We start from the raw sequence: 227,097 nt of genomic DNA on the forward strand, positions 1-227,097 counted from the left end.
CCGATCGCACCGGCGCCCACGATGACGATCGAGCCCGGCAGCTCGCGCGAGAGGATCTGCTCCTCGTACGTCACGACGTTCTCGCTGAGGGTGACCCCGGGGAGCAGGCGGACGGTCGAGCCCGTCGCGATGATCACGTTGTCGAAGGTGACCTCCTCGACCTGGCCGTCGCTCTTGGCGACCGAGATGGCCTTGGGGCCGGTGAAGGTGCCGCGGCCGTCGTACTCCGTGACCTTGTTCTTCTTCATCAGGTAGTGGATGCCCTTGACGCGGCCGTCGGCGACGTCGCGGCTGCGGTCCCAGGCGACCCCGAAGTCCAGCGAGAACTCACCCGAGATGCCGAAGAACTCGGCCTTGTGCTTCAGGGTGTGGGCGATCTCGGCGTTCTTCAGCAGTGCCTTGGAGGGGATGCAGCCGACGTTGAGGCAGACGCCTCCCCAGTACTTCTCTTCGATGATGGCGGTGGACAGTCCGAGCTGCGCGGAGCGGACCGCTGCGACATAGCCACCGGGGCCGGCACCGAGGACGACGACGTTGTAATGAGGCATGTCTCCAGCCTAGTCCTCGTGGGAGGGACGTCTCCGCGTGAGGAGGACGGTCACGACCGCTCCCACGACCACGATCGCGCCGACGCCGATCCACACCGGGAGGAGCTCTCCACCCGCGCCGCCGGGGCTCGCGGGACCGCCGGGCGCGGGGGACTCCGACGTCGGGGACGAGGCCTCGCCGACAGCGAAGGAGAACTCGCCCGAGATCGGGTGGCCGTCGCTGGAGACCACCCGCCAGGCCACCTCGATCGTTCCCGACGCGGCTCCGTCGAGCGGCTGGGTCGCCCGGACGCCGTCGAGGACCGGCTCTCCGGCAGTGAGGTCGGTGCCCGCGGCGTCGGTGACGACGATCTCCGTGGCCCCGTCGCCGTCGAGGAGGACGCCGCTGAAGGTCAGGGTGATCGCCTCGGGGGCCTCGTCCAGCACCGCGCCCTCGGCGGGGTCGGTACCGAGCAGCTCGTCGTGGGCGAGGGCCGGAGAGGCACTCCCGGCGAGCAGGAGACCGGCGAGCACTCCGAGCGCGGCGATCAGACGTGTGGAGATCCGTGGTGACGACACCCGATCGAGCCTACCGATCCCTGTTGTGCGACGGGCCGTCGGCCTACCATGGCGATCAGACGGAACCCGCGACGGAACTGCCATCGGGCGGCAGGGCGGCGGACCGCCGCAGCCGGAGAGCGGGTATCGGAGTGGACGCGATGATGAGGGACGCCATGTCCCACGACATGATGTCGATGGAGGGCCTGCCGGAGTCGGCGATGGCCGCCATGCAGTCCGCGGCGCAGGCCTGCATGGACGCGTGCGCCGCGTGCGAGCAGGCGTGCACGGTCTGCTCCGTGCAGACGATGGACGGGCATCCCATGGACTGTGCGCCCGCATGCATGAACTGCGCCGACATGTGCAACACGATGATGCGCTCCCTGATGCGGATGCAGGGGATGACGCCGGCATCGATGATGTCGATGCTCGACGCCTGCATCGCCATGTGTCAGACCTGCATGGACATGTGCATGATGCACGCCGACATGAGTCCGGTGTGCAAGATGTGCGCCGACGCGTGCCGCGCCTGCATGGATGCCTGCATGGCGCTGAAGTCGGCGATGTCGATGGCGTGAGTCACGCCGCTCGTGCGGGCCTGCCGTCTCAGGGCAGGTCGAGCACGTTGTAGAGGCGGCCGCCGACGCTCAGCGCGTGATACCGCGGGTGGTAGGCGACGGGTTCCCCGGGCGAGGCCGCCTCAGCGGCGCCCGCGCCGCTCCACAGGTCGACGACCTCGCCGTCTTCCAGTGCGTGCAGCGTGACGGCCCCGGAGGGATCCACGGCGGCGACGATGGCGTCGACCCATTCCGCCGGCGTCGCCGAGACCAGTCGCGCCTGGATCAGGTGGACGGCGTGCCCCGGCGCGAAAGAGGAGCACGCGCCGCCGCGGGCGCACATGCACGGCGCGTCCTGACGCACCGGGGCGGGCGTGAGGCGGTTGTGCGAGGCGGACACGATGACTCCTTGTCGTAGAGCGCGGATTCCGACAGGCTAGGCGGACACCCGCCGCTCCGTCTCCGCCGAGGAAACGGGGCGAAACAATCCGCCCGAGTCGTGCCCGCGACGCGGCGGTCCACCCTGGGATCGACTCTTCCGCAGAGGTCGCGATCCGTTAGGGTGAAGAGGAGGAGGACATCGTGGACGAGAACCGTCGCCCCGACGAGATCAGGCGTGGAGCCGAGCCGCCTCAGCGCGCCTCGTCGGACACGACGCAGACTTTCGGACACGACTCCGATCTGTCCTTCATCCCGTTCGGCAGTGATCTGAGCGAGGTCGAGCTCGAAGCCATCTCTGCGCTGCCGTCGCGCTCGGCGATGCTGCTGGTGCGCTCGGGGCCCACCGCCGGCGCACGGTACCTGCTCGACAACGACGTGACGACGATCGGGCGCCATCCCGAGGCCGACATCTTCTTCGACGATGTCACCGTCTCGCGCCGTCACGCGGAGATCACCCGCGCGGGCACGGCATTCGAGCTCGTCGATCAGCGCTCGCTCAACGGCACCTATGTCAACGGCGAGCGGGTCGATCGTGCCGCCCTCACCAACGGCGCGGAGCTTCGCATCGGCAAGTTCCGCCTCAACTTCTTCGCCTCGCCGGCCGATCGCGAGTCGGCCGGGTGAGTCCGGCGGCAGCTCCCCGTGGACGCGCGACGTCCACGGGTCACCTCAGCATCGGTCAGGTCCTCGCGCGACTGACCCCCGAGTTCCCCCTTCTCAGCGCCAGCAAGCTCCGCTACCTCGAGGTGCAGGGGATCGTCACGCCGGTGCGCACGGAGTCCGGCTACCGCAAGTTCTCGCCCACGGACGTCGAGCGGCTCCGCACGACGCTCACCATGCAGCGCGACTACGGCATCCCGCTGGCACGCATCCGCGAGCATCTCGACGACCCGTCGCACGACCTGGGCGCCATGCCCGCGTCGATCGTGCACACCGCCCGCCGTCACCGCCGCGACGAGATGCTCTCGGCGTCGGGCGCGTCGGCGAGCCTGCTCAACGACGCGATCAGCGCGGGTCTCCTCCCGGCGGGCGAGACGTTCGACGACCGCGCGCTGACGATGCTCCGGGCGCTCGTCGCCCTCGACGCGCACGGCATCCAGCCCCGTCACCTCCGCACGCTGCGGCAGGCGGCCGAGCGCGACGTCGCCCTCGTCGAGAACGCGCTGGCGCCCCTGCTGCGCAAGTCGGATGCCGCCGCTCGCGGCCGTGCGCACGAGCTGGCTCCCGAGCTCGTGCGGCGTCTCGATGAGCTCCGTGCCGGCATCGTGCTGACGGCGCTCGAGCGGCTGACGCCCTGACGGGCAGCGCGACACGCCGAGACGACACGGCCCGATGTCGTTGCCGGGTGGGCATCCCTCATCTAGCGTGGAGAAGACAACCCGACCGTAGGAGGCGAAATGACCGCGCATGACGCGATCGGCGAGCCGCAGTTCATGACAGATCTGCTGTTCACCGACGGCCTCCCGCAGATGGACGACGAGGTCGGGTACCGCGGTGCGGTCGCCGCGCGCGCGGCGGGCATCACCTACCGCCAGCTGGACTACTGGGCACGTACCGAGCTCGTCGAGCCGACGGTGCGCGGAGCCTCCGGCTCGGGTTCGCAGCGTCTCTACGGCTTCCGCGACATCCTCGTGCTCAAGCTCGTGAAGCGCCTCCTCGACACCGGCATCTCGCTGCAGCAGATCCGCACCGCCGTCGATCAGCTGCGCGCGGCGGGTATCCGCGATCTCGCCGGGACCACGCTCATGAGCGACGGTGCGTCGGTCTATCTGTGCACGTCCAACGACGAGGTGATCGACCTCGTCAGCCGCGGTCAGGGCGTCTTCGGCATCGCCGTGGGCAAGGTCCTCCACGAGGTGGAGTCGACGCTGCTCGACTTCGACCCGCAGGCGCCGGATCCCGTCGACGAGCTCGCTGCTCGCCGCGCCGTCCGCTCCGCCTGAGCCGCCTCACGCTCCGCGCTGCAGACGCGGACCCATGCACGGTGGTGCGCGTCCGCGGACGCGCGTACGGCGATGCCGTCGATCAGGCGCGTGCTTCGCCGGCCGTCATGATGCGGCCCGTCCGCATGACACGGTCCAGCAGCGCGTCGAAGTCGCCGGCCAGCTCCTGGGCGGAGTCGCCCGGCCAGATGTGGAGCGGCTTCGCAGCGCCCTGCGCCTGCTGCAGCGAGGTGCGCTCCGGAAGCTGAGGAGTGAGCACGAGCGGCCCGAACATGTCGCGCAACTCCTTGATGCGGAACTGGTGCTCGATCGACTGCGGCCGCACGCGGTTCACGACGATGCCGAGCGGCTGCAGACGGGGGGAGAGGCCGCGACGGATCTCCTCGATCGCGCGGAGCGCGCGGTCGGCCGCGGCCACGGAGAACAGGCCGGGCTCGGTCACCACGATGACGCGGTCGCTGGCGGCCCATGCGGTGCGCGTGAGCGCATTCAGCGAGGGCGCGCAGTCCACGAGCACGAGGTCGTAGTCGGCCTCGATCGTCGCCAGCGCCTCTTCGAGCTTCCACACGTCGCGCACGCTCGGGTGCGGTCCGTCGAAGTTGATGGCCGACGGGCTGCCGATCATCACATCGATGGTCCCCGGGTGCACCTTGGCCCAGCCACTGGAGGTGATGGCCTGACGGACCACCTTCTCCTTCGGGTTCGCGAGGACGTCGGCGATGTTGAGCCGGCCCGCGACCTGGATGTCCATTCCCGTCGACACGTCGGACTGCGGGTCGAGGTCGACGACGAGAGTCCGGACGCCGCGGGCGAACGCCGCTGAGGCGAGTCCGAGGGTCACGGTGGTCTTGCCGACCCCTCCCTTGAGGGAGCTGACGGAGAGTACGTGCACGAGGCACTACGTTACCTTCCCCTAGGCTGTGAGCACACTCAGGCGCTCCGGCGCCTGCTGGCATCGGGCGTCCGATGGTGTGAACGCCCCGGTCATCCCACGTGAGGTGAGCATGTTCCGAAAGATCCTGGTCGCGAACCGCGGAGAGATCGCCATCCGCGCTTTCCGTGCCGCCTTCGAGCTCGGGGCGAGGACCGTCGCCGTGTTCCCCTACGAGGACCGCTACTCGCTGCACCGGCTGAAGGCCGACGAGGCGTACGAGATCGGCCAGAAGGGTCACCCGGTGCGTGCGTACCTGGACGTCTCGGAGATCATCCGGGTCGCGAAGGAGAGCGGGGCCGACGCCATCTACCCGGGCTACGGCTTCCTCTCGGAGAACCCGGAACTCGCCGCCGAGGCTGCCGCCGCCGGGATCACCTTCATCGGCCCGCCCTCGCGGGTGCTGGAGATGGCCGGCAACAAGGTCACGGCCAAGGAGCACGCGATCGCCGCCGGCGTGCCCGTGCTGCGCTCGACACCGGCATCCGACGACGTCGATGTCCTGGTCGCACAGGCCGCCGACATCGGCTTCCCCATCTTCGTCAAGGCGGTCGCGGGCGGCGGAGGCCGGGGGATGCGGCGCGTGGAGACGCCCGAGCAGCTCGCCCCCGCCCTCGCGGAGGCCATGCGCGAGGCCGACAGTGCGTTCGGGGATGCACGGGTGTTCCTCGAGCAGGCCGTCCAGCGGCCCCGGCACATCGAGGTGCAGATCCTCGCCGACGGCGCCGGCAACACCGTGCACCTGTTCGAGCGCGACTGCTCGGTGCAGCGGCGCCACCAGAAGGTTGTGGAGATCGCTCCCGCGCCCAACCTGTCCGACGAGATCCGCCACGCCCTCCACGGCCACGCGGTGGCGTTCGCCGAGTCGATCGGCTACCAGAACGCGGGGACCGTGGAGTTCCTGCTCGAGACCGCCGGCCCGCGCACCGGGGAGTTCGTCTTCATCGAGATGAACCCGCGGATCCAGGTCGAGCACACCGTCACCGAGGAGGTCACCGACGTCGACCTCGTGCAGTCGCAGATGCGGATCGCCGCGGGGGAGACCCTGGACGACCTCGGACTGCGGCAGGAGCAGATCCGGCTGCGCGGTGCGGCGCTGCAGTGCCGCATCACCACCGAGGACCCCACGCAGGGCTTCCGCCCCGACACCGGGAAGATCACGACGTACCGCTCGCCCGGCGGCGCGGGCATCCGGCTCGACGGCGGCACCACCGCGGCGGGCTCGCAGGTGAGTCCGCACTTCGACTCGATGCTCGCGAAGCTCACCTGCCGGGGCCGCGACTTCCAGGCCGCCGTCGTGCGCTCGCGGCGCGCGCTCGCGGAGTTCCGCATCCGCGGCGTCTCGACCAACATCCCCTTCCTGCAGCAGGTCCTCGACGACCCCGCCTTCGTCGCCGGCGACCTGAGCACCGCGTTCATCGACGAGCGGCCCCAGCTGCTCCGGGGTCGCGAGTCCAAGGACCGCGGGTCGAAGATCATGGCGTGGCTGGCGGATGTGACGGTCAACAAGCCCCACGGCGAGAACCCCATCGCGATCGCGCCGGCCACCAAGCTCCCGGCCCTCGCCCTGACGGGCGAGCCGCCGGCCGGGTCCCGCCAGCGCCTGCAGGAGCTCGGACCCGCCGGATTCGCCGCCGCCCTCCGCGCGCAGACGGCGCTGGCGGTCACCGAGACGACGTTCCGCGACGCGCACCAGTCGCTCCTGGCGACGCGCGTGCGCACCCGCGACCTCGCCACTGTCGCGCCCTACGTCGCGCGGCTCACCCCGCAGCTGCTCTCGGTGGAGGCCTGGGGCGGCGCGACGTACGACGTGGCCCTCCGCTTCCTCGGCGAGGACCCCTGGGAGCGCCTGGACGCGCTCCGCTCAGCCCTCCCGAACGTCGCGATCCAGATGCTCCTGCGCGGTCGCAACACCGTCGGCTACACCCCGTACCCCACGGCGGTGACCGACGCGTTCGTGCACGAGGCGGCGGCGTCGGGGGTCGACATCTTCCGCATCTTCGACGCTCTCAACGACGTGTCGCAGATGCGTCCCGCCATCGACGCGGTGCTCGCGACGGGCACCTCCGTGGCCGAGGTGGCCTTGTGCTACACCGGCGACCTCCTCGATCCCGGCGAGGACCTGTACACGCTCGACTACTACCTGCGACTGGCGGAGCAGATCGTCGAGGCCGGCGCCCATGTCCTCGCGATCAAGGACATGGCGGGTCTGCTGCGCCCCGAGGCCGCGTCGCGCCTCGTCGCGGCCCTGCGCGAGCGCTTCGACCTCCCGGTCCACGTCCACACCCACGACACCGCGGGCGGGCAGCTCGCGACCCTGCTCGCCGCCAGCGCCGCGGGGGCCGACGCCGTCGACGCCGCCGCCGCTCCGATGGCGGGCACGACGAGCCAGCCCTCGCTGTCGGCCCTGGTCGCCGCGCTGGCCCACACCGAGCGCGACACGGGCCTCAGCCTTCCGGCCGTCGCCGACCTCGAGCCCTACTGGGAGGCGATGCGCCACCTGTACCGTCCGTTCGAGTCCGGACTGCCCGGACCCACCGGTCGCGTCTACACGCACGAGATCCCCGGCGGCCAGCTCTCCAACCTGCGTCAGCAGGCGATCGCGCTGGGCCTCGCCGACGACTTCGAGCTCATCGAGGACATGTACGCGGCGGCCAACGACATCCTCGGTCGCGTGCCGAAGGTGACGCCGTCGTCGAAGGTCGTGGGCGACCTCGCGCTGCACCTGGCAGCGGTGAAGGCAGACCCCGCCGATTTCGCCGCCAACCCCGAGAAGTACGACGTGCCGGACTCCGTCGTCGGATTCATGGCGGGCGAGCTCGGCGATCTCCCCGGCGGCTGGCCCGAGCCCTTCCGCACCAAGGTCCTCCGGGGGCGCGAGGTGAAGATCGCGGTCACCGAGATCTCCGCGGCCGACGAGGCGGCCCTCGCGGGGGATTCGGCGACGCGTCGCACCACGCTGAACGAGCTGCTCTTCCCCGCGCCCACCCGCGTCTACCGCGAGGTCCGCTCGACCTACGGCGACCTCAGCGCACTGGAGACGGCGGACTACCTGTACGGGCTCGCTCCGGGGACGGAGCACGTCGTCGAGATCGAGCGCGGCGTGCAGCTCTACGTCGGGCTGGAGGCCATCGGCGAGGCCGACGACAAGGGCATGCGCACGGTGATGACGACGCTCAACGGCCAGCTCCGCCCCGTCTTCGTGCGGGACCGCAGCATCACGGTGGAGGCGCGCCAGGCCGAGAAGGCCGACACCTCCCGTCCGGGACAGGTCGCGGCGCCGTTCTCGGGCGTCGTCACCCTGAAAGCGGCGGTGGGGGACACGGTCACGGCCGGGCAGCCGGTGGCATCGATCGAGGCCATGAAGATGGAGGCGGCCATCACCGCACCCGTCGACGGCACCGTCGAGCGGGTGGTCATCCCCGCCACGGCGCAGGTGGAGGCGGGCGATCTTTTGCTCGTGATCAGGCCCTCCGAGTAGCCTTGCACTCTGGACCGTGGCGCGCACCCGCACGTCCCGGCCCGGACACCACCTGGAGTGAACAGCAGTGACGCCTGAGCGCAACGACAAGACGCCCGACGAACTCGAGAACGGGGTGCTGACCGCGGGCAGCATCGACACCGCCGGCATCGGCCTGGTCGGAGGTTCGACCGCGCAGGTCGACGTCGACCTCCCCACGCTCGCCGACGGCGATGACGACCTGCTGGGCGACGACGACCTCCTCGGTGCCGACGACCTCCTCGTCGACGCCCCGGCGGGAGACCAGAACACGATCGACGCCGAGCTGGTGGTCGACGAGTCCGTGGCGACGGGGCCGCAGCCGGCGACCCGGCGCGAGGCGCACCACCTCGACGAGCACGACGCCAAGCACGCGGTCGAGCGCGTGCATCCCCGCACCGCCGATGTCCCGCTGCAGTCGCGGCGGCTCGGCGAGTTCGAGGCCGGGCGCGAGAGCTCCGACCTGCTCACCGCCGATCGGCTGCTCGACCCCGCGCACGTGGTGCGGCCCGAGCCCGAGGGCGGCTGGCAGCACTTCGTGTATGCCGTGTCCGGCCGCCGTATCAACCTCGGCGACGGGAAGCGCGCGCGTGCGCGCAAGGATCTCGATCGTCGCATCGCCGCACCGCTCGGCGGAGGAGCGAAGTTCGTGCCCGTGCTCTCGCGCAAGGGAGGCGTGGGCAAGACCACGGTGTCGACCCTGCTCGGCATGGCGCTGGCCGACGCCCGCGACGACCGCATCATCGCCATCGACGCGAACCCGGACCGCGGCACGCTCGCCGACCGCATCGGCAGGACCAGCGGCAAGACCGTCCGCGACCTCGTCCGGGTGCGCAGCGACGTCGTCGGGTTCAACGACCTCTCGTCCATCGTCGCCCGCGACGAGACCCGCCTGGACGTGCTGGCGTCGGACGCCGACCCGCGTGTGTCCGAGGCCCTGAACGACCGCGACTACCACGACGTCGCCTCGGTCGCGGCGCACTACTACTCGATCGTGCTCACCGACACGGGCACCGGGATCGTGCACTCCGTCATGGAGGCGACCCTCGAACTGGCCGACGTCCTGGTGATCGTTGCGGGCCTGAGCGTGGACGAGGCCCGCCTCGCCTCCGAGACGCTCACGTGGCTCGAGACCAACGGCTTCGAGGACCAGGTGCGAAACGCCGTCGTCGTGCTCAACACCGCGCGCCCGGGAGCTCCTCTGGTGCGCGCGTCGGAGCTCGAGGCGCACTTCCGCACGCGCGTGCGGACCGTCGTCCGCATGCCGTACGACCCGCACCTGGCCGCCGGCAGCGCGGTGTCCTTCCGCGAGCTGCAGCCCGCCACCCGCCAGGCCGCGCGCGAGCTGGCGGCGACCGTCGTGGAGGGTCTCCGGATCCTCGCCACCGTCTGATGGCCGTCCGTCCGATCCGCCTCTTCGGCGACCCCGTCCTCCGCGCCCCCGCCGCGCCGGTCGGCGACATCGACGAGGGTGTGCGCGCCCTCGTGCAGGACCTGCTCGACACGGTCGCGCTTCCCGGTCGCGCGGGCGTGGCCGCACCCCAGATCGGTGTCGGGGTGCGCGCCTTCAGCTACAACATCGACGGCGACATCGGCTACGTCCTCAACCCGCGGATCGTCGAGCTGTCGGGCGAGCCGGTGCCCACGGGCGAGGGATGCCTCTCGGTTCCGGGACTGTGGCACGACGCGGTCCGCTATCCGCACGCGAAGGTCGTGGGCGTCGACCTCGAAGGGCGCGAGCTCGTCCTGGAGGGGGACGGGCTGTTCGCGCAGGCGCTGCAGCACGAGACCGACCACCTCGACGGCATGCTCTACCTGGAGCGGCTGGATCCCGCGACCCGGCGCATCGCCATGCGGGAAGTGCGCGAGTCCGACTGGTTCTGACCAGCCGGACCCGCGCCCTCGGTCAGCCCAGGGAGACGTTCGTCGTCGTCACCGGCACCGCGTAGAGGTCATCGATCTGCGCGGCGAAGTCCGTGAGGATCACGTTGCGCTTGATGCTCATCTTCGGCGTGAGGTGGCCGCTGGCCTCCGTCCACTCCGAGTCGAGGATCTCGAACTTGCGGATGGACTCCGCCCGCGAGACGCCCTTGTTGGCGATGTCGATCGCCCGCTGGACCTCCGCGCGCACCTTGGCGTTCTTCGCGGCCTCCTTCAGCGGCATGTCGCCCGGCAGGTCGTTGTTCGCCAGCCACGTGGGAAGCATCTCGGGGTCCAGTGTGACCAGTGCGGAGATGAACGGCTTCTGATCGCCCACCACCACGACCTGGCCGACGATCGGGTTGGCCCGGATCGGGTCCTCCAGCGCGGCCGGCGCGACGTTCTTGCCGCCGGCCGTCACGATGATCTCCTTCTTGCGGCCGGTGATCGTGAGGAAGCCCTCCTCGTCGAACGAGCCGATGTCGCCCGTCTTGAACCAGCCGTCGTCGAAGGTCGCCGCGGTCGCCTCGGGGTTGCGCCAGTACTCCTTGAAGACGTTGATGCCGCGGACCTCGATCTCGCCGTCGTCGGCGAGACGCACACCGACGCCGGGGAGGACGGGACCCACGGTGCCGATCTTCGACTTCGTCGCGAGGTTGACCGTCGCCGGTGCCGTGGTCTCGGTGAGGCCGTAGCCCTCGAGGATCGTCACGCCGAGGCTGTGGAAGAAGTGGCCGAGGCGGGCGCCGAGCGGCGCGGAGCCCGAGACGGCGTACGTGACCCGGCCGCCCATCGCCGCGCGCAGCTTGCTGTAGACCAGTCGGTCGAACAGGGCGAACTTGATCCTCGTGCCGAGGGGGACCTTCTTGCCCTCCTGCAGCAGGCGGGAGTGCTCGATCGCGGTGTGGGCGGCGGCGCGGAAGATCTTGCCCTTGCCGCCGGCCTCCGCCTTCTGCTCGGCCGAGTTGTACACCTTCTCGAACACGCGCGGGACGGCGAGGAGGAAGGTCGGCTGGAACGAGCCCAGCGCCGGCAGCAGCTGCTTGGTGTCGGGCTGGTGCCCGGTCTTGACCCCGGCGTGGATGTCGAGGATCGAGATGAAGCGGGCGAAGACGTGCGCCGTGGTGATGAACAGCAGCGTCGAGGCGCCGGGCGTGGTCACGACCTCCGAGAGCGCCTTGGCCGAGTTGCGGGACAGCTCCACGAAGTTGCTGTGGGTCAGCACGCATCCCTTGGGCCGGCCGGTCGATCCCGAGGTGTAGATGAGGGTCGCGATGTCGGCGCCCACGGCGAGGTTGCGACGGCGCTCGATCTCCTCATCGGCGACCTCCGCGCCCCGGGAGCGCAGATCGTCGAGGTCCCCGGACGCCATCGTCCAGACCTCGCGGACCAGGGGGACCTCGCCGCGGATCTCGGCGATGCGGGAGGCGTGCTCCTCGGACTCCGCGATCACGGCGATCGCCCCCGAGTCCGAGAGGATCCAGCTGATCTGGGAGGCGGAGCTGGTCTCGTAGATCGGCACCATCACGGCCCCGGCGAAGAAGAGGGCGAAGTCCACCAGCGTCCACTCGTAGGTGGTGCGCGCGATGAATCCCACCTTGTCCCCGGGCTGGATGCCGGCGGCCGCGAAGCCCTTCGCCAGCGCGATCACCTCGCGCTGGAACTCGGCAGCGGTGATATCGCGCCAGCTCGCCCCGTCGGGGCCGTCGGGCACGGCGAAGAGCGCGAGCGACGGAGTCGCCTTCACGCGTTCGACGAGCAGATCGCTCACATTGGCCTGCGGATCGGCGGGGACCACGGCAGGGACTTCGAATTGGACGGCGCTCATGGGCGGCAACTCCTTCGGTACCGGTACAGCGTCGGAAGTGACGGGTATGGGACTGAGTCTAGCCGGTGGCAATACCCGGTCCACCGGCCCGCGTCGCCGCAGAGCATCGCACTAGACTTCTGCGGATGCCGTGCGCAGATCGCCGGCGTGGAGGGAGCATCGTGCACAGCGTCGGCATCGATATCGGCGGGACGAAGATCGCCGGGGGAGTCGTCGCCGAGGACGGCGCCATCGTGGAGCAGCTGCGCGTCAGCACTCCCGAGAACCCGGACGAGCTCGCCGACGCCGTCGCCGACATGGTGCGGGAGCTGGCATCGCGGCACGACGTGCGCACCGTGGGCGTCGCCGCGGCCGGCTTCATCGACGCCACCCGCTCGGTGATCATCCACGCGCCCAACATCGACTGGCGCAACGAGCCGCTGCGCGCCGAGCTGGAGTCCCGCATCGGACGCTCGGTGACCCTGGAGAACGACGCGAACGCCGCCGGCTGGGGCGAGTACCGCTTCGGCGCCGGACGCGGCTGCGCGAACCTCGTCATGCTGACCCTCGGGACCGGCGTGGGAGGCGCGGTCGTCATCGACGGCCGGCTGCTGGTCGGCGGCAACGGCATCGCCGGCGAGCTCGGCCACATCCGGTTCATCCGCGGCGGTCGGCCCTGCGGCTGCGGTCAGAACGGCTGCCTCGAGCAGTACGCCTCCGGCCGCGCGCTGCAGCGAGAGATCGCCGACATCGCCGACGCGGGCGGCATCGGCGCGGCCCTCGCCGCCGCCCAGGACGAGCGCGGCATCGTGCACGGCGCCGACATGGCGCGACTGGTCGCGGCCGACGATCCCGGAGCGCTCGAGGCCGTCCGCCGGGTGGCCACGGCGCTGGGGGAGGCGTGCGGGGAGTTCCAAGCAGTTCTCGACCCCGAGCTGTTCGTCATCGGCGGCGGCGTCGCCGACCTCGGCGAGCGACTTCTGGAGCCGGTCCGCCTCGCCTACGAGACGTCGCTGCCGGGGTACGGCGAGCGCCCCGTGGCCGGCTTCGCCATCGCCACCCTGGGCAACGACGCCGGTCTCATCGGGGTCGCCGATCTCGCCAGGATCCGGGGCTGAGCGATGTTCTACTGGTTCATGAAGTACGTCGTGATCGGACCGATCGTCAAGGCGATCTTCCGGCCGTGGATCGTGGGCCGCAGCAACGTGCCGGCGTCGGGTGCCGCCATCCTCGCCAGCAACCACCTGTCGGTGAGCGACTCGATCTTCCTGCCGCTCATGATCGACCGCCCGATGTCGTTCCTTGCGAAGAGCGACTACTTCACCGGCAAAGGTCTCAAGGGGTGGGCCACCCGGATGTTCATGAAGGCGACCGGTCAGATCCCGATCGACCGCACCGGCGGCAAGGCCTCCGAGGACTCGCTGAACACCGGCCTGCAGGTCCTCGGACGGGGCGACCTCCTGGGCATCTACCCGGAGGGCACGCGCAGCCCCGACGGCAAGCTGTACCGGGGCCGCACCGGTCTGGCGCGCATGGCGCTCGAGGCCCGTGTCCCCGTCATCCCCGTGGTCATGGTCGACACGGGCGAGATCATGCCGATCGGCCGTTCCATCCCGCGGATCGGACGCGTCGGCATGGTCATCGGGGAGCCGCTGGACTTCAGCCGGTTCCAGGGCATGGAAGGTGACCGCTACATCCTGCGCTCCGTCACGGACGAGATCATGGTGGCCCTGCAGCGGCTCGGCGAGCAGCAGTACGACGACGTCTACGCATCGACGGTGAAGGACCGCGCGCCGCGCACCGCGTGACCGGGCGCCCCGTCACACCGATCCGGCCTCCTCGCCGTCGCCACTAGACTGAGCGGATGCCCGTACCGCTCGACGCCCTCGACACCTGGCGCTCGCTCCCGATCAAGCAGCAGCCCCTCTGGACCGATCTCGACGCCGTCGCGGCGGTCTCCGACGAGATCGCGACGCTGCCGCCGCTCGTCTTCGCCGGAGAGGTCGACAACCTCCGCGACCGCCTGGCGCGCGCCGCCGGCGGCCGTGCGTTCCTCCTCCAGGGCGGGGACTGCGCGGAGACGTTCGCGGGGGCGACGGCGGAGCAGATCCGGAACCGCATCAAGACGGTGCTGCAGATGGCTGTCGTCCTCACCTACGGCGCCTCCATGCCCGTGGTCAAGATGGGACGCATGGCGGGGCAGTTCGCCAAGCCGCGCTCGAGCGACACCGAGACCCGCGGCGACGTGACCCTGCCGGCGTACCGGGGCGACATCGTCAACGGCTACGACTTCACGGAGGCCTCTCGCGCCGCCGACCCCGGGCGGCTGCTGAAGGGGTACCACACGGCCGCCTCGACGCTGAACCTGATCCGCGCCTTCACCCAGGGTGGCTTCGCGGATCTCCGCGAGGTCCACAGCTGGAACCAGGGCTTCGCGAAGAATCCCGCCAACGCGCGGTACGAGCGACTGGCCGGCGAGATCGACCGCGCCATCAAGTTCATGGAGGCAGCCGGAGCGAACTTCGACGAGCTCCGCGGCGTCGAGTTCTACACGGGTCACGAGGGCCTGCTCATGGACTACGAGCGTCCCATGACGCGCATCGACTCGCGCACCGGAACGCCCTACAACACCTCGGCCCACTTCCTGTGGATCGGCGAGCGCACCCGCGACCTCGACGGCGCCCACGTGGACTACTTCTCCAAGATCCGCAACCCGATCGGCGTCAAACTCGGCCCGACGACGTCGACCGACACGGCCCTGGCGCTGATCGACAAGCTCGATCCGAACCGCGAGCCGGGTCGTCTCACCTTCATCACGCGTATGGGGGCGGGGAAGATCCGCGACGCCCTGCCGCCGCTGCTGGAGGCCGTGAAGGACGCCGGCGCGACCCCGCTGTGGGTGACCGACCCGATGCACGGCAACGGGATCACGACGCCCACCGGGTACAAGACGCGGCGCTTCGACGACGTCGTCGACGAGGTGCGGGGCTTCTTCGAGGCGCACCGCGCGGTGGGCACCTTCCCCGGCGGCATCCACGTCGAGCTGACCGGCGACGACGTCACCGAGTGCCTGGGCGGGTCCGAGATGATCGACGAGGCCACTCTGGCGACGCGTTACGAGAGCCTCTGCGACCCGCGACTCAATCACATGCAGTCGCTGGAGCTCGCCTTCCTCGTGGCCGAGGAGCTCGAGAAGCGCTGACGGCTGCGGCGGGGATGGCGCGATCGCGGTCGCGCCGCCCCCACCCCTCTCGCCGCCTGGGCGTCAGCCGGTCACCGTGAGCTGGAGGGTCACGACCGTCCCGCTCACGCGGTACTCGCCGCCTGCGGGGTCCTGGCTCGTCACCTCGGTGAAGCCGTCCGGCCACGCGTTCCACAGACCGGAGTAGCTCGGCTCGAAGCCGGCGTCGCGCAGCATCTGGGCGGCGGTGTCTCGCGTCTGTCCTACGACGCTCGGGATCTCGAACAGCTGCGGGCCCTTGGACACCACGAGCGTGATCGTCTCGCCGGGCCGCCACGATCCGCCGTCCTTGCGCGGGAGCATCCGGATCACGCGGCCCTCGTCGACCTCGGAGCTGAACTCCTCCGTCGTCGAGGTCTTCAGGCCGACCTCCGAGAGAGTGGCCTGGGCGTCCTCGAGACGGTCCCCGGCCACGTCCGGCACCTGTCCCAGCGAGTAGCGGATCTCCGCGGTCGAGCCCTGGAGGACATCGCAGCCGTCGGCGCACGCGACGGGCTCGTCGCGGCCCTGCTCGGTGACGTAGACGCGGACGACGTGGTCCTCGGCGAACGACGTGAAGTACGGCACGGAGTCGGTCACCTCGATCTCGGCGTCCGCGAGGAGGGCTGAGACCTCGTCCACGGTCCGGTCCTGCAGCTTCGGAAGGGTGACGGTCGCCGGCCCGAGAGAGAGGATCACCTCGACCTCGGCATCCTTCTCCAGGCGGCTGCCTGTCCCCGGCTCGGTGCGTATGGTGAGGCCCTCATCGACCTCGAGCGTGTGCTCGCCGCCCCTGACGGCCACCAGGCCCAGCTCGCTGAGGGCGTCCTCGGCTTCGTCGAACGTGGAACCGGCGAGGCCGGGCACGGCGACGAGGGAGCCCGGTCCCGACCCGAACCACCATCCGGCTGTGCCCGCGCCGCCTGCGAGAAGCAGCACGAGGATCAGCAGCCACATGCCCTTCGCGCTGTTGCGGCGCGTGCGCCGACGCAGCTTCGTGGCGTTGTCGACCTCGGCGGAGACGACCGGCGCGGTGAACGTGCCGGGCAGCACCTTGGTGAGCTCGCCCGAGTCCGCGGCGCCGTCGCCGACCACCACGCCGATCGGGGAGGGGCGGACGACCTGCGGATGCACGCCGAGATCCTTCTCGATCTCGCGCAGGCGATCGAGCATCGCGCGCGCGTCGACGGGGCGTTCGTCGGGCTGTCGCTCGGTCGCCCACAGCACCAGCTCGTCGAGGGGCTCCGGCACGCCCGGGTTCTTCGCGCTCGGGCGGGGCACCGAGTCGGTCGCATGCTGGTAGGCGATCTGCATGGGCTGCTCGCCCTTGTAGGGCTGCTCGCCGGTCAGCATCTCGAAGAGCATGATGCCGAGCGCGTAGATGTCGCTGCGGGCGTCCGCGGTGCCGCGGGTGACGAGCTCCGGGGCGAGGTAGGCGATCGTTCCGAGGAGCATCTGGCCCGTCGCGGTGTTCGCACTCGTCGCGCGGGCGAGCCCGAAGTCGCCGATCTTGATGCGCCCGTCCTCGGCCAGGAGGACGTTCTCCGGCTTCACGTCGCGGTGCACGATGCCCGCGCGGTGGGCGGCGGCGAGGCCCGACAGGACGGCGTCCATGATCGTGATCGTCTGCGGGATGCTGAGGCGCCGCTGCTCGCGCAGGAGCTCGCGCAGGGTGATGCCGGGGAGGTACTCCATGACCAGGTAGGCCATGTCGCCGTCCTGACCCTGGTCGAAGACGTTGACGACGTGCGGGTCGGCGAGCCGTGCGGCAGCCCGCGCCTCCTGGATGAAGCGGCTCTGGAACACGGTGTCGTCGGACAGATGGCCGTGCATCACCTTGAGGGCGACGCGTCGCTCCAGACGCAGGTCGGTGGCGACGTAGACGGTGGCCATGCCCCCGCGCGCGATGCGGGCGCGTACGCGGTATCGGCCGTCGACGAGACGGCCGATCAGCGGATCCGCCTGCTGACTCGTGCTCACGCGATGAGTCTACGGAGCCAGCACCGCGACCCCGGGCAGCGGCTCACCCCCGGCGACCAGACCGTTATCAGCCGTACGCCTCGAGCCACTCGTACGCCTGGTCCTCCCACGTCGCGTAGCGATGCGGGTAGGCGGACACCTGCACCGCCTGCGCGGCGGCGCCGAACTCCATGTCGCGCCACCCGTCGATGTCGAGGAGCCCGCGTGTGGCGGTCCCGTTGGGGTCGCCGGGGCCGCCGAAGAAGGCGGCCGTCGCCCGCCGCGGATCGCGCACCTCGTCGGCTGAGCCCCATCCCATGCTGGGCCGCTGCTGGAACAGCCCGAGCGAATCGTGGGTGCCGTAGTCGACGTTGCGGATCCAGGACTCGACCATGGCCGTCGCGAGCGCGATGGCGATGCCCTTCTCGGGGACGCCGAGCTCCCGCCCGACCGCGATGATCGTCTTCACGCCCCGGACCTGCTCGTCGTCGAGGACGACCCGCTTGGCCGCGGACCCGGACGAGGATGCCGACTTCCGCGCGGCCGACGCCGCGGCCGGTGCGGCCGCCCGCCCGGGGATCTCGAGCTTCTGACCGGGGTAGATGATCGACGAGGTCGTGAGATCGTTCGCGCGCAGGAGCCGCGCCAGGCTGACCCCCTCGCTGCGGGCGATCGCCCAGAGGGTGTCGCCCTTCGTCACGGTGTGCGTGCCTGCGCCGCGCGCGTCTGAGGCTCCATGGGACGTGTCCCGTGACACCGCCTTCGCGCGGTGCATCGTCGTCGCGCTCTCCGACGGCGAGAGCCTGAGGACGTCGCCGGGGTGGATGATCGACTTCCAGCCGAGGCCGTTCCACGCCAGGACGTCGGCGGTGCGCAGGCCGTGCCGCGCAGCGATCGCGCTGACGGTGTCGCCGCGGACGACGGTGTGGCTCTTCGGGCGTGCGGACGCCTGTGCGAGGGCGGTCGCCGCTGAGGCGAGCGCCTCCACCGTGCCGGCGGCCGCAGGGAGTCCGCGCATCTGAGCCCTCTCGGCGGGCGCGCTGGGCCCGGCGTGCGCGGGGCTGCCCGTCAGGGACAGGGCGATCGTCCCGATGACGGCGACCGGTGCCGTCGTCGTCGTGAATGGTGTCGTGCGTCTCAAGAGCTTCCCCCTCGTTTCGACCTCGCCACGCTGTCACGGATGTATACAGGTGTCAACCAGAGTGACCAAAGTGAAAGATGTGACTTCCTCGGACCGATCGCGGCGTCGACGAGGCGATCCGGGTGCGATAGTGGAGGGGTGACCGGTGAATCCACCCCCTCCTATCCCACGGAATGGCTGTCGCTGCCTGAGCTCGTCGAGCTGACCGGCGAGCCGCTCGGGCGCATCCGCCGCTTCCTCGATGAGAAGCAGCTCGTGGGCTCGCGCCGGGACGGCGCGCTGCGGGTGCCGTCCGTCTTCCTCGTCGATGCGGCGCCGCTCGGCAACCTCCGCGGGACCATCATCGTTCTGCAGGACGCCGGCTTCTCGGACGACGAGGTCATCGACTGGCTCCTGGCGCACCACGAGTCGATCGGGATGCCTCCCATCGAGGCGCTGCGCGCCGGGCGCAAGAGCGAAGTCCGCCGCGTCGCGCAGGCAGAGGCCTGAGCAGATCCGTCGCAGCCGTCAGGCTGCGCGGGCGACGGCGGCGCGCGCCAGATCCCGCAGGGCGCCGACGGCGGCGTTGTCCAGTGCTGCGCCGCTGAGTGCCCGGTCGGCCTCGCCGGCGTAGCGCGCGATCAGCTGCTCCACGCGCTCGAGGGCCCCGGAGTCGACGATGGTGCGCTGCAGCGACGCGATCTGCTGATCGTCCAGAGCCGGGTCTCCGAGCAGCTCGTCGATGATGCGGCGGGCGCCCGCGGTGACGGTCTCTCGCGCGTAGGCGATGAGGAGGGTCCGCTTGCCCTCGCGCAGGTCGTCGCCCGACGGCTTCCCGGTCACCGCGCTGTCGCCGAAGACGCCCAGAACGTCGTCGCGCAGTTGGAACGCGAGCCCCAGCGGCAGCCCGAATCGCGCGAGCGCGTCGCGCTGGGCCTCCGAGGCGCCGGCCAGTGCCGCTCCGATGGTCAACGGCTGCTGCACGCTGTAGCGCGCGGACTTGAACGTTGCCACCCGCAGCGCGCGGCCCGCGTGCTCGTCGTCGGGGACGGTCGCCGCCGCAGCCTCCTCGGCGATGTCGAGGTACTGGCCGACCGTCACGTCCCGCCGCATCCGCGCGTACTCGGCGCGCGCGGAGGCGGCATGAGGGGCTGCACGCAGGCCCTCCTCGAACAGATCGTCGCTCCACGCCACCAGAAGGTCGCCCAGCAGGATGGCGGCGGAACGGCCGAACACCGCCGAGGGGCCGTTCCAGCCCGCGGCGCCGTGCGCGGCCTCGAGGGCGCGGTGCGCCGCCGGCCGGCCGCGCCGTGTGTCCGAGTTGTCGATGAGGTCGTCGTGGACGAGGGCCGCCGCGTGGAAGATCTCCAGCGCGCCCGCCGCGGCCACGACATCGTCGCCGGGGAGGGCCGGACGGCCGCTCCCGGCATCGGCGACCGCCTGCCATCCCGTCAGGCAGAAGCGGGCGCGCAGACGCTTGCCGCCGTCGATCGTGTCGGCCGCCGAGCGGGCGAAGGACACGGCATCGGGGCCGAGCTCGTCGGCCTCGGCGAGGCGGTCCTCGGCGAACCTCTCCATCCGCTGGGAAACTGCCACGATCGCATCTGCGGAGAGTGTCACAGGCCTAGCCTAGTTCTGACGCTCCCGCGTACAATCGGAGCACTCGAGACCTCAAGAGGGGGATGCATGCCACTGTCAGAGCAGGAGCAGCGTCTGCTGGACGAGATGGAGCGCCATCTCATGCGCAACGACGCGGATGTCGTGAGCGCGCCCCGCGAGGGGCAGTCCCTCAGCTACCGCAACATCGTCTACGGGAGCGTGCTCGTCCTCCTCGGCCTCGCCGGTCTGGTGATCGGCGTGTCGACCTCGCTGGTCATCGTCGGGGTCATCGCGTTCCTCCTCATGGTTGGCGGCGTCGTTCTCGCGGTCACGCCGACGCGGGGCGGCATCGCACGCCCGCGCACCGAGGGCTCGCGCAAGACGGCCCCGGCCGGAGGCGCGTCGCGACCGGCCGGCTCCGGTTCCTTCATGGATCGCATGAACGACCGCTGGGACCGCCGGCAGGACCGCGACTGACCGCCTGACGCGCCGCACACGCGGCTCATCCACTCAAAGCACCGACCTTCGGGTCGGTGCTTTTTTGCGTTGTGGGGGAGCCTGCGCCCATCAGGGGCGAGTTTGCCTAGTTAAGTGGAGGAAAGTGGAGTAAAGTGGCGACAACTTCAGGCGGCCGGGCAGAGAAGGGGGTGAGGCTCGATGTTGTTGGGTACCTACACCCCGAAGCTCGACGACAAGGGCCGCGTCATCCTCCCGGCCAAGTTCCGCACCGATCTGGGCGACGGCGTCGTCGTCACGCGGGGTCAGGAGCGCTGCCTCTACGTCTTCAGCACCAAGGAGTTCGAGCGCATCTACGAGCGCATCCGCGAAGCTCCGCTGACCAACAAGCAGGCGCGCGACTTCCAGCGCATGTTCCTGTCGGGAGCGAGCGACGAGAAGCCGGACAGCCAGAGCCGCATCACCGTGCCGCCGCACCTGCGCGCCTACGCGAACCTCGGTCGCGAGCTCGTCGTGACGGGTGTCGGAGCCCACGCCGAGATCTGGGACGCGGAGGCCTGGAACGAGTACTCCCAGAACAACGAAGACACCTACTCGGACATGGAGCAGGAGGTGATCCCCGGCCTCTTCTGAGCCGTGATCCTGACTCCCAGCCGCACGCCCTGACACACTTCCCCGGTGCCAGGTCGGGGCGGATGGGGATCAGGATCCCGGGTCGCCTGCCGCACATCATGAACCTCCGCGACATCCACACCCCGGTGCTCCTCGACCGCTGCGTCGAGCTGCTCGCCCCCGCCCTCCAGCGCGAGGGCGCGGTGCTCGTCGACGCCACCGAGGGCATGGGCGGCCACTCCGAGGCGCTGCTGGAGCGCTTCCCGCAGGTGCACCTCATCGGCCTCGACCGCGACACCGACGCCCTGCGGATCGCCGGTCAGCGGCTGGCGCGGTTCGGAGAGCGCGTCACCCTCGTGCACACCGTCTACGACGGCATCGCCGACGCGGTCGCCTCGACGGGGCGCAGCGCGGTCGACGGCATCCTGTTCGACCTCGGCGTCTCGTCGCTGCAGCTCGACGAGGCCGACCGCGGGTTCGCCTATTCGCAGGACGCTCCTCTCGACATGCGCATGGACCAGACCGCCGGGACGACCGCCGCCGACATCCTCGCGACGTACGGTGAGGGCGATCTGCGGCGCATCTTCGAGCGCTACGGCGAGGAGAAGCTCGCCGGCCGCTACGCGCGGGCGATCCTCGCCGCCCGCAGCCGGGAGCCGATCACGCGGTCGGCGCAGCTCGTCGACATCCTGGTCTCCGCAACGCCGGCGGCGGTCCAGCGGGAACGGTCCGGTCACCCGGCCAAGCGCGTGTTCCAGGCGCTGCGCATCGAGGTCAACCGCGAGCTCGCCGTCCTCGAGACGGCGATCCCGGCGGCGATGGATCTCCTGCGGGTCGGGGGGCGCATCGTCGTCATGTCGTACCAGTCGCTGGAGGACCGCCTCGTCAAGCGCGCGTTCGCCGACGCGACGACGTCGACGGCGCCCGCGGGTCTGCCCTTCGAGCCGCCCGAGCACGCCCCGCGGTTCTCGCTGCTCGTGCGTGGTGCGGAGATGGCCTCCGAGGAGGAGCGCGCCCGCAATCCTCGTGCCACTCCGGTGCGTCTGCGCGCCGCCGAACGGGTGAGGGAGGCCTCATGAGCGTCAACGCCTGGGACAGCGAACCGCTCCTCGCGGCTTTTCCGCTGGCAGATCCGTCGCGGCGGGAGGACGCCGACCGCCGGCTCCACGCCGTCACGGCACCGGCGGCCGCGCGCCGGCCGAGGCTGCTCTACGGCGTGATCGCCGTCGCCGGCGCGGTGGCGATCGCCGGGGCCCAGATGGGACTGTCGATCCTCATGACACAGGGCTCGTACGAGCTCAAGGAGCTCACGACGCAGCAGCGCACCGTCGACTGGCAGAAGCAGATCCTAGAGGACGACGTCGCCGGGCTCAGCTCGCCCCAGTACCTGGCCGCCAACGCGGCCGCGCTCGGGATGGTCACCGGCCAGGCGCCCAGCTACCTGCGCCTGAGCGACGGCGGGATCATCGGCGCCGGCAAGGCGGCGTCGGGGACCTCGAGCATCGAAGCGCTGAAGAAGGCCGCCGTCCCCAACGCGCTGGCCGGCGGCGTGCCGCTGGCGACCGATCCGGACTCCAGCCTCGGCTCCGGTGCGACCTCGGATCCCGAGCTCGTCATCGACCCCGCCGTCCCTCCCGCCGTCGCCGACGGCCTCCCGACCCCGAACACCCACTGAGCCATGACCACACGAGCAACTCGCAGTCCGCGCCGCCGCACCGTCATCGCGCTGCTGGTCGTGCTGTCGGTGATCGCGGCCTTCGTCGTGCGCCTCGTCGACATCCAGGTGGTCAACGCCAGCGATCACATCGAGCAGTCGCAGAAGCTCGCCAGCGGCACCAAGATCACCCTTCGCGGCACCCGCGGCGACATCGTCGACACCGACGGCAGCGTGCTGGCGACCAGCACCCTCGTCTACGACGTGTCGATCGACCCGCAGCTGGCCGCACAAGGCATCAAGAAGCGCGACGCCGACGGGACCGTCGTGAAGGGGGCCGACGGCAAGCCCGAGATGATCGCGTGGCCGGAGCTGGCGGCGCGGATCGCGGCGGTCACGGGACAGAAGACGGAGGACGTCACGGCGATCGTCGTCGACAAGCTCGCCACCGATCCGCACTCCCAGTGGGCGCAGGTCAAGCGCTACGTGTCGACCGAGACCTATCGCGAGCTGGCCGCCCTCGATCTGCCGTTCCTCACCTTCACGGCGGTGCCCTCGCGCACCTACCCCGACGGTGCGGTCGCGGGCAACGTGATCGGCTTCCTGAACTCGGACGGGGACGCCCTCGAGGGCGTCGAGAAGCTCCAGAACTCCTGTCTGGCGGCGCAGAACGGCACGCTGACCTATCAGCGCGGCCGCGACGGCGTGAAGATCCCGGGCACCGAGGTGGAGAAGGCGGCCGTCGACGGCGGCACGCTGCAGCTCACGCTCGACAGCGACCTGCAGTGGTACATGCAGCAGCTCATCTCCGAGGAGTCGGCGCGGTACAAGGCCGAGTGGGGCGGCATCATCGTCATGGAGGTGGCCACGGGGAAGATCCGCGCGTTCGCCGAGACCTCCTCCGTCGACCCCAACGATCCGGCCGCCTCGAAGGCCGAGGACCGGGGCTCCCGCCTCGCGCGGTTCTCCTACGAGCCCGGCTCGACGTACAAGCCGGTGACGGCGGCGACCGTCATCGAGAAGGCCGGCCTCACCCACCTGTCGTCGGTGGTCGTCCCGTCCAAGATGACGTTCGACAACGGGGCGGTCATCAACGACTCCGAGTCGCACGCCACCGAGACGATGACGCTCACCGGCGGCCTCGTACGATCCTCGAACGTCGCGATGTCGCAGTTCGGCGCCCTCGTCGACCCGCAGACGCGCTACGAATACCTGACCAAGTTCGGGGTGGGGGAGAAGACGGCGCTGAACTGGTCGGCAGAGCCCGACACCGGCTTCCGCCTCCTCCCGGAGGACTGGGACAACCAGACCTACTACACGACGACCTTCGGGCAGGCCTTCACCGTCACCGCCACCCAGGTGGCCAGTGTGTACCAGACGATCGCCAACGGCGGCGTGCGGATGCCGGCGCAGCTGGTCGAGTCCTGCACCCACGCCGACGGGACCGTGGTCACCCCCGACCTACCCGAACCGGTTCGGGTCATCGAGGAGTCGACGGCCGACGAGGTCGGGCTCATGCTCGAGAACGTCTTCGCACAGGGCACGCTCGCCGACGACATCAAGATCGACGGATACCGGATGGCGGGCAAGACGGGCACCGCGCAGATCTACAACGGCAAGGGCGGGTACAAGAAGAACCTGTATTTCACCTCGCTCGTGGGTTACGCGCCCGCCGAGGATCCGCAGTACGTTGTATTGACGGTCTTCGACGAGCCCAAGAAGGAGCGGATGTCGTCGGCCAACCGCTCGGTCTTCAAGAAGGCGATGACCCAGGTGCTCAAGCACTACCGCATCATGCCCTCCGAGTCGGACACCCCCCTGCTCCCGTTGACCGACTGACGCGAGCACGCACGAGGAGATCCACCCCATGATCCGGATGACGCTCGCCGAGGTGGCCCAGGCGGTCTCGGGAACCCTTCAGCTCCACGGCTCCGACACGCCCGACACGGTCGTCTCCGGGGTCGTCGACACCGATTCGCGCGCGATGACGGCGGGCGGCGTGTTCGTGGCCAAGCCCGGCGAGGTCACCGACGGGCACCGCTTCGTCGGAGCGGCCGTGGCGGCGGGCGCCACCGCCGCGATCGTCGAGCATCCGGTCGACGACGCGGTGTCGCAGATCGTCGTGCCGGACGCCGTCCGTGCGCTGGCCGACCTCGCGCGCGACGTCGTCGCGCGCGTGCGGGCCGGCGGCGCGCTCGAGATCGTCGGGATCACCGGCTCCAACGGCAAGACGACGACCAAGAATCTCCTCGCCCGGATCCTGCAGGACGAAGGCGAGACCGTGGCACCCCGCGACTCGTTCAACAACGAGGTCGGCGCTCCGGTGACCATGCTGCGCGTCACCGAGGACACCCGCTACCTCGTGAGCGAGTTCGGCGCCTCGCGCATCGGCCGCATCGCCGAGCTCGCGGGCCTCGTGCACCCCGATGTGGGCGCCGTGCTCATGGTCGGGCTCGCGCACGCCGGCGGCTTCGGCGGCGTCGAGGAGACGCAGCGGGCGAAGACCGAGCTCGTCGAAGCCGTCCGCCCGGGCGGAGTGGCCGTGCTCAACGCGGACGATCCGCGGGTGGCGGCCATGGCCGCCGTCGCCGAGGCTCGCGGCGTCTCGGTGCGCTGGTTCGGACGCTCGAGCGCCGCGCAGGTGCGCGCCGAGGACGTCGAGGTCACCGCGTCCGGCACCACGTGCACGATCGTGGTCGGCGAGGAGCGGCTGCCGCTGCGCCTGCGCGTGCTGGGGGAGCACCACGTCATGAACGCCCTGGCCGCGCTCACCGTCGCCGAGACGCTCGGCGTTCCCGTCGCGACCTCGATCGCCCGGCTGGAGACGGTCGACATCGCCGAGAGGTGGCGCATGCAGCCCCTCGGGTCGGACCGGGTCCGCATCATCAACGACGCGTACAACGCGAGCCCCGATTCGATGGCGGCCGCCCTGCGCACGATCGCGCAGATCGCCGAGCCCGGCCAGCGCAAGGTGGCGGTGCTCGGCGCCATGAGCGAGCTCGGAGAGTACGCGGGCGAGGAGCACGACCGCGTCGGCCTGCTCGCGGTGCGTCTGCGCTTCGAGCGGATCGTGGTCGTCGGCTCCGCCGCGCGACGCCTGTACCTCGCCGCGATCGGCGAGGGATCGTGGGACGGCGAGGCGGTGTTCTTCGAGACGCAGGACGAGGCGTACGACTACCTCGTCGGCGAACTGCGCGACGGCGACCGCGTGCTCGTGAAGTCGTCGAACTCGGCGGGACTCCGTCATCTCGGCGATCGTCTGGGAGAATCGTTCTCGTGAGATCCCTGCTGGCGGCTGCGACGATCTCGCTCGCATTCACGCTCTTCCTGACACCGCTGTTCATCCGGCTCTTCGAGAAGCTGGGCTGGGGTCAGGTGATCCGCACGCCCGAGGACCAGCACAACCCGAATCACCACACCAAGCGCGGCACGCCGACGATGGGCGGCATCGTCTTCATCGTCGGCTCGCTCGTCGGCTACTTCGTCGGGAGCTATGCGGGCGGCACCCCTCCGACGACCTCCGGCCTCCTCGTCATCTGGATGATGGTGGGGCTCGGCGCCGTCGGCTTCATCGACGACTACATGAAGGTGCGTCAGCAGCGCAGCCTCGGGCTCTCGGGGTGGCGCAAGGTGGTCGGCCAGATCATCGTCGCGGTGCCCTTCGCCGTGCTGGCCCTGAACTTCCCCAACGCATACGGGGAGACGCCGGGTTCGCCGTACGTGTCGTTCTTCCGCGACATCCCGGCGCTGTCGTTCATGGCGCTGGGCGCCGTCATCGGCTGGATCCTCTACCTGGCGTGGATCACCTTCATGTCGGTCGCGTGGTCCAACGCGACGAACCTGACGGACGGGCTGGACGGCCTGGCGACCGGCGCAGGGATCTTCACCGTGTCGGCGTACAGCCTGGTGACGTTCTGGCAGTTCCAGCAGCGCTGCCACACCGCCGCGCTCGTCGACGCCTACGCGAACGCGTGCTACCCGACGCGCGACCCGATGGGGCTGACGATCATCGCCGCGTCCTTCGTCGGCGCGCTGGTCGGATTCCTGTGGTGGAATGCGCCGAAGGCGAAGGTCTTCATGGGCGACGTCGGCTCCATGTCCATCGGCGGCGTCGTCGTCGCCATGGCGGTGCTGTCGCGCACCGAGATCCTCGCCGTCATCATCGCGGGCGTCTTCATCATCGGGCCGGGGTCGGTGATCCTGCAGCGCTACTACTTCAAGGCGACCGGCGGCAAGCGGCTGTTCCTCATGAGCCCGTTCCACCACCACCTCGAGATGAGGGGGTGGCCCGAGATCACCATCGTCGTGCGCATGTGGATCATCGCGGGGATGCTCGCCGTCACGGGCGTCGGACTGTTCTATGTCGCCTGGCTGGCCGCGCTATGACGACCGGCCCGCACAGCGGCGGCTCCGCCCGCCTCGACGCGCTCACCAGCTGGCACGCCGACTGGAAGGGCCTGCGCGTGGCCGTGCTGGGGCTGTCCGTGACAGGCTTCTCGGTCGCCGACACGCTGGCCGAGCTCGGCGCGGACGTGCTGGTGCTGACCGAGTCCGCCGACGAGGAGTACGCCCGGCTGCTGCCCGTCATCGGCGCGCGGCTGTGGACGGGCGCGCTCACCTCCGTGCCCGGGGAGCTCGTCGCCTTCGATCCGGAGGTGGTCATCGCCTCCCCGGGATTCCCGCCGCATCACCCCGTCGTCGCCTGGGCCTTGGAGGGCCCTGCGGCTCTGTGGGGCGACGTGGAGCTGGCGTGGCGCGTGCGCGACAAGGTCCTCCGCGCCGACGGCAGCGCCGCCGACTGGGTGCTCATCACGGGTACGAACGGCAAGACCACGACGACCCAGCTGACGGCCTCGATGCTGCAGGCGGGCGGCCTGCGGGCCGCGCCCTGCGGCAACATCGGCGTGCCCGTCCTGGACGCCGTCCGCGATCCCGGCGGGTTCGACGTCCTCGTCGTGGAGCTGTCGAGTCACCAGCTCTGGTATCTCGCCCAGCAGGTCGGACCGGACCCGCTCTCGCCGCACGCGAGCGTGTGCCTGAACCTCGCCGACGATCACCTCGAGTGGCACGGCTCCTTCGCGGCCTACCGCGACGCGAAGTCGCAGGTGTACGAGAACACGAGGATCGCCTGCGTCTACAACAAGGCGGACATCGCCACCCGCGAGATGGTGGAGCAGGCGGAGGTCGTCGAGGGGTGCCGCGCGGTGGGCTTCGATCTCGGCGTGCCCGGGCCGAGCGACCTCGGCATCGTCGAGGGGATCCTGGTGGACCGGGCCTTCCACGACGACCGGCACCACAGCGCGCTCGAGCTGACGACGCTCGCCGACCTCGCCGCACGCGGTCTGGCGGCGCCCCATGTCGTGGCGAACATCCTCGCCGCCGCGGCGCTCGCCCGATCGCTCGGCGTGGCGCCGGAGGACATCCACGACGCCCTTCAGGGCTTCCGGCTCGACCCTCACCGGATCGAGGTCGTCGCGGTCGCGGAGGGCGTCACCTGGGTCGACGACTCCAAGGCGACCAACCCCCACGCCGCCGCCTCGTCGCTCGCGGCCTACCCGGGCGCCGTGTGGGTGGTCGGGGGTCTTCTCAAGGGCGTGGACATCGGCGAACTGGTCGCCGCGCGCGGCGCGGCGGCGAAGGCGGCGGTGGTCATCGGCGTCGAGCGGTCCGAGATCGTCGCAGCGTTCGCACGACACGCGCCGACGGTTCCGATCTTCGAGGTCGACCACGCTCAGACTGAAGACGTCATGGCAACGGCCGTCGAACTGGCGGCGAACGTCGCCGGTGACGGAGACACCGTCCTGTTGGCTCCGGCAGCGGCATCCTTCGATCAGTTCGCGTCCTACGCCGATCGCGGCCGTCGCTTCGCCGCCGCGGTGCGGGACAGGATCGAGAGGGGGAACGGTGACAGCGAGCACCGATCGACCCCGCTCGGCGACGACTGAGAACGCTCCGACCCACGGCGGCGGCTTCTCCGCCCGCGTTTCGCTCGGCCGCGTGTTCGCGCCCGTGCCGAGCGAGTTCCTCCTCATCGCATCGACCGCCCTCATCCTGACGCTCTTCGGGCTGGTGATGGTGCTCTCGGCCACCATGGCGGCCTCCGTGGCGCGCGGTGACAGTCCGTTCGAGGTCGTGCTCAAGCAGTCGCTGTTCGCGGTCCTCGGCGTGCCGCTGATGTTCGTCCTCAGCCGCTTCTCCGTCACGTTCTGGAAGCGCATGGCGTGGCCGGCGCTCATCGCCGCGATCGCCCTCCAGATGCTCGTCTTCGTTCCCGGCATCGGCGTCTACAACGACGGCAACACGAACTGGATCTCGATCGCGGGGACCCAGATGCAGCCGTCCGAGTTCCTCAAGCTCACCCTGGCCCTCTGGCTCGGCTACGTGCTGTACCGCAAGCAGACGCTGCTCGGACTGTGGCGGCACGTCTTCATCCCCGTCGTGCCGGTCGGGGCGCTGGTGATCGGGCTCGTGGCCGTCGGCAGCGGCGACCTCGGCACGGGACTCGTGCTCATGGCGATCCTCCTGGGGTGCCTGTTCTTCTCCGGCGTCAAGCTCCGGATCTTCGTGCTGCCGCTGTTGGGGGTGCTCGCCGCGGCACTGGTGTTCGCGGTCACGAGTCCCGACCGCATGCGCCGCATCATGAGCTTCCTCAACGTCGACTCCTCCGACTGCTACCTCGCCGCCACCGGCGACTGCTACCAGGCGCTCCACGGGGTCTGGGGTCTCGCCGGCGGCGGGATCTTCGGCCTCGGCCTCGGCAACTCCCGCGAGAAGTACGACTGGCTGCCCGCCGCCGAGCACGACTACATCTTCGCCATCGTCGGCGAGGAACTGGGCCTCATCGGATGCATCGTCGTCCTCGGGCTCTTCACCCTGTTCGCGGTCGGCGCGTTCCACGTGATCCGCAAGACGCACGACCCGTTCATCCGCATCGCCGCCGGCGGGATCACCGTCTGGATCGTCGGTCAGGCGCTCGTGAACATCGGCGTGGTTCTCCGGGTGTTCCCTGTGCTGGGCGTGCCGCTGCCGTTCATGTCGCAGGGCGGCACCTCGCTGCTGTCCGTGCTCATGGCGTGCGGCGTGCTGCTGTCGTTCGCGCGGACGCTGCCGGCGTCCGACGCGCTGCGCGGCCCCGTCGTCGCCACCCGGCCCGACCGCGCCCGCGTCCGGTCGACCCCGGTCGGCCGGTAATCTCGATCCGGTGACGATCGACCCGGTACCCCAGCGCGCGACGACGACCTATCTCCTCGCCGGCGGCGGCACGGCCGGTCACGTCAACCCGCTGCTGGCGGTCGCCGACGGGCTGCGCGCCCGCGACCCCGAGGCGCAGATCCTGGTGCTGGGCACCCGCGAGGGGTTGGAGACGCGGCTGGTCCCCGAGCGCGGCTACGAGCTCCTCTTCGTCGACAAGGTGCCCTTCCCGCGACGCCCGAACGCTGCGGCGGCGCGGTTCCCGGCGCGATTCGCGCGCGCGGTCGCCCAGGTGCGCGCTCATCTGCGCGACCGGCAGGTCGACGTCGTCGTCGGATTCGGCGGCTACGCGTCGGCACCGGCCTATGTCGCTGCCTCGCGCGAGCGCGTCCCGTACGTGGTGCACGAGGCCAACGCGAAGCCGGGCCTCGCCAACATCCTGGGAGCGCGGGGCGCGCGGGGCGCGGGAATCGTGTTCGAGGGAACGCCCCTGCGCGGCGCGCGCGTGGTGGGCATGCCCCTGCGGCGCGAGATCGTGACCCTCGACGCTGCATCTCGCCGCCCCGGGGCGGCCGCCTCCTTCGGTCTCGACCCCGATCGCCCGGTGCTGCTCGTCTTCGGCGGCTCCCTCGGGGCACGCCGGCTCAACGAGGCCCTCGCCGGTGGCTGGGAGGCCGTGACCGACGCGGGGTGGCAGATCCTCCACGCTGCGGGGGAGCGCAACGAGCTGGTCGACCCGCAGCACCCCGACTACCGGATCGTGCCCTACCTGGATCGCATGGACGACGCGTTCGCCGTGGCGGACGCGATCGTGTCGCGCGCGGGTGCGGCGACGGTGAGCGAGATCAGCGCGCTCGGCATCCCCGCCGTCTACGTGCCCTACGCGGTCGGCAACGGCGAGCAGGCGCTGAACGCGGCGTCCGCGGTGCGCGCCGGCGCGGCGCGACTCATCCCCGACGCCGAGTTCACCGCGGACCGGCTGCGCACGGAGGTCGTGCCTCTGCTGCAGGACGGCTCGGCTCTTGCACAGATGAGAGAGCGGGCGTCCGGTGTCGGCACGCGTCGCGGCACCGAGAACGTCATCGAGATGATCGACGCGGCCACCGGCCGCTGACCGGGCCCGTCCGCCAGCGTGCCGCGGCGCGTGGTCGGAGCACGGCGACCTAGACTTGACGGGCCATGATTCGACCCGATCTCAGCCTGCCCATCCCCGCGGACATCACCGCGGCGCACTTCATCGGCATCGGCGGATCGGGCATGTCCGGCCTCGCCGGCATGTTCCTCGATCGAGGCATCCGGGTCTCGGGCTCCGACCGGGCCGACAGCGGGGCGCTGCGCGCGCTGGCCGCCCGCGGCGCGGACGTGCACGTCGGACACGATGCCGCACACCTGCCCGACGACGTGGACGCGGTGATCCACACGGGTGCGATCTGGCCCGAGAACCCCGAGTACGTGCGAGCGAAGGAGCGCGGGCTCGCCGTCATCCACCGCTCGCAGGCGCTGTACTGGCTCATCGGCGGACGCCGCCTGGTCTCTGTGGCCGGCGCGCACGGGAAGACCACCTCCACCGGCATGGTGGTCACGGCGCTCCGCCAGCTCGGCACCGCGCCGACATTCGTCAACGGAGGAGTCATCGCCGACCTGGGGACCTCCAGCGGCACCGGCTCGGACGAGCTGTTCGTCATCGAGGCCGACGAGTCGGACGGCACGTTCCTGCTGTACGACACGTCGGTCGCGCTCATCACCAACGTCGACCCCGACCACCTCGACCACTGGCAGACGCGCGACGCGTTCTACGACGGCTTCGTGAGGTTCGCCGACGAAGCCCGCGAGGCGGTGGTGATCTCCTCCGACGACGAGGGAGCGCGCCGCGTCGCGGCCGCCCTGTCGCATCCGAACGTGCTGAGCTTCGGCGAGTCCGAGGACGCCGATGTCCGCGTCGTCGGCATCACCACGGACGGTCCGGTCGCCTTCACCCTCGTCCACGGCGCCGAGAGCGTCACCGCGCAGCTCGCCATCCCGGGCGTGCACAACGCGATCAATGCCGCCGGAGCGGTCGCCGTCCTGCTGACCCTCGGGTACGCGCTGGAGCCCGCGGTCCGCGCCGTCGAGAGCTTCGGCGGCACGGCGCGACGGTTCGAGCTGCACGGCGGCGAGCGGGGCGTGAGCGTCTACGACGACTACGCGCACCATCCCACCGAGGTCGCCGCCGCCCTTGACGCCGCCCGCACCGTCGTCGGCAGCGGCCGGCTCATCGCCCTCCACCAGCCGCACACCTACTCGCGGACGCGCGAGATGTTCCGGGAGTTCGCCGAGGTGCTCGAGACGCGCGCGGACCACACCGTCGTCCTCGACGTGTACGGCGCGCGGGAGGACCCGGTGCCCGGTGTCACCGGCGCCCTGGTGTCGGGAGCCTTCGAGGACCCGAGCCGCGTGCACTTCGTCGCCGACTGGCAGGAGGCCGCCGACTACACGGCGTCCGTCGCACGCGACGGCGACTTCATCATCACGCTGGGGTGCGGCAACGTGAACCTCATCATCCCGCAGGTCCTGGACGCGCTGAAGGCGCCGCCGGCGGCGGAGCGGGGCTGACGCGTGCGCCGGCCGTCGCCGCTTCCGCCTCCTCCGTCGCGGGACGAGCGCGAGCCGGAGGAGCCGATCGAGGTCTTCCTCCCCGTCGTGGCGCCGCGCGGGAGCGACGACGTCGACGGGGTGACCGCCCCGGTCGTCCCGTTTGCGCAGCCGGCGTCCGCCGAGCCCGCCCGTCGTGGAGCGGGGGAGCACGCCGAGCCGGACACCGCCGGCGGGGGACCGGATGAGGAGCCGATGCTCCGGGCGCGCGACGTCTGGGCGGCCGCCCGGGCCCGTCGCCGGGCACTGCGCGCCGAGGTGCGCCGCTTCACCGCCCGGCAGCGCCGCCGTCGGATCGTCTGGGCCGGATCGGCCGCCGCCCTCGTCCTCCTCGTGCTGGGCTCGGTGGGCGCTGCCTACAGCCCGCTGTTCGCCGTGGAGCGGGTCCGCGTGGTCGGCACCTCGCAGCTGCCCGCGGCGGCCGTGGAGGACGCCCTGTCGGCTCAGCTCGGCCGCCCGCTGCCGCTGGTGGACTCCAGTGAGGTGAAGGCGGTGCTCGTCGCGTTCCCGCTGGTCGAGTCGTACACGCTCGAGGCGAGGCCGCCCCACGACCTCGTGGTCCGCATCGTCGAGCGGACGCCCATCGGCACCATCTCGTCCGCGGCGGGATACACCCTCGTCGATGCGGCCGGTGTCGCGCTGTCGACGACGCCGGAGCGGCCCAAGGGCTACCCGGAGATCACGGTCCCCGGCGGCATCACCTCGCGGGCGTTCGCGGCGCTCGGGATGGTGTTCCGCAGCCTCCCGGACGACATCCGCGAGCAGGTGACGGCGATGTCGGCCACCTCGCCCCATGACGTCACGCTGACGCTCGGCAAGACCGGCACCGACGTCGTCTGGGGCGATGCGTCGGAGTCGGCGCGCAAGGCGGTGGTGCTGGAGTCGATCATGACCTCGCGGCCGCCCGCCGAGGTCTCGGAGTACGACGTGTCGTCCCCGGGCGCTGTCGTGGTCCGCTGAGCGAGCGCGTCCCCGCGCCACGCTCCGCACGACTTCTCACGCCTGATTCGCGACACGCCCGCCGCCTCGCGGCAACGGGCGCGGCCGCCGCATACCTTCGAGATCGGGAATTGCATACTCGGCAATTCTTTAAACCTCTGGTTGAGGTTGAAGGTTTAGACAGCACGTCGAGAGACGCGGTTCGGGACGATAACGGAGGCCGGCATGAGCCAGAACCAGAACTACCTCGCGGTGATCAAGGTCGTCGGTGTGGGCGGTGGCGGCGTGAACGCCGTCAACCGCATGATCGAGCTCGGACTGCGCGGCGTGGAGTTCATCGCCGTGAACACCGACGCGCAGGCCCTGCTCATGAGCGACGCCGACGTCAAACTCGACGTCGGGCGGGAGCTGACGCGCGGTCTCGGCGCCGGCGCGGACCCCGAGGTCGGACGCCGCGCAGCCGAGGACCACGCGGAGGAGATCGAAGAGGCCCTCGCCGGGGCCGACATGGTCTTCGTGACCGCGGGTGAGGGCGGCGGCACCGGCACCGGCGGCGCGCCGGTCGTGGCCCGCATCGCCAAGTCCATCGGCGCCCTCACCATCGGTGTCGTCACCAAGCCCTTCTCGTTCGAGGGCCGCCGTCGGCAGAGCCAGGCCGAGGACGGCGTGGCGAAGCTGAAGGAAGAGGTCGACACCCTCATCGTCGTGCCCAACGACCGGCTCCTCGAGATCAGCGACCGCGGCATCTCGATGATCGAGGCGTTCGCCACCGCCGACCAGGTGCTGCTCGCCGGTGTGCAGGGCATCACCGACCTGATCACCACGCCGGGTCTCATCAACCTCGACTTCGCCGACGTCAAGTCGGTGATGCAGGGTGCCGGTTCCGCGCTCATGGGCATCGGGTCGGCGCGCGGCGCGGACCGTGCCATCAAGGCCGCCGAGCTGGCCGTCGAGTCCCCGCTGCTGGAGGCCTCGATCGAAGGCGCCCACGGCGTCCTGCTGTCGATCCAGGGCGGGTCGAACCTCGGCATCTTCGAGATCAACGACGCGGCGCAGCTCGTCAAGGAGGCCGCGCACCCCGAGGCGAACATCATCTTCGGAACGGTCATCGACGACACGCTGGGCGACGAGGTCCGCGTGACCGTCATCGCGGCCGGATTCGACGGCGGCGAGCCCCAGACGCGGATCGAGCCGATCGCCGCGCAGCTGAGCGCTCCGCTGGTGCCCTCGGTCCCGGCCGACGAGGCGGCGCGCGACCATGCGGAGGCGCCCGAGAAGCAGGCCGTCTCGGTGTCTGTGGTCTCGACCTCCAACGAGTCGGTCTTCGGCGACGACGACCTCGACGTCCCCGACTTCCTGAAGTAGGTGGATCTGGCCGAACGGCTCGCCGACGTCGACGCCCGCATCGCGCAGGCGGCGAGGTCGGCGGGCCGTGACCCTTCCGAGCTCACCCGGATCGTGGTCACGAAGTTCCATCCGGCCGCGCTGGTCGCACGGCTGCGCGCGCTCGGCGTGCGCGATGTCGGTGAGAACCGGCAGCAGGAGCTCACGGCCAAGCGCGCGAACCCGACCGTCCCCGGCGACCTCACCTGGCATTTCATCGGCCAGGCGCAGACCAACAAGGCGCGCGCGATCCGGGCCGCCGCGTCCGTCGTGCATTCGCTGGACCGCGAGCGGCTCGCGGACGCGCTCCACACCGCGGACCCGCAGGCGGCCACCCCGCTCGACGTGCTCCTGCAGGTCAATCTCACGGACGATCCTCAGCGCGGCGGCGTGCGGCCGGCGGAGGTCCAGGCGCTTGCCGACCACGTCGTGGAGCACTGCCCGTCGCTGCGGGTGCGCGGGGTGATGGCCGTGGCGCCACTGGCGGCCGCGCCGGCCGAAGCCTTCACGAGACTCGCCGCCTCGGCGGACGCGGTCCGCACGGTGGTGCCGGACGCCACCTGGATCTCGGCCGGGATGTCGGGCGACTTCGCCGAAGCGATCGCCGCGGGCGCGACACACCTGCGGATCGGGACGGCAATCACGGGTCCGCGCGCGGTGCCCGGTTAACCTCGAACAAGACGAGCAAACGGAGGAATGCGATGTCGAATCCGCTCAAGAAGACCATGGTGTACCTGGGCCTGGCCGACGAAGAGGAAGTCTTCGAGGAGCAGCCCGCCGCGGCAGCGCCGCGCCGTGCCGACAAGCCGGTCGAGAAGACCGCTCCGGTCACGCCGCTGCACCGCCCGGCCGTCGTGCGCCAGCCCGCTGCGGGCACGGTGAGCGAGATCCTCACGGTGCACCCCAAGCAGTACCGCGACGCGCAGGGCATCGCCGAGGCGTTCCGCGACGGCGTTCCGGTGATCATCAACCTGTCCCAGATGAGCGATGCGGACGCGCGGCGTCTCGTCGACTTCGCGAGCGGGCTCTCGCTCGGCCTCTTCGGCCGCATCGAGCGCGTGACCAGCAAGGTATTCCTGCTCTCGCCCGAGAACATCGCGGTCTCCGGCGACGGTGCCGTGGCTCAGGCAGACCCTGAGGCCGCACCCTTCGCGCAGTAGTCGTGGAGGTCGTCCGACTTCTCGCCGGCATCGTCAACACGGTGCTGGTGCTCTACATCCTCGTGCTGCTCGCGCGCGTCATCCTCGAGTACATCCCGCTGTTCAACCGTGAGTGGCGACCGCGCGGGGCGATGCTGATCGTGGCCGAAGTGGTCTTCACCCTGACCGATCCTCCGCTGAAGTTCTTCCGCAGATTCATTCCTCCGCTGCGGCTGGGACCGGTCGCGATCGATCTCGCGTTCCCGCTCACCATGCTCTGCTGCTTCGTGCTCCTGTCGATCACCGGCGTCATCCTGCGCTCCTGACCCCCGGCCGCCCCGCGCGGGCGGCACCGTTTCTCGCGCCCTCGTGGAGGGCGCACTATGCTGTTCGGATACGGCTCGCCGACCGCGGGTCACCCCGTAACGGTCCCGTCGTGAAGCTCTGAAAGAGGACAACACCATGGCTCTCACTCCCGAAGACGTCGTCACCAAGCAGTTCCAGCACGTCCGGTTCAAGGAGGGTTTCGACCCGGATGAGGTCGATGACTTCCTCGACGAGATCGTCGTCGAGTGGCGCAAGACGATCGCCGAGAACGAAGAGCTCAAGGCCAAGCTGGCCGCCTACGAGTCCGGCTCCGCACCGGTGGAGAGCGCGCCGGCGCCGGCCGCCGAGGAGCCCGTCGTCGAGGCGGCTCCTGCCCCCGAGCCGGCCGCCGAGGCCGCTCCCGCCGCCGACGCCGCTCCTGCCGCCGCATCGGCCGGGATCATCGAGCTCGCGCAGCGACTGCACGACGAGCACGTCGCCGAGGGTCAGGCTCAGAAGGACAAGCTCATCTCCGAGGCTCAGGCGCAGGCCGCGTCGATCCTCGCCGAGGCCGAGGCGAAGGGCCGCGACGAGCTCGCCCGGCTCGAGAGCGAGCGCGCCATCCTCGAGACGCGCATCAGCGAGCTGCGCACGTTCGAGCGCGACTACCGCTCGCAGCTGCGCGGCTTCATCGAGGAGAAGCTCCGCGACCTCGACGTCACGGGCACCTCGTCCGGCGCGTCGTCGGTCTCGTCGGCCGGACACTAGGCCGCGCCTTTGACCGATCTGCATTCGCGACCCGTCGTGGCTCGTTCCACGGCGGGTCGCGCTGTGGCGGCCGGTGCCCTCATCGCGATCCTCGCGAGTGTGGTGCTGGCCGCCGATCAGTTCACCAAGAACCTCGCGCTGGCAGAGCTGCCAGAGCGGACGCCGGTGCGCGTCTGGGGCGATTTCCTGCAGTTCTATCTGACCTTCAACCCGGGTGCGGCCTTCTCGCTCGGCGAGGAGGTCACGTGGATCTTCACCATCGTGCTCGCGGGTGCGGCGGTGGCGGTGGTCGTCCTGGGCGTCACCCGCGTCCGATCCCTGCGCTGGGCCGCGGTGCTCGGGCTGCTGCTCGGCGGGGTGCTCGGCAACCTGACCGACCGGCTCACCCGCGATCCCGGCTTCCCGGTGGGGCACGTGGTCGACTTCATCCACACACCGTGGATGATGCCCGCCATCTACAACGTGGCCGACATCTTCATCGTCACGATGATGATCGCCCTCGCCCTGCTGGTCCTGTTCGGCCTGCGCCTGGACGGCACCCGCGAGTCGCGCAGGGGCGACCGCCCGGCCGAGCCGACCGCGGACGGCGGTCCCGACGGCCGCTCCGAGGCCTGACGTGGACTCGCGCACGCTGCCCGTTCCGGACGGGCTCGACGGCGTCCGGGTCGACGCGGCGCTGGCGAAGATGCTGGGCTTCTCCCGCACCTTCGCGGCGGAGGTCGCCGACGCCGGTGGTGTCCGCATGGACGGGCGTGCGCTCGGCAAGTCCGACAGGCTGCGCGCCGGCGGCTGGCTCGACGTCGAGTGGCAGGAGCGACGCGAGGCCGAGATCGTGCCGATCGCCGTGCCCGACCTCGGCATCGTCTACGACGACGACGATCTGGTCGTCGTCGACAAGCCGTTCGGGGTGGCCGCGCATCCCTCCGTCGGCTGGGAGGGCCCGACCGTGCTCGGCGCCCTCGTCGCGGCGGGGTTCCGCGTGGCCACGTCCGGTGCCGCCGAGCGGCAGGGCATCGTCCACCGCCTCGACGTCGGCACGAGCGGGCTCATGGTGGTCGCCAAGAGCGAGCGCGCGTACACGGCGCTCAAGCGCGCCTTCAAGGAGCGCGAGGTCGACAAGGTCTACCACGCCGTCGTCCAGGGTCACCCCGACCCGCTGGCCGGCACGATCGACGCGCCTATCGGGCGCCACCCGTCCCATTCGTGGAAGTTCGCGGTCACGCCCGACGGCAAGGACTCGGTCACCCACTACGAGACGCTGGAGGCGTTCCCCGGGGCCTCGCTCCTGGAGATCCACCTCGAGACGGGGCGCACTCATCAGATCCGCGTCCACATGGCCGCCCACCGCCACCCCTGCGTCGGCGATCCGCTGTACGGCGGCGACCCCACCGTCGCCGCTCGGCTGGGGCTCTCGCGGCAGTGGCTGCATGCCCATCGGCTCTCGTTCGACCATCCGGTGACCGGCGAGCGCCTCACGACCACCTCGCCGTATCCCGCCGACCTCGCCCATGCCCTGGACGTGCTCCGAGGCGACTGATCGACTGCGCCGCCCGAAGATGTCGGTGCGATGTCGGTGCGATGCGGCACCATGTCGGCATGGGCATCGAGGTGCGACCGGCCGAACGGTACGACGACATCGCGACGATGGTCGGGCCGAAGAACCCGACGTCGAACGTGTGCTGGTGTCTGAGCTACCGCATCCCCGGCGCGGAGAACAGATCTCTGGCGGGGCCCGCTCGCGGTGACCGCGTGCGTCGGCTGCTCGACGAGGGGCCTCCGGGCGTGCTCGCCTACGACGGCGACGAGGTGGTCGGCTGGGCGGCCGTGCACCGCAGAGCCGACACGACCTTCGCGACCAACCGCAGGATCCCGCACCTCGACGATCTCGACGTGTGGAGCGTCTGGTGCATCCGCGTCCGCCCGGGCCACCGCGGCCGGGGCATCTCGCATGCTCTGCTGCAGGGAGCGGTGGCGTTCGCCGCGCGCGAGGGAGCGCCCGCCGTCGAGGGCTACCCGGTGGACAACGAGGGGCGCAAGGTGGATCTCACGATGGCCTACGTGGGCACCCGTCGCCTGTTCGAGCGCGCCGGCTTCGCGCTGGCGGGCCGCACCGATTCGGTGCTCAACGGGTTCCCCCGCGTCATCATGCGGAAGGAGCTGACGTGAGCGTCCTGCCGGACCTGCTCCGACGCCGGCATGCGGCGGCCGACGGCCTGTACCGCGACCTCGTCGTGCTGCTCGACGAGCAGCAGCTCCGCGCACGGCTGCCGGGCGTGCGATCCAGTCCCGTGCGCACGCACTTCTGGTGCGTCGTGGGCGCGAGGGAGAGCTACGTGCGCGCGGCCCGCGCGGGCGGCTGGCAGGGGTTCGCGAGCTCGCTCGCCGACGACCACGACCCCGCGGCGGTGCGCGCCGCGCTCGAGAGGACGGGGACCCTCGTCGCCGAGTGGCTCGGCGGGCTCGCCGACGACGACGAGTCCGGCATCGAGTGGGCGCTCCACCTGCTCGAGCACGAGACGCAGCACCACGGTCAGCTCATCCGCTACCTCTACGGCGTCCCGCTTCCGATCCCGCGCTCCTGGGTCGAGCAGTACGCGCTCGACGAGGCCTGAGGTCAGCGTCCGCCGGCGAAGACCGCCGGATCGTCCTCTGCGAGCGCGAGGGCGATCTTGCGCACGTGGAACTGCTCGACATCGACCAGCTCGCCCAAGCCGTACCAGCCGACCTCGGTGAGCTCGCCGTCGGCGGGGTGCGGGTCGCCGGACACCCAGTCGCAGCGGAAGACCAGGTCGAGGTAGTCCACCTGATCGCCGTTCGCGTAGGTCGTTCGCGGCAGCTGCTGGACGAGGGCGAGCCGGGTCGCCCGCACCACGATGCCCGCCTCCTCCCGGACCTCGCGCACGGCGGCGTCGGCCGGCTCCTCGCCGGGGTCGACGATCCCCGACACGCACTGCCAGGCGCCGTTGTCGGCCCGCTTGCCGAGGAGCACCTTCTCGTCGCGGAAGACGACGGCCGTGACGCCGACGAGCGGGAGCGGCGCATGCCCGATCCGCTCGCGGAGGGATAGGACGAATTCGGGAGTGCTCATGCCTCCAGGGTAGGCGGGCACCCGGTGCCGAACCTTCATCCTCGACATGAGGGTGAGGCGACCTCGCGCCGATGCCGCGGTCCGGCGCCGCCGATGTCGGCGGCCTTCGTAGACTCGATCCGTGGCATCCGACTCCTTCGTTCATCTGCACGTGCACAGCGAATACTCGATGCTCGACGGCGCCGCGCGGATCGGGCCGATGGTGCAGGAGGCGGTGCGTCTGGGCATGCCCGCCATCGCCGTCACCGACCACGGGAACACCTTCGCCGCGTTCGAGTTCTATCGCGCCGCGAAGGACGCCGGGATCAAGCCGATCATCGGCATCGAGGCCTATGTCACTCCCGGCACCCATCGCAGCGACAAGTCGCGGGTGCGCTGGGGGAGTCCCGACCAGAACGACGACGACGTGTCCGGTTCGGGCGCGTACACGCACATGACGCTGCTGTCCGAGACCACCGAGGGCATGCACAACCTCTTCCGGCTGAGCTCGAAGGCGTCGATCGAGGGGTACTACTTCAAGCCGCGCATGGACCGCGAGCTTCTCCAGACCTACTCCAAGGGGCTGATCGCGACGACCGGATGCCCCTCCGGCGAGGTGCAGACGCGTCTGCGACTGGGGCAGTACGACGCCGCGCGGGCGGCCGCCGCGGAGTTCCAGGACATCTTCGGCAAGGACAACTACTTCGCCGAGATCATGGACCACGGCCTCTCCATCGAGCGCCGTGTGATGGGCGACCTGCTCAAGATCGCGAAGGACCTCTCGATCCCGCTGGTCGGCACCAACGACCTCCACTACACGCACCAGCACGATGCCACGAGTCATGCGGCCCTGCTGTGCGTGCAGTCGGGGTCGACCCTCGACGACCCCAAGCGCTTCAAGTTCGACGGCGACGGCTACTACGTCAAGTCGCCCGCCGAGATGAGACAGGTCTTCCGCGACCACCCCGAGGCGTGCGACTCGACGCTGCTCATCGCCGAACGCTGCGAAGTGGAGTTCAACACGTCGGCGAACTACATGCCGCGCTACCCGGTGCCGGAGGGCGAGACCGAGGAGAGCTGGTTCGTCAAGGAGGTCGAGAAGGGTCTCGAGTACCGCTATCCGGGAGGGATCCCCGACGACGTCCGGCGGCAGGCCGAATACGAGACCGGCGTCATCGTCCAGATGGGGTTCCCGGGCTACTTCCTCGTCGTCGCCGACTTCATCAACTGGGCCAAGGACCACGGCATCCGCGTGGGGCCGGGGCGCGGCTCCGGTGCCGGCTCGATGGCGGCGTACGCGATGCGCATCACCGACCTCGACCCGCTGCAGCACGGCCTCATCTTCGAGCGCTTCCTCAACCCGGACCGCGTCTCCATGCCCGACTTCGACGTCGACTTCGACGACCGTCGCCGCGGCGAGGTCATCCAGTACGTGACGGAGAAGTACGGCGACGAGCGCGTGGCCCAGATCGTCACGTACGGCACCATCAAGGCGAAGCAGGCGCTGAAGGACGCCGGCCGCGTGCTGGGCTTCCCGTTCAGCATGGGGGAGAAGCTCACCAAGGCGATGCCTCCCGCCGTGATGGGCAAGGACATGCCGCTCGGCGGCATGTTCGACGCGCAGCACCCCCGCTACAAGGAGGCCGGCGAGTTCCGCGCCGTCATCGAGACCGACCCCGAGGCCAAGACGGTCTTCGACACGGCGGTCGGGCTCGAGAACCTCAAGCGCCAGTGGGGTGTCCACGCCGCGGGCGTGATCATGTCCAGCGAGCCGCTGATCGACATCATCCCGATCATGAAGCGCGAGCAGGACGGCCAGATCGTCACGCAGTTCGACTATCCGTCATGCGAGGCGCTCGGGCTCATCAAGATGGACTTCCTGGGGCTTCGCAACCTGACGATCATCGACGACGCCCTCGACAACATCCGGGCGAACCGCGGCGAGGAGCTCGTGCTCGAGGACCTCACCCTCGATGACAAGGCCTCGTACGAGCTGCTCTCACGCGGTGACACCCTCGGCGTCTTCCAGCTCGACGGCGGACCGATGCGTTCGCTGCTGCGCCTCATGAAGCCCGACAACTTCGAGGACATCTCCGCGGTGATCGCGCTCTACCGCCCGGGCCCGATGGGCGCGAACTCGCACACCAACTACGCGCTGCGCAAGAACGGGCTGCAGGAGATCACACCGATCCACGCCGAGTTCGAGGAGTCCCTCGCCGACATCCTCGACACCAGCTATGGCCTGATCATCTACCAGGAGCAGGTGATGGCGATCGCCCAGCGCGTCGCCGGCTTCAGCCTCGGCCAGGCCGACATCCTGCGTCGTGCGATGGGCAAGAAGAAGAAGTCCGAGCTCGACAAGCAGTTCGAGGGCTTCCAGGCCGGCATGCACGCCAACGGATACTCCGATGGTGCGGTGCAGAAGCTGTGGGAGATCCTGCTGCCGTTCTCCGACTACGCCTTCAACAAAGCGCACTCCGCCGCGTACGGACTCGTCTCGTACTGGACCGCCTACCTCAAGGCCCACTACCCGGCCGAGTACATGGCCGCGCTGCTCACCAGCGTCGGCGACTCGAAGGACAAGATGGCGGTGTACCTCAACGAGTGCCGCCGTATGGGCATCCGCGTGCTCCCGCCCGACGTCGGCGAGTCGATCCGCTACTTCGCGGCCGTCGGCGAGGACATCCGCTTCGGACTCGGCGCGGTGCGCAACGTCGGCGCGAACGTGGTCGACGGCATCGTGGCAGCGCGCACCGAGCCGTACACGAGCTTCCACGACTTCCTCGCCAAGGTGCCGGCCCACGTCGCGAACAAGCGCACGGTGGAGTCGCTCATCAAGGCGGGGGCCTTCGACTCGCTCGGCTCGACGCGGCGTGCGCTCATGGAGATCCACGAGGACGCGACCGAGCAGGCGGTCCTCGACAAGCGCCGCGAGGCCAACGGCGAGGTCGGGTTCGACTTCGACAGCCTGTGGGGCGACGACGAGCCCCAGCAGGTCCAGAAGGTGCCGGAGCGGCCCGAGTGGACCAAGAAGGACAAGCTGGCCTTCGAGCGCGAGATGCTCGGGCTCTACGTCTCGGACCACCCGCTCGCGGGGCTCGAGATGCCGCTGGCGAAGCACGCCTCCACGTCGATCCACGATCTCCTCGCCTCAGAGGATGTGCAGGACGGCGACCAGGTCACGGTGGCCGGCCTCGTCACGAGCGTGCAGCACCGCGTCGCCAAGCAGAGTGGCAATCCCTACGGGATGATCACCGTCGAGGACTTCGACGGCGAGGTCACCGTCATGTTCATGGGGAAGACGTACACCGAGTTCCAGTCGATGCTCCAGCCCGACGCGATCCTCGTGGTGCGGGGTCGGGTCTCCCGCCGCGACGACGGACTGAACCTGCACGGACAGTCCGCGTTCACCCCCGATCTCGGCGCGGTCGACGCGTCCGGACCGCTCGTGCTCGTGATGCCCGAGCATCGTGCGACCGAGTCGACGGTCTCGCAGCTGGCAGAGGTGCTCGGGCGCCACCCCGGCGCGACCGAGGTGACCCTTAAGCTCCACAAGGGCGGCTCCGCCAAGGTCTTCGAGGTGCCGCACCCGGTGGCGATCACCGTCGACCTCTACGGCGAGCTGAAGGGGCTGCTCGGACCGCAGTGCCTCGGGTGACCCCGGTGCGGGGTGGGTAGGATCGGAGGATCGATCTGCGAAGCCGAAAGGACCATGTCGTGAGCGACGAGAACTTCCCCCCTGCGTCAGCACGTTCAGCAGGCTCAGCAACCGACCCCGCGGCCGCCGACGTCGACGCTCCCGCCTCCGAGGTCTCCGGCGAGGAATCGCCGACCGGTGAGGAGCGCGCCGCGCAGTACGGAGTCGGGCCCTTCACGATCCGCGAGGTGTCCCTTCTCGGGGTGTGGCTGATCGCCTTCCTGGTGTCGTTCTTCTCCGTCTGGGTGGAGGCGCCGGTGTCGTCCGTCCTGCTGCCCTCGGGGTCGGTCTGGAGCACGGGCATCGACTGGGTCCTGACGATCGGAGTCCCGACCGTCGCCGTCTTCCTGATCGTCCTGCGCCGGTTCTCGCCCGACGGCATCCGCCGTGTCGGCTCGCTGGCCGTCGATCAGTTCGCCTCGGTGGCCTTCTCCGTGTCGGCTGTCGTGTGGCTGGGCGTGCTGTGGACCAACATCTCCCGAGGCATCCAGACGGGCCTGTGGCTGAACAGCTGGGTCGTCTGGGTCGAGTTCTTCCTGATGGTCGCGGGTGTGTTCCTCACCGTGCTGGCGCCGTTCATCCAGCCGTTCGACGAGGACTTCGCCGGCCGTCCGCAGACCGCCGCGCACCGCAACGCGCGTCCGGTGCGCCCGGTCGTGGCCCGTCCCGCCGCGCCCCGCGCGGCTGCCGACCGCTCCGCCGAGACGTTCGCCCCGGTGCCCGCCGCCGAGGCCGCACCCGTGGCAGCGGAGTCGGAGCCCGTCCGCGACGAGCCCGGACTGGACGAGACCGCCGCGTTCCCCTTCGCCGCCGAGGAGGACCCCACCGAGCAGGCGCCGGTGACGGCCACCCAGGCGTTCTGGGCCCTGTCGCCGGTGGAGCGCGACGTCGTCGATGAGAACGGTCTGCCGCTGTTCACCGTCGGGCCGACGGCCTGGGCGCTCGTGATCGAGGACCGAGGCGACCGCTTCGTGGTGCGCCACGAGGACGGACGGGTCGGGTACCTCACCGACATCTCGGGAGTCACGCGCGGCTGAGCGGACCGGCGTGAAGCCGGTGCCGGCGGCGAGGCTGCCGGGGACCGGCGGCTCCGGGCGGCGCCCACGCGCCGGTACGCTGGAGGCATGCTGCGAACGATCGACCTGCGGGGTCGCGCTCTCACGCCGACAGAGCTCCTGGCTGCCGTCCCTCGGGCCGGTGCGGCTCGAGACGAGGCGCTGGCGACGGCGGCACGGATCGTCGCCGACGTCGCCGCTCGGGGCGAGGACGCCCTCCGCGAGCAGGCCTCGCGCTTCGACGGGGTGGACGGCCACGCCATCCGGGTGCCGCAGCATCACCTCGACGAGGCGCTCGCCTCGCTCGATCCCGATGTCCGCGCCGCACTCGACGAGGCCATCAGCCGCGTGCGGCGCGCCTCGGCCGCGCAGGTGCCCGCAGCGGTCGTGACCGAGCTCGGTCCGGGCGCGCGGGTGGAGCAGCGCTGGCGCCCCGTCCAGCGCGTCGGTGTCTACGTGCCCGGCGGCAAGGCCGTGTACCCCTCCAGCGTCGTGATGAACGTCGTCCCGGCGCAGGTCGCCGGCGTGGCAGAGGTCGCCCTGGCCTCGCCGCCGCAGCAGGACCACGGCGGCCGGATCCACCCGGTCATCCTCGCCGCCGCCCGGCTCCTGAACGTGAACGAGGTGTACGCGATGGGGGGAGCGGGCGCGATCGGCGCCTACGCCCACGGCATCCCGTCCCTGGACCTCGCGCCCGTCGACGTCATCTCCGGCCCGGGCAACAACTTCGTGGCCCTGGCCAAGCGCGTCGTCGCCGGGATGGTCGGCACCGACTCGGAAGCCGGCGCGACCGAGATCCTCATCGTCGCGGACGACACCGCCGATGCGGGGCTCGTGGCAGCCGACCTCATCAGCCAGGCGGAGCACGACGAGCAGGCCGCGGCAGTGCTGGTCACGCCGTCGGCAGAGCTGGCCGATGCCGTGGCCGCGGAGGTGGATCGCCGCAGCGCCATCACACGTCACCGTGCTCGCGTTGCCCAGGCGCTCACCGGCCCGCAGTCGGCGATCGTGCTCGTCGACGATGTCGAGGCGGCGACGCGGTTCAGCAACGCCTACGCTCCCGAGCATCTCGAGCTGCATCTGGCCGAGCCGCGCGTCGACGACTTCGTCAACGCCGGTGCCGTCTTCGTCGGAGACCACTCGCCGGTCAGTCTCGGCGACTACCTGGCCGGCAGCAACCACGTGCTTCCGACCGGTGGCCAGGCGCGGTACGCGTCGGGACTCTCCGCGTCGACGTTCCTCCGTCCGCAGCAGGTCATCGCCTACGACCGCGGCGCGCTGGAGGCCGTCCGCGAGGGGATCGTCGCGCTGGCCGAAGCCGAGGCGCTTCCTGCTCACGGCGAGGCGGTCACGGCGCGCTTCGCAGACCCGTCCCCGGCGTAGGCTGGAGGGACCATGCACTGCCCGTTCTGCCGCCACGCCGACTCCCGCGTCATCGACTCCCGTACGAGCGACGACGGACTCAGCATCCGCCGGCGCCGGCAGTGCCCGGAATGCGGCGGCCGGTTCTCGACGATCGAGACCGCGAGCCTCAACGTCATCAAGCGATCGGGTGTGATCGAGCCGTTCAGCCGGGAGAAGGTGATGTCCGGTGTGCGCAAGGCCTGTCAGGGCCGGCCCGTCACCGACTCCGACCTGGCGGTGCTGGCACAGGCGGTCGAGGAGGCCGTGCGGCAGACGGGATCGTCGCAGATCGACACCAACGAGATCGGCCTGGCGATCCTGGGGCCGCTGCGCAATCTGGACGAGGTGGCCTACCTGAGGTTCGCGAGCGTCTACCAGGCCTTCGACTCGCTCGAGGACTTCGAGGCGTCCATCTCGCAGCTGCGCGCCGACCACGCCGCCGCGCCGGCGCAGGACTGACCCCGCTTACTTCCGGTCCGCGCCGGACAGCGCGCGCGGGTCGGGCGCCCTAGGCTGAGTGGCGATGTATCCGTTCATCTTCCGCACCTTCTTCGCGCGCATGGACCCCGAGGTCGCCCACCACCTCGTCATGCCGGTCATCCGGCTCTTCGGCGTGCCTCCCGTGTCGTGGGTCGTGCGCGCGCTCACGCGTGCCGATCCGCGCCTGCGCACCGAGGCGCTCGGCCTCGTCTTCGACTCGCCGTTCGGGGTGGCGGCGGGATTCGACAAGAACGCCGTCGCGGTGAGCGGTCTCCACGCGCTCGGATTCGGTCACGTCGAGGTCGGCACCGTCACCGCGATCGCCCAGGAGGGAAACCCTCGGCCCCGCCTTTTCCGGCTGATCCCGGACCGTGCGCTGGTGAACCGGATGGGCTTCAACAACGCGGGTGCCGCCGCCGCCGCCGAGCGGCTGACGCGGCTGCGTCGCCGCGCGAGCCGGCCGGTGATCGGTGCCAACATCGGCAAGAGCCGGGTCGTCGACGTCGAGGACGCCACCGCGGACTACGTGACGAGCACGCGCCTGGTCGCACCGGTCGCCGATTACCTCGTCGTGAACGTCTCGTCGCCCAACACCCCGGGGCTGCGGGGGCTGCAGGCGGTCGAGACCCTGCGCCCGCTGCTGGTCGCCGTGCGGGAGGCCGCGGGGGCGACGCCGCTGCTGGTCAAGATCGCCCCCGACCTCCCCGACGACGAGGTGGGCGCCATCGCACGGCTGGCCGTCGACGCGGGTCTGGCCGGCCTGGTGGCGACGAACACGACGATCTCGCGCGACGGACTGGCGACCGATGCCGCGAAGGTCGCTGCCGCGGGTGCCGGCGGGCTCTCCGGACCGCCTCTGCGCGTTCGCGCGCTGGAGGTCCTGCGGATCGTCCGCGCTGCGGTTCCGCCCGAGTTCTGCGTGATCGCGGCCGGCGGCGTCGAGACGGCGGCCGACGTCCGCGAGCGGCTGGAGGCCGGCGCCGATCTGGTGCAGGGCTACACCGGGTTCATCTACCGCGGACCCCTCTGGGCGCGGCAGATCAACCGCGGACTCGTCGCCGGCTGACGGCGTCTCCCCGTCGGCGGGTCAGGCCGGGTGCTGACCGCGCTTGACCTGAGGCTTCGGCAGTCGCATGAACCGCATCTGGATCGTGCGCATCGCCGAGTACCAGCCGAGGCCCTTCTCGCGCCGGTCTCCCCACTTGGCGGCGGCGGCGCGCTTGACGCGGATGCTCGTGATGATCATGTCGCCCACGACGAACATGATGAACACCCAGAGGGCGACGAAGCCGTAGTAGACCACAGCCGCGTTGGGCCACAGGCTCAGCAGGATGACGACCACCATCAGCGGCATCATCAGCTCGCCGATGTGCCAGCCGGCATCGACGAAGTCGCGGGCGAAGCGGCGCTGGGGACCCTTGTCGCGAGCCGGGAGATACTTCTCCTCGCCGTTGGCCATGCCGATGCGGGCCTTGTCGCGCTGGGCCGCCAGGTCGGACTTCGCCCGTGCGCGCGCCTCCTTCGTGTCGGCCACCAGGGGACGCTTCCGTGCGGCCTCCTGCTCGGCGCGCGTGGGCGTCGGCCTGTTCTTGCCGGCGCCGACGGGGGCGTCCGGCTCGGTGTCGGGAGCGGGGGCGGCGGGAGTCTTGGCCACGGGAGGAACCTCGGATCAGCGGAGAAGGTGCCCCATAAGATTACCCGCATGACCTCCGAACTGTCCCGGCGTGACGCCGTGCGTGCCGCCGCGTCCGATGCCGTCCCCGCCGCCCTCGCCGACCTCGGCGCACTCGTGCGCATCCCCTCGGTCGCCTTTCCCGGATTCGACCGTGGCGAGGTGGAGCGCAGCGCGGCGGCGGTCAAGGGGCTGCTGGACGGACTCGGGATCTTCGACCGGGTCGAGGTGAAGACGGCGGTGGTCCCGGAGACGGGCCAGGAGGGGATGCCGGCGGTCCTCGCGACGCGCGCCGCCCGCAACGGACGCCCGACGATCCTCCTCTACGCGCATCACGACGTGCAGCCCGTGGGCGACGAGTCGCTCTGGGAGTCGCCGCCGTTCGAGCCCACCGTCCGCGACGGCCGGGTGTACGGACGCGGGGCCGCGGACGACAAGGCCGGCGTCATGGCGCACGTGGGGGCGCTCCGTGCGCTCATCGCCGCGCTCGGCACGGACTTCGACCTCGGCGTGAATCTGTTCATCGAGGGGGAGGAGGAGGCCGGGTCGGCCTCGTTCGCCCAGTTCCTCAGCGACAACGCCGATGCGCTCCGCGCCGACGTCATCGTGGTGGCCGACTCCGGCAACTGGGACGCGGTCACCCCGGCGCTGACGGTCTCGCTCCGCGGCAACACCCGCTTCACGCTCGGGGTGAAGACGCTCGAGCACGCCTCCCACTCCGGCATGTTCGGGGGAGCGGTGCCCGACGCCATGCTCGCCACCGTGAAGCTCCTCTCGACCCTGTGGGACGAAGACGGCGCGGTGGCCGTCCCCGGACTCCTCGAGCGCGCGGCGGAGACCCCGGACTACTCCGAGGAGACGCTCCGCAGCGAGGCGGGCCTTCCCGAGGGCGTGAGCCCGGTCGGTCGGGGCACCATCCTCAGTCGGATCTGGAACAAGCCGTCCATCACGGTGACGGGGATCGACTTCCCGTCCGTCAAGAACGCCTCCAACACGCTCACGCCGGAGCTGTCCGTCGTCATCAGCGCTCGCGTGGCGCCCGGACAGCGGGCGGCCGACGCCTTCGCCGCCATCGAGGCGCACCTGCGGGCGCACGCCCCTTTCGGCGCCCAGCTGTCGTTCCGCGACGTGGACTCGGGCGATGCGTTCCTGGTCGACACCGACGGCTGGGCCGTGGAGCGGGCGAAGGCCGCACTGGCCGAGGGGTACGGCGTGGACGCCGTGGACATCGGCGTGGGGGGATCGATCCCGTTCATCGCCGACCTGGTCCGCGAGTTCCCGGGGGCGCAGATCCTCGTCACCGGAGTGGAGGACCCGCACGCGCGCGCTCACAGCCCGAACGAGTCGCTGCATCTCGACACCTTCCGCCACGCCCTCGTCTCGGAGGCCCTGCTGCTGGAGAGCCTCGACGCCACCGCGCTCTGAACCGCCCGACGCGGCGGCGACTCGGGGCCTCTCCCGCCCAGAGGGCGTAGAATCGTGGCATCCGCCGTCCCGGCCCCTGAAGGGCACTGACGGCCCGAGATCCTGGGAGAGTCATGACCGACATCGCCACGTCGCCCGCCGCCGTCACGCCCGCTCACGGAGTGGCGCTGACCGATGCCGCCGCCGCAAAGGTGAAGAGTCTCCTGAGCCAGGAGAACCGCGACGACCTGCGCCTGCGCGTGGCCGTGCAGCCCGGCGGATGCTCGGGTCTGATCTACCAGCTGTACTTCGACGAGCGCTTCCTCGACGGCGACAAGGCCGTGGAGTTCGACGGCGTCGAGGTCATCGTCGACGACATGTCCGTGCCGTACCTCGACGGCGCGAAGATCGACTTCAAGGACACCATCTCGGAGCAGGGGTTCACCATCGACAACCCCAACGCGGCCGGCAGCTGCGCCTGCGGCGACAGCTTCCACTGAGGCGCGCTTCCCGCGGGGCTCGGGCCCCCTCCGAGAGTCGGGACATCCTGGACGGATGGCCTGAATCGGGTAGGAGGTTGCCCTAGACTTGCTGGTGTTCGACCTTCATGACCCCGAAAGGTGCACCGTGCGCGTCAAACGTCGCCTCCGCTGGGCCGTCATCCCGCTCGGGATCGCCACCGCGATCACCCTTGCGGCTTGCACGCCGACTGAGCTGAACGGCTACCTTCCGGGCTTCACCGAAGACGGCACGCAGGCCACCAACCGCACCGAGATGGTCTCCGGCCTCTGGGTCAACTCGTGGATCGTTCTCCTCGTGGTCGGCGTGGTCACCTGGGCGCTGATGGGCTTCGCCGCCGTCGCGTACCGCCGCCGCAAGGGCCAGAGCGGCCTGCCGGTGCAGATGCGCTATAACATGCCGATCGAGATCTTCTACACGATCGTGCCGCTCATCCTGGTCATCGGATTCTTCGCGTTCACCGCCCGCGACCAGGCGATCCTCGAGACCCAGTACGAGGACCCGGACGTCTGCGTCACGGCCATCGGCAAGCAGTGGGCCTGGGACTTCCAGTACACCGAGAGCGACTGCGAGCAGGCCGACGCCGCGGTGTGGTCGATGGGCGTCCAGGCTCAGACCGACGCGCAGGGCAACATCACCAGCGAGCTTCCGACGCTCTACCTCCCGGTCGACCAGGAGGTGAAGATCAAGCTCGTCTCGCGCGACGTGATCCACTCGTTCTGGATCATCGACTTCCTGTACAAGAAGGACATGTACATCGGCAAGGACAATTACTGGTCCTTCACCCCCACGCGCGTGGGCGAGTACGACGGCAAGTGCGCCGAGCTCTGCGGCCAGTACCACTCGATGATGCTGTTCAAGGTCAAGGTGGTCGAGCAGGCCGAGTACGACGCCTACCTCGCGTCGCTGCGCGATGCCGGTCAGACCGGTGACATCAACGACGCCTACGACCGCCTGCAGAACCTGCCGGGCACGGGCGCCCCGACCGACTCCGAGGGAGACCACTGATGGCGACGACGCTTCCGCTCCAGGGCGAGACGCACAGCCGTCCCTCCACCCTTCCGCCTCGCCAGGCCGCGCTGCTGAGCGCTTCGCGCGTCGAGCAGAAGGGCAACGTGATCGTCAAGTGGATCACGTCGACCGACCACAAGACCATCGGGTACATGTACCTGATCGCCTCTGTGCTGTTCTTCCTCCTCGGCGGCGTGATGGCCCTCATCATCCGCGCCGAGCTCTTCGAGCCGGGCATGCAGGTGATCCCGACCAAGGATCAGTACAACCAGCTGTTCACGATGCACGGCACGATCATGCTGCTGATGTTCGCGACGCCGCTGTTCGCGGGCTTCGCCAACGCCATCCTGCCGCTGCAGCTGGGCGCTCCCGACGTCGCCTTCCCGCGCCTGAACGCGTTCGCCCTGTGGCTGTTCATCTTCGGCTCGCTCATCGCGATCGCCGGCTTCCTCACGCCCCAGGGAGCGGCCGCCTTCGGCTGGTTCGCCTATCAGCCGCTGGCCAACGCCAGCTTCTCGCCCGGTGCGGGAGGAAACCTCTGGATGCTCGGCCTGGGCATGAGCGGCTTCGGCACCATCCTCGGCGCGGTCAACTTCATCACGACGATCATCACGATGCGCGCGCCCGGCATGACCATGTGGCGTCTGCCGATCTTCTCGTGGAACACGCTCGTCACGAGCATCCTCGTGCTGATGGCCTTCCCGGTCCTGGCGGCGGCGATCCTCGCAGCCGCGGCGGACCGCGTGCTCGGCGCCCACATCTACGACCCGGCCAACGGCGGCGTGCTCCTCTGGCAGCACCTGTTCTGGTTCTTCGGGCACCCCGAGGTGTACATCATCGCGCTGCCGTTCTTCGGCATCGTCTCCGAGATCTTCCCGGTGTTCAGCCGCAAGCCGATCTTCGGCTACAAGACCCTCGTCTACGCGACGATCGCGATCGCCGCCCTGTCGGTCTCGGTGTGGGCGCACCACATGTACGTCACCGGTGCCGTGCTGCTGCCGTTCTTCGCTCTGATGACGATGCTGATCGCGGTGCCGACGGGCGTGAAGATCTTCAACTGGATCGGCACGCTCTGGCGAGGCTCCGTGACCTTCGAGACGCCGATGGTGTTCTCGCTCGGCTTCCTGGTGTCCTTCGTCTTCGGTGGCCTCACCGGCGTGATCCTCGCATCGCCCCCGCTGACGTTCCACACCTCGGACTCCTACTTCGTCGTGGCGCACTTCCACTACGTCGTCTTCGGCACCGTGGTGTTCGCGATGTTCGCCGGCTTCTACTTCTGGTGGCCGAAGTGGACGGGGCGCATGCTCAACGAGCGCCTCGGCATGGTGCACTTCTGGATGCTGTTCATCGGCTTCCACATGACGTTCCTCATTCAGCACTGGCTGGGCGTCGACGGCATGGTCCGCCGCTACGCCGACTACTCGGCTGCCGACGGCTGGACGCTGGGCAACCAGGTCTCCACCGTCGGTGCGATGATCCTCGGCGCCTCGATGATCCCGTTCTTCCTGAACGTCTGGCTGACCTCGCGCACCGCGCCGAAGGTCACGGTCAACGACCCGTGGGGCTACGGGGCGTCGCTCGAGTGGGCGACCAGCTGCCCGCCGCCGCGGCACAACTTCACCTCGATCCCGAGGATCCGCAGCGAGCGCCCGGCGTTCGATCTGAACCACCCCGAGGCCGGAATCCCGGTCGGCGTGGGGCCGGCGAAGGATGCTCCCGATGCGCCCGTCGTCGACCTCGCCGAGGGAGAGGTGAAGTAAGTGAAGACCAACGTCAACCTCTGGTGGATCCTCGCCGGCTTCTTCCTCCTGTGCACGGTCATGTACACGTGGTGGAACATCATCGAGCACTCCAGCCTGCCGTGGTACAACGCCATCGAGTGGGTGGGCACGACCGCCCTCCTGTTCACGGTGTTCATGGCCGCGATGATCGCCTTCTACGTGCACCGCGTGCACCGCGCCCAGCGTGGTGAGCTGCCGGAGGACATCCTGACGGCCGACATCGACGACGGTGACCCCGAGCTCGGCGAGTTCAGCCCCTGGTCCTGGTGGCCGCTGGTGCTGGCCTTCTCCGCGGCTCTGGCGATCGTCGGTCTCGCGGTGGGCACCTTCCTGCTGCCCATCGGTGTCGCGGTGTTCCTCGTCGCCATCGTCGGCTGGGTCTACGAGTACTACCGCGGTTACTTCGCGCGCTGACCGGATGACGTTCCGGCTTCGCGCCGCCGTCTTCTCGGACGTCGGCCCGCATCGCGATGCCAACCAGGATGCAGCGTTCGCCGCGTCCTGGGGGGCGGCGGTCGCTGACGGTGTCGGGGGAGGCCCGGCGGGAGACCTCGCGTCGGCGGCGCTCGTGCATCGTCTCGTCGCGGGCGGCAGCGACGTCGGCGACGCCGACGAGCTCGAGGTCCGCATCCGAGGAGCGAACTGGGACCTGGGCGCCCACGTACGGCGCGATCCGACACTGGCCGGGATGGCGACGACCTTCACATGCCTGTGGCTCGACCGCCACGGCGGTCTGCTGCTCGCGCACACCGGCGACTCCCGGGCCTACCTTCTGCGCGACGGGCACCTCATCCGCCAGACGCGCGACGACTCCTACGTCCAGGTGCTCGTCGACCAGGGCATCGTCAGCGCCGCGGACGCCATGAGCCATCCTCGCCGCAACATCATCACGGCTTCGCTCCGCGGTGACGACACCGATCACGTGCGCGTCGTGGACAGGCTCCCCGTGGAGGGCGACCGCTGGCTGCTGTGCAGCGACGGCGTGAGCGACTATCTGCCCGACGATGTGATCGCCGACCTCGTCGGGATTGACGTCGAGGTCGATGCCGCGGCGCAGCTCATCGTCTCGGCGGCCCTGGAGGCGGGGTCGCGCGACAACGTCACCGCCGTGGTGTGCGACGTGGAGCGCGGCGCTCCGGGCGTGGAGGAGCCGTCTTGGGCCGGTGCCGCGGCCGACCGGTTCGCCGGCGACCTCAGCGGCCTCGCCGGCTGATCAGGGCCGCCACCGCGTCGACGGGGTCAGGGGCGCACGTACATCACGAGCGGGTCGAACGTGCGCGGGACGGGACCCGCGGCGTTCTCCGTCGGCAGTCCCTCCCGCACCCAGTACTCGTAGCCGCCGATCATCTCCCGCACTCGGTAGCCGATGCGCGCGAACTCGAGGGCGCCCTTGGCGCCGGCGTTGCATCCCGGGCTCCAGCAGTACACGACCACGGGAAGGGAGGGGTCGAGCTCCTGCGGCGCGCCCGCGGCGATGTCGCGATACGGCATGTGCACGGCCCCGGCCACGTGACCCTGGTTCCACGCCTCGGTGCTCCGGACATCGACGAGGGTGAATCGGTCGCCCGCCCGCTGGGCGGCGTAGACATCCGAGGGGTCGGTCTCGTGCTCGAGCTTGGCGCTGAAGTAGGCGATGGCATCCGTCATGACTCGACGCTACGGGAACGCAGAGGCGGCGAGGGTGACCTCGACGGTCACGCCTCGCCGCTTTTCTGCCGCGTAGGACTCAGTCGTCCTTCGGCTTCTTGGGCTTCTTCTTGTCGCCGTCGTCGTCGGGGATGATCACGTTGGAGGGCCGGTTGGCCGTCTCCCCGTTGTGCCCGTCGTCGATCGGGTGCAGCGGCGCGTCGGGCACGCCGGCGCGCTCGTGGGCACCCTGGAGCTCTGCGGTCTCCTCGGCGGCGATGTGCTCAAGCGTGTGGTGCTGGTGGGCGCGCGCGTCGTCGATGTCGGCCTGCGTGAGCGGCACCAGACGGTCCTCGAAGAACCACCGCGAGATGGCGGAGCGGAGGTTCTGGTGCCACGCGATCCGGCCTCGGTCGTCCGGGCGGACGACGAGGGGCGCGTTCGTCTCGAAGTCGACGAGCTTGACGAGCTCGTACTGGTCCACCGGCTGGTGCACCTCGATGTACTCGCCACCCGGAAGGCGGACGATGCGACCCGACTCGTAGCCGTGCAGAGCGATCTCCCGATCCTTCTTCTGCAGGGCCAGCGCGATCCGCTTGCTGATGAAGTAGCCGAAGATCGGTCCCAGGATCAGCAGCGCCTGCAGCGTGTGGATCACGCCTTCCATCGTGAGATGGAAGTGCGTCGCGATGATGTCCGACGAGGCGGCTGCCCACAGCACGGCGTAGAAGATCACGCCGGCGACGCCGATGGCGGTCCGGGTCGGTGCGTGACGCGGACGCTGTGCGATGTGGTGCTCGCGCTTGTCGCCCGTGATCCACGCCTCGATGAAGGGGTAGAGCATCACCAGCACGATGAAGACACCCAGGCCGGCGAGCGGTATGAGGATGTTGAACGACCACGTGCGGTCGAACAGCACGAACTCCAGATGCGGCGGGACCAGGCGCAGCGCGCCGTCGGCGAAGCCGATGTACCAGTCGGGCTGCGTGCCGGCCGACACGGGGGAGGGGTCGTACGGCCCGTAGTTCCAGATCGGGTTGATCGTGAACAGCGAGGCGATCAGCACGATCACGCCGAAGGTGATGAAGAAGAACCCGCCCATCTTGGACATGTAGACGGGCATCATCGGGTAGCCCACGACGTTGCTGTTCGTACGGCCGGGGCCGGCGAACTGCGTGTGCTTGTTGACGATCATCAGCATGAGGTGCACGGCGAGCAGGGCGACGAGGATCGCCGGCAGCAGCAGGATGTGCAGCACGTAGAGACGACCGACGATGTCGGTTCCCGGGAACTCGCCGCCGAACAGGAGGAACGAGGTCCACGTGCCGATCAGCGGGATGCCCTTGATCATGCCGTCGATGATCCGCAGGCCGTTGCCCGACAGCAGGTCGTCGGGGAGCGAGTAGCCGGTGAAGCCCTCGCCCATCGCGAGAATGAAGAGCACGAAGCCGATCACCCAGTTGAGCTCACGCGGCTTGCGGAAGGCGCCGGTGAAGAACACGCGCAGCATGTGCACGCCGATGCCGGCCACGAAGACCAGGGCGGCCCAGTGATGGATCTGGCGGACGAGGAGACCGCCGCGGATGTCGAACGAGATCCTCAGCGTCGAGTCGAGCGCCGCCGACATCTCCACGCCGACCATGGGGAGGTACGCGCCCTCGTAGTGCGTCTCGACCATGGAGGCCTGGAAGAAGAACGTCAGGAACGTCCCCGACAGCAGGACGACGACGAAGCTCCACAGCGCGATCTCGCCGAGCATGAACGACCAGTGGTCGGGGAAGATCTTGCGTCCGAGCTCCTTGACGAAGCCGGAGATGCTCGTGCGCTCATCGATGTAGTTCGCGGCACCGGCGATGAAGCGGCCGCCCAGGGGCTTCTCGGGCTGCGTCTTCTCGGAGTCCGTCTGGTGGACAGTCGCGGTGCTCAATGGCGCTCCCAGAAGCTCGGGCCGACGGGTTCGTGGAAATCGTCCTGCGCGATGAGGTAGCCCTCGTCGTCGACGGTGATCGGCAGCTGCGGCAGCGGCCGGGCGGCCGGGCCGAAGATGACCGCGGCCGACCGCGACACGTCGAACTGCGACTGGTGGCACGGGCACAGGAGGTGGTGGGTCTGCTGCTCGTACAGCGCGACAGGGCAGCCGACGTGCGTGCAGACCTTCGAGTACGCGACGATGCCGTCGTAGGCCCACTCGAGGTTGTTGTGCTCGGCGGGGAGCTGCTCGGGCAGCAGGCGCATGAGCAGCACGATCGCCTTGGCCTTCTCCTCGAGGTAGCCCTCGTGGTGGCTCAGCTCGGCCAGCGGCTGCGGGATCACGTGCACGGCCGAGCCGAGCGTCAGGTCGGCAGCGCGGATCGGCTCGCCACTGGGGTCGTGCGCGAGGCGCATGCCCTTCTTCCACATGGTGTGGCTCAGCAGCGCGACCGGGTCGCCGGCGATGGGGTGCTCTTCGGAGCTCTCCGGGGCGAGGCCGCGGAACAGCACGATCCCCGGCGCGACGGAGGCCACGAGCGCGGCGATCAGCGAGTTGCGGATGACGGTCCGACGTCCGAAGCCGGACTCCTCGTTCGCCTCGCGGAACGCCTGCACCGCAGCGTCACGCGTCGTGTCGCGTCCGCGGGTCGCGTGACGCGGCTCGATGAACTCCTTGTCGGACATGATCGCCTTGGACCAGTGGATGGCCCCGACGCCGATGGCGAAGAGCGCGAGCGCGATGCCCAGCCCGATGAACAGGTTGTTGTGGCGGATGTCGATGATCCGACCGCTCTCGATCGGGAAGAGCATGTAGGCGGCGATCGCCCAGATGCTGCCCGCGAGGGAGAGGTAGAAGAGCGTGTACACCGTGCGGACCGCGCGCTTCATGGCGGCGGGGTCCTTGTCGGTCGTGCGTGCCCGGTGCGGCGGCAGGCCGGGGTTCTGCACGGGGTCGGGAACCGCGACCGCGAGCCCGGGGGAAGGCTTCCATGAAGCCCTCTCGTGCTCGAGCGCGTCTTCCTCGTGTGCCATGGTGCTCCTCGTACGTTCCGTCAGTGAGGTTTTCGATCAGTTCGACTTGGCCGTGATCCACACGGTCAGCGCGATGAGTGCGCCGATGCCGAAGATCCAGATGAACAGGCCCTCCGAGACCGGTCCGAGCGAGCCGAGGGAGAACCCGCCGGCCGACTCGTTCTGCTGCATCCACATCAGCGCCGAGATGATGTCGCGCTTCTCGTCGGTGGTGAGGGTCATGTCGTTGAAGACGGGCATGTTCTGCGGGCCGGTGACCATCGCCGCGTAGATGTGGAGCGGGCTGGTGCTCGTCAGGGCCGGCGCGTACTTGCCCTCGGTGAGCGCGCCGCCGGCGGCCGCCACGTTGTGGCACATCGCGCAGTTGATGCGGAAGAGCTCGGCTCCGTTGGCGACGTCGCCGCCGCCGTCGAGCGTCTCGTCGGACGGGTACGTCGGGCCGGGGGAGGTGGACTGCACCCAGGCGGCGACGGCACGGATCTGGTCCTCGGTGAACTGCACCGGCTTCTGCGGCGCCTGCGGGCCCTGCATCTGCAGCGGCATGCGGCCGGTCGACATCTGGAACTCGACGGCGAGCTCTCCGACGCCGTAGAGCGAGGGACCGTCGGCGGTGCCCTCCATGTTGAGGCCGTGGCAGGTCGCGCAGTTGGCCTGGAACAGCTTCTTGCCGTCTTCGACCGTGAGCGTGGACGTCGCCGCGGAGGTGGGTTCGGTCGCGGCCATCGCGGCGGAGGCGCCGGCGTAGATGCCGCCGCTGACGAGCAGTCCGATGCCGATGAGGGCGGCGGCGGCCCACTTGCTGCGGCGTCCGGTCTGGCGGCGCGGTGTCTTCGATGCCATGGAGGTTCTCGGTCCGCTCTCTTACTTGACGAAGTAGATGACGATGAACAGGACGATCCAGACGACGTCCACGAAGTGCCAGTAGTAGGACACGACGATCGAGGAGGTCATCTCCTTGCGTCCGAAGTTCTTCACCGCGTAGGCCCGGCCGATCACGAGGAGGAAGGCGATGAGCCCGCCCGTCACGTGCAGGGCGTGGAAGCCGGTGGTGATGTAGAACGCGGAGGCGTAGGAGTCGGCGCTGATCGGAAGGCCTTCGGCGACGAGGGTGGCGTACTCCCACACCTGGCCGGAGACAAAGACGGCTCCCATGATGAACGTGAGGAAGAACCACTCCACCATGCCCCACTGGCGGAACTGCCAGATCGAGCCCCGGCGGTACGGCTGGAAGCGCTCGGCGGCGAACACGCCGGCCTGGGCCGTGAAGGACGAGAGCACCAGGATCAGGGTGTTGACGGCGGCGAAGGGGATGTTCAGCAGCTCGGTGCGATCGGCCCACAGCTCCGGCGAGGCGTTGCGGAGGGTGAAGTAGATCGCGAACAGACCGGCGAAGAACATGACCTCGCTGCCCAGCCACACGATGGTGCCGACAGCGACCGGATCCGGCCGCTTGACGGAACGCAAGGCTTGGGAATAGGTCGCTGGAGTGGTTGTCACGGTCTCATTATGGCTGATTCGGCGGGTGGTTTCCGCATCACTGAAGGTGCGCCCGGCATTTCTCGCGCTCCTCCTTCCACTTTCGGAGGGGGTGAGAGCCGGATAGGCGCGCGCCGTGAAGGCGCCGGGAGAGTGCCGATAGGATCGGTGCTCATGGCGGAGCTCTACTCGTGGCCCGAGATCCTCACCAGCGTGCTGGCTCGACAGGACCTGAGCGTGTCGGAATCGACGTGGGCGATGCGCCGGGTGATGCGCGGCGAGGCGACGCCGTCGCAGCTCGCCGGCTTCCTGATCGGGCTGCGGGCCAAGGGCGAGACGGTCGATGAGATCGTCGGCTTCCGCGACGCCATCCTCGAAGCGGCGCTCCCGCTTCCGGTGCCCGCCGACGTGCTCGACATCGTCGGCACGGGCGGCGACCGCTTCGGCACCGTCAACGTGTCGACGATGTCGGCGATCGTGGCCGCGGCCAGCGGTATCCCCGTCGTCAAGCACGGGAACAAGGCCGCGAGCTCCGCGTCCGGGTCCTCCGATGTGCTCGCCGCGCTCGGCATCGACCTCTCGCTGAGCCCTGAACGCGTCGCCGAGGTGCTCGCCGAGGTCGGGATCACGTTCGCCTTCGCCTCCGCGTTCCACCCGGGCTTCCGTCATGCGGGTCCGACGCGGGCCGAGCTCGGCGTGCCCACCGTCTTCAACTTCCTCGGGCCGCTGTGCAACCCCGCCCGAGCCGAGGCCAACGCGGTCGGGGTCGCGCAGCTGGACCGCGTCCCGCTCATCACCGGGGTCTTCCAGACCCGTGGCGCGACCGCCCTGGTCTTCCGCGGCGACGACGGCCTGGATGAGCTCACCACCACCGGCCACAGCCGGGTCTGGGAGATCTCGCGCGGCGACATCCATGAGCACGACCTCGACCCGCGTGACATCGGCATCCCGCTGGCGGACATCTCCGATCTGCTGGGGGGCGACGCCGCGCACAATGCGGAGGTCGTGCGCCGCGTGCTCGCGGGGGATCCCGGACCCGTCCGCGACATCGTGCTTCTCAACGCCGCAGCCGGGATCGTGTCCTACGAGCTGTTCCGGGACGCCGCCCAGGTGCAGCTGCCCATCGTGGAGCGCCTGTCGGCGGCCAAGGACCGCGCCGCCGCGGCGATCGACTCGGGCTCCGCGGCAGCCACCCTCGACCGCTGGGTCGCTGCGACGGCGCGCTGAATCCCCACTTCCGGCAGGGGTTTTCCCCGGCGTGGGTGCCTGGCGGGGGCTCTGAGCCGGACGCTACGGTGATCACACCATCCGACATGCCCAGAGAGGAACGCCCCCATGTCTGAAGAAGCTGTCGTCACCGCCGACGCGGTCGAGCCGCCGCAGAAGAAGGTGGGCCTCGTCAAGGCCATCGGCGTCATCGGGATCCTCGGCGGCATCGCTCTGATCGTCGTCGGCGTCGTTGTGTGGGTGATGGTGTCGAGCCAGCTGCGCGCCGAGAACATCATCGTCCCCGACGACGCCATGGCCTTCCAGGGCCAGACGGTCGCGGGCCCGTTCACCGCCTTCGTGCAGGCGGACATCATCCAGCACCACGCGCTCGGCATCTCGGGCGGCAAGACCTACGCCGAGCTCGACCAGGACGACCCGGTGCGCGCCGTCATGATGAACGCCTCCTTCCTGCGCGCCTCGCTGTTCACCTCGGTCGTGTCGTTCGGGGTCGCAGCGTTCGCGATCGGGATCGGCATCCTGTCCATCCTGTTCGGCTGGGCGATCAGACGCCTCGCCTCCGTTCCGGTCGTCGTACGCCGCTCGGCTGTCGCCGGCTGATCCGACCGCGCGGGCTCGGGTAGGGTCGCGAGTCCGCCTCACGTTTCGGACGAAGGGACCCCGTGGAGCCCATCGACGCGCTCAACGAGATCGCCACGCTGCTCGAGCGGGAGCGCGCGTCGCGCTACCGCTCGAAGGCGTTCCGGGCCGCGGCTGCGGCGATCGACGGGCTCTCCCGCGAGCAGCTCGCCGATGCGGCCGCGCTTCGACGCCGCAAGGGCATCGGGGATTCGTCCTTCGCGGTCATCCAGGAGGCGCTCGCGGGTGAGGTGCCGCGATACCTGGCCGAGCTGCGGGGGAGCGAGCCAGCGCCGGTTCCGGCTCTCCGCGCACGACTGCGCGGAGACCTCCACAGCCATTCGGAGTGGTCGGACGGCCTGACCTCCATCGATCTGATGGTCGATGCGGCCCGCGCGCTCGGGCACGAGTATCTGGCCCTGACCGATCACTCGCCGCGGCTGAAGGTGGCCAGGGGGCTGTCGGCCGAGCGGCTGCGCGCACAGCTGGAGCTGATCCCGGCGTTCTCCGGTGAGGGCTTCACCCTGCTGAGCGGCATCGAGGTCGACATCCTCGACGACGGTTCGCTCGATCAGGAGACCGAGCTGCTCGCACAGCTCGACGTGGTGGTGGCCTCTGCGCACTCCAAGCTCCGCATGGATGCCGGTCCGATGACGCGGCGTCTCGTGGCGGCGGTGTCGCAGCCGCATGTCGACGTTCTGGGGCATGTCACCGGCAGGCTCGTGAGCGGCAGTCGCGGCCTGCGGCCGCAGTCCGCTTTCGACGCGCGTGCGGTGTTCGAGGCCTGCGCGGCGAACGGGGTGGCGGTGGAGATCAACTCGCGGCCCGAGCGGGAGGATCCGCCCGATGAGCTGATCACGCTCGCCCTCGACGCGGGCTGCCTCTTCTCCATCGATTCAGACGCCCACGCTCCCGGTCAGCTCGGGCTGCTCGACGAGGGCGCGGCGCGCGCGGAGCGCGCCGGCGTCCCCGCTGAGCGGATCGTCACCACGTGGCCGCTCGCCCTGCTGCGGGAGTGGACGTCCCGCGCACGTTGACAGGCGTCGGCGCGTGGTCGGCGGTGCACGGCGCCGGTGAAGCGATCAGGCGCGAGCGGTCAGGGCCGTCGCGGCGCGCTCGGCGGAGCTGCCGAGGTTCCACCGCTCGCTGAGCTCGGCGACGGCGCCGGGATCGGGAGCGACGATACGGCTGTCGGGGATTTCCAGCGGCAGGTTCCGCACGACCTCGACGACGGTCGGCGCGACGGCCAGGTAGTCCGCTGCGGCGAGCACCTTGGCCCGCACGCCGGCGCTCATGCCGTCGCCGCGCTCGGCGGCCGCGATGATGCCGGCGAGATCGCCGTGGGCGGCGAGCAGGGTGGCGGCGGTCTTCTCGCCCACGCCCGCGACGCCGGGCAGCCCGTCGGAGGCGTCGCCGCGCATGACGGCGAAATCGGCGTACTGGGTCGGCAGGATCCCGTACTTCGTGACGACCGCCGTGTCGGTGAGGACTTCGAGGTTGCTCATCCCGCGGCCGGTGTAGATCACACGGACGTTGCGCTCGTCGTCGATGAGCTGGAAGAGATCGCGGTCGCCGGTGACCACATCGACTGCCACGGGGGAGCCGGTGGCGAGCGTTCCGATGACGTCGTCGGCTTCGTGATCCGCGGCGCCGACGATGGGGATCCCGAGCGCGCCGAGCTCTTCGCGAATGATGGGGATCTGCGCCTCGAGGGGGTCGGGGACGACTTCGACGTCGGGGCCGGTCTCGACGAGCTCGGCGACGCGATGGGTCTTGTAGCTGGGGATGAGGTCGACGCGCCATTGCGGGCGCCAGTCGTCGTCCCAGCAGGCGATGAGGTGCGTCGGCTCGTAGGTGGCGACGAGTTTGGCGATCATGTCGAGGAGACCGCGTGCCGCGTTGACCGGGCGGCCGTCGGGGGCCTTCACGGTGTCCGGTACGCCGTAGAAAGCCCGGAAGTACAGTGAGGCAGTGTCGAGCAGCATCAGTCGGTCGGTCACGCTGTCATCCTGGCACGGACGGTCTGGCGAGCGAGGCGTCACCCGTGCGCAATCATCATGAAGACGAGCTCGGAGAAGCCGTAGGCATGGCCCCAGGCGACGAGCGCGGCGTCGATCACCGTGACGATCGCGTTGGCCCACATCGCCCGCCGCGATCGTCGCGCGGCTGCGAGAGCCGACAGGGCGACGTCGCCCACGAGCTTGACGGCGAGGAAAGCGTGCACGGGGATCAGGAGGAAGCTGATCAGAATCCCGATGGGTCCGGCGTAGGCGAGCGCCCACAGCAGCAAAGCCGTCGCGCTCAGCGAAGCCGACATGATCGTGAGCGCGGAGATCGCGCCCTGGCGAGTCTGGCGCGGCGCCGGTTCGGCGGTCAGCACCCGATGCCGTTCGGGTCTTCGTGACAGGTGCGCTCCACGAGTGCGGTCCGCGCCTCGAGGATCTCCACGGTGGTGGCCCCGGCGGGGACGGCGAGGAGGCCGTCGACGGGGATCCAGCCGGTGCCGAAGTCGACGTCCGCGGCGAAGTGCACGACGCTGGTGATGACGTACTCGCCGCGTTCCCGGTAGGTGTGGCTCGTGTCGGTCGCAGTGAACTGCGCGAGACCCAGCTGCCGCCACGTGAAGCCCCCGGTCGGGGATTCCCGCGTCGCTCCGTCGCCGTAGTCGAACGTGAACGACATCGGACGGAAGCGGACCGTCACGGGCATGTCGAACAGTTCTCCGGTGCGCGTGTGCGTGCGGGCGACCGTGACGACGTTGAGGGGGAGTCCGGCGACGCCCACACCGTCGGGCTCGGGGACCGGGGCCGCCAGCCGTGGCGCGAAGGACGCGACGTCGGTGAGCGTGGCCTCCTGGCGCATCACCACCTCGTAGGTGCTGCACCGGTTCAGCGCGTTCGTGCATTCCCGTCGACGAGGTTGGTCATCGGTCTCGCGAGCTGGGGACGACTCGCCAGTATCGCGCGCGCCTCCCTTTCGTGCGTCCAACTCGACCGTTCCGTCGCCCAAGATCGCGTCCGCGCACTGGCCAGCGACTCGCCGCGCGGCGCCACACGTCGAAGCGTCCAGCGGAAACGCGAGCGCCCAGCCGAGGGCGAGCTCTATCAGCATGAGGAATCGTTTGCCGAGGAGTTCGAGATGAGCACAGTGTCGGCGGCAATCTTGAACGCAACATCCAGGCCAACCACACGTCCGCGCGTGGTGGGGGTGACGTCCTGATTCTCATCGTTCAGCACGCGACTCTTGTGTACGTCGAGACACACAACCGCGTCCACAACCTCGTCGGAGGCGCTCCGGATACTGAATGATGCCACTCGTACGGTTCCCGTCAATCTGATACCCATCCTCTTGAACTCCTCGGCTGCCGCGACCTCTTCCTCTAGTGCGGCGTCAGCGAGGTAACTGGTTGGATCACTTCCAGTTCGCCCTGCATATTGATGGTTCAGCGCGTCGACGTAGGCGCGGTAGGTCGCCTCGGCGGCGGCGAAGGCTTCCGCCTCCGAAGCGAAGCCGGTCGCGGTCGGCAGGGGAGTCGGAGTCGGGTCCGGCGCGCAGCCGATCAACGCGACGGCGACGGCGGTGCACCAGAGCCCCGCCGTCGCCTTCGCCGCATGCCTTTCCCCCATGACCGTCACGGTAGTCAGGAGCTGCCGGCGCCTGCTGCGGTTATCCACAGGGCGAGCGGCGGTGGCGCCGTAGAGTCGGAGGGTGGCCGCCCGCTCCTCGTCGTTCTCCGGATCCGCCTTCGGCGCCCGCGCCCGGCGCACTCCTGCGGACGCCGACGCGTGCCCGTGCGGGGCGGGGCGCTTCGGCGACTGCTGCGGGCCGGTCCTCGGCGGTGCCCCGGCGCCGACGGCGCTCGCGCTCATGCGCTCGCGGTACACCGCGTTCGCGCTCGGGGCGCGCCGGCACCTGGAGGACACGTGGCACCCCTCGACCCGGCCGACCAGGCTCGACCTCGACGACGACCTGGAGTGGTCGTCGCTCACCATCGACGAGGTCGTCGGGGGAGAGCCCGGTGACCGGCGCGGCGTGGTCGCCTTCCGTGCGCGGTGGCGCGACGGACGATCCTCGGGGGAGCTCGCGGAGCGCAGCAGGTTCGTCTTCCAGCAGGGACGCTGGTGGTACGTGGACGGCGAGGTCGGCTAGGCGACCGCCCCTGCCACGGCGGCGGTCGTTCTGATACTCTGGAGTGTCACTCACCTGGCGGTTTCGCCATGCCTTCGTGACACGCAATCCCATCCACATCGCTGCGACCGTGGCATCCGCTCGTCCTCGGACGGATGCCGGGGCACCACGTCCCAGGCGCGCAGCCCGACACCCAACCCAACAAGGACAACCCACTACATGACTACCGCAACGACCGCCCCGGCCACCAAGCAGGTCGCCATCAACGACATCGGATCTGCTGAAGACTTCCTGGCCGCGGTCGAGAAGACCCTCAAGTTCTTCAACGACGGAGACCTCATCGAAGGCACCGTCGTGAAGATCGACCGCGACGAGGTCCTCCTCGACGTCGGATACAAGACCGAGGGCGTCATCCCCTCGCGCGAGCTCTCGATCAAGCACGACGTCGACCCGAACGAGGTCGTCAAGGTCGGCGACGAGGTCGAGGCCCTGGTCCTCCAGAAGGAGGACAAGGAAGGCCGCCTGATCCTGTCCAAGAAGCGCGCCCAGTACGAGCGCGCATGGGGCGACGTGGAGAAGATCAAGGAGAACGACGGTGTGGTCACCGGCTCCGTGATCGAGGTCGTCAAGGGTGGACTCATCGTCGACATCGGCCTCCGCGGCTTCCTGCCGGCCTCGCTCATCGAGCTGCGCCGCGTCCGCGACCTCACGCCGTACCTCGGCCAGGAGATCGAGGCGAAGATCCTCGAGCTCGACAAGAACCGCAACAACGTCGTTCTCTCGCGCCGCGCCCTGCTGGAGCAGACGCAGTCCGAGTCGCGCACCACGTTCCTCAACAACCTGCACAAGGGCCAGGTCCGCAAGGGCGTCGTCTCGTCGATCGTCAACTTCGGTGCGTTCGTCGACCTGGGCGGCGTGGACGGCCTCGTGCACGTCTCCGAGCTCTCGTGGAAGCACATCGAGCACGCGTCCGAGGTCGTCGAGGTCGGCCAGGAGGTCACCGTCGAGATCCTCGAGGTCGACCTGGACCGCGAGCGCGTCTCGCTGTCGCTGAAGGCGACGCAGGAGGACCCGTGGCAGGTCTTCGCCCGCACGCACGCGATCGGTCAGGTCGCTCCGGGCAAGGTCACCAAGCTCGTCCCGTTCGGCGCGTTCGTCCGCGTCGCGGACGGCATCGAGGGCCTCGTGCACATCTCGGAGCTGTCGGGCAAGCACGTCGAGCTCGCCGAGCAGGTCGTGTCGGTCGGCGAAGAGGTCTTCGTCAAGATCATCGACATCGATCTCGAGCGTCGCCGCATCTCGCTGTCGCTCAAGCAGGCCAACGAGTCGGTCGACCCCAACGGCACCGAGTTCGACCCGGCCCTGTACGGCATGGCGACCGAGTACGACGAGAACGGCGAGTACAAGTACCCCGAGGGCTTCGACCCCGAGTCGGGTGCCTGGCTCGAGGGCTTCGACGCTCAGCGCGAGAAGTGGGAGCAGGAGTACGCCGCTGCCCAGGGTCGCTGGGAGGCTCACAAGGCCGCTGTCGCCAAGGCCCTCGAGGCCGAGGCTGCGGCGCCGGCCGAGGCCGGTGGGTCGTCCTTCTCGTCCGACGTCTCGAGCGTCGGCGGCACGCTGGCCGACGACGAGGCCCTCGCCGCGCTGCGCGAGAAGCTCTCCGGCCGCTGATCTGATCAGCTGAGCCGAATCGCTCCGAAGGGGGCCGTGACCGTCAGGTCACGGCCCCCTTCCGCGTATGCGCGGGGATCCGGCTGTAACGTCTCTGTGTGACCATCCCTGGACCAGCGGCGGCACCGAGCCTCATCGGTCGCGGTCGCGACCGATCGCTCCTGCTGAACCAGGTCCTGCTCGGGGCGGTCGTGCTCCTGGCGGCTGTGCTGGTCGTGCTCTTCGACAAGGTCGCCGACGGCACGCTGCTCATGCTGGGGGTGGCGATCGTCTTCGTGGCGACCGGTGCCGCCTTCATCCTGCCGTGGAACACGTTTCCCGCGCTGGCGATCCTCATCCTGCCGCTCGTGGACATCGCCGCCATCACGCTCCTGCGGGCCGCGGCGCCGGAGGCCTCGCTGGGGCTGCTGTGGGCGTTCCCCGCGATCTGGATCGGATCAGCCTTTGGCGGCTGGGGAGCGGTGCTCGGCGTCACGCTCATCTCGGTCTCGTTCTGGAGTCTCGTCTGGACCGACCCGCAGCAGGAGATCGGTCCGACGACCTTCCTGTTCCCGGTCATGATCGCGGGCCTGGCGACGGTGGCCGCGCTCGCATCGAAGCGCACCCTCGCCCAGCGCGTGCTGCTGGACAAGCAGTCCCAGTACCTCCAGCGCTCGGTAGAGCGCGCACGCAGCCAGGAGGACCTGGTCACCGAGGTGCTGCAGGCGGTCGACTTCGGGGTGATCCGGCTCACCCCCGAGGGATCCCTCGTCGTGACCAACGAGGCTCACGGGCGTCTGCAGCGGGCGCGCGCCGACACCTCGCGCGCGTACGCGGCCGACGGCATCACCCCGATCGGCGACGAGGATCTCCCGCTGGCACGCGCCCGGCGCGGCGAGGAGTTCGAGAACGCCCTGGTGTGGCACGGGGATCCCGGAGAGGAGCGCCGGCGCGCGCTCAAGTCGACGGCGCGGCGGCTCTACGACAAGGACCTCTCCGACGCCGGCATGATCATCGTCACCCTCGACGTCACGGCCGAGGAGCTCGCTCTGCGCGCGCGCGAGGACCTCGTGGCATCCGTCTCCCACGAACTGCGCACGCCACTGACCTCGATCATGGGATACGTCGAGCTGGCCCTCGACGACCCGAACCTCTCCCCGGTCAGCCGGCGCAGCCTGGAGGTGGTGGAGCGGAACTCCAGCCGGCTGCTCGATCTCGTCGCCGATCTCCTGACGGCGTCGGCGGCGTCGCATCGCGGGGTCGAGCTGACGCTCCGACCCGAGCCCACGGATCTGTCCGTCGTCGTGGAGGCCGCGGTGGAGGCGGCGATGCCGCGGGCGGTCGAGCGCCGTGTGACGGTCGCGATCGACGCCGTGGAGAAGGTGCGCGCCCTCGCGGACCCGCTGCGGATGCGTCAGGTCATCGACAATCTGCTCTCCAACGCGATCAAGTACAACAATCCGGGCGGCCGTATCGACGTCGGGCTGACCAGCGATGGCACCCACGTCTGGCTGGCCGTCAGCGACAACGGGCCGGGGATCCCCGAGAGCGAGCTGCCCCGCCTGTTCGAGCGCTTCTTCCGCTCGGGACTGGTGCGCAACTCCACCACCCACGGCAGCGGGCTCGGGCTGGCCATCAGCCGCGAGATCGTCCGGGCGCACGGCGGGGAGATCACCGTGCGCACCACGCTCGACGAAGGAGCCACCTTCATCGTGCGGCTTCCGGCCACCTCGGCCAGAGAGGATGTCGGATCGTGATCGATCTGTTCACCGTGAACCTGATCGTGGCGCTGGTCACGATCACCTCCGGAGTGCTCTACCTGGTCGAGACGCTGCTCCGCCGGGAAGTCGGCGCCGGACGGGTGTGGGCGCTGGCGTTCCTGAGCGGCATGCTCACGGTCACCGCCTACCTCGTGTGGCAGGCCTCCGACGAGCCGTGGGTGGCGATCGCCATCGGCAACTCGGCCCTGGTGGCGACGGGAGGCTTCTTCTGGCTGGGGGCGCGCACCTTCAACGGCCGACGCATCCGCACCGCGGGGATCGTCGTCGCCGTGTCGGTCGGCATCGAGTTCCTCGCGACGCTTCTCCCCGGTCCCGATGCCGACGAGTGGGCGGGGTCGGTGACGATGTTCATCGGAGTCGCGTCCTTCGCCCTGCTGGCCGCCGTCGAGTCCCGCCGCGGCGCCATGGGGGCGCTCCTGAGCTCGATGGGCTTCACGATCGTGCTCGCACTCGTCGCGCTCTACTATTACGCCCGCGCCGTCGTGCTGGCGACGGAGGGTCCGCAGGGCGAGATCTTCACCACCTGGTTCTCATCGAGCATCACGGGACTCGTGTCGATCGTGCTCACGATCGTGGCCTTGACGACGGCGACGATGCTGCGCAGCGGCCGGGTCACGGTGCGGCACGACGGGGGACACTCGACCCTGCACGTGTCGCCGGACGGGATCCTCAGCGCCGCGTCGCTGAGCGCCGCGCTGCCGAGCGTGCTGTCGCGGGCGCGCGCGGCCGACGAGCTCTTCGGTGTCGTCGCGCTGCGCATCGACGATCTCTCCCAGATCGGTCTCGCGTTCGGCACGGGGGAGCAGGAGGCGATCTCCGAGCTCTGGCGCTCGGGCGTGCGGCGCTACGCGCCCACCTTCTCGCTCGTGGGGCCGGCCGACGACGACGCGATGCTCATCGCGTTCGAGCCCGTCTCACGTGCCGACGCCCCCCGGGTCGCGAGCCGCGTGCAGCGGCGGCTGCTCGACGACTTCGCCGCCCGAGGGAGCGCCGTCATCCCGGTCGTCGGCATCGGCGTCGCGTTGAGCGACGACCTGGGCTACGACCCGAAGACGCTGGTGGACGCTGCGCAGCGCGCGGCCAAGCGATCCTCGACCGACCCGGACGCGTCGGTGATCGTCGCCGAGTCGGACTCCGAGGAGGGGATGGGCCGCGTCAGAGGGTGAGGCGGTAGCCGATGCCGCGGATCGTCTCGATCCAGCGGGGCTGCGCGGCCGACTCGCCGAGCTTGCGGCGGAGGTTCGCGACGTGCACCTCGATCGCCCGGGTGTCGTGCTCGCTGACGAAGCCGATGCCGAGGTGGCTCTCGCCGCGGAGCATCAGCGCCAGCTCGTTCTTGCCGACGACGCGGCGACCGGCGCTGAGCAGATCGTGCAGGATGTCGAATTCGCTGCGCGTGAGGTCGAGCGTCTCCTCGTCCGCCACCGCGACGCGCATGTCGGGGTGGAGCCGGAGCCCCTTGTGCTCCAGCCATCCCGCCTCGTCCGGAGCGGGGGCGGGGATGTTCGGGACCGTCGCCTCGACGCCCGCCGGCAGGTCGGGAAGCCCGAAGGTGCGCGGGCGTCGCAGCATGGCCTCGATCCGCGCACGCAGCTCGCGCGGGCGGAAGGGCTTGGTGACGTAGTCGTCGGCGCCCGCCTGAAGGCCCTGCAGCGTGTCGATCTCGTCGGCGCGCGCGGTCAGCATGACGATGTACGTGCCGCTCACCGACCGGATCCGGCGCGCCGTCTCGAACCCGTCCATGCCGGGCAGGCTCACATCGAGCGTCGTCACGATCGGCTGGTGCGTCTTGATGAGGTCCAGCCCCTCGACGCCGTTGCCGGCGGAGAACACGCGGAAGCCCGCTTGATCGAGGACGTCGGTGACGAGAGCACGGATATCCGGATCGTCTTCGATCACGACGGCGACCTGTGAGTCCGGCAACGGGAATCCCTCCGACTGCCGGTCGGGCAACATGTTCACGTGACCGGCATCCGCGATGATATCCCAGAAGACGTGCCGGAACGGGACGGGGACGGGCTGTGTCGGGACGCTCATCCGCAGCTCACGGCGGTCGACGAGCGGTTCTCGACCACCTGGAAGTAGATCTGGCTCGAGCTTCCCCATCCCCAGTTCGTGGGCGTCTTCGCGGTCAGCGTCGGCAGCTGGGCGCAGGTCCAGCCGTTCGTGGGGATGGCCTGCCCGTTGCCGACGAGACCGGCCGTGCTCCACGAGAAGTTCGACGATGCGCCCGCGACGGCGAGGCTGATGGTGAACTGCACGTATCCGTTGCCGGCGTTGGTGTTGAAGCCGACGGTGTAGCCGCGCTGGCGGTTGGGAGCGGTGCCCCACTCGTCCGCCGTCACCGACGTGACCGTGCAGCGGCCGCCGTTCTTCACGCTGCCGTCGGCGTTCATCGCCGTGCAGCCGTAGCTGGTGGGTGCGGACCAGGTGCCGCCCGTGGCGACCGCCGACGCGAAGGACTTGTCGTTCCATGCGGCCTGCGTGTCCTGAACGGCACCGGCGGCGGCGCCCGCCCCGACGACGATCAGCAGTGCGGCGGCCACGGCGGCCACCCGCGCGCGCAGACGCACGCGGGTCACGACCCGACCTCCTGGCGGCGGGACCGGCGGCGGCCGGCGATGAGCAGCAGGGTCCCACCGGACGCGAGCGCCGCCCCCACGGCCATGCTCGCGACCGGCAGGGTGCCACCCGTGTTGGGGAGGGCGTCGGCGTCCCCCACGCCGGCGTCGATGAGCGTCAGCGATCCCCGCGCCGACGACTCGAGTGCGATCGCACCGTCGGCAGGCATGGTGAGCGTGACGATGAGGCGATAGCGACCGGCGGACAGCGTCTCGCCGGCCAGGGCGTCGACCGCGATGCAGCGGTCGGCGCACAGACGCGCGTCCCACCCGTCCGCGCTGGCGCCAGACCCGAAGTCGGCGGCCGCGACGGAGGCGTGACGCGGGATCTCGATCTCGCGCTCCATCGTCCGGGACTCGCCGGGGAGCACGACGCCGAGGTCGTAGGTGAGCGGCAGCGTCTGGGCCGAGGCGGCCGGACCGACCACGGCCACGGCGACCGCGGCGCCCACCACACCGGCCAGCGCGACCAGACGCGTGCGGAGGCCGATCATGGCAGCACCGGGTCCGCAGCCGGGCGGCGCGTGCGGCGCGCGGGAGCCGGCAGGAGGAGCGCGATCCCGAGGAGCGCGACGAGCCCGATCACCAGCGGAAGGGCGACAGCCGGCGTCGTGAGGCGCTGCACAGCGGTTCCCCACCCGCTGAGCTGCACCGCCGGCTGCCACACCTGGTCGCCGACGAAATAGTCGAGGGCGTCCGAGGCGGCGTTGTTGTCGCCCTTCAGCGAGATCTGGTACTCGCCGCCGCCGAGATCGACGATCTTCTCGATCCGATGCGTGACGAGGTTGTGCGTCAGGTCGGACGGAAGGCTCACCACGTCGCCGACCGACAGGTCGGCGGTGTCGACCGGCACATCGACGAGGAGGTCACCGGTCATGATTCCGGGCTCCATCGAGCCGGAGATCACGATCAGCGGCTTGATCATCCCGAGAGCCGTGGCGCCCCAGATCAGGGCGCAGGCCAGACCCACCGCAGCGAGGAGCCAGAGGGCGATGTCGGCGAGGCGGCGCAGGAGCTGCATCGTCTTCCTCCTTCTGGTCCGGGTGCTGCGGTGGGTCTGCGGTGAGTGCGAGGTGCGTGGGCGATTACGGCGCGACGGCGGTGCCGGCGACCGTGACGACGATCGTGCCCGACTTGCCCTGGTTGGACGCGGCCCAGGCGCTGTCGGTGGTCACCTTGAGCTGGAACTGGTCGCTCTCGGTCGCTCCGCCGGCGGGGGTGAGCGTCGTGGCGAGGCCCTCCACCGTGGTGCCCGGGTTGGCCGTGAAGGTCGAGGCGGGCGAGGTCGCCCAGGCGACCGACGAGGTCAGCGACGCGGCCGCGGTGCCGAGGTTCTTGACGTAGAGGTTGATGGTGCGGGTCTCGCCGGGCAGCAGGTTGGCCAGGCTCGAGGCCGGCACGACCAGCTGGATGGAGCCGCTGTTGTCCGACTCCTGCCAGGTGGTGCCGTTGAGCGAGCCCTGCAGGTTGAAGGTGGCGGCCTCGGCCTTGGCCGAGAAGAAGACGTTGTCGGTCCAGGCGGCGCTGGTGGCCGCGGCGCCGATGCCGCCGACGGCGAGGGCGGCGAGGGTGAAGGCCAGAACGGCGCGGCGCTTGCTCTTGCGCTCTTCGGGCTGAGTGGCGGTGGTGGTGATGTCCTGCGTGGTCATTTCGGGGGGCCTTTCAGGCTGTCCTGCCGGCTGCGGGCACGCCGGACCGGCCTCCCTCCCCGGCGCTTCGGGTGCGCCGGGGCGGGGGCAGATCGGGCTGTTCGGGCAGTCCGGACTGTGTTGATGTTCGAGTCGGGTTCGGGCCCTTCCCGGCGGGCTGCGATTCGGGTTCGTCGCCTGCATCACTGACGTTAGGGGGCCACCCTCAGGTTTGGCTCAAGTGCGCCTCAGCCGTCCCTTCGCCTTGTCAGAGCACATCATCAGCGAATCGTCATGGCATCCTCGTAGCCATGTCTCTCATCGCACTGACCGGCGGGATCGCCTCCGGAAAATCGACCATCGCGGCCCGGCTGGCCGAGCGGGGGGCGGTGGTCATCGACGCCGATGCGCTCGTGCGGGAGACCCAGCGCGCCGGATCGCCGGTGCTCGCGGCGATCGTCGGCGAGTTCGGTGAGCGGGTGCTGCGCAGTGACGGCGAGCTGGACCGTGCGGCGCTGGGCGCGATCGTGTTCGAGGATCCCGAGGCGCTCGCCCGGCTGAACGCGATCGTGCATCCGGCCGTCCGGGCCGAGTCGGCACGACGCTTCTCCGAGGTCTTCGCGTCGGATCCCGGCGCCGTCGTCGTGTACGACGTGCCGTTGCTCGTCGAGGCCCGGGTCGACGACCCCTGGGACCTCGTGGTGGTGGCCCATGCGCCGGCGGCCGTGCGATCGCGGCGACTCGTCGAGCTGCGGGGGATGAGCGAGACGGAGGCGCAGGCGCGGATCGCCGCGCAGGCATCGGACGATCGGCGCCTGGCGATCGCCGACGTCGTTATCGACACCGGCGGATCGCTCGAGGACACGATCGCGCAGACCGACCGCCTGTGGGAGAGGCTGCGGACGGAGTCGGCCGGGGGTGCCTCTCAGCCGACGGCCGGCTGATCGGCCGGGCCCGCGGTGCGCCCTCGCCGTCGGCGACGCAGCACCAGGAAGCCGGTGACCAGCAGGGCCACGAGCAGCACGCCGGCGAGCACCGGCAGGAAGATCGCGGAGAGGATGAGGGCGAGCGCCGACACGTCCTCGACGGTGGACACGACCGGCGCCGCCACGCCGGCGGTGGCGAGGTTCGCGATCGGGCGGATCGACGCCTTGAGCACGTGCACCAGGAGCGCGATCACGACGCCGACGGCGATCGGGACCCAGGCGTTGTCGACCAGCAGTGCGGCGGGGTCCTCCACGCGCACGGTCTCGCTGGTGGCCCCCGCGCCGAAGGCTATGCCGCCGGAGGCGGGTCGCACGACCGACTGGAGGATGTCGTTCACGGAGTCGACGGCCGGGACCTTGTCGGCCACGAACTCGACCACGAGGAGGACGCCGGTGATCCAGAGGGCGACATCGCTGGAGAGCCACGACCACGCGGCGGGAAGCTCGACGGCCGCCACGAAGCGGTCGGCGAGGCCCAGCAGGAACAGCGGCATCCAGGCGTTCAAGCCCGCGGCTGCCGCCAGTCCCGATCCGACGAGGAGTTCGACCACGATGCCAGGGTACGCGGCGGGGCCCGCGACACGGACGGGATACGGCGGCGCAATCCGCCGTTCACGTGGCCGGCGTACCGTTCGGAGCACGTGAGGGTGGAGGGGAGCGGGCCCATGGCGACGAGCAGCAGGAACGGTCGGATGTCGGACCCCGACGTCGAGTGGGACGACTTCGCGACCGGAGACTTCGAGTCGGGCGAGGACGAGGACGCCTGACGCTCGTCGCCCTCGGCGAACACCGGCCGCGGTGTCGGTGGCCCGGCATACGCTGGACTGATGCAGACCACGCGATCCGTCCGGCCCTTCGAGGTCGTCAGCGAGTACATGCCCAGCGGCGACCAGCCGCAGGCGATCGCCGATCTGGCCGCGCGCATCAACGCCGGTGAGACCGACGTCGTTCTGCTGGGAGCCACCGGCACGGGGAAGTCGGCGACCACCGCCTGGCTCATCGAGCAGGTGCAGCGGCCTACCCTGGTGCTCGCGCACAACAAGACGCTCGCGGCGCAGCTGGCCAACGAGTTCCGCGACCTCATGCCGAACAACGCGGTGGAGTACTTCGTCAGCTACTACGACTACTACCAGCCCGAGGCGTACGTGCCGCAGACGGACACGTTCATCGAGAAGGACTCCTCGATCAACGCCGAGGTCGAGCGGCTCCGCCACTCCACGACGAACTCCCTGCTGAGCAGGCGGGACGTCGTGGTCGTCTCCACCGTCTCGTGCATCTACGGTCTCGGCGCGCCCGAGGAGTACATGCGCGCCATGGTGGCGCTGCAGGTCGGCGAGCGCTACGACCGCGACGCCCTCATCCGCAAGTTCATCGCGATGCAGTACAACCGCAACGACGTGGACTTCTCCCGCGGCAACTTCCGCGTGCGCGGCGACACGATCGAGATCATCCCCGTGTACGAGGAGTACGCGGTGCGCATCGAGCTGTTCGGCGACGAGATCGAGGCGCTGTACATGCTCCACCCGCTCACGGGCGAAGTCGTGCAGAAGCTCGACAGCGTCCCGATCTTCCCCGCGTCACACTATGTCGCGGGGACCGACACCGTCCAGCGCGCGATCGGCACCATCGAGGCCGAGCTGGCCGACCGGCTCAAGGAGCTCGAGGGCCAGGGCAAGCTCCTCGAGGCCCAGCGCCTCCGGATGCGGACGACCTTCGACCTCGAGATGCTCCAGCAGCTCGGCTTCTGCTCCGGCATCGAGAACTACTCGCGGCACCTCGACGGCCGCGCGGCGGGAGAGCCGCCGCACACCCTGCTCGACTTCTTCCCCGACGACTTCCTGATGGTCATCGACGAGTCGCACGTCACCGTCCCCCAGATCGGGGCGATGTACGAGGGCGACGCCTCGCGCAAGCGCACCCTCGTGGATCACGGCTTCCGCCTGCCGAGCGCCCTCGACAACCGTCCCCTGCGCTTCGACGAGTTCAAGCAGCGCATCGGGCAGACCGTCTATCTGTCGGCGACGCCGGGGCGCTACGAGATGGGCATCGCCGACGGCGTGGTGGAGCAGATCATCCGCCCGACCGGGCTGGTCGACCCGCACATCGTGCTCAAGCCGTCCAAGGGCCAGATCGACGACCTGCTCGAGGAGATCCGCATCCGCGTCGAGCGGGATGAGCGGGTGCTCGTCACGACGCTGACGAAGAAGATGGCGGAGGAGCTCACCGACTTCCTGGGGGAGCACGGCGTGCGCGTCCGCTACCTGCACTCCGATGTGGACACCCTCCGACGAGTCGAGCTGCTGACCGAGCTCCGCTCCGGCGTCTACGACGTGCTGGTGGGCATCAACCTGCTGCGCGAGGGCCTCGACCTCCCCGAGGTGTCGCTCGTCGCGATCCTCGACGCCGACAAGGAGGGGTTCCTGCGATCGGGAACCTCGCTCATCCAGACCATCGGCCGTGCGGCGCGAAACGTGTCGGGTGAGGTCCACATGTACGCCGACAACATGACCGACTCCATGCGCGCGGCCATCGAGGAGACCGATCGCCGCCGCGAGAAGCAGATCGCGTACAACACGGAGCACGGCATCGATCCGCAGCCGCTGCGCAAGAAGATCGCGGACATCACCGACGTGCTGGCGCGGGAGGCCTCCGACACGCAGGAGCTGCTGTCGAAGAAGAACAAGTCGGGCAAGGGGAAGAGCCCGACCCCGCGACTGCGCCGTGAGGGGATCGCCGCGGAGGGCGCGAACCAGCTCGAGGCGACGATCGAGGACCTCTCCAACCAGATGCTCGCCGCGGCCGGCGAACTGAAGTTCGAGCTGGCGGCGCGCCTCCGCGATGAGGTCCAGGACCTCAAGAAGGAGCTGCGAGCGATGGAGCGCGCGGGCCACGCGTGACCGCGATCGCGTCGAGGAGGAGCCCGTGGAGCCGCGCATCAGCCTGATCACGCTGGGCGTCGACGACCTCGCCCGTTCGATCACGTTCTACCGGGCGATGGGGTGGACCCCGCATCCCTCGTCCGTCGACGGCGAGGTCGCGTTCTTCCAGAGCGGCGGGATGGTGCTCGCCCTCTGGTCCCGGGCGGCGCTGGCCGCCGACTCCGGAGTGGCGGACACCGGGGGATGGGGCGGCGTCACGCTCGCGCACAACGTGGACGCTCCCGACGACGTCGACGGCGTGCTCACGTCAGCCGAGGCAGCCGGAGCGCGGATCGCTCGTGTCGGGGCGCCGACTGCCTGGGGCGGCTACTCGGGGGTGTTCGTCGATCCCGACGGCCACCCGTGGGAGGTGGCGGTGAACCCCGCATGGCAGATCGGCGCCGACGGTTCCGTCACGCTGCCCTGAACGCGCGTCACGGACAGTGCATGAGCGGCTTCGGCCCGGACCGGTCGAACGTGTGCTGCGACATCGGCGCCCCGCACAGCGGACAAGCCCGCTCCGTGCGCTCGGGCTCCGGCTCGGTGTCGTACGGTCCGACCGACGCCGGCCCCGCGATGCGGATCAGGCGGCTGTTCAGGTACGCATACCACCCGCCCGCCTCGCGCACGCGGGTACGCAGCGGCTTCGCATCACTTCGTGTCATGATCATTAGTGTACTAACTAATTGATAGGCTCAGTGCGTGGAGACCCGGGAAGACCTGCTCGCGCTGGAGAACCAGCTGTGCTTCGCGCTCGTGACGGCGGCACGCAACGTGGTCGCGATCTATCGGCCGGTCCTGGAGCCCCTGGGACTGACGCACCCCCAGTATCTGGTGATGCTCGCGCTCTGGGAGCAGGAGCCTCGGTCACTGGCGGCCCTCGCGGACGAGCTGGCCATGGAGCCCGCGACCCTGTCCCCGCTCGTGAAGCGGCTCGAGGGGCAGGGGCGGGTCGTCCGTCGACGGGCCGCGGAGGATGAGCGCGTGCTCGAGATCGGCCTCACCGACGAGGGTCGCGCCCTGCGCGCACAGGCGCTGGAGGTGCCCGGGCAGATCCTCGCCAGGACCGGGATCGATGCCGCCGCCGTCGCGTCCCTGCGCGACGCGCTGACCCGGTTCGCCGGGCGCCGCTCGGACGCCGTGGGCTGACGCCGGCGCCGATGTCGTACGCCGTGGGCTGACCCCGGAGCCGATGTCGCAGGCCCGACCTAGACTTGTGCGGTGCCCATCGTCCCCGTCGCCTCCCCGTCGAAACTCAGTGTCCGTGGTGCCCGCGTGCACAACCTCAAGGACGTCGACCTCGATCTCCCTCGCGACTCGCTCGTCGTCTTCACGGGACTCTCCGGGTCGGGCAAGTCCAGTCTCGCCTTCGACACGATCTTCGCCGAGGGGCAGCGCCGCTACGTCGAGTCCCTGAGCTCGTACGCCCGCCAGTTCCTCGGCCAGGTCGACCGTCCCGACGTCGACTTCATCGAAGGCCTCAGCCCCGCGGTCTCGATCGACCAGAAGTCGACCAACCGCAACCCGCGCTCGACCGTCGGCACGATCACCGAGATCCACGACTACATGCGTCTGCTGTGGGCGCGCATCGGCGTGCCGCACTGCCCCGAGTGCGGCGAGCGGATCCAGCGTCAGACCGTGCAGCAGATCGCCGATCAGCTCGCGGAGCTGCCCGAGCGGACGCGATACCAGATCGTCGCTCCCGTCGTGACGCAGAAGAAGGGAGAGTTCGTCGACCTCTTCAAGGAGCTCTCCGCGAAGGGGTACGCGCGTGCGGTCGTGGACGGCGAGCTCGTCCAGCTGGCCGAGCCTCCGGTGCTCAAGAAGAGCTACAAGCACGACATCGCCGTGGTGGTCGACCGGCTGGTGGCGGCTCCGGATCTGCTCGGCCGCATCACGGACTCCGTCGAGACGGCGCTGGGTCTGGCCGGCGGAGTCATGCAGGTCAACTTCGTCGACGAGGAGGGCGATGCCGCGTGGCAGAACTACTCGGAGAAGCTCGCGTGCCCCAACGGCCACGCGCTGCAGCTGACCGAGATCGAGCCCCGCACCTTCTCGTTCAACGCCCCGTTCGGTGCGTGCCCCGCGTGCTCGGGGCTCGGCACCCGGATGTCCGTCGACGTCGACCTGCTGCTCGGCGATGACGAACTGTCGATCAACGAGGGAGCGATCCTGCCGTGGACGACACAGGGCAAGGGGCTCTTCCAGTACTACGAGCGCCTGCTGGTGGGGCTCGCCGACGACCTCGACTTCTCGCTCGACACCCCGTGGCGCGACCTTCCCGATCGTGTGAAGGATGCGGTGCTGCGCGGCGAGAACTTCAAGGTCACGGTGCGGTGGAAGAACCGCTACGGCCGCGAGATGCGCTATACCTCCGGCTTCGAGGGCGTCATCCCCTACATCGAGCGCCAGTACAGCCAGGCCGAGTCCGACACCCAGCGGCAGCGCTGGTCGGAGTACCTGCGTGAGGTGCCGTGCCCGGTCTGCAACGGCGACCGCCTGAAGCCCGAGGTCCTCGCGGTGCTCGTGCACGGGCAGTCGATCGCCGGCGCCTCGCGCATGAGCCTGGGCGAGGCGCAGGCCTACTTCGCCGACCTCGAGCTGACCGACCGCGAGGCACACATCGCCGCGGCGGTGCTGCGCGAGATCCGCGCCCGGCTCGACTTCCTCATCCAGGTCGGCCTCAACTATCTGAGCCTCAGCCGCTCCGCAGGATCGCTGTCGGGCGGAGAGGCGCAGCGCATCCGTCTGGCCACTCAGATCGGCTCGGGACTCACCGGCGTGCTGTACGTGCTCGACGAGCCGTCCATCGGACTGCATCAGCGCGACAACCGGCGGCTCATCGAGACGCTCGTGCGGCTGAAGAGCCTCGGCAACACGCTGATCGTCGTGGAGCACGACGAGGAGACCATCGACGCGGCGGACTGGGTGGTCGACATCGGACCTCGCGCGGGTGTGCACGGTGGCGAAGTCGTCCACTCGGGACCGCTCGCGTCGCTGCTCCAGGAGGAGCGCTCGCTCACCGGGGCCTACCTCAGCGGTCGTCGCTCCATCGAGACTCCCAACCGTCGGCGCAAGATCGACAAGAAGCGCATGGTCACGGTCGTCGGCGCTCGCGAGAACAACCTCAAGAACGTGACGGTGGACTTCCCGCTCGGAGTGCTCACGGCGGTGACCGGAGTCAGCGGGTCGGGCAAGTCGACGCTCGTGAACGGCATCCTCTACGAAGTGCTCGCCACGAAGCTCAACGGCGCGCGCCGGGTCGCGGGCAAGCACACGCGGGTCACCGGCCTCGACAACCTCGACAAGGTGGTGCACGTCGACCAGGCGCCGATCGGTCGCACCCCCCGATCGAACCCGGCCACCTACACCGGCGTGTTCGACCGCGTGCGCACGCTGTTCAGCGAGACGCCCGAAGCGAAGGCGCGCGGCTACCAGCCGGGACGGTTCAGCTTCAACGTCAAGGGCGGGCGCTGCGAGGCGTGCTCCGGTGACGGCACGATCAAGATCGAGATGAACTTCCTGCCCGACGTCTACGTCGACTGCGAGGTCTGCCACGGCAAGCGCTACAACCGCGACACCCTGGCCGTCCACTACAAGGGCAAGAACATCGCCGAGGTGCTCGACATGCCGATCGCCGAGGCCGCCGAGTTCTTCGAGCCCATCCAGGCCATCCACCGCTACCTGAAGACGCTCGTCGACGTGGGGCTGGGATACGTGCGGCTGGGACAGTCGGCGACCACGTTGTCGGGTGGGGAGGCCCAGCGGGTGAAGCTGGCGACCGAGCTGCAGCGTCGGTCGAACGGACGCAGCATCTACGTGCTGGACGAGCCGACCACGGGTCTGCACTTCGAGGACGTCAGCCGTCTTCTCGAGGTGCTCGGCGGGCTGGTCGACAAGGGCAACACCGTGATCGTGATCGAGCACAACCTCGACGTCATCAAGTCGAGCGACTGGGTCATCGATCTGGGACCCGAGGGAGGGGCCGGCGGCGGGCAGATCGTCGCCACGGGCACCCCCGAGCAGGTGGCGACCGTACCCGAGAGCCACACCGGCGCGTTCCTGGCCGAGATCCTCCCGGCGAGCAGGACGGCGACTGCGCGCAAGGCGGGCTGAGATGGCCTCGGCGCTGCCGTACAAGCCGAAGCCGGGGGAGATCCCCACCGATCCCGGTGTCTATCGCTTCCGCGATGCCGACGGCCGGGTGCTGTACGTGGGCAAGGCGAAGAACCTCCGGGCTCGCCTGTCCAACTACTTCGCCCCGCTGCGCACGCTCCACGAGCGCACCCGCCGGATGGTGACGACGGCCGCATCCGTCGAGTGGACGGTCGTGGCGACCGACGTGGACTCGCTCCAGCTCGAGTACATGTGGATCCAGGAGTTCTCGCCGCCGTTCAACGTGCGGTACAAGGACGACAAGTCCTACCCCTACATGGCCGTCACGCTCGCCGACGAGGCGCCGCGGGTGATCGTCACGCGCAACCGGCGCATTCCGGGGGCCAAGTACTTCGGGCCGTATCCGAAGGTCTGGGCCGTGCACGACACGATCGACCTGATGATCAAGGTCTTCCCCATCCGCACCTGCAGTGACGCGTCGTACAAGAAGGCGATGTCCACCGGGCGGCCCTGCTTCCCCGGCCAGATCGGCCGATGCGGCGGACCGTGCTCGATGCGGGTCAGCATCGAGGAGCACCGGGCGATCGTCGACGACTTCGTGGCGTTCATGTCCGGCGGCGACCAGCGGTTCACGCGGGAGCTCAGTGCGCGCATGCGCGAGGCGGCCGCCGCGATGGACTACGAGTCGGCCGCGGTGTACCGCGACAAGCTCCAGGCCATCGACGCCGTCCTCAACCGCAGCGCACTCGTGCTCGCCGAGGACACCGACGCCGACCTGTTCGGCATCGCAGAGGACGAGCTTTCGGCCGCGGTGCAGCACTTCGTGATCCGCGGCGGACGGGTGCGCGGAGTGCGGGCCACCACCATCGACAAGGAGCTCGACATCTCGGGCGCGGACCTGGTCGATCAGGTGCTGCAGCGCACCTACGGCGATGCGCCGGCCGCCGACATCCCGCGTCAGGTGCTCGTCCCGACCCTCCCCGAGGACGCCGCCGAGCTCGAGGCATGGCTGCAGTCGCGACGCGGCAAGCGGGTCTCCGTGCAGGTGGCCCAGCGCGGGCGCAAGGCCGAACTCATGAAGACCGCGAACCTCAACGCCCGCCAGGCGCTGCTGCTGCACAAGACCCGGCGGACGAGCGACTACACCGCCCGCACGCGCGCGCTCACCGATCTGCAGGAGGCGCTCGGCATGAGCGAGGCGCCGCTGCGGATCGAGTGCTTCGACGTCTCGCACCTCAGCGGGACGAACGTGGTCGCCTCGATGGTGGTCTTCGAAGACGGACTGGCCCGCAAGGACCAGTACCGCTCGTTCGGCGTGCCGGAGACCACCGACGACACCGACTCGATCTATCAGGTGCTGCGCCGGCGGCTGGCTCACGTCGACGCCGACGAGCGCGAGGAGGCCGAGGCCGATCCGACCGCCGACGGCGAGGAGGCCCCCGTCGTCACCTCGCGCAAGCGCCCGCGGTTCGCCTACCGCCCGCAGCTCCTGGTCGTCGACGGCGGGCAGCCCCAGGTGGAGGCGGCCGCTCGTGCGCTGCGCGACACGGGCCACGAGGACATCGCACTCTGCGGGATCGCGAAGCGCCTGGAGGAGGTCTGGCTGCCGGGGGAGGAGTACCCGGTGATCCTGCCGCGCACCTCCGAGGCCCTCTACCTGCTCCAACGGCTCCGCGACGAAGCCCACCGCTTCGCCATCACGCATCAGCGCAAGCGGCGCAAGCGGGACATCAGCTCGGTCCTCAGCGAGGTGCCGGGTCTGGGGGACGCGCGGATCAAAGCGCTGCTGCGGCACTTCGGATCGGTGACGGCCTTGCGTCAGGCGTCCCCCGAGGAGATCGCCGAGCTGCCCGGCATCGGGCCCAAGCTGGCAGCCTCGATCCACCGGCATCTCGCCGCCGGCTGAGCGGAAGCGCCCGCCGGCAGTCGGTAGGCTGGGGGTGACGAGAACGGGAGATCACGTGACGGACGCGGCAGGCGAGGTCCTGATCGTCACCGGCATGTCCGGCGCGGGACGCACCACCGCCGCCAACGCCCTCGAGGACATCGGCTGGTACGTCGTCGACAACCTCCCGCCGCTCATGCTCCGCCCCATGCTGGAGATGTCCGAGGCCGCCGCCGGCGCGATGCCGAAGGTCGCGGCCGTCGTCGATGTGCGCGGTCGAGAGCTGTTCGGCGCCCTCCCCGCGGTCACCCAGGCGCTGCGCGCCGGGCGGCCCCTTCGGGTGCTGTTCCTGGATGCCTCCGACGACGTGCTGGTCCGCCGGTTCGAGTCGGTGCGCCGCCCGCATCCCCTCCAGGGCGACGGCACGATCCTCGACGGCATCCGTCGCGAGCGCGAGCAGCTGGCCGCCATCCGCGAGGGCGCCGACCTCATCGTGGACACGAGCGAGCTCAACATCCACCAATTGGCCACCCGGATCCTGGACCTGTTCCGCGAGCAGGGCGAGGCACGGCACACGGTCACGGTGATGAGCTTCGGCTTCAAGTACGGCCTCCCCACCGACGTGGACCTCGTCGCCGACATGCGCTTCCTGCCCAACCCGTTCTGGGTCCCCGAGCTGCGTCCGCACACCGGCGAGGACGAGACCGTTCGCGACTACGTCCTCTCGCAGCAGGGCGCCGTCGAGTTCATCGAGGCCTACGCGGCGGCGCTGCGCCCCGTGCTCGAGGGGTACCAGCGAGAGAACAAGCAGCACTCGGTGGTCGCCGTCGGCTGCACGGGCGGCAAGCACCGGTCCGTCGTGACGGTCAACGAGCTCGCCCGCCGCCTCGCCGACGTGCCCGGTGTGGCCGTCCGCGTGAAACACCGAGACCTGGGCCGCGAGTAGGCTGGAACCTCTCCGCGGCTCACCCCGCGTGACCTCCCCGCCCCCGACCGAAGGACCGCCGTGCCGTTGACCGCTGACGTGAAGATCGAGTTGGCGGCGGTGCGTGACCCCCGGCCCACGGCCCGCGTGGCTGAGCTGACCGCGCTGCTCCGATTCTCCGGAGGGCTGCACTCCATCGCCGGTCGTGTGGCCGTCGAAGCCGAGCTGGAGACCGAGGCGCTGGCCCGTCGGGTGGCGCGCGAGCTCATGGAGATCTACGGCGTGCGGCCCGAACTCGCCCACGTCCAGGCCTCCGGCGGACGCGCCGGCGGTCACTTCGCAGTCCGCGTGATCGACGGCGGCGAAACCCTCGCGCGCCAGACGGGCCTGCTCGACCAGCGGCGCCGCCCCGTCCGCGGCCTGCCGAACCGTCTCACCACGGGCTCCCGCGGCGACCTCGCGGCGATCTGGCGCGGTGCCTTCCTCGCCTCGGGCGCGCTGTCCGAGCCGGGGCGCTCGGCCGCGCTCGAGATCGCCTGCCCGTCGCCCGAAGCCGCGATGGCCCTCGTGGGGGCCGCTCACCGCCTCGGGATCGCGGCGAAGGCGCGGGAGGTGCGCGGTGCGCCGCGCGTCGTGGTGCGCGACGGCGAGGCGATCCGCACGGCCCTCGCGGAGATGGGGGCCGCCCGCACCGCCAGCGCGTGGGAGGAGCTCCGCCAGCGCCGGGAGGTGCGCGCCGGCGTCAACCGCCTCGTCAACTTCGACGATGCGAACCTCCGCCGGTCGGCCCAGGCCGCGGTGGCGGCGTGCGCCCGGGTGGAGCGCGCGCTCGAGATCCTGGGCGACGAGGTTCCCGACCACCTCCGAGAGGCGGGTGATCTCCGGCTGGCCCACCGCGATGCGAGCCTCGACGAGCTCGGGCATCACGCGGATCCGCCGCTCACGAAGGATGCGGTGGCCGGGCGCATCCGACGACTCCTGGCGATGGCCGACAAGAAGGCCGCTGCCGAAGGCATCCCCGACACGGAGTCCGCCGTCCCCGCCGGTCTCGAGGATTGACCCGGTAACACCGGCCTCCGACGGGAAGCAACCCCCTGTGTCCGGTGTTGGGGATCAATAGGATGGGGATGATCCCGTCCGACACGATGTCACCACGCCGCGCCCCGGTGCGGCACCGACAGGAAGAAGAGAACATGGCCACCTACACGCTTCCCGAGCTCCCCTACGACTACGCGGCGCTGGAGCCGAGCATCAGCGGCAAAATCATGGAGCTGCACCACTCCAAGCACCACCAGGCCTATGTCACCGGAGCCAACACGGCGCTCGAGCAGCTGGCCGAGGCTCGCGAGTCGGGCAATCTCGCCAACGTCAACAAGCTCGAGAAGGACCTCGCGTTCAACCTCGGCGGCCACGTCAACCACTCCATCTTCTGGACCAACCTCGCCCCGGCCGGCAACGGCGGCGGCGGACAGCCCGAGGGTGAGCTCAAGGCGGCGATCGACGAGTTCTTCGGCAGCTTCGAGAAGTTCCAGGCCCACTTCACCGCCGCTGCCACCGGCATCCAGGGCTCGGGCTGGGCGGTGCTCAGCTGGGACCCGATCGGGGCACAGCTCATCATCCAGCAGCTCTTCGACCAGCAGTCGAACACGGCGCAGGGCACCATCCCGATCTTCCAGCTCGACATGTGGGAGCACGCCTTCTACCTCGACTACCTGAACGTCAAGGCCGACTACGTCAAGGCCGCGTGGAACATCGCCAACTGGGGCAACGTCCAGGCCCGCTTTGACACGGCTCGCGAGAAGACCTCGGGGCTGCTGGTACTGTCATGATCGTCTCGGTCGTCGCTTCTTAGACGACCGGGCAGGACGCCGTTGTCCACTGTTCGAAACCGCAACAACCGCGCATTCGCGCACGACACACTCAGGAGACATTCCGTGGCTGTCAAGATCGGAATCAACGGCTTCGGCCGCATCGGACGCAACTTCCTCCGCGCCGCGCTGGAGCAGGGCGCGGACCTCGACATCGTGGCGGTGAACGACCTCACCGACAACAAGACGCTCGCGCACCTCCTCAAGTACGACTCGGTCGGCGGTCGCCTCGACGCCGACGTCTCGTACGACGCGGACTCGATCACCGTCAACGGCAAGGCCATCAAGGTCTTCGAAGAGCGCGACCCGGCGAACCTGCCGTGGGGCGAGCTCGGCGTCGACATCGTCATCGAGTCGACGGGGCGCTTCACCAAGGCCGTCGACGCCAAGAAGCACATCGAGGGCGGCGCGAAGAAGGTCATCATCTCGGCGCCGGGCACCGACGTGGACGGCACGTTCGTCATGGGCGTCAACGACGGCTCGTACGACCCGGAGACGATGCACGTCATCTCCAACGCGTCGTGCACGACCAACTGCCTCGCTCCGCTCGCCAAGGTGTTCAACGACAACTTCGGCATCGAGCGCGGCTTCATGATGACGGCGCACGCCTACACCGCCGACCAGAACCTGCAGGACGGCCCGCACAGCGACCTCCACCGTGCTCGCGCCGCGGCGATCAACATCGTCCCGGCATCGACCGGTGCCGCCAAGGCGATCGGCCTGGTTCTCCCCGAGCTGAACGGCAAGCTCAGCGGCTCGTCGTACCGCGTGCCCGTCCCCACCGGCTCCATCGTCGACCTGACGATCATCACGCCGACCGAGGGCCTCACGGCCGAGACGATCAACGCCGCCTACAAGAAGGCCGCGGAGGAGGGCGAGCTCGTCGGCTTCCTGAAGTACAACGAGGACGCGATCGTCTCCAGCGACATCCAGCTCGACCCGCACTCGTCGGTGTTCGACGCCGGTCAGACCAACGTGAGCGGCAACCTCGTCAAGGTGTCGTCCTGGTACGACAACGAGTGGGGCTACTCGAACCGCCTCGTCGACCTCACCGAGCTCGTCGCCGAAAAGCTCTGAGGTAGAGCCATGGCGCTGCGCACCCTCGATTCCCTGGGTTCGCTGGCCGGAAAGCGCGTCATCGTCCGTGTTGACTTCAACGTCCCCTTGAAGGACGGCGTCATCACGGACGATGGGCGTGTCCGGGCGGCACTTCCGACCCTGAACCACCTCATCAACCAGGGTGCGCGCGTCATCGCCTGCTCCCACCTCGGCCGCCCCGACGGCGCGCCCGACCCGAAGTACAGCCTCGAGCCGGTCGCCCAGCGGCTGTCCGAGCTGCTCGGCAAGCCCGTCGCGTTCGCGCGCGACACCGTCGGCACCTCCGCGCAGGAAGCGGTCGCGGCCCTGGAGGACGGCGACATCGCCGTCATCGAGAACCTCCGCTTCAACCCCGGCGAGACGGCCAAGGACGACGCGGAGCGCGCCGCCTTCGCCGCGGAGCTGGCAGCGCTCGGAGACGCGCTCGTCTCCGACGGGTTCGGCGTCGTGCACCGCAAGCAGGCATCGGTCTACGACCTGGCCGAGCTGCTCCCGTCGGCCGCGGGCTACCTCATCGAGAAGGAGGTCGACGTGCTCGACCGCCTGACCGAGAAGCCCGAGCGTCCCTATGCCGTCGTCCTCGGCGGCTCCAAGGTCAGCGACAAGCTGGGAGTGATCGAGCACCTGCTGCCGCGCGCCGACAAGATCCTCGTCGGCGGGGGGATGCTCTTCACCTTCCTCGCGGCGCTGGGTCACAAGGTGGGCAAGAGCCTGCTCGAGGCCGACCAGATCGACACGGTGAAGGGCTACATCGCCGACGCGCAGGAGCGCGGCGTCGAGCTGCTCCTGCCGGTGGACGCGGTCATGGCCGCCGGCTTCGCCGCCGACGCCGACCACGTGGTCGCCGCCGCGGACGCGCTGGAGGACACCCCGTTCGGGGCCGACGGCATGGGCCTGGACATCGGACCCGAGACGGCGGCGCTGTTCGCCGAGGCCGTCCGCGGGTCGAAGACCGTCTTCTGGAACGGCCCGATGGGCGTGTTCGAGATGCCCGCGTTCGCCGCGGGGACGAAGACCGTGGCCCAGGCGCTCACCGAGGTCGACGGGCTGTCCGTCGTCGGCGGGGGAGACTCGGCGGCCGCCGTGCGCCAGCTCGGCTTCTCCGACGACGCCTTCGGTCACATCTCGACCGGTGGCGGTGCGAGCCTCGAGTTCCTCGAAGGCAAGAAGCTTCCCGGATTGGAGATCCTCGGATGGCAGTGATCAGAAAGCCCCTCATCGCCGGCAACTGGAAGATGAACCTCGACCACCTGCAGGCGGTCGCGTTCGTCCAGAAGCTGCACTGGACGCTGAAGGACGCCAAGCACGAGGACGACACGGTGGAGGTGGCGGTGTTCCCGCCGTTCACCGACATCCGCACGGTGCAGACCCTGCTCGACGCCGACAAGATCCCGTTCGCGCTCGGCGCGCAGGACCTTTCGGCGCACGATGCCGGCGCCTACACCGGCGAGGTCTCCGGCGCGTTCCTGAAGAAGCTCGACGTGGGCTACGTGATCATCGGACACTCCGAGCGCCGCGAGTACCACCACGAGAGCGACGAGCTCGTGGCGGCCAAGGTGCAGGCGGCCCTGCGACACGGCCTGGTGCCGGTGGTCTGCGTCGGCGAGACGCTCGAGCAGCGCGAGGAGTCGGGGCCGACGGCGGTCTCGGTCGCCCAGCTGCGCGCGGCCCTGCAGGGTGTCCCCGCCGACGCGGACGTGGTCGTCGCGTACGAGCCGGTGTGGGCCATCGGCACGGGGCAGGTCGCCTCGCCCGAGCAGGCTCAGGAAGTCTGCGCGGCCCTGCGCGAGGTCATCGCCGACGTCCTCGGCGGTGAGGCGGCGGAGCGCACCCGTGTGCTGTACGGCGGCTCGGTGAAGTCCGGCAACATCGCCAGCTTCATGCGCGAGCCCGATGTCGACGGCGCCCTCGTCGGGGGAGCGAGTCTGCTCGCCGACGAGTTCGCGGCGATCATCCGCTACCAGAAGCACGTCGGGGTCTGACAGGCAGACCCCGCGACGTTCCGGCTGGTGCGGCGCCGACTCGTGCCGCACCAGCCGGTATACTCGACCCTTGTGCGCCTCCATGGGCGCCGCGAAAGGCAACTCGACTGTGGACATCATCGCGCTCGTGCTGCAGGTGCTGCTGGGGATCACCAGCCTCCTGCTGACGCTCCTGATCCTCCTGCACAAGGGTCGCGGTGGCGGCCTGTCCGACATGTTCGGCGGCGGCATGAGCTCCGCCCTCGGATCGTCGGGCCTCGCCGAGCGCAACCTCAACCGGTTCACGATCGTGCTCGCCCTCGTCTGGTTCGTCGCGATCGTCGCTCTCGGTCTCATCACGAAGTTCCAGGGCATCTGATGGCCACCGGAGGCAACGCGATCCGCGGCACCCGGGTGGGTGCCGGCCCCATGGGCGAGCAGGACCACGGGCACCACGCCGACCGCGTCGCGGTGTCCTACTGGGACGCGCTCGGCAACGAGACCGTCCGCTACTTCGCGGCCGGGATCGCCGAGGAGGAGATCCCCGAGGTCATCGACTCGCCCCACTCCGGACTTCCCGCCGGCCGCGACAAGGCCAACCCGCCGGCGGTCGCCAAGACCGAGCCCTACAAGACGCACCTCGCCTACGTGAAGGAGCGCCGCACCGACGAAGAGGCCGAGGCTCTCCTCGGTGACGCGCTGCAGCAGCTCCGCGAGCGCCGCGGCCAGGACTGATTCTCCGGCCGGTCTCCGGCGCCCGGCTCAGAACTCGGGGTCGATGAGCTCCGGCGGCACTTGCTGCGCAGCCGCTTCGTCGACGAAGAGCATCGTCTTCTTCAGTCCCTTGGCCCCGGCGGCGGGGACGCTGTCGTAGCTCGCCCCGGCCAGTGCCAGACCGAGCGCCGCGGCCTTGTCGACGCCCGAGAGGACCATCCAGACGCATCGCGCCGAGTTGATCACCGGGCGCGTCAGCGTGATGCGATCGGCCGGAGGCTTGGGCGCGTCGCGCACCGACACGACGGCCTGATCCGTGATCTGGATCTCGGCGCGGTCCGGGAAGAGCGAGGCGATGTGACCGTCGGGTCCGACGCCGAGGAAGCAGATGTAGAACTTCGGCCAGTCCTGACCGTCCGCGGCATAGCGGGCGAGCTCGTCGGCGTACGCGGCCGCCGCGGCGTCGAGGTCGAGCCCCTCGCCGGCTGCGGCCATCGCGTGCACGTTCTCCGCGGGCACCGCGATGCGGTCGAGCAGCGCGCGCCGGGCGCCGTTCTCGTTGCGCTCCTCGTCGTCGCGCGCGACGAACCGCTCATCGCCCCACCAGAAGTGGACCGTCGACCAGTCCACGTCGGCGCGGCGCGGGTCCGTCCCGGCGGCGCGCAGGACGTCGGTTCCGATGTGCCCGCCGGTCAGTGCGATGTGACTGGTCTTCCCGGCGGCGGAGCGTCGGATGAGACGGTCGAGAAGACGGCGCGCCACCGCGCTCGCCAGGCTGTCGGCGTCGGGGCTGATGACGACCCGCTTCTCCGTCGAGAAAACTGACATGCGACTCCTACGTCGTCCCCTCGGGCGAATCGGGCGGTCCGAGGAGCTCCCACCCTGCCGTGATCACTCGACCATACAGGAGGTCGGGATCGAGTCGACGCAGCTCCTCGGCGAGGCACTCGCGGAGCGTGCGGCGCGGCAGCACGATGTCGTGCGAGGGCTGGCCGGGCTGGGTGAGCGTCGCGTCGAGGTCGTTGCTGCGCTCCAGCACGATGTCGCCCGACGCCCGCGTCAGGCGCACGCGCTGGATGCCGTGCGCCCACTCCTCGGGGCGGGCGTAGCGCCAGTCCACGGGCACGTCGAGCTTGAGCCGCAGCCAGGCCGCGAGCAGGCCGGTCGACGGCGAGCTGCCACTGCCGACGACCTCGACGGCCGTGACCGGCTCGTAGGGCGGCTGGTCCAGGACGGCGGCGAGCTGCTCCCGCCAGTGCGTCAGACGCGTCCATGCGAGGTCGGTGTCGCCGGGCGCGTGGTTGGGGCCGAGCTTGGAGAGCCGGTCCTTCGCATACGGCTTGGTCGCCGCGTCGGTGATGCGCCGCTGCGCCATCCGGCCGATGGGCGACGCCGCCGGCTCGGTCGGCGGGTTGTCGGGCCACCAGGCGACGACGGGTGCGTCGGGGAGCAGGAGGCCGGTCACGAGGCTCTCGTCGTTGCTCGCGGCCTCTCCCGACGCGCGGAGCACCACGACCTCGCTCGCCCCGGCATCCCCGCCCACGCGGATCTGCGCGTCGAGCTTGGACGGCCCGTCGGGCTGGGTCATGAGGACGATGACGCGCATGGGATGCTCGCGCGACGCATCGTTCGCGGCCTCGATCGCCTCCTCCTCCAGACCGTGCGTCGTGATGATCAGGAGGGTGAGCACACGGCCGAGGGCGACCGCGCCGCCCTCCTCGCGGACGTTGACGAGGGAGCGGGCGATCTTCGACACGGTGGTGTCGGGCAGGTCGACGATCACGGGCGCCTCCAGACGCGGCCGTCACGGGCCAAGAGTTCATCGGCGGACGTCGGGCCCCACGAGCCGGGGGAGTACTGCTCCAGCGGCTCGTCCAGGCCCGCCCAGTACTCCTCGATCGGATCGAGGATGCGCCAGGACAGCTCGACCTCCTCGTGCCGCGGGAACAGCGGCGGATCGCCCAGGAGCACATCGAGGATGAGGCGCTCGTACGCCTCGGGGCTGGACTCGGTGAACGCGTGGCCGTACCCGAAGTCCATGGTGACGTCGCGCACCTCCGTCGCGGCGCCGGGCACCTTCGATCCGAAGCGGATCGTCACGCCCTCATCGGGCTGCACGCGGATGACGAGCGCGTTCTGGCCGAGCTCGGTCGTCTGGTTGCGCAGGAAGAGGTGCTGCGGAGCGCGCTTGAACACGACCGCGATCTCGGTGACACGGCGGCCGAGCCGCTTGCCGGTACGCAGGTAGAAGGGCACGCCCGACCACCGTCGCGTGGCGATCTCGAGCTTGACCGCGGCGTAGGTCTCGGTCGTCGACTGCGGGTTCATGCCCTCCTCGGCGAGGAAGGCGCTCACCTTCTCGCCGCCCTGCCATCCGCCCGCGTACTGACCGCGTGCGGTCGCCGTCGACAGGTCGTCGGGCAGCTTCACCGCGGCGAGCACCTTCTCCTTCTCGGCGCGCAGATGCGTCGCGTCGAGGGAGATCGGCTCCTCCATCGCGGTGAGCGCGAGCAGCTGCAGGAGATGGTTCTGGATGACGTCGCGCGCCGCGCCGATGCCGTCGTAGTAGCCCGCCCGGCCGCCGACACCGATGTCCTCGGCCATCGTGATCTGCACGTGGTCGACGTAGTTGGCGTTCCAGATCGGCTCGTACAGCTCGTTGGCGAAACGCAGCGCGAGGATGTTCTGGACCGTCTCCTTGCCCAGGTAGTGGTCGATCCGGAAGATCGAGTCGGCCGGGAAGGCGACCTCCAGCGCGGCGTTGAGCTCACGAGCCGACTGCAGATCGCTGCCGAACGGCTTCTCGATGACGACCCGGCGCCAGCTGTCGTCGTCGTTGGCGTCGTCGACGAGTCCCGAGTCCTTCAGCTGCTTGGCGACGATGGGGAAGTCGCGCGGCGGGATCGAGAGGTAGAAGGCATGGTTGCCCATCGTCCCGCGCTCCCGGTCCAGGCGCTCCACCGTCTCGCGCAGGCGGCGGAACGCGTCGGCGTCGCCGAACTCGCCCGACACGAAGCGGATGCCCTGCAGCAGCTGCTTCCACGTCTCTTCGCGGAAAGGCGTGCGCGCGTTCTGACGCACGGCCTCGTAGACGACCTGCGCGAAGTCCTGGTCCTCCCAGTCGCGACGCGCGAAGCCCACCAGGGCGAACCCGGGCGGGAGCAGGCCGCGGTTGGCCAGGTCGTACACGGCGGGCATGAGCTTCTTGCGCGACAGGTCGCCTGTCACGCCGAAGATGACCAGAGCGCTCGGGCCGGCGATGCGGTTGAGGCGGCGGTCATCGGGGTCGCGCAGCGGGTTGTGTCCGCGCGAGATCTCGACAGTCATCGGTGGGTGCTTCCTACTGGGCTGCTTCGAACAGCGCGAGGACCTCGACCTGGGGATCGGTCAGGGTCAGGGTGACGACGGGGCGACCGTGCGCGGCGAGCACCTGCGCGTCGCCGGCGGCCTGCGCGCGGATCAGCTCGCCGAAGGTGAACGGACGGCCGGGGATCTCGAGGTCGACGTCGGCCGACTCGAGGATCTGCACGAAGACGCCCTCGGCCGGTCCGCCCTTGTGGAACTGGCCGGTCGAGTGCAGGAAGCGCGGGCCCCAGCCGAACGTCGTGGGGCGTCCGCTGTCGGCGGCCACGAGCTCACGGAGGCCGGCGAGCTGCGGCAGTGCGCCACGGTCGACGTACGCCTGGATCGCGACGTAGCCGTTCGGCGACAGACGCGCCCACAGGGCGTCCAGGACGCCCTCGAGCGTGCCCGACGATGCCAGGGCGGGGTCGGTCACGCGGATCTCCACGCCGGACTCGACGAAAGCCGGCGCACCGGCGTCGGGACGCGCGTCCAGCAGGCCGCGGGTCGCCTCCTTCGCGGACTCGACGTCGGGCTGGTCGAACGGGTTGATGCCGAGCAGCCGGCCAGCGATCGCCGTGGCGTACTCCCAGACGACGAACTGGGCGCCGAGCGAGCCGCTGATCAGGACCTCGTCGGGGTTCTGCTCCAGGACGCGGAAGTGCTCGGCGTCGTCCACGATGCGCAGGATCTGCAAGTCCTCGGGCGTCTGCTCGACCTCGGGCGACACGGGAAGGAGCACGACGGGGAGGATCCCCGTGCCCGCCTTCCCCGTCGACTCGGCGACGAGCTGCTCGATCCAGTCCGGCAGCCCGACGATGTGCGTGCCGTCGCTCACGAGCCCGAGCTTGTCGCGCCGGCTCCCCGACGCATCGGTCCCGGCGATCGCGGCGGCGAGGACCAGTGCGGGATTGTGGACGTCGTCGATGGCGACCTCGAGCAGCGTCGCCTCGGCCTCGTCGAGCAGCTCCGACACGTCCGCGCCGGCCAGGCCCGCGGGCACGAGGCCGAAGGCGGTGAGGGCCGAGTAGCGTCCGCCGACCGTGGCGTCGGCCGTGAACACCCGGTATCCGGCCTCGCGCGCGGAGGCCTCGAGAGGCGAGCCCGGGTCGGTGACCACCACGATGCGGTCGGCGGGGTCGATGCCGAGATCGCTCCACGCCGCTGCGAACGCGCGGCGTGCGGAGTCCGTCTCGACCGTGGAACCCGACTTCGACGACACCACGAGCACGGTCTCGGCGAGGCCGCCGGTCTCGGTGTCGCCGTCGATGGCCGCGAGAACCTGGCCCGGAGAGGTCGAATCGAGGATGACCAGGGGAACGCCGCTGGTCTGGGCGATCACCTCGGGCGCGAGCGACGAGCCGCCCATGCCGGCCAGCACGACGCGCGTGATCCCGCGGGCGTGCAGGTCGTCGCGGAGCGCCTCGATCTCGGGAACGAGGGGACGCGAGACGGAGACCGCCTGCACCCAGCCGAGTCGGCGTGACGCCTCGTCGGACGCCTCGGCGCCCCACAGGTCGGCGTCGCCCGCGGTGATCCCGCTGGCGACGAGGTCCTCGACCAGACCCGGCAGGGTCTCGTCGACGACCTGCTTGACGTGTCCGGAGACGTGGATCTCGAAGCTCAACGCGCGTCTTCCGGCGTCGCCGCGAGCGCGGCGGAGACGGTGGACTGGAGGTCGTGCCAGGAGACGATGAACTTCTCCACGCCCTCGTCCTCCAGCACCTGCGTCACATCGGCGAAGTCCACGCCGACGGCCGCGAGCCGGTCGAAGACGTCGTGCGCGCCGGCATAGGCGCCCGTGATCGTGTCGCCGGAGACGACGCCGTGGTCGAAGGTCGCCTCGAGGGTCTTCTCGGGCATCGTGTTCACGGTTCCCGGGGCGACGAGCTCGGTGACGTACAGGGTGTCGGGCAGCGCCGGGTCCTTGACGCCGGTCGACGCCCACAGCGGACGCTGCACGTTCGCACCCGCGGCGACCAGGTCGGCGGCGCGGTCCTGGGCGAACTCCTTCTCGAAGAGCTCGTAGGCGAGGCGGGCGTTGGCGACTCCGGCGAGGCTCTTCAGCTCGAGCGCCGCCTCGCTTCCGATCGCCGTCAGGCGCTTGTCGACCTCGGTGTCCACGCGCGACACGAAGAAGGAGGCGACGGAGTGGATCGTGCCGAGGTCGATGCCGGCCGCGCGGGCCTTCTCGAGACCGCTGAGGTACGCGTCGATGACCTCCGCGTAGCGCTCCAGCGAGAAGATCAGCGTGACGTTGACCGAGATGCCGGCCGCGATCACCTCGGTGATGGCGGGGAGGCCGGCCTTGGTCGCGGGGATCTTGATGAGCGCGTTCTCGCGGTCGACCGTGGCCCACAGCTTCTTGGCCTCTTCGATCGTCGCGGCGGTGTCGTGCGCGAGATCGGGGGAGACCTCGATCGAGACCCGGCCGTCGACGCCGCCCGTGGCGTCGTACACGGGGCGGAAGATGTCCGCCGCGTTGCGCACGTCGTCGGTGGTGAGCGCGAAGATCGCCGCGTCCGCGTCGGCGCCGTCGGCGGCCAGCGCCGCGAGGGCCTCCTGGTAGGAGTCGTCGTCGGCGTTGCCGATCGCGGCCTGGAAGATCGACGGGTTGGTGGTCACACCCGAGACGGTGCGCGTCTCGATCAGCGAGGCCAGGTTGCCCGAGGTGATGCGCGAACGCGACAGGTCATCGAGCCAGATGCTGACGCCGGCGGCCGAGAGCTGCTGAGTGGGGGTGGTCATGCGTTCTCCTTGACAGTTGCGCGGACCTCGCGGACAGACTCACGTGCTGCCGCAGCGACCGCTTCGGCGGTGACGCCGAACTTCTCGAACAGGGTCTTGTAGTCGGCCGACGCGCCGAAGTGGTCGATGCCGACCGAGCGGCCGTGGTCGCCCACGATGGTGCGCCACAGCGGCGTCGCGCCGGCCTCCACCGAGACGCGGGCGGTGACGGCGGACGGGAGCACCGACTCGCGGTAGTCCGCATCCTGCTCGGCGAACCACTCGAGCGAGGGGGCCGACACGACGCGCGCATCGATGCCCTCGGCCGCCAGGGTCTCGCGTGCGGCCACCGCCAGCTGCACCTCGGAGCCGGTGGCCACGAGGATGACGTCAGGCGCATCGCCGGCGGCGTCGATCAGGACGTAGGCGCCCTTGGCGACCCCGTCGACGGTCGAGAACCCCTGCTCGCCGCGGGGGAAGACCGGGATGTTCTGGCGGGTCAGCGCGATGCCGACCGGTCCGCCCGAGGTGCGGCGGACGATCTCGAGCCAGGCGGCCGAGGTCTCGTTCGCGTCAGCGGGCCGGACGACGGTGAAGTTCGGGATGAGGCGCAGCGCGGCGAGCTGCTCGATCGGCTGGTGCGTCGGGCCGTCCTCGCCGAGGGCGACCGAGTCGTGCGTCCACACGAAGATCGAGGGGATGTCCATGAGCGCCGCCAGGCGCACGGCGGGACGCATGTAGTCGCTGAAGATCAGGAAGGTGCCACCGAAGGGGCGGGTCGGGCCGTGCAGCTTGATGCCGTTGACGATCGCGCCCATCGCGTGCTCGCGGATGCCGAAGTGCAGCACGCGGCCGTAGGGGTCTCCGGACCACTCGTGGGTGGACCACTCGGCGGGGATGAAGCTCTTCGCGTCCTTGATCGTCGTGAGGTTCGATTCGGCGAGGTCGGCCGAACCGCCCCAGAGCTCGGGGAGCTGCGCGGCGAGCGCGTTGATGACCTGACCCGAGGCCGCGCGGGTGGAGACCTCCTTGCCCGCCTCGAACGTCGGCGCCTCGAGGTCGGCGGGGAGCTCCGCGGCCTCCAGGCGGTCCAGGAGCGCCTTGCGCTCGGGGTTCGCGGCCGCCCAGGCGTCGAAGGAGTCCTGCCACGCGGCACGGGTCTCGGCTGCGCGCTCGGCGAGCGCGCGGGTGTGCGCGATCACGTCGTCGGCGACGACGAAGGACTGCTCGGGGTCGAAGCCGAGGACCTTCTTCGTGGCGGCCAGCTCGTCGGCGCCCAGCGCCGATCCGTGGATCTTGCCGGTGTTCTGCTTGCCCGGCGACGGCCAGCCGATGATCGTCTTGAGGATGATCAGCGACGGCTTGTCGGTCTCGCCCTTCGCGGCCTCGACGGCGGCGAACAGCTCGGCGACGTCCTCGACGTACTCGCCCGTCTTCTTCCAGTCCACCGTCTGCACGTGCCAGCCGTAGGCCTCGTAGCGCTTCTGGACGTCTTCGGTGAAGGCGACGTTGGTGTCGTCCTCGATCGAGATCTGGTTCGAGTCGTAGATCGCGATGAGGTTGCCCAGCTGCTGGTGACCGGCGAGCGAGCCGGCCTCCGCCGTGACGCCCTCCTGCAGGTCGCCGTCCCCGGCGATCACGTACACGAAGTGGTCGAACGGGCTGGTGCCGGCGGCCGCCTCGGGGTCGAACAGGCCGCGCTCATAGCGGGCCGCGTAGGCGAAGCCGACGGCCGAGGCCAGACCCTGGCCGAGCGGCCCGGTGGTGATCTCGACGCCCTTGGTGTGTCCGTACTCGGGGTGGCCCGGGGTGCGCGATCCCCACGTGCGCAGCGACTTCAGGTCGTCGAGCTCGAGGCCGAAGCCGCCGAGGTAGAGCTGCACGTACTGGGTGAGGGAGGAGTGCCCGGCGGAGAGGATGAAGCGGTCGCGCCCCAGCCAGTCGACGTCGGTCGGATCGTGTCGCAGGACGCGCTGGTAGAGCAGGTAGGCGGCGGGCGCCAGGCTCATCGCGGTGCCGGGGTGGCCGTTGCCGACCTTCTCCACCGCATCCGCAGCCAGCACTCGGGCGGTGTCAACCGCGCGCCGATCGATCTCGTCCCACAGCAGCTCTGACACTCTTCGCCTTTCTTCGTGGCACGTGCGCGACCTATCGGAAGCCTCGAGAAGGGGGAGGAGCGCTGTCGCGCGCGCAGGTGCCTCCAGCATATCGAAGCGGCATGCTCCGGAGGCCATGTGTCGCGCTCCGTGACGCCTTTCGTGCCGCCTTCCCCGCCCGATGGGCCGGGGAAAATGCCATAGACTGGGCGGACCTGACCGGACAGTGGGGGCGATGGACATCACGACGACGCGCGGGCGCACGGCGCCGCAGCGTTCCCTCGGCCGAACGGTCCGCGCGTACGTGCAGCTGACCAAGCCGCGCGTGCTCGAGCTCCTGCTCGTGACGACGGTTCCGGTGATGATCCTCGCCCAGGACGGGCTGCCGGACCTGTGGCTGGTGCTCGCCACTGTGATCGGCGGATCCCTGAGCGCCGGCTCGGCCGCCGCCTTCAACATGTACCTCGACCGCGACATCGACGCGCTCATGCACCGGACCGAGAAGCGGCCGCTGGTGACCGGCGAGGTGTCGCCGCGCGGAGCGCTCGTCTTCGCATGGACCCTGGCGGTGGCCTCCACCGTGTGGCTGCTGCTGACGACGAACTGGCTCGCCGCGGCGCTCAGCGTCTTCGCGATCTTCTTCTACGTGGTGATCTACACGATCGTCCTGAAGCGGCGCACCGAGCAGAACATCGTGTGGGGCGGCATCGCCGGGTGCTTCCCGGTGCTGATCGGCTGGTCGGCGGTCACGGGCTCGCTCACCTGGACGCCGTTCATCCTCTTCCTGCTCGTGTTCCTCTGGACGCCGCCGCACTACTGGCCCCTGTCGATGAAGTACAAGGGCGACTACGCCGACGTCGACGTGCCGATGCTCGGCGCCACGCGCGGCGGCTCCCAGGTGGGTCTGCAGGTCATCCTCTACGCCTGGGCCACGGTGGCCTCGTCGCTCCTGCTGATCCCGGTCGCGCCCATGGGGCTCGTCTACACCGTGTCGGCGCTGGTGTTCGGCGGATGGTTCATCGTCGAGTCGCACGTGCTCTACAACCGGGCCGTCCGGGGCGAGCAGCCGCGGCCGATGCGCGTGTTCCACGCGTCGATCACGTATCTCACGCTGCTGTTCGTGGCGATCGCGGTCGACCCGCTCCTGCCCTTCTGACCGGTCCGACCCGTCGTCACCCGCGGCCGATTCCGCGACGGAGGAGACCCGCACACGGAGGGGCCCGCCGGAACGCGAGCCTTCCCCGGTGCGGAGCTCCTCCGCGGTGTCAGCGGATCAGCGGGTGACCGGCGCGGTCTCGCGCTCGGCGTCGGCGGCCTCGTTGGGCTCGTAGCCGAGCTCCGGCTCGTAGCCGTACTCATCGGTGGAGTCGGCGGGCTGCGCGGCCGAGGCGTCGTCCTCGTCGAACGCGGGCGGCTCGACGACGTCGACGGCCGGTGCGGGCGCGAGCGAGCGCAGGGCGCCGACGGTGAGGGCCAGGGCGAGGCCCACGAGGCCGGCACCGATCAGGATCGCGCCGAGGACCGCCCAGATCTGCCCGACATAGACGTCGTTGCTCGTGGCGGTGCCGTCGGTCAGGCGCGCGTCCATTCCGCCGAGCCGGTCGAGCAGCAGGTACGCGCCGCCGGCGCTGGATGCGAGGGATCCGGCGATCAGCAGCCAGTAGGGGACGCTGCGGGTCAGACGGGGACGAGTGGACATTGATGCTCCTCGGGTGTCGAGACCGTCGACGGGACAGGGGTCCCGGACGACGGCGCCGCGATTTCGCGGCCTCCGCCACTGTGCGGGCTCGAACCGTGTGGGTCCGATGCGTCGCCTATGAGGCTGCTGTGCGCCGTTCCTCCGCGCTCGCACGCTCCGGCGTGATCACCGCGGCCTTCAGGTGGAGGACCACGGCCGTCATCGCCGCGACGAGGCACACCGCCAGCACCATGTGGATGTTCACGAGCACGATGGGAAGCCCGGTCCGCGCCTGCCAGAGGCCCACGGCGATCTGCACCACCTCGACGGCGAGCAGCAGGGCGGTCCATCGGGGGAGGCCGAGTTCCCGCGGCATGCGGAAGGACAGGGCGACGATCGCGAGCGTGAGGGCGAGGGTGGCATAGGCCGGCCAGCTGTGGACGTGCTGCCAGAAGACGGGGTCGAGTCCGTTGCGCGCGGCCTCGTCGTCGCCGGCGTGCGGGCCCGCTCCGGTGAGCAGGATGCCGACGACCACCGTCACGAGGACGGCAGCGCTGGTGAGGTGCACGAGCGCCGCGTACCCGGGCGTCACCAGCCGCCGACGCGGTCCGGGGACGGCGTGCACGCGGTGCACGTACACGGCGGAGACGGCGACGAGCGCGGCCGAGATGAGGTAGTGCAGGCCGACGATGCTCGGGTGGAGGTGCATCCACACCGTGACCCCGCCGATGACCGCCTGGAGGATGATCCCGCCGCCGACCGCGAGCGTGAGGCCGGTGAGGTCCGGGCGCCGCGGCGTGAGACGCGCCACCGACAGGAACGCGAGGAGCGCCACGATCACCAGGACGCCGGTCAGGGTGCGGTTCCCGAACTCGATCAGGCCGTGGATGCCGAGCTCCCGCGTGGGCACGAGCGAGTCGGCGGTGCAGTACGGCCAGGTCTCGCAGCCCATGCCCGAGCCGGTGAGGCGCACGAGGCCGCCCGTGCCGACGATCAGGATGTTGCTGGCCAGGACCAGCCACGCCAGCACGCGAGTACCCCGCCCGATGCGGTGCGGGAGGCGCTCGAGCAGTCGCCGCCACGGTCCCGGCCGGCCGGTCTGCGGCTCGGTCGCCGCGTCGCTGGTCGCCTGGGACATGCGCGTCGCCTCCTGTGATGCGGCCCCGACAGGGGCTGGGGCCACGCCACACGTCGGGCGTTGCCTGTAGACTCGAGGGGTTGAGACGGTCGCGCGGTGCGCGGTCCGTCTCCCCAAGTCTAGGCGCGTCGTCAGCGCCGGTTCCGCCCGGCCCGTCCGGTCGGAACGACACCATGAACGGCCCGAGAAGCGGCACCCCCACCTCGTCCACGATCCTCCATCGTGAGACAGGCGAGGACAGGGGAAATGCCGGGGCGGATGACACCGTTGCGGCCGAAGAGGAGGAGAACATGTCGGATGTGCTGATCGACCGTCCGGAGCTCGAGGGCCTCGGCGTCTACGAGTTCGGGTGGCACGACACGGACGCGGCGGGAGCCAGCGCCAGGCGCGGGCTCAGCGAGGCCGTGGTGCGGGACATCTCCGCACTCAAGTCCGAGCCGGAATGGATGCTGAAGACCCGGCTGAAGGGCCACCAGCTCTTCGGTCGCAAGCCGATGCCCACCTGGGGCGCCGACCTGTCCGACATCGACTTCGACAACATCAAGTACTTCGTGCGCTCCACGGAGAAGCAGGCGCAGTCGTGGGAGGACCTCCCCGACGACATCAAGAACACGTACGAGAAGCTTGGGATCCCCGAGGCCGAGCGTGCGCGCCTGGTCGCCGGTGTGGCCGCCCAGTACGAGTCCGAGGTGGTCTACCACCAGATCCAGCAGGAGCTGGAGGACCAGGGCGTCATCTTCATGGACACCGACACCGCGCTCAAGGAGCACCCCGAGTTCTTCGAGGAGTACTTCGGCAGCGTGATCCCCGCCGGCGACAACAAGTTCGCCGCGCTCAACACGGCCGTGTGGTCGGGGGGCTCGTTCGTCTACGTGCCGCCGGGCGTCCACGTCGAGATCCCGCTGCAGGCGTACTTCCGCATCAACACCGAGAACATGGGCCAGTTCGAGCGGACGCTGATCATCGCCGACGAGGGCTCCTACGTGCACTACATCGAGGGCTGCACGGCGCCGATCTACAAGAGCGACTCGCTGCACTCGGCCGTGGTCGAGATCATCGTCAAGAAGAACGCCCGCGTGCGCTACACGACGATCCAGAACTGGTCGAACAACGTCTACAACCTCGTCACGAAGCGGGCCGTCGCCCACGAGGGCGCGACCATGGAGTGGGTCGACGGCAACATCGGCTCCAAGGTGACGATGAAGTACCCGTCGATCTACCTGATGGGCGAGCACGCCAAGGGCGAGACGCTGTCCGTCGCCTTCGCCGGTCCCGGGCAGCACCAGGACGCCGGCGCCAAGATGATCCACATGGCGCCCTACACGCAGTCCTCGATCGTCTCGAAGTCGATCGCGCGCGGCGGCGGCCGCGCGGGCTACCGCGGCGAGGTCCGCGTCGACGCGAACGCCCACCACTCCGCGAACACGGTGCGGTGCGATGCGCTCCTCGTCGACAGCATCTCGCGGTCGGACACCTACCCGGCGATCGACATCCGCGTCGACGACGTGCAGCTCGGCCACGAGGCCACGGTCTCGAAGGTCAGCGAAGAGCAGCTGTTCTACCTCATGAGCCGCGGCATGCCCGAGGACGAGGCGATGGCCATGATCGTGCGCGGGTTCATCGAGCCCATCGCGCGCGAACTGCCCATGGAGTACGCCCTCGAACTGAACAAGCTCATCGAGATGGGCATGGAAGGATCCGTCGGCTGATGACGACAGCGACACAGGCCCCTGGCGCCCCCGCGTCCCAGGGCCACATCGACCCTGCGGCGAAACTGGCTGCGGCCAAAGCGGCCGGCACCGCCTTCGTGCCGGTGCAGACCCGTTCCGAGCGGCCGACGTCGTTCGATCCGGCGGACTTCGGCGCCCCCACCGGCCGTGAGGTCAACTGGAAGCACACGCCGATGGACCTGGTCCAGCCGCTGCTGCGCGACGAGGCCGGCCCGCACGGCGTGATCTCGGTCGAGGTCACCGCGCCCGACGAGGTCGTGCAGCTCCGCCTCGCGCCGGGGGAGGCCCCGCGCGGCGAGGTGTTCCGACCCGAGGACATCGCCAGCGCGATCGCGTGGACGCAGGAGGCCGACGCGCCGCTCATCCGCATCCCGGCCGGGGTCGAGCTGACCGAGCCCGTGGTCGTGCGCCTCACCGGCACCGGCGGCCTCGCGCACGCGCACGTCGTGATCGAGGCGGAGGCGGGTGCCCGCGGCACGGTCGTGCTCCGGCACGAGGGCACCGCTCAGCAGGCGCAGAACGTCGAGATCATCGCCCGCGACGGCTCGGCGCTCACCGTCATCAGCGTGCAGCGCTGGGACGACGACGCCGTCCACCTCGCCTCCCATCAGGCGCGCGTGGACCGCGACGCCACGCTCACCCACATGGTCGTCACCCTCGGCGGCAAGGTCGTCCGCGTCAACCCGTCCGTCGAGCTCGCCGGCGCCGGCGCCGACGGCAAGCTGTACGGTCTCTCCTTCGCCGACGCCGGGCAGCACTTCGAGAGCCAGGTCTACCTCCACCACAAGGGGCCCCAGACCGTCGGCGACGTCCTGTACAAGGGCGCGCTGCAGGGCGCGGGCGCCCGGAGCGTGTGGATCGGCGACGTGCTCATCGGACCCGACGCCGTGGGCACGGACTCCTACGAGGCCAACCGCAACCTCGTCCTCACCGACGGTGCGCGGGCGGACTCGATCCCGAACCTCGAGATCCAGACCGGCGACATCCGGGGAGCGGGCCACGCGAGCGCCACCGGCCGGTTCGACGACGAGCAGCTGTTCTACCTGCAGGCCCGCGGCATCGCGGAGGACGAGGCGCGTCGCCTGGTCGTGCTCGGCTTCCTGACCGAGATCGTGCAGAAGACCGGCATCCCCGCCCTCGAGGACGAGCTCATCGCCGCCATCGAGGCCGAACTGGCCGAGGGAGCGCAGGCATGACCGCCCAGAAGGTGCTGAACCTCAGCGACCTCGAGCAGGACACCGCCGTGCGCGTGGAGGTGGACGGCGTGCCGATGGCGGTCGTCCTCGACGCCAACGGCGAGGTGCACGCCATCGGCGACACGTGCACGCACGGCGACATCTCGCTGTCCGACGGCTTCGTCGAGGGCGAGACCCTCGAATGCTGGGCGCACGGCTCGGCGTTCTCCCTGCGGACCGGCCGTCCCCTCAACCTTCCGGCGTACGAGCCGGTGCCCGTCTACGACGTGACGATCGACGGCGATGACATCCTCATCGACCCGGCCGTCACCAAAGAAGTGAACTGAAGAAGGAACCTGACATGGCTGTTCTCGAGATCCGCGACCTCCACGTGACGGTCGAGACCGACGCCGGCACGACTCCGATCCTCAACGGCGTGACCCTCACGGTGCGCACCGGCGAGACCCACGCGATCATGGGCCCGAACGGCTCGGGCAAGTCGACCCTCGCCTACACGATCGCCGGTCACCCGAAGTACACCGTCACCTCGGGCTCGATCACCCTCGACGGCGAGGACGTCCTCGCGATGTCCGTCGACGAGCGCGCCCGCGCCGGGCTGTTCCTCGCGATGCAGTACCCGGTCGAGATTCCCGGCGTCACCGTCACCAACTTCCTGCGCACCGCCAAGACGGCGATCGACGGCGAGGCGCCCGCGATCCGCACCTGGACCAAGGACGTCAAGGGCGCGATGAAGAATCTGCGCATGGACCCGAAGTTCGCCCAGCGCAACGTGAACGAGGGATTCTCGGGCGGCGAGAAGAAGCGTCACGAGATCCTCCAGCTCGAACTGCTGCGCCCCGCGATCGCCGTGCTCGATGAGACCGACTCGGGCCTCGACGTCGACGCGCTCAAGATCGTCTCCGAGGGCGTGAACCGCGCGAAGGGCGAGACCAACCTCGGCGTGCTGCTCATCACCCACTACACGCGTATCCTCCGCTACATCACGCCCGACTACGTCCACGTGATGGTCAAGGGCCGTATCGCCGAGGAGGGCGGGCCCGAGCTCGCCGAGCGCCTCGAGGACGAGGGCTACGACCGCTACCTCGACGCGGATTCCACCGAGCCGGCCGACGCCGTCGAGGCTTAGGATCGACGCATGACCGCCACGCTCAGCCCGGAGAAGAACGACGAGGTCACCGAGGCGCTCAAGGACGTCATGGATCCCGAGCTCGGGATCAACGTCGTCGACCTGGGCCTCATCTACGACCTCAGCTGGGACGACGAGAACGACGCGCTCGTCATCCACATGACGCTGACGTCGGCCGGATGCCCGCTCACCGATGTGCTCGAGGAGCAGACCGCGCAGGCGCTCGACAACGTCGTGGACCGGTTCCGCATCAACTGGGTCTGGATGCCGCCGTGGGGTCCGGAGCGCATCACCGACGACGGACGCGACATGATGCGCGCGCTCGGCTTCGCCATCTGACCGGGCAGACGCGGGGCGTCACGGACGGCCGGAGCCTTCGACACCGCCGATAGGGTCGAGGGGTGAACGCCGTCCCGTCCTCCGCCCCATCGTCCGTCGTCGTGGAGCCGCTGGCTCCGCTTCCGCTGGAGACGCTGCGTCGCCGGACGAGCACCAAGTGGCGCTCGTACGGCGAGGACGTCATCCCGATGTTCGTGGCCGAGACCGACTTCGCCCTCGCCGAGCCCATCACCGCCGCACTGCAGCAGGCGGTCGCCCTCGGGGACACCGGCTACACCTCGCCCGACCCCGGCATCCGCGGCGCCTTCGCCGGCTACGCGGCGCGCCGGTGGCAGTGGCACGTCGACCCGACGCGGGTGCGGACGACGGGCGACGTCATGATGGGCGTGGTCGAGCTGCTGCGCGCGACGATCCGGCCGGGCGACCGCGTCATCATCGCGCCGCCCGTGTACCCGCCGTTCTCGATGTGCATCCCCGAGGCGGGCGGAGTGGTCGAGGAGGTGCCGCTCGTCGACGACGGTGACGGCTGGTCGCTCGACCTCGACGGCATCGCCGCATCGCTGGCAGGCGGTGCGCGCGCCGTGCTCCTGTGCAACCCTCACAACCCGACGGGCACGGTCCATACCCGCGAGAGCCTGGCGCGGCTGGCCGACATCGCGCGCGAGCACGACGCGGTCGTGATCAGCGACGAGATCCATGCGCCCCTCGTCCACGACGGCCCGTTCACGCCGTTCCTCGCCGCCTCGGACGCGGCGGCAGAGGTGGGCTATGCGGTCACGAGCGCGTCGAAGGCGTACAACCTCGCCGGCCTCAAATGCGCGGTCATGGTCACCGCCTCGGACCGCACCTCGCGGGTCCTGAGGGGCCTGTGGCCCGAGGTCGAGTGGCGGACGGGTCTGTTCGGCGCGATCGCCGGCGTGGCCGCGTTCAGCGAGGAGTCCGACACCTGGCTCGCCCGGCTGAACGCGACCCTGGACGGCAACCGCCGGCTGCTCGCCGACCTCCTGACCGAGCATCTCCCGCTCGCCCGCTACCGCCTCCCCGCCGCCGGGTACCTCGCCTGGATCGACGTGTCCGCGTACGGGTGGGGTGAGGACCCGGCGCGGCGCATCCTCGCCGAGGCCAAGGTCGCCCTGCATCATGGGCCGCTGTTCGGCACGCAGGGCGTCGGTCACGTCCGGCTGAACTTCGGCTGCTCCGCTGAGATCCTCGAGACCGCGGTCACGCGCATCGGAGCCCTCGCGGCGTCATCGTGAGTGCGCCGACGAGCGGCGCCGAGCGGATCTGGGATCCGCGCTACGCCTGGGTGACCGCCGGCGCGGTCGCGATGATCTTCCTCGCGGCGACCCAGGCGCTCGCGGTGACCACCGTGATGCCCGTCGTGAGTGCGGACCTGGACGGCGCAGGGCTCTACGCGGTCGCCTTCGCCGGAACGCTGGCGACGAGCGTCATCGGGATGGTCGCGGTCGGTGCATGGTGTGATCGGACCGACCCGGTGCTGCCGCTGGCCACCTCCGTCGCACTCTTCATCGTGGGTCTCGTCGTCGCCGGCGCGGCCGCCGACATGGGCGTGCTGGTCGTCGGCAGGCTGGTGCAGGGTCTCGGCACCGGGGGACAGACCGTCGCCCTCTACGTCGTGGTCGCGCGCGTGTACCCGGCTGCGCTCCACGGGCGCGTGTTCGCGGCGTTCTCCGCCGCGTGGGTCGTGCCCTCCATCGTCGGCCCGGTGCTGGCGGGCGCGATCGCGGACTATCTGCACTGGCGGTGGGTGTTCCTGGGCGTGGCGCTGCTCACCGGGGCGGCCTTCACGCTCGTCTACCTGCGGCTGCGCGGTCTCCCGCTGCGGACGGAGAGCCCGTCGACGGCACCCGTCGCGCGCCGCCTGGTCTGGGCGGTTCTGGTCGCGACGGGCGCGCTCGGACTCAGCCTGGCGGGCGAGGCCGGCCCCTGGGCCCCCGCGGTGATCGCGGCCGCTCTCGTCCTCATCGTCGTGGCGGCGCGGCCGCTCCTGCCCGAGGGGACCCTGCGTGCGGCGCGGGGCCTGCCGAGCGTCATCCTCATGCGCGGGCTGATCGCCGGCGCCCTGTTCGGTGCCGAGATCTACGTGCCCTACCTGCTCATCGACGGCTACGGCTTCTCCTCGACGTGGGCGGGGCTCGGCCTCACGGCGGCCGCCCTCCTGTGGGCGGCGGGCGCCGAGGTGCAGGGTCGCTACGGCGATCGGCTCGGGAGCACCCGCATCACCCTGATCGGGACCGCGCAGCTCGCGGCCGCGACCCTGATCGCCGCGGCGACCGCGGCGTTCGCGCTGCCGGCTGCGGTCGTCATCGCCGGGTGGGCTCTGGCCGGCGGCGGCATGGGTCTCATGTATCCGCGGCTGACGGTGCTCACCCTGGCGTACTCGACGCCGCGCGATCAGGGGTTCAACTCGTCCGCCCTGTCGATCTCGGACTCGGTGGGCGCGTCGGCGGCGATCGCGGCGATGGGGCTCACGTTCGTCGCGCTGACCGGCACCGGCGCCGCCTTCCCGGTGGTGTTCCTGCTTGCGATGGCGCTGTCGCTCCTCGCTCTCGTGCCGGGGCTCCGGCTGGGCCGCGCGGACCGGCCCGACGCTGACGCGTGACGGTCAGTTCTCCGCGCGGCCAAGCCTCCAGTAGCCCATGAAGGCGATCGCACGCCGGTCGACGCCGACCTCGGTGACGAGGTGGCGGCGAAGCGCCTTGATCGCGCCGGCCTCTCCCGCCATCCACGAGTAGAGCGGTGCGCTCTTGAGCGCGGCGCCGCCCTTGGCGGTGCGAGGGACCTCCCACAGGATCTCCCGGTCGATGTCGATCTCCTCGACGGCGGCCCCCGTCCCCGCCGGAGCGAGCGCGGCCGCGGCCGCCTGCACGGCCGGGACGAGATGATCGTGGCGGGCGGCCTCGTCGCGACGGGCGGCGGCCTCGATGCGGAACCCGGGATGGGCGGGAAGGTAGGCGAGGTCGTCCGGATGGGGGACCTCCAGCACGACCACGCCGCGCGCCTCGGGGGGAAGCTGCTCGAGGATCACGGCGATCGCCGGGGCGGCGGTCTCGTCGCCGGCGAGCAGGATGGCGTCGGAGCGTTTCGGAGGGACGAAGTCGATGCCGAAGCTGACGTCGCCGTGCGAGGTGGTCGGCGCGAGGATGAGCACCTCGTCGCCGACGCGCGCCTGGGCGATCCAGGCCGACGCGGGGCCGACGACGTCGTGGGCGACCATGTCCACGTCGACCTCCCGCTGCTCCCGGCGCACGGCACGCGTCGTGTAGGTGCGGAACGGCAGCCGGGTCGACTCGTCCTGCTGGCGCCACTGCTCGTACCAGTCGTCGCCCGTGGGCATCGCGTCCAGCGGCGTGCCCGGGGTGGGGAACACGACCTTGATCCGCTGGTCGTAGCCGGGATCGCCGTAGAACTCGAGATCGTCCCCCACGAAGGTGAAGCGACGGAAGCTCGGCGTGAGATCGGCGATGGCTCCCACGCGGACGCGGAAGAAGTCGTACGGGTCGGTGCGTGCCATGTCGGCTCCTTGTGGGGTCGGCCGGGCGAACCGGTCCGGGGTGAGTCGGTCGGGTTCAGCCGGCGGCGGCGACGTGGTGTCGTCCGCGCGGGAGGACGAGGGGGGTGTGCGAGACGGGGTCGGTGATGACGAGGGAGTCGAGGTCGAAGATCTCGCGCACGAGCTCGGCGTCCACGATGTCGGCGGGCGCGCCGCTGGCGATGAGGCGTCCGCCGCGCAGCGCGAAGAGGTGATCGGCATACCGCGCGGCCATGTTGATGTCGTGGAGCACCATGACGATGGTCGTGCCGCGCGCGGAGTTCAGATCGGCGAGGAGGTCCAGCACCTCGACCTGATGCGACACGTCGAGGAAGGTCGTCGGTTCGTCGAGGAGCAGGATGTCGGTCTCCTGGGCGAGCGCCATCGCGATCCAGACCCGCTGTCGCTGTCCGCCGGAGAGTTCGTCGACCGCCCGGTCGGCGAGGTCGAGGATCCCCGTCGCGGCGAGCGCCTCCGTCACCGCCCGGTCGTCGTCGGTCGTCCACGAGCGGAAGAGCTTCTGATGCGGGTGGCGGCCGCGGCCCACGAGCTCGGCGACCACGATGCCCTCGGGGGAGACGGGCTGCTGCGGGAGCAGGCCCAGGGTGCGGGCGAGCTCCTTCGTCGGGATGTCCTCGATCCGCTTGCCGTCGAGCAGGACGGCGCCGGCGCGTGCCGGCAGCAGCCGCGAGATGGTCTTCAGCAGGGTCGACTTGCCGCACGCGTTGGCGCCGACGATCACGCTGATGCGCCCGGTGGGGATGTCGAGGTCGATTCCGTCGACGATGGTGGCGCCGCCGTAGCCGGCCACGAGTGCCTCGGTGCGGATGACGTGCTGCGCGTTCATGAGGAGCCTCCGCGTCGGCTGGTTCGGGTCAGCAGGTAGATGAGGTAGGGCGCGCCGAGGATGCCGGTGATGACGCCCACGGGGAACTTCGTGTCGAATGCGAACTGGCCGAGCAGGTCGGCGGCGAGCACGAGGCAGGCGCCGGTGAGGGCGGCGGGGATGATGACGGGGGACCCCGGGCCGACGATGCGCGCGGCGATCGGACCCGCGAGGAAGGCGACGAACGCGATGGGGCCGGTCGTGGCCGTGGCGAAGCACGCCAGGGCGACGGCGGCGATCACCAGCAGGACGCGGGTGCGGTCGACGCGGACGCCGAGCGACGTCGCCGACGCGTCGCCCAGCTCGAGAGCCCGCAGGTCGCGGCCCAGGGCGACGACCAGGGGGACGAGGATCACGACGGCGATCGCGAGGGGCGGGATCTGCTCCATCCGCGTGCCGTTGAGACTGCCGGCCATCCAGCGCGCGGCGACCGCGACGTCGTACACGTCGGCGCGCACGAGAAGGTAGGCGACGACGGCGTCCAGCATGGCGCCGACGCCGATGCCGATGAGGATCAGACGGCCGCCGGTGGACTCGCCGCCGCGGGCGGCGACGTAGATCACGACGGCCGTGGCGATCCCCGCCACGAGGGCGAGGGTGACGGTCGCGCCCCCTCCCCAGCCGAGGACGATGAGGGAGAGGATCGCGGCGGCGCTGGCTCCCGAGGTGATGCCGATGACGTCGGGGCTGGCCAGCGGGTTGCGCAGCATCGTCTGGAACGTCGCGCCGGCGACGCCGAAGGCGATGCCAGCGAGGAGCGCGGTGAGGGCGCGGGGGATGCGCAGCGTGCCGACGGTGAAGGAGGCGCCGGGGACGTCCTGACCGAGGATGACGCCGATGACCTCGGCGGGGGAGTAGAGCGTGTTCCCGAGCATCAGCATCGCGCCCGTCAGCACGACAGCGGTGAGGGCGAGGATCGACAGCGCGATGCGACGCCGGCGCTCGCGGCGGAGGCGGGCGTCGCGCACTCCGGTGAGCTGCGCGGTGGTCGCGACGGGGAGGACGGGCATCACAGCGCCTTCATCCGGGTGCGGCGGGCGATGACGATGAGCACGGGCGCTCCGAGGAACGCCGTGATGATGCCCGCTTCGACCTCGCCGGGTGAGCCGATCACGCGGCCGACGGTGTCGGCGAGGACGAGGAGCACCGCGCCGCCGAGCGCGGACAGGGGGAGGAGCCAGCGCTGGTCGGCGCCCGACAGCAGGCGGACGACGTGGGGGACCATCAGCCCGACGAACCCGATCGGGCCGGCGACGGCGGTGACGGCGGCGCAGAGGGCGACGCCGGTGATCGCGGCGATGATCCGCACGCGGCCGACCCGCACGCCGAGCCCCACGGCGAGGTCGTCGCCGAGGGCGAGCGCGTTCAGGGCGCTGGCGCAGAGGATCGCGACGACCGCGCCGAGGATCAGCACGGGCGTGACGACGGCCATCGTCTCCCAGGCGGCACGGCCGACGTTGCCGACCTGCCAGAAGCGGAACTCGTCCATGACGGACTGGCGGGGCAGCAGGATGGCGGAGATCAGCGACGACAGTGCGGCCGTCGTGGCGGCGCCCGCGAGGGCGAGCTTGATGGGAGTGGTGCCGCCGGGGCCGACGGAGCCGACGAAGTACACGAACAGCGCCGTCACGAATGCCCCGGCGAGTGCGAGGCCGAGGTAGCTCCACATGCTCGTGATGCCGAGGAAAGCGATGCCGACGACGACGGCCAGTGCCGCACCGGTGTTGACGCCGAGGATGCCGGGATCGGCGAGCGGGTTGCGTGTGATGGCCTGCATGAGCGCACCCGAGAGGGCGAGCGCGGCTCCGGCGAGCACGGCCAGCACCGTGCGGGGCACCCGACTCTGCACCGCGAGCGCGCCGATGTCGGTCGGCGTCTCGCCCCGGACCCAGGCCGTGATGCCCTCGACCACCTCGGCAGCGGAGACCGGGCGGGAGCCGAACGCGAGCGAGAGGAGGACCGACAGCAGGACCGCGGCCACTCCGACGGCGAGCACGATCACGCGGCGCCGCGCGCCCACCGGTGCGGTGGACGCGCGGCGCGCGACGCTGAGGGAGGTGGTCACTGGACCTTCGCTGCCGCATCCTCCAGCAGTGCGACGTAGTCGTCGAGCACCCAGGGGAGGGACAGCGCCGTCGGGCTGACCGCGGCGCTCAGGGCGTCACCGCTTCCCACCGTGACGACGGCGCCGTTCTTGACCGCGGGGATCGTGTTCCACAGCGGGTCGGCCTGCAGCGCGGGGAGCAGGGTCTCGTCGCCGTAGCTGACGATGACGTCGACGTCGGCGAGCTGGTCGGCGTTCTCCGCGCTGAAGTCCTGGTAGAACGAGCCGCCGGCGGCAGCGTCGATCGCGACCTGCGGGAGGTCGAACCCGAGGTCCTGCAGGAGCGCGGTGCGCGAGTCGCCGCCGGTGTAGATCGACATCGTCGACACGTCGGCGGCGCTGGCGTAGAAGAACGCGGCGGTCTTGCCGGCGAAGTCCGAGCCGGCGGTGGCGTCGGCGATCTGCTGCTCGATGTCGGCGATGAGCTGCTCGCCCTGGGCCGAGCGGCCGAGCGCCTTCGCATTCATCGTGATCGTCTCGCGCCACGGCGTGAACCAGGCGACGTCGGGGTAGGCCACGACGGGGGCGATCTCGCTGAGTGTCGCGTAGTCCTCGTCGGTGAGGCCGGACTGCGCGGCGAGGATGACGTCGGGGTCGGTGTCGGCGATCGCCTCGAAGTCGACGCCGTCCACGGAGGAGAAGATCACCGGCTGGGGGCCGCCCAGCTCGTCGATCGCGTCCTGGGTCCACTCGTAGACGCCCAGGTCGGCGTCGCCGGTCCAGTTCCAGACCTGGGTGTCCATGCCGACGGGCACGACCCCGAGCGCGAGGGCCACGTCCTGGTTGCTCCACGCGATCGCCGCGACCCGCTCGGGCGCCTCGTCGATCGTCGTCTCGCCGAGCGCGTGCTCGATCGTCACCGGGAAGCTGTCGGTGGCTCCGGCGGCGGCGTCGGACGCGGCCGGGGTGTCGGTCGGGGCGCTGATGGTGGCGCAGCCGGTGAGCAGCAGAGCGGTCGCGCCGATCGCGAGCGTGGCCGTGCGGAAACGAGGCACAGGTTCCTCCAAGAGGGATCAGGTAAGGACAGGCTTACTTTACTTACCCGGCCGGTCCCGCGCCAATCCGCTGCAGGCGGACTGAAGGTCTGCGCCGCCGGCCTCACCGCACGCACGACTGCCCCGGGAGCGTGTCCCGGGGCCGTCGTGGCGTCGCGTCGAGCGGCGTTTCAGCGGCGCGCGCTGCGGTCGACGGCGCGGACGGCCAGCCAGGCGCCGGGCACCAGCAGAGCGGCGAATCCCGCCTTGATGAGGCCGGGGACGATGAAGGGCCAGACGCCGGCGGCCAGGACGCCGTCGACGGTCACGGTCTGTCCGAGCACGGTGGCGAGGATGAGCGCCATGTACGGCACGCCGATGAGGAACGGGATGACGGAGGCGGCCACGAAGCCGACGAAGGCCAGCCAGGGCTTGCGGTCCCACGCGCGCTCGGCGAACCAGCCGGCGACGAACGCGGCGGGGATGAACCCGAGGACGAAGCCGAACGACGGTGCCAGCACGTAGGCCGGGCCGGCCGTCGCGCCGGCGAAGACGGGGGCGCCGGCGAGACCGGCGAGAAGGTAGGCGGTGAGCGAGGCGGCGCCGCGGCGCGCGCCGAGCGCCGCGCCGACGACGATCACGCCGAGCGTCTGCCCGGTGATCGGCACGGGTCCGATGAAGAAGGACACCTTCGCGAGGAGCGCCACCACCGCGACGCCCGTCAGCACGAGCGCGGCATCGAGGGCGAAGGCACGGACACGGTCGTCCGGTCGGGAGATCAGGTCGCTGAGGACCGGGCGGCGGGCGGATGCAGTGAGGGACATGAGGTCTCCTTGGGACTCCGTGGGCGTCGGATCCGGCGAGGGCCGGCGTCGCGACTCATCCTATGGGCGGCGCGACCGGTGTTTGTGTACTCCGTCCGACAATGCGTCCGCCAGGGTCCGTCGCGACCCTGGCACCCTCGTCGGGCGGTTTGGCGGCCGACGGGCGCCCGCCCTACGCCGCCGGGCCGGGTAGACTCGGAGGCTGGCCAGTCGGCCTCCTCTCTCCACCTTCGACCGAACGGACGTCCGCTGTGCTCGCCGTGCACGACCTCGAGATCCGCGTGGGCGCGCGCACGCTCATGTCGGAGGTGTCGTTCCGCGTGTCGGACGGCGACAAGATCGGCCTCGTCGGTCGCAACGGCGCCGGGAAGACCACGCTGACGAAGGTGCTGGCGGGCGACCTGCTCCCCGCCGACGGCAAGGTGGAGCGCTCCGGGGAACTCGGGTACCTGCCGCAGGACCCGCGCTCGGGCGATCCCGAGATGCTCGCCCGCACGCGCATCCTCGACGCGCGCGGCCTCGGCTCCCTGCTCCTGGGCATGCACGAGGCCGGTGAGCTCATGGGCTCGGACGATCCCGACGTCGCGGCGAAGGCCATGCGCCGCTACGGCAACCTCACCGAGAGGTTCGAGTCGCTGGGCGGCTATGCCGCCGAGGCCGAGGCGGCCTCCATCGCCCACAACCTGTCGCTCCCGGACCGGATCCTCGATCAGCCGCTGAAGACGCTCTCCGGCGGTCAGCGCCGCCGGATCGAGCTCGCCCGCATCCTCTTCTCGGACGCGCAGACGATGATCCTCGATGAGCCCACCAACCACCTCGACGCGGACAGCGTCGTCTGGCTGCGCGAGTTCCTCAAGAACTACAAGGGCGGGCTGATCGTGATCAGCCACGATGTCGAGCTCGTGGGCGAGACTGTGAACCGGGTGTTCTACCTCGACGCCATGCGCCAGGTCATCGACGTCTACAACATGAACTGGAAGAACTACCTGCGTCAGCGGGTGGCCGACGAGGAGCGCCGCAAGAAGGAGCGCGCCAACGTCGAGAAGAAGGCGACGGCGCTCCAGCAGCAGGCGGCCCGGTTCGGCGCCAAGGCGTCCAAGGCCGCCGCGGCCCACCAGATGGTCGCGCGGGCCGAGAAGATGCTCTCGGGGCTCGAAGAGGCGCGCCAGGACGACCGCGTCGCCAAGCTCCGCTTCCCCAAGCCCGCGCCCTGCGGCAAGACGCCGCTCATGGCGAAGAACCTCTCGAAGTCGTACGGCTCGCTGGAGATCTTCACCGACGTCGATCTGGCGATCGACCGGGGTTCGAAGGTGGTCGTGCTCGGGCTGAACGGTGCGGGCAAGACGACGCTCCTGCGGATCCTCGCGGGCGTGGACGCCGCCGACACCGGCACGATCGAGCCCGGTCACGGCCTGAAGATCGGCTACTACGCGCAGGAGCACGAGAACCTCGACGTGGACCGCTCCGTGCTCGAGAACATGATGTCCGCGGCACCCGACATCAATGCCACCGAGGCGCGCAAGGTCCTCGGGTCGTTCCTGTTCACCGGCGACGACGTCCTCAAGCCCGCCGGGGTGCTCTCGGGCGGCGAGAAGACGAGGCTGTCGCTGGCCACGCTCGTCGTCTCGAGCGCGAACATGCTGCTGCTGGACGAGCCCACGAACAACCTCGACCCGGCGTCGCGCGAGGAGATCCTCGGCGCGCTGGCCCACTACGAGGGCGCCGTCGTCCTCGTGTCCCACGACGAGGGCGCCGTGCAGGCGCTGAACCCGGAGCGGGTGCTCATCCTGCCCGACGGCGTCGAGGACATCTGGGGTCGGGACTACATCGACCTGATCACCCTCGCCTGATCGCTCCGGCGTCGAGGAGGGCGTCCTCCTCCTCCATGTCGCGGTCGCGGCGACGCCTGTCGCGGGGCGCGGCGACGACGCCGTCCGCCTCGGCGGCATCCTCGCGCCGGTGGCGCCGCTCCGTGCGGATCATGTACCAGATGAACACGAACCCCATGACGGCGAACAGGATCCACTGGATCGCGTAGGAGAGGTGGGGGCCGGGGTCCGCCGACGGCGACGCGAGCGCCTGCGGGGCCGTCGCCGGGGTGGGGTCCTCGCTCACCATCAGGCCGTAGACGTCGGTGAGCGCGGCCGCGCCCGAGGCGATCGTGTCGGCGATCAGCGGCAGATGGATGGTGGGCACCTGGCCGTCGGGCGCCGAGCGTCCCGAGCGGGGGAGCGGCTCTCCCGGCTTCAGGCGCACGACGACGGTCGCCTCGCCCTCGGGCGGCAGCGGCACCGCGTCGGGCTCCGGGCTGCTCTCGCCCGGCGGGACCCAGCCCCGGTCGACGATGATCACGCGGCCGTCGATCAGGCGGAACGGGACCAGCACCTCGAACGCGCTCGTGCCGCCGTGGGGACGATTCCGTGCGAGCAGCTGCTGGTCGGAGAGGTACTCGCCGGTGAGGGTGACCGGATGCCACTCGTCGGCAGGGTCGAACGACGCGCCCTGCGGGACGAGCTCGTCGAGGGGGACAGGGTCGGCGTCGTAGTTGGTCGCGATGAGCTCCAGCTGCTCGTCGCGCTCGGCGCTGCGCGTGAACTGCCAGTTGGCGAGGAAGCCGCACGCGATCGCGAAGACGACGGCGAACCCGATGTAGCCCGCCCAGCGCGCGCCCGCCCTCATGGCGCGCGCCTCACGACGTCGGCTCCGCATCGAAGGCGACGACCTGCACGGGGAAGTCGCGTGCGGCGAGATAGTCGCGGAGGTAGCCGACGTGCTCGTCGCAGGCCGCCCACACCTTGCGGCGATCGCTCGCGTGGATGCGCGGGTTGCGCCAGACGACCTGCCACAGGGCTTCCGCGCGGCATCCGGCGCGGGAGCAGATGCGCTCGTTCACGAGGCGGCCGGCGGCTTCGGGTCGGACTCGGTGATCCGGATCACCGTCGGCGCGGGGTCCGCCGGCGGCGTCGCCGGGCCGGCCGTCAGCTCGCGCTCGGGAGCCACCGCGTCTGGCTCATCGCCGTCCGAGCTCACGTTGGCGACCACGACCGCCAGATACGGCAGCAGCACCGCCCCGACGGCGAAGACCCCGGTGTGCCACCCGTAGGGCGTGATGACCACCATCAGCACGAAGCACACCACGCGGACGCTCATCATGATGAAGTACTTCGTCATGCGGGCGTGGGCGTCATCGTGCGGCGCGCGGCGCAACGACGTGGCCGACTGCGGTGCGCGGTGCTTCATGGCAGGTCCGAGGTGTTCACGGTCCTCCCAGGCTACGCCGCTCCGAGGCCTTTCAGGCGCCCAGCGCGAAGCTCGAGGGGCTTGTCGTGATGAACAGGCCGATCACCACGGCGATGAGCAGGCCGATGCCGATGCCGACCCACCCCACGATGACGCCGGCGAGCGCCATGCCGCGGCCCTTCTCGTGGGTCCGGGCGATCTGGCTCAGGGCGATGTGACCGGTGATGACGCCGACGATCACGCCGAGCGCGAGCACCCACGTCCACGCCAGAGCGAAGCCGACGATCGACGAGACCATCGACGTGATCGCCAGGGGGTTCGTGCGCGGTCCGGCGTAGCCGTACGGTGCGGCGTAGCCCGCGGGCGGCGCATACGCGCCGGCCGGATATCCCGTGGCGGGCGGCTGAGCGCCGGCGCCGTACGCGGGCGGCGGGGGGTAGGCCGGGGCGGGATATCCCGGGGCCTGATAACCGGGCGCCGCCGCACCCGGATGAGCCGCCGGGGGCTGGGGCGCCGCGTACGGCGGCAGCGGGGACGCGGCGGGAGGGGTCGCCGGCGGCGGGGTGGGTGCGGCGTCGGCGGTCGGGTCGTCGGACTGGGTGGGATCGCTCACGTGTCCTCCTCGGGGTCGGCTCCAGGCTATCGGTCTGCGCCGCGCGGTCGAGTCCGGGCGGGGAGGGCGGCCGACTAGGCTGGGGCCCGATCCATCACCGACCCCGGGAGCTGTCATGTCCACCGATCGAGTCGTCCTCGTCACCGGCGGGAACCGCGGCATCGGCCGCGCCATCGCGGAGCGCTTCGTCGCTGCCGGCTATCGCGTCGCCGTGACGGCCCGCTCCGGGGAGGGGCCGGAGGGCACGCTCACCGTGCGCGCGGACGTGACCGACGCCGCGCAGGTCGACGCGGCGTTCGCTCAGGTCGAGAAGGAGCTCGGTCCCGTCGAGGTCGTCGTGGCCAATGCGGGCATCACCAAGGACACCCTGCTGCTGCGGATGACCGAGGACGACTTCGACTCGGTGGTGGCGACCAACCTCGGGGGTACGTTCCGCGTCGTCAAGCGCGCGGCCAAGGGATTGCTGCGCGCCAAGTGGGGACGCGTCATCCTCATCTCGAGCGTCGTCGGCCTGTACGGCTCGGCGGGCCAGATCAACTACTCGTCGTCCAAGAGCGCGCTCGTCGGCTTCGCGCGCTCGCTCACCCGCGAGCTCGGCGGACGCGGCATCACCGCGAACGTCGTGGCGCCCGGCTTCATCGAGACCGACATGACGGCCGAGCTGCCCGAGGACACCCAGGCCGAGTACAAGCGCAACATCCCCGCCGGCCGCTTCGCGACGGCGGACGAGGTCGCGGGTGTCGTGGCGTGGCTGGCATCCGACGACGCGGCCTACATCTCGGGAGCGGTCATCCCCGTCGACGGCGGTCTCGGGATGGGTCACTGACGCGCGACGCGCCGGTCCCGCGCCCGATGGCATCGGCCGCGGATCCGATCACCTCGGCAGGAGCGGGATCACGTCCCGGAGGTCCACGCGCCCGATGACGAGGTCGGCCCGCGCCCGGACCGCGGGCTTGGCGTTGAACGCGAGTCCCAGTGCCGCATCGGCCATCATGTGCAGGTCGTTGGCGCCGTCGCCGATGGCGATCGTCCGCCCGTCGGGCACGCCGTACGCCGTCGCCCACTCCCGCAGGGCGGCCGCCTTGCCGGCGGCGTCGACGATCGGGCCGTCCACGACGCCCGTGAGGCTCCCGTCCGCCACCGCCAGCCGGTTCGCCCGCCAGACGTCGGCGCCGAGCTCCGGGGCGACGGTGTCGAGGATCTCGTGGAACCCTCCGGAGACGACGGCGGCGATGCCCCCGCGCGCGTGGATCGCCTCGATCAGCTCGCGCACGCCCGGTGTCGGCTCGATCCGTGCGAGGACCCGCGAGAACGCCGTGACGGGGACGCCGCGCAGCGCCTGGACGCGAGAACGGAGGCTCGTGGCGAAGTCCACCTCGCCGCGCATCGCCGCCTCCGTCGCCGCCGCCACCTCGGCACCGCGCCCCGCCTCGTCGGCGATGAGCTCGATGACCTCGTTGCGGATCAGCGTGGAGTCGGCGTCGAACACGACGAGGAAGCGGGCGTCAGGCACGCTCCCAATCTATCGACCCCGACCGGGCACGCCGTCCGGTGCGGGACGCGCCGTCCCGGTCAGGCCGTGACGTGCACGTTCTTGCCGACGACGGTGATCCCACTGTCGGTGACCGTGTAGCCGCGGGCGAGATCGCGTTCGCGATCGACGCCGACGGTCGCGCCGGCGTCGAGGATCACGTTCTTGTCGAGGATCGCGCGGTGCACCCGGGCCCCCGGGCCGACGTTCACGTGGTCGAACAGCACGGAGTCGGTGATCGTCGAACCGCCGCCCGACAGGGTCCACGGGCCTACGACGCTGCGCTCCAGGTGCGTGCCCGAGAGCACCGAGCCGAGCGACACGATCGAGTCGATCGCGTTGCCGATGCGGCCCACCCCGTCGCGCACGAACTTCGCCGGCGGCGAGTTCAGCGACTGCGAGTGGATCGGCCAGTCCGTGTTGTACAGGTTGAAGATCGGCAGCGTCGAGATGAGGTCCATGTGGGCGTCGAAGAACGAGTCGATCGTTCCCACGTCGCGCCAGTAGTCGCGGTCGCGGCCGGTTGATCCGGGCACGTCGTTGCGCTTGAAGTCGTAGACGGCGGCCTCGCCGCGGCCCACGAAGTAGGGGATGATGTCGCCGCCCATGTCGTGGTTCGACGTCGGCAGCTCGCCGTCGGCCTCGACGGCCTCGATGAGCGCCTGCGCGTCGAAGATGTAGTTGCCCATCGACGCCAGCACCTCGCCGGGGTTGTCCGAGAGGCCCGTGGGGCTCTGCGGCTTCTCGAGGAAGTCCCGGATCGTGACGTTGTCCGTGGGGTCGACGTCGATGACGCCGAACTGGTTGGCGAGCCCGATCGGCTGCCGGATGCCGGCGACGGTCGCCTTGGCCCCCGACTCGATGTGGGCCTGGAGCATCTGCTCGAAGTCCATCCGGTACACGTGGTCGGCGCCGATGACCATGACGATGTCCGGCTTCTCATCGTGGATGAGGTTGAGCGACTGCAGGATGGCGTCGGCCGAGCCCGAGAACCAGCGCTTGCCGAGCCGCTGCTGCGCGGGCACCGAGGTGACGTAGGAGCTCAGCAGAGCGGACATGCGCCACGTCTGCGAGACGTGCCGGTCCAGGCTGTGCGACTTGTACTGCGTGAGCACGACGATCTGACGCAACCCCGAGTTGATGAGATTCGAGATCGCGAAATCGATGAGCCGGTACTGGCCCGCGAAGGGCACAGCAGGCTTGGCTCTGTCGACGGTGAGGGGCATGAGCCGCTTTCCCTCGCCACCGGCGAGGATGATTCCAAAGACCTTCGGCGCTGCAGGCATGGCTCCACACTATGCCCGGTCTTCGCGTCTGTACTAGCGTTCGACACATGCGCGTCGATATCGTCACGAAGGAGTATCCGCCGGAGATCTACGGCGGAGCCGGGGTCCACGTGACCGAGCTGGTCAAGGCGCTGCGCGAGCGCATGGACGTCCAGGTGCGCGCGTTCGGCGCGCCGCGCGAGGAGGCCGGGACGACCGCCTACGGGGTCCCCGCCGAGCTCTCGACGGCCAACGCCGCGGTCCAGACGCTGGGCACCGACCTGGAGATAGTGGGCGACGTCGCCGGGGCGGACGTGGTCCACAGCCACACCTGGTACGCGAACTTCGCCGGGCACCTTGCCTCCCTGCTCCACGGCATCCCGCACGTCGTCACGGCCCACTCGCTGGAGCCCCTGCGCCCCTGGAAGGCCGAGCAGCTCGGCGGGGGATACGCTGTCTCCTCCTACATCGAGAAGACGGCATACGAGGGGGCCGCGGCCATCGTCGCCGTCAGCGAGGGGATGCGGCAGGACATCCTCCGCAGCTACCCGTCGCTCGATCCCGAGCGCGTGAAGGTGATCTACAACGGCATCGATGTCGAGGCCTGGCGGCCCGTGGAGGATCCCGACCTCCTCGCGCGCTATGGCATCGATCCGGCGCGGCCGTCCGTGGTGTTCGTCGGCCGGATCACCCGTCAGAAGGGACTGCCCTACTTCCTGCGCGCCGCGGCGATGCTCCCCGAGGACGTGCAGATCGTGCTGTGCGCGGGTGCGCCCGACACGCCGCAGATCCTCGCCGAGGTCGAGGGGCTCGTCCGCGACCTCCAGAAGGACCGGGCGGGCGTGGTGTGGATCGACGAGTTCCTGCAGCGCGACCAGCTCTGCGCGATCCTGACCTCGGCGACGACGTTCGTCTGCCCCTCGGTGTACGAGCCGCTCGGCATCGTCAACCTCGAGGCGATGGCATGCGGCGCCGCCGTGGTCGGCACCGGCACCGGAGGGATCCCCGAGGTGGTCGTGGACGGCGTCACGGGGCGGATCGTGCCGATCGATCAGGTCCAGGACGGCACGGGGACGCCGACCGACCCCGACACGTTCGTCGCGGACCTGGCGGCGGTGCTCACGGAGGTCGTGTCCGACCCCGAGCGGGCGCGCGCCTACGGCGAGGCCGGACGCCGCCGCGCGGCGGAGGAGTTCAGCTGGCAGGCCATCGCGGATGCCACGACCGCGCTGTACCGCGAGGTGACCGGGAACTGAGTCCCGCCTGCCGTTAGGCTGGGGGCATGCCGCTGGTCCTGGAGTTCGCTGACGTCGTCGTCCGCCGCAACGCCCGCAACATCATCGATCATCTCGACTGGAGTGTCAGCGACGACCAGCGCTGGGTGATCCTCGGCCCGAACGGAGCCGGCAAGACGACGATCCTCCAGCTGGCGTCCACCCTGATCCACCCGACATCGGGCGCGGTGACCATCCTCGACGAGCAGCTGGGGCGCACCGACGTCTTCGAGCTGCGCCCCCGCATCGGCTTCGCGTCCTCCGCGATGGCCAAGCGCGTGCCCCCGGAGGAGACCGTCCTCGACGTCGTCCTCACCGCCGCGTTCTCGGTCCTCGGCCGCTGGAACGAGTCGTACGAGGCGATCGACGAGCGGCGTGCCCGGCGCGTGCTCGCCAACTGGCGCCTCGATCATCTCGCCGAGCGCACGTTCGGCACGTTGTCGGACGGCGAGCAGAAGCGCGTGCAGATCGCCCGGGCCGTGATGACCGATCCCGAGATCCTGCTGCTGGACGAGCCCACCGCGAGTCTCGACCTGGGTGCGCGAGAGGAGCTGCTCGCTCTGCTGAGCGGCTACGCGCAGGCTCCCTCGACGCCGGCGATGGTCATGGTGACCCATCACGTCGAGGAGATCCCGGTCGGCTTCACCCACGTGCTCCTGCTGCGCGACGGTCAGGCGGTGGCGGCGGGGCCCGTCGCCGAGGTCCTGACCTCCGAGAACCTGACCGCGACCTTCGGCGCCGAGATCGTGCTCACCGAGGTCGACGGCCGGTACGCCGCGCGCGCCGCGGTCGGCGCCTACTGACACGCACCCCCCCGCCGCGCGGCAACGGCACGGCCGGGAGGATGATAGAATCGTCGTTTGGTGCGCTCGCACCGCAGACTTCCACCCGCCCCTGGCAGAATCCAGGGCACTTGTGAGGAACCCAATGAAGACTGACATCCACCCCGACTACCAGGCCGTCGTGTTCCGCGACCTGGGCTCCGGCGACACCTTCCTGACCCGTTCGACGGTCACCAGCGACAAGACGATCGAGCTCGACGGTGTCACGTACCCCGTCATCGACGTCGAGATCTCGTCGGCGTCGCACCCGTTCTACACGGGCAAGCAGCGCATCATGGACTCGGCCGGCCGCGTCGAGAAGTTCAACCAGCGCTTCAAGAACTTCGGTGGCTCCAGCAAGTAAGCAGACCACCTCGAAGGCCCCGCTCCGGCGGGGCCTTCGTCTTTCCCGGCGTCTTTCCGGCGGTTCGGGTCGTGTGGGTTCGAGCAGGATCTCCTCCCCAACCGGCGGTGCGGCGAGTTGTCCACAGGAATTCGCGCTGACCGGGACATTTTTGGCGCGGATGTCGGAGGTCGAGGGAAGACTGGGGGTATGACGCACGCAGCGACGATCGCTCCCGACGGCCACGCCGACCAGGTGGAGTCGCTGCTGTGCGCGCTCGCCGACACGCGCCGCCGTCGTGCGGAACTCCATGCAGAGGAGGCGGCGTTGCTGGCAGCCGCGGTGGATCTGGCGCAGGCGCAGGTGGGCGGGGCTGGGCCGTCGACCGCGCGGGACATCCCGTTGCGGTCGTTGGCGGCGCAGATCGGTGTCGCGTTACAGGTGACAGATCGCACGGTGCAACGGCGGATGTCGGACGCCGCGCTGCTCGTCAGCGGGTTTCCCGGCACGTTCGCGGCGCTGGGGGCGGGGGACATCTCCGCCGGACACATGCGGGAGATCATGGAGGCAGGTGCGCCGATCGTAGACGACGAGGTGCGGGCCGAGTTCGAGGCGGCGGCGGTCGAGGTGGCCCGGCGGGAGACACCGGGGCGGTTGCGGCCGGCGGTGCGCATGCTGGCGGCGCGACTGCATCCGGTGCCGTTGGCGGTCCGGCACGCGGAGGCGGCCTCGGCGCGTGACGTGTGGGTGCGGGACCTTGAGGACGGGATGGCGGAGCTGATCGCCACCCTGCCGGCGCACCTGGCCCACGGGATCCGCGACCGGCTCGACCGGATCGCTCGCGCCGACATCGACGCGCGCACCGTGATCGACACGGATGTCGGGGGTGACACGCTAGTACCCGAGCCCGCGGTCACGGACTGCCGTCGCATCGGTGAGGTGCGGGCGGACGCGTTCGCGGACCTGCTGCTGACCGGGCATGCGACCCCGGAGATCTCGAACGCGTCCTGGCCTGCGGGGGAGGCGATCGTCGCGCACGTGCAGGTCACGGTGCCGGTGATGGCGGTGCTCGGCGACGACAGTACCCCGGCCGAGATCGTGGGGCGCGCCCCGATCGACACCGCGACCGCGCTGCGGCTGGCGGGCACCGCGTCGGGGTGGGATCGGGTGCTCACCCATCCGGTCACCGGGAGCGTGCTGGCGGTCGACCGGTACCGGCCGTCGGATCAGCTGAAGCGGACGTTGCGGGTGCGTGACGAGCACTGTCGGTTCCCGGGCTGCCGGATGTCGACGAGCCGGTGCGACATCGACCACACCACCGCGCGGGAACACGACGGACCCACCGAGCCGACGAACCTCGCGCACCTCTGCCGACGGCACCACACCCTGAAGCATCACTCCGCGTGGCGGGTGAGACAGACACCCGACGGAGTGCTCCACTGGACCAGCCCGACCGGCCGCGAGTACCCCGACCAACCGGCACGCACCCTGGTCTTCGCCGTGGACTCCGATCCCGCACCACCACCGCCGTTCTGATCGCGGGGGCCCGCGGCCTCGTGTCAGGCTGTCGGCATGGACGACGTCGACAAGGACGAGCTCGCCGCGCTGCGTGAGCGTGCCTACGGCTCCGGAGCCGAGGGACTGAGCGATGCCGAGGCGGGGCGGCTGCGCGCGCTGGAGGAGCGCAGCCGGTCCTCGGCCCTCGGGGGACCACGTCGGGTGGAGTCCGTCGCCTCGCCCGGCGGAGCCGCCGCGACATCGGTGGCGCCACCGGTTCCCGTCGACGAGGCGCACACGAGCCACGCGGGACCCGACTCCGTTCAGGCGGCACCGCTCATGGCGCCGGAGTCTGGCGCTGCAGTGTCCGGGACGGCGAAGCTCCTCTTCGTAGTGGCCGCCGCGCTCATCCCGGTGGCCGCGGTCGGAGGCTTCCTGGCGGCGTCCGCGTTCGGCGAGGCACCTGCCGCGGTGACGCCGACGGCGCTCGCGATGGCGGACGATGTCGACGTCGAGCTCCGCGAACAGCAGCGCGCGCAGGTCACGGAGTTCCAGGAGTGGGACGACGACGTCACCTTCTGGGGCGCGGTCGAGGACCTCTCCCTGTGGTGGGGGACCGCTGACGGCACCACCTGTGTCGTGGTCGTCCTCGACGCAGGTGGTGCCGTGCCGATCTGCGCGGACAGCGACGCCGCACGCGCGCAGGGCATCCGGGAAGAGGTGGAGTTCTTCCATGTCGAGAGCGACGTCCCCGGCGCCGAAGGTCTGATCGACGTCACGGATGTGCCGTCGACGCGCGTCGTCTTCGCCGGCAATCCCTACACCGGGCAGTTCATCCTGCTGCGCGACCGCTGATGCTCAGCGGATCGGCCAGCTGCCGTCGAGCGCGTCGGCGGGATCGAGACGGCCGACGCGGATGAAGTACTCGGTGAGGCTCTCCGCCTGCGACCGCGCCCAGCCGATCTGCTGGGTGTGGAGCTCCTCAACGGCCTCCGGAAGGCGGAATCGTCCCGCCAGCGCCTGCGCGACGCGACCCGCGGCGATCGCATCGGCGGAGGCGTCATGCGCCCCCTCGAGGACCACCTGGTAGTGCGCAGCGACCACCTCCAGGGTGCGCTTGCCCTTGCGGTAGCGATCCATCGCCTTGTCGAGCACGAGCGGATCGATCACCGGCGACGGGTCGGCGATCGGAGCGACGCCGTGCCGGAGCGCATCGTGCTTGAGGAGGGAGAAGTCGTACGGCGCGTTGTAGGCGACGACGGGGATCCCGGCATCGAACAGGGCGCGGAGCTCGGCGACGACCTCGGCGACCACCTCGCGGGCAGGGCGGCCGTGCGCGCGGGCGTGGGCTGTGGTGATCCCGTGGACGGCCGTCGCTCCCGCGGGGATCTCGACGCCGGGGTCCGCCAGCCACGTCCGGGCGCGGACGAGCGTGCCGGTGTGGTCGAGGACGCCGACGTGCGCGGTGACGACGCGGTCTGCCCGCACATCGACGCCGGTCGTCTCCAGGTCGAACACGCCCACCGATCGCGCCCATGCCGGAAGAGCCGGCGCCGCGGCGGGCGTCGCCGCTCGCGTGCTCAGCCCGAAGTCGTCGTCATCCCACAAGGGGAGCGGCTCGGGGTACCACGCGTCCATGCCAACGACGCTAGGGGGACGCGCCGACATCGCGTGGCAGCGCCACGCTCGGCTCGTAGACTCGACGGGTGGCCGTTCAGAACCCCTATGCCGATCGCCTCGGGCGGATCCCCGTCGAGCGCCACGAGGTGGAGGTCCTCGGCGGGCGCACGGCCTACTGGGTCTACGGGCCCGCGGACGCCGCGACCACCATCCTCGCCGTGCACGGCTTCCGCGGCGACCACCACGGCCTCGAGCCGGTCGTCGCCTTCCTCGACGGCATCCGGGTCATCTCCCCGGACCTTCCCGGGTTCGGCGAGACCGCGCCCCTGCCGGGACGCACGCACACCCTCCAGACCTACGCCGATTGGCTCCGGGAATTCGCGGCGGCCGCGGCTCCGGAGGCGATCGTGCTCGGCCACTCCTTCGGGTCGATCGTCTCGGCGGCTGCCGTCGCCGGCGGACTCCCCACCGAGCGGCTGATCCTCGTCAACCCGATCGGTGCGCCGGCGCTCGAGGGGCCGCGCGGCATCCTCACCCGCCTGGCGGTCCTCTACTACTGGGCCGGAGCCAAGCTTCCGCGCGTCCTCGGGGAGGCCGTGCTGCGCAGCCGCCTGATCGTGCGCATCATGAGCGTCTCCATGGCCAAGACCCGGGATCGCCGGCTGCGCGCCTTCATCCACGGGCAGCACGACGACTACTTCTCCGGGTTCGCCGATCGCGACGTGCTCCGCGACGCGTTCGTGGCCTCGGTCTCCCACGACGTGCGCCGCTACGCTCCGGCGATCGACCAGCCCACGCTGCTGATCGCCGCCGACCGCGACGACATCACACCGATCGCCGCGCAGCGTCACCTGCGCGAGCTGTTCCCGCAGGCTGAGCTGGTCGAGATCGCCGGAGTCGGACACCTGATCCACTACGAGACGCCGCAGCAGGCGGCATCGGCGGTCACGCGCTTTCTCGCGCCCTCCGACGCCGGTACGCGTTGACATTCATGCGGTTGCCGCAGTTGCCGGTGTCGCAGTAGCGCTTCGAGCCGTTCTTCGAATAATCCACGTACACGGAACGGCAGTCGTCCGCGTCGCAGATGCGCACGCGATCCCACTGGTCGGCACGGATCACCTCGACGAACGCCATCGCCGCCTCCACGAGGATGCGCGTCGCCAGAGGCGCCGTCTCCTCCGTCGCGTGGATGTGCCAGTCGTACGCGTCGTGGATGACGAGCTGCGGCATCGCGCGCCCGTCGCGGAGCATCGCGTTGACGAGGGGGACGGCGCCGTCGCGGTCGACGTCCCAGAGCGCGCGCAGCGGACCGCGGATGCCGCGCACCGCGGTGAGCTCCTTCTCGTCGCGCATCATCGCGCCGGTGAACGGGAACTCCGTGAGGTAGGCCGCCATGTCGTCCTGCGAGGTGAGGCGGTCGACACCCTCCGAATCCGTGTCGGGGAGGGTGTTCACGAGCGCGACGGCGGCACGCAGCGACAGTTCCGTGTCACGAATGAAGACCATGTTGACTCCTGACGAAGATGAGCGCTACTGTCACCAGTGTAAACAACGGTCACTCATGACAGGCAGGATTCCCGTGACCCAGACCGCTCCGCTCGCCGTCGTGGCGATCCCCACCCGGACCGCCGAGCCCGGAGCCGCGCGCCGCCGCACCGTGGGCGTCACCATGGCCGTCGTGTCCGCGCTCGCGTTCTCGTCCAGCGGACCGCTCGTCAAGCCGTTGCTGGAGGCGGGCTGGTCGCTGTCGGCGGCTCTCATCGTGCGCATGGGTCTCGCCGCCCTCGTCCTGTCGCCTGCGCTGGTGCGCGCGGTGCTGCGCGAACGCGGCTTCCTGCGCCGCCACGGCCTCGCGCTCCTGGCCTTCGGCCTCATCCCGGTCGCGGGGTGTCAGCTGCTCTTCTTCTCCGCGATGCAGCGGATGCCCGTCGCCGTCGCCCTGCTCATCCAGTACCTCGCCCCGGTGTTCCTGGTGGCCTTCGTCTGGCTGCGCACCCGCCGCGCGCCCTCGCGTCTCGTGGTGGCCGGCTCGGCCGTCGCGATCGCGGGGCTCGTGCTCGTCGTGGACATCTCGGGGGCGCGGTTCGATCTTCTCGGCACACTGCTGGCGCTGGGCGCCGCGCTGTGCGTCTGCGTGTACTTCGTCATGTCGGAGCGCACCGGCGACGACCTTCCGCCCCTCGCCCTCGCCTCGGGCGGCCTGCTCGTCGGCGCGGTGTTCACCGCCGTGCTCGCGGCGATCGGCGTCCTGCCCTTCTCGGCCCCCGACATCACGGTCGCATTCCGCGGTGTCGAGGTCCCGGGCTGGCTCCCGCTGCTGTGGGTCGGAGCCGTAGGGACCACGGTCGGCTACGCGCTCGGCGTCATGGCGGTGCCGCGCACCGGATCCCGGCTGGCGTCCTTCGTGGGTCTGTCCGAGGTCCTCTTCGCGCTCATGTTCGCCTGGCTGCTGCTGGCCGAGACGCCGGCGCCGATCCAGTTCCTCGGCGGGGGGCTGATCCTGGCCGGGGTGGTGCTCGTCCGTCTCGACGCCGACGCCCCGCCGGAGGTCACTGCTCCCGTCGAGCCGCTTCCAGGAGGGGTCGCACCCGGTACCCGATGACCTCGCCCATCACGAGCGAGGTCTCCGTGCGCTCGACGCCGTCGATCGACAGGATGCGGGCGTCGATGCCGAACAGGTGCTGCGTATCGCGCGCGGCGACGCGCGCCAGCAGGTCGACCTGGCCGCTCAGCCCGTGCGCCTGCAGGACTTCGGGGATCCGTGCCAGCTCCTCCGTGATGCGCGGGAGGTCCGCCTGCCGCACGACGATGCTGATCATCGCCTCGATCGGATAGCCGAGCGCCTCGGGCGCCATCGCGCGCTCGAAGGAGCCGAACACGCCGGAGCGCTCGAGCTTCGCCATGCGCGCCTGCACGGTGTTGCGGGACAGGCCGAGCCGCTCGGCGAGGGCGACGACCGTCGCGCGGTGATCGTCGGCGAGCGCATCGAGCAGCTCGAGATCGACGTGATCGAGAGAACCCATAGTGCGAAACGATAGCAGGACGATCGCGGTCATACTGCGCAACATGCTCAACGCGTTCGCCATTGCTTGAGCTAGGTGCGCCAGCGACGTAGCCTCGGGTCACCGGCGACGAGGCCGGAGACTGTGCTTCGACGGTGCTCTCCACAAGAGCGCGCCGCCACCCGCAGAAGGGACGACGATGACGTACACCCCGACAACCGATGCCGAGCACCGCTCGGATCTCGACGAACCCGTGCAGCTGCTCACGCCGGCGGGCGAGCGGCGCCGCGATCCGCGCCTGGACGAGTGGGCCGACGACCTCGACCTCGACGCGCTGCGAGGGCTCTACCGCGACATGACGCTCGCCCGTCGCGTCGACGCCGAGGGCGTCGCGCTGCAGCGACAGGGCCAGCTCGGCCTGTGGGCGCCCGCGCAGGGCCAGGAGGCGATCCAGGTCGCGAGCGCTCGAGCCTGCCGCGCGGACGACTTCCTGTTCCCGAGCTATCGCGAGCACGGCGTGCTGCTCGTCCGCGGCGCGGCTCCGGCCGACCTCGTCCTCTCCTGGCGCGGCGAGGTGGCTTCGACCTACGACCCGGCCGAGCTCCGCGTCGCGCCCCCGCAGATCATCATCGGCGCGCAGACCCTCCACGCGGTGGGGTACGCCATGGGCATCCAGCGCGACGGCGCCGACCAGGTGGCCGTCGCGTACTTCGGCGACGGTGCGACCAGCCAGGGCGACGTCAACGAGGCCATGGTGTTCGCGGCCTCGTTCTCCGCCCCGGTCGTCTTCGTCTGCTCCAACAACCACTGGGCGATCTCCGAGCCGGTGACCGTCCAGGCGGCGCACCCGATCGCCGGACGCGCACCCGGATTCGGGATCCCCAGCATGCGCGTCGACGGCAACGATGCGATCGCCTGCACCGCGGCCATGCGCTGGGCCCTCGACCACGCCCGCAGCGGCGGGGGACCGGTCTTCCTCGAGGCCGTGACGTACCGCATGGGACCGCACACGACCTCCGACGATCCGTCGCGGTACCGGTCGAACGACGAGGTCGACCGCTGGCGGGCGAAGGATCCGCTGGCCCGTCTCGAGGCGCTGCTGCGCGCCGAGGACGCGTTCGACGACGCCTTCCGCGCCGATGTCGACGCCGACGCGCTGTCGTACACGACGCAGATGCGCTCCGCCGCGATCGACGCGGTCTCGGCGCCGCCCCTGTCGGTGCTCGATCACGTCTATGCGGAGCCCCACAGCGGACTCGACGAACAGCGCCGCCGGTTCTCGGCCTATCTCGACGGCTTCGGGGACGACGACGGAGGTGCACGATGACGAGCATCACGACGGGGAAGGCCTCGCTGACCATGGGCAAGGCGCTCGGAGCGGGCCTCCGGCGCGCCATGGCGGACGATGAGCGGGTGCTCGTGATGGGCGAGGACATCGGCAAGCTCGGCGGCGTCTTCCGGATCACCGACGGACTGCTCGACGAGTTCGGGCCGGCGCGCGTGATCGACACTCCGCTGGCGGAGTCCGGGATCGTGGGCACGGCTGTGGGTCTCGCCCTGCGCGGGTTCCGTCCGGTGGTCGAGATCCAGTTCGACGGCTTCGTCTACCCGGCCTTCGACCAGATCGTGTGTCAGGTCGCGAAGCTCCACTACCGCACGCGCGGCCGGGTGCGGATGCCGATCACCATCCGCATCCCGTGGGCCGGCGGAGTCGGCGCCGCGGAGCACCACTCCGAGTCGCCCGAGGCGTACTTCGTCCACACCGCCGGGCTGCGGGTGGTCGCGGTGTCCAATCCGCAGGACGCCTACACGATGCTGCGGCAGGCGATCGCCAGCGACGATCCCGTCGTCTTCTTCGAGCCCAAGCGTCTCTACCACGCCAAGGGCGACGTGGACCTGGACGCGCACATCGCCGACGCGGCTCCCATGGGACTCGCCCGTGTGGTGCGACAGGGGACGGACGTGACGCTGCTGACGTACGGCGCGCAGGTCGCCACCGCGATGGATGCGGCGACGGCGGCCGAGGACGAGGGCGTCTCGATCGAGGTCATCGACCTGCGCTCGCTCTCGCCGGTCGACTACCGCACGGTCACCGCGTCCGTCCGCAAGACGGGTCGCGTGGTCATCACCCATGAGGCGCCCGGCGAGGCGGGGATGGCGGCGGAGCTCATCGCGAGCATCACCGAGCAGTGCTTCCACCACCTCGAGGCGCCGCCCCTGCGTGTCACCGGGCACGACATCCCGTATCCGCCGGCGAAGCTCGAGAAGCACCACCTGCCGGATCTCGATCGGATCCTCGATGCCGTCGACCGCGTGCTCGACCGTCCGAACAGCTTCCCGGAGGTGGCGCCGTGATCGCCGAGTTCCGTCTGCCCGACCTCGGGGAGGGGCTCCCCGAGGCGGAGATCGTCCACTGGCATGTCGCACCCGGAGACACCGTCGAGCTGAATCAGACGATCGCCGAGGTGGAGACGGCCAAGGCCATCGTCGACCTGCCCTCTCCGTACGCCGGCGTCGTCCGCGACGTGAGCCACGCCGCGGGCGACGTCGTCGCGGTCGGCGAGCTGCTCATCTCCTTCGAGGTCCCCGGCGCGGACGACTCCGGCGCGCCCGGGTCCGGCGTCGAGGCGGGCGCCGGCCCGTCGACGGCGGCGGGAGCCGATGACGACGTGCAGACGCCGAACCTCGTGGGATACGGGGCTGCGCCTCGGACATCGGCTCGCCCGCAGCGTCGCACCCGGGGAGGGCGCCCCGCTGCGGGCCCGGACACCGCGGTGCTGGCCGCCGCCCCGCACGACGCGGTGGTGCCGAGCGAGCCGGAGCAGGTGCGACAGGAGCGGCCGCGTTCGACACCGCCCGTGCGCAAGCTCGCGAAGGACCTCGGGATCGATCTTGCCCTCGTGCCCGCTTCGGGATCGCACGGTGTGATCACCCGCGCCGACGTGGAGGCCCACGCTCTCCGCGCGGCAGCCGGCGCGCCCGGCGCGCCAGGCGCGTCCGACGCGGCCACGCCGGCGTCGGCGGCGGATCCCGTCGCCTCGGCCGCACCGCCCTCCGCGGCGGCCCGCGAGACGCGGATCCCCATCCGCGGGGTCCGCAAGGCGACTGCCGCCGCGATGGTGCGGAGCGCCTTCACCGCGCCGCACGTGACGACGTTCCTGACCGTGGACGTGACCGCCACGATGCGGCTGATCGAGGCCCTTCGCGCCGACCGGAGGCTGGAGGGCCACCGCATCGGCGTGCTGGCCGTCGTCGCGAAGGCGGTCTGCCTCGCACTGTCGCGCCACCCGGCGCTGAACTCGCGGTGGGACGAGCAGGCGGGCGAGATCGTCCAGTTCGGCTACGTCAACCTCGGCATCGCGGCGGCCACCGAGCGCGGGCTGGTGGTCCCGAACATCAAGGACGCCGACGCCCTCGATCTCGTCGCGCTCTCGGACGCGCTGGCCGACCTCGCCCGCGTCGCCCGCGACGGCCGGTCGGGCCTCGATCAGCTCAGCGGCGGAACGTTCTCGATCACGAACTTCGGCGTCTTCGGCGTCGACGCGGGAACGCCGATCCTCAACCCCGGCGAGGCGGGGATCCTGGGAATCGGCACGGTCCGTCGCCAGCCGTGGGAGCACGAGGGCGAGATCGCGCTGCGCGATGTCATGACGCTCAGCCTGTCGTTCGACCACCGACTCGCGGACGGCGAGCAGGGATCGCTCTTCCTCCGCGATGTCGCCGACATCCTGCGCGAGCCGGGCCGGGCGATGCTGCTGCGCTGAGCGGCCGAAGGCATGGTCCTTGCCGCTAGTCCGACAGGGCGGCGAGGGCCATGCCCCGCAGGATGCCGTGAAGACCTTCGGTGTCGGTCGTCCCGCGCGCGGTCCGCACGGTGTGCGGCGTCGAGTTGATCAGGCCGAGCGCGGCATGGGCGCGGACGCGGAGCTCGTCGTGGCTGCGCTGCGGATGGCGCGGGGCGAGTGCCGCCGTCCAGACCTCCACGTAGTCGCGCTGGAGCGCGCGGACCGTCTCCCTGTCCAGCGGGGTCAGGCTTGCGAGGTCGCGGTCCTGCACCCGGATCACGTCGGATTCGGCCAGGGCGAAGTCGACGTGGAAGTCCACGAGCGCGGCGAGGCGGTGCTCGGGGCCTGCCGCGTCGTCCGTCACGGCACGCCCGCCGACGAGCAGTCGCTCGCTCACGCCCACGAGGATCTCCGCGAGGAGCGCCTGCTTGTTGGCGAAATGCCGGTAGACGGCGGGTCCGCTCACACCGACGGCAGCGCCGAGCTCCTCCAGGCTGACGCCCGCGAAGCCTCGCTCGGCGAACAGTCGCGCCGCAGCATGCAGCAGAGAACGGTGCCGGTCGGCCTTGGCGCGATCACGTTCGGTCACACCCGTTGCCATCTCAGTTACTCCTCGCTAACCTGATGGTGTCAGTTAGTGAAACCTAACCGGTCGCGCTCCGTGCGGACAACGGCCGTGACGCGATCGTGACGTCGATGGAGATGACATGGCCCTCAGCACCGCCCGGTTGGATCTGACCGAGGAGGAGCGCGAGCTCTCCGCGCTCGTCCGCCAGTTCGCCGACGAGGTCGTCGCGCCCACGTCCTACGAGGCGGACCGCACGAAGACGCTGTCCTGGGACGTGATCGCGCAGATGGGGGAGATGGGCCTGTTCGGCCTTCCGTTCCCCGAGGAGTACGGCGGGCAGGGAGGCGACTACTTCGCCCTGTGCCTGGCCATCGAGGCGCTCGCGCGCGTCGACCAGTCGATCGCGATCACGCTCGAGGCCGCGGTGAGCCTCGGCGCCATGCCCGTCTTCCGCTTCGGCACCGAGGAGCAGAAGCACGAGCTGCTCCCGCAGCTGCTCAGCGGCGAGGGCCTCGCCGCGTTCGGGCTCACCGAGCCGGAGGCGGGCTCGGACGCCGGCGCCACCCGCACGACGGCCAGGCGCGAGGGCGAGGAGTGGGTGATCGACGGCGCGAAGCAGTTCATCACGAACTCGGGAACGCCCCTGACGCGGTTCGTCACCGTCACGGCCGTGACGGGGGAGCGCGACGGTCGCAAGGAGATCTCGACGATCATGGTCCCGTCGGACACGCCGGGCTTCACCGTCGGCCCTGCGTACGACAAGGTGGGCTGGCACGCCTCGGACACCCACCCCCTCTCGTTCTCGGGCGTCCGGGTCCCGGCCGGGAACCTGCTGGGGGAGCAGGGTCGAGGGTTCGCCAACTTCCTCCACATCCTCGACGAGGGCCGCATCGCCATCGCGGCCCTGTCGACCGGGGCCGCCGAGGGGTGTCTGGAGGCAGCGGTCGACTATGCGCGACAGCGCACCGTGTTCGGCGAGCCGCTCGCGTCGCGCCAGAGCGTGCAGTTCACTCTCGCGCGGATGCAGCAGCGCGTTCACGTGTCGCGCCTGGCCTGGCAGCACGCCGCGCGCCTGCGCGACGCCGGGCAGCCGTTCAAGGCCGAGGCCGCGATCGCGAAGCTCACCGCCAGCGACGCCGCGATGGACAACGCTCGGGAGGCGACCCAGATCTTCGGGGGCAACGGCTTCATGAACGAGTACCCGGTCGGCAGGCACTACCGCGACTCCAAGATCCTCGAGATCGGCGAGGGCACGAGCGAGGTCCAGCTGCTGGTGATCGCGCGCGCGCTCGGCGTGGCATGATCCGGGTAGCGTGACAGCGTGAGCCAGCATTCCGGATTCGAGCAGCCAGGGACCGCCGTCCCCGGCCCGGCCCTCCTGTTCTGCCCCGCCGATCGCCCGGAGCGGTTCGAGAAGGCGCTCGCCCGGGCCGACGGGGTCATCCTCGATCTCGAGGACGCCGTCGCGGCGGATGCCAAGGCCGCCGCTCGCGGACATCTCATCGACGCGCAGCTCGACCCGGACCGTGTGGTCGTGCGCGTCAACCCGCCGGGGAGCGAGGACTTCGACGCCGACATGGCCACGCTGTCGCAGACCGACTTCCGGACCGTCATGGTCGCGAAGGCCTCGTCGCCCAAGCGCATCCGCCGCCTCGATCCCCGCTTCGCCGTGATCGCGCTGTGCGAGACGGCCGCGGGCGTCGCGGCGGCCGAGAAGCTCGCCGCACTCGACAACGTCGTCGCGCTGATGTGGGGCGCGGAGGATCTCGTGGCCTCGCTCGGCGGCACCTCCAGTCGCAAGCGCGGCGGAGGCTACCGCGACGTGGCCCGCTTCGCGCGGGCGCGCGTCCTGCTGGCGGCGGGCGCGGCCGGCAAGGCGGCGATCGACGCCGTCCACCTCGACATCGGCGACGAGCGCGGCCTGCGCCGCGAGGCCCGTGACGCCGCCGCGAGCGGATTCACCGCCACCGCCTGCATCCATCCGGCTCAGGTGCCGGTCGTGCGCGAGGCGTACCGTCCCGACGCCGCGACGCTCGCGTGGGCCCGCGGGGTGCTGGCGGCGTCGCAGGGCGAGCGCGGCGTCTTCCGCCACGACGGCGTCATGGTCGACGAGCCCGTGCTGAGGCACGCGCGCGCGGTGCTGCAGCGCGCGGACTGAGTGCGGCGACCGGCCCCGGTCGGCCTGGGTCAGCCCCGGATGCCGGCGTAGTCGAGCAGGCTGAGCCGGTCGCGCTCCACGAGGAAGGTGTGCGCCGATCCGTTCGCGAGGCGCTCGCCCGGGGCGGGGAACTCGCCTGCCGTGGCGTGCCGGATGAGTTCGCGGATGAGCGCGCCGTGGGAGACGACGACGAGCGAGGGCGCGGAGGGGAACGTCGCGCGCCGCGCATCACGGATCGCGGCGCGCAGTCCGGCGAGCGCCCGCACCCGGACATCGGCCCACGCCTCGGCGTTCGGTACCACCGCGTGGTCCCAGTCGCCCCAGCGCTCGCGGAACGAGCCGATGTCGACCCCCTCGGCGTCGCCGTAGTTGCGCTCCCGCAGCTGTGCGTAGGCGCGCGGCTCCGCGGCACCCAGCCCCTCGGCGATGATCGCCGCGGTCTCGCGGGCCCGGGACAGATCGCTCGATGCGACGACGAAGGGCGCGTCCCCGGCCAGTCGCTCGCGCAGCAGGTCGGCCGCGTCGCGGGCCTGCCGCCGGCCGGTGTCGTTCAGGGGGATGTCGGTGGAACCCTGGATGAGGCGGCGGAGGTTCCAGTCGGTCTCGCCGTGGCGGACGAGGGTCAGGGTGGTCACCCTCCGAGCCTAACCGCGTCGCAGGCGCCGTCGGCGGCCGCGGGGCCGGCGGCGCACGGCGGCCTCACCTCAGCGCGGTGAGGGCCGTGCTGAGCACCTGCAGGACCTCGGTGGTGCCGGCATCGATCTTCACGGTCGCCTTCGCGTCGGCGCGCGTGTGGCCGCGGTTGACGATCACGACCGGCAGCTTGCGGCGGCGGGCGCGCTCGACCAGCCGCACGCCCGAGTTGACCACCAGAGACGAACCCGCCACGAGCAGGGCGTCGCTGGTGCGGACGAGCTGCTCGGCCTCGTTGAACTTCTCCACCGGCACGAACTCCCCGAAGAACACCACATCGGGCTTGAGCATGCCGCCGCAGACGCTGCACGCGGGGATCACGAAGCCGTCGCTGGACTCGGGGAGCACGTCTCCGTCCGGGCCCAGCCTCACGCTCTCCGGCACGGTGATCCAGGGGTTGTCGGCCTCCACGCGCACGGCGAGATCACGACGATCGAACACCTGACCGCAATGGGTGCAGAACACGCGGCGCATCGTCCCGTGGAGCTCCACCACCCGGCGGCTCCCCGCGCGCACGTGCAGGCCGTCGACGTTCTGCGTGACGACGCCGGTGGCGACGCCGGCGCGTTCCAGCGCGGCGATGGCCTCGTGGCCGCCGTTGGGCGCCGACGCGGCGAACGTGCGCCAGCCGAGATGGCTTCCCACCCAGTACCGACGGCGTGCGTCCTCGCTCGAGAGGAACTGCTGCACGGTCATGGGGGTGCGGGTCGGCGCGCCCTTGCCGCGGTAGTCGGGGATCCCGGAGTCGGTCGAGACGCCGGCGCCGGTGAGGACGGCGATGCGCCGCCCCGCGAGCGCGTCCACGGCGCGGCCGAGCGCGGCGGCCGTGCCGTGATCGAGGTCGAGCACGCTCACCATCGTCGCCCCCCTCTCGTCGCGTCACCTCGACACTACGCCCGCAGGTTTTCGGGCATGTTACGGCACGCGCCTCGCCGGGCCTCCGTCGAGGCGGACAGGGGGCGAGGCGGACAGGGACGAGGCGGACGGGGGACGAGGCGGACGGGAGCGCGGCGGCGTGCGACAGTGGAGGGATGGACATCGCCCGGATCGACGACGCCGCCGATCCGCGGCTGGCCGACTACCGCGACCTGACGGACATCGCCCTGCGGCGGGTGCTCGAGCCGGCCGGAGGGCTGTACATCGCGGAGTCGGCGAAGGTGCTCGCCCGCGCGCTCGCAGCAGGTCACCGGCCCCGCTCGGTGCTCGTCCAGGAGAAGTGGCTCGACGAGGCGGACGCGCTGCTCTCCTCGTCGGGCGCCGGCGACGTGCCGGTGTACGTCGTGTCCGGCACCGTCGCCGAGGCGCTCACCGGGTACGCGGTCCACCGCGGGGTCCTCGCGGCGATGCACCGGCCGGCCCTCCCTGCGGTGGTGGAGGTCGTGGCCGGGGCGCGCACGGTGCTCGTCCTCGAGGACATCGTCGACCACACCAATGTGGGTGCCGCGTTCCGCGCGGCGGCGGGACTCGGCGCCGATGCGGTGCTCGTGACCCCCAGGTGCGCCGATCCGCTCTACCGCCGCAGCGTGCGGGTGAGCATGGGCACCGTGTTCCAGGTGCCGTGGACGCGCCTTCCCGCGTGGCCCGAGGCGGGAGCGGTGCTGCACGACGCCGGACTCCACGTGGCCGCCCTCGCCCTCGCCGACGACGCGGTCCCGCTCGACGCGTTCGTCGCGGACCGCCCCGAGCGCGTGGCCCTGCTCCTGGGCACCGAGGGCGACGGATTGTCGAGGCGCGCACTGGCCGCCGCCGACACCGTGGTCACGATCCCGATGGCGGGCGGAGTGGACTCGCTGAACGTCGCCGCCGCGACCGCGGTCGCGCTGTGGGCTCTCCGCCCCGCTGGGGGCGACGCCGTCTGACGTCCGCTACGCCGGCGAGCCCGGTGAGGCGTTGCGATCGCGTGCGGGCGCCACCGTCTCGATGGGGAGGGCGTCGGGACGCTTGGCCGCGATGTGGTCGCCCGAGGACTGGTGCCGGAGACGGCGCAGCACCCAGGGGACGAGGTACTGGCGTGCCCAGACGATGTCGTTGCCGCGCGCGGCGCGCCAGGTGATCGTGGGGAGCGGATCGGGCTGCATCGGCTGCAGGTCGTTGGGCACGTTCAGTGCGCGAAGCACCATCCGGGCCACCTCATGGTGACCCAGCGTGTTGTAGTGCAGACGGTCATCGTCGAAGAAGCGCATGTCCTGCACCTCCTTGAGAGCCCACTGATCGGCGACGATGCAGTCGTGTCGATCGGCGATGGCACGGATGTTCTCGTTGTAGATCGCGACGCGGCCGCGGATCCCGCGGAACACCGGCGTGAAGTTCGTGTCGATGCCCGTGAAGACGACGACCGTCGCCCCCTGTGACGAGAGCCGGACGACCGCGTCCTCGAACTGCGCGGCCACCTCGTCCGGGTCGCCGCCGGGGCGGATGACGTCGTTGCCGCCCGCGGAGAAGGTGACGAGGTCGGGGGAGAGCGCCACCGCCGGCTCGACCTGGTCGGCGACGATCTGACCGATGAGCTTCCCCCGCACCGCGAGGTTCGCGTAGGCGAAGTCGTCCACCTGCGAGCCGAGGACCTCCGCGACGCGGTCAGCCCAGCCGCGATGGCCGCCGTCGGGCCCCGGGATCGGGTCGCCGATGCCCTCGGTGAACGAGTCTCCGATGGAGACCATCCGCCGCCAGGGGTGCGCGATCTCATTCGGCACATACGGAGTGCGGTGGTCGTCGGACGAGGGTTCGTTTCTGCGCATGTCTCTTCCTCGGCAGCGAGTGCCGTCCTGGGGGTCGCTTCGAGGCTACTCCCGCTCGCGAGCGTCTAGGGTGGTCACTCGTGACAGGGGACGAGCAGACGCATTTCGGCAGCTTCGCCGCCGAGCATCTGTCGCCGTCGTTCCCGCAGCGCGCCCCCTGGGGAACGGCGCAGAACCTCCGCGCCTGGCAGGCAGAGGCGCTGGAGGCCTACTTCGCCGCGGACGGCCCCGACGGCGTCGGGAACGGCCCGCGGGACTTCCTCGCCGCCGCCACGCCCGGCGCCGGCAAGACGACCTTCGCACTCCGGCTGGCCTCCGAGCTCCTGCGCCGGGGCGTCGTGGACCGGATCGTGGTGGTCGCGCCCACCGAGCACCTCAAGACGCAGTGGGCCGACGCCGCCGCCCGGGTCTCGATCCGGCTCGACCCCCGCTTCAGCAACCGGCACCACGCACCCGCTCGGCACTACCACGGCGTCGCAGTCACGTACGCCCAGGTGGCAGTGAAGGCATCGGTCCATCAGCGCCTGGTGATGGACGCGCGCACGCTCGTGATCCTCGACGAGGTCCATCACGGCGGTGACGCGCTGAGCTGGGGAGAGGCCCTCCGCGAGGCCTACGGCCGGGCCACCCGCCGTCTCCTCCTGTCGGGAACGCCCTTCCGAAGCGACACGGCACCCATCCCGTTCGTCGAGTACCACCCGAATGCCAAGGGGATCCGGCTCTCGAAGACCGACTACAACTACGGCTACGGGCGCGCACTCGCCGACGGCGTCGTCCGCCCGGTGCTCTTCCTCGTCTACGCGGGCAAGATGCGGTGGCGCACGCGCGCGGGCGACGAGCTCGAGGCCCACCTCGGCCAGGACAACACGAAGGACATCACCGCTCAGGCGTGGCGGACGGCCCTCGACCCGGAAGGCGACTGGATCCCGGCGGTGCTGCAGTCCGCCGACCGCCGCCTGAGCGAGGTGCGCCAGGACGTGCCCGACGCGGGCGGTCTCGTCATCGCGACCGACCAGACCGCGGCCCGCGCGTACGCGGCGATCCTGCGCGAGATCACCGGTGAGCCGCCGACCGTCGTGCTCTCCGACGACAAGGCCGCCTCGGGGCGCATCGAGACGTTCGCCCAGTCGACGTCGCGGTGGATGGTGGCGGTGCGCATGGTGTCCGAGGGCGTGGACGTCCCGCGCCTGGCGGTCGGGGTGTACGCCACGAGCGCGTCGACGCCGCTGTTCTTCGCCCAGGCCATCGGGCGCTTCGTGCGCGCTCGCCGCCGCGGCGAGACGGCCTCCGTGTTCCTTCCGAACGTCCCGCAGCTGCTCGGGCTCGCCGGGGAGCTGGAGCGCGAGCGCGACCACGCCCTCGACCGCGAGAGCGACGGCGAGGACGGACTCGACGACGACCTCCTCGAGTCCGCCGAGCGGGAGGACAAGGCCTCCGACGCGCTGACCGAGGAGTTCACGTACCAGGCGCTGGGCTCGGTCGCCCACTTCGACCGCGTGCTCTACGACGGCAAGGAGTTCGGTCAGCTCGCCGTCCCGGGCACGCCGGAGGAGGAGGAGTTCCTGGGACTGCCGGGACTCCTCGAACCCGAGCACGTCCACGAGCTGCTCATGCAGCGCCAGGCGCGTCAGTCCCGTCACCGACGCCTGCGCGAGAAGTCGGCGGATGTCGCCGCACCGGGAGCGCCCGCCGACGACCTGCCCGCGCCGCTGCATCGCACGCTGCGGGAGCAGCGCCAGCTGCTCAACAGCCTGGTCGGCCTGTATGCGCGACAGAGCGGGGAGCCGCACGGCGCCGTGCACGCCGAACTGCGTCGCGTGTGCGGGGGCCCCGAGGTCGCTCGCGCGACCGTGGCGCAGCTGCAGGCGCGGATCGACGTGATGCGGCGACGCGTCCGGGCCTGAGGGCGCACCGCGTCACCCGCGTCCGGTTCGGATCCCCGAAATGCTGGCAATGCCGCAAAACGGCGGATCCGGCCCCCGCGCGCCGATTACCGTGAACGGGTGAGCACGACCCCGCCATCCGGACCGACCCCCGCCGAGCCGACCTCCCGCGACCGGCGCCGCTGGGCCCAGTACCTCGTGGACGAGCGCAGCGAGGCCCGGGTCTACCGGGAGCTCGCCGAGCGGCGCGAGGGCGAGGAGCGGCTCATCCTGCTCGCGCTCGCCGACGCCGAGGGGCGCCACGAGGCGCACTGGCTCGAACTGCTCGGCGGGGAGCCGGCGCGGCTGCCGTCGCCGAGTGCCGGCTCGAGGATCCTCGGCTGGATGGCGCGCCGGTTCGGCTCGATCTTCGTGCTCGCGCTGGCCCAGAACGCGGAGGCGCGGTCGCCGTACGACTCCGAGCCGTTCGCGACCTCGCGGATGGCCGCCGACGAGAAGATCCACGGCGAAGTCGTCCGCGGGCTCGCCGCGCGGGGGCGCCGCCGCCTGTCGGGCACGTTCCGCGCCGCCGTCTTCGGCGCCAACGACGGGCTCGTCTCCAACCTCGCGCTCGTCATGGGCATCGGCGCGACCGGCGTGGCCCCGCAGTTCGTCCTGTTCAGCGGGATCGCCGGCCTCCTCGCGGGGGCGCTCTCGATGGGGGCGGGGGAGTACGTCTCGGTGCGCTCGCAGCGCGAGCTGCTCGATGCGACCGAGCCGAACGACCACGCCGACGACGTCCTGGCGGAGCTGGACATCGATGCGAACGAGCTCGCGCTCGTCTACCGGACGCGCGGCATGGACGAAGAGGAGGCCATGGCGCACGCGCGAGAGATCGTCACCGCGGCCCAGGGCGCCGACACCGGCACGGCTGTCCGCGTGCACGAGCGCGGCGGCGACCACGAGGTGGTCGGCAGCGCGCTCGGAGCGGCGGGCTCGAGCTTCCTGTTCTTCGCCTCGGGCGCCATCATCCCCGTCCTGCCCTGGCTGTTCGGACTCTCGGGTCTTCCCGCCGTGGCCCTGGCCCTGGCGATGGTCGGCGTGGCGCTGCTGGCGACCGGGGCGACCGTCGGACTGCTGTCGGGGGCGCCGCCGCTGCGGCGCGGGCTCCGGCAGCTCGCGATCGGGTTCGGCGCGGCGGCGATCACCTACCTCCTCGGCCTGCTGTTCGGGGTGTCCGTCGCCTGAGGCCGGTTCGGAGCCGCGCACGGAACGTGCTAGGCTCGATCCTCGGTTGGTGACAACCACACACCCATGCGCGGGTGGCGGAATAGGTAGACGCGCTAGCTTGAGGTGCTAGTGCCCGTATAGGGCGTGGGGGTTCAAGTCCCCCCTCGCGCACAGAACGAAAAGGGTCCCGATCGGGGCCCTTTTCGCATTCCCGGGGATGGCGGGGCGGCGCGGCCCGCTCCGGTAGCGTGGAGCGCATGTCCGAGCCCGACGAACTGCCCGAGGTCGTGCGCCTCGCGCGCGACCTGATCCGGATCGACACGACCAACTGGGGCGAGGGCCGTTCGGCGGGCGAGCGCGAGGCCGCCGAGTACGTCGGGTCCTACCTCGAGTCCCTCGGCCTGGCGCCCGAGTACTACGAGCCGGTCCCGCGACGCACGAATCTCTCGGTCCGCATCCCCGGACGCGACCGCGACAAGCCTGCTCTCGTCCTCCACGGGCACCTGGACGTGGTGCCCGCCGTCGCCGAGGACTGGAGCGTCGACCCGTTCGGCGGCGAGATCCGCGACGGCATGCTGTGGGGCCGGGGTGCGGTCGACATGAAGGACATGGACGCGATGATCCTGGCGTCGGTGGGGAGCCTGCTGCGCGCCGGCGAGCAGCCGGCGCGCGACCTCATCCTCACCTTCTTCGCCGACGAGGAGAACGGCGGCGTCGAGGGCTCTCAGCTCGTCGTGCGCGACCGGCCCGACTGGTTCGCCGGTGCGACGGAGGCGATCAGCGAGGTGGGCGGCTACTCCATCCCCGTCGGCGACCGGCGCGCCTACCTGCTGCAGGTGGGGGAGAAGGCCCTGGTGTGGCTGCGACTGCGCGCGCGGGGCGTCGCCGGCCACGGAAGCCGGTTCCACCCCGACAACGCCGTGACGCGCCTCGCCGAGGCGGTCGCCGCCCTCGGCCGCACGTCCTGGCCGGTCGCCCTCACCGACACCACCCGGCAGACGGTCGCGGGGCTCGCCGCCCTCTGCGGAGCCGACGCATCCGACCCGGATGCGGTGGCGGACCGGACCGGACCCGCCGCGGGCTTCCTGCGCTCGACCCTGCGGACCACCACGAACCCGACGGGGCTGACGGCGGGATACAAGCACAACGTCATCCCCGATGCGGCTGTCGCGACGATCGACGTGCGGACCCTGCCCGGGCGCGAAGACGAGGTGCTCGCCGAGATCCAGCGCATCGTGGGCGACGACATCGTCGTCGACGTCTCGCACCGCGACATCGGTCTGGAGACGCCCTTCGCCGGTCCGCTGGTGGAGGCGATGGTCGGCGCCCTGGAGTCCCACGACCCCGGCGTCCCCGTCATCCCGTACCTGATGGGCGGCGGCACGGACAACAAGGCGCTCGCGGAGCTCGGCATCGCCGGTTACGGATTCGCTCCGCTGCGCCTGCCGCGGGACCTCGACTTCACCGGTATGTTCCACGGGGTGGACGAGCGCGTTCCGCTGGATGCGCTGACGTTCGGCCAGCGCGTGCTCACCGATCTGATCCGCACCTACTGAGAGGCTTCCATGGGCTCCTTCTTCGACGCGATCATCCTCGGCATCGTCCAGGGGCTGACCGAGTTCCTGCCGATCTCCTCGAGCGCGCATCTGCGGATCGTCGGCGAGATCCTGCCGGCCGCCCAGGACCCGGGCGCCACCTTCACGGCGATCACCCAGATCGGCACCGAGCTGGCCGTCCTCGTGTACTTCTGGAGCCGCATCATGCGGATCATCGCGCAGTGGTTCCGCTCGCTGACCGGGCGCGTGCCCCGCAACGACCCGGACGCGCGCATGGGCTGGATCGTGATCATCGGCACCCTGCCGATCGGCGTGCTCGGCTTCCTCTTCCAGGACGTCATCCGCGACACCTTCCGCAACCTCTGGCTGGTGGCGATCGTCCTCATCGTCTTCGGCCTGCTCCTCGGCGCCGCCGACGCGCTCGGCTCCCGCACCCGCACCGAGAAGGACCTGACCTACCCGCACGGCCTGTCGCTGGGTCTCGCGCAGGCGCTCGCCCTCATCCCGGGCGTCTCGCGCTCGGGCGCGACGACCACGATGGGGCTCGCGCTCGGCTACACCCGGCCCGCGGCGGCCGAGGTGGCGTTCCTGCTCGCCGTCCCGGCGGTGTTCGGCAGCGGACTCTACGAGCTGTACCACGCCATCCGCGAGCCGGGTGCCCAGGTGTTCACGATGCTCGAGACCGGCGTGGCGACCGTGGTCGCGTTCGGCGTCGGCCTCGCCGTCATCGCCTTCCTCATGCGCTACCTCAGCCGCGGCAGCTTCCTGCCGTTCGTGCTGTACCGGCTCGCGCTCGGTGTGGTGCTCCTGATCCTGCTGGCCACCGGAGTGATGCAGGCGTACTGAGTCCGCAGGCCCGGCGAGCCCGCCCGCCTGCGGCGAGCGCAGGTCTGCCCGCGACCCCGAGCGGCGTCAGCGCCGCGGGTCGTCGCGGCCGGGCTTGTGGGGCCCTTCGCCGCCGCGCCGGAGGTACTTCTCGAACTCCTGCGCGATGGCGTCCCCGGAGGCCTCGGGGGAGTCCCACGTGTCGCGCGTGGCCTCCAGCTGGTGGATGTACTCGGTCATCTCCTCGTCGTCGGCCGCCGCCGCGTCGATGGATGCCTCCCAGGCCAGCGCCTCGGCGGGCAGCTGGCCGCGGTCCAGCGCAGCCCCCGACAGGTCGGCGAGCCGGTCGAGGAGGGCCAGCGTCGCCTTCGGCGACGGCGTGTGCCCGGCGACGTAGTGGGGGACGCTCGCCCACAGCGCCACCGTGGGGATCCCCGCCTCTTCGGCGGCCGCGCTCAGGACGCTCAGGATCCCGACGGGACCCTCGTAGGTGGGACGCTCCAGCGAGAGGGTGGTGCGCAGCTGCTCGTTGTCGCTCCCCGAGAAGACGGAGATCGGCCGGGTGTGGGGGACGTCGGACATCATCGATCCCAGGGCGACGATGCCGGTGATGTCTTCGCTGAGAGCCGCGTCGACGAGCTCGGCGGCGAACGCCTGCCACGCGCGGGCGGGCTCGACGCCGGTCAGGAGCCACAGCCGGGGGCCCTCGGCGCCGTACGGGGGGCGCCAGAGCGTGGCGTCGGGCCAGACGAGCTCCCGTGACCCGTCGGCGGCCAGGCGCACGTGCGGGCGCGTGTACTGGTAGTCGAAGTAGAGCTCCGGATCGACCGCGTAGACCGACTCGTACTCGCTGGTGGCCCGCAGGTGCGCGACGGCCGCGGAGGCCGCCTCGCCCGCATCGTTCCACCCGTCGAAGGCGATGACGAGAACGCGTTGACCCAGACCGTCCACCCCGCTCCTTCCGTCCGTGAGGCGTCCCCCCACGATACGCCCGCGCGGCCGACACGGGGACGGCGCGCCCCCAGGGCCTCGATACGACGGCCCTCGATACGACGGCGCTCGATACGACGGCCCTGGATACGACGGGCCTGGATGCGACGGCCCTGGAGCCGACGGGCCTTCGATGCCCACGGGCCCTCGATACGATGGAACGATGAGCTCCGCCCTCCCCGCCGCCGTCCTCTGGGACATGGACGGCACCCTCGTCGACACCGAGCCCTACTGGATCGCGGCCGAAGCGCCGCTCGTCGAGCGGTTCGGCGGGACGTGGACCCACGAGCAGTCGCTGCAGATGGTGGGCATGGGCCTGGAGGACGCGGGTCGCATCCTGCAGGACGCCGGAGTCCGGATGCCTGTCGCGGAGATCATCGACTACCTCACCGCCGAGGTGATGACCCAGCTGCGCGCCGAGGGCGTCCCCTTCCGTCCGGGGGCCAAGGAGCTGCTGCAGAGCCTGCGCGCCGCAGGGGTCCCGACGGCGCTGGTCACGATGTCGATGCGCAGGATGGCCGTCGAGATCGTCGAGCTGATCGAGTTCGACGCCTTCGACCTGGTCGTCGCCGGCGACGACGTCGACCGCCCGAAGCCGTTCCCCGACCCCTACCTGCAGGCGTGCGAGGCGCTCGGCGTGCGTCCCGAGGACGTCGTCGCGATCGAGGACTCGCCGAACGGGCTGCGGTCCGCGCTGGCCGCGGGGATCGCGTCGATCGGCGTCCCGAACGTCGTCTCGCTCGTCGGGGTCGGCGCCCACGAGCTGTGGGCCACGCTGGAGGGGCGCACCGCCGCCGATCTCTCGGCCTTCCACGCCGCCCACCGCCAGGAGACCCCCGCGTGAACACCGACCTGCGACCGAGCGGACCGTTCCGCTACGGGGACCGCGTGCAGCTGACCGGACCGAAGGGGCGCCTCCACACGGTGACCCTGCGCGAGGGCGGCGAGCTCCACACCCATCACGGCGTCCTCAAGCACCAGGACGTGGCGGGGCAGCCGGACGGCTCCGTCGTCGTCAACAGCGGCGGTCACGAGTACCTCGCCCTCCGCCCGCTCCTGCGCGACTTCGTCATGTCGATGCCGCGCGGCGCGGCCATCGTCTACCCGAAGGACGCCGCGCAGATCCTCGCGGCGGCCGACATCTTCCCCGGCGCGACCGTGGTGGAGGCCGGCGTCGGCTCCGGCGCGCTGTCGCTCTGGCTGCTCCGCGCCATCGGGTCCGAGGGGAGCCTCGTCTCCTTCGAGCGGCGCGAGGAGTTCTCCCAGGTGGCCGAGGCCAACGTGGAGACCTTCCTCGGCCATTACCCCGACACCTGGCGCGTCGTCGTCGGCGACCTCGTCGAGGAGCTGCCCACGGCCGTGGCGGCGGGGACGGTGGATCGGGTGATCCTCGACATGCTGGCCCCGTGGGAGTGCATCGACGCGGTCGCCGAGGCGCTCACCCCCGGGGGCGTCGTGCTGTGCTACATCGCGACGGCGACCCAGCTCAGCCGCGTGGCGGAGTACCTGCGGGGCACCGGGCTGTTCACCGAGCCGGAGGCCACCGAGACCATGGTGCGCGGCTGGCATGTCGAGGGTCTCGCCGTGCGGCCCGATCACCGCATGGTCGCCCACACCGGCTTCCTCATCACCGCGCGGCGGCTCGCGCCGGGCGCGGTGCCGCCCGACGTGCGCAAGCGCGCGCTGAAGAAGCCGAGCTACGCCGACGCCGACGTGGAGGCGTGGACCCCGGGCGCCGTCGGCGACCGCCAGATCACGGACAAAAACCTGCGCAAGCGGGTCCGCGAGGCGCAGCGCGCCGTCGACGGCGCCCGCCGCGCGTCCGAGGGCGACGCCGGCGACGCCGTAGACTGATCCGGTGCTGCGCCGGATCCCTGCCTCTCTCGCCGTCCTCGGCCTGACCGCCCTGGCCCTCGTGGGCTGTTCGTCGGCGGCGGCCCCCGCCACCTGCGAGCGTCCCGATGCGTCGTCCCCGGCGCTCGACCTCATCGGCGTCTCGGGCGCCGCGGGCTCGCCCGCCCTCACCCTGAAGGATCCCGTCTTCGTCGAGGAGACCTCGTTCGAGGACGTCACCGTGGGCGACGGCCCCGCCGTCACCTCCGACGCCCAGGACGTCGTGTTCTCGGTGGCGATCGCCAACGGCGCATCGGGGGAGACCCTGATCTCGTCCGGCACCGACGTCCGCCCGCTGTCCGGCTGGGTCGAGCACTACGCAGGCCTCGCGGACATGATGCGCTGTGCCACCGAAGGCTCCCGCGTCGTCGGGGCGATCCCGTTCGACCAGGTCTCGGAGGAGGCGGCGAGCAGCATGGGCCTCACCGAGGGCCAGTCGCTGGCGGTCGTGCTCGACCTCCAGAAGGTCTACCTCCCCGCGGCCGACGGCGTCCCGCAGTACAACGACCGCCCCGGCATGCCGTCGGTCGTCCTCGCGCCCTCAGGCGCGCCCGGCATCATCGTGCCCGACGCGGCGCCGCCGACCGAGCTGGCCGTCGAGGTGCTCAAGCGCGGCGAGGGTCCCGCGGTGACCGCCGACGACAGCATCCGCATCCACTACACGGGCGTGACCTGGGCAGATCGCGAGGTGTTCGACTCGACCTGGGAGAACGGCGCCTCGGCGGCCGTCACGCTCGACGGCGTGGTCCCGGGCTTCGCGCAGGCTCTCGAGGGCGCCACCGTCGGGTCGCAGCTGCTCGTCGTGATCCCGCCGGACCTCGGCTACGGCAGCGAGGGCACCGGCTCGATCCCCGGCGACTCCACGCTGGTGTTCGTGATCGACGTCCTCGGCATCGACGCGCCCGCCCCGACGGAGTAGGCGACGCCGGCCAGGGCCGCGGCCGTCCTAGGATGAGTCGCGTGGCCACCGAATCGACGCGCATCGCTCCCGAGGAGCGGCTCGTCAACCTCGTCGTGGCGCTCCTGGCGACAGACCAGGGGCTGACGAAGGACACGATCCTCACCTCGGTGTCGGGCTATCGCGAGCAGAGCGAGGCCGGAGCGGGCAAGGACGCGCTCGAGAAGATGTTCGAGCGCGACAAGGAGAACCTGCGCGGTCTCGGCGTCCCGATCGAGACCATCGGCGACTTCGCCGATCCCGACGACCTGCGCGAGGCGCGCTACCGCATCCCCACGAGCGAGTACGAGCTTCCCGTCGACATCGACTTCACCCCGGCGGAGCTGGCCGTGCTCAACCTCGCCGGCGGGGTGTGGAGCGAGAGCTCCATGTCCGCGCAGGCGCGCAGCGGACTGCGCAAGATCCGCGCCCTCGGCAACGAGGTCGACGCGCCCATCATCGGCTACTCGCCGCGGATCAATCTCCGCGAGCCCGCCTTCGCGCCGCTCCAGCGCGCGATCGAGCAGGCCCGCGAAGTGGAGTTCGACTATCTGAAGGCCGGCGACGTCACCCCCGGGCGTCGACGCGTCCGACCGCTGGCGCTGCTCGAGTACGAGGGACGCTGGCACGTCTACGGCTTCGACCGCGATCAGAACGCCGAGCGCACCTTCCTGCTCTCGCGCGTGGCCTCGCCCGTCCAGGTGACCAAGCGCGCGTTCGACCCGTCGCTGCGCGACGGTGCGGGGGAGAAGGCGCTGAGCGGCCTGCACGCCGTCGCGGCGCGGCAGCAGGCGCTGCTCGAGGTAGCGCCGGGCACCGAGGCGGCCCTGCGGCTGAGCCGACGCGCCAGCGTAGCCGAGCAGGGCATCCGGGTGCCCTACGTCGACGTCCACGTCTTCGCCGACGAGCTGGCCTCATACGGTCCGGAGGTGCGCGTCGTCGAGCCCGGCGACCTGCGCGACGAGGTCATCCGACGCCTCGAGCGCACGCTGGCCACCCACACGGACGGGGGCCTGCGATGAGCGACAAGCCACTGCTCGCCACCGATCGCGCCGCGCTGATCCTGCAGCTCGTGCCCTATCTGATCGGCAAGGGCGAAGTGTCGCTGGCCGAGGCCGCGGACGAGTTCGACGTGTCCGAGGCGCAGATGCGCGGGATGGTCGAGAAGCTCACCGTCATCGGCCTGCCCGGCGACGGCGGGTTCTGGCAGATGGCGAACGACCTCTTCGACATCGACTGGGACCTCCTCGACGAGCACGGGGTGATCTCGATCACCAACACGGTCGGACTCGAGCGGACGCCGCGGCTGACCGCCCGCGAGGCGGCGGCGCTGCTGGCGGGCCTCCAGCTGGCGGCGACCCTCCCGGGTGTCGGCGACAGCGGGCTCGTGCAGGGTCTCCTCGCCAAGCTCGCCCGCGGCGCGTCGGGCGTGCCCGCCGAGGTGATCGTGGCTCCCGAAGCGGTCGACGACGTGCGGGTCGCCGTCGCCGCCGCCCTGCGAGACGGCGTCGCCGTCTCGTTCACCTACAAGGCGCCCGACGCCCCCGTGACCACCCGCACCGTCGACCCCGTCAAGGTGCACATCGCGTCGGGCCAGTGGTACCTGCAAGGCTGGTGCCATCTCCGGCAGGCGATGCGCACCTTCCACCTCGACCGCGTGTCCGACGTGCGTCCCACCGACATCCCGATCACCCACGGCGGCGAGCACGTCCCGGACCTGTTCGAGCCGAGCGAGACGGATGCCGTCGCCGATCTCCGCATCCGCGCCGCCGTGATCCCGCTGCTGGCCGATTACCTGGACCGCTCCACCGTCACGGGCACGGGAGACGTGCGGACCGCGCAGATCCGGGTCGCCGACGAACGCAGCCTCAAGCGCGTCGCGGCCCGTCACGCCGGCGACGTCGAGGTCGAGGGTCCCGAGGGTGCCCGGCGCGCGGTCGCCGCCTGGGCGGAGGCGGGACTCGACCAGTACCGGTGAGCGTCCCCGCAGGCGCGGCGGGTTAGACTTTCCCACAAGCTCTGACGAGGGGATGCCATGTCCAACCTGTTCGCTGGTCCGCACCTGTGGATCCTGCTCATCGTCATCCTGCTGCTGTTCGGCGCCGCCAAGCTTCCCGCGCTGGCCAAGAGCATGGGTCAGTCCGCTCGGATCTTCCGCGGCGAGATGAAGGCCATGAAGGCCGACGACGCGACCACCACGTCCACTGCCGCCGACCTCCCCGCCGGGGAGGCGACCACGCCGGCCCCGGCCGACCCGGCCGCAGGCACGGGCAGCGCGGACGCACCCAAGCCGTAACCGCACGTGGCCACGGTCCAGCGCGCCGCCGCCGCCGAAGATGCGCCGCGCCGTGACCGGCGCATGTCTCTCGCCGCGCATCTCACCGAGCTCCGCCGACGCTTCATCATCGCCCTCGTCGCCCTCGTGGTGGCGGGGATCGTGGCGTTCTTCCTGACCGACTTCATCATCTGGGCGATGACCGAGCCGATCCGCATGGTCGCCGAGCAGCGCGGGATGGAGGACAAGGTCGGTCTGATGTACCAGACCGTCACGGGCCCCTTCGACATGCGCCTGCGCATCGCGTTCGCGGTGGGCTTCCTCCTGTCTGCGCCGGTGTGGATCTGGCAGGCGTGGGCGTTCCTGATGCCGGGTCTTACGCGCAAGGAGATCCGCTACACGGTCGGGTTCGTGTCGGCCGCCATCCCGCTCTTCTTCGCGGGCGTGTACGTGGGCTGGTGGGTGATGCCCCACATCGTGGAGATCATGGCCACCTTCACCCCCGAGGGCGCTGCGAACTGGTTCGACAGCAAGTACTACTACGACTTCGTCTTCAAGCTCCTGCTGGTCGTGGGAGTCTCCTTCGTCGTTCCGGTCTTCCTTGTCGCACTGAACCTCGCGGGCGTCATGACGGGACGCGCGATCATCAAGGGCTGGCGGGTCGCGGTGATCGTCGCCGTCGTCTTCGCCGGTCTCGCCACGCCCGCCGCAGACGTCGTCAGCATGCTCCTGCTGGCCGGCATCCTCATCGTGCTGTTCTTCGCCGCGGCCGGGCTCTCGATGCTCTTCGACAGGCGACGCGCCAAGCGCGCGGTGCTGGACGGGCTGCAGTGACCGATCCCGCCGGGCGATTCGCCCGCGCCGAGGCGGCGCGCTCCCATCCGCTGACGACCGCGTTCGCCGATGCGCAGCGGTTCGACCTCGATCCGTTCCAGATCGCCGGCTGTCACGCGCTCGAAGCGGGACGCAGCGTGCTGGTCGCCGCCCCCACCGGGGCCGGCAAGACGATCGTCGGCGAGTTCGCGGTGCACCTGGCCATGCAGGAGCCGGGGGAGAAGGCGTTCTACACGACGCCCATGAAGGCACTGTCCAACCAGAAGTTCCGCGAGCTGCAGGACGTGTACGGCGAGAGCGAGGTGGGACTGCTCACCGGCGACACGAACATCAACGGGTCGGCGCGCATCGTCGTGATGACCACCGAGGTGCTGCGCAACATGCTCTACGCCGACTCGCCGGCGCTGCGGGGTCTGCGCTACGTCGTGATGGATGAGGTCCACTACCTCGCCGACCGCTTCCGCGGCGCGGTGTGGGAGGAGGTCATCATCCACCTGCCGCCGCAGGTGCGGCTGGTGTCGCTGTCGGCGACCGTGTCCAACGCGGAGGAGTTCGGCGACTGGCTCGACACGGTGCGCGGCGACACGGAGGTGATCGTGTCCGAGACGCGGCCGGTGCCGCTCGAGCAGCACGTCCTCGTCCGCGGCGACCTGCTGCCGCTGTTCGACGACCGCGCCGGAATCGCGACCGCGCAGGTCAACCAGGAGCTCATGCGGATCCGCTCCGTCAAGGGGTCGAACTTCGACAACAACCGCCGCGTGCAGGAGTTCCGCTCCTCCGGCGGCTACGAGGCCGGGCACCGCCGACCGCACAAGGGGGGACGCCGGCCCGTCCGCTCCGCCAACGTCCAGCGCATCGAGCGCATCGACCGGCCCGACGTCGTCGAGCTGCTCGGCCGGGCGAATCTCCTGCCGGCGATCTTCTTCATCTTCAGCCGGGCGGGGTGCGACGGCGCGGTCCAGCAGGTGCGTCGCTCCGGCGTGCGGCTGACCAGCCGCGAGGAGCGCGACGAGATCCGCCAGATCGTGGACGAGCGCACGCGGACGATGCAGGACGAGGACCTGGCCGTCCTGGGATTCTGGGAGTGGCGGGAGAACCTCGAGCGCGGGGTCGCCGCGCATCACGCGGGACTGCTCCCGGCGTTCAAGGAGATCGTCGAGGAGCTCTTCCAGCGCAAGCTCGTCAAGGCCGTCTTCGCCACCGAGACGCTGGCGCTCGGGATCAACATGCCGGCCCGCACCGTCGTGCTCGAGAAGCTCGAGAAGTTCAACGGCGAGGCGCGCGTCGCGATCACCGCCGGCGAGTACACGCAGCTCACCGGCCGTGCGGGACGCCGCGGCATCGACGTCGAGGGGCACGCCGTCATCCAGTGGACCGAGGGCCTGGATCCGCAGGCGGTCGCCGCCCTCGCGTCGCGGCGCACCTATCCGCTGAACTCCAGCTTCCGGCCCACGTACAACATGGCCGTCAACCTCATCGACCAGTTCGGCCGGCCGCGGGCGCGGGAGATCCTCGAGTCCTCGTTCGCGCAGTTCCAGGCGGACAGATCCGTCGTCGGGCTGGCACGTCAGGTCAAGGACGCCGAGGAGTCGCTCGCCGGCTACACGAAGGCGATGGCGTGCGATCGGGGCGACTTCCCGGAGTACGCGCAGATGCGGCGCGAGCTCAGCGATCTCGAGAAGCTCAACCGCGCCGACCGCACCGCTCCGGCCAAGACGCGGCAGCAGCGGCAGAACCAGATCCAGTCGCTGCGCCGCCGACTGCAGCGGCATCCGTGCCACTCGTGCCCCGACCGGGAGAAGCACGCCCGCTGGGGCGAGCGGTACGCGAAGCTCAGCCGGCAGATCGACAAGCTCCGTCATCAGATCGAGACCCGCACCGGCACGGTGGCGCGCATCTTCGACCGCGTCGTCGATGTGCTCGCCGCCCTCGACTACGTCGTGGTGGATGCCGACGGCACCAGCCGGCTCACCGACGCGGGCGCGACGATGCGGCGGATCTACGGCGAGCGCGATCTGCTGGTCGCCGAGTCGCTCCGGCGCGGCCTGTGGACCGGGCTGGACGCGCCCGGGCTCGCGGCCCTCGCCTGCTGCCTCGTGTACGAGCCCCGCCGTGACGACGCCGGCGACCGCGCGCTGCCCCGTGGGGCCTTCCGCGCCGCACTGAGCGACACGCAGGAGCTCTGGGCGGTGCTGGACGACCTGGAGCGCGACCACCGGCTGCCCGGCTCGGAGCCGCCCTCTGCGGGGCTCGCACAGGCGATGCACTCGTGGGCGCGCGGGGTCGCCCTCGATCGCGTGCTCGTCGAGGCGGACCTCGCCGCGGGCGACTTCGTGCGCTGGACCAAGCAGACGATCGACCTGCTCGACCAGCTCTCGATGGTCGCCGAACCGCCGGTGGCGACCACGGCGCGGAAGGCGCTGGACGCCGTGAGACGCGGCATCGTCGCGTACTCGACGGTCTGAGCCTCGCTTAGGCTCGTTCCGTGGCTTCTCCCGTGCCCGACTCCGCCCGTCCCCTCCTGCCGCTGTGGAGCGCGATCCTCGTCGCGATCGGCGGCGGCGTGGTGCTGGATCTCGCCTTCCCGGACATCGGCTGGTGGCCGCTGGCTTTCGTGGGCGTCGCGGCATCCCTCGTCTCGCTGATCGGGCGCTCGGCCTGGGGAGCGGTCGCGGTGGGGGCGGCGTTCGCAGCGAGCTTCTACCTCGTGCACATCGTCTGGATCACCCGGTACCTCGGCCCGGTGCCCTGGTTCGCCCTGGCGGGCGTGGAGACCGTGCTCAGCGCTGTGGGCGCCGTGGCGCTCGCCTGGGCCTACCGGTGGCTGCCCCGGCTCGCCCCGGGGCGTCCTCTGGTGCGGCTCCTGGCGCTCCCGGCTCTGGTCGCGGGACTGTGGTCGGCCCGTGAACTGTGGCTCGGGAGCTGGCCGTACACGGGCTTCCCCTGGGGCCGCCTCGGCATGAGCCAGGCCGAGAGCCCGCTCGCGCACGTCGCGTCGTGGACGGGGGTCACCGGGCTCGGCTTCCTCATGGTCTTCCTCACCGCAGCCGTGATCGAGCTCGTCCGAAGCGGCGCGTGGCGCCGGCCGCTGCGCGTCGTCCCGGCGGTCGTCGTCGCCGTCGTGCTCCTCGCGACGCCGCTGTTCCCCACGAGCGACGCCGGCACGATGCGAGTCGGCGCGGTGCAGGGCAACGGTCCCGCCGGATACTTCGACGAGCGCGAGCCCTACGCGGTGCTGCAGGCGCAGCTCGATGCGACGGCGGCGCTGGCCGGTGAGGACCTGGACGTGCTGCTGTGGCCGGAGGGCGGGATCGACGCCGATCCGACGGCCAACGACTCGGTGGCGCGTGTGCTCGACGGTCTGTCGGCGTCCTTCGACGCACCGCTCATCGTCAACGCCGCGACCCAGCGCGGCGAGGACACGTTCAACACCTCGATGCTGTGGGAGGCGGGCGCGGACAACCCCGTCGCGTTCCACGACAAGAGCAACCCCGTGCCGATGGGGGAGTACGTGCCCGACCGGTGGTTCTACGAGATGCTCGCCCCCGACCTGGTCGGACTCATCCAGCGCGAGTACACGCCCGGCACCAACGCCCCGTTCTTCGACGTCGGCGGCATCGGCGTGGGATTGGCCATCTGCTTCGACGTCATCTACGACGACGTCATCTGGGAGGGAGCGCGCGACGGAGCGCAGGTCTACATGTTCCAGACGAACAACGCCGACTTCCGCGACACCGACGAGAACCTCCAGCAGCTGTCGTTCGCCCGCATGCGCGCGATCGAGACCGGCCGCTCGGTGGTCAACCTGTCGACGGTGGGCACCAGTCAGGTGATCGCGCCCGATGGCACGACGATCGACGCCCTTCCGGCGGGGACGGCGGGCGCGCTGCTGACCGATGTGCCGCTGCGGAGCGGTCTGACGCCCGCGGTCGTCCTCGGCGGGGCCGTGCAGACGCTCCTGGGGTGGGGGAGCCTGGCCGCCCTGCTGGTCGCCGGCGTCCTGGTGCGGCTGCGGCGGCGCACGACGACGCCGGCCCCCGAAGGAGCCGGCGTCGTCGAGGGTCAGCGGGGCTGACTCAGAGCGTCACGCGGTGAGGCGCGTGGTCTCGTCCGTGCCGCCGCGGCGCGCGCGCACCAGAGCGAGGCGCTCTTCGAGCAGCTCCTCGAGCTCGGGGATGGTGCGGCGCTCCATGAGCATGTCCCAGTGGGTGCGTGCGACCTTGTCGCCGGAGTGGTCGATCTCGACGACCGTGTCGCCGACACGGAGTACGGCCTCGCCGCCGCACGTGCGGCACTCCCAGGCCTCGGGGGCCTCCGCGTCGGCCGCGAAGGTCATGACGGTCTCTCGTGAGCACTGCGTGCACACGTAGGTGAAGTTCGCGCGCTCGTGGAAAACGACGCCATCCTCGCTCTGTAGGCTGGATGCGCCGATCCGCATGCCGCGCAGGCTGCGATCTGCCATTGTGTGGTCCTCTCGTCTTCGTCAGGTATAACGTCCTCACCTGTGCGCATCATCCGAACGGGAGGGTGCGAGGGGGCTTTCACAGGCGATGCCCAGGCTGCTCGGGGCCGCCGGTCGTGTCGTCGGGTTATGCGCGCGCGGACACGACCCGCAGCGCGACGTCCGCCCGGTCGGTGACCAGTCCGTCCACGCCCAGATCGAGCAGGCGCGTCATGTCCTCGGCGGCGTTCACGGTCCACACGTGCACCTCCGCGCCCGCGCGGTGGACGGCGTCCACGAAGCGGCGGCTGACGATGCGCACGCGCCCCTGCCGCTCGGGCACCTGCAGCGCATCGATCCCCGCCAGTGCCCGCCGCACGAGCAGGGGAGAGCGCGAGGCCACCGCCGCCAGGACCCGCGCGATGGTCGCGCTCCCCGCCGACGTGGCGGGATCGCCGCCCGCCGCGCGTGCAGCGGCGAGGGCCTCGGTGCGCCGGCGATCGGAGAAGCTCGTCACCAGCACCCGGTCGGCCTCGCGCGCGATCGCGCGCCCCATCGGCGCTGCGGCCGCCGGTGCCTTGACGTCCAGATTGAAGCGCAGCGTGGGGAACGCATCCAGGGCTCCGGGAAGGCTCAGCAGTCCGCCCCTGGTCTCCATGACCTGCTCCAGCTCGGCGAGCGTCACCGCGGCGACCGGCCGGGCGTCGCCGGCCACCCGGGAGAGGTCGTCGTCGTGGAACAGGACGACGTGGCCGTCGGCGGTGAGATGGCAGTCGGACTCCACGTAGACGGTGCCCAGCGCGTGCGCCGCCGCGAAGGCCGCCGCGGTGTTCTCGGCGACCCCCTCGGCCGCCGTCGGGACGAAGCCGCGGTGCGCGAGCACCCGGGGTGCACCGGATGCCGTGAACCACGGGTGCGTCTGCGCGCTGATCAGGACTCCGCGGCCGGGAGGCCGCCCGTCGGCGTCGAGTTGCGCGCCTCGGTGGCGATGTCGTCCGCGGCGGAGGCGGCCTCGCGTGCGGCGGCCGCGGCCTCGTCGGCGGCGGCTCCGGCAGGACCGGCCGAACGCCGAGCCTCGGTGCGCGGCGACGGAGCCGTCGCGCGTCCCCCGAACGCGTCGCCGATGCCCTTGAGAGCCTCCGTCAGCTCGCTCGGAATCACCCACAGCTTGCTCGACGGGCTCTCGGCGATCTTCGGCAGCGTCTGCAGGTACTGGTAGGCGAGGAGCTTCTCGTCCGGCTGGCCGACGTGGATGGCGTGGAACACCATCTGGATGGCCTCGGCCTCACCCTGGGCGCGCAGCACGGCGGCCTGCTTCTCGCCCTCTGCCCGGAGGATGTCGGCCTGACGCCGCCCCTCGGCCTCGAGGATCTGCGACTGCTTGGATCCCTCGGCCGTGAGGATCGTCGCGCGTCGCTCGCGCTCGGCGCGCATCTGCTTCTCCATCGAGTCCTGGATGGAGTGGGGCGGGTCGATGGCCTTGAGCTCGACGCGCGAGACGCGCAGGCCCCACTTGCCCGTCGCCTCGTCCAGCACGACGCGGAGCTGGCCGTTGATCTCGTCGCGACTGGTCAGCGCCTCTTCGAGGTTCAGTCCGCCGACGACGTTGCGCAGCGTCGTCGTGGTCAGCTGCTCGACGGCGCCGAGGTAGTTGGCGATCTCGTAGGTGGCGGCGCGCGCATCTGTCACCTGGAAGTACACGACCGTGTCGATGGAGACGACGAGGTTGTCCTCGGTGATCACCGGCTGCGGCGGGAAGGAGACGACCTGCTCGCGCATGTCGACCAGCGGTCGCAGGCGGTCGATGAAGGGCACGAGGAGGTTCAGGCCGGGGGACAGGGTGCGCTGATAGCGCCCGAGTCGCTCGACGATGCCCGCGTAGGCCTGCGGGATGATGCGGATGGACCGGAAGAGCACCACGATCACGAAGATCGCGACGACCACCAGCAGGACGATGATGAAGATCTGTCCGATGAATGCGCCGATGTCGGGCATCGAGGGCTCCTTTGCTCGGTGTCGTTTCGTGTCGGGTTCAGTCGGTCGTCGCAGGCTGCGGCGGAGGTGCGACCTCGACGGTCGCGCCGCGCACGGCGGTCACCACCACGCGCGAGCCGGCGTCGAGGCCGGGATCGGGCCCGATCAGGCGCGCCGTCCAGGTCTCGCCGTTGTCGAGCTTGACCGACCCAGCGCCCTCGACGAACGGCGCCATCACGCGTCCTCCCAGGCCGTAGAGCGCGTCGACGTTGGTCGGATGCAGCACGCTGCTGCGATGGAGGGCCTTCAGCAGCAGGGGGCGGATGGTGAACAGGAGGAGTGCGGCGATGGCCGCAGCGGCCAGCACCTGCGCCCACCAGGGACCGCCGATGAGGTTCACCCCGAGTCCGCCGATGAGGGTGCCCGCGCCGAGCATCAGGAACGTGAACTCCAGCGTGAGCAGCTCGATGATGACGAAGATCAGAGCCAGGACGAGCCAGACGATCCAGAGATACTGCGTGAGATCGGGCAGCACGGCCTGGCTCCTTCCGTGGGGCGCTTCCTCGAACCCTAACACCCCGCTGCGGAGGGGGTCGATTGATAGGCTCGGCGTCATGTCTCACCCCATCCCCGCCGGCACCCTGGCCGGCCGCACCGCCCTCGTGACCGGCTCCTCGCGGGGCATCGGCGCCGACACCGTGCGCTACTTCGCGCAGGCCGGTGCGAACGTGGTCATCAACTTCCGCAACAAGGCGCCCCGCGCCGAGAAGCTCGCATCCGAGCTGCGCGAGCTCGGCGTCGAGGTCCTCGTCGTGGGCGCCGACCTCACCGACGCCGACTCGGTGCGGGAGATGTTCGCGGCGGTGCAGGAGCGCTTCGGCTCGCTTGACCTCCTCGTGCTCAATGCCTCCGGAGGGATGGAGGGCGGCATGGCCGAGGACTACGCGATGACGCTCAACAGGGACGCCCAGGTCGGCGTCCTCGACGCGGCGCTGCCGCTGCTGGGCGACGGCTCGCGCGTGGTGTTCGTCACGAGCCACCAGGCGCACTTCATCCGCACCACGCCGACGATGCCGGAGTACGAGGTCGTGGCGCTGTCCAAGCGCGCCGGAGAGGATGCTCTGCGCGAGCGCATCCCGGAACTCGCCGAGCAGGGCATCGGGTTCGTCGTCGTGTCGGGCGACATGATCGAGGGCACCATCACCGCCACGCTTCTCGAGCGCGCGAACCCCGGCGCCATCGAGTCGCGCCGCGAGTCGGCCGGCAAGCTCTACAACGTGTCCGAGTTCGCCGCCGAGGTGGCCCTCGCCGCGGTCGAGCCGATCCCCGCGGACAACACGCGGCTCATCGGCGACGTGAGCTCCTTCGGCGGCGAGTGACGTGCGCGCACACGACATCGACACCCTGGTCTCGGTCGGACGACCCGCCCTGGCCCCCGACGGCTCGTTCGCGGTGTTCGCGACGTCCCGGCCGGACCTCGTGGCCAACCGCAACGTCGGCCAGCTCTGGCGCGTGGAGCTTCCCGGCGGCTCGCCGAGGCGGCTGACCCGGGGCGTCGCCGATGCGGGCCCGCAGCTGTCGCCCGACGGGAAGGTCGTCGCCTTCCTCCGCGCCGACGCGAAGGGCAAGACCCAGATCCACGTGCTGCCTGCGGGCGGGGGAGAGCCGGTGCAGGCCACGGATGCCCCCGCCGGAGTGTCGTCCTACGCGTGGTCGCCCGATGGCGCCCGCTTCGCCTACACCGCCCGGGTGCCCGAGGCGGGCCGCTACGGCAGCGTCGAGGGCCTCGAGCCTTCGGCAGAGTCGCCCCGTCGCATCACGGGGGTGCGCTGGCACGCGAACGGCCTGGGCTACCTCGCCGACCGCCCGTCGCACCTCTTCGTCATCGACGCGCCGGCGGTCGACGCCGAGCCGTTCTACGAGCCCGCTCCCGCCGTGCGGGGCGCCGAGGAGGAGGCGCCCGCCAAGAAGCTGGTCGCGGCGTCGGCGACTCAGCTCACGGCCGGCGAGGACTCCTATCAGGGAGCCGTGTTCACGGGCGACGGCAGCGAGATCCTGACGGTGCCCGACCGGATCGAGAGCGAGCGCCGCGATCTGCGCGGCACTCTCGTCGCCGTCCGGGTCGACGGCGCGGGGGAGCGGGAAGTGCTCGGCACCGAGCACAACCTGGCCTTCGACGACATCCTCGTCGCGCCCGACGGCACGATCGCCGTGATCGCGGCCGACATGGGCGAGAGCGGGATCGACTTCATCGCCCCGGGCGACGCCCTCTGGCTGGTCGAGGACGGTGCGCCGCGGCGTCTGACCGACCCCGACTCGATCGACCTCGGCGAGGTCGGGTCGCACATCACGGCGCTGGGCGACGACTTCCTCGTGCAGAACCGCACCCGCGGCCGCGTGGAACTGCTGCGGGTGACGCGCGCCGGCGAGGTCACGACGGTCCTCGACGGCGATGTGGAGGTCGCCGGGCATGCCGCCGCACGCATCGACGACGGCGCCGGAGAGCGGATCGTGGCCGCCGTCGCCGCACCGGACTCGTTCGGCGAGCTCGTGGTCGTCGGAGACGGACCGGTCACCGATTTCGGGGCGACGCTGCGCACCGTCGGCGTGACGCGTCCGGTCGAGCGCGAATTCCCCGGTCGGGACGGCTATCCGGTGCACGGGTGGATCGCCGTTCCCGACGGCGAAGGCCCGTTCCCGGTCATCCTCCAGATCCACGGCGGACCCTATGCCTCGTATGGCATACACGCGTTCGACGAAACGCAGGTTCTCGTCGACGCAGGGTACGCGGTCGTCTACTCCAACCCGCGGGGGAGTGCCGGATACGGCCGCGCCCACGGTCGCAGCATCCGCGGGCGGATGGGCACGGTCGACTTCGACGACGTCATCGATTTCCTCGACTCCGCCGTCGCCGAGGACGCACGTCTCGACGGCGCCCGGGTGGGCATCATGGGGGGCTCCTACGGCGGCTACCTCACCGCCTGGGTGATCGCCCACGATCACCGGTTCGCCGGCGCCATCGTCGAGCGCGGGTTCCTCGACCCCGCGACGTTCCAGGGCACGAGCGACATCGGCTCGTTCTTCGGCGACGAGTACGTGGGCACGGGGGCTGACGCGATCGCGGCACAGAGTCCCATGGCCGTCGTCTCCCGCGTGTCCACGCCCACCCTGGTGATGCACTCGGAGCTGGACTTCCGCTGCCCGTTGGAGCAGGCGACCCGCTACTACACGGCGCTCAAGCGCCAGGGCACCGAGGCGGAGATGCTCGTCTTCCCCGGGGAGGATCACGAGCTGACCCGCTCGGGCCAGCCCCGCCACCGCATCGAGCGCTTCTCCGCCGTTCTCGACTGGTGGCAGCGCCACCTGCCGACCTCCTGAGTCTGCGCACGACGCAGGCGCAGGCGAACGACGAAGGCCCCGGGGGAGTGTCCCCGGGGCCCTCGTCGTTCGCAGCGGGCTACTGCTTCCCGAACGTGAACGCGCGGACGATCTGGATGATGCCCAGGACCACGGCCGAGATGCCCAGAATGAGCCACAGCACCAGCGCACCCCACAGCGGGGAGAAGAGCAGGGTGATGCCCGCGAGGATGCTGACGGCGGCGAAGAAGATCGTCCAGCCCTTGGATGCGGCATCACCGAGGGTCGACAGCGAGACGATGCCCTCCATGATCCAGGTGACGCCGACGAGGATGCCGACGAAGGTCGCGAACCAGACGGCCGTGACAGCGAGGTTCGAGAAGGCGACGATGCCGGCGATCACGAACAGGACGCCGAGGACGATGTGGCCGATGCGCGACCACCCGCCCTTGGTCTTGGAGAAGATGCCGAGGCCTGCGTAGACGAGGCCGACGGCGATCGCGTAGATGGCGAAGATGGCGGTGACGACCACCGCGGTCTTCCCCGGCCACACGAGCACGAGGATGCCGAGGATGAGCAGCAGGACGCCGCTCAGGCCGAGAGCGGTCCGGACGCCGTTGACTGCGGCCTTCTCGACGGGGATGTCGGTGGACATGGTGGAGTGCCCCTTTCTGGGAGTTCCCTGAGTGGAACAGCGCCAGGATAGTCCCGTTGGGGGTGCTCTGTGTGGATGCGCGCGGAACCGGTTTCACAAGTCGTCACGTGGGGGAGAGGACGAGCGTGATGGTCAGCAGCACCGGGACGCAGCCGACAGTGGTGAGGAACACCGTGTCGCGGGCGATGGTCTCGCCGATGTCGAACCGCTGGGCGTAGTTGAACACGTTCTGCGCAGTCGGGAGCGCTGCCAGCACGGTGACGACCAGCACGTCGGCCGGCGCGAGTCCGAACGCGAACGTCGCCACGGACCAGGCGATGGCCGGCATGACGAGAAGCTTCAACGCCGTGGCGAGCAAGACGTCGCGGCGGCGGCCTCGCGCACCGAGGACGCGCTGACCGTGGAGGGAGATCCCGTACGAGATGAGCATGACCGGCACGCAGGCGTTGGCGAGGAGGACCGCGGGCTCGAGGACGACGGGCGGGAGCTCGATCCCGGAGACGGAGACGAGCACGCCGAGCACCGAGCCGACGACGACCGGATTGGTGACCGTGCGCCGGAGGATCGGGAACACGCGTCGCTGACCGGTGGAGATCGCCTCGAAGATCGCCATCGTGATCGGCGTGAAGACGATGAGCTGGAGGAGGATGATCGGTGCGGGGTATGCCGCGCTTCCGAGCAGATACAGCGACAGCGGGATGCCGATGTTGTTCGAGTTGACCTGCCCGGCCGACAGCGTTCCGATGAGCGTCTCACCGACGCTCCGGCGCCACCAGAAACGCGCGATGAGACCGTAGACGGCGAAGATCACCACCGCCGCGATCGCCGACACCGGGAGCAGCGCCGAGAACAGGGTGTGCACGTCGGACTGGGCGAGCACGACGAACAGCAGGAACGGCGACAGCACGAAGAAGACGAGCCGTCCCAGCACGTGGCGGGCGTGCGGACCCAGCAGGTCGATGCGGCCCAGGATCCACCCCACGAGGATCGCGACACCGACGACGACGAATCCGGTGAGCACATCCAGCATTCCTCGAGCCTAGGGCGCCGGGCAGGCAACGCGAGGCGGCAGACTCGCCGATAATGCACATTATGTCAGTTCGTGGAACGGGAGCCTTCGTGCGCGTCTCGCCCGCGCTCCCCTGCGGACTCCGAGGTGAGGGGCGCTGCACGGCGCGCAGACACGCCGTGCAGCGCCCCTCATGACGCGGTCAGTGGCGGAAAGACCACTTGTGCCATGCGCCCTTGACGATCTCCACGATCGTGCCCGGCACCTGCGGTGCGGACGGATCGAGCGCGATCGTCGTCCCCGCCCACAGCGATCCGTCGCGACCGGACTCGACCGCGACGACGTTGGCCAGATCGAGGTAGTGCGACTTCTTGCCGTGCGTCACCTTCGTGATCTTCCCGGCGAAGTACTCGGCGACATAGATCTCCCCGCGCTTTCCGAGCGCGAGGTTGGTCGCTCCCGCGAAGCCGTCGGCGAGCCTGGTGATCTTGCCGGTCCACGGGTTGAGCTTCCACAGCGCGCCGCGCGCGCCGAATGCCGGGATCTCCGGTCCCCCGGGCAGCGTCGTGATGTACAGCATCCCGCCCGGTCCCACCTCGACATCCGTGGGCACGGCCTCGAACCGGTACGTGACGCCGATGACGCAGTCGGGCAGCCCGACGGCCGCCGCCATCTCTGCCGTGATCGTCGCCGGCTGTGCGGGAAGGACGGCGAGCGTGCGGATACCGCCGCGCTTGTCGACGGACAGCAGGGCGTTCGCCCCGGCGTCGGCGACGACCCACCGCTTGCCCCACTGCGCGACAGAGTACGCGTGAGAGTCGACGACGCCCGTGTAGCTGACGGGGAACCCCGCCGCCGTGAGCGCGTCGGCGACGCACGGACTCGGATCGGCCACCCCGTAGGCGGTGTCGCCGTCGGGGTTCTGAGCCGTCTCGTACGCGAGCGTGTCGGCGTAGACCTTGGAGCCGCGCGGCCCCCACAGGTTGAGCCCGCTCTCGGTGATCGCGCCCTGCCCGCCTTCGGTGGTCGTGAACGCGAGGGTCTTCCCGTCGCGTGAGAGCTCGACGCCGGCGGCGCCGGGTGCGCTGCTCGCGACCGGCTTCAGCGCACCGTCCCTCGACAGTGTGCCGACGACGTTCGCGAACCCGTCCGCCACGTAGACCCGCTTCCCGGCGAGGTCGATGTTGAACGGGGCGACGACCTCCGTGGACCGGACCTCCGGGTCCGGAGCCGGCCGATGCTTCTGGCCGGCTGACGCCATGGCTGGCGTGGCGAGGACGAGCCCGAGCGCGGCAATGCCGGCCACGAGCATGCGAGTACTTCTCATGACACCTCCGAATCCGGCCCGGCGGCGTCGCCGGGCGATGGGCTCCGGGCGGAAGCGGCTCCCCTCAGCTGCCGTCCGGCGTCGAACACGAGCCGTGCCACGACGACGTGTCGGCGACGCGGGGCGACCCGGCGCTCATGATGGTCCTCCCCCCGCGGCGCGTCAAGAGGGGTGGTCGCGGGGCGAACGCGTCCGTCCGCCCCGCGCACCGTCTACGACAGCCGGAGGTCGGTGAGGCAGGTCGGGTCGTCCGCTCCTGTGGACACGTCCGCCACCACGGACATGCCGTCGTACTCGACGGTCAGCGTCCCCTCGGTGCCCCGCGGCAGCCACAGGCCGATGAACCCGTTGTCGTTGCTCGTGAGCACCTCGTCCACGATCACGGCGCCGTCCGCATCCGTGAGGGTGACGGCCATCTCCGTGTTCCGCAGCTCCCCCACGCACGTCGTGAGACTGTGGAAGTAGCACTCATGGGTCTGGTCGACGTACGGCGCGAAGGAGAGGTAGAACTCCTCCCCCAGCGGAACGGTCCGCTCCTGCCCGTCGGCGCCGGTGAAGAGGACCTCGCCCGGGCGGACGGAGGCGATCAGATCCGCGGATCGTCCGTCGAGCGGGGTCTTCTCCAGCCGATCGATCGCCTCCTCGACTGTCAGTCCCCCGAGTCCGTAGCTCGCCAGCGGATCGAGGAGCTCGCGCATGGTCGCTATCTCCTCGGTCTGTGCGTCGACGATCGCCTCGGCCATCCCGAGGGCGGCGGGGAACCGCCCCTCCTCCAGCTCGGTCTGCGCCATGTCGATCGCGCCTTCGTGGTGGACGATCATCTGCTCGAGATACAACCGGGAGATTTCGTCCTGGCCGGCCGCCTCCAGCTCGTCCATGTCCGACTCCGACATCATGCCGTCGCCGTGGTCCATGTCGTGCATGAGGTCGGACGAGGGATCGGCTCCCCAGTCCTCCAGCCAGCCGCGGAGCGTCTCGATCTCGGGGCCCTGCGCGTCCTTGATCTGCTGGGCGAGCATCGCTACCTCGGGGTCGACCTCGCCCGCGGCGAGGACGAGGTCGCTCATCTCGATGGCCTGTTCGTGGTGCGGGATCATCATGGTGGCGAACATCACGTCCGCGTCGTTGTGTGCGGCGTCGGCCGCAGGGGTGTCGGCGCCCGCGCACCCGGCGAGGAGCAGAAGTGCGGTGAGGGCGGATGAGGTGGTCAGAAGCGCGCGCGTCGTGCGCATGAGGTGTCTCCAAAAGTCGATCGGTCGATGGGTGTGAGTGGGCCGGGGCGGCAGAGCGCCCGCGGAGACTCACGTCCGACTGATGGAGAGCTCGACGAGGTCGGGCGCCGCGGGGCTCGCGACCGCACGTGGGGGGATCGCCCGGAGAAGCAGCACGTCGGCTGTCGGCAGGGCCCAGGCGCACGCCACGGGCGGGAGAGGCGATCCGAGGGCGGGAAGCACGGTCATCCCGCAACCGGCGCCCATCCCGGCGTGCGGGACGGGCGCTTCGTCGGCGCACCCCGGGCAGTCGTGGATCGTCATGACCGGCGCGTCGTGGTGCGCGTGATCGGCTGCCGCCACCGGCGTGGCGTGCATCGCCGCGAAGCCTGTGACGATGAGCAGGATGAGCACCCAGCGCCACACACCCGCCCCGGTGGTCGGGGCGGGTGAGGCGGTGGGTGCCGTGATCATGTGATGGCGCTCAGGAGTCGAGCACGGCGCGCGTGCCGGCTTCGGGGCTGAGATCGATGCGCCGGAGCAGCTGAGCGTTCAGCGCGACCACGACGGTGGACAGCGACATCAGGATCGCCCCCACGGACATGGGGAGGACGAAGCCGAACGGCGCGAGGACGCCCGCGGCGAGCGGGACGGAGATGAGGTTGTAGCCCGCGGCCCACCACAGGTTCTGCGTCATCTTGCGGTAGGCGGCGCGCGAGAGCTGGATGACCGAGAGCACCGACCGAGGGTCGGAACTGGCGAGGATGACACCGGCGGAGGCGATCGCGACGTCGGTGCCCGCGCCGATCGCGATCCCGACGTCCGCCTGCGCGAGCGCCGGCGCATCGTTCACCCCGTCGCCGACCATCGCCACCTTGCGACCCTCCCGCTGGAGCTCGGCGACCGCGCCGGACTTCTCCTCCGGCCGGACCTCCGCGAAGACGCGGTCGATGCCGAGCTCCTGACCGACGGCGTGGGCCACCGAGTGCGCGTCGCCGGTGATCATCACCACCTGCACGCCGAGCCGGTGGAGGGCCGCCACGGCGTCCCGGGACTCCGGGCGCACTTCGTCGGCGAGCTTGAGGCCGCCGACGACCTTCCCCTCGCGGGTGACGTGGAGGATGATGGCGCCGTCCGCGCGCCACGCGTCGGCCTGGTCGACCTCTCGGCCGCCGACCTCGTCGAGCAGCCGGGGGCCGCCCACGCGGATCTCCGCGCCGTTCACGGAGGCGGTGACGCCGATCGACGGCGACGAGGAGAAGCCGCTCGCGGGGGGCACGTCGAGTCCCTTCCGCTGAGCCGCGCGCACGATCGCCTTCGCGAGGGGATGCTCGCTGTCCCTCTCGGCGGCGGCCGCCAGCGCGAGCACGGTGTCCGCATCGAGCTCGCCGGACGTTCGCACCGCGACCACGGTCGGCTCCCCCGTGGTCAGCGTGCCGGTCTTGTCGAAGAGCACGGTGTCGACGGTGCGCATGCTCTCGAGCGCCAGCCTGTCCTTCACCAGCACGCCGCCCCGGGCCGCGCGCTCGGTCGCGATCGACACGACGAGGGGGATGGCGAGGCCGAGCGCGTGCGGGCACGCGATGACCAGCACGGTGATCGTGCGGACGACCGCCTCATCGGGCAAGCCGAGCACGCTCCAGGCGATGGCGGTGAGCGCGGCCGCGATCAGCGCGAACCAGAACAGGAGCGCGGCGGCGCGATCGGCGATGCGCTGCGCGCGGCTGGAGGAGTTCTGCGCATCGGCGACCAGTCGCTGGATGCCGGCGAGCGTCGTCTGGTCGCCCGTGGCGGTGACCTCGACCCGCAGTCCCGAGTCGGTCGCCACGGTGCCCGCGGTCACCCGGTCGCCGGCGCCTCGGGCGACCGGCCGCGACTCGCCGGTGATCATCGACTCGTCCAGGTGCGCGCGTCCGTCGACGATGCGACCGTCCGCGGGGATGCTCCCCCCGGGACGGACGACGACCACATCGCCCACGCGCAGATCGCCGGGGGCCACGGGGACGAGTGCATCGCCCTCGACCCGCTCGGCCTCGTCGGGCAGCAGCGCCGCAAGCGTATCGAGGGCGGAGCGGGTCTGGGCCAGCGATCGCATCTCGATCCAGTGGCCGAGGAGCATGATCACGATCAGCAGCGCCAGCTCCCACCAGAACTCGAGCTCGTGATGGAGGACGCCCAGCGATGCCCCCCACGACGCGACGAAGGCCACGGTGATCGCCAGCCCGATGAGCAGCATCATGCCGGGCCGGCGCGACCGCGCCTCGCTGACCGCGCCGGTGAGGAACGGCGACCCGCCCCATACGTACATGACCGTCCCGAGCACTGGCGCGACCCAGCGGGCCCACCCGGGCACCTCGTACCCGAAGATCATCGCGAACATCGGCGACAGCAGAACGACGGGCACGGCGAGGATGAGGTTGATCCAGAACAGCCGGCGGAACCTGCCGACGTGGTCGCCGTGTCCGGCATCGTCGCTGTGGCCGGCGTGGCCGGCGTGGTCGCCGTGGTCTGCGTGTCCCGCGTGAGCCGGCTCGGCGTGGTGGTCGTGTGTCGTCGACATCATGATTCCCTTCGGGAGCGTCTGCTTCCCCGAGCAGAACCATAATACCCCCCGGGGGTATTCCCCACCAGGGGTCGCCGGGAGATCTCCCCCGGCGTCTCCGCTGGCGTCGCGGGATTAGAGTGGCGGGATATCGCCTCAGCGGATCACCACGCGCAACTCCCGGTTCCAGGTGTGGCAGGCGCTGCTCGGCAACCGCTCCAAGAGGCACAAGCTGGGCGCGTTCGTCGTTCAGGGAGTGCGCCCGCTGAGCCTGGCCGTGTCGCGCGGGTGGACCATCGAGGCGCTGCTGTACGACCCGGATCGGCGCGCCTCGGCGTGGGCTGCCGACGTACTCGCGACGGCACCGGGCGAGCGCTTCGCCCTCTCCGCCGAGCTCCTCGGCGAGCTCGGCGAGAAGGACGACGACATCCCCGAACTCGTCGCGATCGTGGCGATCCCCGATGACGATCTCGCACGGGTGCCGGTGGCCGACGACTTCCTGGGCGTGCTGTTCGACCGCCCCAGCAGCCCCGGGAACCTCGGCTCGATCATCCGGTCCGCCGATGCGTTCGGCGCGGCGGGCGTGGTGGTGACAGGCCACGCCGCCGACCCGTACGACCCGGCGGCGGTCCGGGCGAGCACGGGCTCGCTCTTCGGGATCCCGACGGTGCGGGTACCCTCACCCCGCGAGGTGCTCGCGTGGGTCGAGGCGCGGCGAGCAGCCGGCATCCCGCTGCAGCTGGTCGCCACCGACGAGGACGGCGACGCCGATGTGTTCGACATCGACCTGACGGCGCCCACGCTCCTGCTGATCGGGAACGAGACCGCCGGCCTGAGCGCCGCGTGGCGCGAGGCGGCCGACCGCACGGTGCGCATCCCGATCACGGGGTCGGCGAGCTCGCTCAACGCCGCGAACGCCGCGAGCATCGTCCTGTACGAAGCGGCTCGCCAGCGCCTGGCCCGCGCCGCCGGCTGAGCGGCTCATCCGAGCCGGAACATGCGGATGTGCCGGTGTCCGTGGCGGAACGACCGCGTCGCGGCGGGGAGCGGGCGCAGGTCGTCGCGGGCGGTGGTGCTGAACACCACCACCGAGCCGCGCGGAAGGACGCCGCCGAGCGTCTCGAGCGCGCGGCGCGCCGGGGCCTCCGACGCCGACGCCCAGCCGGTCTGCTGTCCGTACGGCAGATCGGTGAGGACGACGTCGATGCCGTCGAGGTCGAGGGCGGCCAGCGACGCGGCGTCCGTGACGTCCGCGGGGGCGACCTCGACGCGGAGGCCGTCCGAGCGACCGGGAATCGCCAGGAGCCGGTCCGCGGACGCCAGGCGGCGAGGATCGGCTCCCCGCTCGGCGAGTTCCCGGCGGCGCGCGACGAGCCCCGTCGCCGAGGCGAGTGCGAGGTTCCTCTCGGCGAGCTGCAGGGCATCGTGGTCGACATCGGTCGCCAGCACGCGGGTCAGAGACGAGGGGCGCAGCAGCGCCACCGTGGCGACCATGCCCCCCGCGCCGCACAGCGGATCCCACAGTCCCACGCGGTCCTTGCCCGTCATGGCCTGCGCCCGGGCGAACAGCTCCAGCGCGAGGCGCGACGGGAACCCCGGATGGCCCGGGGCCGAGTGGAGCACCACGCCGCCGCCGACATCCTCGTAGGACGCGTCGGGGGCGTGCTCGAACTTCACGCCGCTCCCCCGTCGTCGACCGCACGGCGCAGCGCGCCGAAGACGAACTCCCATCCCTGCCGGTAGCTCTCCGCGGGGGCGTCGTCGCTCCACGGTCCGGTGTGGCGCAGCCTGACCCGGCAGCCGCCTCCGACGCGGAGCAGCTCCAGGTCGCACGCCTCGTCGACGCTCTGGCCGTCGGCGTCGGACCAGCGCCAGGTGAAGGCGAGGTGCGAAGGGGCCTCCACGGCGAGGTACCGGCCTTCGACGACGATGCCGGCGCCGGGCGCGGCGAAGCGGTAGGAGCCCCCCGGCCGCACGTCGGCAGCGATCTCGACGTCGTCCCAGTGGTTCCACCACCAGCGGCGGAGTCCCGAGGCGGACGCGAAAGCAGGCCACACCTCTTCGGGGGTGCGCGGAAGGTCGATCTCGATCTCCAGCGGCCGCGCGGTCATGCCGGCCCAGGCGCTCGTCGCGGGCGCTGGCTGCTCGCCGCCGAACAGCGCGACCAGGGCCCCGAGATGCAGTTCCCAGCCTCCCCCGTAGTCCGCGGCGTGGTCGGGTTCGCCCAGTCGGTGCTCGAGGGTGAGGAATGTCCCCTCGCCGTCGGCGCGGAGTGTCACCGCGACGACACTCGGCTCCTCGGTGTCCCACTCCCAGTCGAGGAGGAGAGTCTCGGGCGGGACGCAGCTCCTCACCCGCGCCTCGGCAGGACTGTCGGGGGCGTCCGCGACACGGACGGTGACACGATCGGGGTCGAGGGCGTCCCGCTCGACCGCTCCCAGCCAGCGGGTCAGCCGGACGGGATCGGTGAGGGCGTCCCACACGTCGCGAGGCGGCGCGGCGTAGCGGCGGGCCAGGGTGACGACGGGGCGCTCCCGGCTCCCCGTCAGGCTGCGGGAGAACGGCTCCAGGGTCATCGCGGGCCTCCATGTGCGTGTTCCGGACGGGCGAGAGAGGCACCGGGGTCGTCACCGTGGTCGCCGGGGGCGGCCTCGTGGCGCCCGCGGTGCAGTTCGGTCTCGAGGGCGTCGAGTCGCTGCGTCCAGCGCGCACGCTGGCGCTCCACCCACGCGGCGGCGTCGTCGAGGGCCTCGGCGCGCAGTGCGTACAGGCGCCGGGCGCCGTCCGGGCGCACCGTGGCGAAGCCGCCCTCCCGCAGTACCCGCAGCTGATTGGAGACCGCCGGCTGGGAGATGCCGAATTCACCGCGGATCACCTCGGTGATCTCCCCCGACGCGCACTCCCCCTCGGCGAGGAGCTCGACGATCCGCCGGCGGACCGGGTCGCCCAGCAGGTCGAAAGCATTCATCACTCACTTATATCAGCACATAGTGATGCACACAAGCGGCGAGAGGCGGAACAATGGGCGGATGGGTCGCTCGCGCATCCGGATCGAACTCGTCCCCGACGGCGAGGACTTCCCCGAGGCGCGGGCCTGGCGCCTCGAGACGGACGGGCGCGATGTCGGCCGCCTCAGGGCGGCCCGGGCAGACGGCGACGTGAGCATCCACGTCGAGGTCGCTCCGGACGCGCGGCGGCGCGGGGTGGCCCGCGTCGCGGTCGGCCGGGTGCTCGGGATGGCGCCGTGGGGTGCGGAGGTCCGCTACGTCGCCGTCCTCGCTCCGGACGACCTCGCCGGCGCCGCGCTCGCTCGAGCCCTCGGCTTCCGCGAGAGCGATGTCCCGCAGGGCGCCGCCGCAGACGACGCGGACGACGCGGACGACCGAGCCGGGCGCCGGCTCTGGGTGCGGCCGGCGCCGCGGCCGCGCGCCGCCGCCGATGACATCGCACGGTTCCTCGACGCGTCGGGAAGGATCGACCGTTACCCCCTGCGCGCGGCCGACCGAGGGGAGCTCCTGCAGTGGGTGGCCGCGCGGGCGCTCCCGGCCGGTGTCGTGCTCGCCGAGAGGCGCGTCAACGAGCTGCTGGCCCCGTACGCCCCCGGTGAGGATGTCGCGGCCCTGCGCCGGCATCTCGTCGATCACGGCCTCGTCGACCGGACGGCATCCGGATCGGAGTACGTCCGCACGGTGTGAGCGGTCAGCCGAGTGCGGCGGCCTTCGATTCCAGCACCCGCCGCTGCGCCTCGTTGGAGGTCGCCCCGGCCGCACGGACGAACTCGGCACGCGCCTCCTCTCGCCGTCCCAGTCGCGCCAGGAGCTCGCCCCGCACGCCCGGAAGAAGCGGCGACCCGTTCAGCCTTCCGCCCGACGCGATCTCATCGACGATCCGCAAGGCGGTCGCCGGACCGGTCGCCATCGACACCGCGACCGCGCGATTGAGCTCGACGACCGGGCTCGGGGCGATCCTCCCGAGCGCCTCGTAGAGCACGACGATCCCGTCCCAGTCGGTGTCGTCGATGTGCGCGGCGACGCTGTGGCACTCGGCGATGGCCGCCTGCAGCGCATACGACCCTCGCGCGCGCCCGGATGCCGCCGCGTCGGCGCGACGGAGAGCCGCGCGCCCCCGGGCGATCTGAGCCCGGTCCCACCGTGACCGGTCCTGGTCGGCGAGCAGCACCGGTTCGCCCGCCGCGTCCTCGCGGGACGCGAAGCGCGAGCGCTGGAACTCCATCAGCGCCACGAGGGCGTGCGGCTCGGGCTCGCGGGGAAGCAGTCCGCTGAGCACGCGGCCCAGCCGTAGGGCCTCGTCGGCGAGGTCGGGCCGCATCCACCTCGCGCCGGTGGTCGCCGCGTAGCCCTCCGTGAAGATGAGGTAGACGACGCCCAGGACCCCCGACAGCCGATCGCGCCACTCCGACGGATCGGGCGTCTCGAACGGGACCCGTGCCGCGGCGAGGGTCTTCTTCGCCCGCGTGATGCGCGCCTGCACGGTGGCGACGGGCACGAGGAGCATCCGCGCCACCTCGGTCGTCGTCAGCCCGCCGACGATCCGCAGGGTGAGGGCCACCTGCGATTCCCGCGACAGGGACGGATGGCACGCGGTGAAGACGAGCCGGAGGAGGTCGTCGTCGATCGGCTCCCACGCGTCCTCCCCCGCTTCGCTCAGGTCGTGCGCGAGGAGGCGGTGGCGTTCGTCGAGTCGTTCGCGACGCCGCCACGCGTCGATCGCCCGTCGCTTCGCGGTCGCCGTGAGCCAGGCCCCGGTGTTCGCGGGGATCCCGTGCGCCGGCCACGACACGAGGGCCTCTGCCAGCGCCTCCTGCGCGACGTCCTCCGCCTGGCCGAGATCCCCCGTCATCTTCGCGAGTGACGCGACGATGCGGGGGCCCTCGATCCGCCAGACGGCCTCGATCGCGCGGTGGGCGTCGAGCGACATCAGACCGTGCCGAGCTGTTCGCGCCAGCCGGCCTCCTTCTGGACGTACTCGTTGTCGGCGAAGTCCGCGAAGTCGGACTCATCCGTGATGCGGCGCACCTCGAGGGTGTTCCCCGGGCCGAGCGGGCAGCGCTTGGCCCACTCGACGGCCTCCTCCGCGGTCGCCGTCTCGAGGATCCAGAAGCCGTTGAACAGCTCGTGCACCTCGCCGTAGGGGCCGTCGGTGACCAGCGGCGGCTCGTCGGCGGAGAACGTCACGAGATAGCCGGCCTCCGGCGCGAGACCGTCGCCCCCCGCCAGCACACCGGCCTTGATGAGCGACTCGTTGTAGGCGCCCATCGCGTTGATCACCGCCTCGAAGTCCATCTCCTTCGACGCCTCGAGGGCCTCGGCGGTGGTCCGCATGATCAGCATGTGCTTCATCTGTTCGTCTCCTTCGTCGGGGGCGCTGTCTGCACCCTCCCACTATGACGTCGAACGGCGATCGACGAAATCGACATCGCCGATGACGACGTCCCCGACCTCACCGCAGCGGCGTCCACCCCGACGGAAGGGGACCCGCGGGATCGCTGCGCTCGCGGTCGGCTTCCGCAGACCACCCCTGCGCCGCGCCGGGGCGGCCGACAGGCCCGCGGGCGAGCCGGACACCCACATCGTCGTGGTGCATGCGCGGCGCTCCTCCGCGCCTGGTCCCCGCGCGCACACTCCATGCGTCATCGGCGAACCCGCCGCCCCGGAACACGCGGTACTCGCCGTAGCGCGCGGGATCGAGGAGATCCCAGCACCACTCCCACACGTTCCCGAGCGTGTCGAACAGGCCGTGGAGGTTGGGAAGCTTCCCGCCCACCTCCTGCGGGGAGCTCACCCCGTCGGCGCTCGTCCAGGCGATCTCGGCGAGCGGCCCGTAGTGCGGCCCGGTGGATCCGGCGCGGCACGCGAACTCCCACTCCGCCTCGGTCGGCAGCCGGAAGCCGTCGGCGTCGACATGCCAGGCGACCTCCTCGCCGTCGAACGTGTAGGCGGGGTCCAGGCCCTCCCATTCGGACGCCGCGTTGCACAGCCTCACGGCGCGCAGCCACGAGACATCGGTCGCGGGGCGGCGCGGGTGGACCGCCGTCTCCCCCAGGAGCTCCGCGAGCTGCTCCTGCGTGACGGCGAACACCCCGATCTCGAACGGCTCGAGCTCCACCGTGCGCCGCAGCCGACGACGGGCGTCGTGGAGCTCGACGCGACCCGCCGGGAGCGGGGCCATCTCGATGTCGGTCACCGGGGAACTCTAGCGCTCGCTAACGTGGATCACGTGACCGCCGCCTCCCCCTCCGCAGCCGGCTCGGGGGCCCGGGCGGGGGCGCGGGCCTGGATCATCTGGACGGTCGGCGTCGCCGCGTACGTCCTCGCCATCACCAACCGCACGTCGCTGGCGGCGGTCGGCGTCGACGCGGCCGAGCGGTTCCAGGCCGACGCCGCCACGCTCTCCCTGTTCGCCGTGGTCCAGCTGGCGATGTACGGCGGCATGCAGATCCCCGTCGGAGTGCTCCTGGACAAGTACGGCGCGCGGCCAGTGATGACGATCGGCATGGTGCTGATGGCCGTCGGGCAGCTCACCATGGCGCTGTCGCCGAGCGTCGGCGTCGCCATCCTCGCGCGCGTGCTGCTGGGCGCCGGCGATGCGGCCGTCTTCCCGGGTGTTCTGCGGCTCATCGCGCTGTGGTTCCCCGCGCAGCGCGCGCCGGTCATGGTGCAGCTGACCGGCATCGTCGGTCAGGGCGGCCAGCTCGTCGCTCTGATCCCGCTCGCCGCCCTCCTCCACGCCACGTCGTGGACGATCGCCTTCGGGAGCATCGCGGGGCTGGGCGTGCTGTTCGCCGTGCTGGTGGCCCTCCTCATCCGCAACCGACCCCCGGAGCTCGGCGCCGATGTCTCGGTCGACACCGACACCGGCGCGATCCGCGTGGTCACATCGTCGATCGACACGGGCGTCGGCATCCGCGCGGCGTGGGCGCACCCCGGCACCCGCCTCGCGTTCTGGTCACACTTCACGTCGCCCTTCGCGGGTACAGCGTTCATCCTGCTGTGGGGCATGCCGTTCCTCACGGCAGGCGAGGGCCTCAGCAAGCCGGCCGCATCGGCGATCGTGTCGACCTATGTGGTCGTCGGGATGATCGTGGGGCCTGTGATGGGCGACCTGTCACGGCGCATCCCGCATCTGCGCTCGCGCGTGCTCGTGCTGCCGTCGATCGGCGTGCAGCTCGTGGCCTGGGTCGCGGTGATCGCGTGGCCGGGCCCGGCGCCGCTGTGGCTGCTGTACGCGCTCGCCGTGGCGCTGGCCATGGGCGGTCCCGCGTCGATGATCGCGTTCGACCATGCGCGCACGCACAACCCGGCGCACCGGCTGAGCACGGCGACGGGGGTCACCAACGCCGGGGGGTTCCTGGCGGCGCTGCTGGCGATCCTGATGATCGGGCTCGCCCTCGACCTGCAGGGCGCGGGAACGCCGGCGACCTACACGCTCGACGCGTTCCGGCTGGCCTTCCTGACCCAGGTGCCGCTCTGGGTGATCGGATCGGCGTTCATCGTCGTCGAGCGGCGGCGCACCCGGATCCATATCGGTATGGACCCGCCGCGCCGCCGCTGACGATCGACTCAGACGACGGGGTCTCCCGACGTGCTCGACTCGGTGCGGGTGACGCGCTCGCCGGCGACGGGGTCGACGGTGCGGGTCACGGACTCGGTGGAACGGCGGCGGACCATGAGGACGATTCCGATGAGGAAGACGAGGAAACCCGCTCCCATCAGGATGTAGCCGATCATGTCGAGGTTGACGAATTCGACGTCCACGTTCACGGCGAAGACGAGAATCGCGCCGATGACGAAGAGGGCGATGCCTGCTCCGATACTCATGTGACACTCCATTCGGGTCGGTGTGAGCCCATCATGGCGGCGCGCCCGCCCGTCGCGGCAGGGGCTTGCACGTGCGCCCGGAGAGGCGCTATGCGGGGACGACCTCCGACCAGGCGGCGAATTTGGGGTCGCGGCCGTCGCCCGACGACGTCCCGGTCAGGCGGCGCCGCACCCACGGCCCCAGGTGATCGCGCATGTACTCCCCCCGCGCGAGGCGCACGGCCTCCGGGAGCAGCGGCTGCGACCACCATCCCTCGGGCACCTGCTCGCCGAGGGCGTCCAGCACGCGGGCGGCCACGCGGTGGTGGCCACGGCTGTTCATGTGCAGTCGATCCTCCGACCAGTACGAGGGGTCCGACAGCTCGGCATCCGGCCAGTTGAGGGCGCGGACGACATCGTCGCGCTCCCCCAGCCGCTGCACGACGGCCGCCGACATCAGATCGCCACGTCGCTGGATCACGCGGCTGAGGGGAAGCTGGCCCGACGGGTTCGCGCCGGACAGGAGGATGAGCGTCACGCCCTCCTCGTCGCAGCGTCGCAGCACGTGACTGAAGGCGTCGGCGATGTGGGAGATCGAGGTGCGCGGTCGCAGCATGTCGTTGCCGCCGCCGTTGAACGAGAGGTGGGTGGGTCCGAGCGCAAGAGCGCGCTCCAGCTGCTCGCGGACGATCGGCCACACGAGCTTCCCGCGGATCGCCAGGTTGGCATAGGAGATCGGCTCGCCGCGCGATGCCGCCCAGCCCTGGGCGACGAGGTCTGCCCAGCCGCGCACGGTGCCGTCGGGAAGCTCGTCGCCGACGCCTTCGGTGAACGAGTCGCCGATCGCGACGAAGCGCACGGATGCCATGCTCTCCAGCATACGGACGCGTCGAGGGCGGTCGGTCAGCGGTCGTCGAGCGCCACTCCGCGCGCTTCGCGCAGACCCCAGACCGCAGCCGCGGCGACGGCGAAGAAGACGGCGAACACCACGAACAGCAGCGGCGCCCCGCCGAGCGCGAGCAGCGGAGGCACGCTCAAGGGGGCCACGATCGAGGCGATCCGACCCACGCCCGCCGCCCAGCCTGCGCCCGTGGCCCGCAGCGACGTGGGATACACCTCGGGGGTCACGGCATACAGCGCGCCCCACGCGCCGAGCGTGAAGAACGAGAGCGCCATGCCCGCACCGATGACCGCCGCCTCCCCCGTCGCCGTGCCGAAGAGGACGGCGGCTGCGACCGACCCCGCGAGGAACACCGAGAGCGTGACGCGGCGCCCCCACACCTCGATGAGCCACGCCGCCACCGCGTATCCGGGCAGCTGGGCGAGCGTGATGATCAGCGTGAACCCGAAGGACTTCACGAGGTCGTAGCCCTGGGCGAACAGGATCGTCGGGATCCAGATGAACGCCCCGTAGTAGGCGAAGTTGAGGCAGAACCAGACGACCCACAGGCACGCGGTCCGCAGGCGGAACTCCGCTGCCCACAGCGCGGCGAGGCGCTCGCGGGTGGTCGCCGCTGTCGGCGCGACCCCCGATGCCGCCCCCGATGCCGCCGCCGGTGCCGACGCGGTGGTCGTGCGCGTCGGTGCGGCGCCGGTCCCCTCGAACCGCGACACGACGGCATCCGCCTCCACGTGACGCCCCTGGCGGGCGAGCCAGCGTGCCGACTCCGGCAGGCCCCACCGCACGACCAGGGCGTACACGGCCGGGATCGCCCCGATGGCGAAGGCCCACCGCCAGCCGTCGTCGCCCAGCGGGATGACGAAATAGCCGATGAGGGCGGCAGCCGTCCAGCCCACCGCCCAGAACGCCTCGAGCAGGACGATCAACCGGCCGCGCATGCGGGTCGGCGCGAACTCGCTGACGTAGGTGCTCGCGACGGGCAGTTCCGCTCCGAGGCCGAGACCCACGAGGAATCGCAGGACGAGCAGCACCGCGAGCCCGCCGACGAGGGCGCTCGCCCCCGTGGCGACGCCGTAGACGAGCAGGGTGATCGCGAACACCGACCGCCGGCCGAGCCGGTCGGCCAGCAGCCCTCCGACGCTGGCGCCGACCGCCATGCCGGCGAAGCCCGCCGAGGCGATCCACGAGGCCTCCGTGCCGGTCAGATCCCACTGCACGACGAGGGCCGTGATGACGAAGGAGACGAGCCCCACGTCCATCGCGTCCAGCGCCCAGCCGAGCCCGGACCCCGTCAGCACGCGCAGATGCGCGCGTCGGAAGGACAGTCCGTCCAGCCGGGTGGCGACGTCGGCCGGGGTGCCGCGGGTGACGAGAGTGCCGGGTTCGGCGGAATCGGTCATACCGAGAATGCTACGGATGCCGGAGCGGCCGTGGTCACTCCGCGAGCAGTTCGGCCACGCGCGGCGCCACCTGCGTGCCGTAGAGCTCGATCGAGTGCATCATGCGCGCGTGCGAGAGCGTGCCGTTGGAGTACTTGAGATCGAACCGGTCGGCGCCGAGCGTGCGCACGGTGTCGGCGATCTTCTGCGCCACCCGCTCCGGCGAGCCGGCGTACACCGAGCCCTCCGGACCCACGTCGTGCTGGAACTGCAGACGGCTGTAGGGCGGCCAGCCCCGCTCCGCGCCGATGGCGTTGCGGTTGGCCTCCATCGCGGGGTAGAGCTCCTCCCAGGCCTGTTCGTCGGTGTCGGCGATGTGCCCCGGCGAGTGGATCCCGATGGGGAGGCGGTCTCGCCCGAAGGAGTCCAGCGAGCGGTGGAAGAGGTCGACGTAAGGACGGAACCGGCCGGGGGCGCCGCCGATGATCGCGAGCATGAGGCCGTACCCGTACCGTGCCGTGCGCACCACCGACTCGGGCGAGCCTCCGACGCCGACCCAGGCGGTGAGGCCGCCCTCGGTCTTGGGGAAGACGTCCGCCTCGTGCAGCGGGGCGCGGGTGGTGCCCTGCCAGGTGACCGGCTTCTCTGCCATGAGCTCGGCGAACAGCTCCAGCTTCTCCTCGAACAGGACCTCGTAGTCCTTCAGGTCGTAGCCGAACAGCGGGAACGACTCGATGAAGGAGCCCCGTCCCAGGATCACCTCGGCGCGGCCGCGGGAGACGGCGTCAAGGGTCGCGAACCGCTCGTAGACGCGCACGGGGTCGTCGCTGGACAGGACGGTCACCGCCGTGCCCAGACGGATGTCGCTCGTGCGGGCCGCAGCGGCGGCGAGGACGATCTCCGGGCTGGACACCGCGAACTCGTGCCGGTGGTGCTCCCCCACGCCGAAGAAGTGCAGTCCCACCTGATCCGCGAGGACCGCCTGGTCGACGGTGTCGCGGATCGCCTGCGCGTCGGACACGCGCTCGCCGTCCTCACCGTGTGTGACGTCGCCGAATGTGTCGAGTCCGAGATGCACCGTGCTCATCGCTGTCGTCCTTCTGCCGTGATCTGTATGCCGGTGAATGGAACGACGCCGGATCCGCGAGCATTCCCGCGGATCCGGCGCCGTTGCGGTCTGACACGGTGAGCCCGAGGGCCCTTCGGCTCGTCAGCCCTGTGTTCTCACGCCTGGGCGAGCGCCATCCGGAGCGTGTCCAGGCCCACACCGCCCAGGCGCAGCGCCCGCATGTGGAAGCGCTTGATGTCGAACGCGTCGCCCTCGCGCTCGGCGACGTCGTCGCGGATCTGCTCCCAGATGCGCTGCCCGACCTTGTACGACGGCGCCTGTCCCGGCCAGCCCAGGTAGCGATTGACCTCGAACTGGATGAACTCGTCCGACATGTTGACGTTGCGGCGCATGAACTCCAGCGCGAAGTCCGCGTCCCAGCTCCCCGCCCCGTCCGGACGGGGCTTCTCGAGGTGCACGCCGATGTCGAGCACGACACGCGCCGCGCGCATGCGCTGACCGTCGAGCATGCCGAGCCGGTCGGCGGGGTCGTCCAGGTAGCCCAGCTGCTCCATGAGGCGCTCGGCGTAGAGGGCCCAGCCCTCGGCGTGGCCGCTGGAACCGGCGAGCAGGCGGCGCCACGAGTTGAGCTCCGAGCGGTTGTAGACCGCCTGGGCGATCTGCAGGTGGTGCCCCGGAACGCCCTCGTGGTACACCGTGGTCAGCTCGCGCCAGGTGTCGAACGAGGTCACACCCTCGGGCACGGACCACCACATGCGTCCCGGGCGCGAGAAGTCGTCGGTGGGCCCGGTGTAGTAGATGCCGCCCTCGTTGGTGGGGGCGATCATGCACTGCAGGTGGGTGATGGGCTCGGGGATGTCGAAGTGCGTCTTGCCGAGCTCCGCCACGGCGCGGTCGCTCGTCTCCTGCATCCACTTCTGCAGCGCGTCGGTGCCGTGGAGCTTGCGCGACTCGTCGCCCTCGAGGAAGGCGACGGCCTCCTCGACACTGGCGCCGGCCTTGATCTCCCGTGCGATCGACTCCTGCTCGGCGACCATGCGCGCGAGCTCCTCCAGGCCCCACTCGTAGGTCTCGTCGAGGTCGATGACGGCGCCGAGGAAGCGGCGGGAGTGGAGGGCGTACAGGTCGCGGCCGACCGCGTCCTTCTCGGACGCCTCGGGGGCGAGCTCGGTCGCGAGGAACGACGCGAGCTCGTCGTACGAGACGCGCGCCGCGTTGGCGTTGTCGGTGAGGTCGCGCGCCAGCGACGCCGGGAGGTTGCCCTCGGCGGGCGCGGCTTCGCCGGCGAAGGTCGCGAAGAAGCCGTTGTCGGCGGTGTAGCGGGCGATCTGCGTGACGACCTCGGTCACCTGGCGACGCGCGGGGACGACGCCCTCGGCGATCCCGGCGCGAAGGGTCTCGATGTAGCCGTGGATCGCGGCGGGCACGGCGCCCAGTCGGGCCGAGACGACCGACCAGTCCTCGACGGTGTCGGTGGGCATGAGGTCGAACGTGCTCCGGATCTCCTGCGCCGGCGAGGCGATCACGTTCACGTCGCGCAGATGCGCCTTCGCCTCGTGGAGGTCGATCATGAGCTGCAGGTCGCCGGCCAGGTCGGCCTTGGTGACGACGTCGACCTGGTCCACCGGCTCGGCGGACTGCAGAGCGGCCAGCGTCGCCCGCGCGGCCTCGTAGCCGCGCTCCGCTCCGGCGGGAGACAGGTCGTCCAGCCGGTCGTTGTACTCGAACCGGCCGATGTAGGTCGCGAGGCCGGGCGAGAGCTCGGCGGCGGTGTCGACCCAGGCGTCGGCGATCGCGTCGATCGGGGTGGGGGTGCGCTCTTCTGAAGCGCGCTGTGCGTCAGTCATCCTCCGAGCCTAGCCCGGTGACGACAGGAACTCAGTGGCCCGCCGTGTCCCAATCGCCGCCGCGTCCGATCTGCACGTCCAGCGGTACCGAGAGGTCTGCGGCGTCGCCCATGCGCGTGCGGACGATCTCCTCCACCGCATCCCACTCCCCTGCGGCGACCTCCACGACGAGCTCGTCGTGGATCTGAAGGAGCACCCGCGACGCGAGGCCTTCGGTCACGAACTGATCGTGGATCCGGAAGAGCGCGATCTTCATGATGTCCGCCGCGCTGCCCTGGATCGGCGCGTTCAGCGCGGCGCGCTCGGCGTTCTCGCGCAGCACGCGGTTGGGACTGGAGAGGTCGGGGAAGGGCCGGCGGCGGCCGAAGATCGTCTCGGTGTACCCGTCGATGCGTGCCTGGGCGACCGAGGACCGCAGGTAGTCGCGCACGGCCCCGAACCGCGCGAAGTACTCGGTCATCAGCTGCTTCGCCTCGGACTGATCGATGCGCAGCTGCTTGGACAGGCCGAACGCGCTCAGGCCGTACACGAGCCCGTACGACATCGCCTTGACCTTGGTGCGCATCGCCGGCGTGACCTCGGACGGGTCGACGCCGAAGACGCGGGCGCCCACGAAGCGGTGCAGATCCTCGCCGGAGTTGAAGGCCTCGATCAGACCCGGATCTCCCGAGAGGTGCGCCATGATGCGCATCTCGATCTGCGAGTAGTCCGCCGTGAGCAGCGTGTCGTAGTCGGCGCCCACCTGGAACGCCGCGCGGATGCGGCGGGACTCCTCGGTGCGGATGGGGATGTTCTGCAGGTTCGGGTCGGTCGAGGAGAGCCGGCCGGTCTGGCTCCCGGTCTGCACGTAGGTGGTGTGGATGCGTCCGTCCGCGCCGATCGCGGCGTCGAGGGACTCGATGATCTGCCGGAGCTTGGTCGCCTCGCGGTGCTGCAGGAGGAGGTCGAGGAACGGGTGCGGGTGGGACTCCTGCAGGTCGGCGAGGACGGCGGCGTCGGTCGAGTAGCCCGTCTTCGTCTTCCGCGTCTTCGGGAGCTGCAGCTGCTCGAACAGCACCTCCTGCAGCTGCTTGGGGGAACCGAGGTTCACCTCGCGGTCGATCTCCGCGTACGCCAGCTGCGCGACGCTGTCGGCCCGGGCGCCGAGGTCGGCGGAGAATCCTGCCAGCTGTTCGTGCGAGACGGCCACGCCCGCCAGCTCCATGTCGGCCAGGGCGTCGAGGGTCGGAAGCTCGATCTCGGCGAGCACCTTCTGCACGCTGTCCGGCATCTCCGCCATCACGGCCTCGGCGACCCGCAGCACGTACCACGAGAGCTGCCCGGGCGTCGCGCCCTCGGTCTCGGGGACGAGCTGCGTCGGATCGGCCTCGGGGAGCTTCTCGTCGAGATAGCGCCCGACGAGGTCGGCCAGGTTCTTGTCGGGGAAGCTCGGGCGCAGGAGCCAGCCGGCCAGCACCGGATCGACGGCGAGGCCGCCCAGACGCACGCCGACGCGGCGCAGCGCCTTCACCTGCGCCTTGGCGTCGGAGACGACCTTCGGTGCGTCGCTCTCGAGCCAGGGGCGCAGTGCATCGGCGACGCCGTCGCTCCAGTCGGCCTCGACCGCTCCGTCGAGGGTCGCGAGACCGATCCGCTGCGGGAGGCCGCCCGAGAGCGCGACCGTGAGCCCGATCGTCCGGTCCGCTGCCTGCTCGCCGAGCCACGCGGTCAGGCCCGCGGCGTCGGTGTCGGGCGGCACGGGAGCCGCCACGGCGGGCGCCTCGTGCGTCGGCTCGGACGCGTCGCCCATCGCCTCGAAGACGCGCGGCAGGAGCGTGCGGAACTCCAGGCGCGCGAAGATGTCGCGCACCTGCTCCGCGTCGATCGGCCGGACCGCGAGATCGGCCGGTCCGACGCCCAGGTCGACGTCGCGCAGGAGGGTGTTGAGCGAGCGGTTGCGGCGCACGTCGTCGAGGTGGTCGCGCAGGTTGCCGCCGACCACTCCCTTGATCTCGTCCGCCCGCTCCAGCAGCGCATCGAGAGAGCCGAACTGGGACAGCCACTTCACGGCGGTCTTCTCCCCCACCTTCGGCACGCCGGGCAGGTTGTCGCTGGTCTCGCCCACCAGGGCGGCGATGTCGGGGTAGTTCGCGGGCGGCAGGCCGTACTTCTCGACCACGGCCTCGGGCGTGTACCGCTTGAGCTGCGAGACGCCCTGGACGCTCGGATACAGCAGTGTGACGTCGTCGGTGACCAGCTGGATCGTGTCGCGATCGCCGGAGCAGACGAGCACGTCGTAGCCTTGCGCGGCGCCCTCCGTGGCGAGGGTCGCGAGGATGTCGTCGGCCTCGATGCCCTCGTGGGTGAGCACCGTGACGTTCATCGCGGCCAGGCACTCCTGCAGCAGCGGGATCTGTCCCTTGAACTCCGCCGGGGACTCGGAGCGGTTCGCCTTGTACTCGGTGTACTGCTCGGTGCGGAACGAGTGCCGCGACGTGTCGAACGCGACGGCGAGATGGGTGGGCTTCTCCGCCTTGACGAGGTTGACGAACATCGACAGGAAGCCGTAGATCCCGTTGGTGTGCTGGCCGTCCTTGGTCGAGAAGTTGTCGACCGGCAGCGCGAAGAACGCTCGGTAGGCCAGCGAGTGGCCGTCGACGACGAGGAGGGTAGGCTTTCCGGAGTCCGTCACCCTGCAAGCCTAGACGCGGGTGGGGACACCCCGAACGGTCCCCTGCGAAGGTGAGAGATGACCACCGACTCCTCCCCCGCCGTCTCCGACGGACTCGACTGGGCCACCCGCCGCGGCATGGGCGCCCTCGCCGAGAAGATGGGCATGCAGTTCGTCGAGTTCTCGATCGACCGCTGCGTCGCGACGATGCCGGTTGAGGGCAACACGCAACCGGTCGGACTCATGCACGGCGGAGCATACGTCGTGCTCGGCGAGTCGCTCGGGTCGATGGCCGCCAACCTCCACGCGGGCCCGGGCAGGCTCGCCGTCGGCGTGGACATCAACGCCACCCACACGCGTTCGGCGACGTCGGGCGTGGTGACCGGGGTGTGCACGCCCGTGCATCTCGGCCGGAGCATCACCGTGCACGAGATCGTCGTCTCGGACAATCAGGGTCGGCGCTGCTCGACCATCCGCATCACGAACATGATCCGCGACCTCGACGCATCGCGCTGAACGGACGGTGCGGACCGCGGCGGGGGTCAGCCCTTCTTCGGCGAGAGCTGCTCGATGATCGCCTTGGCGACGTCCTGCATCGTCAGGCGGCGATCCATGGACGCCTTCTGGATCCAGCGGAAGGCCTCGGGCTCGCTCAGGCCCATCTTCTCGTTGAGGAGGCCCTTCGCGCGATCGACGAGCTTGCGGGTCTCGAAGCGCTCGACCATGTCGGCGACCTCGGCCTCGAGGGTGATGATCTGCTCGTAGCGGGCCAGGGCGATCTCGATCGCCGGCAGCAGGTCGTTCGGCGTGAAGGGCTTCACCACGTACGCCAGGGCGCCGGCCTCGCTCGCGCGCTCGACCAGCTCCTTCTGGCTGAACGCCGTCAGCAGGACGACCGGGGCGATGTGGGCCTTGCCGAGCTTCTCGGCCGCGCTGATGCCGTCGAGGACGGGCATCTTCACGTCCATGATGACCAGGTCGGGGCGCAGCTCGGTGGCCAGCTGGACCGCCGTCTCGCCGTCGCCGGCTTCGCCGACCACGTCGAACCCGTTGTCGCGGAGGATCTCGACGATGTCGAGGCGGATCAGCGACTCGTCCTCGGCGACGACGACGCGTCGGGGGGCGGGTGCCGTGGCGGCTGCGCTCAGTTCCTGCTCTGTCACCTGTCCATCCTAGAGCCAGGAGCGGCGATGCTTCTGCGGTATCGTCGTTTCGACGTGCGCCGGTGTGGCGGAATGGCAGACGCGACCGACTCAAACTCGGTTGCCCGCAAGGGCGTGTGGGTTCGACTCCCACCACCGGCACTGGATGCGCACCACCGCGTCATACGAGGCCGGTTGCGACGTCTCCTCAGGGGAACCAGGAGGCGCAGTGCACGAGACGACGGATCCGATCGACGCGGGATCGGCGGAGAGCCGATGATCCCCGGGCGGGAGGTGGTGCGGTTCTTCACGCATCTCACGGAGTCGGTCATGGTCGTCGGCGTCGTCGTCGGCCTGGTGAGCGCGGTGCTCGCGTGCGCGGCGATGGCGCTCGGGCGACCCGCCTTCGCACCGTTCGCGACCTGGTCGGTGGCCCTCCTGGCCGCCGGCACCGGTCTGGCGATCGGCGCCTGGGCTCCGGTGCTCGGCGTCGGCGCCGCGGGGTTCGCCGCGCTGGTGGCGGGGATGCGCCTGCAGCGGTGGCTGCTCCCCTCGGTCGAGTCCGTCCAGGTCGCGGTCCCGCGCGTGAGCGCCGACTGACGCGACGCGAAACGACGGGGAGCGGATGCCGTGGCATCCGCTCCCCGTCGTTGGTCGACACCTACTTCTCGGACTGGTAGATCGGCGCCTTGCCGTGGACGGCGTCGCCGATCCGGTGCACCCGGATGTCGTTGGTCGAGCCGATGATCCCGGGAGGCGAGCCGGAGATCACGACGACCTTGTCGCCCTCGGCGGCGAGCTTGTTCTCGAGGAAGAACTCGTCGACCTGGAGGAACATGAGGTCGGTGTGGGCGACGTGCTCGACCAGGGTCGAGCGCACGCCCCACGTGAGGGCCATGCGACGGCGGATCGCGGGGTCGACGGCGAACGCCATCATCGGGATCGCGGGACGCAGGCGCGACATGCGGCGCGCGGTGTCGCCGGACTCGGTGAAGATGCAGATGTACTTCGCCTCGACGAACTCCGCGACCTCGTTGGCGGCCAGCGTGATGATGCCGCCCTGGGTGCGCGGCTTGGCCGTGAACGGCCGGATCCGCTCCAGGCCGTGCTCCTCGGTGGACTCCACGATGCGCGCCATGGTCTCCACGACGACGACCGGGTACTTGCCGACGCTCGTCTCGCCCGAGAGCATGACGGCGTCCGCGCCGTCGAGGACGGCGTTGGCGACGTCGCTCGTCTCCGCGCGCGTGGGCACGGGGTTCTCGACCATGGACTCCAGCATCTGCGTCGCCACGATGACCGGCTTCGCCATGCGGCGGCAGAGCTCGACCGCGCGCTTCTGCACGATCGGGACGGCCTCCAGGGGCAGCTCCACGCCGAGGTCGCCGCGGGCGACCATGATGCCGTCGAAGGCGTCGATGATCTCCTCGAGGTTGTCGACGGCCTGCGGCTTCTCGATCTTGGCGATGACGGGGACCTTGCGGCCCTCCTCCGCCATGATCTCGTGCACGCGCGTGACGTCGGCGGCGTTGCGCACGAACGACAGCGCGATGATGTCGGCACCGGCCTGGAGGCCCCAGCGCAGGTCCGACTCGTCCTTCTCCGAGAGCGCGGGCACGCTCACGGCGACGCCGGGGAGGTTGATGCCCTTGTTGTTGGAGACGGGACCGGCCACGATCACCTTCGTGGTGACGACGGGGCCGTCGACGCTCTCGACCTGGACGCGCACCTTGCCGTCGTCGATCAGGAGGAAGTCGCCGGGCTTCACGTCGCCGGGGAGGCCCTTGAAGGTCGTCGAGACGAGCTCCTTGGTGCCGGGCACGTCCTCGGCCGTGATCTTGAAGGTGTCGCCGACGGCGAGGTCGTGCGGGCCGTCGGTGAACTTGCCGAGGCGGATCTTGGGTCCCTGCAGGTCGACGAGGATGGCGACGGGGCGACCCGAGTCGTCAGCGGCCTTGCGGACGTTGGCGAAACGGACCTCGTGCTCCGCGTACGATCCGTGGCTGAGGTTCATGCGGGTCACATCGACACCGGCGTCGATGATCGCGCGGATCATCTCGTACGACTCGGTGGCGGGACCCAGGGTTGCGACGATCTTCGCGCGTCTCACTGACTGATTCTCCGGTCTGTGTTCGGTTTTCGGGGATGATTCCAGCCTACGCGGGCTGAAGGCCGATGGCGACGTCGGTGGGTCGCACCGGCGACGGCAGGGTCGTCCGGCCCATGAGGTACTCGTCCACCGCCGCGGCGGCGGCGCGGCCCTCGGCGATCGCCCACACGATGAGCGACTGCCCGCGGCCCGCGTCACCCGCGACGAAGACGCCCGGGGTGGTCGACTGGTAGTCGTCGCCGCGCTCGACGTTGCCGCGGCCCGTGAACACGGTACCCAGCTGGTCCTCGATGGCGCTGCGCTCCGGGCCGGTGAAACCCATGGCGATGAGCACGAGGTCCGCGGGGATCTCGCGCTCGGTGCCGCTCTTGGGCACGCGGCGTCCGTCGGCGGTGTACTCCGTCTCGGCCAGGCGCAGCGCGCGCACCTCGCCGGCCTCGTTCGCGAGGAACTCGACGGTCGACGCGAGGTAGGCCCGCTCACCGCCCTCCTCGTGCGCCGAGGAGACCTCGAACACCGTCGGCATCATGGGCCACGGCTGGTGGTCGGGGCGGGCGGCGGGCGGCTGCTTGCCGATCGCCAGGTTGGTGACGCTGAGCGCCCCCTGCCGGTGAGCGGTGCCGATGCAGTCGGCGCCGGTGTCGCCGCCGCCGATCACGATCACGTGCTTGCCCTCGGCGTGGATCTGGTGGGGCACCTGGTCGCCGGCCACCGCCTTGTTGGACTCCACGAGGTACTCCATGGCGAAGTGCACCCCGGCGAGGTCGCGGCCGGGGATCGACAGGTCGCGCGGAAGCGTCGATCCCGTCGCGATGACCACCGCGTCGTAGCGCGCCCGGAGGTCGGCCCACGAGATGTCGCGCCCGATCTCCACGCCCGCCCGGAAGCGCGTGCCCTCGTCCTGCATCTGGCGCAGGCGCGACTCGAGGTGGCGCTTCTCCATCTTGAAGTCCGGGATGCCGTAGCGCAGCAGCCCGCCGATGCGGTCGTCGCGCTCGTAGACGGCGACGGTGTGTCCGGCGCGGGTGAGCTGCTGGGCGGCGGCGAGCCCCGCAGGACCGGAGCCGACGACGGCGACGGTCTTGCCGGTCAGCCGGCCCGGAGGCTCCGCCTCCACCCATCCGTTGGCGAACGCCTCGTCGATCGTGCTGACCTCGATCTGCTTGATCGTGACGGCGGGCTGGTTGATGCCCAGCACGCACGAGCTCTCGCACGGCGCCGGGCACAGCCGCCCGGTGAACTCCGGGAAGTTGTTGGTCGCGTGGAGCCGTTCGATGGCCGCGCGGCCCTCGCCGCGCCACATGAGGTCGTTCCACTCCGGGATGAGGTTGCCCAGCGGGCAGCCCTGGTGGCAGAACGGCACGCCGCAGTCCATGCACCGGCCGGCCTGACGGCGCAGGACGGCGGAGTCGCCCGGCTCGTAGACCTCCTTCCAGTCCATGATGCGGACGGGAACGGGCCGGCGCGGCGGGAGCTCGCGCTCGGTGTTCTTCAGGAATCCCTTGGGGTCAGCCACCGGTCACCTCCAGGATGCGGGTCCAGACGACGTCGCCGTCGGGGTCCAGCCCCTCGGCGGCCGCCTCCTGGCGGGTCTGCAGCACCGCGGCGTAGTCGCGCGGCAGGACGCGGACGAAGTTCGCGGCCTCGGCCTCGAAGTCGTCCAGGAGGGCCGACGCCAGGGTCGAGCCCGTCTCGGCGACGTGCTGCTCGAGCAGGTCGCGGAGCATCTCGGCGTCGCCGGCGCCGAGCTCCAGAAGCTCCAGCTCGCCGCTGGCGAGGGCTTCGCGGTTCACGAGCGACCGGTCGAGCCGGTAGACGTAGGCGGTGCCGCCCGACATCCCCGCGCCGAGGTTGCGCCCGGTCGCGCCGAGGATCACGGCGAGGCCGCCGGTCATGTACTCGAGGGCGTGGTCGCCGACACCCTCGACGACGGCGGTCGCGCCGGAGTTGCGCACCAGGAACCGCTCCCCCACGACGCCGCGGAGGAACATGGTGCCCTGCGTGGCGCCATAGCCGATGACGTTGCCGGCGATGACGTTCTGCGACGCGTCGAACACGGCGTTGCGGGGCGGCCGCACGACGACCTGGCCGCCCGAGAGGCCCTTGCCGACGTAGTCGTTCGAGTCTCCCTCGAGGCGCAGCGTGATGCCCGCGGGAAGGAAGGCGCCGAAGGACTGACCCGCCGATCCCGTGAGGTTGACCTCGATGGAGCCCGACGGCAGGCCGTTCGCGCCGTGGGCGAGCGTCACGCGGTTGCCGAGCATGGTGCCGACGGCGCGTTCCGTGTTGCGGATCGGGAGATCGATCGAGACGTGCCCGCCGTGGGCGATCACGTCCTGGGCGCGCTCGATGAGCGCGACGTCGAAGTGCTTGTCGAGCTCGTGGTCCTGCGTGCGCATGGCGCGGCGCGGGGTGCTCTCCGAGAAGGCGGGTCCGTGCAGGATCGGCGTCAGGTCCAGGCCGTTGGCCTTCCAGTGGTCCACCGCGCCGTTGACGTCGAGCAGGTCGTTGCGGCCGATGGCCTCGTCGAGGCTCCGGAAGCCCAGCTCCGCGAGGTACTCGCGCACTTCCTCGGCGATGAACTCCATGAAGTTCACGACGAATTCGGGCTTGCCCGAGAAGCGGCTGCGCAGCACCGGGTTCTGCGTCGCCACGCCGACGGGACAGGTGTCGAGGTGGCAGACGCGCATCATGATGCAGCCCTCCACCACGAGCGCCGTCGTCGCGAAGCCGAACTCCTCGGCGCCCAGCAGGGCGGCGATGATGACGTCGCGACCGGTCTTGAGCTGCCCGTCGGCCTGCACGACCACGCGGTCGCGCATGTCGTTGAGCATGAGCGTCTGCTGCGTCTCGGCCAGGCCGAGCTCCCACGGCGTGCCCGCGTGCTTGAGGGAGTTCAGCGGGCTCGCGCCGGTGCCGCCGTCGTGTCCGGACACGAGGATGACGTCGGCCAGGGCCTTGGCCGTCCCCGCCGCGACCGCGCCGATGCCCGACTGGCTCACCAGCTTGACGTGCACGCGGGCCGCCGGGTTGGCGCGCTTGAGGTCGAAGATCAGCTGCTTGAGGTCCTCGATCGAGTAGATGTCGTGGTGCGGCGGCGGCGAGATGAGGCCGACGCCGGGGGTCCCGCCGCGGGTGCGCGCGATCCACGGATACACCTTGCCCGGGGGCAGCTGACCGCCCTCGCCGGGCTTGGCGCCCTGGGCGAGCTTGATCTGGATGTCCTCGGCGTGGGTCAGGTACATGCTCGTGACGCCGAAGCGCCCCGATGCCACCTGCTTGATCGCGCTGCGACGCTCGGGGTCGAGCAGCCGGTCGATGTCCTCGCCGCCCTCGCCGGTGTTCGACTTCGCCCCGATGCTGTTCATCGCGATGGCGAGCGTCTCGTGGGCCTCCTTCGAGATGGAGCCGTAGCTCATCGCGCCCGTCGAGAACCGCTTGACGATCGACGAGACCGGCTCGACCTCGTCGATCGGCACGGCGGGACGCTGACCGGACTTGAGGCGGAACAGACCGCGCAGGGTCTTCAGCTCGGCAGCCTGGTCGTCGACCAGCTTGGTGTACTCGCGGAAGACGTCGTAGCGACGCGTGCGCGTGGAGTGCTGGAGGCGGAAGACGGTGTCGGGGTTGAACAGGTGCGGCGCACCGTCGCGACGCCACTGGTACTCGCCGCCGGTCCACAGGCGCTCGTGAGCGCGCGCGGCACCGTCCTCGGGGTAGGCGTAGTCATGACGCGCCTGGTTCTCGGCCGCGATCTCCGCGATCCCGATGCCGCCGAGCTTGGTCTCGGTGCCGGTGAAGTAGCGGTCGACGAACTCCTGCGACAGGCCGACGGCCTCGAACACCTGGGCGCCGGCGTACGAGGACACCGTGGAGATGCCCATCTTCGACATGATCTTCAGCACGCCCTTGCCGAGCGCGTAGATCAGGTTCTTGACGGCCTTCTCGGGGGTGACGCCGGAGATGTAGCCCGCGCGCACGAGGTACTCGACGGTCTCCATCGCCAGGTACGGGTTGACGGCGGAGGCTCCGTAGCCGATGAGGGTCGCGACGTGGTGCACCTCGCGCACGTCGCCGGCCTCCACGACCAGACCGACCTTCATGCGGTTCTCGCGGCGGATGAGGTGGTGATGCACTGCCGACAGCGCCAGCAGCGACGGGATCGGCACGAGGTCCTTGTTGGAGTCGCGGTCGCTGAGGATGATGAACTCGGCACCGCCGGCGATCGCCGCGTCGACCTCGTCGCACATCGCCGCCAGGCGCGCCTCGAGGGCGTCGGGACCGTGCTCGAGGTGGTACAGCCCGCGGATCGTCGCCGAGCGGCGTCCGGGCAGCGCCTTGTCGATGTTCTGGAGCTTCGCCAGCTCGTCGTTGTCGATGACGGGGAAGTCGAGGGTGACGGTGCGCGTGTGCTCCGGACCCCAGTCCAGCAGGTTCCGCTCGGGACCGAGACCCAGCGAGAGCGAGGTCACGACCTCTTCGCGGATGGAGTCCAGCGGCGGGTTGGTGACCTGCGCGAACTGCTGCGTGAAGTAGTCGAACAGCAGGCGCGGGCGCTTGCTGAGCACCGCGATCGGCGCGTCGGATCCCATGGCGCCGAGGGGCTCGGCGCCGGTCTGTCCCATGGGCGTGAGAAGGATCCGCACCTCCTCCTCGGTGTACCCGAAGGTCCGCTGGCGGCGGGTGATCGAGGCGATCGGGTGGACGATGTGCTCGCGCTCGGGCAGGTCCTTGAGGCGCACGCGACCGGCGTCGAGCCATTCCTGCCACGGCTCGAGGCGGGCCAGCTGCTGCTTGACCTCCTCGTCCTCGATGATCCGCCGCTCCGCGGTGTCGACGACGAACATGCGACCGGGACGCAGGCGGCCGCGGCGCTTGATCCGCTCGGGCTCGAAGTCGAGCACGCCGGTCTCGCTGCCGATGACGACCAGGCCGTCGGTGGTCTCGGTCCAGCGTCCCGGGCGCAGGCCGTTGCGGTCGAGGGTCGCGCCGACCAGCGTGCCGTCGGTGAAGATCAGCGCGGCCGGGCCGTCCCAGGGCTCCATCTGCATCGAGTGGTACTCGTAGAAGGCGCGCAGCGTCGGGTCGATGTCGGCCTGCTTCTCGTAGGCCTCGGGAACCATCATCATGATGGCGTGCGGCAGGCTGCGGCCGGTGAGGGTCAGCAGCTCGAGGACCTCGTCGAACGAGGCCGAGTCGCTGGCGCCGTCGGTGCAGATCGGCAGGAGCGGGCGGATGTCGCCGAGCAGCTGGGACTCCAGCTGGGACTGGCGCGCACGCATCCAGTTGCGGTTCGCCCCGACCGTGTTGATCTCGCCGTTGTGGGCGAGCATCCGCAGCGGCTGGGCCAGCGGCCACGACGGGAAGGTGTTCGTCGAGTAGCGCGAGTGCACGACGGCCAGCTCGCTCCGGAAGCGCTCGTCCTGGAGGTCGGGGTAGAACGGCTCGAGCTGGAGGGTCGTGACCATGCCCTTGTAGCCGAGCGTGCGGCTGGACAGCGAGACGAAGTAGGCGCCCAGCTCGTGCTGCGCACGCTTGCGCAGCCGGTAGGCGCGACGGTCGAGCGCGATGCCCGACAGTGCCGCCGCGTCGCCCACGGCGGGCCGCGAGACGAAGAGCTGCTCGAACGCGGGTCGGGCGTCGAAGGCGAGCTTTCCCAGGTTGTCGTCGGCCGTGGGCACCTCGCGCCAGCCGAGGACGACGAGGCCCTCGCTCGCCGCGAGCTCGTCGATCCGCGACTTGAGCGCCGTGCGCTCCTCCTCCTCGCGAGGGAGGAAGGCCATCCCGGCCGCGTACTCTCCGACGGGCGGGAGGTCGAACCCGACCACGGCGCGGAGGAAGTCGTCGGGCATCTGCGTGAGGATGCCCGCGCCGTCGCCGGTGCCCGCGTCGGAGCCGATCGCGCCCCGGTGCTCGAGGTTGCGCAGCGCCGTGAGGGCGAGCTCGACGATGTCGTGGCCGGCCTCGCCGCGCAGGGTCGCCACCATGGCCAGGCCGCAGGCGTCCTTCTCGAAGGCAGGGTTGTACATGCCCTGCTTCGCCGGGAATCCGCTCATGGCGCGGGTCGTGGTGTCTTCATGACGCGGGCTCGATGGCATCCCTGACCGTCCTCACTTGATGCTCAACTGGGACGACGTCGGCCCTGTGCTGCTGATGGCGCATCGTCGATGCGCTCGGGAGTGCTATTTCGGGGTGACGGAGCTTGTGGCTGTGCCCTCGAGAGCTTCGGACGCGGGGGGTGCGCTCACGTCCACGAAGTCATCGGTGTCCTGCGATTGTACAGCCCCATCGGCCGACCATTCGCGGCCCGCCACGTAGGGCGACGGCTCGAAGCCCGGATGACGTCGCGTCTGCACGGCGAAGATCACGAGCCCGACGACCACGCCGAGGATCGCGGCCCACACGTTGGTGCGCAGCCCCAGGAAGACCTCGCTCGGATCGATGCGGATCGACTCCCACACGATGCGGCCGGCCGAGTACCAGATCAGGTAGAGCGCGAACAGGCGTCCCCACTGCAGGCGGAAGCGCTTGCCGGCCCACAGCAGGACGAGCACGCCGAGCAGGTTCCAGATCACCTCGTAGAGGAAGGTGGGGTGGAACAGGGTGCCCTCGGGCAGACCCGCCGGCCACGCCGGGTTCGGGTAGTCGATCTCCAGGCCCCACGGGAGGTCGGTGGGAAGTCCGAACAGCTCCTGGTTGAACCAGTTGCCGAAGCGGCCCAGCGCCTGGGCGAGCAGGAGCCCGGGCGCCAGGGCGTCGGCGAAGCTCCAGAAGCGGATGCCGGTCCAGCGGCACCCGAGCCAGGCGCCGATCGCACCGCCGATGAGGGCGCCGTAGATGGCGATGCCGCCCTCCCAGATGCGGAAGATGGCCCAGAGGTCCTTGCCGTCGCCGAAGTAGAAGCCCGGGTGGGTGACCACGTGGAAGATGCGCGCCGCGATGATCGCCAGCGGCACCGCGAGCAGGGCGATGTCGACCACCACCCACGGCTCGGCGCCGCGCTTGGTCAGGCGGTGGTTGGTCATGAGCGTGGCCACGACGATGCCCGCGAGGATGCACAGGGCGTAGAAGTGGATCGTCAGAGGACCGACCGCGAACGAGCTGATTCCCGGGCTCGGGATGCTGGCGAGGACGGAGGCGGGTGAAAGCACGAAGGGCAGTCTACTTCGCCCGCGTCCTTCCTTTTCCCGTTACCGTGCCGTGCCGGCGGTGAGCGCCCGGGCTTCGGCGGCCAGGCCCGCCACGCCGCCGTCGCGCAGGGCGCGCACCAGCGCGGTGCCGACGATCGCGCCGTCCGCGTACTCCAGCACGCCGCGGACCTGGTCGGCCGTGGAGATCCCGATGCCCACGCACGCGTGCGCGGCCCCGTGCGACCGCAGCCGCGACACCAGGGTGCGCGCCGCGGCATCCAGCTCCGCCCGCTCCCCCGTGATGCCCATCGTGGAGACGGTGTAGACGAAGCCGGTGGAATGGCGCACGATGAGCGCGAGCCGCTCGTCGGTGGAGGTGGGGGCGGCGAGGAACACGCGATCCAGGCCGGTGCGCTCGGACGCGGCGATCCACTCGGCGGCCGCGTCGGGGGTGATGTCGGGCGTGATGAGTCCCGCTCCCCCCGCGGCCAGGAGGTCGTCGGCGTAGCGGTCGACGCCGTACTGCATCACGGGGTTCCAGTAGGTCATCACGAGCACCGGGATGTCGACGCGCGCAGTGATCTCGCGGACCGCGGTGAAGGTGTCCCGCAGGCGGAACCCGGCGGCCAGCGCCGTCTGGGTCGCCTCCTGGATCACGGTCCCGTCCATCACGGGGTCGGAGTACGGCGGGCCCAGCTCGAGCACGTCGGCCCCGCTCTCGGCGAGGGTGACGGCGGCGTCGATGCTGGTCTGCAGGTCGGGGAAGCCGAGGGGCAGGTAGCCGACGAAGGCACCGCGCCCGGCATCGTGGGCGGCGTCGAGGGCGGCGGCGACGCGGCTCACAGCTCGATCCCCTCGCCCTTGGCGCTCTCCGGAGCGGGCCCAGCCTCAACCGGGTCGGCGCCCTCGTCGTAGAGCCCGAACCACTTCGCCGCGGTGTCCATGTCCTTGTCGCCGCGCCCCGACAGGCTGACGGCGATGACGGCGTCCGGACCGAGCTCGCGTCCGAGCCGCAGTGCGCCTGCCAGAGCGTGGGCGGACTCGATCGCGGGGATGATGCCCTCGGTGCGCGACAGCAGACGCAGCGCGTCCATCGCCTCGGTGTCGGTCGCGGGGATGTACTCCGCGCGTCCGATGTCCGCCAGCCAGGCGTGCTCGGGGCCGACACCGGGATAGTCCAGTCCCGCCGAGATCGAGTGGGACTCGATGGTCTGGCCGTCCTCGTCCTGCAGCACGTAGGTCCGCGCACCGTGCAGGACGCCCGGGCGGCCGCGCTCGATGGACGCGGCGTGACGGGCGGTGTCCACGCCGTCGCCCGCCGCCTCGACGCCGTACAGCTTCACGCCCTCGTCGTCGAGGAACGCGTCGAACATCCCGATGGCGTTGGAGCCGCCGCCCACGCACGCGATCACGACGTCGGGGAGCGCTCCGGTCTCGTCGAGCAGCTGCTGGCGCGCCTCCTCGCTGATGATCTTCTGGAAGTCGCGCACCATCGCCGGGAACGGGTGCGGTCCGGCGGCCGTGCCGAAGATGTAGTTCGTGTGCTCGACCGAGGCCACCCAGTCGCGGTAGGCGTCGTTGATCGCGTCCTTGAGGGTGCGCGAGCCCGTGGTCACGGGGATCACCTCGGCGCCGAGCAGACGCATGCGCGCCACGTTGAGGGCCTGACGCTGCGTGTCGACCTCGCCCATGTAGATCGTGCAGTCGAAGCCGAAAAGCGCCGCCGCCGTCGCGGTCGCCACGCCGTGCTGGCCGGCGCCCGTCTCGGCGATCACGCGGGTCTTGCCCAGGCGCCGGGTGAGCAGCGCCTGCCCGAGGACGTTGTTGATCTTGTGCGAGCCGGTGTGATTGAGATCCTCGCGCTTGAGGAAGATGCGCGCACCGCCGGCGTGCTCCGCGAAGCGCGGCACCTCCGTCAGCGGCGACGGGCGACCCGCGTAGGAGCGCAGCAGCCGGCGGAACTCGGCGTCGAACTCCGGATCCGCCTTGGCCGCGTCGTACTCCGCGGTCAGCTCGTCGATCGCCGCGATCAGGGACTCGGGCATGAAGCGTCCGCCGAAGTCGCCGAAGAACGGTCCGTGCGTGTCACGCAGGCTCATGTCGAGGTGCTCCGCTCGCTCGATGCATCGTTCGCGCCCGCTTCCAGGAACGCGTGCAGGGTGGTGACGGGGTCGCTGGTGACCAGCGCCTCGCCGATGAGGACCACGTCGGCGCCCGCGGCACGGTAATGGGCGACGTCGTCGGGGGTGAGGACCGCCGACTCGGCGATCTTGATCGCATCCCGCGGCAGGTCGTCGTGGAGTCGTCCGAACAGGTCGCGGTCGAGCTCGAAGGTGGAGAGGTCGCGGGCGTTCACGCCGATGAGTGCGGCGCCGAGGTCGGCCGCGCGGAGCACCTCGTCCCGCGAGTGCGTCTCGACCAGCGGGGTCATCCCGAGCTCGAGGACGAGAGCGTGCAGCTCCTGCAGCAGAGGCTGCTCGAGCGCGGCGACGATGAGGAGCACGAGGTCAGCGCCGGACGCGCGGGCCTCGAGCACCTGATACGGGGTCGCGATGAAGTCCTTGCGCAGCACGGGCAGCTCCACCCGGGCGCGGACGGCCTCGAGGTCGGCGAGGCTCCCCTTGAACCGGCGACCCTCGGTGAGCACGGAGATGGCGGACGCCCCGCCCTGCTCGTAGCGCGCGGCCTGCAGTGCCGGATCGGGGATCTCGGCGAGATGGCCGCGAGAGGGACTGGCGCGCTTGACCTCCGCGATGATCTTGACGCGGTCGGCAGGCGCCAGCGCGCTCAGCGCGTCGCGCGCGGGCTCCTGGGCGAGGGCGGCGCGCTCGACGTCGGCCAGCGGCCGTCCCGCGGCGCGTGCCTCGGCATCCTCCACCGCGCCGGCCGTGAGGTCGGCGAGCACGTCAGTGCTGCTTCGACGTGTACTTGGACCCGTTCACGCCGTAGCCGGCCCTCGCGAGAGCCCAGCCCGTGAGGGCGCCCACGATCGTGAGGCCGACGCAGATCCACACGAGGACCGGCATCTCGAGGAAGAAGAACAGGGTGCCCAGCGCGATCGCGATGAGCATGATCACGACCGCCGTCCAGGCGGCCGGGGAGTGTCCGTGGCCGGGGTCGTCGACGGAATTGCTCATGGTTCTCCTTCGCGTGCGGGTCGCTGCGACCAGTCTAGCGGGCGGTCCCCAGGGGTCCGGTACGACGCGGGAGCCGGTGGGGCGCGGTGTCAGGCGGTCGGATCGTCGCCGCGGGACAGGTCGTCCCACGAGTCGATGGCATCGTGCGGGCGCGACGCGGCAGGGCGGTCGGAGCTCCCCGCGCGGCCGGCGCGCGCACCCGCACGGGCCGGCGCCTCGGCACCGTCGGTCCGGTAGCGACGGCCCGCCCCCGGCCAGCGGTGGGCCGTCAGGACGGTCGTCGCTCCCCCGGCCGCGATCGCGAGCGAGGCGACCACGGTGACGACGGGCCACGGCGTGATCGCGATGTGGTCGATGAGCGCGCGCACCGTGCTCTCCCCCGCCAGACCGGTGGCCTCGGTGACCGACGCGGCGACGGCGTCGACGGGGCGCTCCAGGGCCACGCGCAGTGCGCCGAAGCCGAGGACTCCCCCGATCGCGACGGCGAGCACCCCGAAGACGTGGCGCAGGACGGGGCCGATGATCGACAGCGCCAGCCCCAGGGCGAGTGCTGCGAGGCTGAGCGGCGCCAGCAGCGCCAGCGCCGAGGCGCCGGGCACCGGGAGCGGCGCCGTCGTCGCCCCCCGGAGGGACACGTCGAGCCAGGTCTGCGTGGAGGCGATCAGCGCGAGCGCGCCGCCGCCGAGCACGGTCAGGACGCTGAGGGAGCGGAGGCGACGGGTCATGCGTCGCCGATCGCGGGGTGCAGGTCGTCGGCGTCGAAGCACGTCCGGTCGCCGGTGTGGCACGCCGCGCCGACCTGGTCGACCGCGATGAGGAGGGTGTCCCCGTCGCAGTCGAGCCGCGCGCCCTTGACGAGCTGGATGTGGCCCGAGGTGTCGCCCTTGCGCCAGTACTCCTGGCGTGAGCGCGACCAGAAGGTCACCCGGCCGGTGGTCAGCGTGCGCCGCAGCGCCTCGTCGTCCATCCAGCCGAGCATGAGGACCTCGCGGGTGTCGTACTGCTGGATGATGGCCGGCACGAGGCCGTCGGCCGTGAAGGCGACGCGGTCCAGCACTGTCGCGATGTCGAGCGGAGCATCGGTCATGCGCGCACCTCGATCCCCTCGGCGCGCAGCGCGCCCTTGACGTCGCCGATCGTGAGCTGACCGGAGTGGAACACCGACGCCGCGAGGACGGCATCGGCGCCGGCCTCGATCGCCGGGGCGAAATGCTCGGCCGCCCCCGCACCGCCGGAGGCGATGACCGGGACGGAGGACAGCTCCCGCATGAGTGCGACGAGCTCGAGGTCGAAGCCGTCCTTCGTGCCGTCGGCGTCGATCGAGTTGACGAGCAGCTCGCCGGCGCCCCGGTCGATCGCCTCCCGCGCCCAGGCCAGGGCATCCAGCGTCGTGAGGGTGCGGCCGCCGTGGGTGGTGACGACGAACCCGGATTCGGTGCCGGGAGCGCGCTTGACGTCGAGCGACAGCACGAGCACCTGCGCGCCGAAGCGGTCGGCGATCTCGTCGACCAGCTGCGGGCGGGCGATGGCCGCCGAGTTCACGCCCACCTTGTCGGCGCCGACGCCGAGCAGGCGCGCGACGTCGTCAGCGGATCTGACCCCGCCGCCGACGGTGAGGGGGATGAAGACCTCCTCCGCCGTCCGGCGGACCACGTCGTAGGTCGTGGACCGGTCGTCCACCGTGGCGGTGACGTCGAGGAAGGTGAGCTCGTCGGCGCCCTGGTCGAAGTACCGGCGCGCGAGTTCGACCGGGTCGCCCATCTCGCGGAGGTTCTCGAAGTTGACGCCCTTGACGACTCTGCCGTCCTTGACGTCCAGGCAGGGGATGACGCGGCGGGCCAGCGACATCAGAGCCTCGCGTTGTGGATGGCGGTCACGAGGATCGCGCGCGCGCCGATCGCGTACAGCGCGTCCATGACCTGGTTGACGGTCTTGCGCGGGCTCATCACCCGCACCGCCACCCAGGCGGGGTCGCGCAGCGGGGAGATGGTCGGCGACTCGATGCCGGGGGCGATGGCGACGGCCGCGTCGACGAGGTCGGCGGGCAGGTCGTAGTCGATCAGCACATACTGGCGGGCCACCATCACGCCGCGCAGCCGCCGCAGCAGGATGTCGGTGCCCTCCGCCTCGACCGGCGCGCCGATCAGCACCGCCTCGGACTCCAGGAGCACCGGGCCGAAGATCTCCAGGCCGGCCTGCTTGAGCGTCGTCCCCGTGGACACGACGTCCGCCACCGCGTCGGCGACGCCCAGCTCGACGGCCGACTCGACGGCCCCGTCGAGCGGGACCAGGTCGACGGCCACGCCGTGCTCGTCGAGGTACGCGTCCACGAGCCCCGGATACGCCGTCGCCACCCGCACCCCGTCGAGGTCGCTCAGCTCGTGGAAGCGACCGGGAGGGCCGGCGAAGCGGAAGGTGGAGCCGCCGAAGCCGAGCTTCTCGATCTCGCGTGCCCCCGGCATGCGCGCGTCGAGCAGGAGGTCGCGGCCGGTGATGCCCACGTGGAGTGCGCCGGAGCCCACGTAGGTGGCGATGTCCTTCGGGCGCAGGTAGAAGAACTCGACCTCGTTGACGGGGTCGATGACGTGGAGGTCCTTGGGATCGCGTCGGCCGGTGTACCCGGCTTCGGTGAGCATGTCGGTCGCGGTCTCGGCCAGCGATCCCTTGTTCGGCACGGCGATTCGCAGCATGGTGCAGGACTTTCGGTGTCTCGTAGCTCTCGGTCTCTCGGAGCTCTCAGTGTCTCGGAACGTGTCGTCGTTCAGGGCGGAGGCGAGCTCAGAGATGTCGGTAGACGTCCTCGGGGGCGAGGCCCTTCGCGAGCATGAGCACCTGCAGGTGGTAGAGCAGCTGCGAAATCTCCTCGGCCGTCTCGACGTCGGACTGGTACTCGGCGGCCATCCACACCTCGGCGGCCTCCTCGACGATCTTCTTCCCGATCGCGTGCACGCCGGCGTCGAGCTGCGCGACGGTGCCCGAGCCCTCGGGACGCGTCGCGGCGATCTCGGTGAGCTCGGCGAACAGGGCGTCGAAGGTCTTCACCCCTCCAGGCTACCGGTCCCGGCCGGGCGCCGGTGCGTGGCGGGATCCGGCGGCGTCAGTGCCGGTGCGCCGCCGCGACCCCGCGGAGCGCGGCGATCGCCTGACCCGGGTCGTCGGCGCCGAACACCGCCGACCCCGCCACGAAGGTGTCGGCTCCCGCCTCGGCCGCCTGCGCGATCGTCGACTCCGCGATCCCGCCGTCGACCTGGAGCCAGACCTGGGAGCCGCGGCGTCGTGCCTCGTCGCTCAGCCGGGCCAGCTTGGGCATCTGGTCCGCCATGAAGGACTGGCCGCCGAAACCCGGCTCGACCGTCATGACGAGGATCTGATCGAACTCGTCGAGCACGTCGAACAGCCCGTCGACCGGCGTCGCCGGCTTCACGGCGACGCCGGCGCGCGCGCCGATCTGCCGCAGCCGCCGCGCCAGCGCGACCGGGTCGGATGCCGCCTCCAGGTGGAAGGTGACCGACGCCGCGCCGATCTCGGCGTACCCGGGCGCCCACCGGTCGGGGTCGATGATCATGAGGTGCACGTCCAGCGGGACCGGGCTGGTCGCCTGGATGCGCTCCACCATCTGCGGTCCGAAGGTGAGGTTGGGCACGAAGTGGTTGTCCATGACGTCGACGTGCACGAAGTCGGCCGTCGCGATGCGGGCGAGCTCGGCCTGCATGTTCACGAAATCGGCGGCGAGGATGCTGGGGTTGATGCGGAGGTCGTCGCCGGTCACGGGACCACCCTAATCCGGTCTCGGACCCCGCGTCGTCGCGACGGGCTCAGCGGCGCCGCAGCAGCGAGATCGACATCGCATCCGTGCCGTGGCGGTGGGGCCACAGCTGCGCGCGCCCCGAACCGTCCGCCGGCGCGGCCAGGTCGATCGGTCCGCGGGACACGGACGCCACGACCGACCGCGCGTCGAGCTCCTCGAGGGAATCGCCCGCCGATCGCCGCACGTCGGCGACGATCGCCGCGGTCTCGGCCAGGTGCGGTGAGCAGGTGACGTACGCGACGACGCCGCCGGGCGCCAGGGCATCGACGGCGGCGCGCAGCAGGTCGCCCTGCAGCGCGGCGAGGTCGGGGACGTCGGCCGCCGTCTTGCGCCACCGCGCCTCGGGCCGGCGGCGGAGTGCGCCGAGGCCGGTGCAGGGCGCGTCCACGAGGATGCGGTCGTAGCGGCCGCGTCCGGCCCGCGTGCGGCCGTCCTCTTCGGACACGGGGACCGGGAGCGGCACGCCCGCGACGGAGTCGCGCACCAGCCCGGCGCGCGCCGGCGAGACCTCGTTGGCCTCGAGCATCGCGCCCCGCGCGAGAGCCTCCGCGGCCAGCACGGCGGTCTTCCCCCCGGGCCCCGCGCACAGATCCAGCCAGCGCTCTCCGGGGCGCGGCGGGGCGGCGCGGGTCAGGGCGAGCGCCGCCAGCTGCGAGCCCTCGTCCTGCACGCGGATGCGTCCACCCGCCTGCTCGACGACCGGCGCGGGGTCTCCCCCGCCCAGCCGGAAGCCGATCGGCGAGTAGACGGTCGGGGTGCGCCCGTCCGGGATCTCGGCGAGCCCGGGAAGAGCGGCCATCGTGACGCCCGGGGCGACGTTGTCGGCCTCGAGCAGCGCGGTCAGCTCGTCGGCGCGCCCCTCCGCGGCCAGCGCTCGTCGGAAGGCGCGGATGACCCACACCGGGTGGGCGTGGCGCAGCGCGAGGCGCTCGTCATCCGAGCGGGCCGTCTCGTCGAGCCGGGCGTACCACTGCTCCCCCGAGCGCTCCGACACACGCCGCAGCACGGCGTTCGCGAACTTGGAGGGCCCCGGGCCGGCCGCCGCGCGGACCTGCCGCACGGTCTCGTTGACGGCGGCGTGCGACGGGATCCGCATCGACACGAGCTGGTGGACGCCCAGGCGCAGCGCGTCGAGCACAGCCGGGTCGATGCGATCCACCTCGCGCTTCGCGGCCTCCGCGATGATGGCGTCGTAGGTGCCCTCCCGCCGTAGTGTGCCGTAGGCGAGCTCGGTCGCGAGTGCCGCATCGGCCCCGCTCAGGCCGGCGCGTGCGATCTCACGCGGGAGCAGCAGGTTGGCGTAGGCGTCCGATTCGTGGACGGCGCGGAGGGTGTCGTAGGCGACCCAGCGGGAGGAGCTCACGGGGCATGCTCCGTCCGGCCGGCGCCGGCCGCGGGCGCTTCCGGCCCCGTCCCGTCGGCCTGCAGCGCATCGACCCGGAGGCCGCGCCACCAGTCGGCTGCCGCCATGCGGCCCTTGCCGGCGGGCTGGACCTCGTCGAGCGCGACGGTGCCCGAGGAGGTGCCGACGACCACCGTGCGGTCGATCAGCTCCACCCGCCCCGGCGCGAGCGCGGCGTCGGGCCCGGAGCGGGCGGCGAGCACCTTCAGCCGCTGACCGCCGATGAGGGTATGGGCGCCGGGCTCCGGCGTGGTGCCGCGGAAGCGGTCCAGCACCTCGCGCGCGGGCGCGGTGAAGTCCAGGAGCCCGTCGGAGAGCGACAGCTTGGGCGCCAGGGTCGGCTCCCCCGTCTGCGGGACGGCCCGCGCCGTGCCGGCCGCGATGGCGTCGACGACGTCGCGCAGGAGGAGCGCCCCCTGCTCGGCGAGATCCGACAGGACCTGTCCCGCCGTGGCGGACTCCGGGACCTCGTAGCGGATCTCGCCGAAGACGTCGCCGGCGTCGAGAGCGGGGACGAGCTGGAACACGGCGGCGCCCGTGGTCCGGTCGCCCGCGATGAGGGCATGCTGCACCGGCGCCGCTCCGCGCCAGCGAGGGAGCAGGGAGAAGTGGAGGTTGATCCAGCCGTGGCGGGGCAGGGACAGCAACGGCTCCCGGACCAGGCCGCCGTACGCCACGATCACGCCGAGGTCGGGACGGAGGGCGTCGACGGCCGACGTCGCGTCGGCGCCCAGCCGGTCCGCCTTGACGACCGGGAGGCCGCGCGCAGCCGCCGCCTCGGCCACCGGCGAAGGCGTGAGGACGCGCTTGCGGCCTTGCGGCGCATCGGTGCGGGTGACGACGCCGACCACGTCGTGCGAGGACTCGTCCAGTGCCCGCAGCGATGGCACCGCCGGAGCCGGGGTTCCGGCGAACACGATGCGCATGGGGGTCCTGAAGGGAAAGGGGATGGTCACAGATCGAGCTCGGGCACGTCGAGCCGCACCCTGAGTGTAGTCGCGGCCGGCCCGCGCGCCGTGCCCGCGGCACGCGCCCGGGCAGCGGTGCGGCGCCCCCGCAGCGCGTCGGCGACGACCGCTGCACGCAGCGTCTCGGCGACCGCGCGCCCGTGGGCGTACTCGAAGCGGAGGAGCGCCCGCACCGTGCCCTCGCCCGCCGGCACCGGCCCGAGGACCGCGGCGGGGGCCAGCGACGGGACCTCGGCCCGCACGTGCGCGATCGCCTCGTCGACCGCGGCCGCCGTTCCCTCCACCGTCGCCACCCGGACCACCGGGGGCATGTGCAGCGGTGCCCGCTCCGCCAGCTCGGTGCGCGCGTAGGCCGCCTGGGTCCAGGTCGCCAGCGCCCGGGAGACCGGACCGGTCACCCCGACGAGGTGCACCGGTGCGCCCGGCGCGGCGAGGGCGGCCGCGTTCGACCACCAGCGCAGGCACGCCTCGCCGATCCGCAGCTGCTCGGCCAGCAGCATCTTGTCGCCGTCGAGCAGGATGACGGCCCGATAGCCGCCCGGGGCGATCGGCTCCGCCCCGCGCGTCGCGATCACCAGCGCCGGCCGCGCCTCGACCTCCGTGACCGGGTGGGCGCCGTCGGAGACGATCACGCGGGTGTTCGGGAACGCGCGGCCGAGCTCGTCGGCGGTGCGCTCCGACCCCGACGACGCCATCCGCAGACGCTGCGAGGAGCAGTTCGCGCAGGACCAGTTCGGCAGGGTGCGCCCGCACCAGCCGCAGTCGGGGGCGCTGCCGGGACGGCGGGCATGCAGCGGACCGGCGCAGTGCGGGCAGCGGGCCGGTGTGCGGCAGTCGGCGCAGACCAGGACGGGGGCGTATCCGGGCCGGGAGACCTGCACGAGCACGGGGCCGTCCCGCAGAGCCTCGCGCGCCGCGGCGAAGGCCGCCGACGGCACGCGCTGTCCGCGCACCTCCCCCTCGTGCGTCCCCGACAGGATCACGCGCGGGCTCTCCCGCCGCGCGGCGGGGACCTCCCGCACCCAGCCGAGCTGGACCAGCCGCTCGACGTCGGTCGAGCGGGTGTGCCCCGCGAACACGAGCGCGGAGTCCTCGAGCTCCTGGCGGATGAGCGCGGCGTCGCGGGCGTGGACCCCGGGGCTCAGCGGCTCGGCCAGGAGGGGGTCGCCGTCGTCCCAGACGGCGACCAGGCCGACGTCGTGGGCCGGGGCGTAGACCGTCGACCGGTTCCCGACCACGATGCACGGCGCGGGGTGGAGCAGCCGCAGGTACGCGGCGTAGCGCTCGGGTCCAGAGCGGCGGGCGTCGTCGCGGACGATCGCGTCGTCGGGCGCGCGGCCCGCCAGCGCGGCCAGCACCTGCGTCTGGTCGCGGTGGTCCGGCAGCACGAGCACGGCGCTGCGCCCGGCAGCGAGACGTTCCACGGCCATCGCGGCCATCAGCTCCGCCCACGCGCCCCACGCGCTCCCGGCGACGGGACGCGGGGGCGGGTCGATCGCGAGGCGCTCCCCCGCGGCCAGCGCGTCGCCCAGGCCGGGATGGGACGCCAGCACGCCCCGTGCCCAGGCGAGCCCCTCGGGCGACACGGCCGGCGCCTGCGGCGGCTCGGCCGCGCGCCAGGCCTTCTCGGCTCGCACCATGCGCTTGGGGATCACGAGCCGGAGGATGTCGACCGCCGAGCCCGCCGCGCGATCGGCCGCTCGTCGGGCCAGAGCGTAGAGCGACTCGGGGAGCACGGCCACCGGCGAGACGACGCTGTCCACCTCGGACAGCGGACGGTCCGGGGCGACGGCATCCGTCACGTCCAGGACATAGGCCTCCACGACGCGTCCGGCGGTGCGCAGAGGCACCTTGACGCGCACTCCCGCGACCACCTCGCCGACCAGCTCCGAGGGCACGGCGTAGTCGAACGGCCGGTCGAGCTGAGGCAGCGGAGAGTCGACCAGGACGCGGGCGACGGTGACCACGGCGGGTCAGAGGCCGGCGGCGGCGCGGAGTTCCTCGACGCGGTCGGTGCGCTCCCAGGTGAAGTCGGGCAGCTCGCGTCCGAAGTGACCGTACGCCGCGGTCTGGGCGTAGATCGGGCGCAGCAGGTCGAGCCGGTCGATGATGGCCTGCGGCCGCAGATCGAACACGTCCGTGATCGCGGCGGTGATCGCCTCGTCCGAGACGTGCCCGGTGCCGAAGGTCTCGACGTACAGCCCGACGGGCGCCGCCCGGCCGATGGCGTACGCGACCTGCACCTCGAGGCGGTCGGCCAGACCGGCGGCGACGGCGTTCTTGGCGACCCACCGCATGGCGTAGGCGGCCGAGCGGTCGACCTTCGAGGGGTCCTTGCCGCTGAACGCGCCGCCGCCGTGCCGTGCGGCGCCGCCGTAGGTGTCGATGATGATCTTCCGACCGGTGAGGCCGGCGTCGCCCTTCGGGCCGCCGATCACGAAGGGACCGGCGGGGTTGATGACGTACTCCACATCGCCGATGTCCAGGCCGGTCTGCGCGATGACCGGGTCGATGACCTCGGCGCGCACGGCCGCCCGGAGCGCGGCCAGGGAGATGTCGGGGTTGTGCTGTGTCGAGACCACCACCGTCTCGACCGTGCGCGGCACGTGGCCGTCGTAGCCGAGCGTCACCTGCGTCTTGCCGTCGGGACGCAGGAACGGCAGCGCGCCGGAGCGCCGAGCGTCGGTGAGCCGTTCGGCGATGCGGTGCGCCGTCCAGATCGCCATCGGCATGAGCTGCGGCGTCTCGGTGGTCGCGTAGCCGAACATGATCCCCTGGTCGCCCGCGCCCAGCGCGTCGACGGGGTCGCTCGATCCCTCTTCCCGGTGCTCGATCGCGTTGTCGACTCCTGCCGCGATGTCCCCGGACTGCTCGCCGATGGAGACCGTGACACCGCACGAGTCGCCGTCGAAGCCGGTCTCGCTGGAGGTGTAGCCGATGCGGTTGACGACCCCGCGCACGATCCCGGGGATGTCGACGTAGCCGTCGGTGCGCACCTCGCCGGCGACGTGGACGAGCCCCGTCGTCACCAGCGTCTCCACGGCGACCCGGCTCCCGGGGTCCACGGCCAGCAGCGCGTCGAGCACGCTGTCGGAGATCTGGTCGCAGATCTTGTCGGGGTGCCCTTCGGTCACGGACTCGGACGTGAACAGGCGCAGCTGAGTCATCGGTGCTCCAGACGGCGGACAGGATCGGGGGTGTTAACCATCATGCCCGCGTCCCCCGACATGGCGGGTGACGCGGGCACGGCGACGCCATACGGCGTCATGGGATCAGTCGAGCGAGCGCAGGCGCAGCTTGTCCTCGTGGATCTCGTGCAGTGCGATCGTCAGGGGCTTGTCCTCGACGGTCGAGTCGACGAGGGGGCCGACGTTGTCGAAGAGGTTTCCCTCGTGGAGGTCGGAGTAGTAGTCGTTGATCTGGCGTGCACGCTTGGACGCGTAGATCACGAGCTGGTACTTCGAGTCGACCTTCTCGAGCAGTGCGTCGATGGGCGGGTCGATGATGCCCTGGTCACGAGTGGCCATAGTGGACCTCCTGGATCGGATGGCGGAAGAAAATCGGGGCGAAGCGCGGGGCGCGCAGCTCCTCACGGACGAGGACGCCGCGGCATCCGACCATTCTACAGTCCCGCCGCCGTTCAGTGCGCGAGGGCGGCCACCTCGGCCGCCGCCCGCGCCACGTCGTCGTTGACGACGTGATGGTCGAACTCGCCCTGCGACGCGAGCTCGACGCGCGCGGTCTTCAGCCGGCGGGCGCGCTCCTCGGCGTCTTCGGTGCCGCGGCCGACGAGGCGCTGCACCAGCTCGTCCCAGCTGGGCGGGAGGAGGAAGACGAGGTTGGCATCCGGGGCGGCGGCGCGGACCTGGCGGGCGCCCTGCAGATCGATCTCGAGGAGCACCGTGCGCCCCTCCCGAAGGGCGGCGTCGATGGGCGCCTTCGGCGTGCCGTAGCGGAAGGCGTTGTGGACGGTCGCGTGCTCCAGCAGCGCCCCGGTGGCGATCAGCCGGTCGAACTCGGCGTCGTCGACGAAGTAGTAGTGCTCGCCGTCGACCTCGCCGGGGCGCGGTGCGCGCGTGGTCGCGGAGACCGACAGGAGGATCTCGGGGTGATGCGCCTTGATGTGCGCTGCCACGGTCCCCTTGCCGACCGCGGTGGGCCCGGCCAGCACGACCAGGCGGCTACGGCCCTCGCGCGGGCGGGGCTCGGGCCAGCGCCCGTCGAGGAAGGCCTCCAGCTCGGCCCGCTGCCGGCTGCCCAGGCCGCCGAGGCGCTTGACGGGCGAGATCTCGAGGTCGGCGAGGATGCGATCGCGTTTGCCCTCGCCGATCGCCGGCAACGCCGTCAGGAATTCGGTGACGCGCATCGCACCGGCGGGCGAGTGCGGATCGGCCAGCGCGCGGCGCAGCAGCTCCTGCGGGCTGATCACCCGCGTCGCCACGTCGCGCTTGAGGGAGGCGCGCTCGCGTCGGGCGGCGACGGCGCGGCGTGACGCGGCGGCGCGGTCGACCTCGGGCGGGCGGCGGGCGTCAGTCATGGCGTGCTTCCTGGAGTTCGCGGTTGTGGGCGTCGATCGCGTCGGCGAGACCGGCGGGTCCGTCGGAGAGGATACTGCGACTGGCGCTGGCGAGCACAGTCGACGCGTTGGCGCCGAACAGGGCGCTCAGCGCGGACAGCCGCGCCCCCTGGGCGCCGAACCCGGGCGCGAGGATCGGTGCCGCCGGCTGGATCGGCACCGGGATCCCGTAGGACGCGGCGTCGACGGTCGCGCCGATCACGAACCCGATGTCGCCCAGCACGCCGTCTCCGGCCCGGTTGAAGGACGAGACCTCGTCGACGACGTCTGCGGCGATCGTCGGGTTCGTGCGCACGGCTCCGTCTTCGTGCACGGCCGACTGCGGCGCGGCGCCCTGGATGAACGCGGCCTCCGGGTTGCTCGTGGCGGCGAGGACGAAGACGCCCTTGCCGCCCTCGCGTGCGAGCTCGAAGGTGGAGCGCAGCGCGCCGACGCCCAGGTACGGGCTGACCGTGACGGCATCCGCCTCCAGCGGGGCGCCGGGCGTCAGCCAGGCCGCGGCGTAGGCGTCCATGGTGGTGCCGATGTCGCCGCGCTTGGCGTCGGCGAGCACGATCAGCCCGGCCGCGCGCGCCGTGGACATGACCTCCTCGAGTGCCGCGTACCCGGCCGAGCCGAAGCGCTCGAAGAAGGCCACCTGGGGCTTCACGACGGCGACCCGGGGCGCGGCGGCCTCGACGACGCGCAGCCCGAACTCCCGCGCACCGGCCGCGTCCACCGGGAGCCCCCACGCGCGGAGCAGGGATTCGTGCGGGTCGATGCCGACGCACAGCCTCCCCCGGGCGCCCAGCGCGGCGTGGAGGCGCTCCCCGAATCCGGTCACACCGCCGCCTTCCGGTCGGCGGCGTACTCCTGCAGGCTCTTCACCGAGAAGCCCTCCCGCAGCACCGGCAGCGCGCTGACGGCGGCGCCGAGCACGGCCATCGTCGTGAACAGGGCCTTGTCGGCAGCCACCGCGGCGGCGCGGATCTCGTAGCCGTCGGCGCGCGCGATGCCGCCCGAGGGCGTGTTCACCACGATGTCGATCTCCCCGGCGTTGATGAGGTCGACGACGTTGCGCTCCCCCGTCTGCTGCGTGGCCGAGTACTTGTTCACGACCTCGACCCGGATGCCGTTGCGGGCGAGGATCTCGGCCGTCCCCTCGGTGGCGGTGAGCCGGAACCCGAGCTCCTGCAGCCGGTGCGCGGGGAGGATGACGGCACGCTTGTCGTCGTCGGCCACCGACAGGAAGACCGTGCCCTCGGTCGGCATCCCGCCGTAGGCGGCTGCCTGGCTCTTGGCGAAGGCGGTCGGGAAGTCGCGGTCGATCCCCATCACCTCGCCCGTGGAGCGCATCTCGGGGCCGAGCACGGAGTCCACGGTGTGACCGTCGGCGGTCCGGAAGCGCTTGAACGGCAGCACGGCCTCCTTGACGGCGACCGGCGCATCCAGCGGCACCCGCGAGCCGTCCTCGACCGGCAGCAGGCCCTCGGCCTTGAGCTCGGCGATGGTGGCGCCGGCCATGATGCGGCTGGCGGCCTTGGCGAGCGGGATCCCCAGCGCCTTGGAGACGAACGGCACGGTGCGCGAGGCGCGCGGATTGGCCTCGATGACGTAGAGGACGCCCGCCGAGACCGCGAACTGCACGTTCAGCAGGCCGCGCACCCCGACGCCCTCGGCGATCGCGAGCGTGGCGGTGCGCACCCGGTCGATCTCGGTGCGGCCGAGCGAGACCGGCGGCAGCGTGCACGACGAGTCGCCGGAGTGGATGCCGGCCTCCTCGAGGTGCTCCATGACACCGCCGACGTACAGCTCGTGGCCGTCGTAGAGCGCATCGACGTCGAGCTCGATCGCGTCGTCGAGGAATCGGTCCACCAGGAGGGGCTTGCCCTCCTCGATGACGACCTCGCCGGCGGTGCGCACGAAGTAGTCGCGCAGGCTGTCGGTGTCGTAGACGATCTCCATGCCGCGGCCGCCCAGCACGAAGCTCGGGCGCACGAGCACGGGGTAGCCGATCTCCTCGGCGATCGCGACGGCACCGGCCTCGTCGACGGCCGTGTCGTGACGCGGCGCGATCAGGCCCGCCCGATCGAGCAGCTGCGAGAACAGCTCGCGCTCCTCGGCGATGTCGATGGCCGCGGGGCTCGTGCCCAGGATCGTGTATCCGGCCTCCTCGATGCCCTTCGCCAGGCCCAGCGGGGTCTGGCCGCCGAGCTGGCAGACGACGCCGTGGATCGTCCCCGACTGCGCCTCGGCGTGCAGGACCTCGAGGACGTCCTCGAGCGTCAGCGGCTCGAAGTACAGGCGGTCGCTCGTGTCGTAGTCGGTGGACACCGTCTCGGGGTTGCAGTTGACCATGATCGTCTCGAAGCCGGCCGCCGACAGGGCGAACGACGCGTGGACGCAGGAGTAGTCGAACTCGACGCCCTGGCCGATGCGGTTGGGGCCGGAGCCGATGATCACGACCTTCCTGCGGTCGGACGGCATCACCTCGGTCTCCGTGTCGTACGAGGAGTAGTGGTACGGCGTCAGGGCGGGGAACTCCCCCGCGCACGTGTCGACGGTCTTGTAGACCGGGCGCACGTCCAGTCCCCAGCGCACGCCGCGCACCTCCTCCTCGGCGAGGCCGCGGAGCTGGCCGATCTGCGCGTCGCTGAAGCCGTGCTCCTTGGCGACGCGCAGCGTCGCGGCGTCGAGCTCCGGCGCCTGCCGGATGTACTCGGCCACCTCGTTGATGAGCACCATCTGGTCGAGGAACCAGGGGTCGATCTTGGTGGCCTCGAAGGCCTGCTCGATGGTCGCGCCCTTGCGCAGCGCCTGCTGCAGGACCACGATCCGGCCGTCGGTGGGGCGCGTGGCGATCTCCAGGAGCTCCTCGACCGAGCGGTCCTCGGGGCCCCAGTGGAAGCTGGAGCCGCGCTTCTCGAGCGAGCGGAGCGCCTTCTGCAGCGCCGTGGCGTAGTTGCGGCCGATCGCCATCGCCTCGCCGACCGACTTCATGGTGGTCGTCAGGGTCGTGTCGGCGTTGGGGAACTTCTCGAAGTTGAACCGCGGCACCTTCACGACGACGTAGTCCAGGGTCGGCTCGAAGCTCGCGGGCGTGGCCTGGGTGATGTCGTTGGGCACCTCGTCGAGGCGATAGCCGATGGCGAGCTTGGCCGCCAGCTTGGCGATCGGGAAGCCGGTCGCCTTGGAGGCCAGCGCCGAGGAGCGGGACACCCGGGGGTTCATCTCGATGACGATGATGCGGCCCGAGGCGGGGTCGACGGCGAACTGGATGTTGCAGCCGCCGGTGTCCACGCCCACGGCGCGGATGATGTCGATCCCGATGTCGCGGAGCTTCTGGTACTCGCGGTCGGTGAGGGTCAGCGCCGGGGCGACGGTGATCGAATCGCCGGTGTGCACGCCGACGGGGTCCACGTTCTCGATCGAGCAGACGACCACCGTGTTGTCGGAGGTGTCGCGCATGAGCTCGAGCTCGTACTCCTTCCAGCCGAGGATGGACTCCTCCAGCAGCACCTCCGTGGTCGGCGAGTCGCGCAGGCCGGCACCGCCGATGCGGCGGAGGTCGGCCTCGTCGTAGGCGAAGCCGGAGCCGAGCCCGCCCATGGTGAACGAGGGGCGCACGACCAGCGGGTAGCCGAGCTCGGCGGCCCCGGCGAGGAGGTCGTCCATGGTGTGGGCGATGACGCTGCGCGCCACGTCGGCGCCGGCGTCGAGCACGAGCTGCTTGAAGATCTGCCGGTCCTCGCCCTTGCGGATGGCGTCGACCTTCGCGCCGATCAGCTCGACGTCGTACTTCTCCAGGATGCCGCGGTCGTGCAGGGCCATCGCGGCGTTGAGCGCGGTCTGGCCGCCGAGGGTGGGCAGGATGGCATCCGGCTTCTCCTTGGCGATGATCGTCTCGATCACCTCGGGGGTGATGGGCTCGATGTAGGTCGCGTCGGCGAAGTCGGGGTCGGTCATGATGGTGGCCGGGTTGGAGTTGACCAGGATGACGCGGACGCCCTCCTCGCGGAGCACGCGGCAGGCCTGCGTTCCCGAGTAGTCGAACTCGCACGCCTGGCCGATGACGATCGGCCCGGAGCCGATGACGAGGACGCTGGTGATGTCGTCGCGCTTGGGCATCAGTTGTTGTCCTTCTGGGTCGACACGACCAGCTCGGCGAAGCGGTCGAAGAGGTAGTTGGCGTCGTGGGGCCCGGCGGCGGCCTCGGGGTGGTACTGCACCGAGAACGCGGGGAGGTCGAGGGCGCGCAGGCCCTCTACGACGTTGTCGTTGAGGCCCACGTGGCTCACCTCGACCCGGCCGTAGCCGTTCGGGCTGTCCACCGTGCCCTCGATGGGCGCGTCGACCGCGAAGCCGTGGTTGTGCGCCGTGATCTCCACCCGCCCGGTCTGCTTGTCCAGCACCGGCTGGTTGATGCCCCGGTGGCCGAACGGCAGCTTGTAGGTGCCGAAGCCCAGGGCCCGCCCGAGCAGCTGGTTGCCGAAGCAGATCCCGAAGAAGGGCAGGCGCTCGTCGAGGACCGCGCGCAGGAGCGACACATGGTCGTCGGAGGCGGCGGGGTCGCCCGGGCCGTTGGAGTAGAACACCGCGACCGGATCGATCGCCCGGATGTCGTCGATCGTCGCGCTCTGCGGCATCACGTGCACGTCGAAGCCGCGCGCGGCGAGGTTCACGACGGTCGCCTGCTTGACGCCGAGGTCGAGCACGGCGAGGTTTCCGAGGTGGGGCACGCCCTCCGCGGCGGGCGTGATCTCGGCCGCGGTCACCGACACCTCCGCCGAGAGGTTCCGCCCGGACATCTCCGGCGCCTCGCGGACGATCCGCAGCTGCTCGTCGGCGTCGATCGCCGCGGCGTCGCCGGAGAAGATCGCTCCGCGCATGCTGCCGGCCGAGCGCAGGACGCGCGTGACGGCGCGGGTGTCGATGCCGCTGATGCCCACGATCCCGTCGCGCTCGAGGGCCTCGTCGAGCGATTCCTCCGAGCGCCAGTTCGACACGACGCGGGAGGGGTCGCGCACGATGTAGCCGGAGACCCAGATGCGGCGCGACTCGACGTCCTCGGCGTTCATGCCGGTGTTGCCGATGTGCGGGGCGGTCTGCAGGACGATCTGCCCGGCGTAGGAGGGGTCGGTGAGGGTCTCCTGGTAGCCGGTCATGCCGGTGGCGAACACCACCTCGCCCAGGGTCGTTCCGCGCGCCCCGTAGGCGCGGCCCGGGTGACGGGAGCCGTCCTCGAAGACGAGCACGGCGGGGTCGAGGGTCGGTGAGAAGGGGCTGGTCATGCGTCGGTTCCCGTCGGGGTGGTCGGAGTCGGTGCGGGGAGGATGCCGGCCACGGCATCGGCCAGGGCGCCGGCGGAGGCGTCCTGCGGGCGGAAGTAGGAGTCCACGGGCGTCGTGGTCTGCCCGGAGTCGGCGTGCCAGGTGAGACGGACCAGTCCGTCCCGCTCCACGACGCGGTCGATGGCGACCGAGGCGCGGTCGACGCCGACGAGGCGAGCGGTGGGGAGGAACAGCCTCGGCTGCCCCGGCAGGTCGAGGACGACACCCGCGGTCGTCACCGTGAGGTCGACGCGCGAGCGGAAGCCCAGGCGGCGGATGGCGAGTCGCTCGAGCGGCTCGTCGTGCCGCGTGGTGGCGACGTAGAAGCCCGAGAAGACGGTGAGGTTCTTCGCGTCCGCCGGGATCTCGCCGATCGGCGCCGAGAGGGCGCTGTCGCGCCGCACCCGGCGGCGCCACGCCCAGACGCCCGAGCCGACGAGCAGCACGGCGACGGCGACGATGACGAGCAGCGCGAGCTCCCGGGTCATGCGGGGACCTCCGCGAGGTCGACGACCGCGCCCTCGGCGACGGTCACCGCGCCCCGGAAGAAGGTCCAGCGGACCGAGCCGGGAAGCTCCCGGCCCACGTAGGGCGAGTTCGTGCTGCGACCGCGCAGGTCCTCCCGCGTGAAGACGGCCGACGGCGCCGGGTCGTAGAGGGTCAGCGACGCCGGCGCACCGATGACGAGGTCGGTGCCGGCCTCGGCGAGGCGTCCGATGCGCGCGGGCGCGGTCGACATGACGCGCGCCACGTCCTCCCACGTGAGCATCCCCGTGTCGACGACGGCCTGCTGCACGACCCGGAGCGCGGACTCCAGCCCGACCATGCCGTTGGCCGCGGCCTGCCACTCGCAGGACTTCGCCTCGGCCGGGTGGGGGGCGTGGTCGGTCGCGACGATGTCGATCGTGCCGTCGGCCAGTCCTTCGCGGACCGCCCGGACGTCCTCGTCGCGCCGCAGCGGCGGATTGACCTTGAAGCGCGGGTCGTAGCCCCGCACCAGCTCCTCGGTGAGCAGCAGGTGGTGCGGGGTCACCTCGGCGGTCACGTCCACGCCGCGCCGCTTGGCCCACCGGATGATGTCCACCGAGCCGGCCGTGGACAGGTGGCACACGTGCAGGCGGGAGCCGACGTGCTCGGCGAGCAGGACGTCGCGCGCGATGATCGACTCCTCGGCCACCGCCGGCCATCCGGCGAGGCCGAGCTCCGCCGACACCGTGCCCTCGTTCATCTGCGCGCCCTCGGTGAGCCGCGGGTCCTGCGCGTGCTGGGCGACGACGCCGTCGAACGCCTTCACGTACTCCAGCGCCCGGCGCATGATGAGCGGATCGAAGACGCAGAAGCCGTCGTCGCTGAAGACGCGCACGCGCGCCCGGGACGACGCCATGGCGCCGAGCTCCGCGAGCCGCTCGCCCTTCTGGCCCACGGTCACGGCGCCGATGGGCTGCACGTGCACGTAGCCGGCCGCTTCGCCGAGCGCCAGCTCCTGCTCGACCACGCCCGCGGTGTCGGCGACCGGCGAGGTGTTGGGCATGGCGAAGACCGTGGTGTAGCCGCCGGCGGCCGCGGCGCGCGATCCGGTGAGGATGGTCTCCGAGGCCTCGTACCCCGGCTCGCGCAGGTGCGTGTGCAGGTCGACGAGCCCCGGCAGGGCCACGAGCCCGTCGGCGTCGACCACCGTCGCGCCGCTGCGGCTCAGTCCCGAGCCGACCTCGTCGATGCGGCCATCGGCGAGGATCAGGTCGGTCGTCTCTCCGCCCGGCAGGCGGGCGCCGCGCACGAGGACCGGCGAGGCCCCCGAATCGTCTCGACGGGTCATCGGGCGTCCTCCTCGGCGGTCGTGTCGGTCCGCTCCCCCGCCAGCAGCAGGTAGAGCGCCGCCATGCGCACCGAGACGCCGTTGGCGACCTGCTCGAGCACGGTCGACCTGGGTGAATCGGCGGCGTCGGCGGAGATCTCCAGCCCGCGGTTCATCGGACCGGGGTGCATCACAATGCTACCTGCCGGCAGGGCCGCCAGACGTTCGGCGTCCAGACCCCACCGCCGCGAATACTCCCGTTCAGTCGGGAAATACGCGGCGGTCATCCGCTCCAGCTGGATGCGGAGCATCATGACCGCGTCGGGGCCGCTCGCCAGAGCCTCGTCGAGGTCGTAGGCGATGCGCACCGGCCAGGCGGACACGTCCTGCGGCACGAGGGTCGGCGGGGCGACGAGGGTGACGCGGGCGCCCAGCGACGTCAGGAGCCAGACATTGGAGCGGGCCACGCGCGAGTGGAGCACGTCGCCGACGATGGTGACGCTCAGTCCCTCGAGGTCGCGTCCCCGGCTGTCGTCGCCGAACGTGCGCTTCCGGATCGTGAAGGCGTCCAGGAGCGCCTGGGTGGGGTGCTCGTGGGTGCCGTCGCCGGCGTTCACGACGCCGGCCGAGATCCAGCCGCTGGTGGCGAGGGTGTGGGGCGCGCCGGAGGCGCCGTGGCGGATGACGACGGCGTCGGCTCCCATCGCCTGGAGGGTCTGCGCCGTGTCCTGCAGCGATTCGCCCTTGGAGACCGAGGAGCCCTTCGCCGAGAAGTTGATGACGTCGGCGGAGAGGCGCTTGGCGGCGGCCTCGAAGGAGATCCGGGTGCGGGTGGAGTCCTCGAAGAACAGGTTGACGACCGTCTTGCCGCGCAGCGTCGGGAGCTTGCGGATCTCGCGGGACTGCGTATCGCGCATGTCCTCGGCGACGTCGAGGATGCGCAGCGCCTCCTCGCGGGACAGGGTCTTCGTGTCGAGCAGATGCCTCATGACTCGATCGTCACCTCCTCGATGCCGTCGACGTCGGCGAGGCGCACGTTGACGCGCTCGTCGCGGGCGCTCGGGAGGTTCTTGCCGACGAAGTCGGGACGGATCGGAAGCTCGCGGTGGCCCCGATCGACGAGGATCGCCAGCCGCACGGCGGCCGGCCGTCCGATGTCGCCCAGCGCGTCCAGCGCCGCGCGGATCGAGCGGCCGGAGAACAGCACGTCGTCGACCAGCACGACCGTGCGTCCGTCCACACCGCCGGGCGGGATCTGCGTCGGGCGCGGGGTGCGGGTGGGGTTGCGGTGCAGGTCGTCGCGGTACATCGTGACGTCCAGCGCGCCCACCGGCACGGCGGCGCCGCTGAACTCGGACACCAGGGCGCCGATGCGCTCGGCGAGCGAGACCCCGCGGGTGGGGATGCCGAGGAGGACCAGACCTTCGGGCCCCTTGTTGGACTCCAGGATCTCGTGGGAGATCCGAGTCAGGGCCCGGGCGATGTCGGCGCCGTGCAGCACGGTTCGCGTGCTCATCCGCCGCTCCCTTCTCCGCCTCACAGGACGGTGTTAAAGGTTGCTGTGGTTCGCTCCACTCTACCCGTCGGCGGGGGTCCGCGGTGCCAGGACGCGTCGCACGCCGGCGCGCGCCAGCATCAGCACGACGATCAGGCCGGTGACGGCGAAGAAGCCGCCGAGACGCACGGCGTCGCCGAAGACCACGTCGACGAGCCACAGGACCAGCAGCTTGCTTCCCGGGAGGATGAGGACGAGCGTCGCGATCGCCGCGACGCGCCGCAGGGGCGCGTCGGCGGAGCGGAGGCTGCGGATGACGCGCGTCTTCAGTGCCAGCACCACCTCGAGGACGGCCTTGAGCAGTACGGCGGTCAGGAGCGTGAGCACGAAGCTCTCGCTCAGCACGCCCGGGAGGAACTGCACCGTCAGGCCCAGGATGACGACGTAGACGAACACGTCGACGAGGTCGAGGGCGGTGGGTCGGCGACGGGACACGGCGGTCACTCGGGTCGGGCGTCCGTCACGCGGCGGGCTGCGTCGCCGCCTCGGTGAGGCCGCCGTCGACGGAGCGCGACGCGCGGATCGGGTGCCCGGGTGTCGTGAGGCACTTGCCCGAGGCGAGGTCCCACTTCCAGTCGTGGAGCGCGCAGGTGAGCACGCCGTCCTCGATCTTGCCGGTCTTCGTGAGGTCGGCGCGCAGGTGCGGGCAGCGTCGCTGCACGGTCCAGTCGCCGATCTCGGCGTCCTCGGTCTGGTCGGACTGCTCCGCGTACCAGTTCTCGACGTACTCGATCCGGTCGCGGGAGAGGCACTTGAGGAACGTCGTGAGGAACTCGTTGAACTTCCCGCTGCGCCCCACCTCGAACTGCATCGACAGGAAGATCGAGTTCGACCAGTCGATCTCGCCGTCGGCGATGTTGGTCGAGACGAGGTCGGCCGGGATCGTGTACCAGTAGATGCACTCCTCGCCCGCGTACTCGCGCACCTTGGCGCGGGGGAAGTCCACCACCATGTCGAGGTCGCCGATGCGGAAGCGCACGTTGCCGCCGACGCCGTTGCGGATGGTCCGGGCGCGCCGCAGCAGGGGCTCCCACCACTCCTTGATGGCCTGCAGCATCTCCTCCGGGGGCAGCACCTCGGAGCGACCGGCCTCCTCGGCGCGGATCTCGTCCTGTCGCGCGTCGCGCTGCTCGGCGAGGTAGGCCCACTTGTCGTCGAAGACGCGGTCGATCTCGTCCTGCGTGTACAGGGTCTGCGTCACGGTGATCTCGCCGTTCACGAGGTCGACCTGCGTGCCGGGGAGGAACTCGTACCCCCTCTGCTCCGGCCGCAGCTGACGCATGTGGGCGAGGAACTGACGCTGGTCGGTGAAGATCGAGTCGTCCTCGGCGCCCCAGCCGTTGAAGCGGAAGAGCTCTTCGCGCAGGAACATGGGAGGCCCCGCCATCGGGAAGACGTGCTCGGCGTCCACCTTCTCGATGTAGTACATCGCGCGCTTGTTCTGCGCGTCGCGCTTGAGCTGGGCGAAGTTCTGCTTGGCGTCCTGCGGCAGGTCGTAGACCATCGGCCACCAGATCGCGCCGGAGACCTGGGTGAAGTACGCCTCGGGCTTGCTGAAGCCCAGCAGGCGTTCGAGGTCGAGCGGGTGGGAGTCGTTCTGGTTCAGGATGCTCGCCGTCCCGTCGTCGACACTCAGCGACGAGTCGCCGATCGGGCCGTCGCTCGGGGCGCGCAGCGGGGTGACCATGAGCTTCAGCGCCCCGAAGTGCAGGGGGACGCCCGCCTGGGTGTATTCGATGTTCTCGAAGCCGAGCGCCCGGATGTCCTTCTCGAGGTCGTCGGTCGGGTACTCGGGCAGCAGCACGCGGATGTCGCGGCGCACGTGCCGTCGCAGCAGCGCCGGGTCGAGGTGGTCGCGGTGGCGGTGCGAGATGTAGAGGAAGTCGGCGGCGCCGAACCTCTCCCAGTCCAGGCCGCGGTTGTCGGGGAACGGGAACCACGAGCCGAAGAAGCTCGGCCCGATGACCGGGTCGCAGAGGATGCTGCCGCCCTCGGTCTCGATGAACATGCCCGCGTGGCCCAGGCCAGTGATCCGCATGACTACCTTTCTGTCGAGCCCGTCGAGTCTACGCGAGCGGTCCCGGATCCTCCCGGCGGCGGGCCGTGACCGCCGCCGGTTCAGGACAGCAGAGCGCGGATGTCGTCGGCCGACAGCGCCGCGGAGAAGGCGTCGCCGTCGTCCAGGACGGCGCGGAAGAGCCGCGCCTTCCGCTGCTGGAGCTCCACGACCTTCTCCTCGATCGTGCCGGCCGCGATGAGGCGGTACACGGTGACGGGTCGCGTCTGCCCGATGCGATGGGTGCGGTCGATCGCCTGCTGCTCGGCGGCGGGGTTCCACCACGGATCGAGGAGGAACACGCAGTCCGCCTCGGTGAGGGTCAGTCCCACGCCTCCGGCCTTGAGGCTGATGAGGAAGACGGGATCGTCGCCCCGGCGGAACGCGTCGATCACCTCGGCCCGGCGCGGGGTGGAGCCGTCGAGCCGGGAGGTGCCGATGCCGTGCGCGCGCAGATCGCGCTCGACGATGTCGAGGTAGGAGGTGAACTGGCTGAAGACGAGCGCGCGGCGACCTTCGGCGGCGAGTTCCGCGAGGCGGTCGCGGAGGGCGTCGAGCTTGCTCGACCCGAGCCCGCCGCCGCCCAGGTCGACCAGCGACGGGGCGAGCGCCAGCATCCGCAGGAGGGTGAGGGACCGGAAGACGATGAAACGGTGGCTGTCGAGGTCGTCGAGCAGCCCCAGGACCTTCCGCCGCTCGCGCTGCAGGACGCGCTCGTAGACCGCGCGGTGTCCGCTGGTCAGCTCCACCCGGACGTCCTGCTCCTGCCGCGGCGGCAGATCGGGAGCGACGAGCGCCTTCGTGCGCCGCAGGAGGTAGGGGCGGATGCGCCGGCGCAGTCGTGCGAGACGACGCTCGCGCGACGCCCCGCCCTCGAGGTTCTCCTCCGCCTTGCCGTCCTCGATGGGCGTCAGGTACTCCTGGCGGAACCGCCGCGCCGAGGGGAAGAGCCCGGGCGAGGTCAGCGCGAGGATCGCCCACAGGTCGGCGAGGCTGTTCTCCAGCGGCGTGCCCGTCACGGCCACGCGGGCGCGCGCTCGCAGCTCGAGGGCGGCCCGGTGCACCCGCGTGCGGGGGTTCTTGACGGCCTGCGCCTCGTCGAGCACCACGAGCGACCAGTCCCGCGCCGCGTAGGCGGCGGCGTCGAGTCGCAGGAGCGCGTAGGAGGTCACGATCACGTCGGCGTCGACGGCGTCCAGGCGCACCCCGGTCGCCTCCACCGTCTGGACGCGGAGGCCGGGGGCGTGGCGGGCGGCTTCGTCGCGCCACGCCGGGACGACCGACGTGGGCGCGACGACGAGTGCCGGCCGATCGTCGGACCGCGTTCGGGCGTGCAGGATCAGGGCCAGCACCTGGAGCGTCTTGCCGAGCCCCATGTCGTCGGCGAGGACTCCGCCCAGGCCCGCCTCCCACAGCGCCGCGAGCCAGCGGAAGCCGTCGAGCTGGTACGGCCGCAGCGCGGTCGCGAGCCCGCCGGGTGGAGGCGGGGCGGAGGTCGCCGGCGGCTGATCGCGCAGCCGGGCGATCGCCGCGCGCCAGGCGACCGCGGGCTCCGCGACATCGGCGAGGTCTTCGAACTCCTCCCAGAGGTCCACGTGGTAGCGGCTGACGCGCGGACCGGCCTCCCACTCGACGAGATCGCGGGACTCGTCGATCAGCTCCCGCAGGCGGTCCAGCGCCGGGTGCGCGAGCGAGAAGTAGGCGCCGTCCGAGAGCAGCATCCGCTTCCGCCGCTGGGCGAGCGCGGTGAACAGCGGGGCGAAGGGGATGCGGCGTCCGTCGATGTCGACGAGGATGCCGAGCTCGAACCAGTCGGCGTCGGTCGTCTCGACGGTCGACACGGTGATGCGCGGGTCGCCGGTGAGCTCGCGGTACTGCCGGGCGATCCCGCGCGCCTCCACGCGCACGTCGTCGAGGGCCTGCACGGCCGGCAGCACACGCGTGGCGAACTCGGCGGCGTCGATCCCGCGTAGCTGCCCCGCGGGCGAGAAGGGCAGGTCGGCGGCGGACTCCCACGCCCGCACCAGGGCGCCCCGGCGGTCGGCGCGCGCCGCAGCCGCCTCCCCCGTCGGGCCGGGGGCCGTCAGCGGCTCGCGTCCGCCGCCCGGCAGCTGCCAGTCGAAGGCGTAGTCGAGCACATCGCGGGGTCGCTGGTCGATCGTCAGCACCAGCACCGTGGGCTGCGGCGGAGGCAGTCGCACGCCTCGGCCGGCGGTCACCCGTGTCTCGCGGGACAGCAGCGGGAACCCGTGGCGCAGGAACTCGTCGACGTCCTCGCCCGGCACCGCCGTGGGCCCACCCGCCGCCAGGAGGGCGCGCGTGCCCGCGCCGAGAGCGGCCGGAGCCGCCCGGATGTGGAGGGTGTCGCCCTCCCGTTCCACCGTGTAGACGCCGACGGTCCCGATCGGACGCGCCAGCGGCGCGGCGCGGCCGTCGATGCGCGCCTCGGCGTGCACGCGCAGCCCGGCCCCGTCGGCGTCGATGCGCACCGTCACGTCGGACTGGCCGCCCACGCTCAGACGCTGATCGGCCCGCGTGGCCACGAGGGGGATGCCGAGGTCGGCGGCGGCGCGCAGGTGCGGCCAGAGGAGGTCGGAATCCACGCCGTCGAGGGTGAGCCAGTCCGAGTCGCCGTAGCCTCCGAACACCCGCACGTCGTGGGCGATGCCGTAGAGCGTCGTGAACCACCGGCGTCGCGCGGGATCGGTGCGCCACGCACCCCGCCGCAGCGTCTCCCACGTGAGGTCGCCGCGAACCCACTCCGCCCGCGCTCCGCCGCGGACCAGCGGCCTCACCGCCAGCCGCAGCTCACCGCCCGGCGACTCCACGCTGCGCGGCGTCGCCGGCTCCACGCGCCGCGGGCCCCAGTGGGCCTCGTCGCCCTCGCGCCGACGCAGCTGCACCCCGAGGGCGACCTCGTCCCACTGCTCGGGGGGCACGTCCATCCCGCCGGGCAGGACGGCGCGCCACGAGCGGGCGCGCGAGGTCGTCATGGACTCGATCCTCGCAGCGGGCTGCGACGTCGCCCGGTCAGCTCGCCCGGGCGATGCGCGCCAGCACGCCGTGCACGAACGCGCCCGAGTCGTCGGTCGAGAGCTCCTTGGCGAGCTCCACCGCCTCGTCGATGGCGACGGCGGTGGGCACCTCGGCGTTGAAGAGGATCTCCCACACGCCGATGCGCAGCACGGCGCGATCGACCGCGGGCATGCGCTCGAGCTTCCAGTCCCGCGCGTGGGTGATGATCTGCTCGTCGATCTCGTCGCGGTTGTCGATCACGCCGTCGACGATCTCGCGCGCGTACAGCCATGAGGCCTCGCGCGCCGGCTCGCTCGCCGCGCGCTTGGCCTCGGCGGCGAGGGTCGTGGCGAGGTCGTCGCCGCGCACATCGCTCTGGTAGAGGATGTCGAGGGCGCGCTTGCGCGCCTTGCTCCGGGCGCTCACCTCAGCTGACGCGGCCGAGGTAGTCACCCGTGCGGGTGTCGACCTTGACCTTCGTGCCGGTCTCGACGAACAGCGGGACCTGGATCTCGTACCCGGTCTCGACCGTGGCGGCCTTCGTGCCGGCCGAGGAGCGGTCGCCCTGGAGGCCGGGCTCGGTGTAGGTGATCTCGAGCACGACCGAGGCGGGAAGCTCCACGTAGAGCGGGTTGCCGTTGTTGAGGGCGATCTGGACCTGCTGGTTCTCGAGCAGGAAGTTCGCGGCGTCGCCGACCGTGGCGGCGCCGACCGTGATCTGGTCGTAGTCGGCGACGTCCATGAAGACGAACCCCTCGCCGTCGTTGTAGAGGTACGTGAAGTCGCGGCGGTCGACGTTCTCGATGTCGATCTTGGCGCCGGCGTTGTAGGTGCGGTCGACGACCTTGCCCGAGACCACGTTCTTCAGCTTCGTACGCACGAACGCGCCGCCCTTGCCCGGCTTGACGTGCTGGAACTCGATGACGTTCCAGAGCTGGCCGTCGATGCTGAGGACGACGCCGTTCTTGATGTCTGCGGTCGATGCCATGAGGAAGAGGATCCGTTCGTGTGGGAGTTCGGGGCCGCGGCGCGAAGAGGACCCCAGAGGGATCCGGCGCGGGCCGACAGTCGATTCTACGGGATCGCGTCGTCAGCCGTCGGCGAGGCCGGTCACGACGTCCAGGAGCAGCCGCACGGCGCGCGCGTATCCGGCCACGCCCTCGCCGATCACGTGGACGACGGCGACGTCGCGCACGAAGGAGTGGTGTCGGAACTCCTCCCGGGCGTAGACGTCGGAGATGTGCACCTCGGCGACCGGGAGCGCGACGCCTGCCAGCGCGTCGCGCAGCACCACCGAGGTGTGCGTGAGACCGCCCGGATTGATCACGATGGCCGCGCAGTCCGTGCGTGCGGCGTGGATCGCGTCGATGAGGACGCCCTCGTGGTTGCTCTGCACCGCGCGCACCTCGTAGCCGCGCTCCTGAGCAGTCCGCGCGACGAGCGCCTCGACGTCGGCCAGCGACTCGCGGCCGTAGATCTCGGGCTCGCGCGTGCCGAGGAGGTTCAGGTTCGGGCCGTTGACCAGCAGCAGGCGACGAGGTGTGGACACGTCAGCACCCTACCGGTCGACCGCGTGCCGAGGACGGCGCAGGCGGTGGCAGACTGGCAGCCGTGCCGGGACTTCACCACGTCGAGATCTGGATCGCGGATGCCGATGCCGCCCGCCGCGACTGGGGGTGGCTGCTGGGGCGGCTCGGATTCGCCGAGACGGCGCGTTGGTCCGAGGGGTCGTCCTGGCAGGCCGACGGGGCGTACCTGACGTTCACGACGTCGCCGAACCTGTCGGCCGCGGCCCACGACCGGCGTCGACCGGGAGTGAACCACCTCGCCTTCCGCGGCGGTTCCCGCGAGGACGTCGACGCCCTCCTGGCCGACGCGCCCGCGCACGGCTGGTCGCCGCTCTACCACGACCGCTATCCGCACGCCGGTGGCCCGGATCACTACGCGGGCTGGATCGAGAACGCCGCGGGTTTCAAGGCCGAGATCGTCGCCGACTGACCGTCAGCGACCGTCCGGCGCCCCGGCCGGCGGGATGGGCCGGCTCATCTCGATCTCCGGACCGATGCTGCTCGTGAACGCGACGCCGGTGGGTGCGAATCCCGCTTTCCGGTAGGCGCCCTGCGCACGGGCGTTGTCGGCGTGCACGTCGAGGGTGAGGGCGTCCGCGCCCCGCGCCGCGGCCCAGGCGGCGGCAGCGTCCAGCAGCGCGCCGAGCACGCCCGTCCCCCGGTGCGACGGCGACACGTACACTCCGACCACATCGGCGCGGGGAGCGAGCACGACGCGGTCCAGGTGATCCCGGGCGCCCGTCTCCCGCATCAGCACGGTCGCCGTCCCGACCCAGCGGGCGCCGGTGTCGGCGACGAACTGCGCGGCGTCCTCCCCCAGGGCCGCACCGGCGGTGCGCTGGCGCCAGAACGACTCGTCGCGGGCGAGCTCCTCCGCCGATGTGGTGAGGAACGCGATTCCCGCCGCGGGGTCGGCCACCGCCTCCAGGCGCAGGTCGCGCACGGCAGCCCATTCGTGGAGCCGCACCCGGCGCGCCGTGGGCGGCGGGGTCACCGCCGCGGCCCCGTCACTGGCCGACCTCCTGGTAGGCGGCGAACAGCAGCGACTCGTCGGGGGCCTGCAGGACCGTCGGCTTGCCGATGTCGTCGAGCACGATGAAGCGCAGCATCGAGCCGCGCGTCTTCTTGTCGCGCTGCATCGTGGCCAGGAGCTGGTTCCACGCGCCGACACGGTAGCTCGTCGGAAGGCCCAGCAGCTCGAGGATGTCGCGGTGTCGCTGCGCCGCCGCATCGGAGAGCCGGCCCGCCAGGCGCGAGAGCTCGGCGGCGAACAGCATGCCCACCGAGATCGCGGCGCCGTGGCGCCAGCGGTAGCGTTCGGCGTGCTCGATGGCGTGGCCCAGGGTGTGGCCGTAGTTGAGCACCTCCCGCAGCCCCGCCTCGCGCAGGTCCTCCCCCACCACGCGGGCCTTCATGTCGATGGCCAGCTCGATGCAGCGGCGGAACGCGTCGCTGTGCGGATCGACGACGGCCACGGGGTCGGCTTCGATGAGGTCGAGGATCTCGGGGTACCAGATGAAGCCGGCCTTGACGACCTCGGCGAACCCGGCCACCCGCTCGTTCTCGGAGAGCGAGTCGAGGAGGTCCAGGTCGCAGATCACGGCCCGCGGCGGCCAGAACGCTCCCACCAGGTTCTTGCCCTCGGCGGTGTTGATACCGGTCTTCCCGCCGACTGCGGCATCCACCATGCCCAGCACCGTCGTCGGCACCTGGACGAGCGCGACGCCGCGCAGCCAGGTCGCGGCGACGAAGCCCGCGAGGTCGGTCACCGCTCCCCCGCCGAAGCCCACGACGGCGTCGGTGCGGGTGAAGTCCGCCTGACCCATCACCTGCCAGCAGAACGCGGCCACCTCGACGCGCTTGCCCTGCTCGGCGTCGGGGATCTCGGCGAGGAGCACCTGACGGTCGGCACCGTGCGAGCGGCTCAGCGTCTCGCGCAGGTCGGCGGCCTGGGCGGCCAGCGTCGGCGGGTGCACGATGAGCACCTTGCGGGCCGACTCGGGCAGGGCGTCGCCGATGAGGGGAAGGATGCCGCGCCCGACGATGACGTCGTACGGCTGCTCGCCCGCGACGGTGATGACGGTGTTCTCGGTCACGACTGCTCTCCTGTGTCGGGCTGCGGGGGTCTGTCCGCCCCTGCGGATCTGTCGGGCGCCGTGGAGCGCGCCCAGTGCACGATGGCGTCGACGACCTCCTGCAGCGGACCGGCCGACGTGTCGAAGACGACGTCCGCGAGACGCTCGTACACCGCGCGTCGCGATTCGAAGACCGCGGTCCAGCGGGCGACCGCGTCGGCGCCCTGCAGGAGCGGACGCCGGGTCCCGCGGATGCGCGACTCGATGGTCTGCGGCCCGACCGTGAGCAGCACGACGCGGTGTCCCGCGAGATCCCGCTGGGTGTCGGCGTCGAGGATCGCCCCGCCGCCGAGGGCCACGACTCCGCCGCGGTCCAGCGAGGCGCGGACGGCCTCGCGCTCGAGGGCGCGGAAGTGGGCCTCGCCGTGATCGCGGAAGAGGTCCTCGATGGGACCGTGCGCGCGCACGACGGCGGCGTCGCTGTCGGAGAAGGGCTGGCCGAGGGCGCGCGCGACGCGCTTGCCGATGCTCGTCTTCCCGGCCCCCATGGGACCGATGAGGACGATCGCGGGGCTCGTCATCCGTGTGCGGCGTCGCTGATCGGCGACGTCGCGAGGTTCGCCGGGATCGCGGCGAGGTACCCCTCGAGGTTGCGGCGGGTCTCCGCGACGCTGTCGCCGCCGAACTTCTCGAGGACGACCTCGGCGAGCGTCAGGGCGACCATCGCCTCGGCGACGACGCCGGCAGCCGGGACGGCGCAGACGTCGGAGCGCTGATGGTGCGCGGTGGCGGCCTCGCCGGTGGACACGTCGATCGTGCGCAGCGCATGAGGGACCGTCGCGATCGGCTTCATGCCGGCACGCACCCGCAGGACCGTCCCCGTCGACATCCCGCCCTCGGTGCCGCCGGCCTTGTCGGTGGCGCGGGCGATGCCGCTGTCGCTGGCGAACAGCTCGTCGTGCGCGGCGGAGCCGCGGCGGCGCGTGGTCTCGAAGCCGTCTCCGACCTCCACGCCCTTGATGGCCTGGATGCTCATGAGCGCCTGCGCCAGCTTGGCGTCCAGTCGGCGGTCCCACTGCACGTGGGAGCCGAGCCCCGGCGGCAGGCCGTAGGCGAGCACCTCCACGATCCCCCCGAGCGTGTCGCCGTCCTTGCGGGCGGCGTCGACTTCGGCGACCATCGCGGCGCTCGTGTCGGCGTCGAAGCACCGGAGCGGGTCGGCGTCCAGCGCATCGACGTCGTCGGGCGTCGGGAGCGCCGCCGCGTCGGGAACGCGCACCGGGCCGATGGAGAGGGTGTGGCTGACGAGGCGGATGCCGAGCTCGCTCAGGAAGGCGCGGGCGACCGCTCCGAGCGCCACGCGGGCGGCGGTCTCACGGGCGCTCGCCCGCTCGAGGATCGGGCGGGCTTCGTCGAAGCCGTACTTCTGCATCCCGACGAGGTCGGCGTGCCCCGGGCGGGGACGGGTGAGGGCGGCCGAGCGGCCGCGGGACTTCTCGGTGAGCTCGACCGGCTCGGGGCTCATGACCTCGATCCACTTCGGCCACTCGGTGTTGCCGATGCGCAGGGCGATGGGGCTCCCGAGGCTCAGGCCGTGTCGCACGCCGGCCGAGATCGTGAGCTCGTCCTCCTCGAACTTCATCCGCGAACCGCGGCCGTAGCCGAGCTTCCGGCGCGCGAGATCCGCCTGGATGGCGGCGCGCGAGACGGGGACGCCGGCGGGCAGTCCCTCCATGAGGGCGACGAGTTCGGGGCCGTGCGATTCGCCGGCCGTGAGCACGCGGAGCATTCGACTATCCTCCCACGAGCGCGCGCCGCATGACGGCCACGACGGCCTGCTCGTCCGGCAGCGGCTCGGTCACGTCCGCGGTCGCGAAGATGCGGATCTGCAGCACCGCCTGATGCAGCAGCATGCCCTCGCCGCTCACCGCGCGCAGCCCCGCGTCCTGCCAGGCCGACGCCAGCACCGTGGGCCAGTGCCCGTAGACCACGTCGAAGAGGACGCCCCCGGCTGCCGCGAGGCTCTCGGCGACGTCCGACCCGACCGGTGCGTCGCCGGGAAGGGTCGCGAGGGTGAGCGGATGCGGCCGATGGAAGCGGGCGGTGAGCGGAGCCGCGTCCACCGCCACCCCGAGCCGGTCGCCGAGCGCCTGCAGCCCGGCGATCGCGTCGGGCCGGCGGGCGACGACGTCGACGAGGCCGACGCCCCACTCCGCGAGCGCGACCAGGGCCGACGTCGCCGTCGCGCCGGCGCCGACGATGCGGGCCGACGCGGGTCGCTCGATCCCGGCCTCCTCCAGTGCGCGGACGATGCCGCCGACGTCGGTGTTGAACGCGCGACGCCGGCCCTCGGTCAGCAGCAGGGTGTTGCCCGCGCCGGTCAGCTCGGTGCGGGTGTCGCGCTCGTCGGCGACCGCATGCACGGCGGTCTTGAGCGGCATCGTGCACGACAGGCCCCGGACGTCCGGCCCGAGGCTCGACAGCTCACGCGCGAAGTCGGCCTCCGCGACGCGTCTGCGGCCGTAGGTCC

At 71.0% G+C, this 227,097-nt stretch carries 223 protein-coding genes and 2 tRNA genes (2 of these 225 only partly in view); 110 read left to right on the forward strand and 115 right to left on the reverse strand.

Going from position 1 to position 227,097, the window contains the following annotated elements; all coding sequences use genetic code 11:
- A protein-coding gene (gene lpdA / locus ACPWUT_RS05480) for a dihydrolipoyl dehydrogenase (RefSeq protein WP_284529453.1) crosses the window boundary here: on the reverse strand, window positions 1–548 show its beginning. It extends 853 nt beyond the left edge of the window; only the first 548 of its 1,401 coding nucleotides appear in the window; its start codon is at window positions 546–548; its stop codon lies off the left edge, out of view.
- Between the two features lie 9 nt (window positions 549–557).
- The gene (locus tag ACPWUT_RS05485; RefSeq protein WP_425841469.1) at window positions 558–1,106 is read right to left on the reverse strand and encodes a copper resistance CopC family protein; all 549 of its coding nucleotides are present in this window, start codon (window positions 1,104–1,106) and stop codon (window positions 558–560) included.
- Between the two features lie 140 nt (window positions 1,107–1,246).
- Between ACPWUT_RS05485 and ACPWUT_RS05490 the strand changes: the two genes are divergently transcribed.
- Complete coding sequence (locus ACPWUT_RS05490) at window positions 1,247–1,663, forward strand: hypothetical protein (RefSeq protein WP_425842197.1); 417 nt, start codon at window positions 1,247–1,249, stop codon at window positions 1,661–1,663.
- 28 nt (window positions 1,664–1,691) lie between these two features.
- Here the strand turns inward: ACPWUT_RS05490 and ACPWUT_RS05495 are convergent, their stop codons facing one another.
- On the reverse strand, window positions 1,692–2,042 hold the full coding sequence (locus ACPWUT_RS05495; protein ID WP_425841472.1) for a hypothetical protein: 351 nt from the start codon (window positions 2,040–2,042) through the stop codon (window positions 1,692–1,694).
- Window positions 2,043–2,224: 182 nt separating this feature from the next.
- Here ACPWUT_RS05495 and ACPWUT_RS05500 point away from each other — a divergent pair, with 182 nt between their 5' ends.
- The 3 genes from ACPWUT_RS05500 to ACPWUT_RS05510 all read left to right on the forward strand — a co-directional run bounded on the left by ACPWUT_RS05500 (window position 2,225) and on the right by ACPWUT_RS05510 (window position 4,026).
- Complete coding sequence (locus tag ACPWUT_RS05500) at window positions 2,225–2,707, forward strand: FHA domain-containing protein (protein WP_284529458.1); 483 nt, start codon at window positions 2,225–2,227, stop codon at window positions 2,705–2,707.
- Window positions 2,704–3,381, forward strand: coding sequence for a MerR family transcriptional regulator (locus tag ACPWUT_RS05505; protein ID WP_284529460.1), 678 nt, complete (start codon window positions 2,704–2,706; stop codon window positions 3,379–3,381). The genes ACPWUT_RS05500 and ACPWUT_RS05505 overlap by 4 nt, the downstream gene beginning before the upstream one ends.
- A 99-nt stretch (window positions 3,382–3,480) precedes the next feature.
- Window positions 3,481–4,026 carry a MerR family transcriptional regulator gene (locus ACPWUT_RS05510; RefSeq protein ID WP_284529462.1) on the forward strand — a complete coding sequence of 182 codons (546 nt, stop codon included), beginning with the start codon at window positions 3,481–3,483 and terminating at the stop codon, window positions 4,024–4,026.
- 82 nt (window positions 4,027–4,108) lie between these two features.
- Here the strand turns inward: ACPWUT_RS05510 and ACPWUT_RS05515 are convergent, their stop codons facing one another.
- Window positions 4,109–4,918, reverse strand: a complete 810-nt coding sequence (locus ACPWUT_RS05515) for a ParA family protein (protein ID WP_284529463.1) — start codon at window positions 4,916–4,918, stop codon at window positions 4,109–4,111.
- Between the two features lie 112 nt (window positions 4,919–5,030).
- Here ACPWUT_RS05515 and ACPWUT_RS05520 point away from each other — a divergent pair, with 112 nt between their 5' ends.
- The 3 genes from ACPWUT_RS05520 to ACPWUT_RS05530 all read left to right on the forward strand — a co-directional run bounded on the left by ACPWUT_RS05520 (window position 5,031) and on the right by ACPWUT_RS05530 (window position 10,340).
- A complete protein-coding gene (locus ACPWUT_RS05520) occupies window positions 5,031–8,438 on the forward strand; it encodes a pyruvate carboxylase (protein ID WP_284529465.1) in 3,408 nt (1,135 codons plus the stop codon).
- 67 nt (window positions 8,439–8,505) lie between these two features.
- On the forward strand, window positions 8,506–9,849 hold the full coding sequence (locus tag ACPWUT_RS05525) for a MinD/ParA family ATP-binding protein (protein WP_284529466.1): 1,344 nt from the start codon (window positions 8,506–8,508) through the stop codon (window positions 9,847–9,849).
- Window positions 9,849–10,340: a peptide deformylase gene (locus ACPWUT_RS05530; RefSeq protein WP_425841479.1), complete on the forward strand. Its 492-nt coding sequence runs from the start codon at window positions 9,849–9,851 to the stop codon at window positions 10,338–10,340. The genes ACPWUT_RS05525 and ACPWUT_RS05530 overlap by 1 nt, the downstream gene beginning before the upstream one ends.
- 22 nt (window positions 10,341–10,362) lie before the next feature.
- On the opposite strand, the gene ACPWUT_RS05535 is transcribed toward ACPWUT_RS05530, so the two are convergent.
- Window positions 10,363–12,204 carry an AMP-dependent synthetase/ligase gene (locus ACPWUT_RS05535; protein WP_284529468.1) on the reverse strand — a complete coding sequence of 614 codons (1,842 nt, stop codon included), beginning with the start codon at window positions 12,202–12,204 and terminating at the stop codon, window positions 10,363–10,365.
- Window positions 12,205–12,365: 161 nt separating this feature from the next.
- Between ACPWUT_RS05535 and ACPWUT_RS05540 the strand changes: the two genes are divergently transcribed.
- The 3 genes from ACPWUT_RS05540 to ACPWUT_RS05550 are packed head-to-tail and all read left to right on the forward strand — an operon-like array spanning window position 12,366 to window position 15,385.
- Window positions 12,366–13,301: an ROK family glucokinase gene (locus ACPWUT_RS05540; RefSeq protein WP_284529601.1), complete on the forward strand. Its 936-nt coding sequence runs from the start codon at window positions 12,366–12,368 to the stop codon at window positions 13,299–13,301.
- 3 nt (window positions 13,302–13,304) lie between these two features.
- Window positions 13,305–13,991 carry a lysophospholipid acyltransferase family protein gene (locus tag ACPWUT_RS05545; RefSeq protein WP_284529469.1) on the forward strand — a complete coding sequence of 229 codons (687 nt, stop codon included), beginning with the start codon at window positions 13,305–13,307 and terminating at the stop codon, window positions 13,989–13,991.
- Between the two features lie 56 nt (window positions 13,992–14,047).
- Window positions 14,048–15,385, forward strand: coding sequence for a class II 3-deoxy-7-phosphoheptulonate synthase (locus ACPWUT_RS05550; protein WP_284529470.1), 1,338 nt, complete (start codon window positions 14,048–14,050; stop codon window positions 15,383–15,385).
- A gap of 63 nt (window positions 15,386–15,448) precedes the next feature.
- On the opposite strand, the gene pknB is transcribed toward ACPWUT_RS05550, so the two are convergent.
- Together pknB and ACPWUT_RS05560 are read right to left on the reverse strand one after the other, a co-directional pair.
- On the reverse strand, window positions 15,449–17,383 hold the full coding sequence (pknB, locus tag ACPWUT_RS05555; protein ID WP_425841484.1) for a Stk1 family PASTA domain-containing Ser/Thr kinase: 1,935 nt from the start codon (window positions 17,381–17,383) through the stop codon (window positions 15,449–15,451).
- 67 nt (window positions 17,384–17,450) lie between these two features.
- Window positions 17,451–18,503, reverse strand: a complete 1,053-nt coding sequence (locus ACPWUT_RS05560) for a LysM peptidoglycan-binding domain-containing protein (RefSeq protein WP_425841487.1) — start codon at window positions 18,501–18,503, stop codon at window positions 17,451–17,453.
- A gap of 138 nt (window positions 18,504–18,641) precedes the next feature.
- On the opposite strand from ACPWUT_RS05560, the gene ACPWUT_RS05565 reads away from it, so the two are divergent.
- On the forward strand, window positions 18,642–18,992 hold the full coding sequence (locus ACPWUT_RS05565) for an Rv2175c family DNA-binding protein (RefSeq protein WP_284529473.1): 351 nt from the start codon (window positions 18,642–18,644) through the stop codon (window positions 18,990–18,992).
- 18 nt (window positions 18,993–19,010) lie between these two features.
- Here the strand turns inward: ACPWUT_RS05565 and ACPWUT_RS05570 are convergent, their stop codons facing one another.
- Window positions 19,011–20,102: a polyprenyl synthetase family protein gene (locus ACPWUT_RS05570; protein ID WP_425841490.1), complete on the reverse strand. Its 1,092-nt coding sequence runs from the start codon at window positions 20,100–20,102 to the stop codon at window positions 19,011–19,013.
- Between the two features lie 66 nt (window positions 20,103–20,168).
- Between ACPWUT_RS05570 and ACPWUT_RS05575 the strand changes: the two genes are divergently transcribed.
- From ACPWUT_RS05575 to ACPWUT_RS05675, 21 genes are all read left to right on the forward strand, one after another.
- Window positions 20,169–20,558 (forward strand): DUF3040 domain-containing protein, encoded by a 390-nt coding sequence (locus ACPWUT_RS05575; protein ID WP_284529477.1) that lies wholly within the window; start codon window positions 20,169–20,171, stop codon window positions 20,556–20,558.
- 180 nt (window positions 20,559–20,738) lie between these two features.
- Entirely contained in the window at window positions 20,739–21,170 is a 432-nt protein-coding gene (gene mraZ, locus ACPWUT_RS05580; RefSeq protein ID WP_284529478.1) for a division/cell wall cluster transcriptional repressor MraZ, read from the forward strand.
- A 98-nt stretch (window positions 21,171–21,268) separates the two neighbouring features.
- Window positions 21,269–22,228 (forward strand): 16S rRNA (cytosine(1402)-N(4))-methyltransferase RsmH, encoded by a 960-nt coding sequence (gene rsmH / locus ACPWUT_RS05585; protein WP_284529602.1) that lies wholly within the window; start codon window positions 21,269–21,271, stop codon window positions 22,226–22,228.
- On the forward strand, window positions 22,225–22,824 hold the full coding sequence (locus ACPWUT_RS05590) for a hypothetical protein (RefSeq protein WP_284529480.1): 600 nt from the start codon (window positions 22,225–22,227) through the stop codon (window positions 22,822–22,824). The genes rsmH and ACPWUT_RS05590 overlap by 4 nt, the downstream gene beginning before the upstream one ends.
- A 3-nt stretch (window positions 22,825–22,827) precedes the next feature.
- Window positions 22,828–24,642 carry a peptidoglycan D,D-transpeptidase FtsI family protein gene (locus ACPWUT_RS05595; protein ID WP_284529482.1) on the forward strand — a complete coding sequence of 605 codons (1,815 nt, stop codon included), beginning with the start codon at window positions 22,828–22,830 and terminating at the stop codon, window positions 24,640–24,642.
- A gap of 28 nt (window positions 24,643–24,670) precedes the next feature.
- On the forward strand, window positions 24,671–26,083 hold the full coding sequence (locus ACPWUT_RS05600) for a UDP-N-acetylmuramoyl-tripeptide--D-alanyl-D-alanine ligase (protein WP_284529483.1): 1,413 nt from the start codon (window positions 24,671–24,673) through the stop codon (window positions 26,081–26,083).
- Window positions 26,080–27,189, forward strand: a complete 1,110-nt coding sequence (gene mraY / locus ACPWUT_RS05605) for a phospho-N-acetylmuramoyl-pentapeptide-transferase (protein WP_284529485.1) — start codon at window positions 26,080–26,082, stop codon at window positions 27,187–27,189. Before ACPWUT_RS05600 ends, mraY begins: the two co-directional genes overlap by 4 nt.
- A complete protein-coding gene (gene murD / locus ACPWUT_RS05610; protein WP_425841497.1) occupies window positions 27,186–28,748 on the forward strand; it encodes a UDP-N-acetylmuramoyl-L-alanine--D-glutamate ligase in 1,563 nt (520 codons plus the stop codon). Before mraY ends, murD begins: the two co-directional genes overlap by 4 nt.
- A complete protein-coding gene (gene ftsW / locus ACPWUT_RS05615) occupies window positions 28,708–29,994 on the forward strand; it encodes a putative lipid II flippase FtsW (RefSeq protein WP_284529487.1) in 1,287 nt (428 codons plus the stop codon). The genes murD and ftsW overlap by 41 nt, the downstream gene beginning before the upstream one ends.
- Before the next feature lie 10 nt (window positions 29,995–30,004).
- Window positions 30,005–31,108 carry a UDP-N-acetylglucosamine--N-acetylmuramyl-(pentapeptide) pyrophosphoryl-undecaprenol N-acetylglucosamine transferase gene (locus tag ACPWUT_RS05620; RefSeq protein WP_425841502.1) on the forward strand — a complete coding sequence of 368 codons (1,104 nt, stop codon included), beginning with the start codon at window positions 30,005–30,007 and terminating at the stop codon, window positions 31,106–31,108.
- A 65-nt stretch (window positions 31,109–31,173) separates the two neighbouring features.
- The gene (gene murC, locus ACPWUT_RS05625) at window positions 31,174–32,586 is read left to right on the forward strand and encodes a UDP-N-acetylmuramate--L-alanine ligase (protein ID WP_425841505.1); all 1,413 of its coding nucleotides are present in this window, start codon (window positions 31,174–31,176) and stop codon (window positions 32,584–32,586) included.
- 3 nt (window positions 32,587–32,589) lie between these two features.
- A complete protein-coding gene (locus ACPWUT_RS05630; RefSeq protein ID WP_425841508.1) occupies window positions 32,590–33,585 on the forward strand; it encodes an FtsQ-type POTRA domain-containing protein in 996 nt (331 codons plus the stop codon).
- A 204-nt stretch (window positions 33,586–33,789) separates the two neighbouring features.
- Entirely contained in the window at window positions 33,790–34,929 is a 1,140-nt protein-coding gene (ftsZ, locus tag ACPWUT_RS05635; protein ID WP_425841511.1) for a cell division protein FtsZ, read from the forward strand.
- Entirely contained in the window at window positions 34,930–35,616 is a 687-nt protein-coding gene (locus tag ACPWUT_RS05640) for a YggS family pyridoxal phosphate-dependent enzyme (protein WP_425841514.1), read from the forward strand.
- A 32-nt stretch (window positions 35,617–35,648) separates the two neighbouring features.
- Entirely contained in the window at window positions 35,649–36,107 is a 459-nt protein-coding gene (locus ACPWUT_RS05645; RefSeq protein ID WP_284529495.1) for a cell division protein SepF, read from the forward strand.
- Between the two features lie 2 nt (window positions 36,108–36,109).
- A complete protein-coding gene (locus ACPWUT_RS05650) occupies window positions 36,110–36,412 on the forward strand; it encodes a YggT family protein (protein ID WP_284529496.1) in 303 nt (100 codons plus the stop codon).
- A 136-nt stretch (window positions 36,413–36,548) separates the two neighbouring features.
- The gene (locus ACPWUT_RS05655; protein WP_284529498.1) at window positions 36,549–37,160 is read left to right on the forward strand and encodes a DivIVA domain-containing protein; all 612 of its coding nucleotides are present in this window, start codon (window positions 36,549–36,551) and stop codon (window positions 37,158–37,160) included.
- A 36-nt stretch (window positions 37,161–37,196) separates the two neighbouring features.
- The gene (locus ACPWUT_RS05660; RefSeq protein WP_425841519.1) at window positions 37,197–37,775 is read left to right on the forward strand and encodes a signal peptidase II; all 579 of its coding nucleotides are present in this window, start codon (window positions 37,197–37,199) and stop codon (window positions 37,773–37,775) included.
- A 1-nt stretch (window position 37,776) separates the two neighbouring features.
- Window positions 37,777–38,697, forward strand: coding sequence for an RluA family pseudouridine synthase (locus ACPWUT_RS05665; RefSeq protein WP_425841522.1), 921 nt, complete (start codon window positions 37,777–37,779; stop codon window positions 38,695–38,697).
- A gap of 59 nt (window positions 38,698–38,756) precedes the next feature.
- Window positions 38,757–39,326, forward strand: coding sequence for a GNAT family N-acetyltransferase (locus ACPWUT_RS05670; protein WP_425841525.1), 570 nt, complete (start codon window positions 38,757–38,759; stop codon window positions 39,324–39,326).
- Complete coding sequence (locus tag ACPWUT_RS05675) at window positions 39,323–39,772, forward strand: hypothetical protein (RefSeq protein ID WP_425841528.1); 450 nt, start codon at window positions 39,323–39,325, stop codon at window positions 39,770–39,772. The genes ACPWUT_RS05670 and ACPWUT_RS05675 overlap by 4 nt, the downstream gene beginning before the upstream one ends.
- Window positions 39,773–39,774: 2 nt before the next feature.
- On the opposite strand, the gene ACPWUT_RS05680 is transcribed toward ACPWUT_RS05675, so the two are convergent.
- A complete protein-coding gene (locus ACPWUT_RS05680) occupies window positions 39,775–40,248 on the reverse strand; it encodes an NUDIX hydrolase (RefSeq protein WP_425841531.1) in 474 nt (157 codons plus the stop codon).
- Between the two features lie 169 nt (window positions 40,249–40,417).
- Between ACPWUT_RS05680 and dnaE the strand changes: the two genes are divergently transcribed.
- The 5 genes from dnaE (at window position 40,418) to ACPWUT_RS05705 (ending at window position 47,929) form a co-directional block, all read left to right on the forward strand.
- Window positions 40,418–43,885, forward strand: coding sequence for a DNA polymerase III subunit alpha (dnaE, locus tag ACPWUT_RS05685; RefSeq protein WP_425842200.1), 3,468 nt, complete (start codon window positions 40,418–40,420; stop codon window positions 43,883–43,885).
- 59 nt (window positions 43,886–43,944) lie between these two features.
- Window positions 43,945–44,961 carry a hypothetical protein gene (locus ACPWUT_RS05690; protein WP_425841534.1) on the forward strand — a complete coding sequence of 339 codons (1,017 nt, stop codon included), beginning with the start codon at window positions 43,945–43,947 and terminating at the stop codon, window positions 44,959–44,961.
- Between the two features lie 87 nt (window positions 44,962–45,048).
- The gene (gene hisD, locus ACPWUT_RS05695) at window positions 45,049–46,362 is read left to right on the forward strand and encodes a histidinol dehydrogenase (protein ID WP_425841537.1); all 1,314 of its coding nucleotides are present in this window, start codon (window positions 45,049–45,051) and stop codon (window positions 46,360–46,362) included.
- Between the two features lie 12 nt (window positions 46,363–46,374).
- Complete coding sequence (gene nrdR, locus ACPWUT_RS05700) at window positions 46,375–46,842, forward strand: transcriptional regulator NrdR (RefSeq protein WP_284529509.1); 468 nt, start codon at window positions 46,375–46,377, stop codon at window positions 46,840–46,842.
- A gap of 64 nt (window positions 46,843–46,906) precedes the next feature.
- Window positions 46,907–47,929 (forward strand): quinone-dependent dihydroorotate dehydrogenase, encoded by a 1,023-nt coding sequence (locus ACPWUT_RS05705; RefSeq protein WP_284529510.1) that lies wholly within the window; start codon window positions 46,907–46,909, stop codon window positions 47,927–47,929.
- Window positions 47,930–47,950: 21 nt separating this feature from the next.
- Here ACPWUT_RS05705 and ACPWUT_RS05710 read toward each other — a convergent pair whose 3' ends face one another.
- A complete protein-coding gene (locus tag ACPWUT_RS05710; RefSeq protein ID WP_284529511.1) occupies window positions 47,951–48,517 on the reverse strand; it encodes a DUF3043 domain-containing protein in 567 nt (188 codons plus the stop codon).
- Window positions 48,518–48,565: 48 nt separating this feature from the next.
- Between ACPWUT_RS05710 and ACPWUT_RS05715 the strand changes: the two genes are divergently transcribed.
- The 6 genes from ACPWUT_RS05715 (at window position 48,566) to ACPWUT_RS05740 (ending at window position 54,463) form a co-directional block, all read left to right on the forward strand.
- A complete protein-coding gene (locus ACPWUT_RS05715) occupies window positions 48,566–49,960 on the forward strand; it encodes a dipeptidase (protein ID WP_284529512.1) in 1,395 nt (464 codons plus the stop codon).
- A 113-nt stretch (window positions 49,961–50,073) separates the two neighbouring features.
- Entirely contained in the window at window positions 50,074–50,439 is a 366-nt protein-coding gene (erpA, locus tag ACPWUT_RS05720) for an iron-sulfur cluster insertion protein ErpA (RefSeq protein WP_284529513.1), read from the forward strand.
- 127 nt (window positions 50,440–50,566) lie between these two features.
- The gene (coxB, locus tag ACPWUT_RS05725; protein ID WP_425841544.1) at window positions 50,567–51,466 is read left to right on the forward strand and encodes a cytochrome c oxidase subunit II; all 900 of its coding nucleotides are present in this window, start codon (window positions 50,567–50,569) and stop codon (window positions 51,464–51,466) included.
- Window positions 51,466–53,229 (forward strand): aa3-type cytochrome oxidase subunit I, encoded by a 1,764-nt coding sequence (gene ctaD, locus ACPWUT_RS05730; protein ID WP_284529515.1) that lies wholly within the window; start codon window positions 51,466–51,468, stop codon window positions 53,227–53,229. Before coxB ends, ctaD begins: the two co-directional genes overlap by 1 nt.
- A complete protein-coding gene (locus ACPWUT_RS05735) occupies window positions 53,230–53,664 on the forward strand; it encodes a cytochrome c oxidase subunit 4 (RefSeq protein ID WP_284529516.1) in 435 nt (144 codons plus the stop codon).
- A 4-nt stretch (window positions 53,665–53,668) separates the two neighbouring features.
- Window positions 53,669–54,463 carry a PP2C family protein-serine/threonine phosphatase gene (locus ACPWUT_RS05740; protein WP_425841548.1) on the forward strand — a complete coding sequence of 265 codons (795 nt, stop codon included), beginning with the start codon at window positions 53,669–53,671 and terminating at the stop codon, window positions 54,461–54,463.
- A gap of 26 nt (window positions 54,464–54,489) precedes the next feature.
- On the opposite strand, the gene ACPWUT_RS05745 is transcribed toward ACPWUT_RS05740, so the two are convergent.
- From ACPWUT_RS05745 to ACPWUT_RS05765, 5 genes are all read right to left on the reverse strand, one after another.
- Window positions 54,490–54,897, reverse strand: a complete 408-nt coding sequence (locus tag ACPWUT_RS05745) for a rhodanese-like domain-containing protein (RefSeq protein ID WP_425841551.1) — start codon at window positions 54,895–54,897, stop codon at window positions 54,490–54,492.
- Between the two features lie 79 nt (window positions 54,898–54,976).
- Window positions 54,977–56,803 carry a cytochrome b gene (locus tag ACPWUT_RS05750; RefSeq protein WP_425841554.1) on the reverse strand — a complete coding sequence of 609 codons (1,827 nt, stop codon included), beginning with the start codon at window positions 56,801–56,803 and terminating at the stop codon, window positions 54,977–54,979.
- Window positions 56,800–57,879 (reverse strand): cytochrome bc1 complex Rieske iron-sulfur subunit, encoded by a 1,080-nt coding sequence (locus ACPWUT_RS05755; protein ID WP_284529522.1) that lies wholly within the window; start codon window positions 57,877–57,879, stop codon window positions 56,800–56,802. The genes ACPWUT_RS05750 and ACPWUT_RS05755 overlap by 4 nt, the downstream gene beginning before the upstream one ends.
- Before the next feature lie 36 nt (window positions 57,880–57,915).
- A complete protein-coding gene (locus ACPWUT_RS05760; protein ID WP_284529523.1) occupies window positions 57,916–58,719 on the reverse strand; it encodes a cytochrome bc1 complex diheme cytochrome c subunit in 804 nt (267 codons plus the stop codon).
- A gap of 21 nt (window positions 58,720–58,740) precedes the next feature.
- A complete protein-coding gene (locus ACPWUT_RS05765) occupies window positions 58,741–59,343 on the reverse strand; it encodes a cytochrome c oxidase subunit 3 (RefSeq protein ID WP_425841559.1) in 603 nt (200 codons plus the stop codon).
- Between the two features lie 186 nt (window positions 59,344–59,529).
- Here ACPWUT_RS05765 and trpD point away from each other — a divergent pair, with 186 nt between their 5' ends.
- From trpD to ACPWUT_RS05780, 3 genes are all read left to right on the forward strand, one after another.
- Window positions 59,530–60,582, forward strand: a complete 1,053-nt coding sequence (trpD, locus tag ACPWUT_RS05770) for an anthranilate phosphoribosyltransferase (RefSeq protein WP_284529526.1) — start codon at window positions 59,530–59,532, stop codon at window positions 60,580–60,582.
- Window positions 60,583–60,690: 108 nt separating this feature from the next.
- The gene (locus ACPWUT_RS05775) at window positions 60,691–61,182 is read left to right on the forward strand and encodes an aromatic ring-opening dioxygenase LigA (RefSeq protein ID WP_284529528.1); all 492 of its coding nucleotides are present in this window, start codon (window positions 60,691–60,693) and stop codon (window positions 61,180–61,182) included.
- Window positions 61,183–61,244: 62 nt separating this feature from the next.
- The gene (locus tag ACPWUT_RS05780) at window positions 61,245–62,237 is read left to right on the forward strand and encodes a PHP domain-containing protein (RefSeq protein ID WP_425841563.1); all 993 of its coding nucleotides are present in this window, start codon (window positions 61,245–61,247) and stop codon (window positions 62,235–62,237) included.
- 45 nt (window positions 62,238–62,282) lie between these two features.
- Here the strand turns inward: ACPWUT_RS05780 and ACPWUT_RS05785 are convergent, their stop codons facing one another.
- From ACPWUT_RS05785 to ACPWUT_RS05800, 4 genes are all read right to left on the reverse strand, one after another.
- Window positions 62,283–63,200, reverse strand: coding sequence for a 5'-3' exonuclease (locus tag ACPWUT_RS05785; protein ID WP_425841566.1), 918 nt, complete (start codon window positions 63,198–63,200; stop codon window positions 62,283–62,285).
- 38 nt (window positions 63,201–63,238) lie between these two features.
- Window positions 63,239–63,580 carry a hypothetical protein gene (locus tag ACPWUT_RS05790; RefSeq protein WP_425841569.1) on the reverse strand — a complete coding sequence of 114 codons (342 nt, stop codon included), beginning with the start codon at window positions 63,578–63,580 and terminating at the stop codon, window positions 63,239–63,241.
- Window positions 63,574–64,062 carry a hypothetical protein gene (locus ACPWUT_RS05795; RefSeq protein WP_425841572.1) on the reverse strand — a complete coding sequence of 163 codons (489 nt, stop codon included), beginning with the start codon at window positions 64,060–64,062 and terminating at the stop codon, window positions 63,574–63,576. Before ACPWUT_RS05795 ends, ACPWUT_RS05790 begins: the two co-directional genes overlap by 7 nt.
- Before the next feature lie 242 nt (window positions 64,063–64,304).
- On the reverse strand, window positions 64,305–64,826 hold the full coding sequence (locus ACPWUT_RS05800) for a hypothetical protein (protein ID WP_425841575.1): 522 nt from the start codon (window positions 64,824–64,826) through the stop codon (window positions 64,305–64,307).
- An 82-nt stretch (window positions 64,827–64,908) separates the two neighbouring features.
- On the opposite strand from ACPWUT_RS05800, the gene ACPWUT_RS05805 reads away from it, so the two are divergent.
- The 4 genes from ACPWUT_RS05805 (at window position 64,909) to ACPWUT_RS05820 (ending at window position 69,925) form a co-directional block, all read left to right on the forward strand.
- Complete coding sequence (locus ACPWUT_RS05805) at window positions 64,909–65,349, forward strand: YchJ family protein (RefSeq protein WP_425841578.1); 441 nt, start codon at window positions 64,909–64,911, stop codon at window positions 65,347–65,349.
- A gap of 198 nt (window positions 65,350–65,547) precedes the next feature.
- Window positions 65,548–66,999: a 30S ribosomal protein S1 gene (rpsA, locus tag ACPWUT_RS05810; protein WP_284529537.1), complete on the forward strand. Its 1,452-nt coding sequence runs from the start codon at window positions 65,548–65,550 to the stop codon at window positions 66,997–66,999.
- 98 nt (window positions 67,000–67,097) lie between these two features.
- Window positions 67,098–68,735 (forward strand): sensor histidine kinase, encoded by a 1,638-nt coding sequence (locus tag ACPWUT_RS05815; protein ID WP_425841581.1) that lies wholly within the window; start codon window positions 67,098–67,100, stop codon window positions 68,733–68,735.
- Window positions 68,732–69,925 carry a hypothetical protein gene (locus ACPWUT_RS05820; protein WP_284529539.1) on the forward strand — a complete coding sequence of 398 codons (1,194 nt, stop codon included), beginning with the start codon at window positions 68,732–68,734 and terminating at the stop codon, window positions 69,923–69,925. The genes ACPWUT_RS05815 and ACPWUT_RS05820 overlap by 4 nt, the downstream gene beginning before the upstream one ends.
- Here ACPWUT_RS05820 and ACPWUT_RS05825 read toward each other — a convergent pair.
- From ACPWUT_RS05825 to ACPWUT_RS05845, 5 genes are all read right to left on the reverse strand, one after another.
- Window positions 69,915–70,682, reverse strand: a complete 768-nt coding sequence (locus ACPWUT_RS05825; RefSeq protein ID WP_425841584.1) for a response regulator transcription factor — start codon at window positions 70,680–70,682, stop codon at window positions 69,915–69,917. The two genes, ACPWUT_RS05820 and ACPWUT_RS05825, sit on opposite strands and share 11 nt — an antisense overlap.
- A 110-nt stretch (window positions 70,683–70,792) precedes the next feature.
- A complete protein-coding gene (locus ACPWUT_RS05830; protein WP_425841587.1) occupies window positions 70,793–71,341 on the reverse strand; it encodes a hypothetical protein in 549 nt (182 codons plus the stop codon).
- The gene (locus tag ACPWUT_RS05835) at window positions 71,338–71,874 is read right to left on the reverse strand and encodes an LPXTG cell wall anchor domain-containing protein (RefSeq protein ID WP_284529541.1); all 537 of its coding nucleotides are present in this window, start codon (window positions 71,872–71,874) and stop codon (window positions 71,338–71,340) included. Before ACPWUT_RS05835 ends, ACPWUT_RS05830 begins: the two co-directional genes overlap by 4 nt.
- Window positions 71,871–72,401, reverse strand: a complete 531-nt coding sequence (locus ACPWUT_RS05840; RefSeq protein ID WP_284529542.1) for a signal peptidase I — start codon at window positions 72,399–72,401, stop codon at window positions 71,871–71,873. The genes ACPWUT_RS05835 and ACPWUT_RS05840 overlap by 4 nt, the downstream gene beginning before the upstream one ends.
- A gap of 64 nt (window positions 72,402–72,465) precedes the next feature.
- Entirely contained in the window at window positions 72,466–73,029 is a 564-nt protein-coding gene (locus ACPWUT_RS05845; protein ID WP_284529543.1) for a hypothetical protein, read from the reverse strand.
- A 290-nt stretch (window positions 73,030–73,319) separates the two neighbouring features.
- On the opposite strand from ACPWUT_RS05845, the gene coaE reads away from it, so the two are divergent.
- The gene (gene coaE / locus ACPWUT_RS05850) at window positions 73,320–73,952 is read left to right on the forward strand and encodes a dephospho-CoA kinase (protein WP_284529544.1); all 633 of its coding nucleotides are present in this window, start codon (window positions 73,320–73,322) and stop codon (window positions 73,950–73,952) included.
- Here coaE and ACPWUT_RS05855 read toward each other — a convergent pair.
- On the reverse strand, window positions 73,934–74,545 hold the full coding sequence (locus ACPWUT_RS05855) for a DUF4126 domain-containing protein (RefSeq protein ID WP_284529545.1): 612 nt from the start codon (window positions 74,543–74,545) through the stop codon (window positions 73,934–73,936). The genes coaE and ACPWUT_RS05855 overlap by 19 nt on opposite strands.
- A 276-nt stretch (window positions 74,546–74,821) precedes the next feature.
- Here ACPWUT_RS05855 and uvrB point away from each other — a divergent pair, with 276 nt between their 5' ends.
- Both uvrB and ACPWUT_RS05865 read left to right on the forward strand, forming a co-directional pair.
- On the forward strand, window positions 74,822–76,891 hold the full coding sequence (uvrB, locus tag ACPWUT_RS05860) for an excinuclease ABC subunit UvrB (RefSeq protein ID WP_284529546.1): 2,070 nt from the start codon (window positions 74,822–74,824) through the stop codon (window positions 76,889–76,891).
- 25 nt (window positions 76,892–76,916) lie between these two features.
- Window positions 76,917–77,339 (forward strand): VOC family protein, encoded by a 423-nt coding sequence (locus tag ACPWUT_RS05865; RefSeq protein ID WP_284529547.1) that lies wholly within the window; start codon window positions 76,917–76,919, stop codon window positions 77,337–77,339.
- A gap of 7 nt (window positions 77,340–77,346) precedes the next feature.
- Here ACPWUT_RS05865 and ACPWUT_RS05870 read toward each other — a convergent pair whose 3' ends face one another.
- A complete protein-coding gene (locus ACPWUT_RS05870; RefSeq protein WP_284529548.1) occupies window positions 77,347–77,583 on the reverse strand; it encodes a hypothetical protein in 237 nt (78 codons plus the stop codon).
- Window positions 77,584–77,614: 31 nt separating this feature from the next.
- On the opposite strand from ACPWUT_RS05870, the gene ACPWUT_RS05875 reads away from it, so the two are divergent.
- The 11 genes from ACPWUT_RS05875 to ACPWUT_RS05925 all read left to right on the forward strand — a co-directional run bounded on the left by ACPWUT_RS05875 (window position 77,615) and on the right by ACPWUT_RS05925 (window position 89,500).
- On the forward strand, window positions 77,615–78,061 hold the full coding sequence (locus ACPWUT_RS05875; RefSeq protein WP_284529549.1) for a MarR family winged helix-turn-helix transcriptional regulator: 447 nt from the start codon (window positions 77,615–77,617) through the stop codon (window positions 78,059–78,061).
- A gap of 72 nt (window positions 78,062–78,133) precedes the next feature.
- Complete coding sequence (uvrA, locus tag ACPWUT_RS05880; protein WP_425841596.1) at window positions 78,134–81,028, forward strand: excinuclease ABC subunit UvrA; 2,895 nt, start codon at window positions 78,134–78,136, stop codon at window positions 81,026–81,028.
- Between the two features lies 1 nt (window position 81,029).
- A complete protein-coding gene (gene uvrC, locus ACPWUT_RS05885; protein WP_425841599.1) occupies window positions 81,030–82,934 on the forward strand; it encodes an excinuclease ABC subunit UvrC in 1,905 nt (634 codons plus the stop codon).
- Window positions 82,935–82,989: 55 nt separating this feature from the next.
- Window positions 82,990–83,859 carry an RNase adapter RapZ gene (gene rapZ, locus ACPWUT_RS05890; protein ID WP_284529553.1) on the forward strand — a complete coding sequence of 290 codons (870 nt, stop codon included), beginning with the start codon at window positions 82,990–82,992 and terminating at the stop codon, window positions 83,857–83,859.
- A 60-nt stretch (window positions 83,860–83,919) separates the two neighbouring features.
- Entirely contained in the window at window positions 83,920–84,897 is a 978-nt protein-coding gene (whiA, locus tag ACPWUT_RS05895; protein WP_284529554.1) for a DNA-binding protein WhiA, read from the forward strand.
- Window positions 84,898–85,031: 134 nt separating this feature from the next.
- Complete coding sequence (locus ACPWUT_RS05900) at window positions 85,032–85,667, forward strand: superoxide dismutase (protein WP_284529555.1); 636 nt, start codon at window positions 85,032–85,034, stop codon at window positions 85,665–85,667.
- Window positions 85,668–85,772: 105 nt separating this feature from the next.
- Window positions 85,773–86,783 (forward strand): type I glyceraldehyde-3-phosphate dehydrogenase, encoded by a 1,011-nt coding sequence (gene gap / locus ACPWUT_RS05905; protein WP_284529556.1) that lies wholly within the window; start codon window positions 85,773–85,775, stop codon window positions 86,781–86,783.
- A gap of 9 nt (window positions 86,784–86,792) precedes the next feature.
- On the forward strand, window positions 86,793–88,007 hold the full coding sequence (locus ACPWUT_RS05910; RefSeq protein WP_425841605.1) for a phosphoglycerate kinase: 1,215 nt from the start codon (window positions 86,793–86,795) through the stop codon (window positions 88,005–88,007).
- Window positions 87,998–88,786: a triose-phosphate isomerase gene (gene tpiA, locus ACPWUT_RS05915; RefSeq protein WP_425841608.1), complete on the forward strand. Its 789-nt coding sequence runs from the start codon at window positions 87,998–88,000 to the stop codon at window positions 88,784–88,786. Before ACPWUT_RS05910 ends, tpiA begins: the two co-directional genes overlap by 10 nt.
- An 82-nt stretch (window positions 88,787–88,868) precedes the next feature.
- Window positions 88,869–89,144 carry a preprotein translocase subunit SecG gene (gene secG / locus ACPWUT_RS05920; protein WP_425842202.1) on the forward strand — a complete coding sequence of 92 codons (276 nt, stop codon included), beginning with the start codon at window positions 88,869–88,871 and terminating at the stop codon, window positions 89,142–89,144.
- A complete protein-coding gene (locus ACPWUT_RS05925; RefSeq protein ID WP_284529560.1) occupies window positions 89,144–89,500 on the forward strand; it encodes an RNA polymerase-binding protein RbpA in 357 nt (118 codons plus the stop codon). The genes secG and ACPWUT_RS05925 overlap by 1 nt, the downstream gene beginning before the upstream one ends.
- A gap of 27 nt (window positions 89,501–89,527) precedes the next feature.
- Here ACPWUT_RS05925 and pgl read toward each other — a convergent pair whose 3' ends face one another.
- From pgl to tkt, 6 genes are read right to left on the reverse strand one after another with little or no spacing between them, the layout of a single operon-like run.
- On the reverse strand, window positions 89,528–90,307 hold the full coding sequence (gene pgl / locus ACPWUT_RS05930; RefSeq protein WP_284529562.1) for a 6-phosphogluconolactonase: 780 nt from the start codon (window positions 90,305–90,307) through the stop codon (window positions 89,528–89,530).
- A gap of 7 nt (window positions 90,308–90,314) precedes the next feature.
- Window positions 90,315–91,262, reverse strand: coding sequence for a glucose-6-phosphate dehydrogenase assembly protein OpcA (locus ACPWUT_RS05935; RefSeq protein ID WP_284529564.1), 948 nt, complete (start codon window positions 91,260–91,262; stop codon window positions 90,315–90,317).
- Window positions 91,259–92,806 (reverse strand): glucose-6-phosphate dehydrogenase, encoded by a 1,548-nt coding sequence (gene zwf, locus ACPWUT_RS05940; protein ID WP_284529566.1) that lies wholly within the window; start codon window positions 92,804–92,806, stop codon window positions 91,259–91,261. The genes ACPWUT_RS05935 and zwf overlap by 4 nt, the downstream gene beginning before the upstream one ends.
- Before the next feature lie 13 nt (window positions 92,807–92,819).
- Window positions 92,820–94,448, reverse strand: coding sequence for a glucose-6-phosphate isomerase (locus ACPWUT_RS05945; RefSeq protein ID WP_425841613.1), 1,629 nt, complete (start codon window positions 94,446–94,448; stop codon window positions 92,820–92,822).
- Window positions 94,445–95,569, reverse strand: a complete 1,125-nt coding sequence (gene tal, locus ACPWUT_RS05950) for a transaldolase (protein WP_284529570.1) — start codon at window positions 95,567–95,569, stop codon at window positions 94,445–94,447. The genes ACPWUT_RS05945 and tal overlap by 4 nt, the downstream gene beginning before the upstream one ends.
- Complete coding sequence (tkt, locus tag ACPWUT_RS05955) at window positions 95,566–97,665, reverse strand: transketolase (RefSeq protein ID WP_425841616.1); 2,100 nt, start codon at window positions 97,663–97,665, stop codon at window positions 95,566–95,568. The genes tal and tkt overlap by 4 nt, the downstream gene beginning before the upstream one ends.
- A 214-nt stretch (window positions 97,666–97,879) precedes the next feature.
- On the opposite strand from tkt, the gene ACPWUT_RS05960 reads away from it, so the two are divergent.
- On the forward strand, window positions 97,880–98,800 hold the full coding sequence (locus ACPWUT_RS05960; protein WP_284529572.1) for a heme o synthase: 921 nt from the start codon (window positions 97,880–97,882) through the stop codon (window positions 98,798–98,800).
- A 117-nt stretch (window positions 98,801–98,917) separates the two neighbouring features.
- On the opposite strand, the gene ACPWUT_RS05965 is transcribed toward ACPWUT_RS05960, so the two are convergent.
- Together ACPWUT_RS05965 and ACPWUT_RS05970 are read right to left on the reverse strand one after the other, a co-directional pair.
- Entirely contained in the window at window positions 98,918–99,343 is a 426-nt protein-coding gene (locus ACPWUT_RS05965; protein ID WP_425841619.1) for a dinucleotide-utilizing enzyme, read from the reverse strand.
- Window positions 99,344–99,458: 115 nt separating this feature from the next.
- On the reverse strand, window positions 99,459–100,460 hold the full coding sequence (locus ACPWUT_RS05970) for a COX15/CtaA family protein (protein ID WP_425841622.1): 1,002 nt from the start codon (window positions 100,458–100,460) through the stop codon (window positions 99,459–99,461).
- A gap of 290 nt (window positions 100,461–100,750) precedes the next feature.
- On the opposite strand from ACPWUT_RS05970, the gene sufB reads away from it, so the two are divergent.
- The 7 genes from sufB (at window position 100,751) to ACPWUT_RS06005 (ending at window position 107,474) form a co-directional block, all read left to right on the forward strand.
- Complete coding sequence (gene sufB / locus ACPWUT_RS05975; RefSeq protein ID WP_284529575.1) at window positions 100,751–102,169, forward strand: Fe-S cluster assembly protein SufB; 1,419 nt, start codon at window positions 100,751–100,753, stop codon at window positions 102,167–102,169.
- Complete coding sequence (gene sufD, locus ACPWUT_RS05980) at window positions 102,169–103,386, forward strand: Fe-S cluster assembly protein SufD (protein ID WP_284529576.1); 1,218 nt, start codon at window positions 102,169–102,171, stop codon at window positions 103,384–103,386. Before sufB ends, sufD begins: the two co-directional genes overlap by 1 nt.
- Complete coding sequence (locus tag ACPWUT_RS05985; RefSeq protein ID WP_284529577.1) at window positions 103,383–103,712, forward strand: non-heme iron oxygenase ferredoxin subunit; 330 nt, start codon at window positions 103,383–103,385, stop codon at window positions 103,710–103,712. Before sufD ends, ACPWUT_RS05985 begins: the two co-directional genes overlap by 4 nt.
- Window positions 103,713–103,726: 14 nt before the next feature.
- Window positions 103,727–104,512, forward strand: a complete 786-nt coding sequence (gene sufC / locus ACPWUT_RS05990; RefSeq protein WP_284529579.1) for a Fe-S cluster assembly ATPase SufC — start codon at window positions 103,727–103,729, stop codon at window positions 104,510–104,512.
- A 9-nt stretch (window positions 104,513–104,521) separates the two neighbouring features.
- Window positions 104,522–104,851, forward strand: coding sequence for a metal-sulfur cluster assembly factor (locus ACPWUT_RS05995; RefSeq protein WP_284529580.1), 330 nt, complete (start codon window positions 104,522–104,524; stop codon window positions 104,849–104,851).
- Window positions 104,852–104,913: 62 nt separating this feature from the next.
- Entirely contained in the window at window positions 104,914–106,107 is a 1,194-nt protein-coding gene (locus ACPWUT_RS06000; protein ID WP_425841628.1) for a MalY/PatB family protein, read from the forward strand.
- The gene (locus tag ACPWUT_RS06005; RefSeq protein WP_425841631.1) at window positions 106,104–107,474 is read left to right on the forward strand and encodes an MFS transporter; all 1,371 of its coding nucleotides are present in this window, start codon (window positions 106,104–106,106) and stop codon (window positions 107,472–107,474) included. Before ACPWUT_RS06000 ends, ACPWUT_RS06005 begins: the two co-directional genes overlap by 4 nt.
- Before the next feature lie 3 nt (window positions 107,475–107,477).
- On the opposite strand, the gene ACPWUT_RS06010 is transcribed toward ACPWUT_RS06005, so the two are convergent.
- The 6 genes from ACPWUT_RS06010 to ACPWUT_RS06035 all read right to left on the reverse strand — a co-directional run bounded on the left by ACPWUT_RS06010 (window position 107,478) and on the right by ACPWUT_RS06035 (window position 113,192).
- Window positions 107,478–108,386 carry a siderophore-interacting protein gene (locus ACPWUT_RS06010; RefSeq protein ID WP_284529585.1) on the reverse strand — a complete coding sequence of 303 codons (909 nt, stop codon included), beginning with the start codon at window positions 108,384–108,386 and terminating at the stop codon, window positions 107,478–107,480.
- A 55-nt stretch (window positions 108,387–108,441) separates the two neighbouring features.
- Window positions 108,442–109,251, reverse strand: coding sequence for an ABC transporter ATP-binding protein (locus ACPWUT_RS06015; protein WP_425841634.1), 810 nt, complete (start codon window positions 109,249–109,251; stop codon window positions 108,442–108,444).
- A complete protein-coding gene (locus tag ACPWUT_RS06020; RefSeq protein WP_425841637.1) occupies window positions 109,248–110,300 on the reverse strand; it encodes a FecCD family ABC transporter permease in 1,053 nt (350 codons plus the stop codon). The genes ACPWUT_RS06015 and ACPWUT_RS06020 overlap by 4 nt, the downstream gene beginning before the upstream one ends.
- The gene (locus ACPWUT_RS06025) at window positions 110,300–111,355 is read right to left on the reverse strand and encodes a FecCD family ABC transporter permease (protein ID WP_425841641.1); all 1,056 of its coding nucleotides are present in this window, start codon (window positions 111,353–111,355) and stop codon (window positions 110,300–110,302) included. Before ACPWUT_RS06025 ends, ACPWUT_RS06020 begins: the two co-directional genes overlap by 1 nt.
- Window positions 111,352–112,389 carry an iron-siderophore ABC transporter substrate-binding protein gene (locus ACPWUT_RS06030; protein ID WP_425841644.1) on the reverse strand — a complete coding sequence of 346 codons (1,038 nt, stop codon included), beginning with the start codon at window positions 112,387–112,389 and terminating at the stop codon, window positions 111,352–111,354. The genes ACPWUT_RS06025 and ACPWUT_RS06030 overlap by 4 nt, the downstream gene beginning before the upstream one ends.
- Before the next feature lie 170 nt (window positions 112,390–112,559).
- Window positions 112,560–113,192, reverse strand: coding sequence for a biotin transporter BioY (locus ACPWUT_RS06035; protein ID WP_425841647.1), 633 nt, complete (start codon window positions 113,190–113,192; stop codon window positions 112,560–112,562).
- 251 nt (window positions 113,193–113,443) lie between these two features.
- Between ACPWUT_RS06035 and ACPWUT_RS06040 the strand changes: the two genes are divergently transcribed.
- Window positions 113,444–115,042: an ABC-F family ATP-binding cassette domain-containing protein gene (locus ACPWUT_RS06040; protein WP_284528256.1), complete on the forward strand. Its 1,599-nt coding sequence runs from the start codon at window positions 113,444–113,446 to the stop codon at window positions 115,040–115,042.
- Here ACPWUT_RS06040 and ACPWUT_RS06045 read toward each other — a convergent pair.
- From ACPWUT_RS06045 to ACPWUT_RS06060, 4 genes are read right to left on the reverse strand one after another with little or no spacing between them, the layout of a single operon-like run.
- Window positions 115,029–115,871 carry an SURF1 family protein gene (locus ACPWUT_RS06045; protein ID WP_425841650.1) on the reverse strand — a complete coding sequence of 281 codons (843 nt, stop codon included), beginning with the start codon at window positions 115,869–115,871 and terminating at the stop codon, window positions 115,029–115,031. The genes ACPWUT_RS06040 and ACPWUT_RS06045 overlap by 14 nt on opposite strands.
- 10 nt (window positions 115,872–115,881) lie before the next feature.
- Window positions 115,882–116,085 (reverse strand): hypothetical protein, encoded by a 204-nt coding sequence (locus ACPWUT_RS06050; protein WP_284528254.1) that lies wholly within the window; start codon window positions 116,083–116,085, stop codon window positions 115,882–115,884.
- Entirely contained in the window at window positions 116,082–116,432 is a 351-nt protein-coding gene (locus ACPWUT_RS06055) for a DUF3099 domain-containing protein (protein WP_284528253.1), read from the reverse strand. The genes ACPWUT_RS06050 and ACPWUT_RS06055 overlap by 4 nt, the downstream gene beginning before the upstream one ends.
- A gap of 52 nt (window positions 116,433–116,484) precedes the next feature.
- Window positions 116,485–117,045 (reverse strand): DUF4190 domain-containing protein, encoded by a 561-nt coding sequence (locus ACPWUT_RS06060; RefSeq protein WP_425841654.1) that lies wholly within the window; start codon window positions 117,043–117,045, stop codon window positions 116,485–116,487.
- A 115-nt stretch (window positions 117,046–117,160) separates the two neighbouring features.
- On the opposite strand from ACPWUT_RS06060, the gene fabG reads away from it, so the two are divergent.
- Entirely contained in the window at window positions 117,161–117,871 is a 711-nt protein-coding gene (gene fabG, locus ACPWUT_RS06065; protein ID WP_284528251.1) for a 3-oxoacyl-ACP reductase FabG, read from the forward strand.
- A gap of 48 nt (window positions 117,872–117,919) precedes the next feature.
- Here fabG and serB read toward each other — a convergent pair whose 3' ends face one another.
- The gene (gene serB, locus ACPWUT_RS06070; protein WP_425841657.1) at window positions 117,920–118,558 is read right to left on the reverse strand and encodes a phosphoserine phosphatase SerB; all 639 of its coding nucleotides are present in this window, start codon (window positions 118,556–118,558) and stop codon (window positions 117,920–117,922) included.
- Window positions 118,559–118,617: 59 nt separating this feature from the next.
- On the reverse strand, window positions 118,618–119,862 hold the full coding sequence (locus ACPWUT_RS06075) for a glucose-1-phosphate adenylyltransferase (protein ID WP_284528249.1): 1,245 nt from the start codon (window positions 119,860–119,862) through the stop codon (window positions 118,618–118,620).
- A gap of 47 nt (window positions 119,863–119,909) precedes the next feature.
- Here ACPWUT_RS06075 and glgA point away from each other — a divergent pair, with 47 nt between their 5' ends.
- The 5 genes from glgA to ACPWUT_RS06100 all read left to right on the forward strand — a co-directional run bounded on the left by glgA (window position 119,910) and on the right by ACPWUT_RS06100 (window position 124,631).
- Complete coding sequence (glgA, locus tag ACPWUT_RS06080) at window positions 119,910–121,097, forward strand: glycogen synthase (RefSeq protein WP_284528248.1); 1,188 nt, start codon at window positions 119,910–119,912, stop codon at window positions 121,095–121,097.
- Window positions 121,098–121,123: 26 nt separating this feature from the next.
- The gene (locus tag ACPWUT_RS06085) at window positions 121,124–121,918 is read left to right on the forward strand and encodes an ABC transporter ATP-binding protein (RefSeq protein WP_284528247.1); all 795 of its coding nucleotides are present in this window, start codon (window positions 121,124–121,126) and stop codon (window positions 121,916–121,918) included.
- Window positions 121,919–122,042: 124 nt separating this feature from the next.
- Window positions 122,043–122,300: a type B 50S ribosomal protein L31 gene (locus tag ACPWUT_RS06090; RefSeq protein WP_284528246.1), complete on the forward strand. Its 258-nt coding sequence runs from the start codon at window positions 122,043–122,045 to the stop codon at window positions 122,298–122,300.
- A 189-nt stretch (window positions 122,301–122,489) separates the two neighbouring features.
- The gene (locus tag ACPWUT_RS06095) at window positions 122,490–123,815 is read left to right on the forward strand and encodes a DUF222 domain-containing protein (RefSeq protein ID WP_425841663.1); all 1,326 of its coding nucleotides are present in this window, start codon (window positions 122,490–122,492) and stop codon (window positions 123,813–123,815) included.
- A gap of 36 nt (window positions 123,816–123,851) precedes the next feature.
- Window positions 123,852–124,631, forward strand: a complete 780-nt coding sequence (locus tag ACPWUT_RS06100) for a hypothetical protein (RefSeq protein WP_284528244.1) — start codon at window positions 123,852–123,854, stop codon at window positions 124,629–124,631.
- Between the two features lie 3 nt (window positions 124,632–124,634).
- Here ACPWUT_RS06100 and ACPWUT_RS06105 read toward each other — a convergent pair whose 3' ends face one another.
- Window positions 124,635–125,414, reverse strand: coding sequence for a 3'-5' exonuclease (locus tag ACPWUT_RS06105; protein WP_284528243.1), 780 nt, complete (start codon window positions 125,412–125,414; stop codon window positions 124,635–124,637).
- 68 nt (window positions 125,415–125,482) lie between these two features.
- Between ACPWUT_RS06105 and ACPWUT_RS06110 the strand changes: the two genes are divergently transcribed.
- A complete protein-coding gene (locus ACPWUT_RS06110; RefSeq protein ID WP_425841666.1) occupies window positions 125,483–126,382 on the forward strand; it encodes an alpha/beta fold hydrolase in 900 nt (299 codons plus the stop codon).
- On the opposite strand, the gene ACPWUT_RS06115 is transcribed toward ACPWUT_RS06110, so the two are convergent.
- On the reverse strand, window positions 126,342–126,902 hold the full coding sequence (locus ACPWUT_RS06115; protein WP_284528241.1) for a CGNR zinc finger domain-containing protein: 561 nt from the start codon (window positions 126,900–126,902) through the stop codon (window positions 126,342–126,344). The genes ACPWUT_RS06110 and ACPWUT_RS06115 overlap by 41 nt on opposite strands.
- 73 nt (window positions 126,903–126,975) lie before the next feature.
- Here ACPWUT_RS06115 and ACPWUT_RS06120 point away from each other — a divergent pair, with 73 nt between their 5' ends.
- Window positions 126,976–127,998, forward strand: a complete 1,023-nt coding sequence (locus ACPWUT_RS06120) for an EamA family transporter (protein ID WP_425841670.1) — start codon at window positions 126,976–126,978, stop codon at window positions 127,996–127,998.
- Here the strand turns inward: ACPWUT_RS06120 and ACPWUT_RS06125 are convergent.
- Complete coding sequence (locus ACPWUT_RS06125; protein WP_284528239.1) at window positions 127,946–128,419, reverse strand: Lrp/AsnC family transcriptional regulator; 474 nt, start codon at window positions 128,417–128,419, stop codon at window positions 127,946–127,948. The two genes, ACPWUT_RS06120 and ACPWUT_RS06125, sit on opposite strands and share 53 nt — an antisense overlap.
- A 178-nt stretch (window positions 128,420–128,597) precedes the next feature.
- Here ACPWUT_RS06125 and pdhA point away from each other — a divergent pair, with 178 nt between their 5' ends.
- The 3 genes from pdhA to ACPWUT_RS06140 are packed head-to-tail and all read left to right on the forward strand — an operon-like array spanning window position 128,598 to window position 132,162.
- Window positions 128,598–129,725 carry a pyruvate dehydrogenase (acetyl-transferring) E1 component subunit alpha gene (pdhA, locus tag ACPWUT_RS06130; RefSeq protein ID WP_425841673.1) on the forward strand — a complete coding sequence of 376 codons (1,128 nt, stop codon included), beginning with the start codon at window positions 128,598–128,600 and terminating at the stop codon, window positions 129,723–129,725.
- Window positions 129,722–130,753 carry an alpha-ketoacid dehydrogenase subunit beta gene (locus ACPWUT_RS06135; RefSeq protein WP_284528237.1) on the forward strand — a complete coding sequence of 344 codons (1,032 nt, stop codon included), beginning with the start codon at window positions 129,722–129,724 and terminating at the stop codon, window positions 130,751–130,753. The genes pdhA and ACPWUT_RS06135 overlap by 4 nt, the downstream gene beginning before the upstream one ends.
- Window positions 130,750–132,162 (forward strand): dihydrolipoamide acetyltransferase family protein, encoded by a 1,413-nt coding sequence (locus ACPWUT_RS06140; RefSeq protein ID WP_284528236.1) that lies wholly within the window; start codon window positions 130,750–130,752, stop codon window positions 132,160–132,162. Before ACPWUT_RS06135 ends, ACPWUT_RS06140 begins: the two co-directional genes overlap by 4 nt.
- 25 nt (window positions 132,163–132,187) lie before the next feature.
- Here the strand turns inward: ACPWUT_RS06140 and ACPWUT_RS06145 are convergent, their stop codons facing one another.
- On the reverse strand, window positions 132,188–132,784 hold the full coding sequence (locus tag ACPWUT_RS06145) for a TetR/AcrR family transcriptional regulator (RefSeq protein WP_284528235.1): 597 nt from the start codon (window positions 132,782–132,784) through the stop codon (window positions 132,188–132,190).
- Between the two features lie 106 nt (window positions 132,785–132,890).
- Between ACPWUT_RS06145 and ACPWUT_RS06150 the strand changes: the two genes are divergently transcribed.
- Window positions 132,891–134,054, forward strand: a complete 1,164-nt coding sequence (locus ACPWUT_RS06150) for an acyl-CoA dehydrogenase family protein (protein WP_425841678.1) — start codon at window positions 132,891–132,893, stop codon at window positions 134,052–134,054.
- A gap of 18 nt (window positions 134,055–134,072) precedes the next feature.
- Window positions 134,073–134,909: an HpcH/HpaI aldolase/citrate lyase family protein gene (locus ACPWUT_RS06155; RefSeq protein ID WP_425841681.1), complete on the forward strand. Its 837-nt coding sequence runs from the start codon at window positions 134,073–134,075 to the stop codon at window positions 134,907–134,909.
- A 29-nt stretch (window positions 134,910–134,938) separates the two neighbouring features.
- On the opposite strand, the gene ACPWUT_RS06160 is transcribed toward ACPWUT_RS06155, so the two are convergent.
- Window positions 134,939–135,544 carry a histidine phosphatase family protein gene (locus ACPWUT_RS06160; RefSeq protein ID WP_425841684.1) on the reverse strand — a complete coding sequence of 202 codons (606 nt, stop codon included), beginning with the start codon at window positions 135,542–135,544 and terminating at the stop codon, window positions 134,939–134,941.
- 64 nt (window positions 135,545–135,608) lie between these two features.
- Complete coding sequence (locus ACPWUT_RS06165) at window positions 135,609–136,460, reverse strand: Sir2 family NAD-dependent protein deacetylase (protein WP_284528231.1); 852 nt, start codon at window positions 136,458–136,460, stop codon at window positions 135,609–135,611.
- Window positions 136,461–136,633: 173 nt separating this feature from the next.
- Between ACPWUT_RS06165 and ACPWUT_RS06170 the strand changes: the two genes are divergently transcribed.
- Complete coding sequence (locus ACPWUT_RS06170) at window positions 136,634–137,461, forward strand: TrmH family RNA methyltransferase (protein WP_284528230.1); 828 nt, start codon at window positions 136,634–136,636, stop codon at window positions 137,459–137,461.
- 6 nt (window positions 137,462–137,467) lie between these two features.
- Here the strand turns inward: ACPWUT_RS06170 and ACPWUT_RS06175 are convergent, their stop codons facing one another.
- Complete coding sequence (locus ACPWUT_RS06175; protein WP_425841689.1) at window positions 137,468–138,340, reverse strand: SGNH/GDSL hydrolase family protein; 873 nt, start codon at window positions 138,338–138,340, stop codon at window positions 137,468–137,470.
- A gap of 80 nt (window positions 138,341–138,420) precedes the next feature.
- On the opposite strand from ACPWUT_RS06175, the gene ACPWUT_RS06180 reads away from it, so the two are divergent.
- From ACPWUT_RS06180 to ACPWUT_RS06200, 5 genes are all read left to right on the forward strand, one after another.
- On the forward strand, window positions 138,421–140,244 hold the full coding sequence (locus tag ACPWUT_RS06180) for a DEAD/DEAH box helicase (protein WP_284528228.1): 1,824 nt from the start codon (window positions 138,421–138,423) through the stop codon (window positions 140,242–140,244).
- A 99-nt stretch (window positions 140,245–140,343) separates the two neighbouring features.
- A complete protein-coding gene (locus tag ACPWUT_RS06185; RefSeq protein WP_425841692.1) occupies window positions 140,344–141,450 on the forward strand; it encodes a VIT1/CCC1 transporter family protein in 1,107 nt (368 codons plus the stop codon).
- A gap of 68 nt (window positions 141,451–141,518) precedes the next feature.
- Window positions 141,519–141,603: transfer RNA gene (locus ACPWUT_RS06190), tRNA-Leu, on the forward strand.
- A gap of 86 nt (window positions 141,604–141,689) precedes the next feature.
- The gene (locus tag ACPWUT_RS06195) at window positions 141,690–142,988 is read left to right on the forward strand and encodes a M20/M25/M40 family metallo-hydrolase (protein WP_425841695.1); all 1,299 of its coding nucleotides are present in this window, start codon (window positions 141,690–141,692) and stop codon (window positions 142,986–142,988) included.
- 9 nt (window positions 142,989–142,997) lie between these two features.
- Complete coding sequence (locus ACPWUT_RS06200) at window positions 142,998–143,834, forward strand: undecaprenyl-diphosphate phosphatase (protein ID WP_425841698.1); 837 nt, start codon at window positions 142,998–143,000, stop codon at window positions 143,832–143,834.
- Between the two features lie 66 nt (window positions 143,835–143,900).
- Here ACPWUT_RS06200 and ACPWUT_RS06205 read toward each other — a convergent pair whose 3' ends face one another.
- The gene (locus tag ACPWUT_RS06205; RefSeq protein WP_284528224.1) at window positions 143,901–144,764 is read right to left on the reverse strand and encodes a PAC2 family protein; all 864 of its coding nucleotides are present in this window, start codon (window positions 144,762–144,764) and stop codon (window positions 143,901–143,903) included.
- Window positions 144,765–144,966: 202 nt separating this feature from the next.
- Between ACPWUT_RS06205 and ACPWUT_RS06210 the strand changes: the two genes are divergently transcribed.
- From ACPWUT_RS06210 to lnt, 9 genes are all read left to right on the forward strand, one after another.
- Window positions 144,967–145,647: an HAD family hydrolase gene (locus ACPWUT_RS06210; protein WP_284528223.1), complete on the forward strand. Its 681-nt coding sequence runs from the start codon at window positions 144,967–144,969 to the stop codon at window positions 145,645–145,647.
- Window positions 145,644–146,657, forward strand: coding sequence for a tRNA (adenine-N1)-methyltransferase (locus ACPWUT_RS06215; RefSeq protein ID WP_425841703.1), 1,014 nt, complete (start codon window positions 145,644–145,646; stop codon window positions 146,655–146,657). The genes ACPWUT_RS06210 and ACPWUT_RS06215 overlap by 4 nt, the downstream gene beginning before the upstream one ends.
- A gap of 4 nt (window positions 146,658–146,661) precedes the next feature.
- Window positions 146,662–147,615, forward strand: a complete 954-nt coding sequence (locus ACPWUT_RS06220; protein WP_425841706.1) for an FKBP-type peptidyl-prolyl cis-trans isomerase — start codon at window positions 146,662–146,664, stop codon at window positions 147,613–147,615.
- A 41-nt stretch (window positions 147,616–147,656) separates the two neighbouring features.
- A complete protein-coding gene (locus tag ACPWUT_RS06225; protein ID WP_425841709.1) occupies window positions 147,657–148,655 on the forward strand; it encodes a helix-turn-helix transcriptional regulator in 999 nt (332 codons plus the stop codon).
- Window positions 148,652–149,611, forward strand: a complete 960-nt coding sequence (locus tag ACPWUT_RS06230; RefSeq protein WP_425841712.1) for a helix-turn-helix transcriptional regulator — start codon at window positions 148,652–148,654, stop codon at window positions 149,609–149,611. The genes ACPWUT_RS06225 and ACPWUT_RS06230 overlap by 4 nt, the downstream gene beginning before the upstream one ends.
- A 57-nt stretch (window positions 149,612–149,668) precedes the next feature.
- Complete coding sequence (locus ACPWUT_RS06235) at window positions 149,669–149,929, forward strand: twin-arginine translocase TatA/TatE family subunit (protein WP_284527050.1); 261 nt, start codon at window positions 149,669–149,671, stop codon at window positions 149,927–149,929.
- Between the two features lie 63 nt (window positions 149,930–149,992).
- A complete protein-coding gene (gene tatC / locus ACPWUT_RS06240) occupies window positions 149,993–150,742 on the forward strand; it encodes a twin-arginine translocase subunit TatC (protein ID WP_425842204.1) in 750 nt (249 codons plus the stop codon).
- A complete protein-coding gene (locus ACPWUT_RS06245; RefSeq protein ID WP_425841716.1) occupies window positions 150,739–153,207 on the forward strand; it encodes a DEAD/DEAH box helicase in 2,469 nt (822 codons plus the stop codon). Before tatC ends, ACPWUT_RS06245 begins: the two co-directional genes overlap by 4 nt.
- A 20-nt stretch (window positions 153,208–153,227) precedes the next feature.
- On the forward strand, window positions 153,228–154,817 hold the full coding sequence (gene lnt / locus ACPWUT_RS06250) for an apolipoprotein N-acyltransferase (RefSeq protein WP_425841719.1): 1,590 nt from the start codon (window positions 153,228–153,230) through the stop codon (window positions 154,815–154,817).
- Window positions 154,818–154,826: 9 nt separating this feature from the next.
- Here the strand turns inward: lnt and ACPWUT_RS06255 are convergent, their stop codons facing one another.
- From ACPWUT_RS06255 to ACPWUT_RS06270, 4 genes are all read right to left on the reverse strand, one after another.
- Window positions 154,827–155,204 (reverse strand): RNA polymerase-binding protein RbpA, encoded by a 378-nt coding sequence (locus ACPWUT_RS06255; RefSeq protein ID WP_284527056.1) that lies wholly within the window; start codon window positions 155,202–155,204, stop codon window positions 154,827–154,829.
- 127 nt (window positions 155,205–155,331) lie between these two features.
- Window positions 155,332–156,066 (reverse strand): glycerophosphodiester phosphodiesterase family protein, encoded by a 735-nt coding sequence (locus ACPWUT_RS06260; protein WP_425841723.1) that lies wholly within the window; start codon window positions 156,064–156,066, stop codon window positions 155,332–155,334.
- 47 nt (window positions 156,067–156,113) lie between these two features.
- A complete protein-coding gene (locus ACPWUT_RS06265; protein WP_425841726.1) occupies window positions 156,114–157,178 on the reverse strand; it encodes an SPFH domain-containing protein in 1,065 nt (354 codons plus the stop codon).
- 37 nt (window positions 157,179–157,215) lie between these two features.
- Window positions 157,216–157,692 carry an NfeD family protein gene (locus ACPWUT_RS06270; RefSeq protein WP_425841729.1) on the reverse strand — a complete coding sequence of 159 codons (477 nt, stop codon included), beginning with the start codon at window positions 157,690–157,692 and terminating at the stop codon, window positions 157,216–157,218.
- 79 nt (window positions 157,693–157,771) lie between these two features.
- Between ACPWUT_RS06270 and ACPWUT_RS06275 the strand changes: the two genes are divergently transcribed.
- Window positions 157,772–158,536 (forward strand): SDR family oxidoreductase, encoded by a 765-nt coding sequence (locus tag ACPWUT_RS06275; RefSeq protein WP_284527062.1) that lies wholly within the window; start codon window positions 157,772–157,774, stop codon window positions 158,534–158,536.
- Window position 158,537: 1 nt separating this feature from the next.
- The gene (locus ACPWUT_RS06280; protein ID WP_425841733.1) at window positions 158,538–160,535 is read left to right on the forward strand and encodes a S9 family peptidase; all 1,998 of its coding nucleotides are present in this window, start codon (window positions 158,538–158,540) and stop codon (window positions 160,533–160,535) included.
- Window positions 160,536–160,614: 79 nt separating this feature from the next.
- On the opposite strand, the gene ACPWUT_RS06285 is transcribed toward ACPWUT_RS06280, so the two are convergent.
- The 6 genes from ACPWUT_RS06285 to ACPWUT_RS06310 form a co-directional block, all read right to left on the reverse strand.
- Complete coding sequence (locus ACPWUT_RS06285; RefSeq protein ID WP_284527064.1) at window positions 160,615–161,169, reverse strand: HdeD family acid-resistance protein; 555 nt, start codon at window positions 161,167–161,169, stop codon at window positions 160,615–160,617.
- 103 nt (window positions 161,170–161,272) lie between these two features.
- Window positions 161,273–162,199 (reverse strand): AEC family transporter, encoded by a 927-nt coding sequence (locus tag ACPWUT_RS06290; RefSeq protein ID WP_425841736.1) that lies wholly within the window; start codon window positions 162,197–162,199, stop codon window positions 161,273–161,275.
- 181 nt (window positions 162,200–162,380) lie between these two features.
- Window positions 162,381–163,505, reverse strand: coding sequence for a ScyD/ScyE family protein (locus ACPWUT_RS06295; protein WP_425841739.1), 1,125 nt, complete (start codon window positions 163,503–163,505; stop codon window positions 162,381–162,383).
- Window positions 163,506–163,717: 212 nt separating this feature from the next.
- A complete protein-coding gene (locus ACPWUT_RS06300) occupies window positions 163,718–164,737 on the reverse strand; it encodes a CueP family metal-binding protein (RefSeq protein ID WP_425841742.1) in 1,020 nt (339 codons plus the stop codon).
- 69 nt (window positions 164,738–164,806) lie between these two features.
- The gene (locus ACPWUT_RS06305; RefSeq protein ID WP_425841745.1) at window positions 164,807–165,190 is read right to left on the reverse strand and encodes a hypothetical protein; all 384 of its coding nucleotides are present in this window, start codon (window positions 165,188–165,190) and stop codon (window positions 164,807–164,809) included.
- Between the two features lie 10 nt (window positions 165,191–165,200).
- Entirely contained in the window at window positions 165,201–167,279 is a 2,079-nt protein-coding gene (locus ACPWUT_RS06310) for a heavy metal translocating P-type ATPase (RefSeq protein ID WP_425841748.1), read from the reverse strand.
- A gap of 142 nt (window positions 167,280–167,421) precedes the next feature.
- Here ACPWUT_RS06310 and ACPWUT_RS06315 point away from each other — a divergent pair, with 142 nt between their 5' ends.
- The gene (locus tag ACPWUT_RS06315; protein ID WP_425842206.1) at window positions 167,422–168,234 is read left to right on the forward strand and encodes a TrmH family RNA methyltransferase; all 813 of its coding nucleotides are present in this window, start codon (window positions 167,422–167,424) and stop codon (window positions 168,232–168,234) included.
- 5 nt (window positions 168,235–168,239) lie between these two features.
- Here ACPWUT_RS06315 and ACPWUT_RS06320 read toward each other — a convergent pair whose 3' ends face one another.
- From ACPWUT_RS06320 to ACPWUT_RS06330, 3 genes are read right to left on the reverse strand one after another with little or no spacing between them, the layout of a single operon-like run.
- The gene (locus ACPWUT_RS06320; RefSeq protein ID WP_425841751.1) at window positions 168,240–168,935 is read right to left on the reverse strand and encodes a hypothetical protein; all 696 of its coding nucleotides are present in this window, start codon (window positions 168,933–168,935) and stop codon (window positions 168,240–168,242) included.
- Window positions 168,932–169,834 (reverse strand): SRPBCC family protein, encoded by a 903-nt coding sequence (locus ACPWUT_RS06325; RefSeq protein WP_425841754.1) that lies wholly within the window; start codon window positions 169,832–169,834, stop codon window positions 168,932–168,934. Before ACPWUT_RS06325 ends, ACPWUT_RS06320 begins: the two co-directional genes overlap by 4 nt.
- Window positions 169,831–170,226: an ArsR/SmtB family transcription factor gene (locus tag ACPWUT_RS06330; protein ID WP_425841757.1), complete on the reverse strand. Its 396-nt coding sequence runs from the start codon at window positions 170,224–170,226 to the stop codon at window positions 169,831–169,833. Before ACPWUT_RS06330 ends, ACPWUT_RS06325 begins: the two co-directional genes overlap by 4 nt.
- Before the next feature lie 61 nt (window positions 170,227–170,287).
- On the opposite strand from ACPWUT_RS06330, the gene ACPWUT_RS06335 reads away from it, so the two are divergent.
- Complete coding sequence (locus ACPWUT_RS06335; RefSeq protein ID WP_425841761.1) at window positions 170,288–170,953, forward strand: DUF2087 domain-containing protein; 666 nt, start codon at window positions 170,288–170,290, stop codon at window positions 170,951–170,953.
- A gap of 4 nt (window positions 170,954–170,957) precedes the next feature.
- Here the strand turns inward: ACPWUT_RS06335 and ACPWUT_RS06340 are convergent, their stop codons facing one another.
- From ACPWUT_RS06340 to ACPWUT_RS06350, 3 genes are all read right to left on the reverse strand, one after another.
- Window positions 170,958–172,196, reverse strand: a complete 1,239-nt coding sequence (locus tag ACPWUT_RS06340; protein ID WP_425841764.1) for an RNA polymerase sigma factor — start codon at window positions 172,194–172,196, stop codon at window positions 170,958–170,960.
- Window positions 172,196–172,618 carry a YciI family protein gene (locus ACPWUT_RS06345; RefSeq protein WP_284527085.1) on the reverse strand — a complete coding sequence of 141 codons (423 nt, stop codon included), beginning with the start codon at window positions 172,616–172,618 and terminating at the stop codon, window positions 172,196–172,198. Before ACPWUT_RS06345 ends, ACPWUT_RS06340 begins: the two co-directional genes overlap by 1 nt.
- A gap of 100 nt (window positions 172,619–172,718) precedes the next feature.
- Window positions 172,719–173,462 (reverse strand): formylglycine-generating enzyme family protein, encoded by a 744-nt coding sequence (locus ACPWUT_RS06350; RefSeq protein ID WP_425841767.1) that lies wholly within the window; start codon window positions 173,460–173,462, stop codon window positions 172,719–172,721.
- A gap of 33 nt (window positions 173,463–173,495) precedes the next feature.
- On the opposite strand from ACPWUT_RS06350, the gene ACPWUT_RS06355 reads away from it, so the two are divergent.
- Complete coding sequence (locus ACPWUT_RS06355) at window positions 173,496–174,830, forward strand: MFS transporter (RefSeq protein WP_425841770.1); 1,335 nt, start codon at window positions 173,496–173,498, stop codon at window positions 174,828–174,830.
- Window positions 174,831–174,838: 8 nt separating this feature from the next.
- Here the strand turns inward: ACPWUT_RS06355 and ACPWUT_RS06360 are convergent, their stop codons facing one another.
- The 6 genes from ACPWUT_RS06360 to polA all read right to left on the reverse strand — a co-directional run bounded on the left by ACPWUT_RS06360 (window position 174,839) and on the right by polA (window position 182,942).
- Window positions 174,839–175,096, reverse strand: a complete 258-nt coding sequence (locus tag ACPWUT_RS06360) for a DUF6458 family protein (RefSeq protein ID WP_284527088.1) — start codon at window positions 175,094–175,096, stop codon at window positions 174,839–174,841.
- An 88-nt stretch (window positions 175,097–175,184) separates the two neighbouring features.
- A complete protein-coding gene (locus ACPWUT_RS06365; RefSeq protein ID WP_425841775.1) occupies window positions 175,185–175,943 on the reverse strand; it encodes an SGNH/GDSL hydrolase family protein in 759 nt (252 codons plus the stop codon).
- Window positions 175,944–175,978: 35 nt separating this feature from the next.
- Window positions 175,979–177,376: an MFS transporter gene (locus ACPWUT_RS06370; protein ID WP_284527092.1), complete on the reverse strand. Its 1,398-nt coding sequence runs from the start codon at window positions 177,374–177,376 to the stop codon at window positions 175,979–175,981.
- A 34-nt stretch (window positions 177,377–177,410) separates the two neighbouring features.
- Window positions 177,411–178,442: an LLM class flavin-dependent oxidoreductase gene (locus tag ACPWUT_RS06375; RefSeq protein ID WP_284527094.1), complete on the reverse strand. Its 1,032-nt coding sequence runs from the start codon at window positions 178,440–178,442 to the stop codon at window positions 177,411–177,413.
- Between the two features lie 137 nt (window positions 178,443–178,579).
- Window positions 178,580–180,271, reverse strand: coding sequence for a DUF885 domain-containing protein (locus ACPWUT_RS06380; RefSeq protein WP_425841780.1), 1,692 nt, complete (start codon window positions 180,269–180,271; stop codon window positions 178,580–178,582).
- Window positions 180,272–180,302: 31 nt separating this feature from the next.
- Entirely contained in the window at window positions 180,303–182,942 is a 2,640-nt protein-coding gene (gene polA / locus ACPWUT_RS06385) for a DNA polymerase I (RefSeq protein WP_425841783.1), read from the reverse strand.
- A 57-nt stretch (window positions 182,943–182,999) separates the two neighbouring features.
- Here polA and ACPWUT_RS06390 point away from each other — a divergent pair, with 57 nt between their 5' ends.
- Complete coding sequence (locus ACPWUT_RS06390; RefSeq protein WP_284527100.1) at window positions 183,000–183,437, forward strand: hotdog fold thioesterase; 438 nt, start codon at window positions 183,000–183,002, stop codon at window positions 183,435–183,437.
- A gap of 26 nt (window positions 183,438–183,463) precedes the next feature.
- Here ACPWUT_RS06390 and ACPWUT_RS06395 read toward each other — a convergent pair whose 3' ends face one another.
- Window positions 183,464–184,084 (reverse strand): ANTAR domain-containing response regulator, encoded by a 621-nt coding sequence (locus tag ACPWUT_RS06395; protein WP_284527101.1) that lies wholly within the window; start codon window positions 184,082–184,084, stop codon window positions 183,464–183,466.
- 58 nt (window positions 184,085–184,142) lie between these two features.
- On the opposite strand from ACPWUT_RS06395, the gene ACPWUT_RS06400 reads away from it, so the two are divergent.
- Both ACPWUT_RS06400 and ACPWUT_RS06405 read left to right on the forward strand, forming a co-directional pair.
- A tRNA-Leu gene (locus tag ACPWUT_RS06400) sits at window positions 184,143–184,225 on the forward strand.
- Between the two features lie 114 nt (window positions 184,226–184,339).
- A complete protein-coding gene (locus tag ACPWUT_RS06405; protein ID WP_284527102.1) occupies window positions 184,340–184,663 on the forward strand; it encodes a hypothetical protein in 324 nt (107 codons plus the stop codon).
- A gap of 61 nt (window positions 184,664–184,724) precedes the next feature.
- Here ACPWUT_RS06405 and pyk read toward each other — a convergent pair whose 3' ends face one another.
- From pyk to ACPWUT_RS06570, 33 genes are all read right to left on the reverse strand, one after another.
- Window positions 184,725–186,173 carry a pyruvate kinase gene (pyk, locus tag ACPWUT_RS06410; RefSeq protein ID WP_284527103.1) on the reverse strand — a complete coding sequence of 483 codons (1,449 nt, stop codon included), beginning with the start codon at window positions 186,171–186,173 and terminating at the stop codon, window positions 184,725–184,727.
- A 46-nt stretch (window positions 186,174–186,219) separates the two neighbouring features.
- Window positions 186,220–187,689: a glutamate synthase subunit beta gene (locus ACPWUT_RS06415; protein ID WP_284527104.1), complete on the reverse strand. Its 1,470-nt coding sequence runs from the start codon at window positions 187,687–187,689 to the stop codon at window positions 186,220–186,222.
- Window positions 187,682–192,271, reverse strand: a complete 4,590-nt coding sequence (gltB, locus tag ACPWUT_RS06420; protein ID WP_425841789.1) for a glutamate synthase large subunit — start codon at window positions 192,269–192,271, stop codon at window positions 187,682–187,684. Before gltB ends, ACPWUT_RS06415 begins: the two co-directional genes overlap by 8 nt.
- Window positions 192,272–192,355: 84 nt before the next feature.
- Window positions 192,356–193,324: a prolipoprotein diacylglyceryl transferase gene (gene lgt / locus ACPWUT_RS06425; RefSeq protein WP_425841792.1), complete on the reverse strand. Its 969-nt coding sequence runs from the start codon at window positions 193,322–193,324 to the stop codon at window positions 192,356–192,358.
- Window positions 193,325–193,363: 39 nt separating this feature from the next.
- Window positions 193,364–194,146, reverse strand: coding sequence for a tryptophan synthase subunit alpha (gene trpA / locus ACPWUT_RS06430; protein ID WP_284527107.1), 783 nt, complete (start codon window positions 194,144–194,146; stop codon window positions 193,364–193,366).
- Complete coding sequence (gene trpB, locus ACPWUT_RS06435; RefSeq protein WP_284527109.1) at window positions 194,143–195,402, reverse strand: tryptophan synthase subunit beta; 1,260 nt, start codon at window positions 195,400–195,402, stop codon at window positions 194,143–194,145. The genes trpA and trpB overlap by 4 nt, the downstream gene beginning before the upstream one ends.
- Window positions 195,399–196,208 (reverse strand): indole-3-glycerol phosphate synthase TrpC, encoded by an 810-nt coding sequence (gene trpC / locus ACPWUT_RS06440; protein ID WP_425841797.1) that lies wholly within the window; start codon window positions 196,206–196,208, stop codon window positions 195,399–195,401. The genes trpB and trpC overlap by 4 nt, the downstream gene beginning before the upstream one ends.
- A 1-nt stretch (window position 196,209) precedes the next feature.
- The gene (locus tag ACPWUT_RS06445; RefSeq protein WP_425841800.1) at window positions 196,210–196,440 is read right to left on the reverse strand and encodes a DUF6704 family protein; all 231 of its coding nucleotides are present in this window, start codon (window positions 196,438–196,440) and stop codon (window positions 196,210–196,212) included.
- 89 nt (window positions 196,441–196,529) lie between these two features.
- On the reverse strand, window positions 196,530–197,165 hold the full coding sequence (locus ACPWUT_RS06450) for a Trp biosynthesis-associated membrane protein (protein WP_425841803.1): 636 nt from the start codon (window positions 197,163–197,165) through the stop codon (window positions 196,530–196,532).
- A complete protein-coding gene (gene hisI / locus ACPWUT_RS06455; RefSeq protein WP_284527115.1) occupies window positions 197,162–197,527 on the reverse strand; it encodes a phosphoribosyl-AMP cyclohydrolase in 366 nt (121 codons plus the stop codon). Before hisI ends, ACPWUT_RS06450 begins: the two co-directional genes overlap by 4 nt.
- Window positions 197,524–198,288 carry an imidazole glycerol phosphate synthase subunit HisF gene (hisF, locus tag ACPWUT_RS06460; protein ID WP_284527116.1) on the reverse strand — a complete coding sequence of 255 codons (765 nt, stop codon included), beginning with the start codon at window positions 198,286–198,288 and terminating at the stop codon, window positions 197,524–197,526. Before hisF ends, hisI begins: the two co-directional genes overlap by 4 nt.
- A complete protein-coding gene (gene hisG, locus ACPWUT_RS06465; protein WP_284527117.1) occupies window positions 198,288–199,130 on the reverse strand; it encodes an ATP phosphoribosyltransferase in 843 nt (280 codons plus the stop codon). The genes hisF and hisG overlap by 1 nt, the downstream gene beginning before the upstream one ends.
- 88 nt (window positions 199,131–199,218) lie before the next feature.
- Entirely contained in the window at window positions 199,219–199,482 is a 264-nt protein-coding gene (locus ACPWUT_RS06470) for a phosphoribosyl-ATP diphosphatase (RefSeq protein WP_284527119.1), read from the reverse strand.
- Between the two features lie 55 nt (window positions 199,483–199,537).
- A complete protein-coding gene (gene rpe / locus ACPWUT_RS06475; RefSeq protein WP_425841809.1) occupies window positions 199,538–200,209 on the reverse strand; it encodes a ribulose-phosphate 3-epimerase in 672 nt (223 codons plus the stop codon).
- Window positions 200,210–200,255: 46 nt separating this feature from the next.
- Window positions 200,256–201,611, reverse strand: a complete 1,356-nt coding sequence (locus ACPWUT_RS06480; RefSeq protein ID WP_425841812.1) for an RsmB/NOP family class I SAM-dependent RNA methyltransferase — start codon at window positions 201,609–201,611, stop codon at window positions 200,256–200,258.
- A complete protein-coding gene (gene fmt, locus ACPWUT_RS06485) occupies window positions 201,608–202,576 on the reverse strand; it encodes a methionyl-tRNA formyltransferase (protein ID WP_425841815.1) in 969 nt (322 codons plus the stop codon). The genes ACPWUT_RS06480 and fmt overlap by 4 nt, the downstream gene beginning before the upstream one ends.
- 26 nt (window positions 202,577–202,602) lie before the next feature.
- Complete coding sequence (locus tag ACPWUT_RS06490) at window positions 202,603–204,585, reverse strand: primosomal protein N' (protein ID WP_425841818.1); 1,983 nt, start codon at window positions 204,583–204,585, stop codon at window positions 202,603–202,605.
- Window positions 204,586–204,591: 6 nt separating this feature from the next.
- Window positions 204,592–205,785: a methionine adenosyltransferase gene (gene metK / locus ACPWUT_RS06495; protein ID WP_284527128.1), complete on the reverse strand. Its 1,194-nt coding sequence runs from the start codon at window positions 205,783–205,785 to the stop codon at window positions 204,592–204,594.
- A 105-nt stretch (window positions 205,786–205,890) separates the two neighbouring features.
- Complete coding sequence (gene rpoZ, locus ACPWUT_RS06500; RefSeq protein WP_144807791.1) at window positions 205,891–206,145, reverse strand: DNA-directed RNA polymerase subunit omega; 255 nt, start codon at window positions 206,143–206,145, stop codon at window positions 205,891–205,893.
- A gap of 113 nt (window positions 206,146–206,258) precedes the next feature.
- Window positions 206,259–207,155: a guanylate kinase gene (gmk, locus tag ACPWUT_RS06505; protein WP_284527130.1), complete on the reverse strand. Its 897-nt coding sequence runs from the start codon at window positions 207,153–207,155 to the stop codon at window positions 206,259–206,261.
- On the reverse strand, window positions 207,148–208,017 hold the full coding sequence (gene pyrF / locus ACPWUT_RS06510) for an orotidine-5'-phosphate decarboxylase (protein ID WP_284527132.1): 870 nt from the start codon (window positions 208,015–208,017) through the stop codon (window positions 207,148–207,150). The genes gmk and pyrF overlap by 8 nt, the downstream gene beginning before the upstream one ends.
- The gene (gene carB, locus ACPWUT_RS06515; protein WP_425841823.1) at window positions 208,014–211,301 is read right to left on the reverse strand and encodes a carbamoyl-phosphate synthase large subunit; all 3,288 of its coding nucleotides are present in this window, start codon (window positions 211,299–211,301) and stop codon (window positions 208,014–208,016) included. The genes pyrF and carB overlap by 4 nt, the downstream gene beginning before the upstream one ends.
- Complete coding sequence (carA, locus tag ACPWUT_RS06520) at window positions 211,301–212,464, reverse strand: glutamine-hydrolyzing carbamoyl-phosphate synthase small subunit (protein ID WP_425841826.1); 1,164 nt, start codon at window positions 212,462–212,464, stop codon at window positions 211,301–211,303. The genes carB and carA overlap by 1 nt, the downstream gene beginning before the upstream one ends.
- Window positions 212,461–212,991, reverse strand: a complete 531-nt coding sequence (locus ACPWUT_RS06525) for a hypothetical protein (protein WP_425841829.1) — start codon at window positions 212,989–212,991, stop codon at window positions 212,461–212,463. The genes carA and ACPWUT_RS06525 overlap by 4 nt, the downstream gene beginning before the upstream one ends.
- Window positions 212,988–214,319 (reverse strand): dihydroorotase, encoded by a 1,332-nt coding sequence (locus ACPWUT_RS06530; RefSeq protein WP_425841832.1) that lies wholly within the window; start codon window positions 214,317–214,319, stop codon window positions 212,988–212,990. The genes ACPWUT_RS06525 and ACPWUT_RS06530 overlap by 4 nt, the downstream gene beginning before the upstream one ends.
- Window positions 214,316–215,287, reverse strand: coding sequence for an aspartate carbamoyltransferase catalytic subunit (locus tag ACPWUT_RS06535; RefSeq protein WP_284527138.1), 972 nt, complete (start codon window positions 215,285–215,287; stop codon window positions 214,316–214,318). The genes ACPWUT_RS06530 and ACPWUT_RS06535 overlap by 4 nt, the downstream gene beginning before the upstream one ends.
- Entirely contained in the window at window positions 215,284–215,814 is a 531-nt protein-coding gene (gene pyrR, locus ACPWUT_RS06540; RefSeq protein WP_425841836.1) for a bifunctional pyr operon transcriptional regulator/uracil phosphoribosyltransferase PyrR, read from the reverse strand. Before pyrR ends, ACPWUT_RS06535 begins: the two co-directional genes overlap by 4 nt.
- 60 nt (window positions 215,815–215,874) lie before the next feature.
- A complete protein-coding gene (locus ACPWUT_RS06545; RefSeq protein ID WP_425841839.1) occupies window positions 215,875–216,288 on the reverse strand; it encodes a hypothetical protein in 414 nt (137 codons plus the stop codon).
- Between the two features lie 25 nt (window positions 216,289–216,313).
- On the reverse strand, window positions 216,314–217,891 hold the full coding sequence (locus ACPWUT_RS06550; RefSeq protein ID WP_425841840.1) for a Rieske 2Fe-2S domain-containing protein: 1,578 nt from the start codon (window positions 217,889–217,891) through the stop codon (window positions 216,314–216,316).
- 80 nt (window positions 217,892–217,971) lie between these two features.
- Window positions 217,972–220,902 carry a DEAD/DEAH box helicase gene (locus ACPWUT_RS06555; RefSeq protein ID WP_425841843.1) on the reverse strand — a complete coding sequence of 977 codons (2,931 nt, stop codon included), beginning with the start codon at window positions 220,900–220,902 and terminating at the stop codon, window positions 217,972–217,974.
- Between the two features lie 37 nt (window positions 220,903–220,939).
- Window positions 220,940–221,350 (reverse strand): transcription antitermination factor NusB, encoded by a 411-nt coding sequence (gene nusB, locus ACPWUT_RS06560; protein ID WP_284527147.1) that lies wholly within the window; start codon window positions 221,348–221,350, stop codon window positions 220,940–220,942.
- A 1-nt stretch (window position 221,351) separates the two neighbouring features.
- Window positions 221,352–221,912 (reverse strand): elongation factor P, encoded by a 561-nt coding sequence (gene efp, locus ACPWUT_RS06565; protein ID WP_284527148.1) that lies wholly within the window; start codon window positions 221,910–221,912, stop codon window positions 221,352–221,354.
- Window positions 221,913–222,014: 102 nt separating this feature from the next.
- The gene (locus ACPWUT_RS06570) at window positions 222,015–222,473 is read right to left on the reverse strand and encodes a type II 3-dehydroquinate dehydratase (protein WP_425841848.1); all 459 of its coding nucleotides are present in this window, start codon (window positions 222,471–222,473) and stop codon (window positions 222,015–222,017) included.
- Window positions 222,474–222,535: 62 nt separating this feature from the next.
- Between ACPWUT_RS06570 and ACPWUT_RS06575 the strand changes: the two genes are divergently transcribed.
- Window positions 222,536–222,922, forward strand: a complete 387-nt coding sequence (locus tag ACPWUT_RS06575; RefSeq protein WP_425841851.1) for a VOC family protein — start codon at window positions 222,536–222,538, stop codon at window positions 222,920–222,922.
- A gap of 3 nt (window positions 222,923–222,925) precedes the next feature.
- Here the strand turns inward: ACPWUT_RS06575 and ACPWUT_RS06580 are convergent, their stop codons facing one another.
- The 5 genes in view from ACPWUT_RS06580 to ACPWUT_RS06600 are tightly spaced (at most 13 nt apart) and all read right to left on the reverse strand, a layout consistent with a single transcriptional unit that may run on beyond the window.
- Entirely contained in the window at window positions 222,926–223,486 is a 561-nt protein-coding gene (locus tag ACPWUT_RS06580; RefSeq protein ID WP_284527153.1) for a GNAT family N-acetyltransferase, read from the reverse strand.
- 13 nt (window positions 223,487–223,499) lie between these two features.
- Window positions 223,500–224,588 carry a 3-dehydroquinate synthase gene (gene aroB / locus ACPWUT_RS06585; RefSeq protein ID WP_425841854.1) on the reverse strand — a complete coding sequence of 363 codons (1,089 nt, stop codon included), beginning with the start codon at window positions 224,586–224,588 and terminating at the stop codon, window positions 223,500–223,502.
- A complete protein-coding gene (locus ACPWUT_RS06590; protein ID WP_284527156.1) occupies window positions 224,585–225,148 on the reverse strand; it encodes a shikimate kinase in 564 nt (187 codons plus the stop codon). Before ACPWUT_RS06590 ends, aroB begins: the two co-directional genes overlap by 4 nt.
- Window positions 225,145–226,356, reverse strand: coding sequence for a chorismate synthase (aroC, locus tag ACPWUT_RS06595; protein ID WP_284527159.1), 1,212 nt, complete (start codon window positions 226,354–226,356; stop codon window positions 225,145–225,147). The genes ACPWUT_RS06590 and aroC overlap by 4 nt, the downstream gene beginning before the upstream one ends.
- Window positions 226,357–226,360: 4 nt before the next feature.
- Window positions 226,361–227,097, reverse strand: the 3' portion of a protein-coding gene (locus tag ACPWUT_RS06600; protein WP_425841859.1) for a shikimate dehydrogenase family protein. Its footprint extends 94 nt past the window's final position; the window shows 737 of its 831 coding nt (coding positions 95–831); its start codon lies off the right edge, out of view; the stop codon is at window positions 226,361–226,363.

The sequence above is a fragment of the Microbacterium sp. PA5 genome (genome assembly GCF_049860775.1).
GTDB lineage: Bacteria > Actinomycetota > Actinomycetes > Actinomycetales > Microbacteriaceae > Microbacterium.

Bases quoted from the DNA above. Each gene is read 5' to 3' on its own strand.
- ACPWUT_RS06290 (WP_425841736.1), bottom strand. From the start codon at position 162,199: ATGCTGGATGTGCTCACCGGATTCGTCGTCGTCGGTGTCGCGATCCTC.
- ACPWUT_RS06590 (WP_284527156.1), bottom strand. From the start codon at position 225,148: ATGACGAGCCCCGCGATCGTCCTCATCGGTCCCATGGGGGCCGGGAAG.
- fabG (WP_284528251.1), top strand. From the start codon at position 117,161: ATGTCCACCGATCGAGTCGTCCTCGTCACCGGCGGGAACCGCGGCATC.
- hisG (WP_284527117.1), bottom strand. From the start codon at position 199,130: ATGCTGCGAATCGCCGTGCCGAACAAGGGATCGCTGGCCGAGACCGCG.
- ACPWUT_RS05925 (WP_284529560.1), top strand. From the start codon at position 89,144: ATGGCCACCGGAGGCAACGCGATCCGCGGCACCCGGGTGGGTGCCGGC.
- ACPWUT_RS06230 (WP_425841712.1), top strand. From the start codon at position 148,652: ATGAGCGACAAGCCACTGCTCGCCACCGATCGCGCCGCGCTGATCCTG.
- ACPWUT_RS06090 (WP_284528246.1), top strand. From the start codon at position 122,043: ATGAAGACTGACATCCACCCCGACTACCAGGCCGTCGTGTTCCGCGAC.
- ACPWUT_RS05995 (WP_284529580.1), top strand. From the start codon at position 104,522: ATGACCGCCACGCTCAGCCCGGAGAAGAACGACGAGGTCACCGAGGCG.
- ACPWUT_RS06335 (WP_425841761.1), top strand. From the start codon at position 170,288: ATGGGTCGCTCGCGCATCCGGATCGAACTCGTCCCCGACGGCGAGGAC.
- gmk (WP_284527130.1), bottom strand. From the start codon at position 207,155: ATGACTGACGCCCGCCGCCCGCCCGAGGTCGACCGCGCCGCCGCGTCA.
- ACPWUT_RS05800 (WP_425841575.1), bottom strand. From the start codon at position 64,826: ATGGGGGAAAGGCATGCGGCGAAGGCGACGGCGGGGCTCTGGTGCACC.
- ACPWUT_RS06045 (WP_425841650.1), bottom strand. From the start codon at position 115,871: ATGAGGGCGGGCGCGCGCTGGGCGGGCTACATCGGGTTCGCCGTCGTC.
- ACPWUT_RS05490 (WP_425842197.1), top strand. From the start codon at position 1,247: ATGATGAGGGACGCCATGTCCCACGACATGATGTCGATGGAGGGCCTG.
- ACPWUT_RS06345 (WP_284527085.1), bottom strand. From the start codon at position 172,618: ATGAAGCACATGCTGATCATGCGGACCACCGCCGAGGCCCTCGAGGCG.
- ACPWUT_RS06095 (WP_425841663.1), top strand. From the start codon at position 122,490: ATGACGCACGCAGCGACGATCGCTCCCGACGGCCACGCCGACCAGGTG.
- ACPWUT_RS06105 (WP_284528243.1), bottom strand. From the start codon at position 125,414: ATGGACGCGTGGTACCCCGAGCCGCTCCCCTTGTGGGATGACGACGAC.
- ACPWUT_RS06210 (WP_284528223.1), top strand. From the start codon at position 144,967: ATGAGCTCCGCCCTCCCCGCCGCCGTCCTCTGGGACATGGACGGCACC.
- sufD (WP_284529576.1), top strand. From the start codon at position 102,169: ATGACGACAGCGACACAGGCCCCTGGCGCCCCCGCGTCCCAGGGCCAC.
- gltB (WP_425841789.1), bottom strand. From the start codon at position 192,271: ATGCCATCGAGCCCGCGTCATGAAGACACCACGACCCGCGCCATGAGC.
- ACPWUT_RS05965 (WP_425841619.1), bottom strand. From the start codon at position 99,343: ATGTCCACTCGTCCCCGTCTGACCCGCAGCGTCCCCTACTGGCTGCTG.
- ACPWUT_RS06035 (WP_425841647.1), bottom strand. From the start codon at position 113,192: ATGTCCCTCACTGCATCCGCCCGCCGCCCGGTCCTCAGCGACCTGATC.
- ACPWUT_RS05510 (WP_284529462.1), top strand. From the start codon at position 3,481: ATGACCGCGCATGACGCGATCGGCGAGCCGCAGTTCATGACAGATCTG.
- ACPWUT_RS05745 (WP_425841551.1), bottom strand. From the start codon at position 54,897: ATGACGGATGCCATCGCCTACTTCAGCGCCAAGCTCGAGCACGAGACC.
- carB (WP_425841823.1), bottom strand. From the start codon at position 211,301: ATGCCCAAGCGCGACGACATCACCAGCGTCCTCGTCATCGGCTCCGGG.
- ACPWUT_RS06550 (WP_425841840.1), bottom strand. From the start codon at position 217,891: ATGCGGATCACTGGCCTGGGCCACGCGGGCATGTTCATCGAGACCGAG.
- ACPWUT_RS06325 (WP_425841754.1), bottom strand. From the start codon at position 169,834: ATGACCCTGGAGCCGTTCTCCCGCAGCCTGACGGGGAGCCGGGAGCGC.
- hisI (WP_284527115.1), bottom strand. From the start codon at position 197,527: ATGACCGATGCTCCGCTCGACATCGCGACAGTGCTGGACCGCGTCGCC.
- ACPWUT_RS05535 (WP_284529468.1), bottom strand. From the start codon at position 12,204: ATGAGCGCCGTCCAATTCGAAGTCCCTGCCGTGGTCCCCGCCGATCCG.
- ACPWUT_RS06195 (WP_425841695.1), top strand. From the start codon at position 141,690: ATGTCCGAGCCCGACGAACTGCCCGAGGTCGTGCGCCTCGCGCGCGAC.
- ACPWUT_RS05775 (WP_284529528.1), top strand. From the start codon at position 60,691: ATGTCTGAAGAAGCTGTCGTCACCGCCGACGCGGTCGAGCCGCCGCAG.
- ACPWUT_RS05680 (WP_425841531.1), bottom strand. From the start codon at position 40,248: ATGAGCACTCCCGAATTCGTCCTATCCCTCCGCGAGCGGATCGGGCAT.
- ACPWUT_RS05840 (WP_284529542.1), bottom strand. From the start codon at position 72,401: ATGCAGCTCCTGCGCCGCCTCGCCGACATCGCCCTCTGGCTCCTCGCT.
- ACPWUT_RS05600 (WP_284529483.1), top strand. From the start codon at position 24,671: ATGATCCGGATGACGCTCGCCGAGGTGGCCCAGGCGGTCTCGGGAACC.
- ACPWUT_RS06150 (WP_425841678.1), top strand. From the start codon at position 132,891: ATGGCCCTCAGCACCGCCCGGTTGGATCTGACCGAGGAGGAGCGCGAG.
- ACPWUT_RS06535 (WP_284527138.1), bottom strand. From the start codon at position 215,287: ATGAGGCATCTGCTCGACACGAAGACCCTGTCCCGCGAGGAGGCGCTG.
- aroC (WP_284527159.1), bottom strand. From the start codon at position 226,356: ATGCTCCGCGTGCTCACGGCCGGCGAATCGCACGGCCCCGAACTCGTC.
- uvrB (WP_284529546.1), top strand. From the start codon at position 74,822: ATGCAGACCACGCGATCCGTCCGGCCCTTCGAGGTCGTCAGCGAGTAC.
- ACPWUT_RS06330 (WP_425841757.1), bottom strand. From the start codon at position 170,226: ATGAATGCTTTCGACCTGCTGGGCGACCCGGTCCGCCGGCGGATCGTC.
- tal (WP_284529570.1), bottom strand. From the start codon at position 95,569: ATGACCACCCCCACTCAGCAGCTCTCGGCCGCCGGCGTCAGCATCTGG.
- rsmH (WP_284529602.1), top strand. From the start codon at position 21,269: ATGAACCTCCGCGACATCCACACCCCGGTGCTCCTCGACCGCTGCGTC.
- mraZ (WP_284529478.1), top strand. From the start codon at position 20,739: ATGTTGTTGGGTACCTACACCCCGAAGCTCGACGACAAGGGCCGCGTC.
- murC (WP_425841505.1), top strand. From the start codon at position 31,174: ATGATTCGACCCGATCTCAGCCTGCCCATCCCCGCGGACATCACCGCG.
- ACPWUT_RS05520 (WP_284529465.1), top strand. From the start codon at position 5,031: ATGTTCCGAAAGATCCTGGTCGCGAACCGCGGAGAGATCGCCATCCGC.
- metK (WP_284527128.1), bottom strand. From the start codon at position 205,785: ATGACTCAGCTGCGCCTGTTCACGTCCGAGTCCGTGACCGAAGGGCAC.
- ACPWUT_RS05845 (WP_284529543.1), bottom strand. From the start codon at position 73,029: ATGACCACGCAGGACATCACCACCACCGCCACTCAGCCCGAAGAGCGC.
- ACPWUT_RS05900 (WP_284529555.1), top strand. From the start codon at position 85,032: ATGGCCACCTACACGCTTCCCGAGCTCCCCTACGACTACGCGGCGCTG.
- secG (WP_425842202.1), top strand. From the start codon at position 88,869: ATGGGCGCCGCGAAAGGCAACTCGACTGTGGACATCATCGCGCTCGTG.
- pgl (WP_284529562.1), bottom strand. From the start codon at position 90,307: ATGTCAGTTTTCTCGACGGAGAAGCGGGTCGTCATCAGCCCCGACGCC.
- ACPWUT_RS06405 (WP_284527102.1), top strand. From the start codon at position 184,340: ATGATCCCCGGGCGGGAGGTGGTGCGGTTCTTCACGCATCTCACGGAG.
- ACPWUT_RS06020 (WP_425841637.1), bottom strand. From the start codon at position 110,300: ATGCCCGTCCTCCCCGTCGCGACCACCGCGCAGCTCACCGGAGTGCGC.
- ACPWUT_RS06100 (WP_284528244.1), top strand. From the start codon at position 123,852: ATGGACGACGTCGACAAGGACGAGCTCGCCGCGCTGCGTGAGCGTGCC.
- ACPWUT_RS06235 (WP_284527050.1), top strand. From the start codon at position 149,669: ATGTCCAACCTGTTCGCTGGTCCGCACCTGTGGATCCTGCTCATCGTC.
- ACPWUT_RS06010 (WP_284529585.1), bottom strand. From the start codon at position 108,386: ATGGCACGCACCGACCCGTACGACTTCTTCCGCGTCCGCGTGGGAGCC.
- ACPWUT_RS05985 (WP_284529577.1), top strand. From the start codon at position 103,383: ATGACCGCCCAGAAGGTGCTGAACCTCAGCGACCTCGAGCAGGACACC.
- ACPWUT_RS06015 (WP_425841634.1), bottom strand. From the start codon at position 109,251: ATGAACGCGCAGCACGTCATCCGCACCGAGGCACTCGTGGCCGGCTAC.
- ACPWUT_RS06115 (WP_284528241.1), bottom strand. From the start codon at position 126,902: ATGGTCTTCATTCGTGACACGGAACTGTCGCTGCGTGCCGCCGTCGCG.
- ACPWUT_RS06365 (WP_425841775.1), bottom strand. From the start codon at position 175,943: ATGGCATCCGTGCGCTTCGTCGCGATCGGCGACTCGTTCACCGAAGGC.
- ACPWUT_RS05755 (WP_284529522.1), bottom strand. From the start codon at position 57,879: ATGGCACACGAGGAAGACGCGCTCGAGCACGAGAGGGCTTCATGGAAG.
- ACPWUT_RS06340 (WP_425841764.1), bottom strand. From the start codon at position 172,196: ATGTCGCTCGACGCCCACCGCGCGATCGAGGCCGTCTGGCGGATCGAG.
- nrdR (WP_284529509.1), top strand. From the start codon at position 46,375: ATGCACTGCCCGTTCTGCCGCCACGCCGACTCCCGCGTCATCGACTCC.
- ACPWUT_RS05575 (WP_284529477.1), top strand. From the start codon at position 20,169: ATGCCACTGTCAGAGCAGGAGCAGCGTCTGCTGGACGAGATGGAGCGC.
- ACPWUT_RS05705 (WP_284529510.1), top strand. From the start codon at position 46,907: ATGTATCCGTTCATCTTCCGCACCTTCTTCGCGCGCATGGACCCCGAG.
- hisF (WP_284527116.1), bottom strand. From the start codon at position 198,288: ATGTCGCTGGCCCGCCGCGTCATCCCCTGCCTGGACGTCAAGGACGGC.
- ACPWUT_RS06445 (WP_425841800.1), bottom strand. From the start codon at position 196,440: ATGAGCAATTCCGTCGACGACCCCGGCCACGGACACTCCCCGGCCGCC.
- pdhA (WP_425841673.1), top strand. From the start codon at position 128,598: ATGACGTACACCCCGACAACCGATGCCGAGCACCGCTCGGATCTCGAC.
- ACPWUT_RS06370 (WP_284527092.1), bottom strand. From the start codon at position 177,376: ATGACCGATTCCGCCGAACCCGGCACTCTCGTCACCCGCGGCACCCCG.
- zwf (WP_284529566.1), bottom strand. From the start codon at position 92,806: ATGACTGTCGAGATCTCGCGCGGACACAACCCGCTGCGCGACCCCGAT.
- ACPWUT_RS06135 (WP_284528237.1), top strand. From the start codon at position 129,722: ATGACGAGCATCACGACGGGGAAGGCCTCGCTGACCATGGGCAAGGCG.
- ACPWUT_RS06555 (WP_425841843.1), bottom strand. From the start codon at position 220,902: ATGACGACCTCGCGCGCCCGCTCGTGGCGCGCCGTCCTGCCCGGCGGG.
- ACPWUT_RS06375 (WP_284527094.1), bottom strand. From the start codon at position 178,442: ATGAGCACGGTGCATCTCGGACTCGACACATTCGGCGACGTCACACAC.
- tpiA (WP_425841608.1), top strand. From the start codon at position 87,998: ATGGCAGTGATCAGAAAGCCCCTCATCGCCGGCAACTGGAAGATGAAC.
- dnaE (WP_425842200.1), top strand. From the start codon at position 40,418: ATGCTCGACGGCGCCGCGCGGATCGGGCCGATGGTGCAGGAGGCGGTG.
- ACPWUT_RS06450 (WP_425841803.1), bottom strand. From the start codon at position 197,165: ATGACCCGTCGCCTCCGCTCCCTCAGCGTCCTGACCGTGCTCGGCGGC.
- coaE (WP_284529544.1), top strand. From the start codon at position 73,320: ATGTCTCTCATCGCACTGACCGGCGGGATCGCCTCCGGAAAATCGACC.
- ACPWUT_RS06255 (WP_284527056.1), bottom strand. From the start codon at position 155,204: ATGGCAGATCGCAGCCTGCGCGGCATGCGGATCGGCGCATCCAGCCTA.
- ACPWUT_RS05550 (WP_284529470.1), top strand. From the start codon at position 14,048: ATGCCCGTACCGCTCGACGCCCTCGACACCTGGCGCTCGCTCCCGATC.
- ACPWUT_RS05530 (WP_425841479.1), top strand. From the start codon at position 9,849: ATGGCCGTCCGTCCGATCCGCCTCTTCGGCGACCCCGTCCTCCGCGCC.
- tatC (WP_425842204.1), top strand. From the start codon at position 149,993: ATGTCTCTCGCCGCGCATCTCACCGAGCTCCGCCGACGCTTCATCATC.
- ACPWUT_RS06125 (WP_284528239.1), bottom strand. From the start codon at position 128,419: ATGGGTTCTCTCGATCACGTCGATCTCGAGCTGCTCGATGCGCTCGCC.
- ACPWUT_RS06380 (WP_425841780.1), bottom strand. From the start codon at position 180,271: ATGACTGACGCACAGCGCGCTTCAGAAGAGCGCACCCCCACCCCGATC.
- ACPWUT_RS05760 (WP_284529523.1), bottom strand. From the start codon at position 58,719: ATGGCATCGAAGACACCGCGCCGCCAGACCGGACGCCGCAGCAAGTGG.
- ACPWUT_RS06525 (WP_425841829.1), bottom strand. From the start codon at position 212,991: ATGACCCGGGAGCTCGCGCTGCTCGTCATCGTCGCCGTCGCCGTGCTG.
- ACPWUT_RS06085 (WP_284528247.1), top strand. From the start codon at position 121,124: ATGCCGCTGGTCCTGGAGTTCGCTGACGTCGTCGTCCGCCGCAACGCC.
- ACPWUT_RS06295 (WP_425841739.1), bottom strand. From the start codon at position 163,505: ATGAGAAGTACTCGCATGCTCGTGGCCGGCATTGCCGCGCTCGGGCTC.
- pyrR (WP_425841836.1), bottom strand. From the start codon at position 215,814: ATGAGCACGCGAACCGTGCTGCACGGCGCCGACATCGCCCGGGCCCTG.
- ACPWUT_RS05715 (WP_284529512.1), top strand. From the start codon at position 48,566: ATGACCTCCGAACTGTCCCGGCGTGACGCCGTGCGTGCCGCCGCGTCC.
- efp (WP_284527148.1), bottom strand. From the start codon at position 221,912: ATGGCATCGACCGCAGACATCAAGAACGGCGTCGTCCTCAGCATCGAC.
- ACPWUT_RS05740 (WP_425841548.1), top strand. From the start codon at position 53,669: ATGACGTTCCGGCTTCGCGCCGCCGTCTTCTCGGACGTCGGCCCGCAT.
- rpsA (WP_284529537.1), top strand. From the start codon at position 65,548: ATGACTACCGCAACGACCGCCCCGGCCACCAAGCAGGTCGCCATCAAC.
- ACPWUT_RS05670 (WP_425841525.1), top strand. From the start codon at position 38,757: ATGGGCATCGAGGTGCGACCGGCCGAACGGTACGACGACATCGCGACG.
- erpA (WP_284529513.1), top strand. From the start codon at position 50,074: ATGACCGACATCGCCACGTCGCCCGCCGCCGTCACGCCCGCTCACGGA.
- ACPWUT_RS06285 (WP_284527064.1), bottom strand. From the start codon at position 161,169: ATGTCCACCGACATCCCCGTCGAGAAGGCCGCAGTCAACGGCGTCCGG.
- ACPWUT_RS06305 (WP_425841745.1), bottom strand. From the start codon at position 165,190: ATGATCACGGCACCCACCGCCTCACCCGCCCCGACCACCGGGGCGGGT.
- trpB (WP_284527109.1), bottom strand. From the start codon at position 195,402: ATGAGCCTGCGTGACACGCACGGACCGTTCTTCGGCGACTTCGGCGGA.
- ACPWUT_RS05655 (WP_284529498.1), top strand. From the start codon at position 36,549: ATGGCTCTCACTCCCGAAGACGTCGTCACCAAGCAGTTCCAGCACGTC.
- ACPWUT_RS06530 (WP_425841832.1), bottom strand. From the start codon at position 214,319: ATGACCCGTCGAGACGATTCGGGGGCCTCGCCGGTCCTCGTGCGCGGC.
- trpD (WP_284529526.1), top strand. From the start codon at position 59,530: ATGGCGGAGCTCTACTCGTGGCCCGAGATCCTCACCAGCGTGCTGGCT.
- ACPWUT_RS06200 (WP_425841698.1), top strand. From the start codon at position 142,998: ATGGGCTCCTTCTTCGACGCGATCATCCTCGGCATCGTCCAGGGGCTG.
- ACPWUT_RS05970 (WP_425841622.1), bottom strand. From the start codon at position 100,460: ATGTCCCAGGCGACCAGCGACGCGGCGACCGAGCCGCAGACCGGCCGG.
- ACPWUT_RS05545 (WP_284529469.1), top strand. From the start codon at position 13,305: ATGTTCTACTGGTTCATGAAGTACGTCGTGATCGGACCGATCGTCAAG.
- ACPWUT_RS06175 (WP_425841689.1), bottom strand. From the start codon at position 138,340: ATGCGCAGAAACGAACCCTCGTCCGACGACCACCGCACTCCGTATGTG.
- ACPWUT_RS05795 (WP_425841572.1), bottom strand. From the start codon at position 64,062: ATGCGCCAGGAGGCCACGCTCACCGACGTCGCGTCCTTCGCGCCACGG.
- ACPWUT_RS06165 (WP_284528231.1), bottom strand. From the start codon at position 136,460: ATGGTGAGCGTGCTCGACCTCGATCACGGCACGGCCGCCGCGCTCGGC.
- murD (WP_425841497.1), top strand. From the start codon at position 27,186: ATGACGACCGGCCCGCACAGCGGCGGCTCCGCCCGCCTCGACGCGCTC.
- ctaD (WP_284529515.1), top strand. From the start codon at position 51,466: ATGGCGACGACGCTTCCGCTCCAGGGCGAGACGCACAGCCGTCCCTCC.
- ACPWUT_RS05590 (WP_284529480.1), top strand. From the start codon at position 22,225: ATGAGCGTCAACGCCTGGGACAGCGAACCGCTCCTCGCGGCTTTTCCG.
- ACPWUT_RS05645 (WP_284529495.1), top strand. From the start codon at position 35,649: ATGTCGAATCCGCTCAAGAAGACCATGGTGTACCTGGGCCTGGCCGAC.
- ACPWUT_RS06075 (WP_284528249.1), bottom strand. From the start codon at position 119,862: ATGCCTGCAGCGCCGAAGGTCTTTGGAATCATCCTCGCCGGTGGCGAG.
- ACPWUT_RS06360 (WP_284527088.1), bottom strand. From the start codon at position 175,096: ATGAGTATCGGAGCAGGCATCGCCCTCTTCGTCATCGGCGCGATTCTC.
- glgA (WP_284528248.1), top strand. From the start codon at position 119,910: ATGCGCGTCGATATCGTCACGAAGGAGTATCCGCCGGAGATCTACGGC.
- ACPWUT_RS06170 (WP_284528230.1), top strand. From the start codon at position 136,634: ATGGACATCGCCCGGATCGACGACGCCGCCGATCCGCGGCTGGCCGAC.
- ACPWUT_RS06390 (WP_284527100.1), top strand. From the start codon at position 183,000: ATGACCACCGACTCCTCCCCCGCCGTCTCCGACGGACTCGACTGGGCC.
- ACPWUT_RS05910 (WP_425841605.1), top strand. From the start codon at position 86,793: ATGGCGCTGCGCACCCTCGATTCCCTGGGTTCGCTGGCCGGAAAGCGC.
- uvrC (WP_425841599.1), top strand. From the start codon at position 81,030: ATGGCCTCGGCGCTGCCGTACAAGCCGAAGCCGGGGGAGATCCCCACC.
- ACPWUT_RS06055 (WP_284528253.1), bottom strand. From the start codon at position 116,432: ATGAAGCACCGCGCACCGCAGTCGGCCACGTCGTTGCGCCGCGCGCCG.
- ACPWUT_RS06145 (WP_284528235.1), bottom strand. From the start codon at position 132,784: ATGGCAACGGGTGTGACCGAACGTGATCGCGCCAAGGCCGACCGGCAC.
- sufB (WP_284529575.1), top strand. From the start codon at position 100,751: ATGTCGGATGTGCTGATCGACCGTCCGGAGCTCGAGGGCCTCGGCGTC.
- hisD (WP_425841537.1), top strand. From the start codon at position 45,049: ATGCTGCGAACGATCGACCTGCGGGGTCGCGCTCTCACGCCGACAGAG.
- ACPWUT_RS05870 (WP_284529548.1), bottom strand. From the start codon at position 77,583: ATGATCATGACACGAAGTGATGCGAAGCCGCTGCGTACCCGCGTGCGC.
- fmt (WP_425841815.1), bottom strand. From the start codon at position 202,576: ATGCGCATCGTGTTCGCCGGAACCCCGGCTCCGGCGGTGCCATCGCTG.
- ACPWUT_RS05595 (WP_284529482.1), top strand. From the start codon at position 22,828: ATGACCACACGAGCAACTCGCAGTCCGCGCCGCCGCACCGTCATCGCG.
- ACPWUT_RS06310 (WP_425841748.1), bottom strand. From the start codon at position 167,279: ATGATGTCGACGACACACGACCACCACGCCGAGCCGGCTCACGCGGGA.
- ACPWUT_RS06300 (WP_425841742.1), bottom strand. From the start codon at position 164,737: ATGCGCACGACGCGCGCGCTTCTGACCACCTCATCCGCCCTCACCGCA.
- ftsZ (WP_425841511.1), top strand. From the start codon at position 33,790: ATGAGCCAGAACCAGAACTACCTCGCGGTGATCAAGGTCGTCGGTGTG.
- carA (WP_425841826.1), bottom strand. From the start codon at position 212,464: ATGACCAGCCCCTTCTCACCGACCCTCGACCCCGCCGTGCTCGTCTTC.
- ACPWUT_RS06265 (WP_425841726.1), bottom strand. From the start codon at position 157,178: ATGCCCGACATCGGCGCATTCATCGGACAGATCTTCATCATCGTCCTG.
- sufC (WP_284529579.1), top strand. From the start codon at position 103,727: ATGGCTGTTCTCGAGATCCGCGACCTCCACGTGACGGTCGAGACCGAC.
- ACPWUT_RS05960 (WP_284529572.1), top strand. From the start codon at position 97,880: ATGGACATCACGACGACGCGCGGGCGCACGGCGCCGCAGCGTTCCCTC.
- ACPWUT_RS05835 (WP_284529541.1), bottom strand. From the start codon at position 71,874: ATGATCGGCCTCCGCACGCGTCTGGTCGCGCTGGCCGGTGTGGTGGGC.
- ACPWUT_RS06275 (WP_284527062.1), top strand. From the start codon at position 157,772: ATGTCTCACCCCATCCCCGCCGGCACCCTGGCCGGCCGCACCGCCCTC.
- rpoZ (WP_144807791.1), bottom strand. From the start codon at position 206,145: ATGGCCACTCGTGACCAGGGCATCATCGACCCGCCCATCGACGCACTG.